At 60.0% G+C, this 225,792-nt stretch carries 215 protein-coding genes, 1 tRNA gene and 6 pseudogenes (1 of these 222 only partly in view); 127 read left to right on the top strand and 95 right to left on the bottom strand.

Annotated elements, in window-relative coordinates; all coding sequences use genetic code 11:
- A protein-coding gene (locus ACR0AO_RS12960; RefSeq protein WP_480604158.1) for an AraC family transcriptional regulator crosses the window boundary here: on the bottom strand, window positions 1-315 show its start. It extends 759 nt beyond the left edge of the window; only the first 315 of its 1,074 coding nucleotides appear in the window; its start codon is at window positions 313-315; its stop codon lies off the left edge, out of view.
- A 479-nt stretch (window positions 316-794) separates the two neighbouring features.
- Here ACR0AO_RS12960 and ACR0AO_RS12955 point away from each other — a divergent pair, with 479 nt between their 5' ends.
- The 26 genes from ACR0AO_RS12955 (at window position 795) to ACR0AO_RS12830 (ending at window position 33,490) form a co-directional block, all read left to right on the top strand.
- Entirely contained in the window at window positions 795-1,850 is a 1,056-nt protein-coding gene (locus ACR0AO_RS12955; protein WP_170431627.1) for a DUF1214 domain-containing protein, read from the top strand.
- A 17-nt stretch (window positions 1,851-1,867) separates the two neighbouring features.
- On the top strand, window positions 1,868-2,878 hold the full coding sequence (locus ACR0AO_RS12950; protein ID WP_170717655.1) for a DUF1254 domain-containing protein: 1,011 nt from the start codon (window positions 1,868-1,870) through the stop codon (window positions 2,876-2,878).
- Window positions 2,879-2,918: 40 nt separating this feature from the next.
- Window positions 2,919-3,707 (top strand): transporter, encoded by a 789-nt coding sequence (locus ACR0AO_RS12945; RefSeq protein ID WP_170400928.1) that lies wholly within the window; start codon window positions 2,919-2,921, stop codon window positions 3,705-3,707.
- 160 nt (window positions 3,708-3,867) lie between these two features.
- Entirely contained in the window at window positions 3,868-4,221 is a 354-nt protein-coding gene (locus ACR0AO_RS12940) for a phosphate-starvation-inducible PsiE family protein (RefSeq protein ID WP_170738391.1), read from the top strand.
- 641 nt (window positions 4,222-4,862) lie between these two features.
- The gene (locus ACR0AO_RS12935; RefSeq protein ID WP_480604156.1) at window positions 4,863-5,813 is read left to right on the top strand and encodes an AraC family transcriptional regulator; all 951 of its coding nucleotides are present in this window, start codon (window positions 4,863-4,865) and stop codon (window positions 5,811-5,813) included.
- 108 nt (window positions 5,814-5,921) lie between these two features.
- Entirely contained in the window at window positions 5,922-6,287 is a 366-nt protein-coding gene (locus tag ACR0AO_RS12930; RefSeq protein WP_480604154.1) for a hypothetical protein, read from the top strand.
- A 613-nt stretch (window positions 6,288-6,900) separates the two neighbouring features.
- The gene (locus ACR0AO_RS12925) at window positions 6,901-9,198 is read left to right on the top strand and encodes a phage tail sheath family protein (RefSeq protein WP_480604152.1); all 2,298 of its coding nucleotides are present in this window, start codon (window positions 6,901-6,903) and stop codon (window positions 9,196-9,198) included.
- An 18-nt stretch (window positions 9,199-9,216) separates the two neighbouring features.
- Window positions 9,217-9,729: a phage tail protein gene (locus tag ACR0AO_RS12920; protein WP_480604150.1), complete on the top strand. Its 513-nt coding sequence runs from the start codon at window positions 9,217-9,219 to the stop codon at window positions 9,727-9,729.
- 40 nt (window positions 9,730-9,769) lie between these two features.
- Entirely contained in the window at window positions 9,770-10,432 is a 663-nt protein-coding gene (locus tag ACR0AO_RS12915) for a hypothetical protein (protein ID WP_480604148.1), read from the top strand.
- 730 nt (window positions 10,433-11,162) lie between these two features.
- A complete protein-coding gene (locus ACR0AO_RS12910) occupies window positions 11,163-12,509 on the top strand; it encodes a Pvc16 family protein (RefSeq protein ID WP_480604146.1) in 1,347 nt (448 codons plus the stop codon).
- Window positions 12,506-14,404, top strand: a complete 1,899-nt coding sequence (locus tag ACR0AO_RS12905; protein WP_480604144.1) for an ATP-binding protein — start codon at window positions 12,506-12,508, stop codon at window positions 14,402-14,404. Before ACR0AO_RS12910 ends, ACR0AO_RS12905 begins: the two co-directional genes overlap by 4 nt.
- Window positions 14,401-14,631, top strand: coding sequence for a hypothetical protein (locus ACR0AO_RS12900; protein ID WP_480604142.1), 231 nt, complete (start codon window positions 14,401-14,403; stop codon window positions 14,629-14,631). Before ACR0AO_RS12905 ends, ACR0AO_RS12900 begins: the two co-directional genes overlap by 4 nt.
- Before the next feature lie 34 nt (window positions 14,632-14,665).
- Entirely contained in the window at window positions 14,666-16,126 is a 1,461-nt protein-coding gene (locus ACR0AO_RS12895; protein ID WP_480604140.1) for an eCIS core domain-containing protein, read from the top strand.
- On the top strand, window positions 16,123-17,349 hold the full coding sequence (locus ACR0AO_RS12890; protein WP_480604138.1) for an eCIS core domain-containing protein: 1,227 nt from the start codon (window positions 16,123-16,125) through the stop codon (window positions 17,347-17,349). The genes ACR0AO_RS12895 and ACR0AO_RS12890 overlap by 4 nt, the downstream gene beginning before the upstream one ends.
- Window positions 17,350-17,356: 7 nt before the next feature.
- Window positions 17,357-18,013: a CIS tube protein gene (locus ACR0AO_RS12885; RefSeq protein WP_480604136.1), complete on the top strand. Its 657-nt coding sequence runs from the start codon at window positions 17,357-17,359 to the stop codon at window positions 18,011-18,013.
- Entirely contained in the window at window positions 18,010-18,372 is a 363-nt protein-coding gene (locus tag ACR0AO_RS12880) for a hypothetical protein (RefSeq protein WP_480604134.1), read from the top strand. The genes ACR0AO_RS12885 and ACR0AO_RS12880 overlap by 4 nt, the downstream gene beginning before the upstream one ends.
- Window positions 18,369-19,499 (top strand): hypothetical protein, encoded by a 1,131-nt coding sequence (locus ACR0AO_RS12875; RefSeq protein ID WP_480604132.1) that lies wholly within the window; start codon window positions 18,369-18,371, stop codon window positions 19,497-19,499. Before ACR0AO_RS12880 ends, ACR0AO_RS12875 begins: the two co-directional genes overlap by 4 nt.
- Window positions 19,496-20,005, top strand: coding sequence for a phage baseplate assembly protein V (locus ACR0AO_RS12870; protein WP_480604130.1), 510 nt, complete (start codon window positions 19,496-19,498; stop codon window positions 20,003-20,005). Before ACR0AO_RS12875 ends, ACR0AO_RS12870 begins: the two co-directional genes overlap by 4 nt.
- Window positions 20,006-20,017: 12 nt before the next feature.
- Entirely contained in the window at window positions 20,018-20,338 is a 321-nt protein-coding gene (locus ACR0AO_RS12865; RefSeq protein ID WP_480604128.1) for a hypothetical protein, read from the top strand.
- Between the two features lie 3 nt (window positions 20,339-20,341).
- Window positions 20,342-20,704 carry a GPW/gp25 family protein gene (locus tag ACR0AO_RS12860; RefSeq protein ID WP_480604126.1) on the top strand — a complete coding sequence of 121 codons (363 nt, stop codon included), beginning with the start codon at window positions 20,342-20,344 and terminating at the stop codon, window positions 20,702-20,704.
- Entirely contained in the window at window positions 20,701-23,223 is a 2,523-nt protein-coding gene (locus ACR0AO_RS12855) for a putative baseplate assembly protein (RefSeq protein ID WP_480604124.1), read from the top strand. The genes ACR0AO_RS12860 and ACR0AO_RS12855 overlap by 4 nt, the downstream gene beginning before the upstream one ends.
- Window positions 23,220-26,015 (top strand): baseplate J/gp47 family protein, encoded by a 2,796-nt coding sequence (locus ACR0AO_RS12850; RefSeq protein WP_480604122.1) that lies wholly within the window; start codon window positions 23,220-23,222, stop codon window positions 26,013-26,015. The genes ACR0AO_RS12855 and ACR0AO_RS12850 overlap by 4 nt, the downstream gene beginning before the upstream one ends.
- Window positions 26,012-28,201, top strand: a complete 2,190-nt coding sequence (locus ACR0AO_RS12845) for a hypothetical protein (RefSeq protein ID WP_480604120.1) — start codon at window positions 26,012-26,014, stop codon at window positions 28,199-28,201. Before ACR0AO_RS12850 ends, ACR0AO_RS12845 begins: the two co-directional genes overlap by 4 nt.
- Before the next feature lie 18 nt (window positions 28,202-28,219).
- Window positions 28,220-31,573: a DUF6519 domain-containing protein gene (locus ACR0AO_RS12840; RefSeq protein WP_480604118.1), complete on the top strand. Its 3,354-nt coding sequence runs from the start codon at window positions 28,220-28,222 to the stop codon at window positions 31,571-31,573.
- A gap of 15 nt (window positions 31,574-31,588) precedes the next feature.
- Window positions 31,589-32,134, top strand: coding sequence for a hypothetical protein (locus ACR0AO_RS12835; RefSeq protein ID WP_480604116.1), 546 nt, complete (start codon window positions 31,589-31,591; stop codon window positions 32,132-32,134).
- Window positions 32,135-32,371: 237 nt separating this feature from the next.
- Window positions 32,372-33,490: a helix-turn-helix domain-containing protein gene (locus tag ACR0AO_RS12830; RefSeq protein WP_480604114.1), complete on the top strand. Its 1,119-nt coding sequence runs from the start codon at window positions 32,372-32,374 to the stop codon at window positions 33,488-33,490.
- A gap of 210 nt (window positions 33,491-33,700) precedes the next feature.
- Here ACR0AO_RS12830 and ACR0AO_RS12825 read toward each other — a convergent pair whose 3' ends face one another.
- The 10 genes from ACR0AO_RS12825 to ACR0AO_RS12780 form a co-directional block, all read right to left on the bottom strand.
- A complete protein-coding gene (locus ACR0AO_RS12825; RefSeq protein WP_480604112.1) occupies window positions 33,701-34,324 on the bottom strand; it encodes a class I SAM-dependent methyltransferase in 624 nt (207 codons plus the stop codon).
- A gap of 9 nt (window positions 34,325-34,333) precedes the next feature.
- Window positions 34,334-35,080: a CDP-diacylglycerol--serine O-phosphatidyltransferase gene (pssA, locus tag ACR0AO_RS12820; protein WP_480604111.1), complete on the bottom strand. Its 747-nt coding sequence runs from the start codon at window positions 35,078-35,080 to the stop codon at window positions 34,334-34,336.
- A gap of 12 nt (window positions 35,081-35,092) precedes the next feature.
- Window positions 35,093-35,767 (bottom strand): phosphatidylserine decarboxylase, encoded by a 675-nt coding sequence (locus ACR0AO_RS12815; RefSeq protein WP_480604109.1) that lies wholly within the window; start codon window positions 35,765-35,767, stop codon window positions 35,093-35,095.
- 321 nt (window positions 35,768-36,088) lie between these two features.
- The gene (locus ACR0AO_RS12810) at window positions 36,089-36,412 is read right to left on the bottom strand and encodes a 2Fe-2S iron-sulfur cluster-binding protein (protein ID WP_480604177.1); all 324 of its coding nucleotides are present in this window, start codon (window positions 36,410-36,412) and stop codon (window positions 36,089-36,091) included.
- Window positions 36,413-36,424: 12 nt separating this feature from the next.
- Complete coding sequence (locus ACR0AO_RS12805) at window positions 36,425-37,714, bottom strand: amidase (protein ID WP_480604107.1); 1,290 nt, start codon at window positions 37,712-37,714, stop codon at window positions 36,425-36,427.
- Complete coding sequence (locus ACR0AO_RS12800) at window positions 37,711-38,904, bottom strand: YlbE family protein (RefSeq protein ID WP_480604105.1); 1,194 nt, start codon at window positions 38,902-38,904, stop codon at window positions 37,711-37,713. The genes ACR0AO_RS12805 and ACR0AO_RS12800 overlap by 4 nt, the downstream gene beginning before the upstream one ends.
- Window positions 38,901-39,527 carry a hypothetical protein gene (locus tag ACR0AO_RS12795; RefSeq protein WP_480604103.1) on the bottom strand — a complete coding sequence of 209 codons (627 nt, stop codon included), beginning with the start codon at window positions 39,525-39,527 and terminating at the stop codon, window positions 38,901-38,903. The genes ACR0AO_RS12800 and ACR0AO_RS12795 overlap by 4 nt, the downstream gene beginning before the upstream one ends.
- Window positions 39,527-40,159: a hypothetical protein gene (locus tag ACR0AO_RS12790; RefSeq protein WP_480604101.1), complete on the bottom strand. Its 633-nt coding sequence runs from the start codon at window positions 40,157-40,159 to the stop codon at window positions 39,527-39,529. Before ACR0AO_RS12790 ends, ACR0AO_RS12795 begins: the two co-directional genes overlap by 1 nt.
- Window positions 40,156-41,538: a Rieske 2Fe-2S domain-containing protein gene (locus ACR0AO_RS12785; protein WP_480604099.1), complete on the bottom strand. Its 1,383-nt coding sequence runs from the start codon at window positions 41,536-41,538 to the stop codon at window positions 40,156-40,158. Before ACR0AO_RS12785 ends, ACR0AO_RS12790 begins: the two co-directional genes overlap by 4 nt.
- Window positions 41,539-41,610: 72 nt before the next feature.
- Window positions 41,611-43,071 carry an aldehyde dehydrogenase family protein gene (locus ACR0AO_RS12780; protein ID WP_480604097.1) on the bottom strand — a complete coding sequence of 487 codons (1,461 nt, stop codon included), beginning with the start codon at window positions 43,069-43,071 and terminating at the stop codon, window positions 41,611-41,613.
- Between the two features lie 495 nt (window positions 43,072-43,566).
- Between ACR0AO_RS12780 and ACR0AO_RS12775 the strand changes: the two genes are divergently transcribed.
- Window positions 43,567-43,788, top strand: a complete 222-nt coding sequence (locus tag ACR0AO_RS12775; RefSeq protein WP_480604095.1) for a hypothetical protein — start codon at window positions 43,567-43,569, stop codon at window positions 43,786-43,788.
- Entirely contained in the window at window positions 43,785-44,366 is a 582-nt protein-coding gene (locus ACR0AO_RS12770) for a thiamine pyrophosphate-dependent enzyme (RefSeq protein ID WP_480604094.1), read from the top strand. The genes ACR0AO_RS12775 and ACR0AO_RS12770 overlap by 4 nt, the downstream gene beginning before the upstream one ends.
- Before the next feature lie 53 nt (window positions 44,367-44,419).
- Here ACR0AO_RS12770 and leuB (ACR0AO_RS12765) read toward each other — a convergent pair whose 3' ends face one another.
- On the bottom strand, window positions 44,420-45,532 hold the full coding sequence (leuB, locus tag ACR0AO_RS12765) for a 3-isopropylmalate dehydrogenase (protein WP_480604091.1): 1,113 nt from the start codon (window positions 45,530-45,532) through the stop codon (window positions 44,420-44,422).
- Window positions 45,529-46,722 carry a TauD/TfdA family dioxygenase gene (locus tag ACR0AO_RS12760; RefSeq protein WP_480604089.1) on the bottom strand — a complete coding sequence of 398 codons (1,194 nt, stop codon included), beginning with the start codon at window positions 46,720-46,722 and terminating at the stop codon, window positions 45,529-45,531. Before ACR0AO_RS12760 ends, leuB (ACR0AO_RS12765) begins: the two co-directional genes overlap by 4 nt.
- 110 nt (window positions 46,723-46,832) lie before the next feature.
- Between ACR0AO_RS12760 and ACR0AO_RS12755 the strand changes: the two genes are divergently transcribed.
- Complete coding sequence (locus ACR0AO_RS12755) at window positions 46,833-47,717, top strand: LysR family transcriptional regulator (RefSeq protein ID WP_480604087.1); 885 nt, start codon at window positions 46,833-46,835, stop codon at window positions 47,715-47,717.
- Between the two features lie 121 nt (window positions 47,718-47,838).
- On the opposite strand, the gene ACR0AO_RS12750 is transcribed toward ACR0AO_RS12755, so the two are convergent.
- Window positions 47,839-48,297 (bottom strand): Lrp/AsnC family transcriptional regulator, encoded by a 459-nt coding sequence (locus ACR0AO_RS12750; protein WP_480604085.1) that lies wholly within the window; start codon window positions 48,295-48,297, stop codon window positions 47,839-47,841.
- Window positions 48,298-48,413: 116 nt separating this feature from the next.
- Between ACR0AO_RS12750 and ACR0AO_RS12745 the strand changes: the two genes are divergently transcribed.
- The 3 genes from ACR0AO_RS12745 (at window position 48,414) to ACR0AO_RS12735 (ending at window position 53,650) form a co-directional block, all read left to right on the top strand.
- The gene (locus ACR0AO_RS12745) at window positions 48,414-49,613 is read left to right on the top strand and encodes a methionine gamma-lyase (protein ID WP_480604083.1); all 1,200 of its coding nucleotides are present in this window, start codon (window positions 48,414-48,416) and stop codon (window positions 49,611-49,613) included.
- A 14-nt stretch (window positions 49,614-49,627) separates the two neighbouring features.
- Window positions 49,628-52,021, top strand: a complete 2,394-nt coding sequence (locus ACR0AO_RS12740; protein ID WP_480604081.1) for a 1-deoxy-D-xylulose-5-phosphate synthase N-terminal domain-containing protein — start codon at window positions 49,628-49,630, stop codon at window positions 52,019-52,021.
- 588 nt (window positions 52,022-52,609) lie between these two features.
- A complete protein-coding gene (locus tag ACR0AO_RS12735) occupies window positions 52,610-53,650 on the top strand; it encodes a linear amide C-N hydrolase (protein ID WP_480604079.1) in 1,041 nt (346 codons plus the stop codon).
- Between the two features lie 99 nt (window positions 53,651-53,749).
- Here ACR0AO_RS12735 and ACR0AO_RS12730 read toward each other — a convergent pair whose 3' ends face one another.
- Window positions 53,750-54,640 carry a LysR substrate-binding domain-containing protein gene (locus ACR0AO_RS12730; RefSeq protein ID WP_480604077.1) on the bottom strand — a complete coding sequence of 297 codons (891 nt, stop codon included), beginning with the start codon at window positions 54,638-54,640 and terminating at the stop codon, window positions 53,750-53,752.
- Between the two features lie 101 nt (window positions 54,641-54,741).
- On the opposite strand from ACR0AO_RS12730, the gene ACR0AO_RS12725 reads away from it, so the two are divergent.
- Both ACR0AO_RS12725 and ACR0AO_RS12720 read left to right on the top strand, forming a co-directional pair.
- Window positions 54,742-55,527 (top strand): HalD/BesD family halogenase, encoded by a 786-nt coding sequence (locus ACR0AO_RS12725; RefSeq protein WP_480604076.1) that lies wholly within the window; start codon window positions 54,742-54,744, stop codon window positions 55,525-55,527.
- A 167-nt stretch (window positions 55,528-55,694) separates the two neighbouring features.
- Window positions 55,695-56,774: a M24 family metallopeptidase gene (locus ACR0AO_RS12720; RefSeq protein WP_480604074.1), complete on the top strand. Its 1,080-nt coding sequence runs from the start codon at window positions 55,695-55,697 to the stop codon at window positions 56,772-56,774.
- Window positions 56,775-56,952: 178 nt separating this feature from the next.
- Here the strand turns inward: ACR0AO_RS12720 and ACR0AO_RS12715 are convergent, their stop codons facing one another.
- Window positions 56,953-57,159, bottom strand: a complete 207-nt coding sequence (locus ACR0AO_RS12715; protein WP_480604072.1) for a hypothetical protein — start codon at window positions 57,157-57,159, stop codon at window positions 56,953-56,955.
- A gap of 181 nt (window positions 57,160-57,340) precedes the next feature.
- On the opposite strand from ACR0AO_RS12715, the gene ACR0AO_RS12710 reads away from it, so the two are divergent.
- The 3 genes from ACR0AO_RS12710 to ACR0AO_RS12700 all read left to right on the top strand — a co-directional run bounded on the left by ACR0AO_RS12710 (window position 57,341) and on the right by ACR0AO_RS12700 (window position 60,533).
- Entirely contained in the window at window positions 57,341-57,682 is a 342-nt protein-coding gene (locus tag ACR0AO_RS12710) for a tetratricopeptide repeat protein (protein ID WP_480604070.1), read from the top strand.
- Window positions 57,683-58,191: 509 nt separating this feature from the next.
- Window positions 58,192-59,667 carry an N-acyl-D-amino-acid deacylase family protein gene (locus ACR0AO_RS12705; protein ID WP_480604068.1) on the top strand — a complete coding sequence of 492 codons (1,476 nt, stop codon included), beginning with the start codon at window positions 58,192-58,194 and terminating at the stop codon, window positions 59,665-59,667.
- 11 nt (window positions 59,668-59,678) lie between these two features.
- A complete protein-coding gene (locus tag ACR0AO_RS12700; RefSeq protein WP_480604066.1) occupies window positions 59,679-60,533 on the top strand; it encodes a D-amino acid aminotransferase in 855 nt (284 codons plus the stop codon).
- A gap of 117 nt (window positions 60,534-60,650) precedes the next feature.
- Here the strand turns inward: ACR0AO_RS12700 and ACR0AO_RS12695 are convergent.
- Window positions 60,651-61,154: pseudogene (locus ACR0AO_RS12695) on the bottom strand (DDE-type integrase/transposase/recombinase); the annotation flags it as partial.
- On the opposite strand from ACR0AO_RS12695, the pseudogene ACR0AO_RS12690 reads away from it, so the two are divergent.
- Window positions 61,122-61,379 (top strand): annotated as a pseudogene (locus ACR0AO_RS12690) (integrase core domain-containing protein); the annotation flags it as partial. The pseudogenes ACR0AO_RS12695 and ACR0AO_RS12690 sit on opposite strands and share 33 nt — an antisense overlap.
- A gap of 105 nt (window positions 61,380-61,484) precedes the next feature.
- Here the strand turns inward: ACR0AO_RS12690 and ACR0AO_RS12685 are convergent.
- The 9 genes from ACR0AO_RS12685 to ACR0AO_RS12645 all read right to left on the bottom strand — a co-directional run bounded on the left by ACR0AO_RS12685 (window position 61,485) and on the right by ACR0AO_RS12645 (window position 69,319).
- Window positions 61,485-62,549, bottom strand: coding sequence for a 2Fe-2S iron-sulfur cluster-binding protein (locus tag ACR0AO_RS12685; protein ID WP_480604064.1), 1,065 nt, complete (start codon window positions 62,547-62,549; stop codon window positions 61,485-61,487).
- 12 nt (window positions 62,550-62,561) lie between these two features.
- On the bottom strand, window positions 62,562-63,041 hold the full coding sequence (locus ACR0AO_RS12680) for a hypothetical protein (RefSeq protein ID WP_480604062.1): 480 nt from the start codon (window positions 63,039-63,041) through the stop codon (window positions 62,562-62,564).
- A complete protein-coding gene (locus ACR0AO_RS12675; protein WP_480604175.1) occupies window positions 63,038-64,195 on the bottom strand; it encodes an aromatic ring-hydroxylating oxygenase subunit alpha in 1,158 nt (385 codons plus the stop codon). The genes ACR0AO_RS12680 and ACR0AO_RS12675 overlap by 4 nt, the downstream gene beginning before the upstream one ends.
- An 18-nt stretch (window positions 64,196-64,213) precedes the next feature.
- Window positions 64,214-64,477 (bottom strand): hypothetical protein, encoded by a 264-nt coding sequence (locus ACR0AO_RS12670; RefSeq protein ID WP_480604060.1) that lies wholly within the window; start codon window positions 64,475-64,477, stop codon window positions 64,214-64,216.
- Window positions 64,474-65,064 (bottom strand): TetR/AcrR family transcriptional regulator, encoded by a 591-nt coding sequence (locus tag ACR0AO_RS12665; protein ID WP_480604058.1) that lies wholly within the window; start codon window positions 65,062-65,064, stop codon window positions 64,474-64,476. The genes ACR0AO_RS12670 and ACR0AO_RS12665 overlap by 4 nt, the downstream gene beginning before the upstream one ends.
- Before the next feature lie 135 nt (window positions 65,065-65,199).
- A complete protein-coding gene (locus ACR0AO_RS12660) occupies window positions 65,200-66,303 on the bottom strand; it encodes a lyase family protein (RefSeq protein WP_480604056.1) in 1,104 nt (367 codons plus the stop codon).
- Window positions 66,296-67,810: a tripartite tricarboxylate transporter permease gene (locus ACR0AO_RS12655; RefSeq protein ID WP_480604054.1), complete on the bottom strand. Its 1,515-nt coding sequence runs from the start codon at window positions 67,808-67,810 to the stop codon at window positions 66,296-66,298. The genes ACR0AO_RS12660 and ACR0AO_RS12655 overlap by 8 nt, the downstream gene beginning before the upstream one ends.
- A gap of 6 nt (window positions 67,811-67,816) precedes the next feature.
- On the bottom strand, window positions 67,817-68,284 hold the full coding sequence (locus ACR0AO_RS12650; RefSeq protein ID WP_480604052.1) for a tripartite tricarboxylate transporter TctB family protein: 468 nt from the start codon (window positions 68,282-68,284) through the stop codon (window positions 67,817-67,819).
- 69 nt (window positions 68,285-68,353) lie between these two features.
- The gene (locus ACR0AO_RS12645) at window positions 68,354-69,319 is read right to left on the bottom strand and encodes a tripartite tricarboxylate transporter substrate binding protein (RefSeq protein WP_480604050.1); all 966 of its coding nucleotides are present in this window, start codon (window positions 69,317-69,319) and stop codon (window positions 68,354-68,356) included.
- Between the two features lie 103 nt (window positions 69,320-69,422).
- Between ACR0AO_RS12645 and ACR0AO_RS12640 the strand changes: the two genes are divergently transcribed.
- Entirely contained in the window at window positions 69,423-70,340 is a 918-nt protein-coding gene (locus ACR0AO_RS12640; RefSeq protein ID WP_480604048.1) for a LysR family transcriptional regulator, read from the top strand.
- Window positions 70,341-71,180: 840 nt separating this feature from the next.
- Here the strand turns inward: ACR0AO_RS12640 and ACR0AO_RS12635 are convergent.
- Together ACR0AO_RS12635 and glyA are read right to left on the bottom strand one after the other, a co-directional pair.
- Complete coding sequence (locus ACR0AO_RS12635; protein WP_480604046.1) at window positions 71,181-71,450, bottom strand: hypothetical protein; 270 nt, start codon at window positions 71,448-71,450, stop codon at window positions 71,181-71,183.
- A 234-nt stretch (window positions 71,451-71,684) separates the two neighbouring features.
- The gene (glyA, locus tag ACR0AO_RS12630) at window positions 71,685-72,950 is read right to left on the bottom strand and encodes a serine hydroxymethyltransferase (protein WP_480604044.1); all 1,266 of its coding nucleotides are present in this window, start codon (window positions 72,948-72,950) and stop codon (window positions 71,685-71,687) included.
- Between the two features lie 24 nt (window positions 72,951-72,974).
- Between glyA and ACR0AO_RS12625 the strand changes: the two genes are divergently transcribed.
- Window positions 72,975-73,943: a LysR family transcriptional regulator gene (locus ACR0AO_RS12625; protein ID WP_480604042.1), complete on the top strand. Its 969-nt coding sequence runs from the start codon at window positions 72,975-72,977 to the stop codon at window positions 73,941-73,943.
- Between the two features lie 423 nt (window positions 73,944-74,366).
- On the opposite strand, the gene ACR0AO_RS12620 is transcribed toward ACR0AO_RS12625, so the two are convergent.
- Complete coding sequence (locus ACR0AO_RS12620; protein WP_480604040.1) at window positions 74,367-74,978, bottom strand: TetR/AcrR family transcriptional regulator; 612 nt, start codon at window positions 74,976-74,978, stop codon at window positions 74,367-74,369.
- 31 nt (window positions 74,979-75,009) lie between these two features.
- On the opposite strand from ACR0AO_RS12620, the gene ACR0AO_RS12615 reads away from it, so the two are divergent.
- Genes ACR0AO_RS12615 through ACR0AO_RS12595 form a run of 5 tightly spaced genes read left to right on the top strand, consistent with a single transcriptional unit; the run spans window position 75,010 to window position 78,359 of the window.
- Window positions 75,010-75,891 carry an oxidoreductase gene (locus tag ACR0AO_RS12615; RefSeq protein WP_480604038.1) on the top strand — a complete coding sequence of 294 codons (882 nt, stop codon included), beginning with the start codon at window positions 75,010-75,012 and terminating at the stop codon, window positions 75,889-75,891.
- A 12-nt stretch (window positions 75,892-75,903) separates the two neighbouring features.
- Window positions 75,904-76,737, top strand: a complete 834-nt coding sequence (locus tag ACR0AO_RS12610; protein ID WP_480604036.1) for an oxidoreductase — start codon at window positions 75,904-75,906, stop codon at window positions 76,735-76,737.
- A 5-nt stretch (window positions 76,738-76,742) separates the two neighbouring features.
- Window positions 76,743-77,207: a hypothetical protein gene (locus ACR0AO_RS12605; protein WP_480604034.1), complete on the top strand. Its 465-nt coding sequence runs from the start codon at window positions 76,743-76,745 to the stop codon at window positions 77,205-77,207.
- An 11-nt stretch (window positions 77,208-77,218) separates the two neighbouring features.
- A complete protein-coding gene (locus ACR0AO_RS12600; RefSeq protein WP_480604033.1) occupies window positions 77,219-77,698 on the top strand; it encodes an SRPBCC family protein in 480 nt (159 codons plus the stop codon).
- A gap of 31 nt (window positions 77,699-77,729) precedes the next feature.
- Window positions 77,730-78,359 (top strand): NAD-dependent epimerase/dehydratase family protein, encoded by a 630-nt coding sequence (locus ACR0AO_RS12595; protein ID WP_480604031.1) that lies wholly within the window; start codon window positions 77,730-77,732, stop codon window positions 78,357-78,359.
- A 352-nt stretch (window positions 78,360-78,711) separates the two neighbouring features.
- Here ACR0AO_RS12595 and ACR0AO_RS12590 read toward each other — a convergent pair whose 3' ends face one another.
- The 4 genes from ACR0AO_RS12590 to ACR0AO_RS12575 form a co-directional block, all read right to left on the bottom strand.
- Window positions 78,712-79,563, bottom strand: a complete 852-nt coding sequence (locus ACR0AO_RS12590) for a TniQ family protein (protein WP_480604029.1) — start codon at window positions 79,561-79,563, stop codon at window positions 78,712-78,714.
- Window positions 79,560-80,441: a TniB family NTP-binding protein gene (locus ACR0AO_RS12585; protein ID WP_480604027.1), complete on the bottom strand. Its 882-nt coding sequence runs from the start codon at window positions 80,439-80,441 to the stop codon at window positions 79,560-79,562. Before ACR0AO_RS12585 ends, ACR0AO_RS12590 begins: the two co-directional genes overlap by 4 nt.
- A gap of 16 nt (window positions 80,442-80,457) precedes the next feature.
- Window positions 80,458-82,068: a Mu transposase C-terminal domain-containing protein gene (locus ACR0AO_RS12580; RefSeq protein WP_480604025.1), complete on the bottom strand. Its 1,611-nt coding sequence runs from the start codon at window positions 82,066-82,068 to the stop codon at window positions 80,458-80,460.
- Window positions 82,069-82,218: 150 nt separating this feature from the next.
- A complete protein-coding gene (locus ACR0AO_RS12575) occupies window positions 82,219-82,560 on the bottom strand; it encodes a hypothetical protein (RefSeq protein WP_480604023.1) in 342 nt (113 codons plus the stop codon).
- A gap of 158 nt (window positions 82,561-82,718) precedes the next feature.
- On the opposite strand from ACR0AO_RS12575, the gene ACR0AO_RS12570 reads away from it, so the two are divergent.
- Window positions 82,719-83,600, top strand: a complete 882-nt coding sequence (locus ACR0AO_RS12570; RefSeq protein ID WP_480604021.1) for an SDR family oxidoreductase — start codon at window positions 82,719-82,721, stop codon at window positions 83,598-83,600.
- On the opposite strand, the gene ACR0AO_RS12565 is transcribed toward ACR0AO_RS12570, so the two are convergent.
- Window positions 83,597-84,499 carry a LysR family transcriptional regulator gene (locus ACR0AO_RS12565; RefSeq protein WP_480604019.1) on the bottom strand — a complete coding sequence of 301 codons (903 nt, stop codon included), beginning with the start codon at window positions 84,497-84,499 and terminating at the stop codon, window positions 83,597-83,599. The genes ACR0AO_RS12570 and ACR0AO_RS12565 overlap by 4 nt on opposite strands.
- On the opposite strand from ACR0AO_RS12565, the gene ACR0AO_RS12560 reads away from it, so the two are divergent.
- The gene (locus tag ACR0AO_RS12560) at window positions 84,487-85,029 is read left to right on the top strand and encodes a PACE efflux transporter (RefSeq protein ID WP_480604017.1); all 543 of its coding nucleotides are present in this window, start codon (window positions 84,487-84,489) and stop codon (window positions 85,027-85,029) included. The genes ACR0AO_RS12565 and ACR0AO_RS12560 overlap by 13 nt on opposite strands.
- 234 nt (window positions 85,030-85,263) lie before the next feature.
- On the opposite strand, the gene ACR0AO_RS12555 is transcribed toward ACR0AO_RS12560, so the two are convergent.
- From ACR0AO_RS12555 to mutM, 9 genes and pseudogenes are all read right to left on the bottom strand, one after another.
- Window positions 85,264-85,542: a hypothetical protein gene (locus tag ACR0AO_RS12555; RefSeq protein ID WP_480604015.1), complete on the bottom strand. Its 279-nt coding sequence runs from the start codon at window positions 85,540-85,542 to the stop codon at window positions 85,264-85,266.
- A gap of 378 nt (window positions 85,543-85,920) precedes the next feature.
- Entirely contained in the window at window positions 85,921-88,338 is a 2,418-nt protein-coding gene (gene gyrB / locus ACR0AO_RS12550; RefSeq protein ID WP_480604013.1) for a DNA topoisomerase (ATP-hydrolyzing) subunit B, read from the bottom strand.
- 131 nt (window positions 88,339-88,469) lie between these two features.
- A pseudogene (locus ACR0AO_RS12545) lies at window positions 88,470-89,090 on the bottom strand (LysE family translocator).
- Window positions 89,087-90,187 (bottom strand): DNA replication/repair protein RecF, encoded by a 1,101-nt coding sequence (gene recF, locus ACR0AO_RS12540; RefSeq protein WP_480604011.1) that lies wholly within the window; start codon window positions 90,185-90,187, stop codon window positions 89,087-89,089. The pseudogene ACR0AO_RS12545 and the gene recF overlap by 4 nt, the downstream one beginning before the upstream one ends.
- Before the next feature lie 59 nt (window positions 90,188-90,246).
- On the bottom strand, window positions 90,247-91,368 hold the full coding sequence (gene dnaN / locus ACR0AO_RS12535) for a DNA polymerase III subunit beta (protein ID WP_480604009.1): 1,122 nt from the start codon (window positions 91,366-91,368) through the stop codon (window positions 90,247-90,249).
- 219 nt (window positions 91,369-91,587) lie between these two features.
- Window positions 91,588-92,973: a chromosomal replication initiator protein DnaA gene (dnaA, locus tag ACR0AO_RS12530; protein WP_480604007.1), complete on the bottom strand. Its 1,386-nt coding sequence runs from the start codon at window positions 92,971-92,973 to the stop codon at window positions 91,588-91,590.
- A gap of 544 nt (window positions 92,974-93,517) precedes the next feature.
- A complete protein-coding gene (rpsT, locus tag ACR0AO_RS12525; RefSeq protein WP_480604005.1) occupies window positions 93,518-93,781 on the bottom strand; it encodes a 30S ribosomal protein S20 in 264 nt (87 codons plus the stop codon).
- 226 nt (window positions 93,782-94,007) lie between these two features.
- Window positions 94,008-94,784: an enoyl-CoA hydratase gene (locus ACR0AO_RS12520; RefSeq protein WP_480604003.1), complete on the bottom strand. Its 777-nt coding sequence runs from the start codon at window positions 94,782-94,784 to the stop codon at window positions 94,008-94,010.
- Window positions 94,785-94,850: 66 nt separating this feature from the next.
- Complete coding sequence (gene mutM, locus ACR0AO_RS12515; protein ID WP_480604001.1) at window positions 94,851-95,702, bottom strand: bifunctional DNA-formamidopyrimidine glycosylase/DNA-(apurinic or apyrimidinic site) lyase; 852 nt, start codon at window positions 95,700-95,702, stop codon at window positions 94,851-94,853.
- An 86-nt stretch (window positions 95,703-95,788) separates the two neighbouring features.
- Here mutM and ubiE point away from each other — a divergent pair, with 86 nt between their 5' ends.
- Together ubiE and ubiB are read left to right on the top strand one after the other, a co-directional pair.
- Complete coding sequence (ubiE, locus tag ACR0AO_RS12510; protein ID WP_480603999.1) at window positions 95,789-96,541, top strand: bifunctional demethylmenaquinone methyltransferase/2-methoxy-6-polyprenyl-1,4-benzoquinol methylase UbiE; 753 nt, start codon at window positions 95,789-95,791, stop codon at window positions 96,539-96,541.
- Window positions 96,541-98,073: a 2-polyprenylphenol 6-hydroxylase gene (gene ubiB, locus ACR0AO_RS12505; protein ID WP_480603997.1), complete on the top strand. Its 1,533-nt coding sequence runs from the start codon at window positions 96,541-96,543 to the stop codon at window positions 98,071-98,073. Before ubiE ends, ubiB begins: the two co-directional genes overlap by 1 nt.
- Window positions 98,074-98,163: 90 nt before the next feature.
- Here the strand turns inward: ubiB and ACR0AO_RS12500 are convergent, their stop codons facing one another.
- Window positions 98,164-99,339, bottom strand: coding sequence for an acetyl-CoA C-acyltransferase family protein (locus tag ACR0AO_RS12500; protein WP_480603995.1), 1,176 nt, complete (start codon window positions 99,337-99,339; stop codon window positions 98,164-98,166).
- Window positions 99,340-99,453: 114 nt separating this feature from the next.
- Here ACR0AO_RS12500 and ACR0AO_RS12495 point away from each other — a divergent pair, with 114 nt between their 5' ends.
- The 3 genes from ACR0AO_RS12495 to tdh all read left to right on the top strand — a co-directional run bounded on the left by ACR0AO_RS12495 (window position 99,454) and on the right by tdh (window position 102,407).
- Window positions 99,454-100,020: a helix-turn-helix domain-containing protein gene (locus ACR0AO_RS12495; RefSeq protein WP_480603993.1), complete on the top strand. Its 567-nt coding sequence runs from the start codon at window positions 99,454-99,456 to the stop codon at window positions 100,018-100,020.
- Window positions 100,021-100,179: 159 nt separating this feature from the next.
- A complete protein-coding gene (locus tag ACR0AO_RS12490; protein WP_480603990.1) occupies window positions 100,180-101,364 on the top strand; it encodes a glycine C-acetyltransferase in 1,185 nt (394 codons plus the stop codon).
- 14 nt (window positions 101,365-101,378) lie between these two features.
- Window positions 101,379-102,407 carry an L-threonine 3-dehydrogenase gene (tdh, locus tag ACR0AO_RS12485; protein ID WP_480604173.1) on the top strand — a complete coding sequence of 343 codons (1,029 nt, stop codon included), beginning with the start codon at window positions 101,379-101,381 and terminating at the stop codon, window positions 102,405-102,407.
- Window positions 102,408-102,466: 59 nt separating this feature from the next.
- Here tdh and ACR0AO_RS12480 read toward each other — a convergent pair whose 3' ends face one another.
- Window positions 102,467-104,620 carry a CARDB domain-containing protein gene (locus ACR0AO_RS12480; RefSeq protein ID WP_480603988.1) on the bottom strand — a complete coding sequence of 718 codons (2,154 nt, stop codon included), beginning with the start codon at window positions 104,618-104,620 and terminating at the stop codon, window positions 102,467-102,469.
- 192 nt (window positions 104,621-104,812) lie between these two features.
- Window positions 104,813-105,883 (bottom strand): peptidoglycan-binding domain-containing protein, encoded by a 1,071-nt coding sequence (locus ACR0AO_RS12475; RefSeq protein ID WP_480603986.1) that lies wholly within the window; start codon window positions 105,881-105,883, stop codon window positions 104,813-104,815.
- A gap of 169 nt (window positions 105,884-106,052) precedes the next feature.
- Here ACR0AO_RS12475 and rlmN point away from each other — a divergent pair, with 169 nt between their 5' ends.
- Both rlmN and ACR0AO_RS12465 read left to right on the top strand, forming a co-directional pair.
- Window positions 106,053-107,237 (top strand): dual-specificity RNA methyltransferase RlmN, encoded by a 1,185-nt coding sequence (gene rlmN, locus ACR0AO_RS12470; protein WP_480603984.1) that lies wholly within the window; start codon window positions 106,053-106,055, stop codon window positions 107,235-107,237.
- Window positions 107,238-107,349: 112 nt separating this feature from the next.
- Window positions 107,350-107,700: a hypothetical protein gene (locus tag ACR0AO_RS12465; protein WP_480603982.1), complete on the top strand. Its 351-nt coding sequence runs from the start codon at window positions 107,350-107,352 to the stop codon at window positions 107,698-107,700.
- Between the two features lie 7 nt (window positions 107,701-107,707).
- Here the strand turns inward: ACR0AO_RS12465 and ACR0AO_RS12460 are convergent, their stop codons facing one another.
- On the bottom strand, window positions 107,708-108,826 hold the full coding sequence (locus ACR0AO_RS12460) for a cystathionine gamma-lyase (RefSeq protein ID WP_480603980.1): 1,119 nt from the start codon (window positions 108,824-108,826) through the stop codon (window positions 107,708-107,710).
- 162 nt (window positions 108,827-108,988) lie between these two features.
- Here ACR0AO_RS12460 and ACR0AO_RS12455 point away from each other — a divergent pair, with 162 nt between their 5' ends.
- Complete coding sequence (locus ACR0AO_RS12455; protein ID WP_480603978.1) at window positions 108,989-109,198, top strand: hypothetical protein; 210 nt, start codon at window positions 108,989-108,991, stop codon at window positions 109,196-109,198.
- Between the two features lie 6 nt (window positions 109,199-109,204).
- Here the strand turns inward: ACR0AO_RS12455 and ACR0AO_RS12450 are convergent, their stop codons facing one another.
- Complete coding sequence (locus ACR0AO_RS12450) at window positions 109,205-109,492, bottom strand: hypothetical protein (RefSeq protein ID WP_480603976.1); 288 nt, start codon at window positions 109,490-109,492, stop codon at window positions 109,205-109,207.
- Between the two features lie 48 nt (window positions 109,493-109,540).
- Complete coding sequence (locus ACR0AO_RS12445; RefSeq protein WP_480603974.1) at window positions 109,541-110,383, bottom strand: LOG family protein; 843 nt, start codon at window positions 110,381-110,383, stop codon at window positions 109,541-109,543.
- An 89-nt stretch (window positions 110,384-110,472) separates the two neighbouring features.
- Here ACR0AO_RS12445 and ACR0AO_RS12440 point away from each other — a divergent pair, with 89 nt between their 5' ends.
- The 6 genes from ACR0AO_RS12440 (at window position 110,473) to ACR0AO_RS12415 (ending at window position 115,292) form a co-directional block, all read left to right on the top strand.
- Window positions 110,473-111,390 (top strand): threonine/serine dehydratase, encoded by a 918-nt coding sequence (locus tag ACR0AO_RS12440; protein ID WP_480603972.1) that lies wholly within the window; start codon window positions 110,473-110,475, stop codon window positions 111,388-111,390.
- A gap of 44 nt (window positions 111,391-111,434) precedes the next feature.
- Window positions 111,435-112,034: a GntR family transcriptional regulator gene (locus ACR0AO_RS12435; RefSeq protein ID WP_480603970.1), complete on the top strand. Its 600-nt coding sequence runs from the start codon at window positions 111,435-111,437 to the stop codon at window positions 112,032-112,034.
- 123 nt (window positions 112,035-112,157) lie between these two features.
- Window positions 112,158-112,745: a biotin transporter BioY gene (locus ACR0AO_RS12430; protein ID WP_480603968.1), complete on the top strand. Its 588-nt coding sequence runs from the start codon at window positions 112,158-112,160 to the stop codon at window positions 112,743-112,745.
- Window positions 112,738-113,700 (top strand): biotin synthase BioB, encoded by a 963-nt coding sequence (gene bioB / locus ACR0AO_RS12425; RefSeq protein WP_480603966.1) that lies wholly within the window; start codon window positions 112,738-112,740, stop codon window positions 113,698-113,700. The genes ACR0AO_RS12430 and bioB overlap by 8 nt, the downstream gene beginning before the upstream one ends.
- 92 nt (window positions 113,701-113,792) lie before the next feature.
- A complete protein-coding gene (gene dapD / locus ACR0AO_RS12420; RefSeq protein WP_480603964.1) occupies window positions 113,793-114,620 on the top strand; it encodes a 2,3,4,5-tetrahydropyridine-2,6-dicarboxylate N-succinyltransferase in 828 nt (275 codons plus the stop codon).
- A gap of 327 nt (window positions 114,621-114,947) precedes the next feature.
- Window positions 114,948-115,292 (top strand): hypothetical protein, encoded by a 345-nt coding sequence (locus ACR0AO_RS12415; RefSeq protein WP_480603962.1) that lies wholly within the window; start codon window positions 114,948-114,950, stop codon window positions 115,290-115,292.
- Window positions 115,293-115,295: 3 nt separating this feature from the next.
- Here ACR0AO_RS12415 and ACR0AO_RS12410 read toward each other — a convergent pair whose 3' ends face one another.
- Complete coding sequence (locus ACR0AO_RS12410) at window positions 115,296-116,351, bottom strand: transporter substrate-binding domain-containing protein (protein WP_480604171.1); 1,056 nt, start codon at window positions 116,349-116,351, stop codon at window positions 115,296-115,298.
- A gap of 208 nt (window positions 116,352-116,559) precedes the next feature.
- Between ACR0AO_RS12410 and dapE the strand changes: the two genes are divergently transcribed.
- The 4 genes from dapE (at window position 116,560) to ACR0AO_RS12390 (ending at window position 122,043) form a co-directional block, all read left to right on the top strand.
- A complete protein-coding gene (dapE, locus tag ACR0AO_RS12405; protein WP_480603960.1) occupies window positions 116,560-117,705 on the top strand; it encodes a succinyl-diaminopimelate desuccinylase in 1,146 nt (381 codons plus the stop codon).
- 3 nt (window positions 117,706-117,708) lie between these two features.
- A complete protein-coding gene (locus tag ACR0AO_RS12400) occupies window positions 117,709-118,320 on the top strand; it encodes a TIGR04282 family arsenosugar biosynthesis glycosyltransferase (protein ID WP_480603958.1) in 612 nt (203 codons plus the stop codon).
- A 31-nt stretch (window positions 118,321-118,351) separates the two neighbouring features.
- On the top strand, window positions 118,352-120,610 hold the full coding sequence (gene rnr / locus ACR0AO_RS12395; protein ID WP_480603956.1) for a ribonuclease R: 2,259 nt from the start codon (window positions 118,352-118,354) through the stop codon (window positions 120,608-120,610).
- A 113-nt stretch (window positions 120,611-120,723) separates the two neighbouring features.
- Window positions 120,724-122,043, top strand: coding sequence for a lytic murein transglycosylase (locus ACR0AO_RS12390; RefSeq protein ID WP_480603954.1), 1,320 nt, complete (start codon window positions 120,724-120,726; stop codon window positions 122,041-122,043).
- 27 nt (window positions 122,044-122,070) lie between these two features.
- On the opposite strand, the gene ACR0AO_RS12385 is transcribed toward ACR0AO_RS12390, so the two are convergent.
- The 6 genes from ACR0AO_RS12385 to ACR0AO_RS12360 form a co-directional block, all read right to left on the bottom strand.
- Window positions 122,071-123,246, bottom strand: coding sequence for an ABC transporter permease (locus ACR0AO_RS12385; RefSeq protein ID WP_480603952.1), 1,176 nt, complete (start codon window positions 123,244-123,246; stop codon window positions 122,071-122,073).
- 6 nt (window positions 123,247-123,252) lie between these two features.
- Complete coding sequence (locus ACR0AO_RS12380) at window positions 123,253-124,926, bottom strand: ABC transporter permease (RefSeq protein ID WP_480603950.1); 1,674 nt, start codon at window positions 124,924-124,926, stop codon at window positions 123,253-123,255.
- Window positions 124,927-125,011: 85 nt separating this feature from the next.
- Window positions 125,012-126,115 carry an extracellular solute-binding protein gene (locus tag ACR0AO_RS12375; protein ID WP_480603949.1) on the bottom strand — a complete coding sequence of 368 codons (1,104 nt, stop codon included), beginning with the start codon at window positions 126,113-126,115 and terminating at the stop codon, window positions 125,012-125,014.
- Between the two features lie 81 nt (window positions 126,116-126,196).
- A complete protein-coding gene (locus ACR0AO_RS12370; protein WP_480603947.1) occupies window positions 126,197-127,297 on the bottom strand; it encodes an ABC transporter ATP-binding protein in 1,101 nt (366 codons plus the stop codon).
- A 354-nt stretch (window positions 127,298-127,651) separates the two neighbouring features.
- Complete coding sequence (locus tag ACR0AO_RS12365) at window positions 127,652-129,049, bottom strand: aspartate aminotransferase family protein (RefSeq protein WP_480603945.1); 1,398 nt, start codon at window positions 129,047-129,049, stop codon at window positions 127,652-127,654.
- Window positions 129,050-129,128: 79 nt separating this feature from the next.
- Window positions 129,129-129,803, bottom strand: coding sequence for a GntR family transcriptional regulator (locus tag ACR0AO_RS12360; RefSeq protein ID WP_480604168.1), 675 nt, complete (start codon window positions 129,801-129,803; stop codon window positions 129,129-129,131).
- A gap of 145 nt (window positions 129,804-129,948) precedes the next feature.
- Here ACR0AO_RS12360 and ACR0AO_RS12355 point away from each other — a divergent pair, with 145 nt between their 5' ends.
- The 5 genes from ACR0AO_RS12355 (at window position 129,949) to ACR0AO_RS12335 (ending at window position 135,231) form a co-directional block, all read left to right on the top strand.
- On the top strand, window positions 129,949-131,034 hold the full coding sequence (locus tag ACR0AO_RS12355; RefSeq protein ID WP_480603943.1) for a polyamine ABC transporter substrate-binding protein: 1,086 nt from the start codon (window positions 129,949-129,951) through the stop codon (window positions 131,032-131,034).
- Between the two features lie 75 nt (window positions 131,035-131,109).
- Entirely contained in the window at window positions 131,110-132,237 is a 1,128-nt protein-coding gene (locus ACR0AO_RS12350; RefSeq protein ID WP_480603941.1) for an ABC transporter ATP-binding protein, read from the top strand.
- On the top strand, window positions 132,237-133,118 hold the full coding sequence (locus ACR0AO_RS12345) for an ABC transporter permease subunit (protein ID WP_480603939.1): 882 nt from the start codon (window positions 132,237-132,239) through the stop codon (window positions 133,116-133,118). Before ACR0AO_RS12350 ends, ACR0AO_RS12345 begins: the two co-directional genes overlap by 1 nt.
- Window positions 133,115-133,933 (top strand): ABC transporter permease, encoded by an 819-nt coding sequence (locus tag ACR0AO_RS12340; protein WP_480603937.1) that lies wholly within the window; start codon window positions 133,115-133,117, stop codon window positions 133,931-133,933. Before ACR0AO_RS12345 ends, ACR0AO_RS12340 begins: the two co-directional genes overlap by 4 nt.
- On the top strand, window positions 133,930-135,231 hold the full coding sequence (locus ACR0AO_RS12335; RefSeq protein WP_480603936.1) for an NAD(P)/FAD-dependent oxidoreductase: 1,302 nt from the start codon (window positions 133,930-133,932) through the stop codon (window positions 135,229-135,231). Before ACR0AO_RS12340 ends, ACR0AO_RS12335 begins: the two co-directional genes overlap by 4 nt.
- A 1-nt stretch (window position 135,232) precedes the next feature.
- On the opposite strand, the gene ACR0AO_RS12330 is transcribed toward ACR0AO_RS12335, so the two are convergent.
- From ACR0AO_RS12330 to ACR0AO_RS12320, 3 genes are read right to left on the bottom strand one after another with little or no spacing between them, the layout of a single operon-like run.
- Entirely contained in the window at window positions 135,233-136,111 is an 879-nt protein-coding gene (locus ACR0AO_RS12330) for a phosphotransferase (protein ID WP_480603934.1), read from the bottom strand.
- A 60-nt stretch (window positions 136,112-136,171) separates the two neighbouring features.
- Window positions 136,172-136,840 carry a flagellar hook capping FlgD N-terminal domain-containing protein gene (locus ACR0AO_RS12325; RefSeq protein WP_480603932.1) on the bottom strand — a complete coding sequence of 223 codons (669 nt, stop codon included), beginning with the start codon at window positions 136,838-136,840 and terminating at the stop codon, window positions 136,172-136,174.
- A gap of 3 nt (window positions 136,841-136,843) precedes the next feature.
- Window positions 136,844-138,220: a flagellar hook-length control protein FliK gene (locus tag ACR0AO_RS12320; protein WP_480603930.1), complete on the bottom strand. Its 1,377-nt coding sequence runs from the start codon at window positions 138,218-138,220 to the stop codon at window positions 136,844-136,846.
- Window positions 138,221-138,347: 127 nt separating this feature from the next.
- Between ACR0AO_RS12320 and ACR0AO_RS12315 the strand changes: the two genes are divergently transcribed.
- From ACR0AO_RS12315 to ACR0AO_RS12290, 6 genes are all read left to right on the top strand, one after another.
- Window positions 138,348-138,602, top strand: coding sequence for a rod-binding protein (locus ACR0AO_RS12315; RefSeq protein WP_480603926.1), 255 nt, complete (start codon window positions 138,348-138,350; stop codon window positions 138,600-138,602).
- Window positions 138,580-138,939 (top strand): flagellar biosynthesis protein FlgN, encoded by a 360-nt coding sequence (locus ACR0AO_RS12310; protein ID WP_480603923.1) that lies wholly within the window; start codon window positions 138,580-138,582, stop codon window positions 138,937-138,939. The genes ACR0AO_RS12315 and ACR0AO_RS12310 overlap by 23 nt, the downstream gene beginning before the upstream one ends.
- A gap of 204 nt (window positions 138,940-139,143) precedes the next feature.
- On the top strand, window positions 139,144-140,451 hold the full coding sequence (locus ACR0AO_RS12305; protein ID WP_480603920.1) for a flagellin N-terminal helical domain-containing protein: 1,308 nt from the start codon (window positions 139,144-139,146) through the stop codon (window positions 140,449-140,451).
- A gap of 76 nt (window positions 140,452-140,527) precedes the next feature.
- A complete protein-coding gene (flaF, locus tag ACR0AO_RS12300; protein WP_480603917.1) occupies window positions 140,528-140,905 on the top strand; it encodes a flagellar biosynthesis regulator FlaF in 378 nt (125 codons plus the stop codon).
- Window positions 140,902-141,303 carry a flagellar biosynthesis repressor FlbT gene (flbT, locus tag ACR0AO_RS12295; RefSeq protein ID WP_480603915.1) on the top strand — a complete coding sequence of 134 codons (402 nt, stop codon included), beginning with the start codon at window positions 140,902-140,904 and terminating at the stop codon, window positions 141,301-141,303. Before flaF ends, flbT begins: the two co-directional genes overlap by 4 nt.
- Entirely contained in the window at window positions 141,300-142,097 is a 798-nt protein-coding gene (locus ACR0AO_RS12290) for a DUF1217 domain-containing protein (protein ID WP_480603912.1), read from the top strand. The genes flbT and ACR0AO_RS12290 overlap by 4 nt, the downstream gene beginning before the upstream one ends.
- An 80-nt stretch (window positions 142,098-142,177) precedes the next feature.
- Here the strand turns inward: ACR0AO_RS12290 and ACR0AO_RS12285 are convergent, their stop codons facing one another.
- The 3 genes from ACR0AO_RS12285 to ACR0AO_RS12275 all read right to left on the bottom strand — a co-directional run bounded on the left by ACR0AO_RS12285 (window position 142,178) and on the right by ACR0AO_RS12275 (window position 144,825).
- Window positions 142,178-143,758 carry a DUF427 domain-containing protein gene (locus ACR0AO_RS12285; RefSeq protein ID WP_480603909.1) on the bottom strand — a complete coding sequence of 527 codons (1,581 nt, stop codon included), beginning with the start codon at window positions 143,756-143,758 and terminating at the stop codon, window positions 142,178-142,180.
- A 106-nt stretch (window positions 143,759-143,864) separates the two neighbouring features.
- Entirely contained in the window at window positions 143,865-144,566 is a 702-nt protein-coding gene (locus ACR0AO_RS12280) for a winged helix-turn-helix domain-containing protein (RefSeq protein ID WP_480603905.1), read from the bottom strand.
- Entirely contained in the window at window positions 144,538-144,825 is a 288-nt protein-coding gene (locus ACR0AO_RS12275) for a hypothetical protein (protein WP_480603902.1), read from the bottom strand. Before ACR0AO_RS12275 ends, ACR0AO_RS12280 begins: the two co-directional genes overlap by 29 nt.
- 175 nt (window positions 144,826-145,000) lie before the next feature.
- Here ACR0AO_RS12275 and ACR0AO_RS12270 point away from each other — a divergent pair, with 175 nt between their 5' ends.
- From ACR0AO_RS12270 to ACR0AO_RS12255, 4 genes are all read left to right on the top strand, one after another.
- A complete protein-coding gene (locus tag ACR0AO_RS12270) occupies window positions 145,001-145,477 on the top strand; it encodes a hypothetical protein (RefSeq protein WP_480603899.1) in 477 nt (158 codons plus the stop codon).
- A 106-nt stretch (window positions 145,478-145,583) separates the two neighbouring features.
- Window positions 145,584-146,201 carry a ribonuclease HII gene (locus ACR0AO_RS12265; protein WP_480603896.1) on the top strand — a complete coding sequence of 206 codons (618 nt, stop codon included), beginning with the start codon at window positions 145,584-145,586 and terminating at the stop codon, window positions 146,199-146,201.
- A gap of 106 nt (window positions 146,202-146,307) precedes the next feature.
- On the top strand, window positions 146,308-147,411 hold the full coding sequence (locus ACR0AO_RS12260; RefSeq protein ID WP_480603894.1) for a DNA methyltransferase: 1,104 nt from the start codon (window positions 146,308-146,310) through the stop codon (window positions 147,409-147,411).
- A gap of 159 nt (window positions 147,412-147,570) precedes the next feature.
- Window positions 147,571-148,953, top strand: a complete 1,383-nt coding sequence (locus ACR0AO_RS12255) for an adenylate/guanylate cyclase domain-containing protein (protein ID WP_480603892.1) — start codon at window positions 147,571-147,573, stop codon at window positions 148,951-148,953.
- A gap of 99 nt (window positions 148,954-149,052) precedes the next feature.
- Here the strand turns inward: ACR0AO_RS12255 and ACR0AO_RS12250 are convergent, their stop codons facing one another.
- Window positions 149,053-150,186, bottom strand: a complete 1,134-nt coding sequence (locus ACR0AO_RS12250) for an alkane 1-monooxygenase (protein WP_480603891.1) — start codon at window positions 150,184-150,186, stop codon at window positions 149,053-149,055.
- 62 nt (window positions 150,187-150,248) lie between these two features.
- On the bottom strand, window positions 150,249-151,292 hold the full coding sequence (gene mutY, locus ACR0AO_RS12245) for an A/G-specific adenine glycosylase (RefSeq protein ID WP_480604166.1): 1,044 nt from the start codon (window positions 151,290-151,292) through the stop codon (window positions 150,249-150,251).
- 93 nt (window positions 151,293-151,385) lie between these two features.
- On the opposite strand from mutY, the gene ACR0AO_RS12240 reads away from it, so the two are divergent.
- Genes ACR0AO_RS12240 through ACR0AO_RS12230 form a run of 3 tightly spaced genes read left to right on the top strand, consistent with a single transcriptional unit; the run spans window position 151,386 to window position 153,683 of the window.
- Window positions 151,386-151,892, top strand: a complete 507-nt coding sequence (locus tag ACR0AO_RS12240) for a DUF721 domain-containing protein (RefSeq protein WP_480603888.1) — start codon at window positions 151,386-151,388, stop codon at window positions 151,890-151,892.
- 13 nt (window positions 151,893-151,905) lie between these two features.
- Entirely contained in the window at window positions 151,906-152,571 is a 666-nt protein-coding gene (locus ACR0AO_RS12235) for a DsbA family protein (protein ID WP_480603886.1), read from the top strand.
- Window positions 152,571-153,683, top strand: coding sequence for a CaiB/BaiF CoA transferase family protein (locus tag ACR0AO_RS12230; protein ID WP_480603881.1), 1,113 nt, complete (start codon window positions 152,571-152,573; stop codon window positions 153,681-153,683). Before ACR0AO_RS12235 ends, ACR0AO_RS12230 begins: the two co-directional genes overlap by 1 nt.
- Here the strand turns inward: ACR0AO_RS12230 and lpxK are convergent, their stop codons facing one another.
- The 5 genes from lpxK to ACR0AO_RS12205 form a co-directional block, all read right to left on the bottom strand.
- A complete protein-coding gene (lpxK, locus tag ACR0AO_RS12225) occupies window positions 153,684-154,682 on the bottom strand; it encodes a tetraacyldisaccharide 4'-kinase (protein ID WP_480603878.1) in 999 nt (332 codons plus the stop codon).
- Entirely contained in the window at window positions 154,669-155,904 is a 1,236-nt protein-coding gene (locus tag ACR0AO_RS12220) for a 3-deoxy-D-manno-octulosonic acid transferase (protein WP_480603876.1), read from the bottom strand. Before ACR0AO_RS12220 ends, lpxK begins: the two co-directional genes overlap by 14 nt.
- Window positions 155,901-156,698 (bottom strand): inositol monophosphatase family protein, encoded by a 798-nt coding sequence (locus ACR0AO_RS12215; protein ID WP_480603873.1) that lies wholly within the window; start codon window positions 156,696-156,698, stop codon window positions 155,901-155,903. The genes ACR0AO_RS12220 and ACR0AO_RS12215 overlap by 4 nt, the downstream gene beginning before the upstream one ends.
- Complete coding sequence (locus ACR0AO_RS12210) at window positions 156,685-158,031, bottom strand: TldD/PmbA family protein (protein WP_480603871.1); 1,347 nt, start codon at window positions 158,029-158,031, stop codon at window positions 156,685-156,687. The genes ACR0AO_RS12215 and ACR0AO_RS12210 overlap by 14 nt, the downstream gene beginning before the upstream one ends.
- A 190-nt stretch (window positions 158,032-158,221) precedes the next feature.
- Window positions 158,222-159,745, bottom strand: coding sequence for a DUF2125 domain-containing protein (locus ACR0AO_RS12205; RefSeq protein ID WP_480603868.1), 1,524 nt, complete (start codon window positions 159,743-159,745; stop codon window positions 158,222-158,224).
- Window positions 159,746-159,880: 135 nt separating this feature from the next.
- Here ACR0AO_RS12205 and ACR0AO_RS12200 point away from each other — a divergent pair, with 135 nt between their 5' ends.
- From ACR0AO_RS12200 to ACR0AO_RS12190, 3 genes are read left to right on the top strand one after another with little or no spacing between them, the layout of a single operon-like run.
- Window positions 159,881-160,630, top strand: coding sequence for an SDR family oxidoreductase (locus tag ACR0AO_RS12200; RefSeq protein ID WP_480603866.1), 750 nt, complete (start codon window positions 159,881-159,883; stop codon window positions 160,628-160,630).
- Window positions 160,627-161,235, top strand: coding sequence for an enoyl-CoA hydratase/isomerase family protein (locus ACR0AO_RS12195; protein ID WP_480603863.1), 609 nt, complete (start codon window positions 160,627-160,629; stop codon window positions 161,233-161,235). Before ACR0AO_RS12200 ends, ACR0AO_RS12195 begins: the two co-directional genes overlap by 4 nt.
- On the top strand, window positions 161,232-161,969 hold the full coding sequence (locus ACR0AO_RS12190) for a VOC family protein (protein WP_480603861.1): 738 nt from the start codon (window positions 161,232-161,234) through the stop codon (window positions 161,967-161,969). Before ACR0AO_RS12195 ends, ACR0AO_RS12190 begins: the two co-directional genes overlap by 4 nt.
- 88 nt (window positions 161,970-162,057) lie before the next feature.
- Here ACR0AO_RS12190 and pncA read toward each other — a convergent pair whose 3' ends face one another.
- The 3 genes from pncA to ACR0AO_RS12175 form a co-directional block, all read right to left on the bottom strand.
- On the bottom strand, window positions 162,058-162,651 hold the full coding sequence (pncA, locus tag ACR0AO_RS12185; RefSeq protein ID WP_480603858.1) for a bifunctional nicotinamidase/pyrazinamidase: 594 nt from the start codon (window positions 162,649-162,651) through the stop codon (window positions 162,058-162,060).
- Window positions 162,652-162,784: 133 nt separating this feature from the next.
- A complete protein-coding gene (locus ACR0AO_RS12180; RefSeq protein WP_480603856.1) occupies window positions 162,785-163,810 on the bottom strand; it encodes a trans-3-hydroxy-L-proline dehydratase in 1,026 nt (341 codons plus the stop codon).
- Between the two features lie 153 nt (window positions 163,811-163,963).
- A complete protein-coding gene (locus ACR0AO_RS12175; RefSeq protein WP_480603853.1) occupies window positions 163,964-164,497 on the bottom strand; it encodes an invasion associated locus B family protein in 534 nt (177 codons plus the stop codon).
- 176 nt (window positions 164,498-164,673) lie between these two features.
- Between ACR0AO_RS12175 and ACR0AO_RS12170 the strand changes: the two genes are divergently transcribed.
- Window positions 164,674-165,669, top strand: a complete 996-nt coding sequence (locus tag ACR0AO_RS12170) for an asparaginase (RefSeq protein ID WP_480603849.1) — start codon at window positions 164,674-164,676, stop codon at window positions 165,667-165,669.
- Between the two features lie 19 nt (window positions 165,670-165,688).
- On the opposite strand, the gene ACR0AO_RS12165 is transcribed toward ACR0AO_RS12170, so the two are convergent.
- The 4 genes from ACR0AO_RS12165 to serB all read right to left on the bottom strand — a co-directional run bounded on the left by ACR0AO_RS12165 (window position 165,689) and on the right by serB (window position 167,738).
- Entirely contained in the window at window positions 165,689-166,003 is a 315-nt protein-coding gene (locus ACR0AO_RS12165) for a YciI family protein (RefSeq protein WP_480603846.1), read from the bottom strand.
- 24 nt (window positions 166,004-166,027) lie between these two features.
- Window positions 166,028-166,456 carry an SRPBCC family protein gene (locus ACR0AO_RS12160; protein WP_480603842.1) on the bottom strand — a complete coding sequence of 143 codons (429 nt, stop codon included), beginning with the start codon at window positions 166,454-166,456 and terminating at the stop codon, window positions 166,028-166,030.
- Window positions 166,444-166,773, bottom strand: a complete 330-nt coding sequence (locus tag ACR0AO_RS12155) for an ArsR/SmtB family transcription factor (RefSeq protein WP_480603838.1) — start codon at window positions 166,771-166,773, stop codon at window positions 166,444-166,446. Before ACR0AO_RS12155 ends, ACR0AO_RS12160 begins: the two co-directional genes overlap by 13 nt.
- An 86-nt stretch (window positions 166,774-166,859) precedes the next feature.
- Window positions 166,860-167,738: a phosphoserine phosphatase SerB gene (gene serB, locus ACR0AO_RS12150; RefSeq protein ID WP_480603835.1), complete on the bottom strand. Its 879-nt coding sequence runs from the start codon at window positions 167,736-167,738 to the stop codon at window positions 166,860-166,862.
- A 370-nt stretch (window positions 167,739-168,108) separates the two neighbouring features.
- Here serB and ACR0AO_RS12145 point away from each other — a divergent pair, with 370 nt between their 5' ends.
- From ACR0AO_RS12145 to ACR0AO_RS12135, 3 genes are all read left to right on the top strand, one after another.
- Window positions 168,109-169,263 carry a phosphoserine transaminase gene (locus ACR0AO_RS12145; RefSeq protein WP_480603833.1) on the top strand — a complete coding sequence of 385 codons (1,155 nt, stop codon included), beginning with the start codon at window positions 168,109-168,111 and terminating at the stop codon, window positions 169,261-169,263.
- Window positions 169,264-169,337: 74 nt separating this feature from the next.
- The gene (gene serA / locus ACR0AO_RS12140; protein WP_480603830.1) at window positions 169,338-170,933 is read left to right on the top strand and encodes a phosphoglycerate dehydrogenase; all 1,596 of its coding nucleotides are present in this window, start codon (window positions 169,338-169,340) and stop codon (window positions 170,931-170,933) included.
- Between the two features lie 297 nt (window positions 170,934-171,230).
- Window positions 171,231-171,974, top strand: coding sequence for a metallophosphoesterase family protein (locus tag ACR0AO_RS12135; RefSeq protein WP_480603827.1), 744 nt, complete (start codon window positions 171,231-171,233; stop codon window positions 171,972-171,974).
- A gap of 117 nt (window positions 171,975-172,091) precedes the next feature.
- On the opposite strand, the gene ACR0AO_RS12130 is transcribed toward ACR0AO_RS12135, so the two are convergent.
- Together ACR0AO_RS12130 and ACR0AO_RS12125 are read right to left on the bottom strand one after the other, a co-directional pair.
- Entirely contained in the window at window positions 172,092-172,796 is a 705-nt protein-coding gene (locus ACR0AO_RS12130; protein ID WP_480603823.1) for a GntR family transcriptional regulator, read from the bottom strand.
- Between the two features lie 31 nt (window positions 172,797-172,827).
- Window positions 172,828-174,186, bottom strand: coding sequence for a formimidoylglutamate deiminase (locus tag ACR0AO_RS12125; protein WP_480603822.1), 1,359 nt, complete (start codon window positions 174,184-174,186; stop codon window positions 172,828-172,830).
- Window positions 174,187-174,266: 80 nt separating this feature from the next.
- Between ACR0AO_RS12125 and hutI the strand changes: the two genes are divergently transcribed.
- From hutI to ACR0AO_RS12100, 5 genes are all read left to right on the top strand, one after another.
- Window positions 174,267-175,475, top strand: coding sequence for an imidazolonepropionase (hutI, locus tag ACR0AO_RS12120; RefSeq protein WP_480603820.1), 1,209 nt, complete (start codon window positions 174,267-174,269; stop codon window positions 175,473-175,475).
- Window positions 175,472-177,007 carry a histidine ammonia-lyase gene (hutH, locus tag ACR0AO_RS12115; RefSeq protein ID WP_480603818.1) on the top strand — a complete coding sequence of 512 codons (1,536 nt, stop codon included), beginning with the start codon at window positions 175,472-175,474 and terminating at the stop codon, window positions 177,005-177,007. Before hutI ends, hutH begins: the two co-directional genes overlap by 4 nt.
- Window positions 177,007-177,825 carry an N-formylglutamate deformylase gene (hutG, locus tag ACR0AO_RS12110; protein WP_480603815.1) on the top strand — a complete coding sequence of 273 codons (819 nt, stop codon included), beginning with the start codon at window positions 177,007-177,009 and terminating at the stop codon, window positions 177,823-177,825. Before hutH ends, hutG begins: the two co-directional genes overlap by 1 nt.
- Window positions 177,822-179,504, top strand: coding sequence for a urocanate hydratase (gene hutU, locus ACR0AO_RS12105; protein ID WP_480603813.1), 1,683 nt, complete (start codon window positions 177,822-177,824; stop codon window positions 179,502-179,504). Before hutG ends, hutU begins: the two co-directional genes overlap by 4 nt.
- Before the next feature lie 534 nt (window positions 179,505-180,038).
- Window positions 180,039-180,440, top strand: coding sequence for a helix-turn-helix domain-containing protein (locus tag ACR0AO_RS12100; RefSeq protein WP_480604164.1), 402 nt, complete (start codon window positions 180,039-180,041; stop codon window positions 180,438-180,440).
- Window positions 180,441-180,444: 4 nt separating this feature from the next.
- On the opposite strand, the gene ACR0AO_RS12095 is transcribed toward ACR0AO_RS12100, so the two are convergent.
- A complete protein-coding gene (locus ACR0AO_RS12095) occupies window positions 180,445-181,479 on the bottom strand; it encodes a GlxA family transcriptional regulator (RefSeq protein ID WP_480603810.1) in 1,035 nt (344 codons plus the stop codon).
- Window positions 181,480-181,547: 68 nt separating this feature from the next.
- Here ACR0AO_RS12095 and ACR0AO_RS12090 point away from each other — a divergent pair, with 68 nt between their 5' ends.
- Entirely contained in the window at window positions 181,548-182,054 is a 507-nt protein-coding gene (locus tag ACR0AO_RS12090) for a proline racemase family protein (RefSeq protein ID WP_480603808.1), read from the top strand.
- A 177-nt stretch (window positions 182,055-182,231) separates the two neighbouring features.
- Here the strand turns inward: ACR0AO_RS12090 and ACR0AO_RS12085 are convergent, their stop codons facing one another.
- Window positions 182,232-182,642, bottom strand: coding sequence for a hypothetical protein (locus tag ACR0AO_RS12085; protein WP_480603805.1), 411 nt, complete (start codon window positions 182,640-182,642; stop codon window positions 182,232-182,234).
- A 472-nt stretch (window positions 182,643-183,114) separates the two neighbouring features.
- Between ACR0AO_RS12085 and ACR0AO_RS12080 the strand changes: the two are divergent.
- The 3 genes and pseudogenes from ACR0AO_RS12080 to ACR0AO_RS12070 all read left to right on the top strand — a co-directional run.
- A pseudogene (locus ACR0AO_RS12080) lies at window positions 183,115-184,197 on the top strand (TRAP transporter large permease); the annotation flags it as partial.
- A gap of 68 nt (window positions 184,198-184,265) precedes the next feature.
- Window positions 184,266-185,591, top strand: a complete 1,326-nt coding sequence (locus tag ACR0AO_RS12075; protein ID WP_480603803.1) for an L-serine ammonia-lyase — start codon at window positions 184,266-184,268, stop codon at window positions 185,589-185,591.
- A gap of 101 nt (window positions 185,592-185,692) precedes the next feature.
- Window positions 185,693-185,827 (top strand): annotated as a pseudogene (locus tag ACR0AO_RS12070) (sarcosine oxidase subunit beta); the annotation flags it as partial.
- A 34-nt stretch (window positions 185,828-185,861) separates the two neighbouring features.
- Here the strand turns inward: ACR0AO_RS12070 and ACR0AO_RS12065 are convergent.
- Both ACR0AO_RS12065 and ACR0AO_RS12060 read right to left on the bottom strand, forming a co-directional pair.
- Window positions 185,862-186,356 (bottom strand): c-type cytochrome, encoded by a 495-nt coding sequence (locus ACR0AO_RS12065; protein ID WP_480603800.1) that lies wholly within the window; start codon window positions 186,354-186,356, stop codon window positions 185,862-185,864.
- A gap of 139 nt (window positions 186,357-186,495) precedes the next feature.
- Window positions 186,496-186,690 (bottom strand): annotated as a pseudogene (locus tag ACR0AO_RS12060) (IS5/IS1182 family transposase); the annotation flags it as partial.
- 10 nt (window positions 186,691-186,700) lie between these two features.
- Between ACR0AO_RS12060 and ACR0AO_RS12055 the strand changes: the two are divergent.
- A complete protein-coding gene (locus ACR0AO_RS12055) occupies window positions 186,701-186,964 on the top strand; it encodes a tyrosine-type recombinase/integrase (protein WP_480603795.1) in 264 nt (87 codons plus the stop codon).
- A 39-nt stretch (window positions 186,965-187,003) separates the two neighbouring features.
- Here the strand turns inward: ACR0AO_RS12055 and ACR0AO_RS12050 are convergent.
- Window positions 187,004-187,080 (bottom strand) — tRNA-Pro (locus ACR0AO_RS12050).
- Between the two features lie 127 nt (window positions 187,081-187,207).
- On the opposite strand from ACR0AO_RS12050, the gene ACR0AO_RS12045 reads away from it, so the two are divergent.
- The gene (locus ACR0AO_RS12045; protein ID WP_480603791.1) at window positions 187,208-188,800 is read left to right on the top strand and encodes a Na/Pi cotransporter family protein; all 1,593 of its coding nucleotides are present in this window, start codon (window positions 187,208-187,210) and stop codon (window positions 188,798-188,800) included.
- Between the two features lie 3 nt (window positions 188,801-188,803).
- On the opposite strand, the gene leuB (ACR0AO_RS12040) is transcribed toward ACR0AO_RS12045, so the two are convergent.
- Window positions 188,804-189,907: a 3-isopropylmalate dehydrogenase gene (leuB, locus tag ACR0AO_RS12040; protein ID WP_480603788.1), complete on the bottom strand. Its 1,104-nt coding sequence runs from the start codon at window positions 189,905-189,907 to the stop codon at window positions 188,804-188,806.
- 90 nt (window positions 189,908-189,997) lie between these two features.
- On the opposite strand from leuB (ACR0AO_RS12040), the gene ACR0AO_RS12035 reads away from it, so the two are divergent.
- Entirely contained in the window at window positions 189,998-190,531 is a 534-nt protein-coding gene (locus tag ACR0AO_RS12035; RefSeq protein WP_480603786.1) for a redoxin domain-containing protein, read from the top strand.
- A 170-nt stretch (window positions 190,532-190,701) separates the two neighbouring features.
- Here ACR0AO_RS12035 and ACR0AO_RS12030 read toward each other — a convergent pair whose 3' ends face one another.
- The 5 genes from ACR0AO_RS12030 to leuC all read right to left on the bottom strand — a co-directional run bounded on the left by ACR0AO_RS12030 (window position 190,702) and on the right by leuC (window position 195,545).
- A complete protein-coding gene (locus tag ACR0AO_RS12030) occupies window positions 190,702-191,769 on the bottom strand; it encodes an endonuclease/exonuclease/phosphatase family protein (protein ID WP_480603783.1) in 1,068 nt (355 codons plus the stop codon).
- The gene (locus tag ACR0AO_RS12025) at window positions 191,766-192,599 is read right to left on the bottom strand and encodes a hypothetical protein (protein ID WP_480603781.1); all 834 of its coding nucleotides are present in this window, start codon (window positions 192,597-192,599) and stop codon (window positions 191,766-191,768) included. Before ACR0AO_RS12025 ends, ACR0AO_RS12030 begins: the two co-directional genes overlap by 4 nt.
- Before the next feature lie 313 nt (window positions 192,600-192,912).
- The gene (gene leuD, locus ACR0AO_RS12020; protein ID WP_480603778.1) at window positions 192,913-193,518 is read right to left on the bottom strand and encodes a 3-isopropylmalate dehydratase small subunit; all 606 of its coding nucleotides are present in this window, start codon (window positions 193,516-193,518) and stop codon (window positions 192,913-192,915) included.
- 42 nt (window positions 193,519-193,560) lie between these two features.
- Window positions 193,561-194,103, bottom strand: coding sequence for an HdeD family acid-resistance protein (locus tag ACR0AO_RS12015; RefSeq protein WP_480603775.1), 543 nt, complete (start codon window positions 194,101-194,103; stop codon window positions 193,561-193,563).
- A gap of 38 nt (window positions 194,104-194,141) precedes the next feature.
- Window positions 194,142-195,545, bottom strand: a complete 1,404-nt coding sequence (leuC, locus tag ACR0AO_RS12010; RefSeq protein ID WP_480603770.1) for a 3-isopropylmalate dehydratase large subunit — start codon at window positions 195,543-195,545, stop codon at window positions 194,142-194,144.
- Window positions 195,546-195,805: 260 nt separating this feature from the next.
- Here leuC and ACR0AO_RS12005 point away from each other — a divergent pair, with 260 nt between their 5' ends.
- The 4 genes from ACR0AO_RS12005 to ACR0AO_RS11990 all read left to right on the top strand — a co-directional run bounded on the left by ACR0AO_RS12005 (window position 195,806) and on the right by ACR0AO_RS11990 (window position 198,683).
- On the top strand, window positions 195,806-197,158 hold the full coding sequence (locus ACR0AO_RS12005) for a mechanosensitive ion channel family protein (protein WP_480603767.1): 1,353 nt from the start codon (window positions 195,806-195,808) through the stop codon (window positions 197,156-197,158).
- A gap of 157 nt (window positions 197,159-197,315) precedes the next feature.
- Window positions 197,316-197,675 carry a ribosome silencing factor gene (gene rsfS / locus ACR0AO_RS12000; RefSeq protein WP_480603764.1) on the top strand — a complete coding sequence of 120 codons (360 nt, stop codon included), beginning with the start codon at window positions 197,316-197,318 and terminating at the stop codon, window positions 197,673-197,675.
- Window positions 197,676-197,719: 44 nt separating this feature from the next.
- Window positions 197,720-198,190: a 23S rRNA (pseudouridine(1915)-N(3))-methyltransferase RlmH gene (gene rlmH, locus ACR0AO_RS11995; protein WP_480603761.1), complete on the top strand. Its 471-nt coding sequence runs from the start codon at window positions 197,720-197,722 to the stop codon at window positions 198,188-198,190.
- Between the two features lie 7 nt (window positions 198,191-198,197).
- Window positions 198,198-198,683: a flavodoxin family protein gene (locus tag ACR0AO_RS11990; RefSeq protein WP_480603759.1), complete on the top strand. Its 486-nt coding sequence runs from the start codon at window positions 198,198-198,200 to the stop codon at window positions 198,681-198,683.
- Window positions 198,684-198,686: 3 nt separating this feature from the next.
- Here ACR0AO_RS11990 and ACR0AO_RS11985 read toward each other — a convergent pair whose 3' ends face one another.
- On the bottom strand, window positions 198,687-199,034 hold the full coding sequence (locus ACR0AO_RS11985; protein ID WP_480603756.1) for a hypothetical protein: 348 nt from the start codon (window positions 199,032-199,034) through the stop codon (window positions 198,687-198,689).
- Between the two features lie 35 nt (window positions 199,035-199,069).
- Complete coding sequence (locus tag ACR0AO_RS11980; RefSeq protein ID WP_480603752.1) at window positions 199,070-199,780, bottom strand: DUF599 domain-containing protein; 711 nt, start codon at window positions 199,778-199,780, stop codon at window positions 199,070-199,072.
- Window positions 199,781-199,861: 81 nt separating this feature from the next.
- On the opposite strand from ACR0AO_RS11980, the gene ACR0AO_RS11975 reads away from it, so the two are divergent.
- From ACR0AO_RS11975 to ACR0AO_RS11950, 6 genes are all read left to right on the top strand, one after another.
- Complete coding sequence (locus ACR0AO_RS11975; protein ID WP_480603749.1) at window positions 199,862-201,310, top strand: FAD-linked oxidase C-terminal domain-containing protein; 1,449 nt, start codon at window positions 199,862-199,864, stop codon at window positions 201,308-201,310.
- Between the two features lie 69 nt (window positions 201,311-201,379).
- Window positions 201,380-202,474: an FAD-binding protein gene (locus ACR0AO_RS11970; protein ID WP_480603746.1), complete on the top strand. Its 1,095-nt coding sequence runs from the start codon at window positions 201,380-201,382 to the stop codon at window positions 202,472-202,474.
- A 3-nt stretch (window positions 202,475-202,477) separates the two neighbouring features.
- Window positions 202,478-203,788, top strand: a complete 1,311-nt coding sequence (gene glcF, locus ACR0AO_RS11965) for a glycolate oxidase subunit GlcF (RefSeq protein ID WP_480603743.1) — start codon at window positions 202,478-202,480, stop codon at window positions 203,786-203,788.
- 112 nt (window positions 203,789-203,900) lie between these two features.
- Complete coding sequence (locus tag ACR0AO_RS11960; RefSeq protein WP_480603740.1) at window positions 203,901-204,713, top strand: trypsin-like serine peptidase; 813 nt, start codon at window positions 203,901-203,903, stop codon at window positions 204,711-204,713.
- On the top strand, window positions 204,710-205,525 hold the full coding sequence (locus ACR0AO_RS11955; protein ID WP_480603737.1) for a trypsin-like serine peptidase: 816 nt from the start codon (window positions 204,710-204,712) through the stop codon (window positions 205,523-205,525). Before ACR0AO_RS11960 ends, ACR0AO_RS11955 begins: the two co-directional genes overlap by 4 nt.
- Window positions 205,526-205,650: 125 nt before the next feature.
- Window positions 205,651-206,118 (top strand): Hsp20 family protein, encoded by a 468-nt coding sequence (locus ACR0AO_RS11950; RefSeq protein WP_480603734.1) that lies wholly within the window; start codon window positions 205,651-205,653, stop codon window positions 206,116-206,118.
- 109 nt (window positions 206,119-206,227) lie between these two features.
- Here the strand turns inward: ACR0AO_RS11950 and ACR0AO_RS11945 are convergent, their stop codons facing one another.
- Complete coding sequence (locus ACR0AO_RS11945; RefSeq protein ID WP_480603731.1) at window positions 206,228-207,343, bottom strand: THUMP domain-containing class I SAM-dependent RNA methyltransferase; 1,116 nt, start codon at window positions 207,341-207,343, stop codon at window positions 206,228-206,230.
- Between the two features lie 309 nt (window positions 207,344-207,652).
- On the opposite strand from ACR0AO_RS11945, the gene ACR0AO_RS11940 reads away from it, so the two are divergent.
- The 7 genes from ACR0AO_RS11940 (at window position 207,653) to ACR0AO_RS11910 (ending at window position 214,394) form a co-directional block, all read left to right on the top strand.
- Window positions 207,653-208,996: a Na(+)-translocating NADH-quinone reductase subunit A gene (locus ACR0AO_RS11940; protein WP_480603729.1), complete on the top strand. Its 1,344-nt coding sequence runs from the start codon at window positions 207,653-207,655 to the stop codon at window positions 208,994-208,996.
- A gap of 5 nt (window positions 208,997-209,001) precedes the next feature.
- On the top strand, window positions 209,002-210,210 hold the full coding sequence (locus ACR0AO_RS11935; protein ID WP_480603727.1) for an NADH:ubiquinone reductase (Na(+)-transporting) subunit B: 1,209 nt from the start codon (window positions 209,002-209,004) through the stop codon (window positions 210,208-210,210).
- Window positions 210,203-211,009 (top strand): Na(+)-translocating NADH-quinone reductase subunit C, encoded by an 807-nt coding sequence (locus ACR0AO_RS11930; protein WP_480603724.1) that lies wholly within the window; start codon window positions 210,203-210,205, stop codon window positions 211,007-211,009. The genes ACR0AO_RS11935 and ACR0AO_RS11930 overlap by 8 nt, the downstream gene beginning before the upstream one ends.
- On the top strand, window positions 211,009-211,662 hold the full coding sequence (locus tag ACR0AO_RS11925) for an NADH:ubiquinone reductase (Na(+)-transporting) subunit D (protein ID WP_480603722.1): 654 nt from the start codon (window positions 211,009-211,011) through the stop codon (window positions 211,660-211,662). The genes ACR0AO_RS11930 and ACR0AO_RS11925 overlap by 1 nt, the downstream gene beginning before the upstream one ends.
- Window positions 211,662-212,270, top strand: coding sequence for an NADH:ubiquinone reductase (Na(+)-transporting) subunit E (gene nqrE, locus ACR0AO_RS11920; protein ID WP_480603719.1), 609 nt, complete (start codon window positions 211,662-211,664; stop codon window positions 212,268-212,270). The genes ACR0AO_RS11925 and nqrE overlap by 1 nt, the downstream gene beginning before the upstream one ends.
- Before the next feature lie 10 nt (window positions 212,271-212,280).
- A complete protein-coding gene (gene nqrF / locus ACR0AO_RS11915) occupies window positions 212,281-213,504 on the top strand; it encodes an NADH:ubiquinone reductase (Na(+)-transporting) subunit F (protein WP_480603716.1) in 1,224 nt (407 codons plus the stop codon).
- A 200-nt stretch (window positions 213,505-213,704) separates the two neighbouring features.
- The gene (locus ACR0AO_RS11910; RefSeq protein WP_480603713.1) at window positions 213,705-214,394 is read left to right on the top strand and encodes a Crp/Fnr family transcriptional regulator; all 690 of its coding nucleotides are present in this window, start codon (window positions 213,705-213,707) and stop codon (window positions 214,392-214,394) included.
- Window positions 214,395-214,456: 62 nt separating this feature from the next.
- Here the strand turns inward: ACR0AO_RS11910 and ACR0AO_RS11905 are convergent, their stop codons facing one another.
- Window positions 214,457-215,470, bottom strand: a complete 1,014-nt coding sequence (locus ACR0AO_RS11905; RefSeq protein WP_480603709.1) for an NAD-dependent epimerase/dehydratase family protein — start codon at window positions 215,468-215,470, stop codon at window positions 214,457-214,459.
- Between the two features lie 207 nt (window positions 215,471-215,677).
- On the opposite strand from ACR0AO_RS11905, the gene ACR0AO_RS11900 reads away from it, so the two are divergent.
- Genes ACR0AO_RS11900 through ACR0AO_RS11865 form a run of 8 tightly spaced genes read left to right on the top strand, consistent with a single transcriptional unit; the run spans window position 215,678 to window position 222,125 of the window.
- The gene (locus ACR0AO_RS11900; RefSeq protein WP_480603706.1) at window positions 215,678-215,833 is read left to right on the top strand and encodes a DUF5993 family protein; all 156 of its coding nucleotides are present in this window, start codon (window positions 215,678-215,680) and stop codon (window positions 215,831-215,833) included.
- Window positions 215,834-215,842: 9 nt separating this feature from the next.
- The gene (locus ACR0AO_RS11895; protein ID WP_480603703.1) at window positions 215,843-216,427 is read left to right on the top strand and encodes a disulfide bond formation protein B; all 585 of its coding nucleotides are present in this window, start codon (window positions 215,843-215,845) and stop codon (window positions 216,425-216,427) included.
- A gap of 27 nt (window positions 216,428-216,454) precedes the next feature.
- Window positions 216,455-216,814: a DUF3302 domain-containing protein gene (locus tag ACR0AO_RS11890; RefSeq protein WP_480603700.1), complete on the top strand. Its 360-nt coding sequence runs from the start codon at window positions 216,455-216,457 to the stop codon at window positions 216,812-216,814.
- A 21-nt stretch (window positions 216,815-216,835) separates the two neighbouring features.
- Window positions 216,836-217,981, top strand: coding sequence for an HlyD family secretion protein (locus ACR0AO_RS11885; RefSeq protein WP_480603697.1), 1,146 nt, complete (start codon window positions 216,836-216,838; stop codon window positions 217,979-217,981).
- 26 nt (window positions 217,982-218,007) lie between these two features.
- Window positions 218,008-219,564: an efflux transporter outer membrane subunit gene (locus ACR0AO_RS11880; RefSeq protein WP_480603694.1), complete on the top strand. Its 1,557-nt coding sequence runs from the start codon at window positions 218,008-218,010 to the stop codon at window positions 219,562-219,564.
- Window positions 219,565-219,617: 53 nt separating this feature from the next.
- The gene (locus ACR0AO_RS11875) at window positions 219,618-221,006 is read left to right on the top strand and encodes a cytochrome ubiquinol oxidase subunit I (protein ID WP_480603691.1); all 1,389 of its coding nucleotides are present in this window, start codon (window positions 219,618-219,620) and stop codon (window positions 221,004-221,006) included.
- A gap of 1 nt (window position 221,007) precedes the next feature.
- Complete coding sequence (gene cydB, locus ACR0AO_RS11870; protein ID WP_480603688.1) at window positions 221,008-222,015, top strand: cytochrome d ubiquinol oxidase subunit II; 1,008 nt, start codon at window positions 221,008-221,010, stop codon at window positions 222,013-222,015.
- Window positions 222,015-222,125, top strand: coding sequence for a DUF2474 family protein (locus tag ACR0AO_RS11865; protein ID WP_480603685.1), 111 nt, complete (start codon window positions 222,015-222,017; stop codon window positions 222,123-222,125). Before cydB ends, ACR0AO_RS11865 begins: the two co-directional genes overlap by 1 nt.
- Window positions 222,126-222,130: 5 nt before the next feature.
- Here ACR0AO_RS11865 and ACR0AO_RS11860 read toward each other — a convergent pair whose 3' ends face one another.
- On the bottom strand, window positions 222,131-222,454 hold the full coding sequence (locus ACR0AO_RS11860; RefSeq protein WP_480603682.1) for a YidH family protein: 324 nt from the start codon (window positions 222,452-222,454) through the stop codon (window positions 222,131-222,133).
- Window positions 222,455-222,464: 10 nt separating this feature from the next.
- Window positions 222,465-225,074 (bottom strand): bifunctional lysylphosphatidylglycerol flippase/synthetase MprF, encoded by a 2,610-nt coding sequence (gene mprF / locus ACR0AO_RS11855; RefSeq protein ID WP_480603680.1) that lies wholly within the window; start codon window positions 225,072-225,074, stop codon window positions 222,465-222,467.
- Window positions 225,075-225,792: the final 718 nt, after the last annotated feature.

The raw sequence follows: 225,792 nt of genomic DNA, 5'->3' as shown, positions 1-225,792 counted from the left end.
GAAATCGGCCAGCGACTTTGCTACGCGAAAGGCCTGTCCGAATGGGGATGCAACGGTCGGATCTGAAGTTTGACCAACAAGTGCTGGAAAGTCTGGGGATGTCTTTTGTGCGACGGCTTCAAACACGGCATAGACAGTGTCGTGCGGAATGAAACAACTCGGAGCGGTCAATTCCGAGAAGGATAGATCGAATTCCGCTAGGAGACTTTCTACAGATTGACCGGATTCTTGAAACGCAAGCAAAAGCGGCACGATAACCCGCCCGCGTGTAAGCGGCGGTGTTCTGTGTTGAGCATGTGCGTCATGCCCTGTCATCATAGCTCCTTAAGACCCCGCAATTGAAAGGTCGGGCACGTCAAGCATAGACCAGCGCGGCTCTGTGTCCCTGACCTGCGTCAAAGCGGAAGTCACTTTTTGAGGTAAAAAAGTCAGGTGCCCGCTGGTAGGGGCTCAATCGAATTGAACCACGCTACCCGCAGAGAGTGCGCTCTAAGAGATTGACATCACCACACGAATAATAGGACCGCCGTCGGGTCAATATGCAAAGAGAGTTTCTAGTTGTTGGCCGAAACGCTATCGCTACCTGTCATTTTTAACCAGTTTTCGGAAGCGGTCGCTCCAATCTGTCAGGGCATACATTCGAACTTTGTGGTTTGTTGGAGAGAGATGGCCAAGGCTCCAATTGTAGCATTTTAAAAAACAACAAAATGAGAGGCGTGAGAATGCGCTTTTGATCAGGTGCCGGGACCATCAAGCAATGCATTTCTGTAATTGGCTAGTGGAGCGGGCAAACTATGAATCTCACGCACAAACGCTGGAAACTTGCTGCTTTAGCTGTCCTGATTGGAAGCACAGCGACCGCTCAGAGCTTTGATACCACGGTCGATGCACTTGCTGAGACATACGAAGTGCCCATTACCATAAACAACTTTGTTCGGGCTGCTACAGACAATGAACTGAAGACGTACAATGGCCTGGCCGGAGGCGTAAATCAGTTCTTTCACTTCAAAGAACCCACCCCCATCGACAATCAGCCCACCATTCGGATGAATCGCGACACACTCTACAGCGTTGCGGTTATTGATATCAGCCAAGGCGCAACCTTGACTCTGCCCGATGTGGGCGACCGATACATGACGACGATGGTGGTCAATCAGGATCATTTCATCAATGAAGTGTTCGACGGTGGCGGTGTGTTCCAGCTTGACATGGGTACATTCCATACCCCCTACGTACTTGTTTTCATGAGAATACTGGTGGATGCCGAGAGCCCCAAGGATGTTGCGGCGGTCAATGCAATTCAGGACGGGTTCACCATTGATGCTGCCTCCGCAACGCCCTTCGAAATGCCCAATTACGACGCGGAGAGCTTTGAGGCGCTGCGCCAAGCCGCAATTGAGCTGGGCAGGTTCGCCACAGACAGCGTCCGGACTTTTGGTAAGGCAGATCATGTAGACCCATTACGCCATTTCCTTGGCACAGCAGTCGGCTTTGGTGGGCTGCCAGAAGACGAGGCCTTTTATCTTAATATCGAGCCCGGCCTGCCGCTTGGGGAATACAAAATCCAGGTCCCGGCGGATGTGCCAGTGAACGCATTCTGGTCCGTGAGCCTTTATAATGCAGACGGGTTTTTTGAACTCAATTCCCTCGACACGTATGTGGTCAACTCGGTCTCAGGCACCAAGAATGACGATGGCAGTGTGACCGTGCACTTCGGCGGTTGCAACGACGGACGTGTGAACTGTCTCCCGATCATGGATGGCTGGAACTATGCCGTGCGCCTTTATCAGCCGGGCCCAGAGGTCATCGACGGAAGCTGGGTCTTCCCCTCCGTAGAACCCGCAAACTGAACAACAGGATGCTTACGATGAAAAAGCTTCTTCTGACAGTCGCGCTTACACTCCCGACAGGCGTTTGGGCCGAAGACATGGTCGATGTGACCGTCGACACCCTTGTGCGCGCCGAGACAGATCACATGTTTCGGACCAACATGGCCAATCTCGGCCTCGCTGTTGGCGAATTGGGGCATATGCGCGAAGCCACCACACCGGATAACCAGCCCGTCATCCGCATGAACCAGGACACGCTCTACTCCGGCGTTCTGCTGGATTTGAGCGAACCCGTCGAAGTGACACTGCCTAAAGCGGATGGCCGCTATATCTCGATGCATGTCATCAATCAGGACCACTTCATGTATGCCGAGGCAGAGCCCGGCACGTATCAAATCACACAGGAAGACCTTGGTACGCGCTTTGGTTTCATCGCGTTTCGCACATTCGTCGATGTGACTGACCCGGATGATATTGCCGCCGCGCAAGCGGCACAGGATGGAATTGTCGTCAGCGGCGGTGGAACGGGCCCGTTTGACGCGCCCAACTGGAACACCGAACAACTTGCCACTGCGCGTCAGGCGATAAACGATTTATCCTTGCTGGGCACCGATTCAGCCCGCGCCTTTGGCAGAACAAAGGACGAGATTGATCCGGTTCAGTTTCTGGTCGGTGCGTTCTCGGGTTGGGGCGGTCTTCCGCCTGAGGCCGCGATCTATCTGTTGGACGCGGTCGATCAGAATGACGGCGAAACACCGCATGCGGTAACCGTCAAGGATGTGCCGGTTCGGGCGTTCTGGTCGGTGACTGTCTATAACGGTGACGGCTTTCTGGAAGCCAATGATCTGGGCGTAAACAGCTACAACGGTTACACAGCCGAAGCAGCAGAAGACGGCTCGGTCACGTTGCATTTCGGTGGGTGCGACGATGGCCGCGTGAACTGTCTGCCGATCACTTCGGGCTGGAACTATGCGATCCGCCTTTATGAGCCGGAGGATGCAATCCTGAACGGCAACTGGACCTTCCCGAAGTTGGAGCCGATCAACTAGGCCGCTCGCCCAACCTGCATTTCAAAAGGAGTACACGGCTATGCGTCGATCCCATACTCTTATGGGGCTGCTTTTTGCAGCCAGTGCCGGAACCACAACCGTTGCAGACGAGGCATCCGATCTGGCCCAGGAACTGGCCAACCCGCTTGCGGCAATCGTCTCGGTTCCGTTTCAATTGAACCATGATGAAAATCTGGGCGTCTCTGATCAGGGCTCGCGCACCACGCTGAACTTTCAACCAGTCGTGCCCTTTCAACTGAACGATGACCTTAACCTGATCACCCGAACTATCATTCCTTACATCTGGCAGGAAGACGTTGTGCCGGGCACACGCCAGGAGGGGTTCGGAGATATCCTTTTCTCTGCGTGGTTCTCGCCAATCGGAACCGGGGACATAACGTGGGGCGTGGGTCCCGTTGTGCGCTTTCCAACCTTTAGCGACGTATCGAGTGATACATGGGCTGCTGGGATCACCGGCATTGCACTGCGACAGACCGGTCCGTGGACCTATGGTGCGCTGGCCAATCATCTGTGGGATCTAGAAAGCAACCCCGACACCCCCACGAATGTGAGTTTTGTCCAGCCCTTTCTTGCTTATTCCACCGAAGGCGCGTGGACCTATTCGCTGCAAAGCGAAAGCGCCTATGACTGGGAAACTGATGCCTGGGCTGTGCCTATAAACGCTTCGGTCTCCAAGCTGGTCCAATGGGGGGCGCTGCCGGTCAATCTGCAAGCGGGGGCGGGCTATTGGCTCGAAGCGCCCGAAGTGGGTGCCGAAGGCGTTCGCTTGCGTTTGCAGGCTCAGGTCGTCTTGCCCAGAGGGCGCTGACGTTTGGCTGAAGAACTTTTTATGAAACGTCGAAAATAGGGAGGTCTTGATGGCCGATCAGATGCAACGCAATGCGCAAGCGCATGTCGAGCTTGACCCTGACCATTAGGATCTGATTGTCAGAAGCTGCAATCGGCTCATTCGACACGCCGTTCGGGTGATGTCTTTGTTCATGGTCGTTGTGATCGGATTTGCCGTCATCGACGCCGGTTACTCGTTCTACATCAAGCTTGTAAGTCCACCGGCCCTGATTCTTGACGTCAGTGTTCTGTTGGAGGTTTTTGCGGCCGCGCTTGTTGTGCTGATCGCTATCGAGATTTACACGAATGTCACGCTCTACCTGACGGCCGATGTCATACATGTGAAGCTGGTAGTTGCAACTGCCCTGATGGCCGTTGCCAGAAAGGTCATTACACTCGATACGACGGACCTGGAGCCGCTTTATTTCGTTGGGTATTCTGGACTCGGTCTGGCGTTTGGTGTCACGTATTGGTTGCTGTGGCGTGGCAAGTAGATATTTCAAAGGACGCCTGTATCGACGCTGGCATAAGCGAGATCGCCGACATTAGTGTTTTTTTGAAGCCGCAATCGCCTCCTTATTCAGCCAAAGAAGAAACGCTCGAAAATCTTAAAGAAATCCGGAAGCAGACCTTGGCACCTGCCCGGTGAAAGTTCCCTTTGTCCGCAGAGCGCTAGTTCCCCAATCCCTTCATTTCGCCATCGCAGCGAACGACCGCTATGCGGGCTGCGACCGCAGCATCTTGTCCCGTTGGCCAACGGCAGGAATGGGCCGTCATCACGGGCGACTTCTCAAACAAAACCGTTAAAACGCCGCGGCATTGCATGGCGACTCTGAGCCCATAGATGCCTTGGCAATGGACACGTCCAAAACCCAGCCAGGTGCCAGGATCGCGCTCCAGTTCGATGTAGTCGCCGTCCCCACGCCGTAGCCTCCGGTAGACTTTGGCTTCAGGACCAAAATAGAAGCAGAAGCCGTTCGGCACCATTCGCGTTTGTCCGCTTGGTTTCGAAGATGGGCGCGAAATTGCGTAGGTTCAGCTTTTCACGCTCGGGCGAATAGAACTGATCGGACAAAATATCATGCAGATCGTTCAGTAATATGGATGAATTGCCGCGCGCGCCTATCTTGGCTTCATGTTAGATCTTCTCAGTGATATCCTGACCCGCCTTTCCCTGCGCGGAACCCTGTATTTCCGGACCTCATTCACGCCACCGTTCGGGATCAAGGTGCCTGCTTATGAAAACGTGGCACGGTTTCATTTCGTGCAGCGCGGAGAGTTGAAAGTATATATTTCTTCGACTGCCGAAACCCTGCGGCTGAGGCAGGGGGATTTGGTCCTTATCCCGCATGGGGCCGCGCACGCCCTGCTGTGCAACGAGGTGAAGCCGATCAACGCACTGCCGCTGGATCGGGTTCTGGATCTGGCCGGGTACAAGGGCGACGGGGTTCTGATCTATGGCGGCGCGGACGAGGAACGCGATACGCAGCTGATCTGCGGCCATTTCTCGTTTTCCGGCGCGCCAGGCAGCAAGGGAACGGGCCACATGCTGATCGATCGCCTGCCGCCCTATATCCTGATCGAGAACTACGGCGAGGAGGCCGGGGCCTGGATCGAGGCGACATTGCGTATGATCGGATCCGAGGTGAACGGTGCCCGGATCGGGGGTGACCTGATTGCGCTGAAGCTGTCCGAAGTTCTGTTTGCCCAGGCCATCCGGGCCTATCTTGAACATCAAAGCCCCACCGAGACCGCACTCGCGGGGTTTGCGGACCAACGGATTTCCCGCGCGCTGACAGCTTTTCACCGCGCGCCCGCCCACGACTGGAGTGTCGAGACATTGGGGCGCGAAGCGGGCATGTCGCGCACCGCGTTTGCGCAGCTCTTTGCGCAGAAGGTGGGCACCACGCCGATGCAATACTTGACGGAATGGCGCATGCAGATCGCCTGCCACGGGCTGGTCGAGAACCACTGGAATGTCGCCGATGCCGCTGCCGAGGCCGGATACAGCTCGGAGGCGGCCTTTTCGCGCGTTTTCAAGAAACAGATCGGCGTATCGCCGGCGGCCTACAAGGCGATGCACTGATGCGGCCTATCTTTGAACGAACAGCAATGTAATCTGAACGTTCAAGGCTCAATCGTTCGGAGGACGGCCTCTATCTTTGATGTACATCGATCAAAGAAAGGAAAGTTCATGTCCATCCGTTTCGTCACCCGCAATATCCATGCCTATCTTGATTACCCGGTCGCGTTCGCCCTGATCGGGCTGCCTTTCCTGCTGGGGCTGGGTCAGTCCAATCCAATGGCGCTTTGGCTGTCGGTTGTAACCGGCATGGCGGCCTTTGTTCTGACGGTTCTGACCGATCACCATCTGGGCGTCTGGCGGGTTCTGCCGTATAAGTTCCATCTGGCGGTGGATCTGCTGGTCGGGATCACATTCCTGTTCGCGCCCAGCCTGTTCGGGTTTTCCGGTCTCGATGCGGCATTTTACTGGCTCAACGGCATCGCGGTCGTGGCGGTGATTTCGCTGAGTGCGCCCGAGGAAAGCGTTGTCGCCTGACTAGAATGCTGAAGCTGTTTGAGAACACCGCGGCCCTGACCGGCCGCGGTTTTGACAATTCTTGCGGATTCAATCGTGCCGGATCGGCGCAATACGTGACTGGTTGCCGATCAGGCCGAAGGTCGGCTCAATCGGAGGCCGGCGGCCAGAAAAGATCCATCTACATGTCCGCCGGACGGACGGAATGAACCTCATTGGTACCAGTGCCGAGCCGTTCGGAAATCGACCAATTTTCATCAGGGGCCGGATGTCCCAAATGCAGACAGCCGGTGCTGATGCGCCCATGCCCGGACCGATGGCCGTACTGCATGTCGCCCGGCTTGCTCCGAGGCGGGACATCATACCACTCAACCTCTGATTACAGTTCATATTCGGCCAATGCGCTGGAATCCGCCTAATTTGTTGGTTCCCTTGACTCGAATCGGAGCGGGGGAAACAGTTAATTCAAGGGCATTAAATGTATTTCTAGTTGTTTCGGCGTGGTCCACGCCGAACACAGATGCTGAACGACTGACAAAACCTGATAGTTGGCCGATCGTCCGGTCGGAAGGTGCTGGTCCGTGTGGCCGGGGCGATGGCGTTGTGCATTCATTCCAAACGAGGAGCATTGGTCATGGCCGTTTCCGTTTCCTACCCCGGCGTCTACATACAGGAGGTTCCAAGCGGTGCCCGTGCCATCGCCGGCGTTCCCACGGCCATTGGCGCTTTTGTCGGCTACACCGCCCGTGGACCGGTCGACGAGGCCCGGCAAATCTTCAACTATGGGGATTTCGAACGCATCTTTGGCGGGTTGAATGTGGACAGCGACCTGTCCTATGCCGTGCAGCATTTCTTCCTCAACGGCGGCGGAACCTGCTGGATCGTGCGCGTGGCGGAGAACGCCGCTGCCGCCTCGGTCTCGCTGGAAACGACCGGCGGCGCAGTCACGCTGACGGCCGAGGCGTCAAGCGAAGGCATCTGGGGCAATTCGCTGCTTTTGATTGTGGATTATGATACCGCCGATCCGGTCAACAGCTTCAACCTTACGGTCTCAGAAATGGGCGAGCGCAATGGCCGCCTGGTTGCATTACGCACGGAAACCCATCGTAACCTGTCGATGAACGATCGCGCGGCGACCTATGCGGCAGATACCGTGAACGCCGCCTCGGATCTGATTGAACTTGCCGACAGCGATCTTCCGGGCACTCTGGCCGGAAGCTCGGAAAGTTCGGTCACATTGGCCGACGGCGATGTTGCTGCGCTGACCGAAGATACACGGCGGCTGAATGTCTCGATCGACGGCGGCCCCTCGACCGAAATCCGGCTCTTTGACGGAGCGAATGACCTGGCCACGGTCGAAGACCTGCGCCAGCGGATTCAGGACCGCGTGAACGCCATTGACGGCGTGACCGGTTTTGTCTGCAACAACACAGGCGGGGTCCTGACCGGGGTTTCCGGCGATCCGGGTCGGCGGTCGTCTGTTGTGTTCCGGAACGCGGCCTCGCAGAACGTTGCGGCGGTACTGGGCCTAGGCGTCGTCAATGGCGGTCGCGAAATAGCCGGCGCCCGCGAAACCCGCCCCGCCGCCTCGGGTACAACCGGCGACAGAATTCCCGACTTTTCGACACTGACCATCGCCCTGAACGATCCTGTTACCGTCAATCTGGTCGCCCTCGACGCGGCCGGAGCAGTCAGCGGTGCGACCATTCAATCGCTGACCCACCAACTCAACCCGGTTCCGGCTAGTATGGGTGAAGCCCGGGCGCAGATACAGGCCGCTCTGGTGGCCAGTTCCGAGCCCGCCTTTTCCGGAGCCTTGGTGGATGTCGTTGACGATACCCTCGTGGTCCGCCCCGGCACCGCGGTACCGGGGTTGGCCTTTACCTTTGCCGGAGCGGGCGCCGCCGAACTGGGCCTTACCGGCGGGGCTGCGGCCCCGGATGACACCTTCCTTGCCAACATCGGAGGTTATCAGCCCGGTGTCGGGCAAAGCTCGGCCGCACAGGTTGCCGGGCTGGGCGGCAGCGATGGTATTCCGCCGAGTGCAGGCACGTTCTTCACCGGCAGCCGCGCGGCAAAGACAGGGATGTACGCGCTGGAAGAGGCGGACCTTTTCAACATCTTCACCATCCCCGGTAATTTCGAAGTTCCGGTTCTGGCCGAGGCCATCGCCTATTGCGAAGAGCGACGCGCGATGATCATCGTCGATATCGATCCCAACGTGGACACGCTTGACGAAGCGCGTGACTGGGTCAACGACGGGGCGAATTCGTCGCTGAAAAGCACCAACTCCGCCGCCTATTTCCCGCGTATCCGCCTTGCCGATCCGCTGCAGAACGGGCGGCTGCGATCATTTCCGAATTCCGGCCTGATGGCAGGGCTATGGGCGCGAACGGACAATGCGCGCGGCGTCTGGAAAGCGCCTGCCGGAATCGACGCAGGGCTGAACGGGGTGCAGGCGCTGGACTATGTCCTGTCCGATCCCGAGAACGGGGTTCTGAACCCGCTGGGGCTGAATTGCCTCCGCACGTTCCCGGTCTTCGGAACTGTCAGCTGGGGTGCTCGCACGCTTGTCGGGGCGGATGCCCGCACCAGCGAGTGGAAGTATATCCCTGTTCGCCGGACCGCCTTGTTCATCGAGGAAAGCCTGTATCGCGGAACCCAGTTTGCCGTGTTCGAACCCAATGACGAGCCGCTCTGGGCGCAGATACGGCTGGCGGTGGGCTCGTTCATGAACACTCTTTTCCGGCAAGGGGCGTTCCAGGGGACAAAACCGTCGGACGCCTATTTCGTGCGCTGCGATTCCTCGACCACCACACAGGCGGACATCGATCTTGGCATCGTCAATATTCACGTGGGGTTCGCGCCGCTGAAGCCTGCGGAATTTGTCGTCATTTCGATCCAGCAGATCGCCGGGCAAAGCCCGACCTAACAAGAGGAGCGAACAGACATGGCTGAATTCAGCGTCAACACACAACGGTTCGATCCCTACAAGAACTTCAAGTTCCGGGTCCGCTGGGATGGTCGGTTCGTTGCCGGGATATCCAAAGTGGGCGCGCTCAAGCGCACCACCGAAGTGGTCGAGCATCGGGTTGGCGGCGACCCGTCGACGGGCCGCAAGTCGCCGGGCCGGTCCAAGTTCGAGGCGATCACTCTGGAGCGGGGTGTCACCCACGACCCGGAATTCGAAGCCTGGGCCAACAAGGTCTGGTCCTTTGGTGCCGGTTTGGGGGCCGAGACGTCGCTCAAGGACTTTCGCAAGGACATCATCATCGAAATGTATAACGAGGCGGGTCAGCTCGCGATCGCCTATCAGGTCTTCCGTTGCTGGGTGTCGGAGTTTCAGGCCCTGCCGGAGCTGGACGCGAACGCGAACGCCGTCGCAATTCAGACGATCAAACTCGAAAACGAGGGGTGGGTCCGCGACACGGATGTTCAGGAACCGACCGAACCGGCCTTCTGATCCGCAATTCCGGGCATGAAGCCGTTTGAATGAGGTGCAAATGCAGGACCGTTTGACCGCAACCGGCCTTTTGGCCGCATGGGAGGCAGGCGCCAACCGGCAACCGCTGGACCGCGCCCTGGCAATCCTTTGGGCGGCTGGATCCGGTGGCGAAGACCCTGCGGGACTGTCGCTGGCCGAACGCGATCGACGATTGCTGGATGTGCGCCGCTGCACGTTCGGGCCATCCCTGCCCGCACGGGCCGCCTGCGCCGAATGCGGCGCGGAATTGGAAACCGAGATCGACATCGGGTTGCTGATCGAGGCCCTGGCTGTGGATAAGGCGGAGGATGTTGAGCCGCGCGCCATCACAAGCCGGGATGTTGCGGCAATGACGGCGCTGGAACCGCATGAAATGCCGGCAGCCCTGAGCCAATGGCTGGCTCCGGGATTGAAACCTTCCCCGGAACTGGATCGACAAATTGAAGAGGAGGCAATGGCGGCGGAACTGGTCACGTCGCTGACGTGCCCCGATTGCGGCGCGGGCTGGACGGAAACGCTTGATGTGCCCTCGCATGTCTGGGCCGCCGTTGAACATGCGGCAACCGCGCTCTTGTCCGAAATTGCCGAACTTGCCGCCAGTTATGGCTGGACCGAAGCGGAAATCCTGTCACTCAGCCCTGCGCGCCGTCGGGCGTATCTGACTCTGGCGAGGCCGGAATGAGCCGTTTTCTCCAATCCCTCGTACGCCGCGCTACAGGTCAGGCAAGCGGTGGGCTGCGGCCACGCCTGCCATCGCGGTTCGAGAGCCGAGGCGATACCGGATTTGTCGAGACGCGCGTTGAAACACGAGCCCAGTCGCCCCAAACCAGTCCCTTGAATTTTTCTCCACCTGACCCGCAATCAAACCTGAAACCGATACCGCCCGCGCCTCAGCTCCCGCCAGCCACCAAGCTGGCCCATGTGGGCGACGTTTCGCAACCTCCTGCGCGGCATCCGCCAGAGCGACACGAAATACTTCACAAGAACCAGAACATACCAGCGTCTCGTGAGGAAATTCTGCCTGACAATGCCTCATTCTCTCCAGTGTTGAACGCGAACTCGGAAAGCATGCCGAATGCATCCGGCGTGAAGGCCGCCGTCCGGGACGCTCCGGAGCCCATGCCGACCGGATCGAAGCCGACTGAAACTGCGACTGCAATCCAGTCTGCACCTCCGGAACCGCTTCTGCCTCAAGTTGCGGAAGCAGAACTGCCCGTCAGTGCCCTGGAACCTGTGCGCCCTCCCTCCCAGCGGGACAAACGACCCGAGATCACTGAGCAGCCCGAGCAGGAAATCACGATCCGGATCGGCCGCCTGGATGTGAGGTCCGCCACCCCGAAACAACCACCGCGACCGGCGCGGCAGCCGCCCGCTTTGCCCTCGCTGTCCGACTATCTGCGCGGGAGGCGGAGATGAGCAATGTTCTGGCCATTGCCGCCGTGACCCAGCTGTTGCGAGACCTTCTGAACGACGCCCTGATCACGGGCGACATCAGTCAGGTATTAGGATCAGACTTCACCGTTACGGCGCTGCCACTCGACCGTGTGGTAACGGACGAGGGCGATCAGCCCACGCAAATCAACATTTTCCTCTATGGCGCCACACACAGTCCCGCCCTCAGAAACAACGATCTGCCGACCCGGAATGCCGCAGGCGAACTGACCCAACGCCCGACGCTGGCGCTGGAGTTGCACTATATCATCACCGTCGTGTCCGGCGAGCCGCTGCATGCCGAGATTCTGCTGGGCTATGCGATGCAACTGTTTCACGAGAACGGGATATTGGGCCGTGAAACCATTCGTGCCGCGCTTGAGGCGGCGACAATTGACGACATCCTGCCGCCGGTGGAATTCGATCCGATCCGCGCGTCTGAACTGGCCGATCAGATCGAGCTGCTCAAGATCACGCCTCGGGCGGTCTCGCTGGACGACATGTCCAAACTATGGACTGCGTTTCAGGCCAGTTACCGGACCACCGTCGCCTATGACGTGTCATTGGTTCTGATCCAGCGTGAACACCCGATTCGTCCGACCTTGCCCGTGTTGTCGCGCGGAGGCCTGCGCGACCCGGTGACCGACCGCGACCCGGGTGTTTCCGTGCGTCCCTCGCTGTTGCCACCGGTGCCGACCCTGACCGCTGCGCTGCCGCAGGACGGGCACCCGGTCATGCGGATGGGAGGTCAGGTGATCCTGACCGGGTTCGCGCTGGACGGCGGGCAACCCGGGACCGAGGTCAGTGTGCGCTTTTCCGAGCCTGGCACCGGGACGGTCCTGACCCTCGCCCCGGAACTACCCGTATCACCTGACCGGCTGATCGTGACATTGCCGTCCGGCACGCCGCTGGGCGCGGGCAACCCTGCTACCGGCACCTCGCTGGACCCGGCCCAATGGCGGATCGGCCCCTATGCCATCGATGTGCTTCAGCGACAGGCGGGTGGCCGCGAAATCGTCTCTAATGCGCTGGTTTTGGCACTTGCGCCGGACAGCACCGCGTCAGTCGTTCCCGCACCTCCCGACATGAACATAACCATGACATGCGCACCTCCGGTCCGGCCCGGACAAAGCCTTGCTATTCTGGCAGGAACACAGATGCAGGTGTTGCCAAGCCCGGTCGGCCCGGCAAGCGACGCAACCGCTGCTTTTGCGGGCTTGGCCTCGGGCACCGAAGTTCCGGTCCGGTTGCGGGTCGATGGCATCGACAGTCCGGTCATCGATCTGACGACAACCCCACCCAGCCTTGAAACGGTGACAATCCCATGACCGCCGAAATGAAACCAAACGCCGGCATTACGCTGACCCTGGTTCGCGAGGGGCTCGACACCGCCCTGATGCAAGTCAGCGCGCGACTAGGCGCTTTGGCTTCCGGCACCGCATTGCCACCTTTCGAGCCTCCGGCGACGTCGGCCCTGCCGATTCTGGCCCATGTGTTCGGGTTATCCGGTGTCGAACAGGAAGTGCTGGCCCTGACGGCCGGGTACGAGTTGGACGAAGGTATTGCCGCCTCGGTCGAGCAACTCAACGGTACCGGCGCACTGAACCCGGCAATGCTGGAACGGCTGATCGGTCCGGCAGTCTGGGATATCCTGTGCCCCGAGGCGCCATTGCGCCGCTGGAGGCTGGTCGACCTGGACGGCCAGGGCCCGATCCGCACCCGCGCCCTGCGTCTGGATGAGCGAATTCTTCAGGCGATGCTGGGCATTCACTATCTTGACCGGCGGCTGGACGGTCTGGTCCACCTGTGCAATCCGGAACGGGATCGGCCCGCAACGGACCCCGAACAGGCCGAAACAATTGCGAATCTCTGGCGCGACCCGAGCCAACTGCCGCTGATCCAGCTTGTCGGGCGGGGCCGGCTATCGCGCCGGCAGGTGGCTCTTTCCGCTGTCCGGCGGCTGAACGTCCCGCTCTTCCGTCTGCACGCGATCGACATCCCCGCCGACTGGACCCAACGGCAGGCGCTTTGCGTTCTTCTCAATCGGGAATTGGCGCTGTCGGCGGGGGCCGTCCTGATCGAAAGTGTCGCCGGCGCGGTCTCGGGTGCGTCGGCGCTGGCCGAATTGCTGAGCGGCCCCGTCATTCTGTCCTCGGACGAACCGGTTCATGTCGAACGAACGCCGCGCGTGCGTCTGGAATTGGAGGCCCCGGCATTCGGTGACCGGCTTGAGGTCTGGCGTTGCGCTCTTGGGCCGCGTGCCGACGCGCTCGGTCCCGTTCTGGATCGCCTGTCCGGCCAGTTCGCCCTTGACCCGCCCGCCATTGAAGCGGCGGTGGATATGGCGACGAACCCGGGTCAGGACCTTTCCGACGCCTTGTGGCAGGCGGCCCGCAATCAGGGCAGGCGCGCGCTGGAAGGGTTGGCCGAACGGATCGAAAGCCATGCGGTCTGGGACGACATCGTTCTGCCCAAGGCGCAGACGGCGATCCTGAAGGATCTGGCCGGGCATCTGCGCGACGCCTGGCGGGTCAACACTGCCTGGGGCTGGGAAGCCCGAAGCCCGCGCGGTTTGGGGGCGGCGGCGCTTTTTGCCGGCCCATCCGGAACCGGCAAGACCCTGGCCGCCGAAATTCTGGCCGCAGAGTTGCGGCTGGATCTTTATCGCATCGACCTGAGTCAGGTCGTCAGCAAATACATCGGCGAGACGGAAAAGAACCTGTCCCGCATCTTTGCTGCGGCCGAGGATGGCGGCGCGATCCTTTTGTTTGACGAAGCAGATGCCCTTTTCGGAAAACGCAGCGAGGTCAAGGACAGCCATGACCGGTACGCCAATGTCGAGGTCAGCTATCTGCTGCAGAAGATGGAGACCTATCGCGGCCTTGCCATTCTGACCACCAACCAGAAATCGGCACTGGATACGGCATTTCTGCGCCGATTGCGCTATGTGGTGAACTTTCCGTTTCCCGACGTGCAGGCGCGGGCCGAGATCTGGGCGCGCGTTTTTCCGCCCGAGACGCCTTGCGACCGGCTGGATCACGGCGCGCTGGCCCGTCTGGCCATTTCCGGCGGCTCGATCCGCTCTGTCGCGCTCAATGCGTCCTACCTTGCCGCCTCGGCGCCGGAACCCGTCGGGATGCACCACATCGCGCGGGCGGCGCAGCGGGAATACGCAAAACTGGAGAAACCTTTTTCGACCAATGAGCAAGGAGTGTTCGGATGACCCGGATCAGATTGCAGATTGACTCGGTGACAACGGACGGCGCCCACCTGAGCCGGGAAGAACTGAAGGCGGCGCTGCGCCGGGAATTGTCGGAACTGCCAAACTCCTTTGGAAGCACTGTTTCCGGTCAAGGCGGATCGCGCGATACAGCCCGCGCCGAACTGACCGGAAAAGGCCGGATCACAAGTCAGATCGCATCGGCAACCGTGGGGGCGATTAAACGATGAAACGCACCCTGCATCAGCATTGGAGGATCTGGTCATGACCGAAACAATGCGCGTCCCGAAACCCGCGCCGGGGTCTGCGCCGCAGGTCGTGACCAACCTCGTTCAGCGCGCGTGCAGTTGCGGAGGAACACCCGGCCCATCGGGACAATGCGCCGAATGCGAGGCCAGCGAGCAACTGGGCGTTCAGGCCAAGCTCACCATCGGCAGGCCGGATGACGCATTCGAACAGGAGGCAGACCGTATCGCCGACAGGATTGTCGCCGGTGGCAATGCCGGACCCATATCGGCCGTCGGTCCGGGCGATCTGCAACGACAGGCCGAGGAAGAGGAAGAAGAGCTTCAGTTGCAGCGTCAGGAGGAGGAAGAGGAAGAACTGCAAGCCAAGCCCTCGGGAAACCTGGCGCCCGCGCGGAAATCGAGCGGATTTGCCAGCCGCCTGGCAACCGAAGGATCGGGTGGTCGGGCCCTCGACGCCTCTACCCGCGCTTCATTCGAGCCGCGCTTTGGTATGGACCTGTCCCATGTGCGGCTGCATGACGGCGGCCGTGCGCATTCGCTCAGCCGCGAGATAGGCGCACGCGCCTTTACCCATCGCAACCATATCTATTTTGCCACCGGCCAGCACAATCCGGACACAATCGAAGGCCGGCGTCTGCTGGCGCACGAGATCACCCACACATTCCAGCAGGGTTCGGGAAAACAGCGGATTGTCCAGTGTGACCTTGCGATCCGGCCCGAACGGGCCGGAACAACGGCGCGCACATTGTCCGCACGCGATGTTCAGGTGGCCATCGATTTCAACCGCCGCCGTTTTGACGACCCTTTCACGCTTGCGGTGATCCGCGACGTGATCGGCATTTCCCGCTGGCCCGCGGTTTCGGACGAAGAGCTGGCCCGAGCCATCGGGCGATGGCAGGCTGAAAACGGCGTCGCCGAGGACGGCCGTATCGGACCGGTCACGGCTATGTTCCTGGTGGAAGAGTTGCAGGCCGAAGGCCAGCAGACCGACGCGCTTCAGATCATATCGGAGTTTCCGGGCGGAACGTTCCTGGATATCGACACATCCTTTTGCGGATGCCAAACGGAACTGGCGGGCGAAATTCAGGATTCCAACTTTTTCATTGCCGAATACACCGCCTGCGGCGCCGATCCGGCAAACACGTCCGGCGACGATATCGAACAGTGCATCGACGATCGCGCCACCGCCCGGGGGCAGACCCTGACCACCGCAGGAACCACCAGCGCCTCGGGACAAATCCAGGTGGCGCCGACCACCGGCCCATGTGGAGCCCTGCTTGAACGTTTGACTTTGGCGCATGAACAAATTCACGGCGAAGACGTTTCGACCCTGCGGCAGCAACACGGCTCGGGCGCGGCTTTCAACCGGGCGTTCAACGACCCGCAGGCCTGGGTTGCGGACGAGGTGCAGTCGCGCGAAACCGATATCGCCGTCGCCAACTGGATGACGCGCGTGCTGGACAGGATTTGCCCATGATCCGGTCACGCCGCATATCTAGGAAATCGCGCTGCAATGCAGCGCCGCTCCCGCAGGTGGCATCGCAGACTGCGCGCGCCGCCGAAACGGATTTCATGGCATCGCACGGCCGGGTCCTGGATGCCGGGGAGCGCGCCTTCTTCGAACCTCGCTTTGGCCGCGACCTGTCTCATGTCCGTCTGCACGACGACCCGGACACGGCTAGGACAGCGCGTGACATCGGTGCGCGGGCGTTCACCATTGGCGATCACATCGGGTTTGCCGGCGGTCAGCACGACATGCGCGCGTTGCAGGGGCGTCGCGTTTTTGCGCATGAGATCGCCCACACCATCCAGCCGCGCGGCGCGGTGCCGGTGATCCGCCGGATACCCGATGGTTTCGGTATGAATGACGATGAATTCCGCCGACCGCGTGATCCGTTTGCCCCGATGTCCAGAGACCGCGACGATCCGCGCGGTCCGGGGGGGCGCTCGACGCTCACCTACCGGCAAGCGCGCGAATTGAACCGATGCATCGAGGTCATGGGCGATGACGCCTGGGGACGGGCGTCTTGCGGGAACACCGTTCTGGGCACACCCATTCCCGACTGGCTGTCGGTCGAAGGCGTTTCGACACCCGTACCGTCGACCGCAAGCCCCCGGACCGGAGGCGGCGCGACGATGCAGATCGGACCGGTGACGCTGACCATTCTTCCCGATACCCGCACCTCGGACCCGGCAATGGCCGACAAGGCCAAAACGCAGATTATACCGGAGCAACTGCCAAGCGGCGCTAATCTGGTTGATGGGGCAACCATGAACAACCGGGTGACATCCTTTACCGTTCACCCTGCCGCCTTCCGTCTGTCGATCCGCACGACCTATGGCCCCGGGGTGACGGCCCGTTCCACGTCGGGCTATGGGCGGGGGCGCGCGCAAAGCGACCGGGATGTGGGCAACACGTCCCTGGGCTTTCACGAAGGCGAGCACGGGCGCGATTTCATCACCTTCCTGCGCAACAACCCCTATCCGGCATTTACAGGGCGCAACGGGCAGTCCGCCGCCGTCTTTTCAAACCGCATCGACCAGTTCGAGGCCGCTTTGCAAGCCTATGTCAGCCGTATGAACCGGGCCTCGGAACTTGCCACAGACTGTGCAGGCGAAGTGACCATCGACGATTTCAACGCAACCAACGGCACCGCCACGACCACCTGCGTCGTACAGCCGGGCGATCCGACACCGTGAGGGGACCATGACAGGATTTCCGGGATCACCGAAACTCATCCGCGCCGGACTGGTGCTGATCTCGTCCGAAACCGGCGCGGTTGAACGCATCGTCACCCTGCAATACGCACCCGAAACCCTGTCGCGTCAGATCGAAGCGCAGGGTATGGACGAGGCGGGCAACCGGGCGCAACCGCTCAGATTGCGGGCACCGGCAGTGGAAACGATCACGCTGGAAGCGGTGATCGACGCGACCGATCAGCTGGAGTATCCGGACCAGAACCAGACCGCCGTAGAGCATGGCATCTTCCCCGCCCTTTCCGCGCTGGAAACGATGTTGCATCCGACCACGGCCCAGCTCAACCGCCAAAACACTCAGGCCGGGGCAGGATCGTTCGAAATCGCGCCGGCGGAAACGCCACTGGCGCTGTTCGTCTGGAGCGCCAGCCGTATTGTCCCGGTACTGCTGAAATCGTTGCAGATCACCGAGGAATTCTTTGATCCCAACCTCAATCCGATCCGGGCCAAGGTGTCGCTGTCGCTGCGCAGCCTCTCGGTGGAGGATCTTGGTTTCAATCATCGTGGTTCGGGTCTGTTCATGGCTTACCTGCAAGCCAAGGAACAGCTTGCCACCCGTGCAACCGCCGGATCGCTTGACGCGCTGGGCGCAGGAGGTGCGCTATGAAAAACCCCGTTCAGGCCATGCTCGAGGCCGGGATTGTCGACGCCACCGATTTCCCACCGGAAAGCCGGTATCATGGTATTCCGACCCGCACCCACACCGCGGCCGATGGCCGTCTGATCCCCTTCCTCGCCCGCCGGTTTGCGCCCGCGCCTGAACGCTTCGCCACGATCGGGTACCGGACCGTGGCCGAAGGCGACCGGCTGGATCGGATCGCGGCGGAGACCATTGGCAATCCCGAAAGCTTCTGGCTTTTGTGCGACGCCAACCGCGCGATCTGGCCGGAAGAGCTGGAGCAGACCGGCTTTCCGCTCCGTCTCACGTTGCCCGAAGGTGTGCCCGGTCCCGAGGATGAGACATGATCCGGGGCATTGACATATCCCTTCTGTTCGGACCCGGCATTCCGATCCCGGCCCCGCGCGAGGTGATCGAGGCGCTGGAAACCGTTCGGGTCGAGGAAAACTCGGGCGAGACCCAGTCCGGGTTCGAACTGGTGTTCCTGGTTGAAAAAGACTCTCCGCTGAACACCATTTTCCTGCTGTCGGGGGGGTCGACGCTGCCAATCCTGCGTGTCGCTCTGGTCGCGACAATCGGCGGGCAGGCAACGGCTCTGATCAACGGGGTGGTGACCAGAACCGATATCCGGCCCGGTTCGGGCGGTGACCCGGCGCGACTGTCGGTCAAGGGCAAGGACCTGACCGCAGCGATGGAGGTGATCGATTTCTCGGGCCTGATCCCCTATCCCGCAATGCCGCCCGAGGCGCGCGTGGCCCTTATTCTTGCCAAATACGCCTGGCTGGGCATCATCCCTCAGGTGATCCCCAGCCTCGAAGGCCCGCCCCTGCCGACCGAGGTGATCCCGCGCCATCAGGACACTGACCTGGCCTATATTCGCGCGTTGGCGCGCGAGGCGGGATATACGTTCTTCATGAAGCCGGGTCCCGCGCCTGCGACCTCGTTTGCCTATTGGGGGCCGGATATCCGGATGGGCGAGGTACAGCCCGCCCTGACAATCGACAGCGGATCGGCCAGCAATTGCGAAAATCTCAGCTTCAGTTTCGACAAGGAACAATCCGAGATCCCCATCGTCTATATTCACAATGCGCTGACCAAGGCCCCCATTCCCATCCCCATTCCGGGTCAGATCCCGTTCATGCCGCCACTGGGAGCTGTGCCGCCGCTGCCCCCCAAGATCACCCGGTTGCGCGACACCGCGCGGCTCAATCCGGTGCAGGCGCTGGCGCGTGGCTTTGCCCGGGCGGCGGACAAGAACAACGCCGTCAGCGGTCAGGGTACGCTTGATGTGTTGCGTTACGGGCGGGTTCTGAAAGCACGCGGACTGGTTGGTGTCCGGGGGGCGGGCCACGCCTTTGACGGCGTGCACTACGTTGAACGGGTCACGCATGAAATGTCGCGCGGCCAGTACAAGCAGAGTTTCACATTGAAAAGGAGCGGGCTGCTGCCAGCGCGCGCGTCGATACCGGCATGACCGAACGCTATCTGGGAAAATATCGCGGAACCGTGGTCAACAATGTCGACCCGATGCTGACCGGGCGCATTCAGGCCATCGTGCCGGATGTCAGCCAGGTGGCGCTGACCAGTTGGTGCATGCCCTGTTTCCCGGTGGCCGGAACCCAGACCGGTGCCATCGGCGTGCCGCCCATCGGCGCGGGGGTCTGGATCGAATTCGAACGCGGTGACCCGGACTATCCGATCTGGACCGGGTGTTTCTTCGGCTCGGCGGCCGAGGTTCCGGCCCTGCATCAGCTAACCCCGCCGGGGGTCAGCGCGGTCACCATCCAGACGCTGTTGCAGAACGGCATTACCGTGACCGACCTGCCTGGCCCGACCGGCGGGATCGTGCTGAAGACCGCCGCCGGTGCATCGCTGATCGTCAACGACACCGGCATCTACATCCAGAACGGGCGCGGGGCATCCATCGTGATGACTGGCCCGACCGTGACCGTGAACAACGGCGCTTTGACAGTGATCTGAGGAGGAACGGATATGAGCGGACCCATCCTGCATCTCGGCGCAACCGTCACCTGCTCGCATGGCGGTCAGGCGCTGCCGGTATCCCCATCGGCCCGCGTATTGCTGAGCGGTCAGCCTGCGGTGGCGCAGACTTCGCCCTGGACCGTGGCGGGGTGCGGATTCGTGCCGCCGGGCGGCAACGGGCCGTGTGTGACCGCCAATTACGTGGTCGCGGCGACGCGTGTGCTGATCGACGGGGCGCCTGCGGTGCTGATGTCTTCGACGTCGATCTGCGCGCCCACCGGAACGCCGCTGATCCCGGTTCAGGCTCAGACGCGGGTGATCGGGATGTAGGCCATGCAACTTGATTTCCCATATCACTTCGACGGGCGCGACCGGACCGCGGAAACCTCTGAGGCGGATCATGTTCGTGACCTGATCGAACTGATCCTTTTCACCAATCCGGGCGAGCGGGTGAACCGCCCGGAATTCGGCTCGGGCATCTATCAGTTGCTTTTTGCGCCGGTCAGCGACGAGCAGGTGGCAACCACCGAATTCATGATACGCGGCGCGCTGCAACAGCATCTGGGCCGCCGGATCGAGGTTCTGACCATCACCGCCGAGGCGCATGACGCCATGATCACCATCACCATCGCCTATCGAATCCTGAGCACCGGCGCGCAGGATCAGGCGAGCTTTACCGTCGGAGGTGGAGCATGATCTATCATTGCTGCGATCCCCGCCGCCGCGAACGGGTTCTGAGCGCCATCGATGACGGCGTCGTCATCAACGGTATCGATTTTCTGGAGGTTCTGGACCGCGAAGCGCCCGCCGATACCCCTGCCCAGCGTACATTGCTGCTGCGTTTTCTCGATACGGCACCCGCTCTGACGCTCGACAATTTCGAGCTGACCGGTGGCGAACGGGTCACCAATGTCGGGATGGAATGGCTGACACGTGCCGACGCACCGGACGCGACACTTGCTGAACCGGGGCTGATCGCCTGGCTTGCGAACGTTCCTGACCCTGATCAGGTTCTGGTTCTACGGACATCTTCGGCCGGCGATCACTCCACCTATCATCTGCGGCTGGTGGCCAGCCCGGGTGACCTGTCGCCGCCGCCGGGGATCGACCGGGTGCTGTCCGAGGTCGCCTTTTCATTCAAGGTCGAATGTCCGTCGGATTTCGACTGCGCTCCGGTTCACGCATGCCCCGAAGAGCCGCCGGAACAACCCGCGCTGAGCTATCTGGCCAAGGACTACCGCAGTTTCCGCCGCTTGATGCTGGGCCGTATGGCGCAGATCATGCCCGACTGGCGTGAACGCAACCCGGCTGATCTGGGCCTCACACTGGTCGAGGCGCTGGCCTATACCGCGGACCGTCTTTCCTATGCACAGGATGCGGTCGCGACCGAGGCCTATCTTGCCACAGCGCGCCGCCGGTCATCGGTGCGCCGCCATGTGCGGCTTGTCGACTATCATATGCATGACGGGGCCAACGCCCGCGCCTGGGTTCACTTCGATGTGAGCGATGACGTGACCCTGCCAATGCGCACCCGCATCCTCACCCGGCTACTCGGATTTGATCCGGCGATTGCCGAGAGCAGCGATGACGAACGTGACGCGCTGAACCTGACGCCGCTGGTCTTTGAATCGCTGCACGAAAAGGACCTGTTCCAGGATCACAACCAGCTGTTCTTTCATGAATGGTCCGATGCCGAATGCTGCCTGCCCGGGGGTGCGACCCGCGCGACCCTGGCCGGGGATCATCCCGAGCTTGCCGTGGGCGACATTCTGATCTTTGAAGAACGGCTCGGCCCGCGTACGGGACGTGCCGCCGATGCCAACCCGGAAAACCGCCACGCCGTGCGTCTGACCGCCGTGCAATCCGGGCTGACCGATGATCTGGAAGGGGTCGCGATAACGGAAATCCGTTGGGCGGAGGAAGACGCGCTGCCCTTCCCGATCTGTATTTCGTCCGAACTGGACGAGGCGGCCGGAGGCGGCCTGCAGCGAGACATTTCGCATGTTCTGGGCAATGTCGTTCTGACCGATCATGGCATGACTATCGCGGACGAGGATCTGGGTCGCGTACCTCAGCCGCATCTGCAACTGGTGCCCGACCCTTCGGACAATCCCTGCGATCGCCCCGAGCCGCGCGCCGTGCCGCCGCGCTACCGGCCAAGGCTTGAGAACGGGCCCGTGTCGCAAATTGCCGCCTTTGATGCCGACGCGCCATCGGCCTTTGCCGCCATCGAGCTGCCGCCCGCAACCCGGAAGCCCTATGTGACCCTTCAATCAGGCACCCCTCCGGCCACCGAGGATTGGGAGGCCCGGCGTGATTTGCTGCAGTCTCTTCCCGAACAGACCCACTTCGTTACGGAAACAGAGGCCGATGGTGCCGCCTACCTGCGGTTTGGCGATAATCAGAATGGCCGCCGGCCAACCGCCGGAACGCCGTTTACCGCCACCTACCGGGTCGGCAACGGGCGCGTCGGTAATGTGGGCGCCGACGCGCTCAACCACGCGATCACCGGGGTCAGCCAGATCACCGCCGTCCGCAATCCGATCCCCGCAACCGGTGGTGTCGATCCGGAAACGATGGAGGAGGCCCGGCAAGCCGCCCCCTATGCCTATCGCCGTCAGGAACGTGCGGTGACGCCCGGGGATTATGAACAAATGGCCCTGCGTCACCATGACGTGCAACGCGCCGCTGCGACCTTCCGGTGGAACGGGCACGGGCACACGGTCTTTGTCACCGTCGATCGGTTCGGCAATCGCCCCATCACCGAAGAATTCGAAGCCGAACTGCGCGAGGAACTGAATGCCGTTCGCATGGCAGGCTATGACCTTGAGATTGATGGCCCACGTTTCATTCCACTGGAAATCGGTCTGTTCATCTGTGCGCAACCAGACCATTTTCGTGCACAGGTACGCCAAGAGGTGCTGCACGCCCTGTCCGCAATCCGCAATCCGGACGGCACGACCGGCTTTTTCCATCCAGACCATTTCACTTTCGGCGATCCGGTCTATCTGTCCGCGATCTATGCCCGCGTGATGCAGATCGAGGGTGTCGCATCGGTCCGGGCCACCCATTTCCGGCGTCGGGGCTCGACCCGCACTGAACCGCTGGATGACGGTGTTCTGACCTTCGGGCGGCTTGAAATCGCGCAATTGGAAAATGACCGGAATTTCCCCGAACATGGCGCTTTGGAAATCGAAATGGGAGGCGGGAAATGAACAACGGCCCCATTCGTATCGGCCATCCCGACGAAGGCTCGCAACATGATGTTTGCGGCTGTTGCCAGGGTACGGCCCTGTCGACCTTGCGGAACACCGCCAACCGGCCCAGCCTGTCGGCCATTGCTTTCCGCGTCGGCGATCATCCCCGTTTCAAGGCATCCATGTTGACCGGGCTGGCCTCGGCCGCCTATCCGGCGCTGGCGCGTTTGCGGACACGTTCCGACGACGATTTCTCGATTGCCCTTATCGACGCCTGGGCGGCGGCCTGCGATGTTCTGACCTTTTATCAGGATCGCCTGGCCAACGAAGCCTATATGGGTACCGCGACAGAGAGGTTGTCGATCTCGGAGCTTGCCCGCCTGACCGGTTATCGCCTGCATCCCGGATCGGCTGCGGAAACCGATCTGGTCATTCTGATGGAGAACCCGCCTGGAGCGGAACCGGATGTCGCCGAACTGGAAGTGCCAATCGGAACCCGGGTCCAGTCGCAGCCCGGCCCCGAAGAACAGGCGCAGGTGTTCGAAACCATCGAGCCGCTCGAAGCACGTGTTGCCTGGAACTCCCTGCACCCGCAGCTAAGCCGCAATATTCTGCCCAACAACGGCGCCACCGAGGCCTGGCTTGCGGGCACGCCGAACCTTGTCGTCGGTGATGCCATCGTTTTTATCGACCGCGAACGCTGGGATGAGGATTTCAGCGGTTTCGACGATGAGTCGGGCCGTTGGAACCTGCGGCATGTCCTGTCTGTCGAGCAGGCGCGGGACGGATCGCGCACCCGGATCACCTGGTCCGGCGGGCTTAGCAATCTTGCTCCCGCAAGCTCGGCCACCGATCCGGCGTTGCGGCTTTACCACCTGCGCGAACGGGCCTCGTTCTTTGGCTTCAACGCGCCGCATCCGCTGGTGCTGACCAACAGACAGCGCAACGGATTTGGTTTTGCCGACGCGCCATTGGCCAATTCTCCGTCGACCATTGGTGGGACCTCGGCTGCGCCCGAGGATTGGGTGTTCGAGTTCGATACCTCGAGCCGCATCCATCTGGACAATGTCTATAAAAGCTTTGTCGAGGACAGCTGGATCGTCATTCGCCGCGCGGCGGGGGCCCATCAGATCTACCGCATAACAACCGCGCTTGAGAATACGCTGGCGCGCTATGCGATCAGCGGCAAGACCTCGCGCCTGTCGCTGGACACCTCGCACCGGTCGGACCTGTTCGAGGGAGATAATTATCGCGGCAGCGCGATCTATGGCGCCAGCCAGGAGCTGGCCTTTGCCGATGTGCCGCTTGAGCAATGGGTGGCAGGCCATCAGATTGATCTGGATACCAGCGCCCGGGACTTGCCCGAGGGGCGCAGGCTGATCTTCCGCGGCAAGCGCGCGCATCTGGAGTTCCGGGGGCTGATCGGAACGTTGCAACATGATGATGGCGCGGTGCGCAGCGTGACCCGGGGGCAAGTTCTGGTGCTGTTGGACAAGCCCGAATCCCTGGGGTCGGACACCGTGTTCCGTGTACAGGACGCGACCGGGTTTACCGGCACCGTGACCGAACCGGCCAGCCAGTTCCGGACGGTTCCGGCACCCGAAGACGCCGAAGTCGTGGCGGTGCCTGCGGTGTTGGATCGTGTCATCGCGCTCAGCGCGCGGCGATCTCGGCTGGAACTGGCCGAGCCACTGGGGGCCGCTTTCGATCGGCACAACCTGAGCATCCACGCCAACGTGGCCCGTGCCGCCCATGGTGAAGGTGTCACGGAAATCCTGGGTCACGGCGATCCTTCGGTTCCGTTCCAGAAATTCCTGCTCAAACAGGCCCCGGTCACCCATCGGCTGGCTCCGACCGAAAACGGTGTCGAAAGCACGTTCAGCCTGCGCATTGACGGGGTGGAATGGCAGGAAGTTCCGGACCTCTATGATCGCGGCACAACCGCGCGGATCTTCAAAACCTCGCTCACGGAAGACGGTGAAACCGTGGTCGAATTCGGTGACGGCGTCTCCGGTGCAAGGCCGTCGGCGGGACGCGACAACATCGTGACCGAGTATTCGCGCGGGCTGGGAGCGGCGGGAAACCTGAGGGCCGGACAGCTGAAACTTCCGCTCGACCGTCCGCTGGGCCTGAAAGAGGTCGAAAATCCCCTTGCTGCGACTGGCGGCGCCGATGCCGAAGCCTCGCAGGACGCTCGTCGCAACGCCCCGATCTATACTCTGACACTGGGTCGCGTGGTTTCGCTGACCGACTATCGTGATTTCGCCCTTGGTTATCCCGGCATCGCAAAGGCCGAAGCGCGCTGGATCTGGCAAGGGCAGACACGCCGCATCGTCGTGACCGTTGCCGGTGACGACGGAGGGGAATTGCCACCGGGATCGACGACCCATGACAATCTTTTGCTGGCTTTCCGGGAACTGGGCGATCCGCTGGTCGGTGTCGATCTTTTGTCCTACCAGTCGGCCACCTTCCGTTTGGGTTTGCGGGTTGCGGTAGATGCCGCTTACGATGAAGAGTCGGTTCTTGCCGCGACCGAGGCGCATATGCGGCGGGTCTTTTCATTCGAGCGCAGAGATTTTTCCGCGCTGCTGAGCCTGTCGGAAGTCGCAGCGGCAGCCCATGAGGTGGACGGGGTTGAAGCGGTGGATATCGACCGGTTCTATCGAACGACCCCACCGCAAAATGCCGCCACCGCACATCCGCGACTGGTTTCCCGAACAGGGCGGGCCGCGCCTGACGGCACGCTGTTGCCTGCGGAAATCCTGACACTCGATTCTGGCCCGCTGGACAAGCTGGAGGTGATGGCATGAACCGGATCACACCAGAGGCGCTCTATCAACTGCTGCCGGCAATCCACCGCCTTCGCGATGCGGACGAGGGCGGGCCGCTGAGGGCGCTGATGGCCGTTCTGGCGCGCGAAGGCGCGGTGGTCGAGGAGAATATCGAACAGCTTCTCGACAACCTTTTCATCGAAACCTGCGAGGACTGGGCCGCGCCCTATATCGGCGGAACCATCGGATATCGCGCCCTTTACCCCATCGAGGGAACCGATGTCGGCAATCGGGCCGAGGTCGCCAACACCATCGGATACCGCCGCCGCAAGGGCACCGCAGCGGTGCTCGAGGCGCTGGCCCGCGATGTGACCGGCTGGCCCGCTCATGTGGTCGAATATTTTCAGGTCACCGCAACCTGCCAGCACATGAATCATATCCGTCCGGACCATCATCTGGCGCCCGACCTGCACGATCCGCTGGATCTCGAGCCGATGACCCATGCCTTTGACCGGGTCAGCCATGTGGCCGATCTGCGCGCGATCCAGCAGGGGCCAAACGTCAAATCCATCGGCGGCAAGCACAATTTCCCGCATATCGGCCTGTTCCTGTGGCGATTGCTGCCCAAGGACCACATTCGCGCGCAGACCACGCAGGTGGATGGCCGCCGCTATCTGTTCGATCCCCTGGGCGCGCCACGCCAACTCGTCAACATGCCCCAGCCCGAGGACACGATCAGTTCGATCTCGCGCCCCGAACATGTACCCGGCGACATGTCGCACCGCGCCTTGGCCCGCAGTCCGGCGCTTTGGTACGGACCGGGTCGCGCGTTCGAGATCTTTGTCGATGACGTTCCGGTGCCGGTCACCAGAATCGAATCTTGCGATCTGTCCGATGATGCGCCGGGTTGGAACCACTCGCCTCATGACCCGATTTCCGCAACCGATCTGGCCGAGATCGAAGGTACCGATCCGCTGAACCCGCCCGCAAATGCACTTGTTAGGGTCGATCCGGTGCTGGGCCGCATCGCTTTTCCCAACCCCGAAGACGGTGAGGTGCGCGCGACTTTCCGAACCGGCTTTCCGGCCCGGATCGGCGGAGGTCACTATAACCGCGCCGCCACGCTCACCCGCGATCCGGGACAGGCTCTGATCCAGGTTCCGACGGTCACTCATCCCACCATCCAAAGCGCGATCAATGACATCACAACGTTGGGCGGCATTGTCGAGATCACCACATCGGACATTTTTGCAGAAGCGGTCGCGATCGGCGCCGAATCCGATACCGAGGTGATCCTGCGCGCCGCAAACGGCCATCGCCCGATCTTGCGGCCACCCGGGCCTTTGGCGCTGACCGGCGGGGAAAACGCGCGCATCGCGCTCGACGGTTTCGTGCTGGAGGGCCAGCCGGTGACACTTGCGCCGAACGGCGACGGCGCATCGCCGAAATCCGTTACCCTGCGCCACCTGACCTTGATCCCCGGTCTGTCCTATACGGATTCCGGTGCGCCTGCGACACCCGGCGCGGAGAGCCTGACCGTGACGACGACGGGTGTCGAACTGTTGATTGATCGATCCATCACCGGGCCGATCCGCATGGATCAGACCACCAACGCCACCTTCCGCGACAGCATCGTGGACGCTGCCGCACTGCCCGCCCGGGACAGCGCCGAAGGCCTGGCCATCGCGGGGCCGGGCGGCGAGGACGATCCGGCGGGGGCTCTGACCATTCTCGCCTGCACCGTTCTGGGGCGCATCGTGGCGCGCAGTTTCCCTCTGGTGTCGGACAGCATCCTGCACGCGCGCGGCACTGCCCCGGTTCAGGCGCGGCGGCGGCAGCAGGGCTGCATGCGCTTTAGCTATGTCCCGGACGGCTCAATCACGCCGCGTCGCTATCGATGCCAACCGCAACTTGCCATCGATCAGGCGATTGCGGCAGCCGTCGAAGCGGCGGGCGGACCGATCCCGCAGGCGCAGCGCGATCTGATCCGCAACAGGATCGTGCGCTGGCTGGTGCCGGGATTCGTGGCGCAATCCTCTTCGCATCCGGCCTATGTCCAGCTTCGGCTCGCCAGCCCCGCCGAAATCCGCATGGGCGCCTCGGACGAGGGTGAGATGGGGGCCTATCACCTTCTTGCCGCCCCGCAACGCGAGGCCAACCTTCGGATCAGGCTGGAGGAATACCTTCGCTTTGGTCTGGAGGCAGGGATTTTCTATGAAACGTGAATTTGAAGGAGCGACCCAATGAGCGGTGACTATAGCAGAGACAGCTTCGACGCCCTGAGAAGCTTCGCAGGGGTGTTTCTTCAACAGGGACGGGCGGTTCTGGACAGCGACTGGAACGAGCTGGTCGAATTGTTCGAACGCCGCATCCGCGCGGGAACGGTTGACACGATTGGCCGCGCTGTCGTGCCACGAGAAACCGAATTGGCGTTCGAAATTCAACTGATACCGACCGGCTTCCAGTTTGGGCGCGGCAGGCTCTATCTGGACGGAATGACCTGTGAATCCTTTGGGTTTGCCGATTTCGACGGAACTGATTCCACCCGTCCGGCACCGGTCTTCGACAGGGCAAGGCCCGGTTCGGATGGACCTGAAGGGGTTCTGGACGAAATGATCTCACCTCCCGAGGGCGATTTCACAGACTATTTCATTCAGCCCCACTGGCCCACACCCGAAGATCTGCCTGAAGATGGCCGCCATATGGTTTATCTGGTGGCATGGCAGCGAGAGGTGACGCCGACCGAGATGCCCGCGCTGCTTGATCCCGCGCTTGGCGGGCTGGACACGGCGACCCGCTGGCAGACCGTGTGGCAGGTGCGCGTTTTCGAGGATGTGGGCGACGGCGTGACCTGCGCGACGCCGGATACGGATATCGAGGGTTGGGCCGATGAAATCGCCCCCTCCACCGCCCGGTTGACCAATGGAACCGTCGATGTGGAGGATCCCGAAGATCCCTGTCTGGTGCCTCCGACCGAAGGGTATTCGGGCGTCGAAAACCAATTCTACCGTGTCGAAATCCACGGGCTGCGACCCGATTTCGACCCTGACGATACCCCCACTCAAGGTGATTGGCGGTTCAAGTTCAGCCGCGAGAACGCGTCCGTTCGGGCAACGGTAACCTCAATCGCGTCGGACGCGGAATCCGTGACCGTCGCCCGCATCGGCCGCGATGATGTCTTGCGTTTCTCCCCCGGGGACTGGGTCGAGATCACTGACAATCACCGTGAACTGAACCACCGGTCGGGTCAGATTTTGCGGGTAGCGGATGTGGATGCCGAAACCCGAACGGTGGAGTTCGAGAGCGCAATCGAGGCGGATCTGATGCCCTCGGGTGTCGATGACGACACGATCGAGAACCGCCACACCCGCCTGATCCGTTGGGACCAGCGCGGGGTTATCCGCCTTTCGGATGGAACCGAATGGGAGGATCTGGATCTGCCCGGCTCCGACGGGTTGATCCCGGTGCCCCCGGATGGCAGCGAAATTCTGCTCGAAAGCGGGATCACCGTCAGCTTTGCGACGGCCGGTGGTCCGGGAACATGGCGCGAGATGGACCATTGGCGGTTTGCCGCACGGACCGCGAATACCCAGATCGAGCCGGTGAACAACGCGCCGCCCGATGGCGTGCAGCGGCACTATACGCGATTGGCCATCATGGAACCGGCCGGGCCGAACGCGGCTGGACTGGTGCTGGATTGCCGTGAGTTTTGGCCGCCGCAATTCGAGGCGGGTGAGGGATGCGCCTGTACGGTCTGTGTGACCGCCGAAGGGCACAACTCTGGCTCGCTGACGATTCAGGACGCCGTCGATCAGGTCGAAGCCCTGGGTGGCACGGTCTGTCTGGAGGCCGGAATATACGCCCTTCGGGAACCGGTGCGCATCGTCGGCCGGGCCGGTCTCCGCCTGGTGGGGCAGGGTATCGGCACGATCCTTGTCTATCAGGGTGCGGGGGGCGCGGTGCAGGTGGAAACCTCGGTGGATACCAGGCTGGAAAGGTTCTCGATCCTCGCAGCGCCCATCGAGGACGCCAATGGAGGTATGCCACCCGTTCACGGAGTGGCAGCCGTCAACACGTCGCTTCTGGCTTTGCGTCGTCTGGCATGCGTGGTCATCGCGCCCAATCCCGAAGACCGGGCCGATTTCGGCATCGCCGTTGATGGCACTCAGGTCGGCACCAAGATCGAGGAATGTATCGCGGTGGCCGCCAATGCCCTGGGATCGCGGTCATCCTATGGGCTGGATGAGGATGGCGACCTGCAATTCGTGGCATTCGCCGAGTTGCGGGTACTGGATTGCATCCTGTTCGGCGGTCGCAATGCGGTGCGGTTCGACCGGTCGGCCATCAACATCGCGGCGGCACTCATGTCGCGCAACCTGGTCCTTTCGCTGGAAACGGGATTGCAAATCAACTGGGCCGAAATTCCGGCCGCCTCGCTTTCCATCGACAGTTCGACAGCACTGGCGAACCGATCCGCGATGAGGCTTTCGGCGGGTACAGTTCGTGTGCAGGATTGCGAAATTTCCGGCGGAGAAGGCACCGTCGACGGCATCACGTTGCTGCCGAACCTCATGCCCGAGGCGCAAACCGATGCCCAGCTGATCGGAAACACGATTTTCGACCTCGGTGGCGCGGGAATTCGGGTTGCGGGGCAGCACGACACGGTTTTCATCAAACGCAACATCATCCGCGATTGCGGCGAGGCCGGAGTGACCGTTCAACCGGATGCCTCGATCCGGCACCTTGCCGTCGACAACAACTCCATAGAGCGCATCGGGCTGACCGCAGGCCAGGATTTCGCGGTCGGGGTACTTGTGACAAACACGGAAACCGGACAGGTCGTCGGAAATTCCCTGCGCATGATCGGCGAAGCCGGGCTGGAGGGCCAGATCTATGCCGGAATTGCGCTGCAGGGCAGCGGCAGCATCGACATATCCGCCAACGTGATCTCCGAGATCGGCGGTGGACAGCCGGAAAGCGCTGCGTCCGGTATTCTGGCGATGCCGCCCATTGTCGGTCTGACAATCAGCGCGAACCGGATCTTTGGCCAGTTTTCACAATCCGATGACAGCAGCGACTGGCGTGCCATTCGCATTGGCCCCGTTCAGGAACCCGGTGGCGGGCTCGGGCAGCTGACGACCGGTTTCCTTTCGGCCATGCCGGGGCGCGCGCCGGAAGAGCACGTATTCTTCCGTGTGGAAGATGCGGTCTGGGTCGCGTCGGCCCGCCGGTTCCGCGCCGCGCTGCCCTCGGTCGCTTCGCTGATCAACGTGCGGGGCAATCAGGCCCGGACGGCGCAGCGATTGACGGATGCGATGGTGTGGATCGTCAGCAACGGTGCGCGCAGCATTGGCGTTTCGGACAACCAGTTCGACCTGCAAAGTCAGGGCGGGTTGGCCCAGGTCGTTTTGATCGCCGGGCAGCGCCTGACCGTTTCGTCGAATACGGTGACGCACAGCACCGACGCCAACTCCCTGCGTCTGTTCACCGGCGCGAACGGGGCTGCCGCCGTGCTCGGCAACATTACCACAGCAGGCATCACGCTGAATAATTCCGGGCTGCCCGCGCCATTCAACGCGCTGAACCTGACGAACTGAGGAAAGGAGAAAACGATGTCAACCACACGCATCGCGACCCTGGGCCGGGAGCGCACCTTGACGACACTGGCCCGCCGGATTTTCGGGATCGGGTCGGGCCGCGTATCGCGCCAGCAACTGCGTCGCGCCGAGGCTGCATTGCTTGCCGCCAACCCGCGTTTGGCCAGCCCCGACGGATTTCGGTTCGGTGCCAGCATTGTCGTTCCGGCAGTCGAAGGATTGCAGCTTGCCGAGGATGTCGCGGCAACGGAGCTCGCCGGCGACGGCCTTGTGGTCGAAGCGGGTTTGCGGCTTAAAGCCATGTCCAGCCGGGCAGAGGATGCCTTCCGCACTGCGTCGGAACGGCGCAAGGAAATCCTGGAACGATTGGGTGATCGAGGATTCACGGTCGCCGCCCGGCGGGCATTGCCGCAAGCCGCGGCACATATCGAAAAAACCGCTGAACGCCTGGCCCGGGAAGAAGGGCAGACAGACGAGGCACGAGACCGGTTCATGAAAAACCTGGACGAAGCCACAGCAGCGTTGGAGGCACTGAATCGTTTGTCACCTAAACCGGAATGACAGGAGCGGTATCGTTAAGCTGTCGGCCGCAACCGCAATGACCTTTGGCGCATGACGATGATCAGTCAGATTCCCCGGCCACGCCTGAAAGGCCACCGCTTCCCTCTTTCCAACATTGCCTGCGCGATCCGGGCACTTCGCTCAGCCTGTTCAATGTCGAGGATCTGCGCGCCGGGACAGGTGCATCGAAGCGAAGGCGCTTCCCGACATTTCTAAGAAATTGCGGCACAGCCAAAAATGCTGATATTCTCGGCGTTAATGAACAAACGCCGCAACGATGAAAATGAGTTCGAATTTCATCCCAGGTCGATCTATGACACGGATCCGACGCCGGAGGAAGATTTGTGGTTTCTGCCGCAAGCGCCGGCTGAGGGAGAGGCGCCCACTGATCTGCCCTGGCCGGTAGCGGCGCGGGAAGGGTCGCTGCAGCCCGAAATCTGGCTCCGGGCCGAACAGGCCTGCTATCGCGATCTGCTGGCGGCGGTCACGGCGGTCACCCGGTTCGGGGAGCGGTTGCGGCACATGCCAGCCGGGGTGGACGAGCGAATTGCCTTGCTGTCAGTTTCCGCGACTCTGCGAGCTGAGGGGATTTGGCTGGGCCCCGAAAAGATCGCGCTCTACCGAAATCTGCGCCTGGCGGGAGAAGACGAGGCGCGGTCGCTGGCGCGGGCCAGTTGGGCGGTGCGGCGATTGGTGGGACAAGGACCGGCTGCAACTGATGAGCTGCGTGCCTTTCTGGGGCGGGCGGTGGTTGCGGACGCCCAGGATCCCGATCCGGAGGCAGACCGGCCGGTCGGGGGGGAACTGGACGCGCTTGATGAGGCTTTTCGAACGCATCACGACCGGCTAAGCGCGGGTCACGATATGACGCGTGCGGCCAGCGATCTGGCATTCTGGCGCCGTGAAGGGATCACGCCGTGGGACGAAGTACTGGAGCCGGTGGCGGCGGCGATGATGTCCGGGGCAGGGGGGCTGGCTCCGTTTTTGCCAGTGTCGAGCGGCCACCGGTTCGACCGGTATGCGTTGAAGGACGGGGAAGCCGATGCCGAAGCGCGGTTGCGGGCGTTCTATGCGGCGGCCGAAGCGGGAGCCCTGGCGGCGCTGATGGAACTGGACCGGCTGAAGGCCTGGTTGGCCCGGGCGCAAGAGCAGACCCGGGATTTGTCCGGACGTACGCCACCAATGCTGATCAACATCCTGACCCGGTATCCGATTGTGTCGGCGGAGCTTGTGACCCGCGAAGCGCGTTGCTCTTCCATATCCGCCCGCCGCAATCTCAACCTGTTCAGTGAACGTGGCCTGGCGCGCGAAATCACCGGACAGGGCCGTTATCGGTTCTGGGCTGCGGCAGTGTGAGGGACTTTAACGTTGCTCACCCGATTTTGACTGAATGACTGCCGAAATTTCTTGGCCGAAAGTCTGCACATGTTCTCTTGTGCGACACGATACGCGGTCAAAAGAACGGCACAATCCCGCGACGGGTCCAAACCCAGGCCCCAATGGCGGCTGCCTTTTCGATTGCCGGGCCAGGCCCAACGCGCTTCGTCTGATCTTTGGGTACTTTTGCTACACTGCTTCCGATTTCTTCAGAACCAGAAAAGTCATCATCCCCAGCGGCGGCAGAGAGCATTTTTCTTCGATGGTAAGGGCTTTCTCGTGCAGCACCGTCTCGATCTCGAAATCGGAGTGCCAGCCAATAGTGTTCGCGAGCGGGGCAAACACCTTTTCAAGAGAGGCGAGCAGCCCCCGCTCTCGCTGGAAGTGATTGGTGATGACCACTTTCCCGCCCGGTTTGCAGACCCTTGCAATCTCCGCCATCACTCTTTCCGGTTCCGGAACCACCGACAGCACATGCATTGCCGCGACCGTATCGAAATGGTTGTCGGGAAAATCCAGCTTGCGGGCATCCATCTGCCGCAGTTCCATGACGTGTCTCAGAGACATTGCATTTACTTTGTCCCGGGCCTTTTGCAGCATCTCCTCGCTGAAATCGATCCCGGTTACCTGGATCCCGGACCCGTAATGTTCCAGTGACAGCCCGGTACCGACGCCGACCTCCAATACTTTTCCCGAGCGACTGTTGATATATTCGACGGCACGCCGTCGGCCGGCATTGGTGACCGCCCCGAAGGTTTTGTCGTAGACGGGTGCCCAGCGAGCGTAAGAAGTTTGAACGGCCTTGATGTCCATTTCGGATTCCTAACCCTTGGAAGATTTTTTCCTGTCAAGCCACGCCCAGGCAACCATTCCCACATATCCGACACACAGCGCGATCAGTGTGGCCCAGGCGAAAGTCAGAAGTGCCGCGCCGGCAACGGCGACACCAATTAGGAAGAATTTCACGTTCTCCCGGGAAACTCTGGTGGTCTTGAAAGACCAGGTCGGTATGCGACTGATGAGCAGAAGACCGATGAAGGCCATGTAGATGCAGATCAAAATTCCGGGCAGAAACGGTGTGTCCGCAAATGCAAATGACACATACATTGGCAACATGACCAGCAGCGCCCCTGCAGGGGCCGGGACCCCCTCGAAATACGCACTGCCCTGATCGCAGGTCTCGGACTTGCTGCTTACGTTGAACCGGGCCAGGCGCATGACACAGCACACTGCAAAAAACAGAACGGCAATCCACGCGGCACTGCGAATATCCTGCAGCCCCCAAAAATACAGCACAAGCGGGGGTGCCACCCCGAAATTCAGAAAATCCGCAAGGGAATCAAGCTCGGCCCCCAGTTTGCTGTCGCTGCTGAGTAGGCGCGCGATGCGCCCGTCCAGCCCATCCAACACGCAGGCGGCAATGATGAGCTGGACCGCGAGCACGTAGTTGCCCTGAACGCCAAATCTGATGGCTGACAGGCCGGCGCAGATAGCCGTAATGGTCAGCACATTGGGCAGCAAATGGATCAGCGTAAATCCGGTCTCTTCCTGTTCGGAGGGTTGTGCCACTGATCCAGCTACCTACTTTTCCTCGGATGTATTCAGGCGGGCAAGAATGGTTTCGCCGGCAATCATCGTCTGCCCCACGCGCACCTGTGGGTCCACGCCGTCAGGGAGATAGACATCCAGTCGGGACCCGAACCGGATCAATCCGAACCGCTCTCCGGTCTGCATATTATCGCCGGGTTTCACGAAACAAACGATCCGTCTGGCCACCAGGCCTGCAATCTGGACGACGGCCAGATCCTGACCGTTCCCCATACGGATTCGCAGGCTATTGCGCTCATTATCAGCACTTGCCTTGTCCAGGGAAGCGTTGAAAAACTTGCCGGGGCGATAGGCAACGGACGTAATTTCACCTTCTATGGGTGTTCGGTTCACATGGCAGTTGAAGACACTCATGAACACGCTGACACGGGTCAGAGGTTCCTCGGGCATCCCCAGTTCCTTCGGCGGAACCGCCTTTTCGATCAGCGAGATCACCCCATCCGCAGGGCTGACAATCTGCCCGCCTTGTGAGGGTGGCACGCGCTCCGGGTCGCGAAAGAAGTAATAGCACCAGATCGTTAGGCCGACGCCGATCCACCCCAGCACGTCGGCCAGCAGAAACAAACCGACCGTAGCAACGGCGAAAATTGCTACAAACCGAATGCCTTCCGGATGCATCGGTTTGATGAAAGTATCGCGCATGCGCATCGCAATCTTGCCCCGAGGTCAATTGATGAAACGTTCATAAGTGCAATGGTGTAGAACGCAAGAGTAGTCGATGCCGTCGGGTCTATTTTATTGTCAGGTGTTACGATCTGATGATTGCGAACTTTGGTTCTCTGGCAGGTTGATCCCGGCAGCCACGACATGGTGTCGGCACTACATTTCGAAGTATTGCCGCATGTTGTCTACGATGAGGGGGGCGCCGGGAACCGGCCATCGCTCCGTTTCCCTGTGTTCCGGTTCGTCAAATGGCCAGAGCTGGATTTGTTGTGCCCTGGGTGATCAAGGCTGCCGGGGTCGTTCGTTTCAGCCCTGCGTTTCAGGAGTGTGGACTGACAGGCCTTCAAGCGCACGGGTCACTTTGACCTGGCAGGACAGGCGCGAGCGATGGTCGGTTGGTGCCGCGGCAAAATCCAGCATGTCGGCTTCGTTGCCGTCTCGTTCGCCGGTTTTGTCCAGCCAAGCATCGTCGATATAAACGTGGCAGGTGGCGCAGGCGCAGGCACCGCCGCAATCGGCGGCAATGGCGTCGATTCCGGCGTCACGGGCACCTTCCATGAGCGACAGGCCCTCGGCTACTTCGATTTCGCGGGAATTTCCGATGTGGTCGGTGAAGGTAATTTTGGGCATCATGGTCCTTTGTCAGACGGGAGGGTTGAGAATACCGTGCGCCCACCCGGCGATGTCGAGCAGCCGGGCGTCGCCGCCGCGCCGTCCGATCAGTTGCACGCCGAGCGGCAGGCCATTCGGGTCGAACCCGAAAGGGATGGCAATGGAGGGCACCTGCAGCAGGTTCCACATGCGTGAGAACAGCGGGTCGCCAGTAGCGTGTAGCCCCTCGGGAGCAGGACCGGGGGCCGACGGCACGAGCAGCGCGTCAACATCCCCGAAAAGCGCATCGAGCATCGTATTGGCGCAGTCGCGGGCCTCCAGCGCGGCCCTGTATTCGGCCTCGTCCACCTGTTGTCCTGCTTCGATCAGGGCGTGGAATTGCGGGCTGATGGCAGGCATTCCGGCGTCAAACTCGTGACGGCGCAGGCGGGCGGCTTCGAAGCCCATGACGGTGATCTGGGCATCGGTCAGCCGGGTGAAGAACGGCGGATGGGCGATTTCCAACGTATCCGCCCCGGTTGCGGCGATGGCCGCCAGGGCGCGGGTGCAGGTGTCGCGCATTTCGATTGTACCGTCCATCCAGTGCGGCCCGCGCATCAGGCCGATGCGGGGCAGCGCATCGTCAAAGTCGGGCGGGGGCGGTGGTTCGGCGCCCCGCAACACCGCATCCGCCAGCACCAGATCGCGGGGATCGCGCGCCAGAAGACCCAGCGTGTCGAGGCTTGGTGACAGGCCCATGACGCCGGCCAGGTCATAGCTGCCGGTGGTCGGCTTGAAGCCGATCACACCGCAATAGGCCGCCGGGCGGATCAGCGAGGCGGCGGTCTGCGAGCCAAAGGCCAGCGGAGCCATGTCATCGGCCACAGCCGCGGCAGAACCCGAGGAGGAGCCGCCCGGAGTATGCGCCGGGTTATGAGGGTTGGCGGTCTTGCCGGGGCGGAAATAGGCAAACTCCGTGGTCACGGTCTTGCCGATCGGAATGGCACCTGCCGCCAGAAAAGCCTGCACGCAGGCCGCGTTCCAGTCTGGCTGCCGGTCCGTATACAACTCGCTGCCCCAGCCGGTCGGCATGTCGCCTGTGTCGATGATGTCCTTGATCACGTAAGGCACGCCATGGAGCGGGCCGCCGACGGGGAGAGAATCGGCTGCAATTGCCCGCTCCATGGCGCGGTCCGCGTCGAGGTGCTGAAACGCCCCGATCACGGGTTCCCTCAGCGCGATGCGGTCCAGATGAGCGGCCATCACCTCTGAGGGCCTGACCTCGCCTGCCCGGATCAGGCGGGCGAGGTCATGCGCCGGAAGGGTGTTGAGCGGGCTCATGCCCCAAGCGCTTTCAGGGCGGCGGCGAAGGGGGTGGCGGGCATGTCGTAGATACCGCCGCCAAGCCGTCCGGCCTCGCCCTGATTGTCGAGAATGCCCAGCCCGATTACCGGGCCCGCGCCCTGCGCCACCGCGCCGCGTGCGGTTGAACCCAACCGGATGTCCAGCTCACGGAAATAGGGATGCGCGCCGACCGACAGGCCCGAGGCGCGGGCGGAGGCATCGCCGGGCAGGAACGCGCCCAACCCCTTTTTCTGCTCCGGGCTCAGTTCGATCGCCATGGCGCCCAGCCCGAACGCCTCGACCACCGCGCTGTCACCGATGGCGCCAAGGGCGCGGTCTTCGGGCAGATCGGTGTCGAACCTGCCCCTGGGCGGTGTCGCCGGCACCGTAAACCATTGCCCCGGCAGGCCCGAGATCTGAATGCCGGTCTCGCGCCCATTGCCACCCGCTGCGGTGACAAAGCTGGAGCCTTCGACCCCCTCGGCCAGTTTCATCATGATCTTGGTGGCCGCCATCCACAGATTGAGAAACAGCGAGGGCGATGTGGCCATGAACTCCAGCGCGTCCGTGTCGGTGATGCCGCCCGGGCTGCGGTCTTTCAGTTCTTCGATCAGCGCGCCGGTGGCAACCGGGGTGCGCCCGTGACAATCGTCGCCACCGATCAGACCGGTCGCCGCCAGCGGCACCAATGCAATGCCTTCGGCCAGACCGTTCTGCAGCACATCCAGAAAGCGGGTGTTCAGCCAGCGGATATGCTCCAGCACTGCTTGCGATCTCAGACCCAGCCGCAGGGACGGTCGCGAGCCGCCGTTGATCGGGGCGAAGATCCGGTTCTGGCCGCGCCAGGCGTCATAGACCGTGTGCAGCGGCATGTTGGCCGAGACCACGGCGGCCAGCGGCGTGACCACGTCGTGATCCTGCGCCGGGTGCAACACGACCTCTCCGGCCATGATCATCGCCTCGGCCTGGTCGAAGTCACGGGCCAACCCCTCCCAGACGGCGGCTACGCATGCCGAGTTCAGGATCGGCGCGGTGATCTGCCCCGGTTCGGCAAAAGCTGGACCGGCATGCAGCAGCACATTGTCGGGCAAATCCACCGCATCGGCGGCGGTGTTGAACCGGTTCCAGACCGGTTGCGTCACCATGGCCCGGTCGAACGCCAATTGGTCGGCTTGATGCAATGTCATGATACCTCCGGCGGGATGATCCAGGTTTCCGAGAAGTAGAGAAAGGCGGTGGTGGTCTCGTACCCGGCCTGCACCCGCGTGCCCAGCTTGCCCGGCAGCGCACGGCCATTGACGATGATCTGCGCCGCATGCGCCGGTACCAGCAGCGAGAACATATTCTGCTCGCCCGAAGCCACCTCATGCGGGGACAGTTCCAGCGCGCGGGGCGGCTCGAACCCTTCCCAGACCAGTTCCACCGTCAGGTTTTCCCCCGCGATGGTCTCGGTATAGCGGTGGCTCATCGGGTCGCCCGACGAGCGCACCGCCCGTGCACCGATCTCTGGCAGACTGGCGAAGGCCGGGGCGCCCGCAAAGGCGGCCAGCTTGCTGATGAAGTTTTCCTTCAGAAACGCCGTCAGTTCCGGATTGTCGCTGAGAATGACATTCGGCGCCTCCGGCGGGCCCTCGACCTGATCTGGAGTGCCATAAAGCAGCAGCATCTGCCCTTGGCCAACCGGCGACCAGGCCACCCGGAAGAACAGCGCCATGGCCGAGAAATTGCCACTATCATCCTTGAGCAGGATGCCCGGGTTTTCGCCGGTCCAGTCCACCGCGCCCGGTGTGATCGGTTCGTTCAGGGGCATCAGATATCCTCCCTTGGCGTGACCCAGGTTTCGGAAAATGCCAGAAAGGCGGTGCTCATGGTGCGACCAAAGAACTGCCGGTCCGCCACCTGACCGGGCAGGGCGGTGCCGTTGATCTTCACCTGCGCCTGTTTGGCTTCGAGAAACACCGAATACATCTCGTGTTCCTTGGTGGCTGAGTTTTCCTTGGTTACCTCGACCGGCAGCGGTGGCCCCATCTCCTGCCAGATCATCTCCAGCGTCACGCCCGATCCGCGCAGGGTTTCGGAATAGCGCGTCTTCAGATCGCCGGGGCGTTTTTCGACGCTGGCGCAATCCAGCCAGCTCATCGCGTCCAGACCCTGTTTGCCGACAAAGGTCGGCATCTTCGTCACCCAGCCATCGACGATCCAGCGCATCATGCGCTGATTGTCGGTCATGATCAGGTTGGGCACATGCGGCCAGCCGCGCGCCTCGTCCGGGGCACCCAGCACGATGGCGGCGTGGCCGCGGCCATAGGGCGACAGAACCACCCGGAAGAACAGCGCCAGCGTATCGTAGTGATCCTGCGCCGGGTTCTGTTTCAGATAGATACCGGGGTTTTCCCCCGACCAGTCGACCCGACCGGGGTTGTGGGGGATGCGTGTGCTCATGCCCAGCTCGCCTCATAGGCTTTCAGCGCATCCTCGATGAAGATCCGCCGCTCTTGCCCGCTCAGATGGTCGCCGGATTTCAGGATCTCGGCCACTTTGAAGCTGACCTCCTTCTGCAGGGCACCGTCGTCACGGCCCTCCTGCATTGGGATCTTCAGCACCGTGTCGCCGGCATAGGTCGGGATCACCCCGTCGAAATTGTCGGTCGGCTGGGGTGGGCGTTCGCCCTTCTGCAGCGCGCGGATCGAGTTCCTGACCATCCGCCGTGCCTTGGCCACGCCCCGGTCGGTGAAGCTGAGGTTTTCGCGCGCATGCACGTTGATCGGCCCCTGGCTGACCCAGGCGTCATAGTCGCCCGGGTCGCGCTGGCGCATCTCGTAGGGGCGGTCGGGGTCCTGACCGTAGAAATCGGTCTTGCCAAAACCCACCTCGTCGCGATTGGTCAGGCCGCGCGGATCGTCGTTGAAGCTGGGATCGCGGAAATGCCGCCATGCGATCACCATTGTGTGGGTGTCGTCGATTGGCGTGATCCAGCGGGTCAGCCCGCCACGCCCGAAATAGCGCGACCGGTCCGGCACCGGGAAATGACCGCCATTCTGGGTGAACGAGGGCAGCATGTGGTCATGCACCCGCACCCAGATAAAATCGCCGTCACGGCGCACATTGGTATAGAAATCGCCCGTCGCGCTGTCGTGGAACTCGATCATCGGCATATGCGCAAAGCTTTCGTGGAACTGCACCCGCGCGGCCAGCGTGTGCAGATAGACGACATGGAACGGGTCCCAGGCGTTTTCCATCACCTGCAGCCAGTTGCAGGGAGACTTGATCAGATAGGGCACCAGTTCGTCGCCCTGGTCGTCGAACGTGTCCATCACCGGAAACGGCGGCATTTCGTCCTTTGGCCCCATATAGGCAAAGGCCAGCCCCTTGTATTCGATGATCGGATAGGCGCCCAGACAGGCCTTCTTCTTGACCTGGGACGCGGGTGGCTCGCACGGCGTTTCCAGCACCGTGCCGTCCATGCCGTATTTCCATCCGTGGTAAGAACAACGGATCCCGCCTTCTTCGATGATGCCAAATTCAAGGCTCATGTTGCGGTGGCAGCAATGCAGATGGGTGCACCCCAGCTTGCCCTCCTTCTTTTCCCGGAACAGGATCAGATCCTCGCCCAGAATGCGGATACGGTAAGGCAGATCGCCAATCTGGTCGGTCATCGCCACCGGCATCCAGAACCGCCGCAGATATTCGCCGCAGGGTGTGCCGGGGCCGACCTCGGTCAGTTCGGGATCGTGTTTTTCCGACCAGACGCCCTGTTGGTCATGGCCGCGAAAATTCCCTTCGGGGACTGCAAATGGGTCGGTTTCCAACGGTTTGTTCATTTTGATCCTCCATTCAAAAATACCATATGCACGTGTCTGGCAGACCACCGCCGCGTTATTGCCCTGCCCCGATCAGGGGAACGGGTCCGGCACCGGTGCGGTTCCGGTCCAGACCGATTTGACCTGTAGGAAGTCCTTGATGGCATCCGGTCCCAACTCGCGCCCATAACCGGACAGTTTGATGCCGCCGATGGGGCTGCCGGGATCGACGCTGCGGTAGTGGTTGATATAGACCGTGCCCGCAGCGATGGCGTCCGCCACCCGCGCGCCCTTGTCCGGGTCGGAGGTCCAGACGCCCGCCGCCAGGCCGTAATCGCTGTCATTGGCCAGCGCGATCGCCTCGGCCTCGGTGTCAAATGCGGTGACCGCCAGCACCGGCCCGAACACTTCTTCGCGCCAGAGTTGCATATCGCGCGTCACGTCGCCGAAGACCGTCGGTCCGACATAGAATCCCTGCCGGCCTTTCGCCGTCTCAACCCCGTCCAGCAGGCATGTCGCGCCATCCTCCTTGGCGCGCGCGATCATCGCTGTGACCTTGCGCAGATGCGGCTCATTGGCCAATGGCGCCACTTGTGTGGCTGGGTCCATCGGGTCGCCCAGGCGCAATTCGCGAGCTCGCTCCACCAGCCGCGAAACCAGAGCATCCCTGACCGACGATTCAGCAATCAAACGCGAGCCCGCAACGCAGGTCTGGCCGTTTGACAGGAAGATGCCCGACAACACCCCGTTTACCGTGCTTTCCAGATCGCAATCCGCAAACACCACCTGCGGTGACTTGCCGCCCAGCTCCAGCGTCGTCGGCACCACCCCGGCCGAGGCCGCCTCGGCCACCTTTCGCCCGCCGAAATCCGAGCCGGTAAAGGTCACTTTGCGGGTCAGCGGATGCCGCACCAGCGCCTCGCCGGCCTCATGGCCATAGCCCGTCACGACATTCAGAACACCCGCCGGCAGGCCCGCCTCATGCGCCAGCCGTGCGAATTCCAACGTCGAGGCCGAGGTCATCTCGGATGGCTTCACGACCACCGTATTGCCCGCCGCCAGCGCTGGCGCGAGTTTCCACGCCAGAATCATCAGCGGCGAGTTCCACGGCGTGATTGCCACCACCACGCCGTAGGGCAACCAGTGACTGACGCTGGTCGCGCCCGGAGTGCCGTTGACCTGCGCTTCGGGGCCCAACCTGCGCGCCTCGGCGGCGAAGTACCTGTACCAGCTATGCAACCCCGCGAACTGCCCACGCACCTCGGTGATCCGCTTGCCATTGTCGCGGATCTCTGGCTCGACCAGCTCTTCCCACCGCGCTTCAAGAGCGTCGGCCAACGCATCCAGAATGGCCGCCCGACCCGCAGGTCCGGCATCTGCCCATTCACCCTCGCGAAACGCCAGATCCGCATCCCGAACCGCTAAATCCGCCTCGGACGAACCGCACCGCGCAACAAGACACCACGCCTCGCCCGTCGCCGGATCGACGCTCGGCAGAGTATCACTCCGCCAGTCAAGAAAAGAACCAGAGATGAAGGGTGCGTAGGTATGCATTCAATGTCCTCCGGATGCGCATTCAGCGGGGGGCGCTGTTTGAACGAAGTTGCGGAGGGCCCGATTCGCAAAATCGGGTGGCCCACTTCAGGCAGCGCTCCGGAAGAGTGAAGTTTCCGCGGCCTCTCATAGTTGCGATCGCCACCTGCCCAACCGGCAAATTCAGTTCGCTCATCTGGTTAACGTCATTGAATTGAAGTGGCTGCAAGTCGGTCATGATTGCCCCAATATCGGATATTCAGATCTCTTACCATAATTTTTCAGAAAGTGAATTGCAAAAAATGACCAAAAATGTGATGAGCGCATTTGGTGGTGGTTTGAACTAAAAGAACGCATGGCAGTTGCCCGCCACAGTGCCGAAACTGGTAGCCAACAGTCTCGGATAAGGAGTGCAGCGGCTTTGTTGGCTTCACCTGGCCAATCCCGTCTCGACGGCCAATGGCCGGAGTTTATGGCGACACGCGATGGAATTTCCGAGTTTGACGGGAGAAAGGCATGGTGGTGGGTTTGAAGGGCAAGGAACCGCATCTGCGCCCCGATCACTTGACATCTTATTGCGTACGGTTGGGTCAACCGGATCTCGACGCGATGGTGATGTCGCATTCGCTGATCGAAGCGTCCGAGGATGTCGAACATGTTCCACAGGCAATCGGCGCAGCACACGCCAAGTCTAAACCCCAAACATTTTTGATAGGACATTCGCCGGAGGTAAAATGACCCTATATCGCGACGAGGCGCTAAAAGCCTTTATTCCACATGTTGACGACGACGACATCGTCGTTGCCGTCTACCAAACCTGCTTTGACTGGTTGGCGTTGAACCCGCGCGATCTGAACTATGTTGCGGTTGGGGCGATGGGGCAGGCAAGCTCGCATGGTTTGGGGCTGGCGCTGGCAAACCCGGACCGGCGCGTTATCGTTCTGGACGGCGATGGCAGCCTGTTGATGAACCTTGCCGCACTGGTCACGATTGCCAATGCAGGTGCGACCAACATCTACCATTTCCTTTCGGTTAACCGAACTTATGAGGTCAACGGCGCGCACCCTTTGCCCGGGGCGGACCAGGTCGATTTCGTGGGGTTCGCACAGGCGGCAGGATATAGTAAATCGCTGAATATCAATGCGTTGGATCAACTTGAACGCACCTTGCCGGATATTCTGTCCGCCCCGGGGCCACAATTCATCGCCTTGGACATCGCGCCGGGTGCGCCTTATCCCCGGGATTATGCCTATATTCATAGCTCCGGCGCACGGCAAACCTTCCGGGACGCTCTCAATCATCCCAAGCCGGTCTGACAGGCGCGCCCCGCCACATGATGCGAATCGTGTCTCTCAACGCCGGTACCCGATCATGATGTATCCGGTCTCAAATTGCGCAGAACCGATTGCGTGACAGCGGCCGTAACAGCCGCCCCACCCAAGTCTGGCGTCAGCAGCCCCGCATTCAGAACGTCATCCACGGCCCGTTCTATGGCGCGCGCGGCCAAGGGCTGCCCAAAGCCATGCTCGAACATCATCGCAACCGACAGGATCGTGCCAATCGGATTGGCAATCCCCCGCCCGGAAATGTCAGGTGCACTGCCATGCGTCGGCTCATAGAGTCCGCCCTTCACGGGATGCCCTGCCTTTGCGGCAGCAGGCAGGGTCGCCGAAGGCAGCATCCCCAGCGACCCTGAGACCACCGCGATCAGATCCGAGACGAGATCCCCGAACAGGTTGTCCGCCAGCAGCACATCAAAGTCCCGTGGCGCGCGGGCCACGGCAAACAGTGCATAGTCCATCAGCAGATGGCGAAGTTCAACATCCGGGTATTCATCGCGCCCGATCCGGTCCACCGTTTCGCGCCAGAGCTTGCCGCTCTCCATCACGTTGGACTTGTCCAGAGAGGTAACGTGCCCTCGCCGTCCGCGTGCGGCCTCGAAGGCGCAGCGGGCAATGCGTTCTATTTCGCCTGTTCGGTATTCGCTGATTTCAAAGGCACGGATCTGGCCGTCGCCCAGCACTTCGCGCCCGCGGGGCTCGCCATAGTAGATCCCGCCCGAGTTTTCCCGCACGACCAGCAGATCAGCGCCCTCCACGACCTCCTGCCGGTAAGGTGTCCGCGGCAGCAGCGCCGACCAGGCACGCGCGGGGCGCAAGGCGTTGTAGACATCCAGCTCGATCCGCAGGCGGGTCAGGCCGTCCGTTTCCGTGATCGGCCCGTCGATCCGGATGCCGTCCCATTCCGGCCCGCCAACCGCACCGACAAGGATGGCGTCTGCAGCCCGGGCCTTGGCGACCACCGCATCGGTGCAGAAGGTGCCATGCACGTCCCAAGAGGCGCCGCCAAGAAGATCTTCCTCGATCTCGACCGCAACGTCGAATTGAGCGGCAGTCTGACGCAACACCGCCAGCCCGCTTGCCACGACCTCGGGACCGATATGGTCGCCGCCCAAGGCCAGCACCTTGAACGGGCCGCTCATCCCGCCATCCCCTGCTGCAGCACCAGATGCATGGCGTCGGGGTCCAGGTCCCGTTGAAGCAGGCGCATGGTGGAGTGGAAGTCGTCCAGATCGACCGAAGATGTCAGGACCGCACGGGGCGGTGTTTCGGGCGTGAACCCGGTCCGGCCGTGCAACAGCCGCTGGTTGTCGAAAAGCAGCCCTTCTCCGGCCTTAAGATCCAGGGTCAGGCGCAGATCATCGCTGTATAGCAGGCCAAAGAGCCTTTTCAGCGCGCGGTAGACCGGCACCACCTGATCCGCCGGCACATCAAGGGGCGAGATCTGCCGTTCATTCATCCGGACGCCGCAAACCTCGCCCCGGTCATCAAGCCGGATGACGGGCAGACGGGATTTGTACCAGCGCATGTTGCCATAGCTGTTGTCGCCGGGGTCGAAGCGCTGGCAGGTCACAGGCGTGTTGCACAGCAGCTCGAAATCCTCGGGCCATTGCTCTTTCAGGCGTCGGGCGGCCTTGAACCCGTCCACCAGGGTCGAGGCGCCGCCGTTCGAGCTGGGCCGCAGAACCTGAAACACCGTGATCCCGATCGCGGTATAACGATACGGCTCGTCCACATGCGGATCCAACGGGCCGGTCGTGTCGCCCACATTGGTTACGGTCTTCTTCTTTTTCAGCGTATAGGTGCCGTAATGTGTCTGCCGCTGCGCCCCGACCAACTGGATCATCCGCTGGCTTTCTGCCCTGTCGTTGGGCGCGTCCACGATCTTGCAGAACCCGTAATCCCGCACCGTTTCGAGGATTTTCAGCCGGGACGCCGGGTCCGCCTCAGCTTCAAGCAGCGATCCAACCGGAAGTTTCTCGCTGATCGATCCATCCCAAAGGACAGGCTGCACACGCCTTCGAGAGCGCTCTGTACCCGAGTAACAGTGATTGCGCAGCCACCGCGCCGCATATTCCGAACGGTGTCCGTCAGGCCAGATTACCTGAACGCTGTTATCTTTCACCTCGGCATTCTCGATAAAGATCCCATCGTCGATATGATGCAGGCGGATGCCGCGAACGCCGGTCTCTGGGGTGCCGCAGTCCGGGCACCAGCATTGATGCCTCAGCCAAATGGGATGAAACCGGCTTTCGTGGCCGTCCTCCCATTGTGTGATCAGGAGGCCATTTTCGGTGGCAACGGACCGGATGCTGTGACGTGCGGATGGCATTGGACTGTTCCTCGCGGTTTTCCTGTTCGCAATAAGGTCCTCAGCAAAAATATTTGACAAATTCCAATTCAACATATGATGGTTGAGCCAAGCTCATTCATGGAAAGTACATGCTGCCCGACCCCAAAGACCCTTCCTATCTGGGCGCTCTGGTCTATTTTCATCATGCCGCCGAAAGCCTGAGCTTTTCCCGCGCGGCCCGGGCACTGAACGTGACGCCTTCGGCAGTCAGTCACCGCATTACGGCGCTTGAAAACGCCATTGGAAAACGGTTGTTCGAACGTCGCGTGCGAGAAGTCAGGCTCACGCAGGACGGTGCCGAACTGGCACGCGCCACTGCAGTGATCTGGAATGAACTCAAAGAGATCACCGTGAAATTGACGGCCCGGAAGGTGCTGAGGGTCTCGGTCGGGCCTTACCTGTCATCGCAATGGCTGCTGCCCCGGATCGGCGCGTTCGAAGCGCAGCATCCCGGTCTGCGGGTGGATCTGATCCACACGATCGGACAGCCGGATACCCACCTGGCGGAGGTCGCTATCATCTGGGCGGAACTGGATAGCCCTGCGGCCGATTTGGTACTGCTGTTTGATACCAAAGCCGTGCCTGTTGCCGCTCCCGGGGTGCAGATCGGCAGCAAATTCTGGGAAGAATCGCTGCCGCCAATCCACTACCGCGATCGCTCAACGTGGCGTCATTGGCTTTCGACTATCGGTGCTCCAACAGATTTTGCGGAACGCGGCGAAGTCCTGGAAGAACCGCATATGGTTCTGGAAGCCGCAGCATACAGGCGGGGAATTGCGATCGGCTTCTTGCCCTTTATCGGCAAGTTCTTTGACCAGGGGCGGCTTGTGCAGGTGGGAACGCATTCGATCCGCTCTGATCGGGGTTACTTTCTGCGGGTGAATTCAGGCGCCAAGCAAGAGGCCGGACTGTTTGCCAACTGGGTCAAAGAGCAGGCAAAAGAGCTAATGAACTGTACCGCGGCAGAAACATGATCCTGTTGCGGCAAACATAGATGCTCTCGTACCTGCGAGACTTGCGAGGGAGTGAGAGACGCAGAGTTACCAAAACGCGATGTTCCGTTTGACGATGGTGTCAGGGTCGCCGGGGGTATTCTCACCGGCTGGGTGGGAAAACGGCTGTTTTCTTCACCGTTCCATAAACAAAGCTGGTGTCGATGGAGGCAATTCCACCAATCGGGTGAATGCGGTTCCGGATGAAGTCTTCATAAGCCTCGAGGTCCGACACGAGAACCCGCAATTGATAGTCCATTGCCCCGGTCAGCACATGGCATTCGAGAACCTCGTCGATCATTCGAACCCGCTTTTCGAAATTCTGAACGTCGTCTTCGTTATGCCGTTCCAGGCGGATGCGCACGAAGACGGTAATAGCCATCCCATAGGCAGCAGCGTCCACATCAGCGCTGTATCCCTTGATGACGCCTCTGGCTTCAAGGTTTTTGACACGGCGCAGGCAGGGTGACGGCGAGAGGCTGACCGCATCCGCAAGATCCTGATTGGTCATGCGCCCATCCTGTTGGAGAGCACGGATGATCTGTCTGTCCTTAGCATCCATTTTCTTCCCCAATATTGGCAGATTCTGCCAACATTAACCTGTTTGTTAGTATGATTAGCAACCCATCACTCAAAGTAAAGGCGCAAACTGGCTCCAACTGGAATCAGGAGTTTGTCATGACCCGCCCAACCGGCTTTGCTACCCGCGCCATCCACCATGCTTACAACCCGCTGGAGAATGACGGCGCGCTTACCCCGCCGTTGCATTTGACCTCGACCTTTTCTTTCGAGACAGCCGAGGCCGGCGGCGAGATGTTTGCCGGCGAACGCGAGGGCCATATCTACAGCCGTATTTCGAACCCTACTTGCGATCTTCTGGAGCGCCGCATTGCGGTGCTCGAAGGGGCTGAGGCCGGGCTGGCCCTCTCCAGCGGCATGGGCGCCATTACCGCAGTGCTTTGGACCCTGCTGTCGCCGGGTGACGAGGTCATCGTCGACAAAACGCTCTATGGCTGCACCTTTGCCTTCATGCGCCACGGATTGGCTAAATGGGGTGTCACGATCACCCATGTCGACATGACGGATCCCGAGAACTTGCGTACGGCAGTGTCTGAGAAAACTCGTGTGGTCTATTTCGAAACTCCGGCAAACCCGAATATGCGACTTGTGGATATTGCCGCGCATGCAGAGATCGCGCACACGGTCGGCGCGAAGGTGGTGGTCGACAACACTTATGCCAGCCCATATCTCACGCGACCGATCGAGTACGGAGCAGATATCGTTCTGCATTCCGCCACCAAATATCTCGGCGGGCATGGGGATGTGGTCGCCGGCCTGGTTGTGGGCACTGCGGAACAGATTGCCGAGATACGTCTGGTCGGGATGAAGGATATGACCGGAGCGGTTATGGCGCCCTTCAACGCGATGCTGATCCTGCGTGGGCTGAAGACCCTGAACTTGCGCATGGACCGCCACTGTGGCTCGGCCAAAGTGGTTGCTGACTTCCTCGAAGCCCATCCTGCTGTCGGAGCCGTTTATTTCCCCGGGCTCGAGAGCTTTGCCCAGCATGATGTCGCGCAGCGACAAATGTCCCAACCGGGTGCGATGATCGCCTTTGAAGTCAAGAGCGGTCTGTCCGGCGGCATTGCCCTCATGAACAGCCTGGACATGATTCAGCGCGCCGTATCGCTGGGCGATGCGGAAACGCTGATCCAGCACCCAGCATCGATGACGCATTCGACCTACACCCCGGAAGAGCGGGCCGAGCATGGGATCAGCGATGGCCTGATCCGTCTGTCGGTCGGGCTTGAGGATGTCGAGGATATCCTTGCAGACCTGGAACAAGCCTTGCCATATCCTGCCCGTAGCGCCGCCTGAACCCGGAGACCGCCATGCATCCCGATCCCGCCCAACTGAAGATCGTCGAGCAACGTCTGCTGTGGTTGTCGCATTGGATGATTCATCATGCCAACCATGTCCGGCCCAAGGTCGATGGGATCAAGATCGGCGGGCATCAGGCATCTTCGGCTTCGATGGTGTCGATCATGACGGCGCTCTTTTTCTCGGCCCTGCGGCCGGAGGACAGGGTCGCCGTCAAACCCCACGCGTCGCCTGTCTTTCATGCGATGCAGTATCTCATGGGGAACCAGACCCGCGAGAAAATGGAAAACTTCCGTGGGTTCGGCGGCGTGCAGAGTTATCCGAGCCGGACCAAGGATATCGACGATGTGGACTTCTCGACCGGGTCGGTGGGCTTGGGTGTTGCGATCACCTCGTTTGCGTCGGTGATTCAGGATTACATCAAGGCCAAAAGCTGGGGCGCGGATGCCCCGATGGGACGCATGGTAGCATTGGTCGGCGATGCTGAACTGGACGAGGGCAACATCTACGAGGCGTTACAGGAAGGCTGGAAGAACGATCTGCGCAACACTTGGTGGATCATTGACTACAACCGACAGTCGCTGGACGGAATCGTCCGTGAAGGGCTGTTCGAGCGGATCGAGAAAATCTTTGATGCCTTCGGTTGGGACGTCGTGCGGGTGAAATACGGTGTCCTGCAACGCGCAGCATTCGAGGAACCCGGAGGCGACCGCCTGCGCGACTGGATCGATGCTTGCCCGAACCAGGACTATTCGGCCCTGACATTCATGGGCGGCGCGGTCTGGCGACAGCGCCTCATGGACGACCTGGGTGACCAAGGCGAGGTCACGGCACTTTTTGAACGGCGGTCAGACGCCGAACTGGCGGCCTTGATGGAAAATCTCGGCGGTAACTGCGTCGAGACGATGGCCCAGACATTCGCAGCCATCGATCACGACCGTCCCACGTGCTTTTTGGCCTATACAGTCAAGGGTTGGGGCACACCGATAGCCGGTCACAAGGACAACCACGGCGGTCTGATGAACAACAGTCAGTTTGCCGCGTGGCAGGCTCATATAGGGGTGTCTGAGGGCGAGGAATGGGAGCCGCTTGCGACAGTGGAAGATCCTGAGGCGCTGAAAGATTTTCTGTCAAAAGTGCCTTTCTTCGCCAAAGGCCCGAGACGCTTTCTTGATGACAAGCTGGACGTGCCGTCAATAGGGATCGACACCAGCCGCGAGATTTCAACCCAGATGGCATTTGGCAAGATTCTGGATGATCTGTCCAAGGGCGACAGTCAAATTGCCGAACGCATCGTGACCACGTCACCCGATGTAACCGGCACCACCAGCCTCGGCCCCTGGGTGAACCGTCGCAAGCTGTTCGCCCGAACCCAACAAGCCGATGCCTTTATCGAGCACCGCATCCCGTCGACTGCCAAGTGGGAATTCACACCCGAGGGGCAACATATCGAGTTGGGCATCGCCGAAATGAACCTGATGCTGCTTCTGGGCGCTGCCGGACTGTCTCATTCCCTGTTCGGGAAGCGGCTGATCCCGATTGGAACGGTCTATGACCCCTTTGTTTGCCGCGGTCTCGATGCGCTGAACTATGCCTGTTATCAGGACGCGCGCTTCATTCTGGTTGGCACACCTTCGGGTGTTACGCTGGCTCCGGAAGGCGGGGCGCACCAATCTGTCGGCACCCCCCTGATCGGGATGAGCCAGGATGGGTTGGCTGCTTTTGAACCCGCCTTTGCCGACGAATTGGCGGTAATCATGGAGTGGGCTTTCGATTATCTCCAGCGCGACGGCGAAGGGCAGCCGGACGAGCGCACCTGGTTGCGGGATGAAACCGGCGGTTCGGTCTACCTGCGCCTAACCACCAATCCGATCGAACAACCGGGCAAGCGCGTCGACGACGAATTCCGCCAGGGCGCAATTGACGGGGCCTATTGGTTGCGTAAGCCAGGTCCAAACTGCGAGGTCGTGATCGCCTATCAAGGCGCTGTTGCGCCAGAGGCGATCAAAGCGGCCGGAATGATTGGCGAAGGCCGCCGGGATATCGGTGTCCTGGCCGTCACCTCGGCTGACCGGTTGAACGCCGGATGGACTGCTGCCCAACGAGCACGGTCGCGCGGAAACAGAGCGGCGCAGTCCCACATCGAAACTCTGATGTCGAGCCTTCCGTCTCACTGCAAGCTGGTCACCGTGATCGACGGGCACCCTGCGACGCTGTCCTGGCTGGGGTCCGTGATCGGGCATCAGACCATTCCGATGGGGGTCGAGCATTTTGGTCAGACCGGCACGATCGGCGACCTCTATCGCCATCATGGTGTTGATTCCGATGCCATCGTCGAAAAGGTGAATGGATTGACAGATGGGAAACACATGCTCGGGCGAAACCCGAGCCTCGTTGGGCACTGATAACAACTTAATGCCGTGTTTTGTGGGGTGAGGCATCTTGTTTGGAGACGCCACACCTCGACAACCGCGAAGGCAGGTGCAATTGCGATCAACGCATTGCCGGTTCGATATCAAGCAGTTCGGTTTCCTTCAGACAATCCAGACCGGACACCAGGGTCGCATTCGTCTTGACCTCAGCAACTGTTGCCACTCCGGCAGAAACCTATCTTTCCGACGCTTTCCCCGAAGACCTTATCACCAACCTGTCTCGTATCCCGGACGCGGTCGTCATCTCGCGCGCACGTCCATTACTTGTCGCGGCAGGAACGTAGGCGTGTTTCAGGTGGCCGCGGAACTAGGGGTTCCGGTTATTCGTCGCGTGGCGCATCAACTGCTGCAAACGCAACTTAGCGGGCCTTCGTTCAATTGCAGAATCAATGAGCCAATACCGTGCGCATCAGATTTGATTAATCGCATTGCAAGGCGTGGTCAGAAGCTTACGCTGTGCCTATGGAAACTAATTTTCCGCCACTGTTCAGTCGCCGTTCTGTCAAGAATATTCCAACACATGTCTGCATGGGCGGCAAACCCTCAAAAGGAAAGCCAGCAATGATCCCGAAGGTACTAATTGCGTCCACCATGTCTTTTGCCATAGCTGCCAGTTCGGCACTTGCATGCTCCCGAATTGTCTATGAGACAGACGGAGGATCCTATCTTACGGGGCGAACGCTAGATTGGTTCGAGGATACAGCAACTGACCTTTGGGCCTTTCCGCGCGGCATGGATCGCGATGGCGGGGCAGGAGGCAACTCTATTGAATGGACGTCTAAGTACGGATCTGTTGTCGCGACAATCTATGACGGCGCAACCGTTGACGGAATGAATGAGGCGGGACTTGTCGGTAACGCTCTCTATCTTGCTGAAGCCGATTATGGAACTGAGGCTGCCGGAGACAAGCCTCTTCTATCGGTCGGCGGTTGGCTGCAATACTTCCTCGACAACTTCGCTACCGTGGAAGAAGCCGTCAGAGCGATGGAACAAGACCCGTTCGTAATCGTGGCGCCGATGTTGCCGAGCGGGCACGAAGCCGGAGGGCACGTGGCACTGTCCGACAAATCCGGCGATAGCGCGATATTCGAGTATCTCGATGGGGAATTGGTGATTCACCACGGGCGCGAATTCACGGTGATGACAAATTCCCCGACATTTGATGAACAGCTTGCCATTACGACCTACTGGGGTGAAGTCAACGGGCTGTCCTTTTTGCCGGGAACTCACCGATCATCGGACAGGTTCGCGCGTTTGACCTGGAACCTGAACGCCACGCCCTCGTTTTCAGACCCGAATGATGCAACCGCCGCGGTATTTTCTCTGGTTCGGTCGATTTCAGTGCCATTTGGCGTGACCGATCCGGAGCGCCCCAACATCGCATCGACAACATGGCGCACTGTCGCTGACCATGAACTTGGCCGCTATTACTATGAGAGTGTATTCAGCCCTACGCTGTTCTGGGTCGATATCGAAAATCTCAATCTATCTGAGGGCGCTTCGACGCTTAAACTGGAGCTGGGCGAAAAACCGATCCTCGCAGGAGAAGTATCTGCAAGTTTTGAACCGTCAGAGCCGTTCCTCTTCCTTGGCGACAACTAGCGTTGGGCAACTGACCCTGAGTACGTCCAAGTCTGCTTTGAGAATGTCCAGCATTTTCGGTGAGCATTGAAGCGATATTCATCGTCAAGATTGACCGGCTCAGTGGTCTTGCACACTCCGCAACTTGTCAAGAATTCGTCGGACCTCGGGGTTTGATCTGAGCCTTTTAGGGTAGGCCACCATGTAGTTTTGCACGAGCTCCAATGGTTCAAATTCCATTTTTGTGATCCTGCCTGCGGCAATTTCATCGGCAGCCATCATGTTTGGCACCAAAGCAACGCCCAAACCGTGTTTGGCGAAATTAAGAGCCGTACTGCTGGACTGAACCAGCAGACCTGAAGATCGGTCGATGCTTCTCTGACCCAGCAATGCAGTTTCCCAGTCAGGAGACGATGCAAACCCGCGACCCCAATCGGTATGTATGAAGGAACTTTCTTTTACGGCCCCCAACTTGTCGCCGTGACGCCTTGCGAAATCCGGACTGGCGACGGCGATCAACCTATCCGCAAACAGCGCTTCAACCTGGTATTCACCATAAAGATCGTGACCATAGAATATCCGCAAATCCACTTTGTCCAACACAAGGTCGACAGGGTCTTCGTCCACACGGATACTGAGCGGTACATAAGCATCGGCATTTGCGAGCGCTGCAATTTTCGGTGCGAGCCAGGTTTCAGCCACCGATTGAGGCGCACTTAGTGTCAGCCGTTTCGTCCGTTGCCGCTTGCGCTGCATCTTAGCTGACAACGCGCCCAGTTCGCTCATGGCAAGAGCAAGCTGCGGATAGGCGGTCTGCCCGGCTTCGGTTAATGAAATTCGATTGCCTTGCCGTATGAACAACGTTTCCTGCCAGAAGTCCTCGAGCAGTTTCACCTGTTGACTGACCGCAGCCGAACTGACCCCCAGCTCACGTGCTGCGTTGGTGAACGATCCGGTGCGGGCTGCGGCCTCGAATGCGCGAAGGGCGTTAAGTGGAGCGCTTTTGTCCATTGGTCACCCGAAAGTTTAACTTATGGATCATAATTAGAATGGCTATTGATTGAAAGGGCAACACATACTTAACCTCTACGCATCGCGGTGGAGGAGCTGGTATGAAAGACCTAATCGACCTGGAGCGTTATCCCCTGGACAAGCCTGACAGCTCTGGCTGGAAGGATTTGGTCAGGGTCTGCAGGGCAAGCCTGGCCAAAGATGGGTTATTTAATTTGCCGGGCTTTATCCGGCCAGAGGCGTTGCCGGGTACCGTTGAAGAATTGAAGCCGGTTCTTGATCGCGAGGCGTTCACGCACGCACGGCGTCACAACATCTACTTCAAGAAAAATATTGACGGTCTGGAGACCGATCATCCGGCGTTGATGGAATTCGAAACCTCGAACCGCACAATCTGCGCTGATCAGATGGGCCGTGCCGCAGTGATCTGTCTGTATGAATGGCGACCCTTCGCCCAATTCCTTGCCGCTGTCATGGACAAGAGCGAATTGTTCACGATGCAAGACCCTCTCGCACGGGTGAATGTTATGGGCTACTCGGATGGTCAGGCACTCAACTGGCATTTCGACCGCTCCGAATTTACGACGACACTGCTGTTGCAAGCCCCCTGCGAGGGCGGTGAATTTGAATACGATCAGAATCTGCGCAGCGACATAGATCCAAATTTCGATGGTGTGGCAGATCTGTTGGAGGGGCGACGCACACCAAAGCTCATCACGCTGGAACCCGGTACTCTCAACATTTTCAAAGGCAAGAACACGGCTCATCGCGTTACGCCTGTCAGGGGAAATCTGGACCGGATCATCGCAGTATTTTCCTACTATGAACGCCCGGGCGTGCAATTTTCGGAGCAGGAGCGCATCGGGTTCTATGGGCGTGCATCATGAACATCGGAACGGCATTCAAAGATGATCGCAAACTGACATATCTGAATGCAGAGGGAGCAGACAAACCACTGAAAAGCCCCGTACCCGATCATGTTTTGAACCGCGCGCGGGCCTACCGGTTGCAACGTTTGCGCGACCATCTGGATCGGGCAGATTGCGCGGCGCTTTTGCTTTATGATCCATGCAATATTCGCTACGCGTTTGATTGTTCGAACATGCAGGTTTGGACGCTGCACAACCCCATGCGCTACGCTCTGATCCTTGCGGGCGGTCCGGCCATTATGTTCGAATTCAAAGGCTGCCTGCAACAAAGCGAGGGCTTGCCGGGCATCGACGAAATTCGTGTCGCCAAAACCTGGATGTTCATGGCCTCCGGCGACAAGGTGCGCGCGGCCACTGAAAGCTGGGCCGATGAAATTGCTGACCTGGTCCAAGAATACGGCGGCGGCAACACGCGTATTGCCTGCGACACTCTGGATGGAAGCGGAGTCCATGCACTGGAAGCGCGCGGGCTGACCTATATCGAAGGCACACAAATCACCGAGGTGGCGCGCTCGATCAAATCAGCCGATGAGATCGCACTGATGCGCTGGACAATCCGTGTGTGCGAGGCCGGTATGGCGCGCATCTACGACCACTCCCACCCCGGCGTGACCGAGCGTGAGCTTTGGGCCCATCTGCATTTTGAAAACGCCCGCTCGGGCGGGGATTGGCTGGAAACCAAGTTGTTAACCTGTGGCCCCCGGACCAACCCATGGTATCAGGAATGCTCAGACAGGGTCTGTAAGGCTGGTGAGATGATCTCATTCGATACCGATATGATCGGGCCTTACGGCTATTGCGCCGACCTGTCCCGATCCTGGACCTGCGGATATACCAAGATGACCGGTACACAGCGTCGCCTGTATGACACCGCGTTGGACCAGATTTATCATAATCTTGACCTCGTGCGGCCCGGTACGAGCTTCGCGGAATTTAATGAAATGAGTTGGCGTATCCCCGATGCGCACGTGCCCTATCGCTATTCACTCGCAGTGCACGGTGTTGGTATGGCTGATGAATGGCCGGTGGTGCCTTTGCACGTAGATTGGGGGCCGGGCGCGATGTCAGGGCTGTTCGAGCCTGGTATGGTTGTCTGTGTCGAAAGCTTGATGGCTGAAGAAGGCTCAGAGAGCGTGAAGCTTGAAACTCAGGTTCTGGTGACTGACGAGGGGTACGAACGATTAGATAGCTTCCCGTTTGAATGAAGCTCTGCGACCTCTCAGATAGGAGATGGCGGTCCTCAAACCGAGGCGAAAGCCACCTTCTCAAGGATCGCAGCATTTGGCAACTTGGGGATCAATCCGGTCATTTGCTGCTAGCTGAACATGTGGTCGCTTTGGATCGGGGATCATCTACTGTTGAGCTTCTAATCGCTACTTAGTGTTATTTCGGTAATGCGGTTTTCTGCGTACCCATCGGCGTCATGGCTGTCCAGAACCTCTTCCAGAATATTCCCCGATTGGCCGTGCGGGATGTCTCTTCGACGCGGGGAGTGGCGCGCGCGCGCCGTTTGTTTGCCACGGCGGCCGATCTGACTGCTTTCGAAAAGGCGCCGTTGAAGGTCAAAGTTGCATAGATGTCGTCAAACATGCCGTTCATCCTCTTTCTCCGTTGCTCTTGAGCATTCGATTGGATGAGAAAGAGGCTAGGGTCACAGCGCAAATGATTGACACGGTATCGGGACACTACGTTTGAGCTCAGCGATATGAGCGGGTCTTTGAGGACCTGTTTGATCTGCAAGACGAAATCACGCGCGAGATTGTGTCAGTCCATGCGCCTCAGCCCCATGTATCCGGCCTGGTGTCCTGAAACACTGGCCTGGTCCCATTTTCTGATGCGTCAATACGATGAGGCCGAAGCATTCGCGCAGGAAGCCACTGCGATCGACACGGATTACGTTTACACCTGGGTTGTTTTGGCGATGACTTATGCAGAGGCCGAGCAATGGGAACATGCGCGCCAAGCTGTTCAGCAAGTTCTTAGAATTGATCCAGAATTCTGCATTCGGCGCTTTGCGAATACTCAACCCTTCGCGGATCAAGCGGTGCTCGAGCGTCATCTCAGAAGTTTACGGTCGGCGGGTGTCCCCGACGGAAACTCGGAGAACAATTGAACCGAATAGCAATGGCTGAGTCTGCTGTGCCGTACATTACTTTTCGTTTGTGAATGTGTCGGCCGTGCAGGTGACCTCTGAAAAGGCTGCGTCGTGCAGAAATGCTGCCGCTCGCTACTTCCGCAACATTGGCCGCGAGAGAATTCATCGCGGATTCCGGGGCAACCGCAACAATGCCCGCTTGCCGTGTTTTCCGCGATCCAGTTGGCGGCCCAAAGACGCCTTTCAGGCTTGATTGGGGATATTGCGCCGCGATTCTTCAAAGATGTCACAAAAATTGGATTTCAAATCAGCAGTGCGTGCATGCGCATCAGCCCTAGTACATCGGTCGAATTGCTTCGAGTGACCCAAAGGATCGAAACCAAAGTCACCAGCAACCTCTCATAAACTGTCGCGGATGGATGGCGCTGTTCGAAGAAACTTGCTCAATTGCGACCAGAAATTGTTGATTTGAAACCTCCATTTCGGCGCGATTGGCAATAGTCTGGGGCAAACCAGGATGGGTTGCCATGTCAAAAAATGGTCAAATAACTACCTTTGAAGAATGTGACTTACTGATCCGCAACGCCTCGGTAATTGACGGCACCGGGGGCTCGATCCGCAAAGCAGATGTGGCGGTATCAGGAGACGAAATTGTCGGCGTAGGGCTGCTGAACAGCATTCATGCGCAGGCGGAAATTGATGCGACAGGCTTGTGCCTGGCCCCCGGATTCATCGATGCGCACACCCACGATGACTGGGCACTTTTGCGCACCCCGGAGATGCCGTTCAAGGTGACACAGGGTGTCACCACAGTTGTTGCCGGGAATTGCGGGATCAGCGCCGCTCCGTTCCGGGCGCAGGAAGGTCTGCCAGACCCCTTCAATGTCACCCCGGAGGTGCAGTCAATCAGCTTTGAAACAGTCACCGAGTATCGACGCGCAATTAACGATGAGGCCCCTGCCGTCAATGTGCGACTGCTGGCCGGACATTCCGCACTACGCGCCACTGTGATGGGATCGGATTTGGCGCGTGCCGCAACCGGTGCGGAAATCAACCGAATGGCGGAACTGCTTGACAAGGCCCTGGCCGAAGGTGCGGCCGGGCTGTCAAGCGGGCTGGACTACCCCGCCGCATTGGCGGCCCCTATGGAAGAAGTTGTGATGTTGGCACGGGTGCTGCGTCACCACCCGAACACCGTTTACACAACCCATGTTCGGGATGAAGGTGACGGCGTGATCGAAGCCATCAAAGAAGCCCTGACCACTGGACAGCGGGCTGATGTTCCCCTGATCCTGTCGCACCACAAATGCGCAGGTGCTCGCAACTTCGGTAAAAGCAAAACGACGCTTGCCATGATCGACGCGGCCCGCATGCAAGGTGAGGTCGCTCTGGACGTTTATCCCTATACAGCCTCGTCATCGGCACTGATGGAGCGTTTTATCGGCGCCGCCAGAGATGTGATTGTCATTTGGTCCACCCCGCATCCTGAGTGTGGTGGACGGATGCTCGACGACATTGCCGCGGATTGGGGTGTGTCGCGGGAACAAGCCTGCGCCGAGCTGAAACCCGCTGGCGCGATCTATTTCGACATGGACGAAGAGGATGTGCAAAGAATCCTGCGACACCCGGCGGCGATGATCGGATCAGACGGGCTGCCCGGGACCGAAAAGCCGCACCCACGGCTCTGGGGCACGTTTCCGCGGGTTCTGGGGCACTACACCCGGGATCTTAAATTGTTCTCGCTGGCAAAGGCGGTGCACAAGATGACCGGCCTGACCGCTGCGAGGTTCAGCCTGACCGATCGCGGAGAAATTGCAGTCGGAAAAAAGGCTGATTTGGTGCTGTTTGATGCAGAGACAATCTCGGACCTGGCAGACTTCAACGCCCCGGAACAGGCAGCCAAAGGCATTCACTACGTGCTTGTAAACGGGCAGATCACACTGTCCCAGGGGCGCCAAACCCAGGCGCGCGCCGGTCGTTTCCTAAGCAGCCATTCACAATGACGGAGAAACAAATGAGCCGAACGGTCTGGTTGAATGGCGTCTATTTGCCAGAAGAAGAGGCGCATCTACCGATCTTTGATCGAGGCCTATTATTTGCCGACGCGGTATACGAAGGCTTTGGCGTGCTGGACGGTCAGATCATCGATTTCCCTTATCACATGCAACGCCTGAACCGGTCGCTGGCCGAGCTGGAAATGCAGCCACCGATGAACGAGGCTGCGTTATATGACGGGCTGATGGGGCTGATTGCCCGCAACGCGGTGGAAGAAGCGTTTCTCTATCTGCACGTCACCCGTGGCGTGCATGATCGCGACTATCTTTACCCCAAAGGCCTGTCGCCAAACGTCTTTGCCTTTACCCAGCCACTTCACGGAGGGCTGGCTGCCGATCCACCGCAACCTTTGCGACTGGCCAGCGCACCGGATATCCGCTGGGCACGACGGGATATCAAGACCAGCAATCTTTTAGGTCAAGTTCTTGCGAAAGAGATCGCGCGAAAAGCCGGTGCGGACGAGGCGCTGATGATTGCCCCCGATGGCACGGTAACGGAGTGCGGGGCCATGTCGTTTTTTATCGTCAGGAATGGCTGCATTCACGCTCGCCCGCTCAGTCGCGATATTTTGCCTGGGATCACCCGCCAGACCATGCTGCGCGTTGCCGATCAACAGGGGCTGAAGGTAATCGAGGGCACCTATACGTTGGACGACGTCTACAGTGCGGATGAAGCTTTTGCCACTGGCGCTTCCAGCTATGTCCAGCCGGTGCCCGAAGTCGATGGCCGACAAATAGGCGACGGCGGGGTGGGCCCCGTGACCGAAACATTGCGCAAAGAATATCTCAAGGCAGTGCGGGCATCCTTCAATTAGCACTCACAAATATTTCCAATCATCTACCAAAAAAAGCTCAGTGCTTGTCGAACTCTCAATTGTTGATCGCTACCCTCCTGAACTGCGGCGGGTTTGCCGGAGGCTGATTTCGTTTGGTTACGCGGCTCTCACCTCAGTTTCCAGAGCCGCGTAGAAATTGGCCTCTGCTTCCGCCGGCGGGATGTTTCCGATGGGCTCAAGCAGACGGCAGTTGTTGAACCAGTCCACCCATTCGAGCGTTGCGTATTCCACGGCTTCGAAGTTGCGCCACAGGCCACGCCGGTGAATGACCTCAGCATTGAACAAGCCGTTGATTGTTTCAGCAAGAGCATTGTCGTATCTGTCCCCGACGCTGCCGACTGAGGGTTCGATGCCAGCTTTGCCCAACCGCTCTGTGTATTTGATCGACAGGTATTGGCTGCTGCGGTCTGAGTGGTGAACAAGCCCCATCGCCTTTGTCGGCCGCCGCTCGTGAACAGCCTGTTCCAAGGCGTCGAGAACGAACCCGGCATGCGCCGATGTGCTGACCCGCCAGCTGACGATCCTTCTGGCAAAGGCATCAATAACAAGGGCGACATAGACGATCCCCCATGGGAGAATGGATACTGCGAAATCTTCAACGCCCGGTTCCGCGATGAACTGCTCAACGGTGAATTCTTCTACAGCCTGCGCGAGGCTCAGATACTGATCGAACAATGGAGGAAGCACTACAACACAAAGAGACCACACAGCGCCCTGCGCTATCGCCCACCGGATCCGAAAACAGTCGCCCCGATGGACCAGAGGCCCGTCGTGCACCAACAATCAAACCGGACCTCTCAGGCGGGGCTGATCAAATATGATTGATTGTTGTCTTGCTCATTGTGGCTTCATCCCACTCAAGAGTTAAAGCCTCCGGCAAACCCGGCGCGGTTCATACATCCCAAGGGTTCACTTGGCTGCATCGGCTGATTAAACTTTGTTCTCAAACCTCACAGAAACGCGTTCTTGTGTTGCAACACTCTGGCAGGTCAGAATAAGCCCTTTCGATATATCACCATCTTCAAGCGCCATTCGGTTCCGCATATGGACGGCCCCATCCGTCAAATGCGCCACGCAGGCACCGCAGACACCTGACTGGCAACTGAATGGTGGGTGCAGTCCGGCTGATCGCACTGCTTCGAGAATGGTTTGACCGGCACCAACCGGAACTTCAACCGATGCTTCGTTCAGCTCAATGCTGGCAGTCGCGGCGACCCCCGATACGCTCAGGTCGCATGCGGTATTTCCGCCAAAGCTTTCCGAGTGGATTCGGTTTTCGGGAACATCCAGATCCCGCAAGGCAGCGCGGATATCGGTATTCATGCCGCCTGGGCCGCAGATCCAGTATTGGGCGTCTTGCGCAACCGGGGGTGTCTCGGAAATTGCCGCCTCAATGGCCTCTGCATCCAATCGCCCCTTGCGCCAGGGATTGAACCAGCTGAGCATGGATGGTCGGGACAGAACATGGCGTAGGGTGAACCGCTGCGTGTGTCGCGCCAGAATTTGCTCAAGCTCATCCTGAAAGATGATACTGTTCTCGTTTGAATTGCCAAGGACCAGATGAGCAGAAGAATACGGTTCGTTTTCCATCACGGCATTGATCATCGCGTAAAGCGGAGTAATTCCACTGCCTGCACCAAAGAAATAGTGGGTGCGGCGTTTCAGATGCCCGGGGTTAAGGACAAAGCGTCCAAAGGGGGGCATGACCTCGATAGTATCCCGTGCGGACAGGGTATCGCCAATGTGGTTCGAGACGATCCCGCTCTTCACGCGTTTTACCGTGATACGCAGTGCTGATCCCGGCGGGTTCGAGATGGTATAGCTGCGTCTGTGCTCCGCACCGGAAATCTGGAACCTGACAGTCAAATGCTGTCCCGCCGTCCATTGAAACTGATCCGCCAGCGCCGGAGGGACGTCGAAGATCACGCTGGTGGCTGCGCCGCCGATATCCTTGTGGATTTCAGACACGGTCAGAGTATGAAAATCACGTAGCATTAACCCGTCCCATCACCGGTAATCGTAGGTTGTGGTCAGAGAGCGGACCACCTTCCCGCCAAGAAGGGGTGTGAACACAAACTCGTCTGTTTGCAGCATTTTTCCGGCATATCCTTGCCAATCATAGTCGATTTTTGTCACGGCAGAGACGTACTCAACACCTCCCTCTGTTCGCGCGAAAATCTGGGGCGAAGATCGCCCGGTTTCCTTATACCCATCCAAAGCCTTTGCGATCTTTGGATCTTCTGTGCCGATGTCATCCGCGACCCGGAACCAAAAGACGTCGTCTTGTTGACCCTGGCCGTATTTTAGGATGATCCGGTGCGTGGTATCGGTGTGCCAATCGTTCCAAGTGGCCAGTAGGCTTTGTTCGTCCTGCGCCTGAAGGATGCGTGTTGCAGTGTCTTCTGGTGCCTCTGCACAAACTGTCAGCACCGGGGTCGATGCCAACGCAATGCCGATCAGGGTGGCTTGAACCGGTTTCAACATCATTTTCCGTGGTTTTGACTATCTTGCATGAAACCCAGCACCGTTTGTTGGTGCCGGGTGATCGGACTTTCGCCGATCCCGGCGGGGCCGATTTCAAGGTACGGGCTTTTCAGAGACTTCTGCTGTTGTTCGCAGGCATAAATGTCCTCGCTCGTGAAATCGCCGGATGCCATCGGATCGTCTTCGCCGGTGGCATTGTCCCCCTGGTATTTCGCACCGCCAAAGTTCCTCCAGAACCCCCAACTCTTCCACTGTTGTTTCTGAAACGCCCAGCCTGATGCGTTGGCCAGCTTTGTGCGGTTCTCGATCCGTGTCAGGTCAGGTGCCAGTGGCGTGATGATGAACAGGGTCCAGCTTTCCTCGCTTGCCCCGATACCGATGCCGGGAAACAGCATCGGAACCCAGGCGCCGACATGGGGATCCGGGATCGTACGCGGCATCGGGAGGTTGGCTTCATGGTCATTCGCATAGGCGGCCGACGGAGGCTCCCAAAAGTGAAAGTGCGGTCCCTTCCACCCGTATTCGGCTTTTGCGTGGTCATACATCTGCAGTGTATTCGAGTGCAGATGGCTCAGGTGGTAGACGTCGACGTAATTCTCGACGACGATCTTCCAGTTGGCTTTGATCTCGTAACTATTTCGGGCTTCGGCGTATTCGACCAACTCTTCGGGCTTGTGGGGGCCGAGGAAGGGATCGACTTCTCCGAACCATTCGGCAAGGGTTGGTGCGTCCGGATCGGGATGCACAAACAACATCCCGCGCCAGACATCCACACTGGCCGGCTTGAGGCCGAGGCAGGATTTGTCAACGCCATCGGGAAACTCGGTCGCCTCATCAGGAACCGAGATCAGGTTGCCTTCCAGATCATAGGTCCAGTCGTGATACGGACAGGTGAGTGCCCTTTGCGTCTTGCCGACCGCACGGATCAGTTGGGTACCGCGGTGGCGGCAGATATTGTGAAAGGCGCGCAGACGGTGGTCCCGTCCCATCACAATGAACAGGTTGTTCAGGCCCGCCTGAACGGAAAGGTAGTGCCCCGGCCCCTCGATATCCTCAACCAAACCAGCGTACCGCCAGGTCCGCGAGAAGATCAGGTTCTGTTCCCGATCGAACCAGTCCTGCGAGGTATACGCCTCGACCGGCAGGTGGTGATACATATTGGTCAAAAGAAAGCCTCAGGTAAGCAGGTGAGCATATTTGGGGAGAAAGCTGGCAGCGATCATGATCAATCCCGACGCAGCCCAGAGGCAGACAATAGCCCAGAAAAGAACCGGATCGTCGTCACGGTTGATTTCAAAGACCAGAAAGGCTTGTCCGTTCAGAACCGTCGGGACGATCCACCAGACAAAAAGCAAACCCCAGATCCAGTAGACACCAAGCGCGGCGGCTACGAGAAGAACAGGCAGGGCAATGTAGTTCACAGTTCTTGCGGGGCTCATTGCTTGGCCTCCAGAACCGAGGCCAACAGCACCGCAGCCTGCTTCAATTCAGCGCGCCATACCCTGGGCGGGTCGAGCGGAGATAGGGCATCCATGCTCACAAAGATTGCAGAAATACCTTGGGTTACCGCGCGAATGCTTGAATCCGGCATCGAAGGCGCTGCGCGCCGCAGGACCGCTTCGACCAAGTCGAAGAATTCTGTGAGGCTGTCCATCAAACCCTTCCGAAGATCCGGCCGGACCGGAACCGCGGTCACCAGCGCCTGATAGGCAAGCATCAAACGCGGATCTGTGCCGACATCTTCCGCAAAAAGCGCATCCACAAGTTCAGAAGGTGTTGCCGCATCCGGAAGCGCCTGACGTAGCGCCTCCAACGAAGCGGCAAAGCCGGCAATGGTGTGATCCGCCAAGGCAGTTATCATTACGTCCTTATTTCCAAGGTAATGGCGCAGAAGCGGACGGTTGACGCCAGCTTCCTCAGCGATCCGTTCCTGCGTCGCGCCTTCAAGCCCGAACCGCGCCACGCAGGTGAGGTAGGCATCGAGAATTTCTTGGGATCTTTTGTCTTTCAGCGAAGGTCTCGGCATCTGCGCCCCTTAAATTGTCATTTCTGACAAATAACATCCGGCGCTTATTTGTCAATTGTGACAATTTATTTTTTGGCGCTGCCCTCAAAACAGCCCCACAAGATCATCGGCATCTTTTTCGAAGCGAATGTAAACCTATGAATGCGGCGCATCCGGTTGAGGACTGCCTGCCACCAGTTTCCCCATCGCAACAGGGTCGGCGACCAGCGATTTCAACATGTGTTCCGACCATTGCAACGCTCCTGAGGTTAACAGAAACGTCTCTGGCACGACGATCCACTCTCCAATCCAGACACCGCCCGATCGCTCGTGTTCGTGAAGGGTAAGTTCCCCAATCTGTTCGGCACGCTGGCGACCCAGGCGGGCGACTGCCTCGCCGAATTCCGACGCCCTCTGGTTTCTTTTGTGCGCCATTGCCGAGGACGCACCTTTGCCGGGTTCATGTACCTCGATGAACTCACCAATGTCCGAAGATGAAAGTTGATTGACGTTATGCGCGATCTTGCACAGCGACCCGCACAGCCCGCCCAAGGCCGTGACAATATCGGCCACCCCGTCACGCGCGTTCTGCCAATGAGGCTCGACCACGTTCAACCCCAGCGAGGCCGCGACGCCCTGTTTGACCTGCTGGCCTGTGCCATTTTCATACCCGCGCAGATCGCCCACAGGGCCACCGATCTGAACATTCAGACCCCGGTCCGCCGCGGCCTCCAAAGCCCCGGACCGGCGCTCCAGTTCGGATCGCCAGACCCCGAATTTTGTCGCCAAGTGGATCGGAACGGCATGCTGACCGTTGGTACGGCCCATAATCATCGTGTCATGACAGGAGGCGATGTGTTGGTCGATTGCCGCCATCACACTGGCAAGCCCGATTTGAGCGTGCGCAAGCCCCAGCTTCATCTGCAGTGCCATCGCTGTGTCCATGATGTCCTGCGTGGTCGCACGGAAATGAACATGGGCCGCGTGGTCCGGCAGCAAATTGCGCAGTTGCCGGGTCAACCCGACGATGGGACGGCCGACAAGCATCATCTCGGCCTGCAATTCCCCCAGATCCAGGTCGCAGACCGAAACCGCTCCGAGTGCCTTGGATGCTTTGGCCGGGATCAGCCCGGCGGCTGCCTGATGCGCAGCGAGAACCTGTTCGACTTTGAGCCAGGCGGAAATCGTCGCGTGCTCCGACCAAATCGCCCGCATTTCGGCGCTGGAAAAGCAATCCCGGTAGATACTGTATTCAAGCATCTTCCAGCCCCCCGCGTGCGATGCGGCGTTCTTTGACGATACTACGGATACGGAACGCCATGGCGGCGAGCCCGACGATGATGAACGTCAGCGCTATGGGGCGTTCGACAAAAATCATCGCGCCGCCTTCGGACATCAGCAGGGATTGGCGAAAGGTTTCCTCGGCCCCTTTGGCCAGCACAAAGGAAATCACAAAGGCCGCAACGTTGAAGTCGTATTTCCGCATCAGCCAGCCCGCAAACCCCGCAACCGTCATGACAGTCACGTCGAACATCGATCCGCGGGCGGAATAGGCCGCCACGAATGAGGTCAGAAAGATCAACGGATACAGCACATTGGTCGGGATCTTCAGGATCAGGCGGGCAACCTGTGTGGCACCGAAATAGCCAATCAGACCATAGGCCAGAATACCCAACATGCCGCAGGCAAACAGTTCGTAGACCAGTTCCTTATCGGTCAGGAACAGGGTCGGGCCGACCTGAATGCCATGGATCAGGAAAACCCCCAGCAGGATCGCCCCGATGGTCGATCCCGGAATGCCCAGCGTCAGCAACGGTGCCATCGACGGCCCCGACACCGCATTGTTGGCGGCCTCGGGCGCGGCCACACCTTCCAGCGCACCTTTGCCCCACATCTCGGGGTTCCTGGCGCGGCGCTTGCCTTCTCCATAAGAAATGAACGCGGCGATGGCCGAGCCGAGCCCGGGCAGAACACCGATACCCGCGCCGATGAATCCGCCGCGCAATGCGTGCGGCAGGCAGGGTTTGTATTCCACCCAGCTCAGGCTGTTGCCGTCTTCGGTGCTTTCGTTTTCCTTGGTCTCTCCGGTCGCATTACGGCGCGACTCCAGCTGGGCAAAGACTTCGCCCAGAACGAATACGCCAATCATCAGCGGCACAAGGCCAATGCCGTTGGACAAGTCGAACGATCCGAATGTATAGCGCTCCTCGCTCGAGATCGGATCCAGCCCGACCATGGAGATCAGGATACCCAATAAGGCCGACGCCAACCCCTTGACGATGGAACTGCCGATGACCGAGCCGATCACAACGAAGGCCGCAAAATAGATGGCGAAGGTTTCAGGCGGACCCAGTTTCAGGGCAATGGCAGCGATGAAACCGACCCCGATGACCAGCAGGATATCCCCCATCAGGTCGCCGATAATGGACGAGATGGTCGCCACCTTCATCGCCTTTCCGGCTTTACCTGCTTGGGCCAGCGGATAACCGTCGATCTGCGTGGCCGCACTGGCCGCCGTACCCGGCGTGTTGAAAAGGATGGCCGCGATCGAGCCGCCATACCGGCCGGATTTGCCGATCACGTAAAGAAACGCCAGTGCAAAGAGGGGCGACATGTAGAAGGTGATCGGCAAGAGCATCGCAATGGCCGCTGATGCGGTCAGGCCGGGGGTTGCTCCAACCACCATGCCCACCGCCGCCGCCAGAACAATCGCCAACAGAAGCGTGGGGTCGGTGATCACCGAAACAAGTGCGGGAAAGATTTCCATGATGTTTTACCCCTGAATCCAGCTGAGCAGGTCGAAGACCTCGCCATAGGGCGGGTACACGCCAAGCAGGACAAAAAAGATGAGATGGAAAACCAGCGGGCAAAGAATGACGGACAGGGCCAGACCGATCCGGCTGCGCACGCCGAAAACAAAAAGCACCACCGGAGCCACAACGGCAGTTGGCAGCAGGTAGCCGAACCAACGAAAAGACTGCTGGTAAAGCAGCGCGAGGATGAACAGACCGATGATTTGCAGCGTCGCCCCGCTGTTCTGGCCCTGCTCCGTGTCGCCCGCCGTCTGGCGCACGGCACCCAACAGCATCAACCCGGACAAGACCAGCAGGGCGAGCGCGGCCGAAAACGGCACGATCCCGGCCCAGGTATCCCCCGCAGACGCCGCCGGTACCTGCCACGCGCCCCAGATGGCAAAGAGTGAGATGAGCGCAATTACCAGACCTTCTGCATAGGTACGCATGTCTTTCCTCCCGGATTGCTACAGCAAAAACGGGGCCGGGCAACCATGGTTGAACCGGCCCCGAAGGGCTTAGTTGGTCAGGCCTTGGACCAGCGGGGTGGCGTTATCTTTCATCGCCGACAGAGTCGCTTTGGCATCCTCACCGTTCTGATAGACCGGACCGGTCCCGCGTGAGGCGAGGAGTTCCGCAAATTCAGGCTTGGCAGCGATCTGCTCCAGCGCGGTTTCCATCGCAGCGATCACCTCAGCCGGCGTGCTTTTCGGCGCAAACACGATCACGGGTGACGACACAGCGGCAAAAGGAATGCCCAGCTCGCCAAACGCGGGGACATCCTTCATGATGCCGTCCCTCACCTGGCTGTTGACGGCCAGCGCGCGCAGCTGCTTTTCGAAACCGGCCAGTTGCTGAACACCAAGGAAGCCGAAATCCGCTTGCTCACCAATCAACGCTGCCCGGGTCGGCCCGCCCCCTTTGAACGGCACATCCTGTGCCTCGATCCCGTTGCTCGCCAGAAAACCCAGCCCCCCGACATGGTGGAACCCACCGCGCCCTGAATGCGCCCACCGCAATTCGCCGGGGTTCGCCTTGGCCGCGTCGATTACATCCTGAACGGTCTGGAACGGGCTGTTGACGGGCACCATCAACGAAGTCTGCAACTGCCCGACCTGGGCGACGAAATCGAAACTCTCCAAGGCATCAATGTCGGAGTCTCGTGTCATGGTAGACAACAGGAATGAGCCCCCGGATGTCATCATCAGAGTATACCCGTCAGGTCGTGCGCCAATCACGGCATTGGCCCCGTTCAACCCCCCCGACCCCGGTTTGTTGACGACAACAACCGGAACGTCCAGCACGCCTTCTGCTGCGGCTGAGATGGCGCGGGCATAGGCGTCGGTGCCGCCCCCTGCCTTGTAGGGAACAACCAGGTTAATCGGCCGTTTCGGCCAGTCTGCGGCAAAGCTTGCAGTGGCAGTGGCGGTTGCGGTGACGGCCATGGCGGCGATTGCGGCGCCAAGAAGCGTTCTGCGTTTCATGAGTAGCCTCCCAAATTAGTTTGGGATCAAATTACGCCAAAACATCAATTGTAAAAAATGCAAAGATGTTATGTAATCTTGCAAAAAATGAAAGCTTAAAGACATGAACATCAAGGCCCTGCGCGCGTTTCGCGCGACTTTGTCCGAAGGGTCGCTTGTCGCCGCGTCGGACATTCTTCACCTCAGCCAGCCAGCCATTAGTCGTCTGATCTCAGGGTTGGAAGCCGAATTGAAACTGACATTGTTCGATCGCAGCGGGCGCAACCTGACCCCGACGGCGGAAGGGCTGGCTTTTTATAAAGAGGCCGGACGGATTCTCGACAACCTGGATGAGATACCGCGCATCGCCGCCGAGATCCGGGTGGGGCGTACCGAAACTCTGCGGATCGTAACCATGCCCAGAATCGCGCAATCACTGTCGGCCCCAGCTGTGGCGCGGTTTATGAAGCGCAACCCCGACATCAATATCAACCTCGATGTTCGGGCGCGGCGCGAAGCCGGAAAATGGCTGGCGGGGCGAGAATACGACATTGGCATTGGTGCGCTGCCTGTCGATCACCCTGGAATTGTTACCAAACCTCTGCTGCGTGTCAAAGCACAAGCCGTTTTACCCATGGATCATCCACTTTCATCCCGAGAGGAACTGACAGCGGATGACCTTGCAGACGAAACCGTCATACGCCTGATGCATGGCCTGTTGCTACGCGACCAACTGGACGATTTTTTTCATTCGGCAGGTGTAACACCCAGACAAACTTGCGAAGTCGCCGCATCTCAACTCGCTTGCTCGCTTGTTGCAGAGGGCGCTGGCGTGACAATCGCAGACGAGTTGGTGGCCGCTCAAACCCGGTCAAATGAACTTGCGCTTGTGCCTTTGGTGCCAGAACGCTGGATGACGTTCGGCATTCTCTACCCGTTGAACGGTACAAAGCCAGATGCCCTTCTTCTGTTTGAAGAGGCGCTGTTTGAAATCGTAGAGGAATTGGCACAACAAAGCCCGACACTTGAACTCGCCCTTTGATTGCGCCTTTGTCATCTTGCAACAATCTTGAAAATTCTCAGGAAATGCAGCGAACGACTGCTGTGCGCCCAATCTGGTTTAGTACTCGCGTCAAATACATCATGTCAAAAAGTTGTTGGTAGAGCTTATGCTGTAAGCTTGTCACAACGAAGAGTAAGCAAATGCCAGATCAGGGTGATGAGAAGTTCAAGCACGGCAGTCTTGGCGAGCAACTCGAAGACCCTCCTAACGTTAGCGTTGATCAAGTATCAGCTGATTATCGCGTGACGAAATGTCCGCGGAAGTAGCAGCGGTGCCTGGTCTTATGATCCAAGCTGCTCGCCTCGTGCAACATATGACAATCTACGAGTTTGCCGAACGCGCGGGCACTTCTGGATTGTTAGTCACCCAACTCGGCTTCGCATGCGGTATCCAGAAGTCTCTGCCTTCGATGCGTTAAAAGCACCCACGAACTGTCACATCTCTGATGGCAAGTTCAAGACGAGAAACAGGTTTTCAAAGCATCCAAAGCCTACCCAGCGTATGCCCGCTGGATAGGCTTTGGAGATTGACTTGCTGGATCATAGTGCGGCCCATGGATATTTCGTCCCCAAAGACTACTTACCCTCACGGATACTCAGAAGAGCCAAAACTTTCGAAAGTGAGCAGACCAATTTTCACAGTAAATCGATGAAGCAGTCTAAGCAGTTGTGTTGTCAAAGTCTGTGCGTTCTTCCCGCATTATCGAAACTACGCTACCAGCCTTTTCAATTCGGATGTGGTTCAAAATACTGAACTGAGGCTATCGCCAAGTTGTCTTAGCAACTGCTGTTCTCAGGCGGTCTGAGGGAACCATTTTGTCTAGATTTGACGAGAGCGTTCACGATTGTGACGATCTTTCTGGCTACGCGCGAGAGAAAGGGCGTGCATGAACACTTCGTAAATACCGCCTCGGGCCTTTACCGAACCAGCGACCGGCAAGGTGTGACCGGCCTTGAGAAATTGGCGCCCCTGAGAAAAGCCGAACTCTAGATCACTGGGGGCCAGCTCAACCAATTCAGAGATCAAAGCCCGTTGGTGGTCTCCAATTGCGGAAAGCAATGTTGCAGCAAAGGGGTCAGCTTTGCCCAATTGCTGTTTGCCTCTGCAACTTTTTCAGATCGGGAAGGGCCAGTCGCCTGCGCAGGGCCAACTTTTTGCGGGTGACCAAATGAACCGGATCGCCTGCTTGCAACCGTGCCTTCAATTCAATGCCCATCGGAGGTTTTCACTCATTCACTACCAGTGCCGTGACTACATATTGCCCCGTCAAAAGATTGCGACGGGGCAGAAGGCGTGGCCGAAAATTTGGCCACTCGGGAGTGGTTACGCTGCATATGTTGGGAACGATGCGCACAACCTAGCCACAGTCGCCTTTGAGCGTGCCACGGTGGCCTCAGTGTCACCCGCTGCTTCGGCTTCGATCAGGTCTGCGATCAGGGTTCCGAGTTCTTCAAACTCAGCTTCCTTCATGCCACGGGTGGTCGCCGCACTGACGCCCAGGCGCAGGCCAACCCATTCCGGGGGTCGCGGGCTGTCGTTCGGAATCGCGTTCTTGTTTGCGGTGATGTTGGTTTTCTCCAGGACAACTTCCGCGCGCTTTCCGGTGATCCCCTTGGGGCTCAGGTCTACCAGCACAAGGTGGGTATCCGTGCCGCCGGACACGATACGCAGGCCGCGGGATTGTAGTGTTTCCGCCAGTTTGGTGGCATTTGCCTTAACCTGTGCCCCATATTCCTTGAATTCGTCTGTAAGAGCTTCTGCAAGACAAACGGCTTTTGCCGCCAGAACCTGGCTGTGGATCGAACCCTGAACACCGGGGAAAACCGCAGACTGAAGGTTTTTGAACCATTCCTCGTTGTTGGTGAGGATAAGCCCACCGCGCGGACCACGCAGCGTTTTGGTCGTGGTGCAGGTCACGATATCAGCGTGAGGGAAGGGTGAAGGGTGTGCTCCAGCTGCGACCAGACCCGCGATGTGTGCCATGTCCACATGAAAATGGGCACCGACTTTCCTGGCGATTTGCCCCATATGCTCAAAGTCGATTTCGCGCGGGTAGGCCGAGCCGCCGGTGATCAGCAGTTTGGGCTGAATTTCTTCCGCAAGTTTCTCCAAATCGTCGTAGTCGATGACCTCGGACTCGGCATCTACCCCATAATGGTGCGGTTCGAACCAGCGCCCGGACAGGTTGGCCTTGAGGCCATGGCTCAGGTGGCCGCCCGCTGCAAGATCCAGCGACAGAACCTTGTCGCCCGGCTTGAGCAGCAGGAAGAACACCGCCAGGTTTGCCTGGCTGCCCGAGTGGGGCTGAACGTTGGCATAGTCGCAGCCGAACAGTTCTTTCGCGCGATCTATGGCAGCCTGTTCAATGACGTCAACGAATTGGCCGCCGCCGTGAAACCGGTTCCCCGGATAGCCTTCGAGCGTCTTGTTGGTCATCTCGTGGCCGAGAACGTCCAGCACAGCACGGCTGACTATGTTTTCGGATGCGATCAGTTCGATCTGATCTTGCTGACGCTGTTTTTCATTAACCAACGCTTCTGCGACGACGGGATCGGTCGCCATGACAGGGGTCATAAAATGCCGCGACATTGGAGCTCCTCCGGACGGGTTTCGTTGGATCAAGAATCCGGAGTATCGCTGGTCAAAGCAAATCAGTATTGCTATAAATTTGCCGCAGAAAAACTAAGGCTCGATTTCATGTCTCTCTCACCCCGCCGTCCGAAAGGCCCACATCTTAATGCTTTGCGCGCCTTTGAAGCGGCGGCCCGTTTGCGGAGTTTCGCTGCGGCCGCGGAGGAGCTATCGGTGACACCGGGGGCGATCACGCAACATATCAAAACCCTGGAGGCCTGGGCAGGAACCCAACTTTTCACGCGAAACGCCAGAGGCATCGTGTTGACGCCGCTGGCCGAAGAACTATTGCCGGGCTTCAGTCAGGCCTTTGATCAATTGGGAACGGCGGTTCAGGAGCTTCGGAGCAGAGCGTTGCCGAAAAAGATCAAAGTGGCGGCACTACCGTCAATTGCGCAACTCTGGCTGGCGCCTCGACTGGGAAAGCTGCGAATGGTTGCGCCGGATATTTCTGTTTCCGTCGTGGCGCTTGAATCCCCGCCAAATCTTGCTCGTGAACCGTTTGACATGACACTGTTCTTTACCGGTCCAACACTTGAAAAGAATGAGATTGCCATTTCAGACGACGTTATTTTTCCGGTCTGCGCCCCATCCGTGGCTGCCAGGCTGCGGTCTGTATCTGATCTGTCGAAGGAAACACTTTTACACGACGGATCATGGGCGGAGGATTGGGAAAAGTGGCTGAACACACACCCGGACGGTGGCGCAATGCATCAGTCGGGCACGATGCACTCCCTGTATTCAGTCGCCCTGGAAGAAGCTCGTCATGGTGGTGGTGTATTGATGGCCCACGAAGTACTGGTGCGGGACCTGTTGGACAATGGCGATCTGGTTCGGCCGTTTGACGGATCGCTGGTGCTGCCGCGCAAAATGGTGGCCAGATTTACGTCTGCCTTTAGTCGATCACCCGCGTTTGAAGAGATAAAATCCCTTCTGCTTGACGAATTGTGAAGGTCTTGTGCCCGCCCAAAAACCGTGGTGCATCACGTGGCGGCAGGATCTGGTCACAATGATCGGCGTCGTCAAGTTGTTGACCTTCCGCAATCTACTGCGCAGCGCGCCTAAATGATCAGCCGCGGGAACGCGGGAAAGCAAGCCGGCTTCGGCAAAAATCAGTGCACCGGTGCCAACGCAGCCCATGATGGCACCCGAACCCGAACAACACTTTCAAGGTCAGGCAAGTCTGGATGGCGGCATCGCTGAATTGCTGCTGCCGACCGCGCTTTTCACCACACGTAACAAGTGTTCAAAGTCACCCTGAACGGCGTCCTCCAGGAAGGTCTGAATTCTGGCTTGCTCAGTTCCGGCTCTTTCGGCAGCGGTCTGGCAGTGTGCCAGCACCTCAAAGGCGTTGGCGTTTGGGAAACCGTTTTTCTAATTGGCGCCGGTCACCTTCAGCACTGAAGCGCGGAGCGCCGCCAGTAGCTCCAGCAAGTGCTTCCGGCTTTTGGCAGCGTATTTCGCAGCTGTCGCGGTGCGTTGGATGAAATCTGCATACTGATCGACCGTGAGACCAGATTGGGCAAGCTGATCGGTGAACGGCTCTAGGACCCTTACGACAATTTCAGTGTTCCGCTGGGCGCCGGCTTCCAGCTCGTTCTGGGAGGAGGCGGATACGCCTGCGATAATATCCTCCGCATTGGGGGAGGATTGCAGGAAATCGTAGTGCTCGATCACGGTGTGTTGGAAAATCACGTCGAGTTGCGCGCTCAAGCCGTTTGCCTTCTCTAACCCTGCCTCAACGTCCACTACAACTTTGTCCGCCAATGACCGGATCGTGGCCCGTAACACCTCTTCTTTATTGGCAAATGCTTTGTAAAGCGTTTGCCGCGACAGACCCGCTTCTTCGGCAATGTCGTTCATGCTTGTCCGCTTAACGCCAAAGCGGACAAACAGACGGGTTGCGGCGTCGAGGATGTGCGCATCACGATTTTTCATGAGGAACATATTGACATTTTTTGGATGAGCGTCAACATTTACAATCATACATCATTTGTAATCCTTGTGGAGATGCAGCGTGACCAAGCCGACCCAAAAGACCGCTATCGTGACCGGAGCCAACAACGGCATCGGTTTTGAAACCACCATCGGCATGGCTCAGGCCGGGTTCCATGTTGTCATGGCCTGCCGCAGCCAGCTGAAGGCCGAGGCCGCCAAAGCCGAGGTTCTGAGCCGGGTGCCGAGCGCGTCGCTCGACATAATGATCTTGGATCTAAGTGACCTCGCCTCGGTCCGGGCCTACGCCAAGGAATTCCGGACCCGCTACGGGCAGCTGGACGTGCTGATCAACAACGCTGGCATCCTGCTCTACACTGCCCAGACCAATGCTGAGGGTGTCGAGTTGCAATTCGCCACCAATCAGTTGGGCCACTTCCTGCTGACGGCTTTGTTGATCGACATGATCCCGAATAACCCAGCCTCCCGGATCGTCTCCCTGTCGAGCGTTGCGCACAAGGGGGCCAGCATTCACTTCGATGACCTGAACTGCGGCGGCGACCCCCTGGCGGCTTACGGACAGTCGAAACTGGCCTGCCTGCTGTTTGGGGATGAATTGGACCGTCGCCTCGAAGCCGCAGGCAAGGCATTGAAGTCTCTTACGGTTCACCCGGGTGGGTCGGATTCCGGGCTCTTCCAAGGCCTTGGAGAAAAGGAACGGGAGGCGATGAAGGCCCAGGTGGCGCATCTTCTTCACTCGAACTTGGATGCCGCTAAGCCGTCTCTCTTTGCGGCGTTGTCAGACACCGTGGAAGGAGGTGATTTCTACGGCCCAACCGGTCCGGAAGAGATGAGCGGAGAGCTTGGCGTCGCGACACGCAACCCGGTTTGTAGCGACAACGCGGTTGCGCGGCGCCTTTGGCAACTCTCGGAAGAGATGACCGGTCAGACGCTCTTGGTCTGAGGAGAGCGAACGATGAACAGCAATGGAAAGCGGGTCGCGCTCGTGACCGGGGCTTCCAGCGGCATCGGCAAAGCCACCGCAGAAGTGCTGGTCAAGGACGGATACCTCGTCTACGTGGTGGCCCGACGTGTGGGTGCCATGGACGATCTGAAGGCCCTTGGCTGCATCCCGATCAAGATGGACGTGACAAAAGAAGAAGACGTGGTTGCCGTGGTTCAGCAGATCGAACGGGACCATGGCGGAGTTGATATCCTGGTCAACAATGCCGGGCTCTCTGTCTACGGCTCAGTTGAAGAGACGGACATCGACAAGGCCCGCTACCAGTTCGACGTGAACTTCTTTGGCCTCGGTCGTCTCACCCAGCTTGTGCTGCCGCATATGCGCCAGCAGGGATGGGGCAAGATCGTCAATGTCTCCTCTGGCGAGGGCAAAGTGCACGCCCCATTGGCCGCTTGGTATGTGTCGAGCAAGTTTGCCTTGGAGGGGTTCAGCGACTGCCTACGGGCCGAGACGGCACAGTTCGGCCTCGACGTGGTTGTAATCCGGCCAGGGGCCATTGACACGGAAATCACCGGTGGATTTATCGACCCGTTGCTTGAGACCTCCGGCAGTGGCCCTTACAGCGCCATCGCGCGGAAGATGGCGGAATGGTTCCGCAATATGAGTGCCGAGCGGGGAACCGCTTCCCCGCCCAAGGTCATTGCCGACACGATCCTGACGGCGATTAAGGCTCCGCGCCCGAAGACTCGCTATGCGGCAGGTGTTGGGGTGCGACAGGCGATCTTCTTTCGCCGCATCCTTAGTGATCGAATGTTCGACCGCTTCATGATGCGGATGCTGGGGTGAGGGCGATGAATTTAGTTCTGACTAGGTTGTCGCAGGGTTTCGACACCCTGATCGTTCTGGCGTCAGCCGTCATGCTGGGCTGGGGTTTGTTGGGCTGGCTCGAGTACTTCACTGGTCTCGCCCCGTTGATGCCGTTGCAGAACGAGACCTTCCCGCGAGGCATGCAGGTGCTGAACTGGATCGTCATCACCGCTTCGGGCGCAACCTACCTCACCGGCTATGCCACTTGCTGGCGCTGCACGCCAATTGCGATGCTGGTGATGTTTACCGCCCTGGCAACGATGTGTGCGGTTCAAACCTTCGACATGTTGGAGAGCCCCGACCGCTATCGCAACTTCGTTCAGGAATGCATCAACTATGTCGTCATCTCCATCTACCTCCTCCGGTCGCGGCGCATGCAGGACCGGTTCGGGAGGATCACCTTTCAAAAGGTAGATCGTGCCGCGCCTTTGCAGCCTCAACCAAGTTAGGAGTGACGATCATGGAAACCGGACGCACCGAAAAGGTCAGTTTCTCACATCACAAAATCTACACCGACATCCTCATCGACGCCGCCCCGGGAATTGTTTGGTCGGTGCTGACCGATACGGTGAATTACGCCAGATGGGCCACTTTCCTGGTGGGGATCGAAGGTCAAATTTCTGACGGCGCAACCGTCAAGGTGGCTTTCCAGATTGATCCAATGAAAGCCAAGCTCACAAAGCTAGACCACAAGATCACGGTGGTGGACGGCGAGGAATTCTACTGGGCGGAAAAAGGTCCCGGAGGTATTCGAGACAATCATCATTTCAAAGTCGAGGCGACCGAAGACGGAAAGACCCGGTTCGTGCAATCTGATGAGATCATGGGCGGCATGACCGTCCTGATGGGCGGACGTCTGGCCAAGATGTATGCCGACGGCTACGGGGCCTTTAATCGCGGCCTGAAGGCAGAATCGGAGCGACGCAGCAGTGCCGGATAATCCCGCCGTCAGACCCCTCGGGCGCGTCTTGTTGACAGGTGCAACTGGCATGGTCGGCTCGTCTGTCCTCGCTGCGTTGCTGAAGGCGGAATGCACGACAGAGGTTGTGTCCCTTGGGCGGAGGTCCTCGGGTCAAACCCACGCCAAACTGACCGAGATCACCTTCTCCGACTTCGACGACTCCAACGCGTACGCTCCACATCTGGCCGGTATCGACACTGTGTTCCATTGCCTGGCGACCTACTCGGCCCGCGTGAACAAGGAGACCTATTCGGAGATCACCGTCGATTGGTTGGCCGCTCTCTTGCGGGCCTGCGAGGCTACGGTGCCGGACGCCACGTTCTGCCTGTTCTCGGCCCAGGGCGCACGGCCTGACGGTGGCGGCATGTCCTATGCGCTGCGGATCAAAGGAGCGGCCGAGACGGCTCTCTTCGCGTCAATGCTCAACCGGAAGTTCGCCTTCCGCCCTGGCTACATCGCCCCATCTGGGGTGAGCAGATGGAAACCGGCAGACTATCTGTTCACACCGCTGCACCGTCTGATGCCGTCCATCGGTGTGACCGCCGACGAGCTCGCGCACGCGATGCTCAGAACTGTCACTCACGATCCTCGGTCGTTGGCTGTCTTGGAAAACGGTGAGATGCGCGCACTACTAGGTTGATTGGTTTTTCTGATCCTGAGACCGATCGTTTGAGCTTTCGAGGGAGGCTGCCTCCAATCAAACCGCTATTGGAGCAATTCGCACCAACATCAGCTTCGTCGCGCTTTGCAGACACTCGGCTAAGACGGCGCAGGATCCGCCTCCAGCCCCTGGACATCATCCAATCAACCTAGTCGGGCGATCCCGGTTGCGCCTTCAGAGAGCCTATCGCTCCGCTTCCACGATCAGTTGACTACGATGACGTGATTTTCAGGCCTTGCACAGAACATATGTGACGTAGCAGTTAACTGTAAGACTGCGGCGGTTTTGCAAAAATGTAGCACTTAACGATGAGACTCGATTTGCTGCCTTCTCACATCAACTGCATCTGTCGCGGTGGCCCCCATTCGACTGCTGGAGAGACCAAATGATTGGTTGCCTGGATGAACTTATCCCTGTTTACCCCGAAGGTGTGCCCTTCGAGCATCTTCAGCATTTCCGGCCCAGAGCGTTCCACGATGGCGACGCCTGCGAGGAGCGCTGGACGGATGTGGAGGGGTAGGATCGGATGTTTCGGTGTGTGGTGGAATGACTCCATCTCGCCTAGAAGGGTGTCGAACTCGGGAACAAGGACGCCGAGAACACGATAGCGCCAGAGATCTTTTTCACGCGGAAGCGGCCAGGGTATCCGCCGCATCAGCAGTACCCGCGCAAATGCCATAGGCGAGCCCCAAGTCCGTCTGCCGCCATAGGCTTCGTCGTGAAGCAGTTTCTCGCCCTGAAGGGCGGCATCGTGATATGGTGCCAAGGCATTGCTGAAGTCCGGTCTGGTCCCATTGCGGAGCCGGCCTGCGCAGATCGGGCAAGTGATCCGCCACCCTTGCAACTGGCTTCGCCGGATCGCGACGGGTCCGGGCATGGCTGGGGTGCATTTTGCACAGCTCTGGATCGGGCCTTTAGCGATGAACCGATGCATGGGTTTTGTCGCCTTTTCGAAGGTCATGCCTCGCACGGCCTTGGCATCAATAGAGAACATGGTTGCGACCCGGTGTGACTGGTCGGTTGTCAAGCAAAGGTCGACAGCGCGAAGAGACGCGGCCTCGCGCAGGCAATGGTGCAGCATGGTCTGGGGTGTGACCCCGTAGAAGGCTGCGTGCCGACTGACCCAGGAGGACAGGAGCTCGTCTGGGGCAGGGGGCAAAATGACGGGCAACGGGGCGCTCATGCGAAGGCGGCTTCAGTATCGAAGGCCGGTACCCAGGCAGCGATGGCATCGTCTGTGATCCGTTCAGATCCGCTCTCAATGGCCTCAATTGCGAGGCTGCCCAGCATGTGGAAGATATTTGCGGTGATGCCATCGGTGATCTGCAGAATGCGGCGCAGAGCCTTTGGTGTCAGAACCGACGGTTGGTGCAGCGGCGTGTTGCGCAGGATCGATGCGACCAACGTTTCGAACTGGTCATTGGCTGCCCACCGGCTCAAGGTCAGCTGCTCGAACCGGCGTGCCAGCTGCACGTCGCCACCTATGGCTTCCCTAGCTTCGTTGACACCAAAGCAGACAAGCGAGATCTGAAGTCGATTGCTCAGGAAGCGAAGCGTGTTCAGGACGATGCGTTGCTCGCGATAGGTTCCTGCAAGAATGTTGTGGACCTCGTCGATCACCAGGACCTGCAGGCCTATGGCCCCCATGATCCGCAAGGCCGCCTGTTCCATCTGTGCAATGTCGGCCCGTGGGGCCAGCGGCGCGCCAAGCTGGGTAAGCAACTCGCCATAGAACCGACGCTCCCCTGGGCGGCTGACCATCTCCATGGCCAGGACCGGAGTCTTCAGGACTCCGGTCCTGCGATCAAAGACCGGCGGGTGCTGGTCGCGGAACCGTTTCATGATCATCGTCTTGCCCATGCCGCTGTCGCCATAGATCGCGACCGAGGGCATGCGCGTTCCTTTGGGGTGTTCAAGGAGCGCCTCGAGACGGTCGAGGGCTTGCTTGGCGCGTGGGTAGAGAACCCAGCGGCGCGACCGGATGGCGCGTATGCGCCCTGTATTTGTTTCAGAAAGCAGCGCCGCCGCATCGGCGGTCAGGTGGGGAATCGTATTGCTCATAATCGCTCCAGCTCATTTACTCGTCCTCAACAAAAGGCACCGGTTTGCTGGAGTCGATACCGCGAAGCGTGCCCAGTTCCCTGTCATCAGCAGCTGGTCTTGTAGCCTTCTTTCCCCGTCGGGCAGCATTCGTCCTGGCGACCGCCTCCGCGATCAGCTTGCGTTGCTCAAGAGCAGTTCGAACAATCGCGCGGGTGTTCAGTTCGCGCCGCCCTTGTTCTTTTAGCGTGCGCCGCGCGGTCAAAGCTTCATGCATGGTGATAGGCGCCAGGGTCAGGTCGGCATAGCGTGCCTCGACGAAGTTGTTAGAGGGCCGTCGCACAAACACACGCGACATGTCGCGTGGATCGTATTTGACCAACAGCCGTCGGTTGGTTCGCCCGACATCGGCACTGAGCGCGGCAGACCAATACCGCAGGCCGAAGAGATGAATGCCCGTCGGTCTCAGGGTTCGCTCTTGTTCCGGCAGGAAAGTGAGCCAGAATCTTAGCCGATCCTCCGGCAGCCGGAGCGGGATCTCTCCTTCGTGCTCCTGCCAAACCGCAAGGGGTGGGCGGCTCAGCGAAGCGTGGATCGATTGATGGTAGGAACCGACAATGTCGAGCGCGATGTACCTTTCAAGCTCGCGCAAACTCAGGGCCGCATGTCGCTCAGGATCATACTCGCCGCGATCCTGTTCGTTGCTGAATGTCGTGCCGGGCAGAAGGTGCAGCCGCCCCATCTGTGTGCCGATCAACCGCTCGATATGCCCGCCGAAGCGCGGTGTCCCCGGCGGGCGCCAGTCAATGGCAACGCCCGCATTCTCGCAGCCGCGCTTGAAGGCCCGGCTTCGGAAGTCGGCGCCGTTATCGACATGTATTTTTTCCGGCAGGCCAGCGACGGGCCAGGGCTCGTCGATCTCGCGTTCCTTCAGCCAGCCTGTCTTGTCATAGACTGAATGCAACAGACACAGGCTGGTCGACAGGCGCGATGGCGGATCCATCGAGAGGTGGAACCCCGTCACCATCCGGGTGAAGACATCCATGGCAAGGGTCAGGCAGGGGCGGCCGATCGTTTCGCGCGTCTCCTCATCGACGACGAATATGTCGGCTTTCGTGTGATCGATCTGCACGATCTCAAGCGGACGCGATGCCGTCAGAGCACCGGGCACTGCTGTGGCGGCTTTCTCGATCTTGTGCTCGCCACGCCGCCTGGCACGTTTGCGTATGTCCACGTCTTTGAGGCGCGCCTCGATTGTCCGCCGATGTGGCGGCTTCAACCCGGCAACTTGGCAGTCGGTTTCGATATCCCTCACCAGCTGCGCAACCGAGGGCCGGGTTGGCTGCAGATAATACGCCTTGATCGCAGAATTAATGATCTTCTCACGCTCTGCATCCAGGGCGCGATGGCCGGTTCGCCGACCGGGCTTGCGGTCCACCAGGGACATGACCGTCCCGCTTTCCCGAAACAACCTGATCAGCCGGAAAACTGAGGCCCGGCTGAGGCCCAACTCCTTCGAAAGGTCGGCAATCTCAGCCGCCGATGTCTGCTCGTCACTACCCTTCACCACCTTGCGGATTGCATCCGCCCGGCGGCAAGCCTCTTGCCAGAGCGCATCATCGATTTCTTCTGGAAGAGGATCGGACATGGCAATCCAGACTCGGTTGGAGACAGGAGCCACAGTCTCAAATAAACTGCTAGATTCCAAGCCTAGTCTTATGATTAGGTGCTAAGTCTTACGATTAAGTGCATGTCCATCAACTTGAAATCATTGAGTGCGCTGTCTTGGCGTTAAGTGCTACGTCACAACATAGGTCATGAAGTTGTACGACCCGAAAAACGTGCCCCTTTCGGAGGCATCAAGATGTGCTGCAGACCATCGCTGTGCGCTGTCCTGATCCAGATGTCCCGCGGCGACCATCGCCCCGGAGTAGCTATCCGGCACGCTCTCAAAGAACTCGGCCTCACCCGCCTCGGCCAGAATTTCTGGCAGAACTTCAACAACTTCTCGCGCAAATCGGTTACTCGCGGCATTTCGTTGAATGACGGCGTTGAGCCATACTGCCAAATGCTGCGCCTGGTTTCTGTGGCAGCGTTTCGCAGCAAGCTGACTTTGCAAGGCCGGCGTCGCTTCGCGCAAGCGGAAATAGCTCCGGACACAGCCAACGGGCACACTTTTTTGCATCTGTCAGGTTCGCTCAGATTTTACCCAAAATAGTATCTATTAACCAGATGGATTGTAACTAAATGTATTGCAATCTTGCCTGTAGAAGCGTCGCTGAAACAGGAGAAATCACTATGACAAAGAAGATCACCATCATCGGCGCCACTGGGCATTTGGGGCATCGCGTAGCCGCCAAACTAGTCGAAAAAGGTGTGGAGGTGACCGCTATCGTGCGAGACCCGGCGGCGGCAAAATCTGTTCTGCCCGCAGATGTTCGGCTTGCTCAGGGCGACGTGTCGAATCCGGCCAGCCTGACTTCGGCGTTGCAGGGAACCGAGACGCTGTACATCACCCTGAACACCGAGTCGCTGGACACCAGTCTGCCGTTCCACACGGAACGGGAGGGCGTGATCAATATCGTCAGCGCAGCAAAAAAAGCTGGCGTGCAACACATCATGCAAATTGCCGGGGTAGACTACGCATATCCCGAGTTTTCGACCGAGGGCATGGCCTATGGCACCAATGCGATCCGCCAGGGCGGGATCGATGCCATCAAGGCGTCCGGCATTCCCTATACGTTCTTCTTTTGCTCGTTCTTTCTGGACTCCCTGCCCAAGCTCTTGATGGATAACCAGCTGGCCGTAATCGGAAGGCACGTTCATCCGATCTGGTTCACCAATTCCAGCGATCTGGCGGAACTGGTCTTTAATGCCATTGGCAATGACGAGGCCAAAAACAAAGAGTTCGCCGTTCAGGGTCGGCAAGCCAAGACCTACACCGAGGCGGCGACCGAGTTCTTGGCGTCATACGCTCCGGAGGCAGAGGTGATTGAGTTGCCAATGGAAGCGCTCGGCGAGATGGGGCTGCCGGAAGAGCAGGCGGCTTTCATCGAACACGTTCTGACATTCGTGCAACAGCTACGGGAAGAGCAGGTGGAAAATGAAACCCGTGAGGTTCTTGGAGCGCCATCACAGACCATCGCTTCATTCGCCGCGGAGCTTCGCAGCGAGGCTTAAGCCGCGGTGGAGTTCTGAATGACGGCGCTTTCTGCCAGCAGTTCCATCAGCTTGGCAGTTGCCTGACCCATTGGCTTTTCGAATGACCAGACCATATCCACCGAGCGTTCGGCATAGGGTTTGGTTTCGAATTGCAGGGGCAGTATTTTCAGCGCGCCGGTCTGAACATAAGCATCCACCGCGTGTAATGGCAGCGCCGACCACCCCAGGTCGGCCTGCACAAGATCGATGGCCTCAGCCGCACTGCTAACCTGCCAAACCGACGGTGAAGCCTTGAGAATGGCGCGGCTGGGGTTGTCGGCCTCCTTCAGCAATATCTGACGGTGCAGGCGCAATTCTTCCCACGAAACCGAGGGCATTTCTGCAAGCTGGCATTCCGGATGGCTGACACAGATCAGCCTGAGTGTGCCCAATGAGCGAAAATCGAGCGATTGAGGGATACCCTCTGGCTCCAGAATAATGCCCAGATCCAATGAACCCTCGGTGATCAATCGCTGAATTTCTCCCGCGGTGATGGATTGGATTTCCACATCAACAGACGGGAACTCAGCACTGAAGGTTCGGATGATCTCTCCCAGGTTAGCCAGTTTGATGTGCGGCGCCATGGCAAGCGTAACGCGGTTCTCCAGGGTCGTGGACAGGGCATCGGCGATGGCCAGGAACCGGCTGCGGCGTTCCAACAGAATTTCGGCCTGGGAAATCAACGCCTCTCCTGCCTTGGTGAGGGTCGGATACCGTCGGCTGCGGTCGAACAGCTCGACGTCCAGGTCAATCTCAAGATTGGCCACCAGGGTGCTGATCACAGACTGCGCCTTGTTGCACTTTCGGGCTGCCGCGGAAAAGGACCCTTCGCTGTGAGTTGTGACGAAGGCTTCCAATTGCTCAAATGACGCGCGCATCAGAGGTGATCCATATTCTATCGGTTTTCACGATAGTATCCGCCTTTATTGATCCCTTCAATGTACTAACAGTTCCACGAAGACTTGAACCCGGGAGAATACCCATGAGCTTTGCAGGACGGATAGTACACGCCCTATTGTATGAGACATTCGCGCTTTTGAGCATCGCCCTCTTGCTGCCGCTGATCTCGCATGCCGATGTGCAGAAATCGCTGATCATGGGGGTTTTCTTTTCCTTGGCGGCGCTGCTGTGGAACGTGATCTTTAACGCCATATTTGATTGGTATTTGGCGAACATCCGGCAGGACACGCAAAAAACGGCGGCGGTGAGGGTAGCGCATGCCCTGCTGTTCGAAGGCACCTTTGTCGTCCTGACCCTGCCTGTTCTCGCCTGGGCAATGGGTCTGACTATTTGGGGTACGGTGAAATTGGAGGTGGTGCTGATTATCATCGTCACAATCTATTCGTTTGTGTTCAATATCGTGTTTGATTGGTCTCGTGTGAAACTGGCCAATCAGCCTCTGTCGTGACCAGAATGTGTGAAGGTCTCTTTCGGTTCACAGTCCACCAGCGCAACGTCCACTTTGGGTTGCCTGCTCTTTTTGCCTTTCGAGTCTGGAACGGCAGATTTGTTGCGCATCTCGGAATCAGCAAAGCTTGGTTGCGAACGCCCGGTCCGGGTTGATAAAATCCGTTTGTATTCATATGCATCCGACGGGAACTCTGGATTTGTGGAGGCTTATTGCACAATTCCCTGTGGGGATTCATCTCGCGAATCCGGCGTGATAGCTGGAGGGTACCTGCCCGCCGTTTGGAGGGGCAGGCGCCAGCTCATTGCGGATCCCGCCCACCAACGCAGCGAGCGCGGGTAGATCAACAGTTCCATCCACGAGCGGATGCTTGGCATCCTCGGATGCCGTTTGAATGAAACCGCCTTCGATCAGAAGCGAAAACTGCTTCTTGGCAACACCGAGGAACTCGCCTGCATCCCTTGAAGAAACAAAACGAGCTCGAAGGTCACGCAACCTATCCACTTCATCCATGGGGATCGTCGTGTGCCGGTGCCCATGCCCTGTGTTCGTCAGTCACGCTGCTGGTTCCTCATAGATCTTACAAAGCTTCTATCAGCAGTCGATTAGATTGAATCCCAATTTTCGGGCATACCCTGGAAGCCGGGCTGCTATGGCGAACGTTTTGCGACGCATGCCCCTGCCTCATGCCTGGCTCCAATTGTGGAAGGCTTGCTCATTTCGGGCGCGGCCGAGCTTGCTGAATAAACTGCCGAGAAGAAAATGCCCCGCAACTGCCGGCGGGGCATCATGAGAAAAACCAACAAGGGTCAAAACACGAACCGCAGAACTTTGGGCGGATTCCGCAAAGCTATGGGGTATCCGCAGTGCTATGGGGATCCCTACAAATCCTTAAAAATCCAGGTTCTCAACACTTAGCGCGTTTTGCTGGATGAATTCACGGCGCGGTTCTACCACGTCACCCATCAGCTTGGTGAACAGATCGTCCGCTTCGACCATGTCATCCACCCGCACCTGCAGCAGCGTGCGCGCGTCCGGGTCAAGCGTGGTTTCCCACAACTGATCGGGGTTCATTTCGCCCAGTCCCTTGTAGCGTTGCAGCGACAGGCCCTTTTCGCCCTCCTCCAGAATGGCCCGCAACAGCGACAGGGGGCCATGGATCGCCTGCGACCGGTCGCGGCGTATTAGGGTGGCCGGCGTATTGTACACCTCCTGCAGGCTCTGGGTGAAACTGCCGGTCTTGCGCGCTTCGCCCGAACGCAACATCGGGCCGTCCAGTGTGCGGACTTCCTCGACACCGCGCAGGATACGGGCCAGACGGATGCCGTGGTCCTGAGTGATCCGGCCCTGCCAGCCGCGTTCGTACTCCAGCGCGATCAGGTCGAGACGTGCCGCGACCTTGTCGGCCACACCCTGCAGGTCGGCATCCACCGCGCCCGGCACGAAGGCGCCGGCGACGGCGGCCTGTTCCAGGATATGCCGCGGATAATGGGTCGGGAAGGCGTCCAGAACGCGCTTGAGCTGCCGCGCCTCATCGACCACGCGGGTGAGGTCCTGGCCGATGATCTCTTCACCTGAACCCAGTTTCAGCGCGGCACCCTCGACGCCCTGATGGATCAGATAGTCATCCAGCGCGGCCTGATCCTTCAGATAGACCTCGGACTTGCCGCGCGACACCTTGTAGAGCGGGGGTTGCGCAATGTAGAGATAGCCGCCCTCGATCAGTTCCGGCATCTGCCTGTAGAAGAAGGTAAGCAGCAGGGTGCGGATATGCGCACCGTCCACATCGGCATCGGTCATGATGACGATCTTGTGATAGCGCAGCTTGTCGATGTTGAACTCGTCCCGGCCGATGCCGGTGCCCAGCGCCATCACCAGATTGCCGATCTCCTGGCTCGACAGCATCCGGTCGAACCGTGCGCGTTCCACGTTCAGGATCTTGCCGCGCAGGGGCAGCACCGCCTGCGTACGCCGGTCACGGCCCGTCTGCGCCGACCCTCCGGCCGAGTCCCCCTCGACCAGGAATACTTCGGTCTTGGATGGGTCTTTTTCCGAGCAATCCTTGAGCTTTCCGGCCAGATAATTCACATCCATCGCGGTTTTGCGGCGTGTCAGTTCGCGCGCCTTGCGCGCCGCCTCGCGCGCCAGAGCGGCCTCGATGATCTTACCGACGATAACCTTGGCCTCGTTCGGGTTTTCCTCAAACCACTCGGCCAGTTTCTCGTTCATCAGCCCCTCGACGGCCGGCCGTACTTCGGAACTGACCAGCTTGTCCTTTGTCTGAGACGAGAATTTCGGATCTGGGACTTTGACCGACAGAACGCAGGTCAGCCCTTCGCGCGCGTCATCGCCGGTAAAGCTGACCTTTTCTTTTTTCGCGATGCCGCTCGATTGGGCATAGTTGTTGATGGTTCTGGTCAGCGCGCCCCGGAACCCGGCGACATGCGTGCCGCCGTCACGCTGCGGGATGTTGTTGGTGAAGGGCAGCACAGTTTCGTGATAACTGTCGTTCCACCACATCGCGATTTCGACGCCAATCTCGTCCCGCTCGCCCTTGATATAAACCGGCACGGGCATCATCGGCGTCTTGTGTCGGTCAAGGTACTTGACGAATTCGTTGACGCCGCCTTCGTAGAACAGCTCGGTCTCCAGCCGCTCGGCGGGGCGTTCGTCGATTAGGATGATCCGAACGCCAGAATTCAGAAAGGCCAGTTCACGCAGGCGCTTTTCAAGGGTCTCGAACGAATATTCCAGATTCGAAAAGGTATCGGTTGAGGCCAGAAAACGCACTTCGGTTCCGGTGCGGTCGCCGCAATCGCCGATGACGCTCAGATGTTCCGAGGTTTCGCCGCCTTCGAATTTGGCGAAATGCTCTTTGCCATTGCGCCAGATCCGCAGTTCCAGCCAGTTGCTGAGCGCGTTCACCACCGACACGCCGACGCCATGCAGGCCACCTGACACCTTGTACGAGTTGCTGTCGAATTTGCCGCCCGCGTGCAACTGGGTCATGATGACCTCGGCTGCGGAAACGCCCTCTTCGGGGTGGATATCCACCGGAATGCCGCGCCCGTTATCGGCCACGGAAACGCTGGAATCGGCGTGGATTTTCACCGTGACATGGTCGGCGTGACCCGCCAGCGCTTCGTCGATGCCATTATCGACGACCTCGTAGACCATATGGTGCAGGCCCGAGCCGTCGTCGGTATCCCCGATATACATGCCCGGCCGCTTGCGGACAGCCTCCAACCCCTTGAGAACCTTGATGGAATCCGCGCCGTATTCATGGCGCACCTGTGCGTCTTCGGACATGCCGTCTGTACCTATATTATTTTGGTAACTTATACGTTTTCTGGTGGGGATTGTCACGCGGTCCCACCAGATTTTGTGTAGTCAAACCGAATTATGCCCATTGTCAGCCGGTGCTTGCGCCAATCCGTGAATTATGTGAACGGGATGATCAATCCGACAGCAACAAGCATGGCTCCGGCGGTCAGGTTCATCCGCCTCAGCGCCGCAGGAGATTCCAGAAGGCGCCTCACCCGGTCGATGAACGCAGCCAGCATGAGATTGCCGATCAACGGTACGAACTGGGACACCAGAACGATGGCCGCGATATCGCGAAGCGTGACGGCGGACAGGTCAAAGAAACCGGGCAGAATGCCCATGTAGAACAGAACCGCCTTCGGGTTGCCCAGGATCACGACCAATCAGGCAATGAATCCGGCCCACTTGCCGGGGCGCGTCAGCCGTCCGTCGACCTGCAGAGACTGATCCGCCTTGCGGATCGTTGCGATACCCAGCCAGACGAAAACCAGAACCGCCACGCCCTTCAACACCGTCGCCAGCTGTATCGAAGCCGCGGTAACCCAGCTGACCCCCAGAATGGCCAGCACCGGCCAGAGCATGTCGCCCACCACAACGCCCAACGTCAGCGGCCACGCGGCCTGAAACCCACCTGCCAATGTGCGCGCGGTCAATGCCAGCCAGACCGGTCCCGGTGTCAGAAAAAGAACGAACACCGCGCCGGCATAGAGCAACAGATCACCCGCCGAGAGTGTCATGGCCCCGCAACATCCGACACGCCATTCTGATCGGTCACCTCGATCACCTGCGCCCGTTCTCCCAGCTCCGCAAACAGTTCCGGCCCCGTTCCCGTCATCCACGCCTGTGCTCCCAGCGCGCAGATCTCGTCATACAGCGCCGCGCGCCGCGCGGCGTCCAGATGAGCCGAGACCTCGTCCAACAGCACGACGGGCGGCGCACCCGCCCGCTCCGACAAGGCCCGCGCATTGGACAGGATCAAAGACACCAATAGCGCCTTTTGCTCTCCTGTCGAACAGTCTTTGGCCGGAACACCCTTGGCCGCATAAACGCCATGAAGGTCGGTTCGGTGCGGCCCGACCAGCGTTCGCCCCGCCGCCAGATCACGAAATCGGCTTTCCGCCAGGGCGTCCCGAATGTCGGCGACGGTTTCGGGCATCGCCCCCTCGCTCTGAACCAGATCCAGATCGGCTGCGGGAAACGCTGTTTCAGCTCGATCCTGCGCGGCCCTGATGTAATCCAGTGCGGCAACCCGCGCCTGATGGATGCGGTGTCCGGCTTCGGCCATCTGCCCTTCCAGTGCACCATACCAATGCGCATCCCGCATCTGCTCTTTCAACAGCCGGTTACGCTCGCGCATGGCCTTTTCATAGGTCAGCACCGCTTCGGCGTGATCCGGATCGAAACTTAACGTCAGACGGTCCAGAAACCGCCGCCGCCCCTCGGCCCCTTCGATCCACAGCCGGTCCATTGCCGGAACCAGCCAGACGATGCGCGCCAGCCTTCCCAGTTCGATCTGGCTGGCGGATTTGCCGTCGATCCGGACCTGCCGCGCCGCGCCGCCCTCGGACCATGTCTCGACCTCGTATTGCCGCCCCTGCCGACGCAATATCCCGGACAACTTCCAGCCCAGCGCCTCGGGTCGCCGCGTCATCTCGGCGGCGCTCGCCCTTCGCAATCCGCGACCCGGTGAAAACAGCGATACGGCTTCCAGTATATTGGTCTTGCCCGCCCCGTTCGCCCCGTAAATCGCCACCGGGCGACTGTCCAGCGCCAATCGCGCCAGCTTGTGAGACCGGAAATGCGAGACCGTCAGTTCGGTCAGGGCCAGCCCCATGACCCCTCCCTTCCTCTTTTCAAAAACACGCCCGCCGGAGGCATCGCGCGCCAGCGCGATCAGACGCGCATCGGCATGACAACGTAGACCGCGCTCTGGTCATTGCCCTCGCGCATCAGCGTCGGATCACCGGCCGAGTTGAACAGGAACACCGCGTTCTCACGATCGACCTGGCTTGCAATCTCCAGCAGGTATTTGGCGTTGAACCCGATTTCCAGTCTCTCATCGCCATAGGCCACGGCCAGTTCTTCCTCTGCCGCGCCGCTGTCGGGCGCATTGACCGACAGAACCAGCTTGTCACCATCCAACTGCAGCTTGACGGCGCGCGAGCGTTCCGACGACACGGTCGCCACCCGGTCCACCGCCTGAGCGAATTCGGCGGCGTCCACTTCCAGCTTGCGGGTATTGCCCTGCGGAATGACGCGGGTGTAGTCGGGGAAGGTGCCGTCGATCACTTTCGAGGTCAGGGTGATGTCCGGCGTGGCAAAGCGGACCTTGGTCTCGCTGACCGACACCGCGATATCCATCTCGTCGTCATCCAACAGCTTGCGCAATTCGCCCACGGTCTTGCGCGGTACGATCACGCCGGGCATTTCGGCCGCATCGCCGGGAAGATCGGCATCGATCCGCGCCAGGCGGTGTCCGTCCGTCGCCACGCAGCGCAATACCTTGCCGCCTTCGGAACTGTCGGCCACATGCATGTAGACGCCGTTCAGATAGTACCGCGTTTCCTCGGTCGAGATCGCGAATTTCGATTTGTCGAACAGCCGCCGCAGCAACGCGGCAGAGGCCGAAAAGTTCGACTGGTATTCCGACGACGCCATCACCGGAAAATCTTCCTTGGGCAGGGTGGCCAGCGAAAAGTTCGACCGTCCGGCCTCGACCGTCAGGCGGCCCGCGGCGCTGTCGGCGGTCAGTGTCACCAGCGCCCCGTCGGGCAGTTTGCGCACGATCTCATGCAGGGTGGTAGCCGCAACGGTGGTCGCGCCGGCACGCTCCACCTGCGCGGGTGCCTTGTCGACGACTTCGATATCCAGATCGGTGGCGCGGAACTGTACCTGATCGCCATCGGCTTCAATCAGAACATTCGCCAGAATCGGAATAGTGTTACGGCGTTCCACAACGGATTGGGCCTGCGACACGGCCTTGAGCAATGTGCCGCGTTCGATGCTGATCTTCATACCCTCAATTCCTCTGACATAAGCCGGGATTGGCAAACTAGCGGTTTACCCCTGCGGCACAAGGTTTTTTTATGGTTTTCTCGGTCGGAATGCACAGCCCGTCAAGGGGCGGGGGCCTTGCGGGGCGCTCATATGTTGCAACCAAGAGTCTATCTGCACAGGAAAACGCCCCGGAGCACAGATCCGGGGCGCACAAACCGCGTCAAGTTCGGGGGATGTTTAGGCTTCCAGCGCCCGGCGCAGCATTTCCACGTCTTCGGCGATCTGGCCGTCGGTCAGCTTCAGCTCCTCGATGCGCTTGACGCCATGCATGACGGTGGTGTGGTCGCGCCCGCCAAAGCGACGGCCAATCTCGGGCAGCGAGCGGCTGGTCAGCTGCTTGCACAGATACATGGCCACCTGACGCGGACGCGCATAGGAACGCAGGCGTTTCGGGCCGATAATATCGCTGAGGCGGATGTTGTAATAGTCCGAAACCTTGCGCTGGATCTCTTCGACGGTGATCTTGCGCTCCGAGGCGCGCAGCACGTCGGCCAGACAATCCTGCGTCAGCTCCATGTCGATCTCGCGCCCGACCAGCGAGGCAAATGCGAACAAACGGGTCAGCGCGCCTTCGAGCACGCGGACATTGGTCGAGATTCGGTGAGCAAGGAATTCCAGAACGCCATCGGCGATGGTCAGATCGGGATAGGTGGTGGCGTATTGCTGCACCTTGTTCTGCAGGATGCCAAGACGCAGCTCGTAATCGGTGGGATGCAGATCGACGACCAGACCGCATTGCAGGCGCGATTTCACCCGGTCCTCCAGATCCTTGATCTCGCCCGGGGCGCGGTCGGCAGAAATGATGATCTGCTTGTTCTGATCCACCAGTGCGTTGAAAGTGTGAAAGAATTCCTCCTGCGTGGAATCCTTGCCGGCGATGAACTGCACGTCATCCACCATCAGCACATCGACCGAACGGAACAGATGTTTGAAATCCATCATCCGGCGTTCCCGCAGGGCCTGCACGAAGCGGTACATGAACTGCTCGGCGGACAGGTACAGGACATTCAGGTCGGGCCTCTTGGCCGTCAGTTCCCAGGCGATGGCGTGCATCAGGTGCGTTTTACCCAGTCCCACGCCGCCATAAAGGACCAGCGGATTGAAGGTGACCGGCCCGCCCTCGGACACCCGGCGCGCCGCGGCATGAGCCAGTTCGTTTGGTTTGCCGACCACGAAACTGTCAAAGGTAAAGCGGGCATCAAGAGGTGCGGCCTGCAGCGAATCCATGGCAGGGTTCGCAGAGCCGTTGGCGGGTTTCTGTTCCGCTTCCTGGCGGGCTTCGTTCTGTTCATCCGCCGCCTTTGCAGGACGGGCCGGAGAATTGGCCGCGACGCGGAACGCCAGACGCTGCACGGTTTCGCCGGATGTGTTCAGTTCATAAAGAATGAGGTCGGCAAAATTCTGGCTGACATAGTTGCCCATAAAGTTGGTCGGCACCGAAAACACTGCAACCCCATCCTGCAGTTCCCGGAATTCCAGCGGCTCTATCCAGGTGGTGAAATTGTTTTTTCCAACCGCCTTCAGCAACTTGTTGCGAAGCTGTCCCCATTTCTCTTGTGTCATCCAGCGCCTCACGCATCCCATTGTGGCTTTTTGCCTTATTCATAGTCTTGCCCCCAGCGTCATGGGGTGGATTCACAAGCACAAGAGTACCGTTTCGCCGAACAGAGTCGGCGAGGATACCCATCGGGTATACATAGCACCGACCAGATTTTCCGATTACAACATCAACAACACGAGTTGCGCCCGGAATTCAGGCCATCAGCTACTATCTCAATCTTAGACAGGGCTCGAATTCCGGTTCCCCGAAACTCAAAGCAGACCGGCCCCGGCTTTTTTTGCCGAGATCCGACATTCGCCTTCGTCCCAACCTGATGCCCGTCAGGTTCGCCCGAAAACAGCCTGTCCCCCCAAGCGAGTGAATCGCTGGAACAGTGGTAACAAGACGAGACGCGCAGCGGCAACGAAACTCTGGTGTTGACTCGGATTTTTGGAGGAAAGAATCTCTCGATCTTGTGAGGGCGCGGCTTTCCGGCAACAGCACGAAAAAGGGCGCCGCAAAAACGCGGCGCCCCAAGCTGCAATCCGTTGCAGCATTGACGTTAGGTCAGCCCAGTGCCTTGACCCGGGCCGACAGGCGCGACATTTTGCGCGCCGCGGTGTTCTTGTGGAATACGCCTTTGGAAACGCCGCGCATCAGTTCGGGCTGAGCCGCGCGCAGTGCGGTCGATGCCGCGTCCTTGTCGCCCGAAGCGATCGCTTCTTCGACCTTGCGCAGGTAGGTGCGGATGCGCGAGCGGCGCGCCTTGTTGATTGCGAAACGCTTTTCGTTCTGACGGGCGCGCTTCTTTGCCTGGGGCGAATTTGCCATGTGTCTCTGACCTTTTTCGGTTCGGTTTGTATCGGATCGCGCAACGGCAAATGCCGCACCGGGTCAGGGATCACTGGTGTGATTCTGGCCAAAGCGGGCCGCACGCGCATGTATAACGGCGCTGCTTATCCAAATTTGTCCGGTTTGCCAAGGCGATTCTTGCGGCCATCCGCCCGAAACAAAAAAGGCGGGCCAGAGCCCGCCTGTATCACAGCCTGCGGGTCCGTTACTTGTCCCGGAATTGCGCGGCGCGTTTTTCCAGAAAGGCCGCCATGCCTTCCTTTTGATCTTCGGTCGCGAACATCGAGTGGAACACGCGTCGTTCGAACAGCATTCCCTCGCTCAGCGGCAACTCATAGCTGCGGTTCACCGCTTCTTTCGCGGCCATCGCCGTCAGCATGGATTTCTCGGCAATCTTCTGAGCGGCGCCAACCGCCTCTTCCACCAGCTTCTTGGCGGGCACCACCCGGCTGACAAGGCCCGAGCGCTCGGCCTCTTCGGCATCCATGAAGCGACCCGTCAAATTCATGTCCATCGACTTGGACTTGCCGACGAACCGGGTCAGGCGCTGGCTGCCGCCCATTCCGGCGATGACGCCCAGGTTGATCTCGGGCTGGCCGAACTTGGCGGTGTCGGCGGCAATGATGAAATCGCACATCATCGCCAACTCGCAGCCACCGCCCAGCGCATAGCCCCCGACCGCCGCGATGATCGGTTTGCGGATTGCCGCGATCCGGTCATTGGCATCGGCAAAGAGGTTGGTGGTATAGACATCCACGAAACTCATTTCCGACATTTCCTTGATGTCGGCCCCTGCCGCGAATGCCTTGTCCGACCCGGTAATGACGATGCAGCGCACCTTGTCATTGGCGTCAGCCTCTTCCAACGCGGTACACAACTCGCTCAGAAGCTGAGTGTTCAGTGCGTTCAGAGCGTCCGGGCGGTCCAGTCTGATCAGAGCAACGTGCTCGTCGATTTCGACGATGATCGTCTCAAAGGCCATTTGGCATATGCTTTCGGTTGTTCCGTTCAGGGATGATTCCTTACCACGCGAGAATGCGGGATCAAGCTATCTTTGGCATTGCGCGCAATAGAAGGATGAGCGACCCGACTGGGTGATTCTCTTGATTCCCGCCCCGCATCCTTCGGTCCGGCAGGGCTTGCCCTCGCGGCCATAGACGTCAAAGCTGTGTTGAAAATATCCAAGCTCTCCATCGGCTTGGCGGAAATCGCGCAGGGATGATCCGCCCGCCTCGATGGCGTCCTGCAACACCTGGCGAATGATCGGAACCAAGGTGGCCACACGGTGCGCAGAAATTTGTCCGGCCTTGCGACGTGGCGACACGCGGCCGCGATAAAGCGCCTCGCAGACATAGATATTGCCCAATCCGGCAACGATTCCCTGATCCAGCAGCGCCGATTTGACCGGGCTGTTCTTGCCCTTGAAGGCGTCAATCAGGTGCTGCTCGTGGAAATCATTGCCCAGAGGTTCCGGCCCCAGAACCGACAGCAGCTTGTGCTGCCCGGCCGTCGCCGTGGGCAACAGGTCCATTGCCCCGAACCGGCGCGGATCGTTGAAGGTGACGCGCGCGCCGTTGGCCATATGGAACACCACATGGTCGTGTTTCTCCGGCATCGGATGCTCATGCACGAACTGGCCCAGCGGATCGCCCGATACCGTCATCCGCCCGGACATGCCCAGATGAATCAGCAATGTCTCACCATTGCTGAGATCGGCAAGGATGTATTTCGACCGCCGCCGCAGACGGTCCACCCGCGTACCCGTAAGACGTTCCGCCATGCGATCCGGGAAGGGCCAGCGCAGGTCGGGGCGGTTCACATCCGCTCTTTCGATCACCACCCCCTCCATTGCAGGGGTCAGGCCGCGTCTTACTGTCTCGACCTCGGGCAATTCCGGCATTACAGGGCTCCTAAATCAAAGGGCCGCATTGTGCCCCGGTATCAGAGCCCTATAACAGAGGCGAAATTCGACAAACGGCAAGGCAAATGTCCGACAACAGCGACAAGACCACCCATTTCGGGTTCGAAACCGTGCGCGAGGCCGACAAGGCCGGGCGCGTGCAGGGCGTGTTCAACTCGGTCGCCTCGAAATATGACGTGATGAACGATGTCATGTCGATGGGCATTCACCGGGTCTGGAAAAACGCGATGATGGACTGGCTGGCGCCGCGCCCCGGACAGCGTTTGCTGGATGTCGCGGGCGGCACCGGCGATATCTCGTTCCGTTTCCTGAAACGCGCGGGCCACGGCCACGCCACCGTCCTGGACCTGACCGAACCGATGCTGGTGGAGGGCCGCAAGCGTGCCGAGGCCGAGCAGATGGTGGTCAGCCTTGACTGGGTGGTGGGTGACGCGATGGCATTGCCCTTTGACGACAATACATTCGATGTCTACACAATCTCGTTCGGCATCCGGAACGTGACCCGCCCGCAAGAGGCGCTGAACGAGGCATTCCGGGTTCTGAAACCCGGCGGCCGCCTGATGGTGCTGGAATTCAGCCAACTGCCGAATGACGGGCTGCAAAAGCTCTATGACCTCTACAGTTTCAACGTCATCCCGCGCATGGGCAAGCTGATCGCGAATGACCATGACAGCTACCAGTACCTGGTGGAATCGATCCGCAAATTCCCTGATCAGGAGACTTTTCTGGGCATGATCCGCGCCGCCGGGTTCGAAAACGCCAAATACCGCAATCTCAGCATGGGCATCGCCGCGCTGCATTCCGGCTGGAAGATCTGATGCGCGGTCCTCACAACATCATCCGCCTGATCCGTACCGGCGCCACGCTGGAGCGTACGGGGGCGATGAACGTGGTGCTCGATGCCTTTGAAGCCCCGCGCGCCATTCGCATTCTGGCCCATACCCTGGGCAAGCCGTTCCAGTGGCTCGGCTACAAGGGCGATCCCACGATGCCGCCCGCCACCCGCGCCCTGACCGCGCTGGGCCCGGCCTATATCAAATTCGGTCAGGTGCTTTCGACCCGCCCCGACGTGGTCGGCGTCGAACTGGCCGATCAGCTGCGTGTTCTGCAGGACAAGCTGCCGCCCTTTTCCCGCGAAGAGGCGATGAAGGAGGTCGAGAAGGAACTTGGCCGCCCGGTGAGCGAACTGTTCTCGGAATTCAGCGAGCCCATCGCGGCGGCATCGATCGCACAGGTGCATAAGGCCAAACTGGCCGAAACCGGCGAAGAGGTCGCGGTGAAAGTTCTGCGACCGGGGATCGAGCGCGCCTTCCGCAAGGATGTGGACGCCTTCTATTTCGCGGCGCGGATTGTCGATCTGTTCGCCCCCGGCGCCCGGCGCCTGCGCCCGCTGGATGTGATCGAACATTTCGACGGCGTGGTCCGGGGCGAGCTGGATCTGCGGCTCGAAAGCGCCGCAGCTTCGGAATACGCCGCCAATACAAAGGACGACAAGGGGTTTTGGCTGCCGCCGGTTCTATGGTCGCACTGCGCCCGCCGTGTGATGACGCTCAGCTGGGCAGATGGAATCGCGCTTGGCGACAACGCCGCGCTGGACGCGGCCAGCCATGACCGTCGCAATCTGGGCGAACGGGTGTTGCGCATGTTTTTGCTGCACGCCCTGCGCGACGGCTATTTCCACGCCGACATGCATCAGGGCAACCTCAAGGTGGCGGCCAATGGCGACATCATCGCCTATGATTTCGGCATCATGGGCCATATCGACGAATACACCCGCCGGGTCTATGCCGAGATCCTGTTCGGTTTCATCCGCCGCGACTACAAACGCGTGGCCGAGGTGCATTTCGAGGCCGGCTACGTTCCCGCCAATCAGGACGTTGACGAATTTGCCCGCGCCCTGCGCGCGGTGGGTGAGCCGATTTTCGGCATGGACGCATCGCACATCTCGATGGGCCGCCTGCTGAACTACCTGTTCGAAGTGACGGAGCGATTCGGTATGGAAACCCGGACCGAACTGATCCTGCTGCAACGCACCATGGTCGTGGTCGAAGGCGTGGCCCGCTCGCTCGACCCCCATATCAATATCTGGGAAGTGGCCCATCCCGTGGTCGAGGATTATATCAAAGGCTCGCTTGGCCCCCGCGCCATGGTGCGCGATTTCGGCAAGACCGCAATGGTTCTGGCCCGCTTCGGCCCGCGCCTCCCCGGGCTGGTCGAAAACGCGCTTATCGCCCAGACACAAGCCGAAGAGCCGCAAAAATCCGATACGCTCAAAACTGGCCTCGTGGCAGGTATGACGGGTGCCGTACTGGGCGCCGGTCTGGTTCTTCTGCTGTCGGCCCTGATCTGAACCGGACCCTTCATCTGGCCAAAAATATCCTCGGGGGGATCGCGCCTTTGCGCGATGGGGGGCAGACAGCCCCCCTGCTGCCCTTTCCGCTCAAAGCCGCTCGATGGCCAGTGCGATGCCCTGACCGCCGCCAATGCACATCGTCACCAGCGCTTTCGAGCCATTTGTCCGTTCCAGCTCGTAAAGCGCCTTCAGTGTGATGATCGCGCCCGTCGCCCCGACCGGATGGCCCAGTGCAATCGCACCGCCATTCGGATTGACCCGCGCGGCATCCAGCCCCAGTTCCTTGTTGACGGCCAGCGCCTGGGCGGCAAATGCCTCGTTGCTTTCGATCACGTCGAATTCGTCAGCCGACAAACCGGTTTTTGCCAACAGGTTGCGGACCGCCGGAACCGGACCGATGCCCATGACCTCGGGCCGCACGCCGGCATGGGCATAGCCAAGGATGCGTGCCCTGGGTTTTAGCCCCGCCTTTTCAGCTGCACTTGCCGTTGCCAGCACCATTGCCGCAGCCCCGTCATTGATACCCGAGGCGTTGCCCGCCGTGACCCGGCCTTCCTTCTGGAACACGGGCCGCAACCCGGCAAGCGCCTCGGCCGTGGTGGCCTTGGGATGCTCATCGGTGATGAAATCCACCATGTCCCGCCTGACCTTGACCTGAACCGGCGTGATCTGGCTGTTGAAATGCCCCGCCTCGATGGCGGCGGCGGCCCGGGTCTGGCTGGTCAGTGCAAACTCATCCATCTGCGCGCGCGTAATCTGATGTTCGTCGGCCACGTTTTCCGCCGTCACCCCCATGTGGCCGGTGCCAAAGGGGCAATTCAAAGCTCCCAGCATCATGTCCAGCGACCTTATATCGCCCATCTTGGCGCCCCACCGGGTCTGCGGTGTAATGAACGGGCTGCGCGACATGCTTTCGGCTCCGCCCGCCACGGCAAAGTCGGCGTCGCCCAGCATCAGCGCCTGCGTGGCCGACACGACGGCCTGCGCCCCCGAACCGCACAGACGGTTCACATTCATTGCCGGAGTGCCTTCGGGGATACCGGCCTGCATCGCCGCGACCCGGGACAGGTACATGTCGCGCGGTTCGGTGTTGATCACGTGGCCGAACACGACATGGCCGATCTGCCCGCCATCGACGCCGGACCGCTCCAGCGCGGCTTCGGTCGCAACGGTCGCAAGATCAATCGGCGCGGTCGCGGCCAGCGCGCCTCCGAAAGTGCCAATGGCGGTGCGCGCGCCATCCAGAATAACGATATCGGTCATGTCTCACTCCTCTAGATTCCACGCTATTATGCACTTGCAGCATGAACCTGTCTCATAGGACGTACCGTCACAGCCGGAATTGACAAATTGGCCCTCCGCCGCACAGAATCCGATATGACGGATGAATCAGACGATATACTGACGCGCCTTCCGGCCCGCCTGAAAGAAGCGCGGCGGGCGCAGGGCCTGTCGCTGGAAGCGGTCGCCAATCTCAGCGGCGTGTCCCGCTCGATGGTCAGCCAGATCGAGCGGGGCGAAAGCAGCCCGACCATTGCCACCCTGTGGAACCTTACCCGCGCCTTGCAGGTCGATTTCGCGGGACTTCTGGAAGACAAGGACAGCGCGGACCGTATCGAGGTTCTGCGCAAATCGGATGTTCCGAGCATCGACAACATGGGTCACGGCTGCCGCATCCGCATCCTGTCGCCCCCGGAAGAGGCGGGCGGGCACGAGGTCTATGATATCCGCTTTGACAGGAACGGCGCGTTGAAAAGCCAGCCCCACACCCGTGGCGCCCAGGAACAGCTGACCGTTCTCGAAGGGTCGGTTCAGGTCACTTCGGGGTTGGCCGTCAGTGATCTGTCGTCCGGGGACACGGCCCGCTACGCCGCGGATGTCGTGCATTCGATCACCGCCCCGACCGAAGCGGCCCGGGTATTCCTGATCGTGAAGAACGCCTGAAACGCCCGCCTGTCCGGGCCAAAGTGAAAATGGCTGGCGCAGGTTTCGGATCGGATTAACAGATAATCCGTTATCCGGGATTTTTTTCCGAGATATTGAATTCTCTTATTTCGGATTCATTTCCGCTATGATAGATATGACCGGCGCAAGGAGGATTCGATGTCTCAAGATTTCCTGAACCATGTCACCGAAACACTCAGCCAGATCCGCGCCGAGGGTCTTTACAAGACCGAACGAATGATCACCTCGCCCCAAAGCGGCGAGATCACGGTGGGCGACAAACAGGTCATCAACCTGTGCGCCAACAACTATCTGGGTCTGGCCGATCATCCCGCCCTAATCGCGGCCGCCACGAATGCCATGGGCCCCAAAGGGTTCGGAATGGCCTCGGTCCGGTTCATCTGTGGAACGCAGGACATTCACCGCGAACTGGAACAGAGCCTGGCAAAATTCCTGAACAAGGACGATTCGATCCTGTTCGCCGCCTGTTTCGATGCCAATGGCGGGCTGTTCGAACCCCTGCTGGGCCCCGAGGACGCCATCATCTCGGACAGCCTGAACCACGCCTCGATCATTGACGGTGTGCGGTTGTGCAAGGCCAAGCGCTATCGCTATCTGAACAATGACATGAACGACCTCGAAGCCTGGCTGAAACAGGCGCGCGCAGATGGGGTCCGGCATATCATGATCGCCACCGACGGCGTATTCTCGATGGACGGCTATCTGGCGAACCTGCCGAAGATCCGTGAGTTGGCCGATAAATACGACGCCATCGTCATGGTCGATGACTGCCACGCCACCGGCTTTATGGGGCCGAACGGCGCGGGTACGTCGGATCATTTTGGCGTCGAGGTGGATATTCTGACGGGAACCCTGGGCAAGGCACTTGGGGGGGCAATCGGCGGCTACATCGCCGGGCCGCAGCCAGTGATCGACCTGCTGCGGCAGCGGGCGCGGCCCTATCTGTTCTCAAATTCGCTGCCGCCGTCCATCGTTGCCGCCGGGTTGGAGGCCATCCGTCTGGTCGAAGAGGGCGACATGCTGCGCGCCCAGCTGTTCGGCAATGCGAAATACTGGCGGGCGGGGCTGGAAAAGGCGGGCTTTGACCTGCTGCCCGGTGAACATCCGATCATCCCGGTGATGTTGGGCGAAGCAACGCTGGCGCAGGACATGGCAGCGCGGCTGTTTGACGAGGGCGTTTACGTTTCGGGCTTCTTCTTTCCGGTGGTGCCGCGCGGGCGGGCGCGGATCAGAACCCAGATGAGCGCAGCTCTGACAAAGGACGAACTGGACCGCGCCCTGACCGCCTTCGGCAAGGTTGGCAGGGATCTGGGGGTGATCTGATGCGTGCGAACACGATGAAAGCGCTGGAGAAATCCAAACCCGAAGAAGGACTGTGGATGGTGCAGGCCCCGGTGCCGGAAATCGGTCCCGATGAGGTGCTGATCAAGATCAACAAGACCGGCATCTGCGGCACTGACATCCATATCTGGAACTGGGATGACTGGGCCGCGCACACCGTGCCGGTGCCGTTGATCACCGGTCACGAGTTTGCCGGGGAAATCGTCGAGATCGGGCGCAATGTGACCGGGCTGGAAATCGGCCAGCGCTGCTCGGGCGAGGGGCATCTGATCGGCACCGACAGCCGTCAGAGCCGTGCCGGAAAGTTTCACCTCGACCCCGGCACACGGGGCATCGGGGTGAATGAACAGGGGGCCTTTGCCGAATACCTGAAACTCCCCGCCTTCAACGTGGTGCCTTTGCCGGATGACATTCCGGACGAAGTCGGCGCGATTCTCGACCCGCTGGGCAATGCCGTTCACACCGCGCTCAGCTTTGACCTGTTGGGCGAGGATGTGCTGATCACCGGCGCGGGTCCCATCGGCATCATGGCCGCCGCCGTCGCCCGCCATGCAGGCGCGCGGCACGTGGTGATCACCGACATCAACGCCGACCGGCTGCAATTGGCAAGCCATGTCGTGCCCACGGCCCGCACTGTCGATGTGACCAGCGAAGAGTTGCAGGACGTCATCACCGAACTTGGCATGAAAGAGGGGTTCGACGTCGGTCTTGAAATGTCCGGCTCACAGGCCGCGCTGGATCAGATGGTCGAGGCGCTGGTGATGGGCGGCAAGATCGCCCTGCTGGGCATCCCGCCGGGCAAGTCCCCGGTGGATTGGAGCCGGATCGTGTTCAAGGCGATCACCATCAAGGGCGTCTATGGCCGGGAGATGTTCGAGACCTGGTACAAGATGATCGCAATGCTGCAGAACGGTCTGGATGTGGCCCGCGTGATCACCCACCGTTTCAAGGTCAGTGATTTCCGCGATGGCTTTGCCGCGATGAAATCCGGGCAGTCGGGAAAGGTCGTGCTGGACTGGACCTGAGACATCATCCCGGCACACCCGGTTGCGGACCCGCCCCGCAATGCGGGGCAGGCCATGGATCACATGGTGGGTACGGGTCCCGCCGGATCCATGAACTGAAAGTGTTCCATTGTCAGATCGGCTGAATCAACGCCATTTAGCAGCAGGCTGGAGTCATCGGCATAGATCAGCAACGCGCCATCCGGCGACTGGATAAGGTCGGCAAGCGGATCATAGGTCTCGCCATCTGCGGTCTGAATCAGGATAAGGTCGAAATCGGTATCGAAATCCTCGACAACGTCATGTCCGAATCCGGTAACCGTGCCCGTCGAAGTGTCGCGCGCGATGCCGACGAAATCGAAACCCTCTCCGGTCCGCAGAACGTCATTCCCGAACAGTCCGGTGATCAGGTCGTCGCCCGCCCCTGCGTCGATCACATCGTCGCCAAAGCTGCCCTCGACCGTATCGTTCCCGTCCCCGGCATCCACCGACATCGGAGATCCGTCATAAAGCGCAACCTGATCGTCGTGCCCTGTCAGAACCAGATGTTCGAAATTGTTCCATGATGACACCGGTGCGCCGCCGGCAGTCGGATAGGCGTACAGCTCCGACCCAATGTAGCTGTCGAAAAAGACGCCGACACCTTCGGACCAGCCGGAAAAGTCGAGCGTGTCAAAACCCGCGCCGCCGTCAACGCTGTCGCTTCCGGCACCGGCATGGGCAATGTCGTCGCCCCCCATCAGGTCCACCACATCGCTGCCCGGCCCGCTGACCCAGACATCATCGCCCGCCGTACCCGTGCCGATGCCGCCAATCAATGTAACCCCGGCACTGGCGCTGTCATTGGCCGCGTCGATATCGTCAGCGGCATCTGCGACCACAATCACCTGATAATCCCCGGCAGGGATGTTCAGATCCACCTGCGCCGTGGCCGTCATCGTCGCCGTGTCGCCCGCAGCAAGGCTCGTGATCCCGCTCCAGATCGCGATGTCATCCTCGGAAACCGTGCCATCGGTGGATAGATAGGCGGTCAGCCCGACACCGGACGCCGCCCCGGTTCCACCATTGGCCAGGTCGATCGACAGATCCAGGCGACCGCCATCCGGCCCCAGATCCAGATCCGATGAGGCGCTGATCTCAACGCCGGTCACGGCGACATCCACTGTCGGCGGCGGCGGTGGTGTCAGCGTGATGGTCTGGGTGATCACATTGTCCCCGGGCGTTGCGTCCGGGGTGCCATCGCCCCAGTTCACGACACTGATCAGGTAGTAATCTCCCGCTGCGTAGCTTTCGGGCAGCCAGTGCGAAACGGTGAAATTGTTGGTATGCCCGGGAAAGGTGCCGCCGGTCGCTCCGGCAATCCGGTGATCGTCGGCGGAAATCGTCGTGTCGGTCGAGATGTAGGTGGCCACCGAAAAATACGACACATCGATGTTCGAGGCATTCTCGATCGCATAGGTCATGTCGATCCTGCCACCGCCTTCAAGGTTCAGATCGGAACCCGCCCCGACCGTGGCCGAGGCAAGTTTCAGATCGGCAACCGGTGCTTCGACTGTGATCTGAACCCATTCGGTCAGGTTGTCGGTCTCGTTTTCCTCGGTGACCGCATCGCCGCTATCGACCCGCACCGCGACCCAATAGGTGCCGGGTTCCAACGCTCCGGGGTCGAGCGTGAAGCTTGCAGTCTCACCGGTTCCGGTGGCCAGAGCGGCAAGATCGACCGTGCCCAGCGATCCGGTGACCGCCGCTTCGTCCGGCGCGGTTGCGATCAGCAACTCGGCGGTGGACGCTCCGGCATCCACCACGCCGTTCGACGATACCTGCACCGTAATGCCCGATGTCTCGCCCGGTGACAGGATGGCATCGTCAACGGAAATGCCGTCGGCGGTCAGGTTCGCAAGCCGGGGCAGAACGACCTCGTTCAGGGTCTGCGTCATGTCGGCAAACTGAAACAGCTCCACCCCGGAAATAAGATCGTCACCGTCCGGGCCCGAGACAAGGATCTGGCCATTGCCCAGATCCGTGACTTCATACGAATCGCGGCCATAGGAAAAAATGGCCAGGTCGGTCCCGCTGCCACCATAAATCGTGTCGTTGCCCCCGCCACCAAAGAGCGTGTCATCGCCGCCCTTGCCGTCAATAGTCTCGGCCGCATCCGAACCGTTCAGGACGTTGTCGCGCTTGTTGCCGGAAATCGTGTTGCTGTTGCTGCCGCCTTTGCTTGGCTTGCCCATGTCGAAACCCTTTGTGAAATGACTTTCGGCCTCGATGGCATTCAAATCAGGCAACAATTTGACGTTGAACCTGCGATATGCATTCAACCTTATGGTAGTATAATCGTATTTGGGCCGTCATCGGCTGTGACTGCACTTTGCGCGCGTTCCGAAACAGGTGCGGGGCAGCCAAAGCGCGACGCAAACGGGTCTTCAGGTTTTCCATTTGGCCTTGGTCGACTCCTTGATCGGCCATTCGCATTTCTTCAGGTCGAAATGATGGCAGGCGACCTTGCCGCTGTTGGTTTCGCGCAGATGGTTAAGACAGGTGGCCAGAGCCGCAATCACCCTTTTATCAGTGGTCAGAGCCACATCGACGGCGCTGCCGGTCAGATGGTACGAGACCTGTTTCCAATCCGCCTTTTTCAGCATGGTGCCAACAAAGGCCTTTTTGTCCCCGCGCTGCCTTATGCCGTCCAGCTCCTCTCGAAGCTTCTGGTTTCTGGCAAGATAATAGTAGTAATTTCCGCGCTTTAAGTGCCCGTTCCAGCCATTGTACATACATCTGGCCTGATATTCCTTTGAGCGCAGGCCGGAAACGACAAGAATGGGCTTGCCGTAAAAGGCCGAAACCTCATCGAGGATATTCAGGATTTTCTTTTTCACACCCTTTGTCTTGCCCGTGACTTTGCCTTTGGCTTCCGGTTTTTTGGCATCGGGTTTCTTCTCGGCCTCTTTGGCGGCAGTTTTGGCCTCGTCGGCCGCTTTCTTCTGCGCTTCCTTGATTACCTTGTCCGCAATTTTCTTGGCGTCCTCCGGCGTCGCCTCGGCTTTTTTCTCGAACAGGTCCAGGAAATCGTCATACAGCTCGTCGGCATAGGATTCGATTTTGTCCAGGACGCCTGCCCAGGTGCTCTTTTCCAGTTTTTCGGTTTTGGCCGCTTTCTCGGCGGCCTTGACCGCTTGTTTCACAGCGTCTTTCTTTGCGTCGGCCTTGGCCTGCTCGGCCTTTTTGGCGTTGGCCTTGGCTTTTGCCGGACCCGCGACAAGCGCCTTGATCGTCGTCTTGTTCGGCGAAATCACATAGTCGGGTTTGAACTTGCAAACCTTGAGTTGAAATGCCCCGATCGCACCTGCGGTCTTTTTGCCGAACTTTCCGTCGACTTTCAGTTTCGGAAACCCGACGGTCTGAGCGAATGGGTTCAACAGGGTCTGAACCCGTTTAACGTCTTCGGAATCATTCGCCTTGCTTTTGCCCACCGGCGCCGAAATACCCTTGGCCATTTCGCCCTCCGCCACAAACCGTCCTGTTTAGAATAGCTCAAATTCGGGATTCGCGGAAATCAACCATGTCTTAACCCGTTCCTTCCCGTCCCAAACGAAACCTTTTGATCTTTGCGCGTATTCCTATATAGAGGCGCATTCCGTACCAGAATTCGCCGAGTCTCTGCCCATGTCCGCCAAAGCGCCGATCACTCATGATGTCATGACCATCCCCCGCAAGTTGCCTGCCGGGGGCAAGATCAATCTTGTTGGCCTGACCCGCGACCGGTTGCGCGAGGTTCTGATCGAACACGGCACGCCCGAAAAACAGGCCAAGATGCGGGTGAACCAGATCTGGCAATGGATCTATCAGTGGGGGGTGCGCGATTTTGCGGGGATGACCAACCTCGCCAAAGCCTATCGCGCGCAACTGGCCGAAGCGTTCGTGATCGAAATCCCCGAGGTGGTGACCCGCAAGGTGTCCGGGGACGGGACCCGCAAATATCTGGTTCGCATCGCCGGCGGTCATGAGGTCGAGGTGGTCTATATCCCCGAAGAGGATCGCGGCACGCTGTGTATATCCTCTCAGGTCGGGTGCACTTTGACTTGTACGTTTTGCCACACAGGCACCCAGAAACTTGTACGAAATCTTACAACTGCGGAAATCGTGGGCCAGATCATGATGGCGCGCGACGATCTGGAGGAGTGGCCGACCCCGGGCGAGCCCAAAAACGAAACTCGGCTGTTGTCCAACATCGTTCTGATGGGAATGGGCGAGCCGCTTTACAATTTCGACAACGTCCGCGACGCGATGAAGATCGCGATGGACCCCGAAGGCATTTCACTGTCCCGCCGCCGCATCACCCTGTCGACCTCCGGCGTGGTGCCGGAAATCGCGCGCACGGCAGACGAAATCGGCTGCCTTCTGGCCATCTCGTTCCACGCAACCACGGACGAAACCCGCGACATGCTGGTCCCGATCAACAAACGCTGGAATATCGAGGAACTGCTGGGCGCGCTGGCCAGCTATCCCAAGGCATCGAATTCGGAACGGATCACCTTTGAATACGTGATGCTGGATGGTGTAAACGACACGGACGAGGATGCCCACCGCCTGATCGACCACATCAGACGCCACAACATTCCGGCAAAGATCAACCTGATCCCGTTCAACGAATGGCCCGGAGCACCCTACAAGCGCAGTTCGAACAACCGCATCCACGCATTCGCCAACATCATCTATCAGGCCGGATACGCATCACCCATCCGCACCCCACGCGGCGAGGATATCATGGCCGCGTGCGGACAGCTGAAATCGGCGACCGAACGTGAACGCAAGTCCCGCAAACAGATCGAATCCGAAGCGGGCCTTTGAAAAACAACGTGAAATCGATCCGATCCCGGTCTAGGCTCGCGCTCAGTATCAACAAGGATTGAATGCGAGGTCTTTTGCCATGTCGCGACGTATCATGTCGGTTGTTGCCTTATTGATCGGCAATGCCGCCGGGCTTTTGCTTGCTGCGCTCCTTCTCACCGGTTTTTCCATTGCACCGCTTTCCTTCATCGTCGTCGTGGTGGTGTTCACATTGGTGCAGGTGATAGCCGAGCCATTGATCGCGAAGGTCAGTGAAAGGAACCTGCCGGCGCTCAAGGGGGGCATCGCCCTTGTCGTGACCTTCGTAGGGCTGCTGATCACCGATTTCGTCACCTCCGGGCTGACCGTTGGCGGTATTTCAAACCTGCTGGCGGCCACGTTGCTGGTCTGGCTGGGGGCGCTGGTCGCCGGAATTCTGCTGCCGATCTTCGTGTTCAAGGAATTGCGCGAACAGAAAAAATAGGCGGCTGTCACTCCAACCGGTCCAGAGCGGCACTGATCGCCTGCCACAACTCTTCTGCAGGTTCGCAACCGACCGACATCCGCACAAAGGCCGGATCGACCGCATCGCCCCAGCGCGCGCGTCGTTCGGCGGATGTGTGCACCCCTCCAAACGACGTGGCTGGCCGGATCAGGGGGCAGCCGTTGATGAACCGCTCGGCCTGGTCTTCGCTTTCCAGCGTGATCGACAACAGGAACCCGAACCGTCTGGTCTGAGCGCTGGCCAGATCGTGCGAAGGGTCCTGCGGCAGGCCTGGATACCGGATTTGCCGGACCGCAGGGTGCTCGGCCAGCCTTGCGGCAAGAATGCCCGCCGTTGCGCACATCCGTTCGAACCGCACGTCCAGCGTTTCCAGCCCACGGTGCAACAGCCAGGATTCCTGCGGGCCGGGGATTGCGCCCGACACTTTGCGCCATTCCTCGACCATTTCCATGATTTCCGCGTTCCGGCTGGCGACATGGCCCATCAGCACATCTGAATGCCCGCCCATCGCCTTGGTGTCCGAGGATACGACCACATCAATCCCCAGATCCAGCGGGCGCTGCCCCAGCGGCGTCAGCGTGGTATTGTCGGCAATGGTAATGCCACCCGCCGCCCGGACATCCCGGGCAATGGCCGCCAGATCGACCATGTCCAGACCGGGGTTTGACGGGCTTTCAACAAAAACCACATCGAAACCATCAAACCCGCCATCGGCAAAACCGACGGTCGGGCGTTCGATCACCGTAACGCCCAGATTGGACAGAAAGCGGTCCGCCAGCAGCCGGGTCACATAATATCCGTCCGAAGGGATCAGCACCCGGTGTCCGGCCCTGACCACGGCAAACAGGGCTGCGGATATGGCGCCCATGCCCGAAGGAAAAGACAGGCTTGGCGCTGCTTCGAGATGTGACAGCGCGTGTTCAAGATATTCCCATGTCGGGTTGTTCACCCGGCCATAGCTTGCAAATCCCTCGGGTGCGCCCGGCAGATGGTACATGCTGCTTTGAACCAGCGGCGGGGCGACGGGTTCGCCCTTGCTCAGGGCGTTGCCGCGCAAATGAAGCATTTCGCCCAGTTTCAGGTCGCCCGATTCTGGTTTTTGCATGGCCATTTGCCCCTGTGCCCGTCACGTTGCGAACCGCAATAGCATCCAAATTGTGTCCTTGAAAGCGCAGGAATTGCCTAAGACTTACCTAAAATCCGGTAAATTTCCGCCCCGTTGAACATCTAGCTTCCAACCCGGGGTCAATGCCATGGAGGGGAAGAAATGGCGCAGGCTGAATTTGGAAGCACGGGGATCGAGGCGGCCGTTCTGGACCTGCTTCAGCGCGAGCGGGCAAAGTCGCTCAGCGCGCGGGAATGGAAGTTCCGGCTGGCCGGTTTCGGCTATGCCATCAAGAATGTGAAAGGCGAACAGGTCGTGACCAAGCTGCCTGGCGGCGATGAGCTTGGGGTACTTCCGTCAGATCTGCATTGAGCGGTGTCAGACGGAAACCACTGCCGGGCCGCTGAAAGCGCGCGTCATGGCGCCGCCTTCGGCCGCAACGGTATCCTTGCGCATGTGTTCCACCGACTCGCGCACGCGGTTCCATGTGCCTTCATCCGGATAGACCATCACGATCAGCCCTTCTGTCGGGCTGACCCGGACAAGATGACCGCTGCTGGCGCCCATCGCCTTGAGCTGGCTGAGCTTTTCCCTGGCCGTCGAAAGCAGGGCGGTTTCGTCGAGGCTGTCGTCATAGCTCCAGCTGGATACCGTTACATAAGACATGGGCTCCTCCCTTGGTTGCGGTCGGAGTGTAGTCTACCACGATTCCGCCTATCTCCCGGGAATTGAATCGCGGGCCGGTGCGGGTTCCCAGTTTTCGATGATATGCACCGCCTCTTGCGCGGTATCGACAAAGCGAAACAGGTCCAGATCCTCGTCCGAGATCGTACCGGCATCCGCCAGCGCCTCCCAGTTGATGACCTTTTCCCAGAAGGCCCGTCCAAACAGTAAAAAGGGCACACGTTCCATGCGGCCGGTCTGGATCAACGTCAGCGACTCGAACAACTCGTCCATGGTGCCAAAACCGCCGGGGAAGATGGTGATGGCGCGGGCGCGCATCAGGAAATGCATCTTGCGGATCGCGAAATAGTGGAAGTTGAAGCTGAGTTCCGGCGTCACGAACAGGTTCGGCGCCTGTTCATGTGGCAGCACGATATTCAGCCCGATGGAACAGCCACCCGCCTCATGCGCGCCACGATTGCCGGCCTCCATCACGCCCGGCCCGCCGCCGGTTACGATCACATTCTCGCGGCAGCCGCTTTCCTTGGATTTCTCGGTCATCAGCCGCGCGAATTCCTGCGCCTCGTCATAGTATTGCGACAGGTCCGCCAGGGTTTGCGTGCGCGCGGTGTGTTTCTGCGACGGTTCGGGAATGCGCGCGCCGCCGAACATGACGATGGTCGAGGTGATCTGGCGCTCGGCCATCAGCATCTCGGGCTTCAGCAATTCCAGTTGCAGGCGCACCGGGCGCAATTCATCCCGGCAGAGGAAATCGTCATCCGCAAAGGCCAGCTTGTAAGCCGGCGAACGGGTCTGCGGCGTGTCCGGAACCTCGCTTGCCGTCGATCTGTCGGTATGGGCGTCACGGAACGGGCTCAGGCGGTCTTCTCTCATTGCTGGGGCATCCCTGCTTGCGTGTTTACAAAACAGCTATAGGTTTCCCGGGCAGAGCGCCAGTGCCGCCCCGTGACAAGGATGTGAAAATGGATTGGAAGGCAGAGATTTCGGCAGCGGCCCAACGGGTTGAGGGCCATGTGCAGGAAACGCCGGTCATTCGGGCAGAGGGATTCGGTCTGGGATATCCCATCGAAATGAAGGCCGAACACATGCAGCATACCGGCAGCTTCAAGGCGCGCGGTGCGTTCAACACGCTGTTGGGTTGCAATGTTCCCGGTGCCGGAGTCGTAGCGGCTTCGGGTGGCAATCACGGTGCCGCGGCCGCCTATGCCGCGCGGGCGCTGGGTTATCCGGCCCGGATCTTTGTGCCGGAAATGGCGGGGCCGTCCAAGATCGCGCTGATCGAAGGGATTGGCGCGGATCTGACGGTGGTGCCCGGTGAATATGCCAGCGCCCTGGCATTGGCGCGCGAACACGAAGAGGCCAGCGGCGCCATGCAGATTCATGCCTATGACGCGCCAGCGACCGTGGCAGGGCAGGGCACCTGTTTTGCGGAATGGGACAAGCAGGGGTTACAGGCGGATACGGTTCTGATCGCCGTGGGCGGCGGTGGGCTGATCTCTGGCGCGCTGGGCTGGTTTCAGGGTGCGCGCAAAGTCGTGGCGGTCGAGCCTGAAACCTCCTGCGCGCTGCATGCGGCGCAAGCGGCGGGAGCGCCCGTGGATGTTCAGGTTTCCGGCATTGCCGCCAACGCTCTTGGGGCGCGGCGGATCGGAGATATCTGCTTTGGCTTGGCGCGGGAGATCGAAGCCATCCTTGTTTCGGACCTGGCCATCGCGCAGGCGCAGCGCGCGCTGTGGCAGGAGCGGCGGATACTGGTCGAACCCGCCGGCGCGACGGCGCTGGCGGCGCTGATGTCGGGGGCATACACGCCCGATCCGGGCGAGCGGGTTGCCGTTCTGATCTGTGGCGGAAACATCGCGCCCGACCCGCTGTCGGGCTGAAAATGCGCCTTGTGCAAGAAGGTTGTGGATTTTATCTATAATTCATGTCCGCGACGATTGCCGATACGATTTACGACCGCCTCAGCCAGCAGATCATCACCGGCAGCCTGTCTGCGGGCGAAAAGTTGCGGCAGGATCATATCGCCCGTGCCTTCGAGACAAGCCACGTTCCGGTGCGCGAGGCGCTGTTGCGGCTGGAGGCGCACGGGCTGGCCAAAAGCGAGCCGCGCCGGGGCATGCGGGTGACCGCCCTGGACCCTGCCGAGGTGCGCGAAGTGATCGAGATGCGGGTGGCGCTGGAATCGCTGGCGCTCCAGCATTCGGTACAGAACATGACCCCGGCGGCGGTCAAGGCGGCCGACGAGGCTCGCGCCGCCTGCGATGCAGCGCAGGACATGCCCGCGTGGGAGGCGCGGAACCGGGCCTTTCATCGGGTGATCCTGACTCCGTGCGCCATGCCCAGGTTGCTGCACACGATCGACGATTTGCACATCGCCAGCGCTCGGCATCTGTTTGCCCAATGGAGGCAGAAATGGGTGCAGCGTGAAGATGCGGATCACGCCGCCCTTGTTCAGGCGCTCAAGCGCAAGGATGCGGCCTTGGCCATCTCGATTCTTGTTCGCCACATTCGCCGTGCGCGCTAACACCGTGTAAGATGTTGAAACAGCGTGATTTAGTGTGCGTCACTTTGCGCTGAAATCTTTTATAGATAAAAATTTCGACTTGTGTAATTGTAAGTGAAATTTATCTATAAAATGGAGTAAGCCATGAAGCCCACTCACCAAACCGCCCTTCCCGCTGTCGGGGGATTGGGGCTGTCCGGTCAGGCCCTGCGCGTCGCCGCCGGTGTTCTTTTGCTGACGCTCAGCGCCAAAGTGCAGGTACCATTCTGGCCGGTGCCGATGACACTGCAGGTGGCTGCTGTCATGGCAATTGCCGCCACCTATGGGGTCCGTTTGGGAACCGCGACGCTGATCGGCTATCTGGTGGCCGGGGCGGTTGGCTTTCCGGTCTTCGCGGGCACGCCCGAGAAGGGGATCGGTCTGGCCTACATGATTGGCGGCACCGGCGGGTACCTGCTGGGATTTGTGCTGGCCGCAGCGATTGTCGGCTGGGCCGCCGACAACCTGCGCAGGCTGTTTCTGTGGCCCGCGATGCTGCTGGGGCTTGTTGTAGTTTACGCTCTGGGCCTGGCCTGGCTGGCGCAGTTCGTGCCGTCGGATAAGGTGCTGGCCTATGGATTTACTCCCTTCATCGCCGGCGATCTGGTCAAAATCACTCTGGCGACCGTGGCCGTGCTGGGGCTTCCTGTTGGTTTGATGGCCAGGATCCGGGGGTCCAGAACGGATGCTTGATCAGGGCGACATCCGCAGCGACTGGTCGGTGGACGAGGTGGAGGCGCTCATGCGCCTTCCCCTGCTGGAACTGGTGGGCCGGGCGAATGCCGTCCACCGCTTGCACCACGATCCCGAGGACATCCAGAAAGCCAGCCTGCTGTCGATCAAGACCGGCGGTTGCCCCGAGGATTGCGCCTATTGCCCGCAATCGGCGCATCACCGCGAGGTCGAACTGACCAAAGAAAAACTGATGAACCCGGCGCATGTCCTGTCGCTGGCCAAACGCGCCAGGGACGCCGGAGCCGAGCGGTTCTGCATGGGGGCGGCCTGGCGTCAAGTGCGCGACGGCGAAGAATTTGACAACGTTTTGGAGATGGTCTCGGGCGTGCGCGCGCTGGGCATGGAAGCCTGCGTGACGCTGGGCATGCTGAAACCGCATCAGGCCAGACGATTGGCCGAGGCCGGGTTGACCGCCTATAACCACAATCTGGACACCTCGCCGGAATTCTATGGCCAGATTATCGGAACGCGGACCTATCAGGACCGGCTGGAAACCCTGTCCTATTGCCGCGACGAGGGCATCGACCTGTGCTGCGGCGGCATCATCGGCATGGGCGAGAGCCTGCGCGACCGTGCGTCGATGCTGCAGGTTCTGGCGAATTTCGACCCCCATCCCGAAAGCGTGCCGGTCAACGCGCTGATCCCGATCGAGGGCACGCCGCTGGCGCATCGGGACAAAGTCGGCATCTTCGATCTGGTGCGTATGGTGGCAACGGCCCGAATCGTCATGCCGGAATCCCGGGTGCGCCTGTCCGCCGGACGCTCGGATTTTTCCGCCGCCGAACAAACGTTGTGTTTTCTGGCGGGTGCGAACTCGGTCTTTTATGGCGATGTCCTGCTGACCGCGCCCAATGCGGGCACCGGAGATGACCGCGATATGTTTGCCGCGATGGGCGCATTGCGTGGTGATTGACGCAAGAGGGCCAATGCACGTCGCATTGCGCATTGGCCCCGTCTTGCTTATAGGCCACACGATCATGACGAGATTCTGCAGGGAGCAGCCCCATGTCCAACGCCCAACTGGAAGCCGCCATCGAAGCCGCCTGGGAGGCGCGCGACACCATCACCCCCGCCACCACCGGCGAGCAGCGCGAAGCCATCGAAGATACGCTGAACGCCCTGGACAGCGGTTCGTTGCGAGTGGCGGAAAAGCTGGAAAATGGCGACTGGCATGTGAACCAGTGGGCCAAAAAGGCGGTTCTGCTCGGTTTCCGCATCAAGGATATGGAAATCCAGTCCGGCGGCCCGCAAGCCGGTGGCTGGTGGGACAAGGTGGACAGCAAGTTCGCCGGCTGGGGTGAGAATCAATGGCGTTCGGCCGGGTTCCGAGCGGTTCCGAACTGCGTTGTCCGCAAATCTGCCTATATCGCGCCGGGTGTTGTGCTGATGCCATCATTCGTGAATCTGGGCGCTTACGTGGACGAGGGCACCATGGTTGACACATGGGCCACCGTCGGTTCCTGCGCGCAGATCGGCAAGAACGTGCACCTGTCGGGTGGTGTCGGCATCGGCGGTGTGCTGGAGCCGATGCAGGCCGGTCCCACCATCATCGAGGATAACTGTTTTATCGGCGCACGCTCGGAAGTCGTTGAAGGCTGTATCGTCCGCGAAGGCACGGTTTTGGGGATGGGCGTTTACATTGGCAAATCCACCAAAATCGTCGACCGCGAAACCGGCGAGGTCACCTATGGCGAGGTGCCGCCCTATTCGGTGGTCGTGTCGGGGTCTATGCCGTCCAAGAACAACATCAGCCTGTATTGCGCGGTGATCGTGAAGCGGGTCGACGAAAAGACTCGTTCAAAAACCGGCATCAACGAGTTGCTGCGCGACTAAGCTGCGGTTCCGGGGGTCGTGTAAATCCAAGGCTGCGGTGATTGTCACCGTGGCCTTTTTCGTTTCTTCGCCGGTCTTCGGCGCGATCACCGAACCGGGAAAAACAGCTGATGTCAGCGACAACCGAACCCGGACAGCCCGGCGTTTCGAAATCATCAGGGTCGCACTCGAAATGTCAGGACAACGCCTTGGCGATATCGTGCGCACGCGGATGATCCTGACCCACATGGGCAACCGGAAAGGCGGTTTGTCAGACGGCAACCGCTTGAGAGCCCGGCAAAGGGAACGATCTTGACCATGGCAAGGCACGCGGCTAAGGCCCTCGGGATGGAAAAGCAAAAGAAACCCTCGCGTCAGCAAGTCTATACCCTTTTGGTCCAGATCGGCCGCAAGGACGGCGACGGGCTGCCTGATGGGGCGACCGGGGCGGCCCTGATGTGTTTTGCCAGTGGCGTCGATGAGGCCGAGGCGGTGCGCGAGACGGTCGCGATCCTGAAACAGGCCGACACCGCGCCGCTGGACGTTACAGGCTATGGCACGCTGGCCGAGCGCGAGGCGGAAGGGCACGAGATCGGCGACGAAGAACGCGCGCTCATGCAACGGGCGCTTGATGAAAACGCGGTCGTCGTGGCGCAGATGACGCCGTTTTTCGATGAGATCGAAGGGAACTGAAGATCAGTTTCTGACCCCGAACCATTTGCGATAGATGGTGTCATAAGTGCCGTCTTCGCGCAGGGACAGCAGCGCCTGATTGACGCCCTCGACCAGTGGCGAGCCCGATGGGAAAGCAATGCCGTAGTTTTCCCTCATGAAAACACCCCCTGCCATTGCGGCGTATTTTCTGCCGTCATGAGACGCATAGTAGGACAGGATGGGGGCGTCGAATACGACCGCGTCCAGCTCTCCTTCCTCGAAATCCGTCAGAAGCGGGCTCAGCCCGTCATAACCGGCATAGTCAAGCTCTCTCCGTTCCAGAAAGCTGGCGGCGGTGGAGTTGCTGATCGTGCCGATCCTCTTGCCATACAGATCGTTGACCGAGTTGACCGTACCGCTGATGGCATCAACCGTCATCACCGAGGTGATTTTGGCCGTGAAGACCGAAACGATGAACAGGGATGAGATAACCAGTATAACGCCGAACACCCGACCAAACGCGGTACGCGGCACACGTTCCTCGAACCCACCGTTCACCACAAGGTTCAGGGCCCACCAAAAAGAGGGAAACCAGGCCTCGTTAAGCTTGCGGTCGAAATAGGGCTGCGCGCGCCGCTCGAAATACCACATCACCATTCCGCCGCCGAGGAGAATTCCAATGGCCAGCCCGATGGCGATGAACAGTTCGCGGGACAGCAATGCGTTCAGCAGCGACGGGCGGCGGGCCGCGTCGGATGGCACCATGATCTGCAGACCGGCCTCGAAAATCGGCTGGCTGAAATCCATGCGGGTTTCGCGCGATGCTGTGATCGAAATGTTGGCGATGGCCAGATCGGCCGCACCGTTTTCAACCGCACCCAGCATTTCGGCGAACCCGTCCATGCGACTGATGTCATAGTCGGCCTTGAGGGACTGGGCGAGCGCGGCCAGAAGATCCATTGAAAAGCCGGCCTCTTTCCCGTCTTCCGGGAAAGAGAACGGTGGCCGGGTGACTGTCGCGACGGTCAGTGACTGCGCCAGGCTTTGCTGGGACAGAACCGTGAAGATCAGACACAGGGTGATGAAGAATGCGCGCATCGCTCCGGCTACTTGTTTGCGGCCCTCTATCGTACTTTCCCGCTGCGGCGCAAGATCATCGCGTGGCAAGCGGGCGTTGTCGCGGTGCATTCGCGCAAAAATGGTGCTATTCATCACGGTTTGAGGAATTCTGCGCACAAGGGTTGGCATTCAAGGCGATTCATAGAATGTCTGTCGCCGTTGCCAAATCAGGAGTGAGTGTGACTCGATGACACCTACCGACGCTGTCCGGCTTACGGCCGAACTGATCCGCTGCCCTTCGGTCACGCCACAGGAGGCTGGGGCGCTGGATCTGTTGGAAACCCTGTTGTCCGGGGCAGGGTTCGAGTGCGTACGCGTGGATCGCGGCGAGGTCAGCAACCTGTTTGCACGGTGGGGCGACAAGGCGCATCCCCGAAGCTTCGGGTTCAACGGCCATACCGATGTAGTTCCGGTCGGGGATGAAGCCGCCTGGAGTGTGGCGCCTTTCGGGGCCGAGATCAGGGACGGGATGTTGTATGGGCGAGGGGCGACGGACATGAAATCCGGCGTGGCGGCCTTTGCCGCGGCTGCGGTGGATTTCGTGCGCGAGACGCCACCGGACGGTGCCGTCATCCTGACCATCACCGGCGACGAAGAGGGCGATGCCGTCGATGGCACCACGGCTTTGCTGGATTACATGGAGCAGGCCGGGGAACGCATGTCGGCCTGTCTGGTCGGAGAGCCGACCTGCCCGCAGCATATGGGTGAGATGATCAAGATCGGCCGGCGCGGTTCGATGACGGCCTGGTTCACATTGACCGGGGTGCAGGGGCATTCGGCCTATCCGCATCGCGCCCGGAATCCGCTGCCGGCCATGGCGCGGCTGATGGATCGTCTGGCCAGCCACGAGTTGGACAGCGGAACCGACCAATTCGATCCTTCGACTTTGGCAGTTGTCACCATCGACACGGGCAATCCGGCAACGAACGTCATTCCGGCCCAGTGCAGGAGTGCTGTGAACATCCGGTTCAACGATCTCCATTCCGGCGCCGGTCTGACAAGCTGGCTGCAAAGCGAGGCGGATCGGGTAGCGGCAGAGTTCGGTGTTCAGGTCGAAATGAAAGTCAATATCTCGGGCGAGAGTTTCCTGACGCCGCCCGGCCCGCTGTCCGATCTGGTTGCAAAGGCTGTGGAGGCCGAGACGGGAGTGGTTCCCGAACTTTCAACCACGGGCGGGACGTCGGATGCGCGTTTCATCAAGGCCCACTGCCCGGTGGTCGAGTTTGGATTGGTCGGCCGGACCATGCATCAGGTGAACGAGTGCGTCGAGATTGAGCAAATCCATCAGCTCAAGGCAGTCTACACCCGGATTTTGCAGGACTATTTTGCCTGAGCCATGCGGCGGACGCTGATCATCATGGTCAAGGAACCCCGTCCGGGCCGGGTCAAGACGCGGCTGGGGCGCGATATCGGCATGGTCGGGGCGGCCTGGTGGTTTCGTCAGCAAACCCGCGCGTTGATCCGGCGCCTGCGCGATCCGCGCTGGCAGATCGTTTTGGCCGTGTCGCCGGATCGAGAAGGGCTTTCAAGCCGGGTCTGGCCCGCCGATCTGCCGCGATCGGCCCAGGGTCGGGGTGATTTGGGCATGCGGATGGCGCGGCAGCTGCGGTCGGTGCAATGTGGTGCGGTCTGTCTGATCGGTGCGGATATTCCGGGCATCGGGCGACGCCATGTGCACCGCGCCTTTGCCGCCCTTGGCGCGGCCGACATGGTTTTTGGCCCGTCTCTGGATGGCGGATACTGGCTGGTCGGTGCACGGCGCGCCAGCGTGTTGCCGCAGGGCCTGTTTCGTGATGTGAGGTGGTCGACGGAATACGCTTTGGCCGATACTTTAAGGTCCGCGTCCGGCTGCCGGGTGGTGCTGGTGGACCAGTTGCGGGATGTGGATGTGGCGGACGATCTGGCGGCCGCTCCTTCGCCCGGGCGAGCGTCGTCGCTTTTGCGGTGACGGAGGGATGCCGGCGTGCTACGGCGGAGACATGACTCGCATTCCTTCCAAGCAGGAGATTCTTGAGTGGATCTCGGTACATCCAACCCAGACTTCAAAACGCGATATCGCCAAAGCCTTTGGGATCAAGGGCGCGGATCGGATCGACCTCAAACGTGTCCTCAAGGAACTTGAGGCCGAAGGGCATCTGGAAAAGCGCCGCCGCAGCTATCGCGACCCGGATCGGTTGCCGCCGGTCAGCGTGTTGCAGATCAAGGCGCCGAATGCGGACGGGGATTTGTTTGCGCGCCCGATGGAATGGCATGGTGAGGGGATCGAGCCTGTTGTGCTGGTGATTCCGCGCGCCAGTGATCCTGCCCTGGGCGAAGGGGACCGGATTCTGGCCCGTCTTACCCTGGTTCACGAGGAAGACCACAACTATGAAGCGCGCCTGATCCGCCGCATTGGCGCCAATCCCCGCCGGATTGTGGGTATCTTCCGGAAAGGGGCCGAAGGCGGACGGATTGTTCCCATCGACAAGGCTGGCCAGACGGAATGGCTGGTGCCCGATGGCGCCGTGCATGGTGCGAAGGATGGCGAACTGGTCGAAGCGGAGCAATCGGGCCCTAAAAACCGCATGGGCCTGCCGCGTGCGCGCGTCGTGGAACGGCTGGGCGACCCCTCGGCGCCCAGGGCGGTCTCGCTGATTGCCATTCACCAGCATGGCATACCCGACGATTTCCCGAACGCAGTGATCGCCGAGGCGGACGGCTGCAAACCCGCCGGCTTGCAGGGGCGGGTGGATTTGCGCGACATGCCGTTGCTGACGATCGACCCGTCGGATGCGCGCGATCACGACGATGCCTGTCATGCCCATGCCGATGACGACCCCAAAAACCCCGGCGGCCATGTGGTCTGGGTCGCGATTGCCGATGTTGCCGCCTATGTCCGGCCCGGAACCGCGTTGGATCGCGAGGCGCGAAAGCGTGGAAACTCAAGCTATTTTCCGGATCGGGTGGTGCCCATGTTGCCGGATCGCCTGTCCGGAGATCTGTGCTCGCTGCACGAAGGTGTGCCGCGCGCCTGTATCGCCGTCCGGATGCAGATCGACGCAATGGGTAACAAGATCGGTCACCGGTTCGTACGTGGGCTGATGCGGTCGGTGGCCTCGCTGAATTATGCCGAGGTTCAGGCGGCCGTCGATGGAAATCCGAACGACCGGACAGGTCTGTTGCTGGAGGACGTACTGAAACCGCTCTATGCTGCGTACCGCGCGTTACAATCAGCGCGCCAGGCGCGGCAGCCGCTGGATCTGGATCTGCCCGAGCGCAAAATCGTACTGGGTGAAAACGGCCATGTCGAAAGCGTGGCTTTTCGCGATAGGCTGGATGCGCACCGGCTGATCGAAGAATTCATGATCCTCGCCAACGTATCCGCCGCCGAAACCCTGATCGCCAAACGGCGTCCGTTGCTGTTTCGGGTGCACGAGGAACCGGCGCCCGAAAAGCTTGAGGCCCTGCGCGAAACCGCGCAGGCCGCCGGGCTCAATCTGGCCAAGGGGCAGGTGTTGCAGACCCGGCACCTGAATGCGTTGCTGAATGCGGCGGCGGGCACGGAAGAGGCGGAGCTGATCAACCTGAGCACCCTCCGATCGATGGCACAGGCCTATTACAGCCCTGAAAATTTTGGCCATTTTGGTCTGGCGCTGCGCAACTATGCGCATTTTACCTCGCCGATCCGGCGCTATGCCGATCTGATCGTGCACCGGGCGCTGATCCTGGCACATGGCTGGGGCGAGGATGGCCTGACCGGGGACGAGATCGACCGGCTGGAAGAGACCGCAAACCACATCTCGGATACTGAACGCCGTTCGATGATGGCCGAACGCGATACGACCGATCGCTACCTCGCCGCCTATCTGAGCGAACGGGTCGGAAATGAATTTACCGGGCGGATCAGCGGCATCGCCCGGTTCGGGGCATTCGTGAAACTCGATGAAACTGGGGCTGACGGGCTGGTGCCGGTGCGATCATTGGGGCGCGAGTTCTTTCATTTCGACCGCGAAGCGGGAACACTGATGGGTTCCGATACCGGGTTGTTGATTGCGATAGGACAGCGGGTGACGGTGCGATTGACCGAGGCGGTCCCGGTGACCGGCGGTCTGGAACTGGAGCTGCTGTCAATTGACGATCAAACCCTTCCGAGCAGCCGCGCGCCCGCTCGCCGTGGCGTAAAACGAAAGATGGCCAGCACCAAGCGCAAGAAGGACAAGATCAGGCGCAAGATCGAACGCAAGCGCCGGCAGAGGTGACGCGCTGCCAGACGGAGCGGGTGGCGGAAGATTGCGAAGCGGAAACCGAGGCGCTTTGTCGAACGGTGGATTCGCGGTATCCTGAAGTTGAGCAGGCTATCGGGACAACCGGAATGAAAAAATGCGTCAGTGGCGTGGCCCTCGCAGCAATCTGGGCAACAGGCGTGTCAGCGGACACATCGCAACAATCGACCCGGCCAAAGGTGCGGGCGGGTCAGGAGGTCATTCATCTGGCATCAGCCGATCTTTCGACCTCGCTGCGTCCGATTTTGCGACCGGTCAAAGAGGTGGAGCAGGTGAGCGCAAGCGGGTCGAACGCGCAGTTTCAGGACTGGATTGCCGATTTCAGGGTACGTGCGCGGGATCAGGGTATTTCTCGATCGACACTGGAACGGGCTTTCCGCGGCGTGACCTATGATGCGGATGTCGTGAAGCGTGACCGCAACCAATCCGAGTTCACCAAGACCATTTGGGAATATCTGGACAGCGCCGTTTCCGATGTGCGTATACGCAATGGCAGGGCAGCGCTTGCGGAACACAAGGCGACGCTGGAACGTATTGAAGACCAATATGGCGTCGAAAAGGAAATCGTGGCTGCGATCTGGGGTCTGGAAAGCGCCTACGGGTCGTTCAAAGGGAGCAACAGTACGATCCGCTCTCTGTCGACCCTGGCTTTCGATGCGCGACGTGCGCAGTTCTTCGAAGCCCAGTTGTTCGCGGCGCTCAGAATTCTGGAGGACGGCGATGTCACCCCGCCGAACATGACCGGCAGTTGGGCCGGTGCGATGGGTCACACTCAGTTCATGCCGACGTCTTATCTGGAGCACGCGGTCGATTTCACCGGCGATGGCAAGCGCGACATCTGGTCGGATGACCCGTCGGACGCGTTGGCGTCGACGGCCTCCTATCTGGCTGGGTTTGGCTGGACCAGGGGCCAGCCCTGGGGGGTCGAGGTTCGCCTTCCCAAGGGATTCGACTATTCCAGCGCCAGGCGGGAAATCACGCGGATGCCGTCGGATTGGGCCGCGCTGGGCGTTGTGGGCACCGACGGCAGGTCCATAGACGATTTCGGCCGCGCGTCGATCCTGCTGCCGGCCGGCGGGCAGGGTGCGGCGTTCATGATCTTTGACAATTTCGAGGTGCTCGAACGCTACAACACGGCGGATGCCTATGTGATCGGCGTGGGGCATCTGGCGGACCGGATTGCCGGCGGCGCTCCGGTGCAGGCAACCTGGCCGCGGGGAGATCGCGCCCTGACCTTTTCCGAACGCAAGGAACTGCAGCGGCGTCTGACGCAGGCCGGGTTCGATACCCAAAAGATCGATGGGCGCGTCGGGCCGCTGACGGTCATTGCAGTCAGGTCCTATCAGTTGGCGCAAGGCTTGCTGCCGGACGGCTATCCGTCGCTGCTGCTTTTGGAACGGCTGAGATGAAAAGGGGGCCTATCGGCCCCCGGTTTTCTAGCTTGGCGACATGCCCCTGAGCCGTTCGGAGCGTCGACGCAACATTTCGACCGTGGCCAACAGCAGGATCGAAATTGCCACAAGGATTGTCGCGACCGCCAGAATGGTCGGCGATATCTGTTCGCGCAGGCCGGTGAACATCTGCCAGGGCAAGGTCTTTTGTCCGGCAGAGCCCACAAACAGCACCACCACCACTTCGTCGAAGGATGTGATAAAGGCGAACAAACCGCCGGAAATCACACCGGGAAGGATCAGCGGCATCTGAATGCGGAAAAAAGTTGTCACCGGTCCAGCTCCCATATTCGCCGCCGCACGGGTCAGCGACCGGTCAAAGCCGACCAGAGTGGCGGTGACGGTGATGATGACAAAGGGAATGCCCAGCACCGCATGCGCCAGAACCACGCCGAAATATGTCCCTTGCAGGCCGATCCGGCTGTAGAAAAAATACATGCCCGCCGCAGAGATGATCAGCGGCACGATCATCGGCGAAATCAGAATTGCCATGATCGCCCGGCGGAAGGGCACATGCGGCTGGCTGAGGCCGATGGCCGCCAGCGTGCCGAACCCGACCGAAAGCACCGTCGCCATCGGTGCGATCTTGATCGAGTTCCACAGGGCATTCTGCCAGTCGGAATTGCTGAAGAAATCCTCGTAATGCTTCATCGAGTATCCGGCGGGATCGAACCGCAGCATCTCGGGCGTGAAGGTAAAGAAATCCTGCGCGTTGAAGCTAAGCGGCATAACCACAAGGATCGGGGTGATCAGGAACACAAAGATCGCACCGCAGATCACCCGGAACGTGTAGTGCCACAGCACCTGGCCCGGTGTCAGGTAGGGCGCCAGATGCGCCCGGTAGCGCGTACTGGCCAGCCAGAAGATGAACCATCCGGCGAACCAGCCAAAAAACGCCCCGACAATGGCTGCGGGGATGCCGCCAAGAATGTATCCGACCAGAACAAAGCCCGCGAACAGGACCCAGCGAAGCACCTTCTCCTTTTCCCGCAAGTTGGACAGAGCAAAGCCCAATGCGGCCAGCAGTACGGCGCCAAGTAGAACACCCATCAGGCCGGACCCCTGCGCGGTGCCCACGAAGAGGCCAAAGAAAGCACCGGCGGCGGCTGCCACGGCGGCAACGAAACCAGGTGTTTGAGGTTGAACGGTATTAAGAGCCATATTCACTTACCCCAGCTTCACGTTGTCGATGCCCACGATCTTGTCGTAGGTCCAGTAGAGCAGCAGAACCACGGCCAGCAGGATTGTCCCCAACGCCGCCGCCAGCCCCCAGTTGAGCGAGGACGAAATGTGGTAGGCAATCCGGTTCGAGATGAAGACGCCTTTGGTGCCGCCCACGATCTCGGGCGTGATGTAGTATCCGATAGCCAGGATGAAGACGAGGATGCTGCCCGCACCGATCCCCGGCACCGACTGCGGAAAATAGACCCGCCAGAACGCCGTCCAGTTGGTCGCGCCCAACGACTTGGCCGCGCGCAGATAGGTCGGATTGATGGTCTGCATCACTGAATACATCGGCAGGATCATGAACGGCAGCAGGATGTGGGTCATCGCCACGATGGTGCCGAACTGGTTGTTGATCATGACCAGCCGTGCCTCGTCCGGGACCATGCCGAGCCAGACCAGTACCTCGTTGATCACGCCCTGCTGCTGCAGCATCACTTTCCAGGCCGACGTCCGCACCAGCAGCGATGTCCAGAACGGCAGAAGCACCAGGATCATCAGTATATTCGCAGTGCGCATCGGCAGATTGGCCAGAATCCACGCCACCGGATAACCCAGCAGAATGCAGGACCCGGTGATAACCAGTGACATGATCATGGTGCGGGTGAAGAGCGTGATGTAAATCTGCTGGTTTTCGGGCCGCGCCTCGATACCGTCGGTGCCCTTTTGCAGGTCCACGGCGTTCAGGAAATAGCCATTCGTGGTGCGCGGGCTGTAGACCTGGATCGTTTTCCAGTTCTCGATGTCTCCCCAATCCTCGTCGATATCCAGAAAGGATGCCTTGAAGTCGATTGGACCCATGTCGGCAACCGTGACCGCCGCCTCTTTCAGCACATCGGCGCCGGGTCCGGCATAGCCGTCCAGCCGGTTGGGATCGGATTTCAGTTCGGTCGCCAGGGCGACAAAGACGGCTTCCCACGGGTCTTCTTCGGCCACGACGTCATTGTCCACCACGGCGGTGAACAGGGCGAAATCGGTATAGGCGCGGGCCGTCTGCGGCAGCATTTCCGAAACTGCGGTACCGGGCACAAAGCCGATATCGCCGCTGAAACTGGTATCGGTCAGCTCGCTCAGGCGCTTGCGTTCGGTGTTCAGCAGCGTCTCGTCGGGTTCCGCATCAGCTCCTCCGGTCATGATATCGTACCAAAGGGCCGAGTCCTTCAGAGCTTTGTCGGAAACTTTTTCCAGCGCCTTCACCTGATCCTTGCCGATATCGTCAACCTTGCGCCCGGAACTGCGGAATAGGGACGAGATACCGGTGCGCTCATAATTCAGGCGGGTGCCCAATTTGGTATGTTCCTTGGCCTCGGTGGCCAGGAACATGTCAAAATACAACGCGTGGAAAACCGCCTCGCCGGGGGCTTCGCCGGAATTGCTGTCCCAATCCTGCAGGGCCGATACGGTGCGTGGCAGTGTTGTCACCACGATCTTGTTTTCGACCGAGCGGAACAGCATGTCGGCAATCGGCGCGATGAAGGTGAGCAGGACAAAGAGGAGCAGTGGCGCGACCAGCATCAATGCGCGCATCTTTTGCATGCGCAGCGCGCGGGCCAGGCTGCGTTTTAGTGGTGTGCCGTCGGCGGCCAACACCGGTCCAGAGGCGGTTGAATCGCTCATCTTGTCCCCGTTGGTGTTTATCATTTGAGGGTGGACAGGGCCCGACAGGCCCCGTCCGTCACTATCCGATCAGGTGATCAGGCGATCACTTGGCCAGCCAGGCCTGGAATTTCGCGTCGATGTCGTCGCGATAGTCGGCCCAGAACTCATAGTTGTAGAGAAGCGTGTTCTTGGCGTTTTCCGGATCGGTCGGCATGTGCGGCGCCATGTCGATTCCAAGTTCGGCATGCTGACCCACCAACGGCGCCGATGAGGCGCGGGCCGGACCATACGAGATGTACCCGGCCTGATCCGCCAGACGCTGGGTGTCGGTCGCGAAGTAGATATAGTCCAGCGCGCGGGCCAGACGATCTTCGGGCAGGCCGGCCGGGATGATCCAGCCGTCAATATCGAAGACCTGCCCATCCCACAGCATGGCAACGGGCTGGTTCTGCTCTTCGATGACGCTGAACAGGCGGCCGTTATAGGTCGAGCCCATCACGACTTCGCCATCTGCCAGAAGCTGCGGCGTGTCGGCCCCGGCCGACCACCAGATCACATCGTCCTTGATGGTGGCGAGCTTGGCCAGCGCCTGTTCCTGCCCTTCGTCGGTGGCCAGAACGTCATAGACATCTTCCTTGGCGACGCCATCGCACATCAGCGCCCATTCCATGTTGTTGAGGGGGCGTTTTTCGAGCGACCGCTTGCCCGGATAGGCTTCGGTGTCGAAAATCGCGCAAACGCTGGTTGGCGGAGTGTCGCCGACCAGATCGGTGCGATAGCCGAACGTTGTCGAATAAACGATTTGCGGGATAAAACAGTCGCTGACCAGCAACTCGCCAAAGTCATCTTCGGCGGACGTGCCATCGGGCGCTGCAGCCAGATGTTCGTCGAAATCGATTTCCATCGCCAGACCTTCGTCGCAAAGACGGATGGCGCTTTCCGCAGTAACGTCGACCACATCCCAGGTCACGTTACCGGCTTCGTTCATCGCCCGCATTTTGGCAACCGCTTCGGCCGAGCTTTCATCGTTGATGATCTTGACGCCGGTCTTTTCCGAATAAGGCTTGTGATAGGCCTCAAGCTGCGACTTGGAATAGGCGCCACCCCAGGACACGATAGTCATTTCGTCAGCCATATCCTGCGCAAAAGCTGCTGGCGCGCACATCGCTGTGGTCGCAACCAGAGCGGACAGTTTCGATAGCTTCATCTTCAGTTCTCTCCTTGTTGAATTCTCGTTCCCATAGGTAACCGCCCCCGATTCTCCGTCGGGTGGCAAAGCTTTGCCACATCACGCATCCAGCGCGCGGCAGTCGTCCGGCAACCAGCCGATTTCGATCTGCTGGCCGGGCTGGAGGCGAACCTGGTCGGGTGCATTCCGGGTCTTGATGATGAACTCGTCATTGCCGGCAACCCGCAGGCGGGTTCGGAAGATGTCGCCCATATAAATGAACTCAAGCACCTCGGCCTTCAGTGTATGGACTCCTTCCTGCAGGCGGTCCTTGTTGTATTCGACCCGTTCGGGCCGGATCGACACGCGGGTACGCTCGCCCGGCTTGCTGACATTGATCGGCTTACAGTCGATCAACTCGCCATCGTCCAGTTGCACCACGGCGATGCCGTTGTTGATTTCCTTAACCTGCCCCTCAAGCGTGTTGTTCTCGCCGATGAACTGGGCAACGAAACTGTTGGAAGGCTCTTCGTACAGCTTGTCCGGCGGCGCCAGTTGCTGAATTCGGCCATCGTCGAACACGGCGACGCGGTCGGACATGGTCAGCGCTTCGGTCTGGTCGTGGGTCACATAGACCACGGTGATGCCCAGACGGTGCGCCAGATGGGTGATCTCGAACTGCATCTTTTCGCGCAGTTGCTTGTCCAACGCGCCCAGCGGTTCGTCCATCAAAACCAACTCGGGTTCGAAGACCAACGCACGAGCCAGTGCGATCCGCTGCTGCTGGCCGCCCGAAAGCTGCGCCGGGCGGCGTCCCCCGAATGCGCCCATCTCCACCATGTCGAGCGCGCGTTTGACTTTTTCCTCGCGTTCGGACTTGCCCATTTTCCGCACTTCCAACGGGAAGGACAGGTTTTCGGCAATCGTCATATGCGGGAACAGGGCATAGTTCTGGAACACCATGCCGATGCCACGCTTGTGCGGCGGGATGTTGTTGATGGAAACACCACCAAGCCGGATATCGCCATGGGTCGCGGTTTCGAAACCGGCCAGCATCATCAGACAGGTGGTTTTACCAGACCCGGACGGCCCGAGCATAGTCAGAAACTCGCCTTTGGGCATGGTAAGGTTGAGATCTTTGACGACTAGTGTTTCGCCGTCATAGCTCTTTTGCACGCGCTCAAATTCGACGAACGCGCTGGTGTTCGAAGCGTCGGCCAAGTTGTCTCCCCATTGCTGTCAGGCAGATTTCTTCTGCGCTTTTAAGTGATCTAATCACACCCAGCATAACCGGCGCTAGGCATGAAATTAATAATTTTCGGTGATTGCGAGTAAGAATTTCGTCATTCTCGCGATTCAGGTCACCGAAATCCATTGATTTGATTTGAATTCAGCTTTGCGTGGTGTCAGCACCTCAGAGCGACACCATTGCGCTGGGATGCGACATTTTCGGGCCCGGATTCTTGTTTTCCTCCCACGAGGCGCAGACTTTTCCGGCGCATCCTGCAACAAAAAAGCCGGTCAATCGAGTTGACCGGCTTTTCCTCGGGTATGAGTTCCGCCTCGCTGGAACCCCTATGCGGCTTCCTTCAGCAGATCTCTGTCGATGATTTCGGCATAGGTTTCGTCCAGCGATTTGCGGATGCGGACAAACAATTCGTCGATTTCGCCGAGAGTCATCACCAGCGGCGGCGAAATGATCATGCGGTCGCCGACATGGCGCATGATGAGGTTGTTTGCGAAACACCTGTCACGGCAAATGTATCCAATTGTGCCGGGTTCGGATGCGAACTTGGCCCGGGATGCCTTGTTGGGGGTCAGGGCAATAGACGCCATCATGCCGACGATCCTGGCCTCACCGACCAGCGGGTGATCGACCAGAGCTTCCCATTTCTCCTTGAGATATGGAGCGGCCACGTTTTTCACGTGCCCGATGATATCCTCTTCTTCCAGGATGCGGAGGTTTTCCAGCGCAACTGCTGCGGCAACCGGATGGCCCGAGTATGTATAGCCGTGGTTGAACTCCGCGCCCGCTATCACTTCGGCGACCTCGTCGCACACAATCGACCCGCCAATCGGCGCGTAACCCGAGCTGAGGCCCTTGGCGATGGTCATGATATGGGGCCTGATGCCGACCGTTTCCGACCCGAACCAGTTGCCGGTGCGACCAAAACCGCAAATCACCTCATCCGCGATCAGAAGGATCTCGTATTTGTCGCAGATCCGCTGGACTTCGGGCCAATAGCTGTCCGGCGCAACGATCACGCCGCCTGCGCCCTGAACCGGCTCTGCGATAAAGGCGGCAACACGGTCTTCACCAAGCTCTAGAATGGCGTCTTCCAGTTCGCGCGCGCGCATCAGGCCGAATTCATCAGGGTCTATGTCCGCGCCTTCGGCCCACCAGTTCGGTTGATTGATATGGTGGATATTCGGGATCGGAATTCCGCCCTGAGCATGCATCGCGGGCATTCCGCCAAGCGAGGCGGAGCCGACGGTGGATCCGTGATAGGCGTTCTTGCGGCTGATGATGATGTTCTTGTCGGGCTGACCCTTGTTGGCCCAATACGTACGCACCATCCGTATGTTGGTGTCGTTGGCCTCGGACCCGCCTGCTGCAAAGAACACGTGGTTCAGATCGCCAGGCGCCAGGCTTGCGATCTTGTCGGCCAGTGCGATCGCGGGGACATGGGTGGTTTGAAAAAACGTGTTGTAATAGGGCAATTCCCGCATCTGCCGCGCCGCGACATCCGCCAGTTCATCACGGCCATAGCCGATGTTGACGCACCACAAACCCGCCATGGCATCAAGGATTTCTTCGCCTTCGCTGTCGGTCAGATATACGCCCCTGGCCCGGGTGATGACACGTGCGCCCTTGTGAGCGAGGTCTCCGTTTGCCGTAAACGGATGCATGTGGTGGGCGGCGTCAAGTGCCTGAAGCTCGGCTGTTGGCATGTGATTGGTGATCATGGACATCGCGAAATCTCCTGCGGAATCTAGTCACGCTCACAATATGATCAAATTTTTCTAAGTCAATCGAATCACGCTGCATAAGTCATTTTGCGAGAACATCCGCCATAAGCTCCATGCCCTGTTCGACGTCACGCGACATTGCTTTTCCAACGCCATCAATGTCATTGCTGCGCAAGCATTCGATAATGTCCTTGTGCCGATCCGGTAGGCTCTGTGTGCCGAACCGTCCGCAAACCACCCGAAGCGAAGGTCCGAATCGAAGCCATAGACGCTCGGCCAGATCACTTAGGACCGGTGAGTCGGCATGGGTGTAGATGGCGGTGTGAAACGCATAGTTATGAAGCAGGTATCCGCCGACGTCACCAGCAGAAATCGCCTCGTCGACGCGGCGGTCGATTCCTTCCAAAACACTGATTTGATCTGGGGTCATGCATTTTCCGGCACGCCTTGAAAGCTCTGATTCAATTACCTTTCTAGCATAAATCAATTGCTCGATATCACCCTCGGTCAAGACCGGGACACTGACCCTTCGATTCCCCTGGAATACCAGCGCCCCGTCCGAGATCAGCCGCCTGATCGCTTCGCGAACCGGAGTCATCCCCGCGCCCAGCGAATCAGTCAGCCCCTGAATGGTCACAGGCTGGCCGGGAACCATCTCGCCGAACAGAATCTGAGATTTGAGCATGTGATAGACCTGCTCGTGCGCGGGTCGTTTCTCACTTTTCGAAATTGGCTCCGAAGTCTTATTTTTGATCATATTCAAAAGGTTTATCCTGATCTCAATGGTCTGTGCTGCCCAGTTTGACGCTCGGTGAAAGCATAAACTGTATTGCCGCAGAACGCAAAACTTGATCAAATCCAAAAATAGAGGATGATAGCGATACTTTCGCAGGGAGAAAAAAATGACACTCAAAACGCTTACACTCACGGCCGTTATCGCGTTGGGGACTTCGGCAGCATTTGCCGAAGAGGTGCGCGTCTATAACTGGTCAGACTATATCGACGAAGAACTGCTGGGGAAATTCGAGGAAGAAACCGGTCTTACACTGATCTATGACGTGTTCGACAGCAACGAGGTTCTGGAAACCAAGATGCTGGCCGGAGGATCAGGCTATGACGTGGTGGTCCCGTCGGGCACATTCCTTCAGCGTCAGATTCAGGCTGGTGCTTTTCAGGAACTGGACGCGTCCAAACTGTCGAATTCGGGCAATCTTTGGGACGTGATTCAGGAACGCACCGCCGGGTATGACCCGAATAACGCCTATTCGATCAACTACATGTGGGGAACCACGGGCCTTGGCGTCAATGTCGACAAGGTCAAAGAAGTATTGGGCGACGACGTTGTCCTGAACAGTATGGATCTGGTGCTGAAGCCCGAGAACATGGAAAAGCTTGCCTCTTGCGGGGTGCATTTCCTGGATGCCCCGGCCGAGATCATCCCGATGGTACTGCAATATATCGGTGAGAACCCGGACAGCCACGATAAGGATGTCATTGGCAAGACGGAAGAAGTTCTGCTGAGTGTTCGCCCACATATCCAGAAATTCCACAGCTCGGAATACATCAACGCGCTGGCAAATGGCGACATCTGTGTGGCCGTTGGCTGGTCGGGTGACATTCTGCAGGCGCGGGACCGTGCGGATGAGGCGGATAACGGCGTGACCATCGAGTACCATCCCTTTGCCGAAGGTTCGCTGATGTGGTTCGACCAGATGGCGATTCCGGTGGATGCTCCGAACCCGGACGGCGCGCATAAGTTCCTGAACTTCATTCTGGACGCCAACAACATGGCGGCTGCGTCGAACTATGTGTACTACGCCAACGGCAACAAGGCCTCGCAAGAGTTCCTTGAGGAAGATGTGATCGGTGATCCGGCGATCTATCCGGATGATGCGACCATGCAGAACCTTTACATCACCACGCCTTATCCGGCGAAAACGCAGCGGACCGTGACGCGCTTGTGGACCAAGATCAAGTCGGGAACCTGATCTTGTTGGGCGGGGCGGACAGGATCCGCTCCGCCTTTTTTTCTACCGGTGAATTCAGGCAAACGGAGACCCGTTGTGAACTCTTCCGTCTTCGCGCCGTGGGACGACCCACAGGCCAAACCTTTGATCCAGTTCCAGAATGTGACCAAGCGCTTTGGCGGGTTCACGGCCATCGACAACCTGTCTCTGGATATCTTCGAAAAAGAATTCTTTGCCCTGCTCGGGCCATCCGGATGCGGCAAGACCACGATGATGCGGATGCTGGCCGGGTTCGAAACGCCGACCGAGGGGCATATCCTTCTGGGTGGCACGGACATAGATCCGATCCCGCCGAATAAGCGGGCGGTGAACATGATGTTTCAGTCCTATGCGCTGTTTCCGCATCTGAGCGTCTGGGACAATATCGCCTTTGGCCTGCGTCGCGACAACATGCCCAAGCGGGATCTGGAGGATCGCGTCGAGGAAATGCTTCGCCTGACCCGGCTGGAACAGTTCGCCCGCCGCAAGCCTCACCAGATATCCGGTGGGCAACGGCAGCGCGTGGCGTTGGCGCGGTCGCTGGCGAAGGCGCCAAAGTTGCTGTTGCTGGACGAACCTCTCGGAGCGCTGGACAAGAAGCTGCGGCAGGATACCCAGTTCGAATTGATGGACATTCAGGAAAAGACCGGCACCACCTTTGTGATCGTGACCCACGATCAGGAAGAGGCCATGACCGTGGCCAGCCGTGTTGCCGTGATGGATCAGGGCAAGCTGATGCAGGTGGCGACGCCGGACAGGATCTATGAAAGTCCCGCATCCGTCTATGTCGCCGACTTTATCGGGGACGTGAATATCATCGAAGGCCGTGCCAATCCGAACGGCGAAGATGCCTATGACATCGATTGGGCCGAAGGGCAGAAACCGTTGAAAGCCTCTTCCTCGCGCGGTTTCCGGAATGGGCAGGCCTGTCATCTGGCGATCCGCCCGGAAAAGGTGACAATTTCAGCCGAGCGCCCGACCGAGGCGGCGAATGCGGTTCAGGGCAAGGTGCATGACATTGCCTATCTGGGCAACCTGTCGACCTATCACGTGGAACTGGCCAACGGCACGATCATCAAGGCGCAGACGGCCAACACCCGCCGTATTTCACGCCGCTCCTTCACCTGGGAAGACCCGGTCTGGCTGTCCTGGACGGCCACGGCAGCGGTTCTGCTGGCAGACTGATGCGACGTTTCATCCTGATCGCCATCCCATACGTCTGGCTTCTGGCGCTGTTTTTGGTGCCGTTTGCGATTGTCCTGAAGATTTCGCTGTCGGACACGGCGCTGTCGATACCGCCCTACACGCCGCAATTCGAATGGGCCGAAGGCATACGAGCGTTCCTGAGCGAGCTGGATTTCGAAAACTTCGTCTTCCTGACCGAGGATGACCTGTATTGGAAGGCCTATCTGTCGAGCCTCAGGATCGCGGTTATTTCAACCTTCCTGACCCTGCTTGTCGGTTACCCCATCGCCTATGCAATGGCCCGTGCGCCCCAGGAATGGCGTCCCACGCTGATGATGCTGGTGATCCTGCCGTTCTGGACGTCGTTCCTGATCCGCGTTTATGCGTGGATGGGCATCCTGAGCAACGAAGGCTTTCTGAACCAGCTTCTGTTGTGGACGGGCATCATTTCGGAACCGCTGACGATCCTGAACACGCAAAAGGCGGTCTATATCGGGATTGTCTATACATATCTGCCCTTCATGATTCTGCCGATCTATTCCGCGCTCGACCGGCTGGACGGATCGCTGATCGAAGCCGCCGAGGATCTGGGATGCTCGCGCGCGCAGGCTTTCTGGCTGGTGACGGTCCCGTTGTCCCGCCCCGGCATCATCGCCGGGTGTTTCCTGGTCATGATCCCGGTGATCGGTGAATTCGTGATCCCGTCGCTTCTGGGTGGTTCCGGCACGCTGATGATCGGCAAGGTCTTGTGGGAGGAATTCTTCTCGAACCGCGACTGGCCGGTGGCCAGCGCCGTGGCGGTGGTGCTGTTGCTGATCCTCGTGGTCCCGATCGTGCTGTTCCAGCGCAACCAGCAGAAACAGGCGGAGGCAGAGCAATGAACAGGCTGAGCTGGTTCAACACCGTTTCTCTGACGCTGGGATTCGCGTTTCTCTATATCCCGATGATCATCCTGATCATTTTCAGCTTCAACGAAAGCAAACTGGTGACCGTTTGGGCGGGATTTTCGACCAAATGGTATGGCGAGCTGATCCAGAACGAGGCGTTTCTGGACGCCGCATGGGTGACGCTGCGGGTGGCGGTGTTTTCGTCCACGCTGGCGACAATCCTCGGGACCATGGCGGCCTATGTGCTGGTGCGCGGCGGTCGTTTCATGGGCCGCACGCTGTTTTCGGGCATGATCTATGCGCCGCTGGTGATGCCCGAGGTGATTACCGGTCTGTCGCTGTTGCTGCTGTTCATCGGCATCGGTCTGGACCGGGGCGTGTTCACCGTCGTGCTGGCGCATACGACGTTCTCGATGTGCTATGTCTCGGTCGTCGTATCCTCGCGTCTGATCACCTTCGACCGCTCGCTGGAGGAGGCGGCGCTGGATCTGGGTTGCTCGGCCGCTCAGGCGTTCCGCCTGGTGACCCTGCCCATCATTGCGCCCGCCGTGATCTCGGGCTGGCTTTTGGCCTTTACCCTGTCGTTGGACGATCTGGTCATTGCGTCCTTTACCACAGGCCCGTCTGCCACCACCCTGCCGATCAAGATCTTCTCTGCGGTGCGGCTGGGCGTCAGCCCTGAAATCAACGCGCTTTCCACGATCATGATCGTTATCGTAACCGTGGGTGTGATCACTGCCTCGTTGGTGTCAAAGCGCGCGATGGTCCGGCAACGGCAGGATGAACAGGCCGCGGTCCGAACCCAATGAAGCGGATCTTTCCGGACTATGCCTATGGGGCCGGCCCCAGGGACGGGTGCTGGTGGGATCAAACCTGCCCGGCGCCGGGGTGGCCGGTTCTTGATGGCGCGCTTGATGTGGATGTGGCGATTGTTGGTGGCGGTTTCACCGGCATCTCGGCTGCGTTGCATCTGGCGCGGGCCGGTGTTTCTGTTGTCGTTCTCGAGGCCGGGAGCCCCGGCTGGGGTGCCTCCGGGCGCAATGGCGGGTTTTGCTGCCTTGGCGGGTCCAAGCTGAGTCACAAGGCCATGCGGCGACGCTATGGGCATGCGGCGACCGAGGCCTATGAGGCGGCAGAGGTCGAGGCCGTCGAACTGGTTTCGCAGCTTCTTCGGGAGAACGGGATCGACGCGGACAAACACTCGCACGGAGAAACCCAGTTGGCCCATACACCACGGGCCATGAATGCCTTGCGGCGGCGGGCAGAGGGGCCGGGGCTTGTCCATGAACGGCAAGACCTGGCCGGTCTGGGTTTCGGCGGTCGGTTCTTTGGTGGATACACCTATCCGGTCGGGTTCGCGCTGAACCCCCGCAAGTACCTGTTCGGTTTGGCGGCAGCGGCCCAACGGACCGGTGCGGCCCTGTTTCAGCAAACTGCGGCGCTGTCGGTACAAAGCAGGGCGGCGGGCCATACAGTGGTGACCGAACGCGGGCAGGTGACATGCAGAACCGTTCTGATCTGCACGAACGGGTATTCGAGCGAGGACATGCCGGACTGGCTGGCCGGGCGATACATGCCTGCCCAGTCCACTGTGATGGTGACGCGCCCGCTGACGGACGCCGAGCTTGAGGCGCAAGGCTGGACATCGGATCAGATGGCCTATGACACGCGAAATCTGCTGCACTATTTCCGGCTCATGCCGGATCGGCGGTTCCTGTTCGGAATGCGCGGTGGCCTGCTTTCGTCGCCTGCCGCGGAACAGGCGATCCGATCAAAGGTCAGACGGGATTTCGAACGTATGTTTCCTGCTTGGACAGCGGTCGAAACAACGAATATGTGGTCGGGGTTGGTGTGCCTGTCACGTAGCCTGGTGCCTTATGTCGGCCCTGTTCCAGGGCGAAACGGGATGTTCGCCGGTTTCGCCTATCACGGCAATGGTGTGGCCATGGGCACCTATGGCGGGCGCTCCCTGGCGCGGTTGGCATTGGGTCAGGCTTCGGGTCTGCCAATGCCAATGTCGCGGCGGCCGGGCAAGTTTCCGTTCGGACGCTGCCGACGCGCCTTGATGCCACCGGCGTATGCCGCGATGGGTCTGGCGGACCTGTGACCTATTGAGCGCTCAGCGCGTCCAGTTCCAGTTTCAACCCGGCCTCGTAATCCGGGGCACCATTCCGGCTGCGCCACAGGCAATAGGCGGCCATGCGCCAGCCGAACCAGGGTCGCAACTGGCGGTATCGCGCGACGGTTTCCGGATTGGGATAGGCGGACAGAAATCGCCTGATTTCCTCATGGCTCAGCGGGTGTCCCCGGTACAGCCGCTGCATGGCAGGAGAAAGAAAGAGCGCCAGATCCTCGCTGGGGTCGCCAAGGGCAGGGCATTGCCAGTCGATGAGTGTGGCGCGCCCGCCCGAGATCAGAACATTTCCCGCGACCGGGTCCCCATGAATCAGGCATCTTTCGGACAGAGGCGAAACATACCGGTCGGGGCGCAAGGATCTCAGAAATTCGCGATCGCCCGGGGCGCAGAGGCTCAGAATCTCCTCGCCGTGACGCGCCAGATCTTCGCTTCCATTGCGTCCCAAGGGGGCGCCGACCGTAACATTGCCGGAGTGCAGCAGGCTCAGAACCTTTGCCACCGGTTCGGGGCCGTCGCGCCAGGGTGATCCGGGCGCGTGGTCGTACAGCACCCAACTTTCGGCGCCGCAGATGCCGGTCGCCCTCAGCTGCGGGACAAACCCGCTATCCTTGAAAACCCGCAGACACTCTGCTTCAAGCCGGGCGTCGTTTCGAAACAGCGGGTTTGCGAATCCGGTTTGATAAAGTTTGAGAACCCGGTCCGATTGCCGACCCACGAGCTTCCACACCCTGTTGGTCCGCCCTCCATACAGCGTTTCGAACCGGTCGCTGTTGGAATACAGGCCCAGCCGCAGCAATTCCTCGATCATGGCGTTAGGAGGGGGCAGGTCCTCGGGCAGGGGAAACTCCACGTATTGCGATTTGGCCGATGGCGATCTTTCGTCCGGGTTTGACCTGTCCTGCGCTTCAGATCAACTCTCTGCACGTACCGCAGCGACATCCAAGGGCGAAATTTTCTGCCCACCGGAAAGAACCAGGACAATTTCGCCGTTGGATATCTGCGCCTCGGAAACTTTTTCAAGAATCGCCGCCTGAGAGTCGGCGACCGGCGTTCCGTCGATATTGCTTTCGATCGCAAAGGTATAGAAGCCGAAGGGAACAGTGGCCCCTTTGCTGTCTTGGCCGGTCCAGACGACAGGCTGATCCGAGCCGGCAAGTTCGATCCGGTTGACGACGGTTCCGGACGAATCGATAACTTTCAGGGTGGCCGTGCCGGCCTCGGCAACCGGAAGTCCGGAAATCGTCACAGGCTCACCCTGAAAATTCGCGGGTGCGATCGCAGATACACCCAGCCCGACCCAGCCTGCCAGTTCTGAAAAGCCGGGCTGGTTCAACTTTGCGACGAGTTCGGTCAGCGCTTCGTTGGTTTTCACCTGTTGCTCGACCATTGAAAACTGCGCCAGTTGCGCGGCATAGTCGGACGAGCTGATCGGCTCCAGCGGATCCTGGTTCCGGGCCTGAGTCGTCAGCATATTCAGGAACGTCTCGAAGTCGGACGTCAGTGCCGGTGAACTTGTCTTGGATACCGGGCTGGAAATGCTTTTAGCGTCCGGTGCGACCGCGCCAACGATATCTGTCATGGTTCAAATCCTCAGGTCCAGTCCGGATGCTGCAGTGCGAATTTCCCGCGGCTGGTTGTTTGAAGGTTCCGGGTCGTCTTCGGGAGTATTTCGGTTCGGTGTCTCTGCCTCGCCTTCTGTGTCGTTCGAACCATGACCCGGGTTGCGAAAATCAAAGGAGATCGAGTTATAGCCCATTTCCCTGAACTCGGCGGACAAATCCGATATGTTGCGGCGCATCAGTTCGAGCGTTTCGGCGCGATCGCCGGTGATCGTCAGGATCAGCATGTCGTCCTTTGTGCTCAAGCCCATGGAAACCCGTCCCAATTCTTCGGGGTTGAGGGAGATATCGATCCGGTCAGTACCGGGCCTGGTGGCAATGGCCGCGGAAATCTGTGCGCCGATGGACCGCGGGATGTTGGCGCGGGATATCGCGATGAGCGTGCCGTCCTTGGAAGGGGAAATGCGCGAAATATCGACCTCACCCGCCCTTTCCCCTCCCTGAACGCTCGGTTCCGCATCGGGCAGGAACTGCTCTGCCGCCTGCGATTGTTCGAAGTTCGGAATGGCAGCGGGCATCAGTGCCGGTGGTGGGGGCTGTGGCGCCGATTGGAGCCCCCCCGTCAACATACCGCTGCCGCCCGGAGGTTGAACAAAAGGAGCCTCCGTGACGCCCTCGGCGCCGGCATCCGCGACCTGCCCGTGCATCGACGCCAACACCGCCACCTTTACGTTGATGCTGCCGGGCTGGTCATTTTCCCGGCAAGGCAGATCGAAACTGGCCGCGGCGACAATTTTACCTGAGCTGACAGTGTTCCCCGCGGTCGAGTTTCTTGCACTATTTGCCGTTTCTTCGACCTTCGCGGCCTGCATTTGATTGCCGAAATGCTGCGTTTCAGATGCCTCTGACTTTTGACCAAGACCGACCGCCAACCGCGCCCCATCGGGCTTTGGAACGGTGTTTTCGGCCCGCTCCGACAACTTACGCAGACCTCCCGGCCTAGATGCAAGGCTGTCATCTGGGAATACCTGAGCAGCCGTCGCGCCCGCAGTTCTTCCTCCGTCGCGCTCGCCCTCTCGAGCTTGGACGTTTTCGGTCAGCGCCAAATCAACGTCAGGTGATTCCGGCGCCTCTGGCGGTTCCGGCGTATCGGCGGGTCCGGGTTTTTTGCTTTCCGTCGCCAATTCCTGTGTGCCGGGCGCGGCGTTGCTTTGATCCTTGCCTGCGCCGCTTTCCGTGCCTTCGACAAAGCTTCCGAAGGGTTTTGCCCCCTTTCGATGTTGCAAAACATCCGCTGACCCGGCTCTTTCCGGCCGACGCGCGGTATCCATGCCGGAACCGCTTGGAATGATGGGGCTGGCTGTATGCATCGCTTCCTGCGCAACTGTTTCCTGCCTCACATTGATCTCAATCCGGTTACGTTTTTTTTAACCGCCATACTTTTTCATCTTTCAAGTTGGATACAATTATCGAGGTTTCATGATGCAAGTCTCTCCGCATGGGCCATTTGAAGCCCTTGATCGAGGTATGCCGAAAAAGGCCCGGGCCGCCTGGCAAGCGGCGCAGAACGTCGAATCAGCGTTTCTGGCAGAGATGCTGAAATCCGCCGGCCTGGCAAAACCGAGCGAGGCGCTCGGTGGTGGCGCCGGAGAGGATCAGTTTTCCTCGATGCTCGTCCGCCATCAGGCCGAACAATTGACCAGAGCCGGCGGCATCGGCCTGACAGAGGTGATCTTCAACGCGTTGACGAGAGCAGAAAATGACAAGCAACGCCCGGAATGAGCTGATCGATGCGCTTCACGCGGTGCTGGAGAGAGAGCGGAACGTGCTGATCGCGGGACGGCTCGATCAGCTGAACGCCCTGACGGACAAAAAGGAAGGCCTGATCAACGCGCTGGGCGGTGCGCGGATGGCGGAACAAGATGAGCTTCGCGGTCTGCAGCGCAGAATCGAGCGGAATCAGGTGTTGTTGCAAAGCGCAATGGACGGGATTCGTTTCGTGTCCGCGCGTATCGCCGAGCTGAACGACATCAGACAGGGGCTGGAAATCTACCAAAGGGATGGGCGCAGGGACCGGTTTCCAATTCGTGGCAACGGCAAGCTGGAAAAACGCGCGTAAACGACGGGTTGATTCAAATTGACCGAACAAGGGCCGAAGCCTTTAGCACTCCATTAGGATATCTCGGCCCAAGTTGGCCTCGCACCTCGGGAACAGGTGGCGCGATGCCTCGAAGGTCAATCGCAGAAGTCAGAAAGACATAGCACCCGCAGCGAGCGCGGGATGGAACCGGGCGTCGAAACGCCCATGAAAAGAGGAAAGAAAATGTCCAGCATTCTGACAAACAACGGCGCAATGGTCGCGCTGCAAACCCTCAAGGCAGTCAACAGCAATCTTGCAATGACGCAAAGCGAGATTTCCACCGGCAAATCGGTTGCATCCGCCAAGGACAACGCGGCCGTCTGGGCCATTTCCAAGGTGATGGAATCCGACGTGCAGGGGTTCAAGGGAATTTCCGACAGCCTGTCACTGGGAGAATCAACCGTCGCGGTGGCGCAGAACGGGGCCGAATCGGTGACCGATCTGCTGACCCAGATCAAGGAAAAGGTTGTTGCGGCACAGGAAGAAAATGTCGACCGTGGAAAAATTCAGACCGATATTTCTGCATTGAGAGATCAGATCAACTCGGTCGTCGGCGCGGCTCAGTTCAACGGCCTCAATCTGTTGAGCAACAAGGATACCACTGCGGGATCGGGCACCGTTCAGGTTCTCAGTTCGCTTGACCGGAACCCGGATGGATCTGTGGATGTCAGCCATATCGACGTCGGTAAATTCGATCTGGGAATCGAAGCGGCGGACTGGTCCGTTGGTACCGCCGCCGCTGCCGGATCGGGCGCAACGATCAGCGGCGGTCTCGATGCCGCTGCAGCTGTCGCGTTGACCGGTGCGGCAACGCCGCCCACTACGACTTTGGTGGTGGACAGCGTGACGGCAGGAACCGGTATCCAGATCAATATCTCGGGCGCAGCAGGGTCGGTCGGCGCGGGGTTCGATGATTCCAGCCGCGATGTGTCTTACGTGGCACGGGACGGTGATACTCAGGCCGATGTCGCGAACGGGTTGGCCCAGGCCTTTAACGATCGCGTCGCGTCGGCGATCGAATCTGGCACTCTGGCTGCGGATTCCAGCCTGGCCGCTTCGGTTGCGGTTGCCTCGGATGGGACCGCGACCATCACCTTCACCGGAGAAACCGGCGCTGGCAACAACGTGTCGCTGCAGGCGATTGAAACCGCGGATGTAGAAATCGGCGGCGGACTTGAGGGCCTGGCCGGTATCGATGTCTCGACCGGGGCCGGTGCAAAGAGCGCCCTGACGGAAATCGAGGGCTTGATCCAGACGTCGATTGACGCGGCGGCCTCCTTTGGTTCTGCCCGTGGACGGATTGAAACCCAGTCGGATTTCGTTTCCAAGCTCAGCGATTCGCTGAAATCCGGCATCGGCGCGATGGTTGATGCGGATATGGAGGAAGCCTCGGCGCGTCTGCAGGCGCTGCAAACGCAGCAGCAGCTTGCCGTGCAGTCGCTGTCGATTGCCAATCAGGCTCCGCAAACCATCCTGTCGCTGTTCCGCTAACCGTGGATCGTGGCCGGAGCACCGAAAGGCGCTCCGGCACTAAGCCAAAACCTGAGACAAACCGGAAGGATCCAAAGTGACACCGCAGACTTTTGCTCAGAAAGCGTATGCGCAGGCCCATATTCCGATCAGCACGCCGCGCGACACTGAATATGACGCGATTTCGCGCATCACCCACAGATTGAAGGTGGCGGCATCCCGAAAAGCTGTTGAATTCGGGAAATTTGCCGAAGCCCTGCACGACAACAGGCGGCTTTGGACCCTGCTTGCGACAGAGGTCGCGGATAACAAAAACGCATTGCCCGGCGACTTGCGGGCCAGAATTTTCTATCTTGCCGAGTTTACCCACCACCACAGCGGTTTGGTCTTGTCGGGCGAGGCCTCTGTCGATGCATTGGTAGAAATCAATGTCGCCGTGATGAAGGGGTTGCGCCAGATGGGGCAAGCGGCATGACGGGGCTGGTACTCAAACTCGCCCCTAAAGAACGGGTTCTGATAAATGGGGTTGTGATCGAAAACGGCGAACGGCGAAGCCGATTTTCGATCATGACGCCGCAGGCGAATGTGCTGCGGCTCCGTGACGCTATTCACCCGGATCAGGCCGGCACTCCGGTTCGGCGTGTATGCTATGCCGTACAGCTTGTTCTGTCAGGGGATATGAGCGGCGAAGAGGCGCGGCTGTCCCTGCTGCGCAGGATCGAGGAACTGAGCCAGGTGTTTACCGATCCCGACAGCCGCTCGATCCTGACGGAGGCAACGGACGCGCTGATTGCGGGACATTTCTACAAATGCCTCAAATCGCTGCGCTCACTTTTGCCGCGAGAAGACCGCCTGATGGCCTACAGGCAATGAATTTTCAGCCCGTCATACCCGCGGGCGGCCTGGTTGGCTGGCGTTTCCTGCAACGTACCTACACCAACCAGTTGGATGCTTTTTCCGGGTCACCTCAGATGGCGCGGGACTCGCGATATTTTCTCGAGAAGATACCGACCATCAAGTCGGCAGAAGATCTGGTGTCGGATCGCCAGTTGCTGCAAGTTGCCCTGGGAGCGTTCGGGCTGGAGGAGGATATAAACAACACCTATTTCATCCGCAAAGTTCTCGAGGACGGGACACAGGCGGATGATGCGCTTGCCAACCGTTTGTCAGACCAAAGATATCGTAAATTCTCGGCCGCTTTCGGATTTGGGCCAGGTGAAGCAGCAAGAACCGGTATCCCGGTGGAAATGTCAGAAATTGCCAGGAAAAACCTGTCGTCCCGTTTTGAAATCTCGGTGGGTGAGGCTGACAATTCCATGCGCGTGGCGCTTTACGCGCAGCGCGAATTGCCAAATCTCGCCGCTGTGTCGGGCAGCGAAGATGCCAGGTGGTTCCGTTTGATGAGTGTGCCACCCTTGCGTGAGATGATGGAAACGGCGCTTGGTCTGCCATCCTCTTTTGCGCAGCTGGATATCGACAAGCAGCTTGAGGTCTTCAAAGACAGGCTCAGCGCGCGGACGGGGTCTTCTGATCTGTCGCAATTCACCGAACCCGCGCAGCTTGAGGAATTGACCAACACTTATCTGGCTCAGTCGCAAATATCGTCTTATGCGACCGGAGCTTCTTCTGCCAGCATCGCGTTGACCTTGCTGCGGCAGGGCGGGTGATCAGTGCCGCCCGGCGATAGCCCAAGACGGTACGCAAAGCGCACAATGCAGGTCTGAACATCGAACAGGCTGAACCGTATTCACCTGTTTGCCAATGCGGTAGCGGTGTCGGCTTTTGTGCGAACCGCGTAGGAGACGACCGGCTGCGACACGTTGTGAAGCTGCACTTCGCCCAAAGGCGTCGCATCGGAACAGGCCGGTTCGATATCCTGCGACACGATGATCCGGTGCCCCACGGATTTTCCATAGTCTCCGAGCCTTGCCGCGATATTAGCCGCCGACCCGATAACGGTGAAATCCAGCCGCTCGCGCGAGCCGACATTGCCAAAGGTCACTCGGCCATAGGAAAGTCCGATGGCACAGTCGCACCGGACATCCGACGCGGAAATACGCAACGCGGTCACGCGCTCGACAATCTCGACCGCCGAACGCTGCGCGTGAAACCGGGCCTTGGCCGGATCATCGCCCGCAGGGAAAACTGCCAGCACCGCGTCGCCGATGAATTTCAGAACTTCGCCACCCTGCTCGTGCACCACGCCTGAAACGGTTTCGAAAAAATCGTTCAGCAGCCCGATGTAATCGGCCCGCCCCAGTTTTTCTTCCAGCATTGTCGAGTCGCGCAAATCGCAGAACATGATCGCGGCATCGATTTCATCGCCGTCGCCACGCCGGATTTCTCCGCCAAGAACCCGCGCGCCGGTGCGTTTTCCGACATAGGTTTCAAGCAGCGTCTGCGCATTTTCCCGCTGTGTGAACACCTCGTAGAAACGCCCGATGATGGCTGAGCATTCAAAAACCAGCCCGAGGTTCTCGGTTGTGAAACCCTGCGGATGATCGCAGGTCAGCGTCAACACATTCGTACGCCCATCGGAAAATGGCAGCGGCATCGCCACATAGTCGGTCGCCCCCTTGGCGCGCAAATCCTCCATGATCGGAAAGCTGTTTTCTGGGTGATCGTCATCCAGCCGCTGCCGTACCCCGCCCAACCCGTTCGACACGTGCCGCAGCGGGCTGTTGGTATAGGCGGGGTGGTCATAAATCTCATAGGTGGGTGCAAAGGTGGAAATCTCGTCCGCCCCTTTCTCCCAGATGTAGTGTTTCCCGGCAATCAACGGGTGCAGCGACCACACAAGGATGCCCAACCGCTGAATCGCAATCCCCTGCTCCAGCATCTTTTCGGCCAGCGTCTGGGTGAACTCTTCGGGTGTTGCGACGGTCGAGGCCCCGCGCATCAGCCAGGTGATGAGAGGCCCGCCGACATTGCTGTCGTCGGGTTCTCTGAACTCATTCTCTCCCAGATCGATTCGCGTATAGGCGCCGGGCATGAAGCCGATATAGCCCTGAATATCCAGGCTCTCGGGCAATGCGTCGTCGTAGGCCCATACCGAATTGCGCATATGCGCTTCGCCCAACAAGATATCGCGATATGTGGCTGTTCCCTTGAACGGGCAAAAGGTCTGCAATTCGGTCGGATCGCCAAGCGGCGCTTTCACGTCTTCTTTCGGGAAGTAGATCGTCGGCGACAGGCGCGTTTCATACATGACCTTGGCGCGGCTGCTTTCGGCCAGCAACACATCGTCGCGATAGACCGCGACACGGCCCTTCAGCGGTTCGATGGAGATGCTGTAGCCTTTGGTGCGTGGGGCGCTGTGCACGTTCATGCGCGGCCTCCTTTCCCCTGACCTGGATAATAAGGATGGGCGCGGCGACCTCGCTTGCCAAGGGCAAACGCGGTGTTTTTTTGTCGGCCGGGAGCGAGCAAAATGGTCAGATCATCTGAATGACGTCTTTTTCGATCGCCAGCATATAGCCTTTCCGCGAGATATTCTTGACCAGCAGCTCGCTGACCATCTGATTGCCCAGCGCATCACGCAGTCGCTTAATCCGTGTTGCTCCGGCGGCCTCTTCGCAATCCGAGGCATCCTTGCCCGAGATCATCCCTTCGATCTCGGCGCCCGACAGGATTTCGTCGTCCAGGCGGGATTCGGCGAGAACAGACAGGGTTTCGATCGCCGCAGGGGTCAGCTTGAAATCCATATTGTTGAGATAGACGGTATTCTCTTCCCGGCTGATCAAAAGGGACGTTACCTGTATGCCGGTGCGCTCGATTTGCGCCATGCGGCGGTTCAGCAGGACCAGCATCGTCAGAAAGACCAAAGCCGCGATCATCATCGCGCTGGCGAAAACCAGAAGGACAAAGATGACCATTCGGTAACTCGACAGCGTATCCGCGAATGCAGTTCCGGACTGCGCCAGTATTTCAAGCAGTTTGATTTCGGCCTGCGATGTCAGATCGCTTTCGACAAACAGCCGCTCGACCCGGGCGTTGAATGCGTTCGCATCCGGCAAGGTCCAGAACAAAAGGGCCGCGGCCGCGATCAGGATTCCAACGATTGCGGCGATGCCGGCCCCGACCAGCCGTGTTCCCGAACGCCGGGCCTCAGAAACGGAGATAATACTGTCCGGCATTCGCCTTCCTCTCGTTCAGGCCTTCCGGGCCAAAAACCGAAATCACATTCAGCAGTTTCCATCCGGCCGCGTTCAGGCGCGCGGACACTTCCTGTTTCGCGCCGCCTTTCGAACAGTTTGATACCTGCATTACCCCATAATGGAGCCGCAGGGGCGAATCCTGTTTGGCCTTGTAGTCGGCATAGCACTCCGCCGCATGAGCAGCAGGTGTCAGGGATATCAGGGCCGCAATGGCCATCAAAGCGAGGATCTGTTTCATGAGCAGCATCCTGCGCGGGGTTCGTCGGATATTCAATAACCCCAAGGATTTGCCCGCCGTGATATCCGATAACAACAGGCCGATATTGCCTGTCCGAAATTGGCGGGGTCAGGGTCGATGCATCACGGGGCGATCCCGATTACGGATCGTGAGATTTATTGAAAGGACATCGACCATGCATCGTAAATTCATTGCTCTGATCGTTTCCGCCGCTATCGCGATCACCGGCATTTCCGCCTCTCAGGCGAAAGCCGCCGATACGCATGACATTTTGGGCGGGCTTGCCGCCATCGCGATCATCGGGGCGGCCGTCAACCAGTACAACAAGAAGAAAAAGGAGGAGCGCGCGCGTTCGGTCACCCGCCAGTATGACAACTATTATGACCGGCCGCAGCGCAAAAGGCATCATGTTCAGCCGCTTCCCAAAAATGTGGCGCGCTATGATCTGCCGCAACGGTGTCTGACAAGGGTCAATGGATATAGCAACAACCACCCCTTGCTGAGCGAGCAATGTCTTCAAAGGCACTACAAGCACGCCCGCTATTTGCCGAGTTCCTGCAAGGTCGGCTTTTGGAATGGCAATCGGGTGCAGCAGGCCTATGAACCGCGTTGCCTGCGCCAGCAGGGATATCGGGTCGTTCATTTCCGCTGAGTTTCGAGCAGAGCGGCGCCACAGAAGCGCCGCGCGGGGGAGGGTGGCACATCGCCGCTCTCCCTTTTTTCTTGCGTCTTGCCGGGAAACAAGGTTTGCCAGGATCATGACGGCACCCAATTATGACCTTGAATTGGCGCTCAGGGCGCGTGGCTTTCTCAGGATTGCAGGATTGGATGAGGTCGGTCGCGGACCGCTGGCCGGACCGGTGGTCGCCGCTGCGGTGATTCTCGACCCCGACAATATCCCCGACGGGCTGAATGACTCCAAAAAGCTCACGGCCAGGCGCCGTGCGGGGTTGGACAAAATACTGCGCGGTACCGCCGAAGTGTCCGTTGCCGAGGCGAGCGTGGAAGAGATTGACCAACTGAATATCTTGCGGGCATCACATCTGGCGATGGAGCGGGCAGTTGCCGCCCTCGACCCCGCGCCAGACTTTTTGTTGATCGACGGCAACATGATCCCGCGCGGACTGGGTCTTCCCAGCCAGGCAGTGGTAAAGGGAGACACGCAGTCGGTGTCGATCGCGGCGGCCTCAATTGCGGCGAAAATATGGCGCGATCAGGTGATGGTGGATTTGGCGCAACAGCATCCCGGCTATGGCTGGGAACGGAATGCCGGATATCCCTCCAAAGAACACAAAGAGGCACTCCGAAATCTTGGGGTGACCCCACACCATAGACGTTCGTTCAAGCCCGTCCACAATATCTTGTATCAAGAGTAATTTGTAAGCCACTGATTCAAAAAAGAAATTGACGACGAATCAGGATTGACTCATCCTTGTCTCAACCAAATGAGCGCAAAAGCGCCGTGGAATCTGAGGCAGAGACATGACCACAACCAAGACCAAGGGCGCGACCGCGCTCCCATTAAACACGATTCTTTCCGGGGACTGCATCGAAGTGATGAACAGTCTGCCAGCGGCGTCGGTTGACCTAATTTTCGCGGACCCGCCCTATAATCTGCAGCTCAAGGGGCAACTGCACCGCCCGGACAACAGCCAGGTGGACGCGGTCGACGATCATTGGGATCAGTTTTCCAGTTTTGGTGTCTATGATCATTTCACCCGCGAATGGCTCAAGGCGGCGCGTCGTCTACTGAAACCCGACGGTGCAATCTGGGTAATCGGCTCTTACCACAACATTTTCCGCGTGGGGTCTGCCCTGCAGGACGCGGGTTACTGGATTCTGAACGACGTTGTCTGGCGCAAGTCGAACCCGATGCCGAATTTCCGCGGCAAGCGGTTCACCAATGCGCATGAGACGATGATCTGGGCCTCGAAACGGGAAGGGGCCAAATACACCTTTAATTATGAAGCGCTAAAGGCCCTGAACGAAGGCGTGCAGATGCGCAGCGACTGGGTGCTGCCGATCTGTACCGGGCACGAGCGCCTCAAGGACGAAAACGGCGACAAGGCGCATCCGACGCAAAAGCCTGAATCGCTGCTGCACCGTGTACTGGTCGGGTCGACCAATCCCGGCGACGTTGTTCTTGACCCGTTCTTCGGGACCGGCACCACCGGAGCGGTCGCCAAGATGCTGGGCCGGGAGTTCATTGGCATTGAGCGGGAAGAGGCGTATCGCAAGGTGGCCGAAAAACGTATTGCCAAGGTTCGCAAATTCGACCGCGAGGCGCTGGAGGTCAGCGTCAGCAAACGCGCCGAACCGCGCGTGCCTTTCGGCCAGCTGGTCGAGCGCGGCCTGTTGCGCCCGGGCGAAGAGCTGTATTCCATGAATCAGCGTCACAAGGCCAAGGTGCGCGCCGATGGCACCCTGATCGGTGACAACGTCAAGGGCTCGATCCATCAGGTTGGCGCACATCTGGAAAACGCGCCGTCCTGCAATGGCTGGACGTACTGGTGTTTCAAGCGAGAGGGCAAGACCGTGCCCATCGACGTGTTGCGGCAGCAGATCCGGGCTGAAATGCACAACTGATCCACTCGAGGTTTCCACTCATACCGCCGGTGCCTGTGGCCTGACACATGGCACTATGACTTGCCCCGCCGAAATACGGCGGGGCCTTTTCCTTTTCGTCGCAGGGTGATTGGATAAAGGGAATTTCCTGTTTGCTGTTTGAAAGCGAAGGAGTCCGGCATGACCGATACAACAGCTGCCCGCTCACCCTTGGATCGGTTCTCCATCTCGCGGCCGGACGAGTTCGATATGGACAACAAATACACCGAAGCTGCACTGGAACGGCACAAGCGCGAGGGGCTGGAACTGGCGGTACGTGCACGCTGGATCGCAATGGGGCTGACCGCGCCGCTGCTGGTTTTTCTCAACCCGAACTGGGACGTTCTCTATTATCATTTCATTCTTGCGCTGATCTGCGCCAATGGCTGGCTGATCCGGCGCGCCGGGCGTGTCGGGCAGTCGCGGGCCGAGTTGCTGCTGATCTTTGTCGATCTGCTGATCATGACGCTGGGCATGGTGATCCCCAACCCGTTCAGCGACGATGTGCGGCCATTGGCGATGCAGTACCGGTTCGACAACTTTCAGTACTTCTTCATCATTCTGGCGGCCGGGACGCTGGCTTATTCCTGGCGCACGGTGATCGCCATCGGTTCGTGGACCACAGCCATGTGGACCGTGGGCTGGATCGTCGCGTGGTGGGTCTCAGCACCGATTCCGGGCCTGAGCCAGCAGGTGGCCGAGGCCTTTGCAGGATTCCCAGACGTCGCCGAACTGCTTGATCCCAACAGCTTTATGATCCCTCAACGCATCCAGCAGGTCATCGTCTTCATGATGGTTGCGGTAACGCTGAGCGTTTCGATGCGGCGGCTCAACCGGCTGTTGATGACCAATGCCGGGCTGGAACGCGAGCGGGCCAATCTGTCGCGCTATTTCTCGCCCAATGTGGTGGAGGAGCTGAGCCAGAACGACGAACCGCTCAAGCAGGTGCGTCAGGCCGATATCGCGGTGCTGTTCATCGACATCGTGGGATTTACCAAATTCGCGGCCTCCCGTGATCCATACGCGGTGATCGAGGTGTTGCGCGGATTTCATGCGCGGATGGAAAGCGAGGTTTTTCGCCATGGCGGCACGCTTGACAAGTATTTGGGCGACGGGCTGATGGCGACCTTCGGAACGCCCCTTGCGGGCGACCGGGATGCCTCCAATGCACTGGCCTGCGCGCGATCGATGATTGACGCGATCGACCGCTGGAATGTCGACCGGCGCCGGGCGGGCGAGCCGGAGATCCAGATTGGTATCGGAATTCATTTCGGTTCCGTGGTGCTGGGCGATATCGGCGCAAACCGACTGGAATTCGCGGTCATTGGCAACGCGGTGAACGTGGCGGCCAAGCTCGAAGCGCTGACCCGTGATTTTGGCACCCGGATCGTGATGAGTGATGATCTGCGGCGGCGGGCGCTGGAGGATGCCGGTTCGAATCCGGAAATGATGACAGGGTTCGAGTTGCGCGCGGATCAGGACATTCGCGGCGTCGCACAAACCATGAGTGTCTGGACAATGTGAAAAAGCGCTCCCGCCCGTCGGAGGCGCATCAAAGATGCACCGCCTTCGGTTGGGCCAGGCAGCACGCGGGGCAAACCCCGCGTGCTGCGGCTGCGTCCCCTATCCAGGACTTGGGTTTTGGGCTTTGTTGTAGGGTTTCCAGTTGGTGATCTCGGGATAATATTGCCGCCGCCATGCGCGAACGCGCGGGTTCATCACGCGCCGCCAGAGCGGCGGGACCATCGCCGCCACGGTCATCACCGGGTAACCATAGGGCAGTTGCGGGGCGGCATCGATCGTGTGGTTCTGCAGCAGGGGAAACCGGCGGTCGGACTTGTAGTGGTGGTCGGAGTGGCGCTGAAGGTTGATCAGCAGCCAGTTCGACGCCTTATGCGCCGCATTCCACGAATGGCAGGGGCGGACATGTTCGTACTTGCCCTCTCCGAGATGTTTCCGGGTCAGACCGTAATGTTCGACATAGTTCACAAGCTCCAATTGCCAGATTGCTGTTCCCGCCTGCACCAGAAACAGACCCAGCCCGCTCCACCCGCCGAGTACCAGCGCCAGCAGCAGCATCGCCGCCTGCAGCGTCCAATAGCGCCAGAACGGGTTGGACGGGTCGGTCCATGGCAAACCCTTGCGCGCAAGCATGTCCCGTTCCGCGCGAAAAGCGGAACAGAGGCTCTGCCGGAGAACGCGGGGATAGAAGCGGTGGAAACCTTCGTTGTAGCGCGCCGTCACCGGGTCGCGCGGGGTGCCCACATAGCGGTGATGGACCAGCAGATGCTCGGACCGGAAATGTGAATAGAGCACCATTGCCAGCAGCACGTCGCCCATCCATCGTTCCGTCCGGCTTTTCTGATGCATCAACTCGTGACTGTAGTTGATGCCGATGGTACCAGAAAGCACGCCCATACCAAAGAACAAGGCAATTTTTTCACCTGCGTCCAGATGTGTGGAGTGGTTCGCGTACCAGATCAGGCCAAACAGGGTTATGAATTGGACCGGCACCCAGGCCTTGGTCAGCAGGATATGCCAGCCAAGCTCTTCATCGGGCGTATCGGGATCAGCATTTACCAGATTCAATCCTGTCAGCTGATCCAGAACGGCAAAGACCCACCACGTCGATAGGGGAACCAGGATCAACCACCATCCGCCAAGAATGGCTGTGAGCCAGATCAGGGGGATCAACAGGAACGAAATCCAGTACGGCAGTGCGGATTGCCAGCGGGGCGATGCTTTGGTTGCGTTCATTTCCGGGATCCGTATTTCAACTGTGCGGAGAGTAGTTGTATGGGCCGCAGTTGCCTATCTGCCTATTCGCCGCGCCACAGATCATAGGCCTTGCGCATGACGGTTGGCAGGGCCGAGGGTTGGAATTCGTGCTTGCCGATGATCGCCGCGCCCTCGGTTTGAAAGTCGGAGGCCACCATGGCCGTTCGGATTCGCAGGATCAGGTGAAAGTGGGTGAAGGTGTGGCGCACTTCCTCGGGCAGCGTGCGCCAGTCGGCGGCAAAGGGCGGCGTCTCGTCCGGGGTTTCGGACCAGTCCGGTCCGGGCCAGCCCAGCATGCCGCCCAAAAGCCCCGTGTCGGGCCGGCGCTCCAGAATCCATGCGCCGTCCGGTCGGCGGGCGATATAGACAAAGCCATATCTGGTTGGTTTGGGTTTCTTTGGGTTTCTCTTCGGGAGATCGGCCGTTGTGCCCGCAACCCGTGCCTGGCAGACCTCGCGCAAAGGGCAGATTCCGCAAGCCGGAGATTTCGGGGTACAGATCGTTGCGCCCAGATCCATGATCGCCTGCGCATAGTCGCCGGGGCGCTGCGAGGGCGTCAGGGCCGCCGCCCGATCCTTGAGAATGGGTTTCGAACCGGGCAGGGGATCATGAATGTCATACAACCGTGCCATCACCCGTTCGACATTGCCATCCAGCACGGTTTCCGGCCGATCAAATGCGATGGCCGAAATTGCCGCTGCCGTATAAGGCCCGACCCCCGGCAACTTGATCAGAGCATCATAGGTTGTGGGGAATCTTCCCTGATGCTCTTCGGCCACCAAGCGGGCGCATTTCAACAGGTTGCGGGCGCGGGCATAGTATCCGAGCCCCGCCCATTCGGCCATCACCCGATCATCCGCTGCGGCGGCCAATGCGTGAACCGTAGGCCAAAGGGCAACGAAACGCTGAAAGTAACCGCGCACGGCCGCAACGGTGGTCTGCTGCAGCATCACTTCGGACAACCAAACGCGATAGGGATCGGGTTGCCTGCCCGTCCTGCGCGCGGCTGGGCCGACACGCCATGGCAGGTCGCGGGCATGCCGGTCGTACCAGTTCAGCAAGTCGGTACTTAAGTCGGTTTCCATTCCGTCACGCAAGATTTATTCCTCGAATTGTCGGGTTTCGCTGGCACCCGACCCGCCGACCATTACAATAGCGGCACAGGAGTCGGAAACCAGATGTCGCCACGCCCGTCCACCACACGCGGATTCAAGCGAACCGCGACGCTGCTGAATGACCAGATCCGGCGCGCCGGAGAAAGTCGCGGCTTTGCAGTGTCGCGGCTGCTGACTCATTGGCCAGAGATTGCAGGGCAGGATATTGCGGCAATCGCGCGACCGGTCAATATCGGCTATGGCAAGGGTGGGTTCGGTGCGACCCTGACTGTTCTGACGACGGGGCCGCAGGCACCGATGCTGGAAATGCAAAAGGAACAGCTGCGCGCCAGGGTGAACGCCGTCTACGGCTATAATGCGATCAGCCGTATCCGCGTCACCCAGACTGCGCCCACCGGATTTGCCGAAGGCCAGGCCAGTTTCCAACCCAAGCCGAAGGCGGATAAACCGACCATCGCCCCCGCCATCGCCGCCGAGGCCGACCAGGCTGCCAGCGCTGTTCATGACAGTGATCTGCGCGCCGCCCTTGAACGTCTTGGCCGCAACGTATTATCCAAACAAAAACGCTGAGAAAGGGCAGGATATGACCCGAATTGCAACCGTAATCTGTGCGGCTATCGCCGTGGCCGCCGGGGCCTATTGGCTGACAAGCACACCGGCTGATCTTCCCTCGATCCCGCTGGTGGCCGAAGCCAATGCGCAGGAAGCGGACATCGACACCTCGACCATCGTCGAGATGGTTCAGGGCGACGAAAACGCGCCGGTCGAAATCATCGAATACGCCTCGTACACCTGCCCGCATTGCGCGACATTCCATGCCGGGCCGTACAAGCAGCTGAAAAAGGATTTCATCGACACCGGCAAGGTCAGGTTCGTCTATCGCGAGGTGTATTTCGACCGGTTCGGATTGTGGGCTTCGATGATTGCGCGGTGTTCGGGGCCGGACAAGTTCTTTGGCATCACAGATCTGATCTTTGACGGCCAATCCGAATGGGCGCGCGCGGGTGGACCCAGCGAGGTGGTGGACGAACTGCGCAAGATCGGACGCCTGGCGGGGATCGAAAACGAACAGCTCGACGCCTGCCTGCAGGATTCGGCCAAAGCGCAGACGCTTGTCGCATGGTATCAGGAAAACGCCGAGCGTGACGGCATCAACGCCACTCCCAGCTTCATGGTGAACGGCGAGAAGGTCGAAAACCAGTCGTATGCCGATTTCAAGCAGTTGATCGAAGAAGAGCTGGGCAACTGATGTCGTCCCCTCTTGCCGGTTTGAAGGTCATTGAGCTGGCGCGTATTTTGGCCGGCCCCTGGGCTGGCCAGACCTTTGCGGATCTGGGCGCCGAGGTCATCAAGGTCGAGTCCCCGGCCGGCGACGATACGCGCGCTTGGGGGCCGCCATTCGTAACGCGGGACGAGGATGTTTCGGCCGCCTATTACCATTCGGCAAATCGGGGCAAGGCGTCTGTCACGGTTGATTTTTCGACCCCAGAAGGTCAGCAGCGCGTTCGTGATCTGGTGGCGGACGCGGATGTTTTGATCGAGAACTTCAAGGTTGGCGGGCTGAAGAAATACGGGCTGGATTATGACAGCCTGAAACGCGTCAACCCCCGCCTGATCTATTGCTCGATCACCGGATTCGGGCAGACCGGACCCTACGCGCATCGCGCGGGCTACGACTTTATCATTCAGGGCATGTCCGGCCTGATGTCGATCACGGGCGAGCCCGAAGGCCAGCCGCAAAAGGCAGGTGTCGCGATCACGGATGTGTTCACGGGCATCTATGCCGTTGCAGGTGTTCTGGCGGCGCTGCATCAGCGCCAACGCACCGGCAAAGGGCAACAGGTGGACATGGCGCTGCTGGATGTGGCGGTGGCGGTGACCGCCAATCAGGCGCTGAACTATCTGACCACCGGCCAGGCGCCCGAACGGATGGGCAACGCGCACGTGAACCTGGCACCCTATCAGGTCTTCGATTGCGCCGATGGCCATATCATCATCGCTACCGGCAACGATCGGCAATATCAGCGGCTTTGCCGGGTGCTGGGGCTTGAGGACATGGCCGAAGCGCCCGAGTTCCTGCGTAACAGGGACCGGCTGGCCAATCGCCGGGTGATGATCGCGCGGCTGAACGGGGCCACCGCGCAACGTGGCAAGGCCGACCTGTTGGCCGCCTGCGAGGCCGAAAGCATCCCGGCCGGACCGATCAACACGCTGGACGAGGTGATGGCAGATCCTCAGGTGACCGCACGTGGAATGCAGATCGAACTGGATGGCGTTCCGGGTGTGCGCTCGCCCTTTGTCTTTTCGGATGCGGAGCTGACCCTGACGCGGCCCGCCCCCAAACTGGGCGAGGACAACTGATCAGGGCGACGGTGCCTTGGCCAGCAGCATGTCCCGCACCATGTCCGCCTGTTCCACCTGCAGACGAACGGGCAGAGTGATGACCTTGCTGCGAAACTTGGGCGGCAGGCGCACAGCGTCTTTTTCGGTGGTAACCATCTGCGCGCCCAAAAGTTTTGCTTCGTGCTCCAGCCTGCTCATCAGCGCGGGCGTCAGCGGCTGGTGATCATCCAGCGCTTCAGCCCGTTTCAGCTCTGCGCCCAATCCACGCATCGTTCGGAAGAACTTGTCAGGATGTCCAATGCCGGCAAAGGCAAGGACGGGTGTGCTGCTCCAGTCCATGCCGGTTTGCAGCGGCAAAAGCTCACCCGTCGCGTGCGGAATGGGGATTTTCGCCTGCCATAATTCGATGAACTGTTCCTGCGCCGTGGGCGGACCGAGCGACAGGACAAGATCGGCACGGCGCAAGCCGGCCTCGACCGGTTCCCGCAAGGGGCCTGCGGGCAGGCACAGGCCATTGCCAAATCCCCGCATCGCGTCCACCACGATCAGCGACAGATCCTTGTGCACGGAAGGGTTTTGGAAGCCGTCATCCAGAACGATGACAGTGGCCCCGTCTGCGGCGGCCGCCTGTGCACCGGCGGCGCGATCCTTGGCGACCCAGACCTCGGCGAAGGCCGCCAGCAGCAGCGGCTCGTCCCCGACCTGCGCCGCGGTATGGCGAGAGGGATCGACCCGGACCGGGCCGACCAGAGATCCGCCATGGCCGCGCGTGACGATATGCGGCGTGTGCCAGGCATCGCGCAGCTGTTCGACCACCCAGATCACGGTCGGGGTCTTGCCGGTTCCTCCTGCATTGAGGTTGCCGATGCAGATGACCGGCACGCCAGGCCGGACGCCGTCGGCTGTTGCCAGCCGGCGCGCGGTGGCGCGGGCATAAATATCGCCCAGTGGTTTCAGCAGCCGCGCCCGCCAGTCCAGACGGTCGGCGGGGGTGTGCCAGAACTCAGGCGCCCGCATGATTTGCCCCCCGTCTATCGAGCGTTTCCTGCACCATGTCCGTCAACTGGTCGATCAGTTCCGCGCCTTCGCTGACGACCTGCCAGCCCGCGAGGGCCATATCAGCCACCTGATCGGGGGCCAGAAGATCGGCAACAGCCTCCCCTAGTTCTTCGGCGGACCGTACGATGCGCGACGCCTTGGCATTCGCCAGCCGCGCGTAGACACCCGTATAGTAGCGGACATAAGGTCCATGAATGATGCCCGAGCCCAGTGCCACCGCATCCAGCGGGTTTTGTCCAAGAGCTCCAAACTCCAGCGAACTTCCGAGGAATGTCAGCGGCGACACGCGATACCACAGACCCAGACCCTGAGGATCGGAACACAGAATGACTTGCGTATTGTCTTCGATCGCGTCGCCCGCGTCCCAGTCGGCACAACGCAAATCCACATTGTGCAGCCGCTTCCGCAGCGGCCCCGCCTCGGTTGCGTCGGCGACATGCAGGATAAGCACCAGACGGGGAAGCATGCGAAGCGCGTGGCGGTGCGCGGTCAGAACCGTGATGAATTCCTTGTCCTGAACCCAGGCGGCCAGCCACACCGGGCGGCTGGTCAATGCGTGATTGGCCTCGATCAATTCATCTTCAGGCCAGGGGAGCGGGTTCGGGCTGACCCTCAACAAGGCCGAGACGGATACTTTGGAAAAGGGAACACCCAGCCGGCGAATTTGACGCGCCTTGTCTTCGCTGGTCGTAAGGATCGCGCGAAAGCAGTTCAAAGTGTGGCGCGGGATATCCGGCAACCACCGGTGGCGGCGCGGAACCACGACATCGATTTCGCCTTCCAGCAGGATCAGGGGAATACCGCGATCTGCCGCATCAGAAATAAGATTGGGTAACAGCCCACCGCCGACCCACACGCCCATGTCCGGGCACCAGTGATCCAGAAACCGGCGAACTGCATTTGTATTGTCTTCGGGCAGTCGGAAAACCGGCGCGATCATGCCACCCCAGTCGGTATCTCCAGAACCGTTGGGAATGGTGAACATTACTGACAGGTCCGGTCTGAGTTGCTGCAGGCGGCGGCAAAAATCGTTAACCGGGGCAACATGTTTTCGCGCCGCAACGTGTATCCACAATACTTCGCCTTTCGGACGCGGCGGCGCGTCGCTGTCGCCGGGCTTCGAACCGCGCCAGGACAACACCCGGTATGCCGCCAGGCTGAGAGAGCGCGAACGGGTCACGATGCCCAACCGACACCGGGTTCAAGTTCGGCCATCAGCAGCGAATGCAATAGCGCCCCCGCCGCGACAACACCGTCAAGCCGGGGTTGCGGATTGTTGAAGCGCAAAGCCTGCCCGTTTTTGTCGGTGCACGCCCCTTGTGCCTCACGCAGGATCAGATCGCCGGCGGCGATATCCCACTCCCAGCTCGGTCTCAGTGTCAGCATCCCGTCGAACCGGCCCTGTCCGACCAGCGCCATGCGATAAGCCAGAGAGGGCCGGTACGCCCGGACAAACACCGGTGCCACGCCACCCCGCCAATGACGCCCGTCAAGGTTGGGTTTGGCCGCGAGGATCTCGGATTTCTCCATATCGCTCGCCTCGGTCGCGCTGATCGGCGTGCCGTTCAGCGTTGCGCCTTCGCCCTCAGCGGCGGCATATAGCAGATCGCGCTTCGGTAGATAGATCACCGCTGCGGTTATGACACCGTCGCGCGCCACCGCCAGGGAATGCGCCCAGGTTTTCGAGCCTTCCGCAAAGCTGCGGGTGCCGTCGATCGGATCAATGATAAACACATGCTCCCGATGTAGGCGGTCGTCGTTGTCCTCGGTTTCCTCGCTCAGCCATCCATAGCCGGGCCGGGCCGAAGGCAGTCGTTGTTCCAGCATCGCGTTGACTGCCAGATCGGCCTCGGTCACCGGCCCACCGCCCTGTGGCTTGTCCCAGCGCTGCGCCGTGTCCCCTGAATACCGGGTGGCGATCCGCCCGGCCTCCAGCGCGGCATCGACGAGCAGGGACAGATCAGTTACCGGCAAGGGTCATCCCTTCGACAAGAAGTGAGGGGACCACGCGAGACAGGTATCCGCGCGCATCGTTGGCCGGAATGATCCGTCGCAGCATGTCGCGTAGATTGCCCGCGATGGTGCATTCGTTGACCGGGTGCGAGATTTCGCCGTTCTCGACCCAGAACCCCGACGCGCCACGCGAATAGTCGCCGGTATTGGGGTTGATGGTCGAACCGATCATGGAAGTGACCAAAAACCCGGTTCCCATGTCGCGCAACAGGCCGTCGCGGCCTTGGTCGCCCTGCGTCAGGCTCAGGTTCCAGTTGCTCGGCGATGGCGGGCCGGAAACGCCGCGCACCGCGTTGCCGGTTGCAGGCATATCCAGTTTGCGCGCGCTGGACAGATCCAATGTCCATCCGGTCAGAATGCCGTTTTCCACGATCGCCCGCCTTGCGGTGGGCAACCCTTCGGCATCGAAGGGGCGCGATCCCGAGATGCGGGGGCGGTGCGGATCTTCGATCAGGGACAATGTATCGGGCAAGACGCGCTCGCCCATACTGTCCTTGAGCCATGAGGAACCCCGGGCGATGGCCGCCCCGTTGCTGGCGGCCATAAGATGCCCGATCAGCGACGAGGAAATACGTTCGTCAAACAGGACCGGAAAGGTACCCGTTCTGGGTTTCCGCGCCCCGTGCAGACTCACCGCGCGCTCCCCCGCGCTTTGCCCGATGTCCCGGGCCTCGCGCAGGTCGGCCTGGAAGGTGCGGCTGTCGCCGTCATAGTCGCGTTCCATCCCGGTGCCCTGACCGGAAATCGCCACGCAGGATATGGAGCGGCTGGATCTTGCATACCCCCCCGAAAACCCGTTCGTCGCGCACAGATGCACGCGGTGCACACCAAAGCCCGCCGCCGCATCGGATACCTGAGTGACGCCTGCGACCGACATGGCCGCCGCCTCGGCTTCGAGGGCGTCCCGCATCAGCGCCTCGGCCGTGGGTTCGGGTGCGGGGTCGACCAGCTCCAGTATGTCGGTCTTCCATGATCTGGCGATCTGATCCGAAGCCGCCAGCCCCGAATAGGGGTCTTCGGGCGCCTCCCGTGCCATTGCAACGGCGCGTTCGGCCATCGCGGCCAAAGTCTCTGGCCGGCTGTCGGAACTGGATACAATGGCCTGGCGTTTGCCCAGAAAGACCCTCAGACCAAGATCGACCCCTTCGGATCGTTCCGCTTTTTCCAGCGTCGCATTGCGGGTTTCGACGGAAATCGAGGACCCATCGATCACGATCGCGTCTGCGGCATCCGCACCCGCCTTGCGGGCCGCATCCAAAAGCGCATGGCTGATTTCTTCGGGTGTCCGTGTCATTTGGCCTCCGTCGTATATTCTGGACCTAGCCTTGCACCGTTCATGCTGCAAGGCCCGAACGCTTGAGAAAGCGGGTATGCCACCGGTGAATTGGACAGAATTCCGATCTGCAAACGCCCGTCTTCGCGCGAATCAAAACAAAAAGGGCCGCCAAGCCGGCGGCCCAAGGTTTCTTTGCCAACCGCCGGATTTACTTGATCCGCTGGCCATTGGCCGAAACATGGCCCTGTTCGTTGATCTCGATTTTCGATTTCAGCGTGTCCGGCGCATCGCCCGGAACCGCAAACAGACCCATCATCATCCGCGCGCCCATCGCATCTTCGTCGGAAACAATCCCCATGCCGATCAGCTTGTCGATCAGCGCATTGGCCCCGACCAGCTGCAGGTTGGCCTCGCCAGACGGGGCAGGCACTCCATTAAATGCGGCAAGGTTCGAATTGTCGAACTTGAAATCGCCGTTGCCGGTCAGTTTTGCGCCGATCAGCGAAACGATCAGCTCGTTTATCTTCAGTGAATGCAACTCGCCCGGGGCCGCATCGGTCGCGTCCAGCATTTCCGCCACGGCCGGGTCAAGGAAATTGACCTTAATCTTGGCGGTTCCGCTTGCGTCAAGCGCGATGGTCGCCGGATCGCGCGGCAGGGCGCCAGCAGGGTCGAACATGCCCCACAGGATGTCCGACATGGTGAAATCCGTCAGGTTCATTGCAAAGGCAAAGGGCTGTACCTCGTCCGATGCCTGTACCGGAATGTCGAACTTGATCCCGGCGCTTGCCATCGCCAGTTCGATGGGGAAGGGCAAGTCCGCGGTCGAGACGGCAATTTTGACGCCTTTTTGCGCGATATCGTAACCGATATGTGCGGCATCCATGGCAATTGCGAAATCACCCCCTTCGGATTGGCTGGACATCTCGAATTGCTCGCCATCGCCGGTACCCGCGACTTCGCCCGAACCCGATGCAAAGGTGAACTTGCCGTCAAAGTCGAAGCCGGACTCGACAAGGCTGTTGTAATTGGCAGGATCGAATTCCTTGGGAATCGTCCCGGTGCCCTCAAAACTCAGGCCGTTCATGGTGCCCTTGAACTTGCCTTGGTCTTCGGATTCAGGATCATCAAAGGCGACATTATAGGTCAGGCTGTCGGCCGTCATGCTCTGGTCGAGCTCGCGCATCTCGCCGATCCTCATATGCGATTTGCCTGCGACGTTGACCATGTCCATGGCTGCCACAATCGCCTCTGGCGGGAGCTTTGCACCATCGGCCTCGACCGAAGTCAGGGCCACCCCGACACTGGCGGCGGAGTAATCATAGGTCACATCCTCGGGCGATCCGGAAATCACCATGTTCAAGCCGTCATGGGTATAGGTCAACTCGGCCCGGAATTCTTCGCCTTCGGTGTTGCCGTCGATGACCATCGGAAACGAGGGCGGAAATCCGACGGTAACCGAGCCATCTTCGTTTTCGGTCAGCGTCATGGACGGGATCGACATCGAGAACCGGCCGTCTTCCTCGGGCAAATCCATCGACATCGTCATATTGTCAATGGTCATGACTGCGCCCGAACTGCTGGTTTCACCGGCCACCTGATAGCCCATGCCCCCCAGATAGGCCTGCCAATCGGCCCAGACGTCGTCGGCGGACAGTTCAGCCCAAGCACCATGAGTTGCGACGGCATAGGCAATCATGGCACCGCAGCTGCGGCGAAAAAAAGCAGTCATAAGGGAACCCTTCTTGATCAATTTCGCGCGCATCGTCGGGTTTGTCGGCGCGGGCGTCAAGGGGGCAAGGGCTGGACCCTTTCCCCCTTTGCACGCTACGACTTGCAGCAGACTCAGTTTAGAAAGGGAATCTGAATGGATATGCAGGGCAAAACCGTTCTGATCACCGGCGCAAGCCGCGGAATTGGAGCCGAGGCAGGGCGCGTTTTTGCCGCGGCGGGCGCCAACGTGGCGCTGGCCGCGCGGGGCGGAGCGCAAATCTCGGCGCTGGCGGCGGAGATCGGAGAACAGGCTATCGCCCTGCCCTGCGATGTCAGCGATTATGCTCAGGTTGAGGCGGCGGTGGCGGCCTGCGTGTCGCGCTTTGGCGGACTGGATGTGCTGATCGGGAACGCGGGGGTGATCGAGCCGATCTCTCATCTTTCGCGGGTGGACCCGGCTGCCTGGGGGCAAGTCATCGACATCAACCTCAAAGGGATATTCTATGGCATGCGCGCGGCCTTGCCGGTCATGCGTGCGAGCGGCGGCGGATCGATTCTTACGATCTCCTCCGGTGCGGCGCATAATGCGGTCGAGGCCTGGAGCCATTATTGCGCCTCAAAGGCGGGTGCTGCGATGCTGACCGAATGTCTGCATCTTGAAGAACGGCACAATGGCATCCGTGCGATGGGCCTGTCGCCCGGAACGGTCGCAACGCAGATGCAGCGCGAGATCAAGGCCAGTGGCATCAACCCGGTCAGCCAGCTGGATTGGGAGGCGCACATTCCCGCCGACTGGCCGGCGCGGGCGCTGTTGTGGATGTGTTCCGGGGATGCGGATGAATTTGCCGGCACCGAGATCTCACTGCGCAACGAGGACATTCGCAGACGGGCCGGGCTGGCATGATCGATCTGGTCAAGGAAGACGGTCTTTGGATTGTCACCATAAACCGTCCCGACAAGGCCAATTCGCTGACCGAAGCGATGCTTGGGGAACTGGCGGATATTGCCGAAGCGGCCGTGGCCGCCAAGGCCCTGATCCTGACCGGCAGGGGAAAAGTGTTCAGCGCCGGGGCCGATCTGGACGAGGCCCGCGCGGGTTTGGCCACTTCGGATGTATGGGAAAGGCTGTCGGGCGCCATCGCCGCGCTGCCGTGCCTGACAGTGGCCGCACTGAACGGCACATTGGCAGGAGGAGCCAACGGCATGGTGCTGGCCTGCGACCTGCGCATCGCCGTGCCTTCGGCCAGGTTCTTTTATCCGGTGATGAAGCTTGGGTTCCTGCCGCAACCCTCCGACCCCAGGCGGATGGCGGCCCTGATCGGCCCGGCACGCACCAAACTCGTTTTCATGGCCGGGCAGAAGATTTCGGCGGAAGAGGCCTTTGCCTTCGGCCTGGTTGACCGGGTGGTCGAGGCCGATACGCTGATGGATGTTGCCCGGGATCTGGTTGCGGATAGTCTGACCGCCAAACCGGACGTCGCCGCAGGCATTGCAGGAATGTGCGCATGAGGCTTGCCGCACTACGCCTGCGGGTGGCCGACCCGGCTGGGCTTGCCCGATTCTATTCGGATGTTCTGGGCATGACCGCCACGCCAGACGGTGAAAACTGGCGGGTTGGATATGAGGGGCGCGACGCCGATCTTCTGCTGATGCCCGGTGGCGGCGGCTATGCCCCTGATCGCGGTCAGAGGTATTGGAAGATCGGGATCACCCTGCCGGATATCGATCTGGCGGTCAGCCATTTGCGTAAATCGGGTGTGGATGTCAGCGATCCGCGTCAGTTTCTGGATATCGGGTACATGTGCCATCTGGCTGACCCCGAAGGCTTTGTCATCGAACTGCTTCAACATGATTTCCATGGCAACCGTCCCGATAACGCCGCCGACCCTGAAAATCCCTTTGCCATGGGACGGGTCGGGCAGATTACGTTGCGTACCGGCGATATTCAGGCCGAGGAATCCGTCTGCAGGACGCTTGGCATGCGACTTTTGTCGATGCAGGAAGTTGCGCCCCATGGCTTTGACCTGCATTTTCATGCCTTTACGGATGAAACACCGCCAAACCCCGATCTCTGGTCGGTCGAAAACCGCGAATGGCTTTGGAAACGCCCCTATACGACACTCGAATTCCAGCACCTTCCCCGGGCACGGTTCGCCCCGGTGCCCGACTATCTGGGCCTGGAAATCGAAGGGCTGGCCGCGGCAGTCAGAGATGCCTTTGGCGATCCGCTTCTGCCAGGCTGATGGGTTTCGCCAAAATTGGCACGTAGACATAGACAGGTCGTTCAGTTGAAACAGCGATTCAGCGTCGTCACCGTACAGATGGCAACATTCACTCCAGCCGAACACCTGCCTCTTGCATGCCGTCGTGGGCAGCGGCCAGTGAGCCGTCCAAATCGATCGCGCGGCAGGCTTCCAGTCTCACAGTGACGTCAAACCCCAGTTTTGCCGCGTCCACCGCCGAGTAATTGACACAAAAATCCGTGGCCAGCCCGACCAGCGTCAGGGCCGTGATCCCGCGCGTGCGCAGATACCCCTCCAGCCCGGTAGGGGTTGTATGGTCATTCTCAAAAAAGGCGGAATAGCTGTCGATGGACGAACGAAACCCCTTGCGCAGGATCAGGTCGGCATCGGTTCTAAGCCCGGGATGAAATTCAGCGCCCTGAGTGCCCTGGACGCAATGATCGGGCCAAAGAACCTGTGGCCCGTACGCCATTTCGGTCACGGTGAACGGGGCCAGGCCGGGATGCGAGCTGGCAAATGACGAATGCCCCGCCGGGTGCCAGTCCTGGGTCAGGACCACCGCGTCAAACCCGTTCATCATGGCGTTGATGGTGGCAACAACGTCGTCCCCCTGAGGCACCGCAAGTGCACCTCCGGGACAAAAATCGTTCTGAACGTCGATTACGAGCAGGGCATGGGTCATAGGCTGGCCTCCGGTTTGACATGTTCAGGGGTAAGCGGCGCTTGGCCGGGCGTCAACGAGCCGTGGCCGGGAATGCAGGAACCGGAATTGTGAATGTAACGGGTATGAAACGAAATGGGCGCAGCCACAGCGTTCATGCCCCCCATGTATCGCTGAGCCGGTAACCCCCGGGCCAGGGGTCGTCCGGGTCCAGCATGTGCTGGTGGGTGCCGGTGATCCAGGCCCGGCCCGAGATTTCCGGAATGATCGCAGACCGGTCCGCAAACTGCGTGACGCCAACGATCCGGCCGGTAAACCGAGAGCCGATGATCGAGATCGCCTCAAAACTCTGGCTCTGGCCGATTTGCCCCTTGGCGGCCATCAGCGCCAGGCGCGCAGAAACCGCTGTGCCGGTCGGGGACCGGTCGACTTTGCCGGGTTGGATCGCAACGGCGGATTTGCCGGTCAATCCATGGTCGGATTCCTTCAGGGGGCCGCAGAATGCACAAAACGAAATGTGATCCCAATCGGGGTTTTCAGGATGCGAGAACCCCAGTTGTTCATTCGCGGCGTTGGTGATTGTCACACCCAGCCGCGCGATATCTTTGGCCTCGGCCTCGGTAATCTCAAACCCCAGAGCGGCCGCGTCGACCACTACGAAACTGTCGCCGCCATAGGCCGTATCCACGATCACCGTTCCAAGCCCCGGCACCTCCAGCGGCACGCCGATTTTGTCGGCAAAGCTGGGAACGTTTTGCACATGAATGCGTTCGGCTTTGCCGTTTCGGCAATCGGCGCGCACGCGAACCAGCCCGCCCGGCGCTTCGAGTACCAGTTCAGTCACAGGTTCCTGCATAGGTAGGATGCCGCTGTCCAAAAGCACGGTCGACACGCAGATCGAGTTCGATCCTGACATCGGAGGCGTGTCTTCTGGTTCCATGATGATGAACGCGGCATCCGCATCGGGGTGCTTCGGCGGCACCAGCAGGTTTACGTGCCGGAAAACGCCGCCACGCGGTTCGTTCAGAACGAAATTCCGAAGCGTCTGGTCCTGCGCGATAAAGGATCGCTGCTGCCAAAGCGTATCACCCGGCGGTGGAGCAACCCCGCCAACGATAACATCGCCAACCTCGCCTTCGGCATGGGCGGAAATGACGTGAATTGTCTTGCGGCTGCGCATGCGAAATTCCTTCGGAAAGCTTGTCGTGACGCGGGTCTGCAGGATTGAAATTGCCCTGCACCCGGTAAGGGATGCAATTCAATTTTGCGGACGGCGTCACAAAAAAAGCCCCGACCGGGGTGGCGGGGCTTTGCAGAGCGATATGGGTCGCGATCAGTTCGCGCAGCGCTTTTCAGCGTCCTCGACCGCAGCGGTAAAGCCCAGCAGCGAGAAGGTATCTTTGGTCTGCGTTCCGCGTGAGGAACGGGCCGTCAGCACCGCCTCGGTGCCTCGTTTCATGGCGGTCACGACCTTCAGGTCTTCGGCGGCCGTGGCGGGCCAGGCCCATTCGCCATCTGTGATCAGTTCGAATTCGGTCCCGTCGATGGCAAGGTTCACGGTCGATCCCGGCGCGAACGGGTAACCACCGGTAAAGGTCACCTGCCCCTTAACGTCTTTTTCTGGCCGGAAGAATACGAACAGCAGGATATCGCTGCGCCGCACTGAAACGACGCGCCCGCCGCGGGTGTTGACAGTCTCTTTCGGGGCCGAAACGCTCCAGCATTCGGTCGGGTCGGATTCAACGAAAACGCTCCAGTCGGTCTTGGCTGCAACCCGGTTGGTGCTTTGCGCTTGCTGAGCGATTGCGGTGGTGGCCATTCCGGCCATGCACAGGCCCGCAACAATGCGGACGAGATTTGATCCCATTTGTCCAGCCTCCTAGCCCGACTTCTACCTCAAGTTGTTCGGGTGCGCATGCAGGTCTTTATGTCCTGTCTCGTATTGCGCCCCCCATCGTTTGCCGACATACACACACTAACGCAGGTTTCGCCACGGGCGAAAGGGCGATTGGCAGAATTTTGCGCAGGGAATGGGGGGACGTCGTGACGCATCCGGTACCGATGACAGAAGTATGGCGTGGTTCTTTGCTGGAAAGCCTGCATCTGGGGCATGCGGTGATTTGCGACGATACCGGCCAGATCGTGCAAAGCTGGGGCGATCCCGAAGCCGTGATCTATCCGCGGTCATCCGCCAAGATGATTCAGGCTTTGCCTCTGGTGACATCGGGCGCGGCGGCGAAGTATGGGCTGGGGGCCGAGCATCTGGCGCTGGCCTGCGCGTCGCATACAGGGGCCGCAATCCACACCGACAGGGTGACGGCCTGGCTGGACCATCTGGGCCTTGGCGAAACCGATCTGCGCTGCGGCCCGCAGGAGCCGTCGGACATGGCGGCACGTGACGGGCTGATCCTGGCCGATGACACGCCCTGCCAGCTTCACAACAACTGTTCGGGCAAGCATTCGGGCTTTCTGACCCTGGCGCAGCACATGGGCGCGGGGCCGGAATATGTCGAGATCGATCATCCGGTGCAGCAAGCCTGTCTGGCCGCGTTCGAGGAGGTCACGGGTGAGACCAGCCCCGGCTATGGGATCGACGGCTGTTCCGCGCCCAACTTTCAGACCACGCTGTCGGGATTTGCGCGTTCGATGGCGTGGTTCGCGTCGGCGGAGGACCGGTCAGACCGGCAAAGCGAGGCCGCCCGGCAATTGGTCGATGCAATGATCGAATATCCCGAACTGGTCGCCGGTGAGGGTAGGGCCTGTACCGAACTCATGCGCGCGATGGACGGGCGCGTGGCGATCAAGACCGGGGCCGAAGCGGTCTATATCGCGATCATTCCCGAAAAACGGATGGGGGTGGCGGTGAAAATCGCGGATGGGGCAACGCGGGCCAGTGAATGCGCGATAGCGGCCATTCTGGTTAGCCTGGGCGTTCTGGACGCCGGTCATCCGATCACCCGGAAATACATGAACGCCCCACAATTCAGCCGACGCGGTATCGAATGCGGAATGATTAAACCGGCCGACGGATTCATCTGACGGCCGGTCTGTCACAGCGTTACATCTCGATGATCTCGGCCACCTCGACCGAGCCATTTCCCGTCACCACCATTGGGCACCCCTTGGCCATATCCGTTGCCGCGCCGATGTCGGCTGCCTTGACGACAGAATAGCCCGAAATCGGATTGGCCCCGCCATCATCCGCGACGCCGCCGGAGCTGACCGTCTTGGACATGCCGACCGGCGCGCCGGGGATGACGACCGCCTCTCCCATGCCCTCGAACCAGGCTTTCCAGGCGGCCATGACCTTTTCGCCTTCCTCGGGTGTGTCCGGGGTTTTGCCTCCATGATATGCAAAAATGAATTCCGGCATTGTCTTACCTCCCTTTTTTGAGAATCAGTTCAGTTTAGCGGCGAGTTTGCGCAGGCTGGACGTCCAGCCTTCCTCGTGACGTGCACTGAGTTCGTCATCGCCGAGTTCGCGATGATCCACCACCAGCCGCGACCCCGTTTCGGTTGGTTCGACCGTCAGCGTCACGTGGCTTTCATCGCCCCTTTCGTCGTTTTCGTCGTGCCATCCCCAGGTAAAGCCGACCGATGCCGGCGGGTTCACATGGGTCACATGACCCGAAACCTTGAACTCCTGACCATCGCCGTTGACCATCACCGAATACCAGGGGCCGGTGCGGCTGAAGTCAAGGTTGTGCCTAGGAACGTGCAATCCCTCTGGCCCCCACCATTGCACAAGCTTGTCGCCATCGCTGATCCACGCGAACAGGATCTCAGGGCTGACGGGAAACTCCCGCTCCAGTCTCAGGTCGGCCATGTGTTTTCCTTTTCAAGAAGGTCGCCCAGCCGGTCGAGGCTCGACTCCCAGAACTGTCTTTTTGAAATGGTCCATTCGGCAATCGCGCGCAGTCCTTCAGGGCGGACGGAGTAAAGCCGCCGGGTTCCGCTGACGCGCTGGTTGATCAATCCGGCCTCGCGCAGAACCTTCAGGTGGCGCGAAACCGCGGCGCCCGACATGCCTTTGCCTTCGATCAGGTCGCCGGCGGGTTGTTCGCCCAGCTCCATCAATTGTTCAATGATCGAGAACCGTGTCGGGTCGGACAGGGCCGAAAATGTGGAAAGCAGATTCGTCATCCCTGTATTTTACAAAAAAGTTAAATAATGGGAAGAAGGAATCCGTTCCTTCGCCAGATCGTTTCCGGCGGCCTTTCAGGTGCCTGTCAATCTGTCAAAAACTCGTCGGCTGAATAGCCCTGGAGATACAACAACGCGGTCAGGTCGCCATGATTGATCCGAACCTCGCATTGTGCCGCGACCGAAGGCTTTGCATGCAATGCGACCCCCGTCCCGGCCAAGCCAAGCATCCCCAGGTCATTGGCGCCGTCGCCAACAGCAATCACCTCGGATTCGGCAATTTCAAGGCGTGCGGAGATCTCCGTGAGAGCCCGAACCTTGGCGTCACGCCCAAGGATCGGATGTTGCACATCCCCGGTGAGCCGACCGGCCTCGACCAGCAAAGTGTTGGCCCGGTTCTCGTCAAAGCCCAATATTTCGGCCACATGCGCGGTGAATGCGGTGAACCCGCCCGAGACCAGTGCCGCATAAGATCCATGCGCACGCATCGTCGCAACCAGTTCCCGACCGCCGGGCATGAACGTGATCCGTTCGTTCAGAACCTTGGAAATCACCGCCGCGTCCAGACCTTTCAAAAGGCCGACCCGCTCGGTCAGGGCTTCCTCGAAATCAAGCTCGCCATTCATGGCGCGCGCGGTGATGTCCTTGACGTGATCGCCGACGCCTGCCTCATCCGCCAGTTCGTCGATACACTCCTGCTGGATCATGGTGCTGTCCATATCGGCAAGCAGCATCTTCTTGCGGCGCCCTTCGGCTTGCTGGATCACCAGATCAACGCCGAGGCCTTGCAATTCACTCCAGACTTCCCACTGATTTCCGGGCACCTGCGCCAGAGAGAATTCTACCGCGAGGTCCGGGTTCAGCCAGACTGTCTCGCCGCCGCCCCATGCGTTGCGCAATGTTTCGACCAGCGCCGCCTCCAGCATCGGGCTGGCGGGATTGGTCAGCAGAGTGGCGATGTGCATTCGGAATCTCCTGTCTTGGTACCGGCGCATAGCGCAGGCGCAGAAATTCCGCCAGAGATCAGTTGCTGCACCCGGATTCCAAGAAAACCTGCAGGGTTTCTCTCAATGGGACAAATTCTGAGCTGCATAAGGACTTGAAATATATGAATTTTCCAAATACTCCTACCACACCTGGGCCCCGTGGAACACTTTCACCAGGTTTTTCCGACATGGAGCCCAGGTTTCCGATCATAGTCAGTTGCGTCGGAAATGAACTCCAATGCGACGAATTTGGTTGAAATTCCGCTTGCCTGCCGCGACGCAGCGCAATAGCTCTGGCGGCGGGACACCCCTCCCCAACGAGGGGCGTGTATCTGGAAGGGTAATACACATGACTATCGAACAACCGGCAACGCGGCCGGCTAATCCGCGTTTTTCCTCTGGCCCCTGCGCCAAACCCCCTACATTTGAACTGAGCAAGCTGGCCGATGCCGCCTTGGGCCGGTCGCACCGTGCCGCCGTCGGCAAAGACAAGCTGAAGGCAGCGATCGAAGGCACTCGCGAAATTTTGGGAATTCCGGAAGGCTATCGCATCGGCATCGTTCCCGCATCCGACACCGGCGCGGTTGAGATGGCACTGTGGTCGTTGCTGGGTGAGCGCAAGGTCGAGATGCTGGCCTGGGAAAGCTTTGGGTCCGGCTGGGTCACGGATGTGGTCAAGCAACTCAAGATCGACGCCGAGGTCAAGACGGCTGACTACGGTCAGATTGTTGATCTGGCTTCGATCGACTTCGCCAATGATGTTGTGTTCACATGGAACGGAACGACCTCGGGTGTGCGGGTTCCGAATGGCGACTGGATTGCCGATGATCGTCAGGGTCTAACGATCTGCGACGCAACCTCAGCGGCCTTTGCGATGGACCTGCCATGGGACAAGCTGGATGTCACTACTTTCAGCTGGCAGAAAGTTCTGGGCGGTGAAGCGGCGCATGGGATGCTGATCCTGAGCCCCCGCGCGGTCGAGCGGCTGGAAAGCTATACCCCCGCATGGCCCCTGCCCAAGATTTTCCGCCTGACCAAAGGCGGCAAGCTGATCGAAGGTATTTTCACGGGCGCCACGATCAACACGCCATCGATGCTGGCGGTCGAGGACTATCTGTTCGCGCTGGACTGGGCGCGATCGGTTGGCGGCTTGCAGGGGCTGATCGCCCGTGCGGATGCCAATGCCGGTGCGGTACACGCGTTCTGCGACCGCAACGACTGGATCGCAAATCTGGCGGAGGATGCAGCGACGCAGTCGAATACATCAGTTTGTCTGAAGTTCACCGATGCACGAATTCAGGACGGTGCCGCCTTTGCCAAGGCAGTTGCCAAACGGTTGGAAGCCGAGAATATCGCGCTGGATATCGGCGCCTATCGTGACGCGCCCGCAGGTCTGCGCATCTGGTGCGGTGGCACGGTCGAGACCTCGGATATCGAAGCGATGCTGCCGTGGCTGGCCTGGGCCTTCGAGGCCGAAATTGCCGCGCAAACGGAAGCCGCCTGAGCGAAGAATTTTCGACGAAAATTCCGGGCCCCGCATGTGGCCCGGACATCTCTCATTTATCAAGGACCAGAGAAATGGCTCCCAAAGTACTCGTATCTGACAAGCTCAGCGAAACTGCCGTGCAGATTTTCCGCGATCGTGGGATCGACGTGGATTTCATGCCGGATCTGGGCAAGGACAAGGACAAGCTGGCCGAAGTGATTGGCCAGTATGACGGCCTCGCCATCCGCTCGGCCACCAAGGTCACGCCCACCATTCTGGAAAAAGCCGACAAGCTGAAGGTGATCGGCCGGGCCGGGATCGGCACCGACAATGTCGACAAGGAAGCCGCCAGCAAGAAAGGTGTGATCGTGATGAACACGCCGTTCGGTAACATGATCACCACCGCCGAACATGCCATCGCCATGATGTTCGCCGTTGCGCGGCAGATCCCCGAGGCCAGCGCCTCGACCCATGCGGGCAAGTGGGAAAAGTCCAAGTTCATGGGGATCGAACTGACCAACAAGACACTTGGCGTGATCGGCGCGGGCAACATCGGTGGCATCGTTTGCGAACGCGCGCTGGGCCTGAAAATGAAGGTCATCGCCTATGATCCCTATCTGGGCGAAGAGAAAGCTGCCAAGATGGGCGTTGAAAAGGTCGAACTGGATGAACTGCTGGCGCGGGCCGATTTCATTACGCTACACGTGCCGCTGACAGATCAGACCCGCAACATCCTGAGCCGCGAGAACCTGGCCAAGACCAAGAAGGGTGTGCGTATCGTCAACTGCGCCCGAGGTGGACTGGTGGATGAAGATGCGCTGGCCGAGGCGCTGCAAACCGGTCAGGTTGCAGGTGCTGCGTTTGACGTGTTCAGTGAGGAACCGGCCAGGGAAAACGCCCTGTTCAACCTGCCCAACGTGGTCTGCACCCCGCATCTGGGTGCCGCTACCACCGAGGCGCAAGAAAATGTGGCGCTGCAGGTGGCCGAGCAGATCTCGAACTATCTGCTGACCGGGGCTGTCGAAAATGCGCTGAACATGCCGTCGGTGACTGCCGAAGAGGCACGGGTGATGGGGCCGTGGATCAAGCTGGCAGGGCATCTGGGCAGCTTTGTCGGTCAGATGACGGATGAGCCGATCAAGGCCATCAACATCCTCTATGACGGGGTTGCCTCGGAAATGAACCTTGCCGCGCTCAATTGCGCTCTGGTTGCGGGGATCATGAAAAAGCTGAACCCCGAGGTGAACATGGTCTCGGCACCGGTCATCGCAAAGGAGCGTGGAATTCAGATATCGACGACCAACCAGGACAAGTCCGGAGCGTTCGACGGCTATATCAAGGTGACTGTGGTTTCCGACAAGCGCGAGCGTTCGATCGCGGGCACGGTCTTTTCCGACGGCAAGCCCCGATTCATCCAGATCAAGGGCATCAATATCGATGCCGAGGTGGGTGCGCATATGCTTTATACCACCAACGAGGACGTTCCCGGCATCATCGGCACGCTGGGAGGGACCATGGGCGAACACGGTGTCAATATTGCCAACTTTACCCTCGGACGCGCCGCAGCCGGTGGGGAGGCCATCGCGTTGCTTTATGTGGACGAACCCGTTCCGGCCCAAGCGCGCGCTAAGCTGGCCGAAACAGGGTTGTTCACCCAGATCAAACCTTTGGAATTCGATGTAACCTGAATGCCCAATCACATCGTTTTGCATCCCTGAACCGGGGTGCAAAACGGCTGATATGTTTTGTACCTTTGCGTTTCGGGCGGGACAGCACGGTTTCGAGGTCTTGAAAACTTGCACGGTTCAATCGCATCACCTGTCGTGATGATCGCTTTCAATGCGGGAACATCCTCGGGAAACGCTTGGTGTCGTTTTTTTCAATTGGCTTCACTTAACCGCGGCGGTCGTTCCTTGATGGATTGTCCTAGACGTCGCAGTTGAGCTGGTGCAGAACCGGAAACGACACCTGTTAGGGAGATCCGGATGCCTCCACCGGTTTATGCGATTGGCGACATTCATGGTCAGCGCGCACTGCTGGAAACCGCGCTTTCGCGGATCGAAGCGGATGGCGGACCAGATGCACGTGTCGTGTTCCTTGGTGATTACACAGATCGGGGTCCGGACAGCCGGGGTGTGCTGGACCTGCTGATCGAAGGCAAACGGGCAGGCCGGGACTGGATCACTTTGCGGGGCAATCATGACAGAATGTTTGCGCTCTTCATGCAGGAAAATCCTGCCAATGATGAACGCCTGCGTGCTGGATTTCACTGGTTGGACGAACGGTTGGGAGGGGCAGAGACACTGGCATCGTATGGCATGCGCATCGGTGATCGCGATCGGATTGATCAGATACACGAGCAAGCGCGCGCCGCGGTGCCGCATGAGCATGTGCAGTTTCTTGAAGAGTTGGCGAACTACCACCAGGAAGGCGAGTTGTTGTTCGCGCATGCCGGTATTCGGCCCGGTGTTCCTCTGGAACAGCAATCCGAGGATGATCTGATCTGGATACGCCACGAGTTTCTGGACGACCTTCGCGCTCATCCCTGGCTGGTCGTGCATGGGCATACTCCGGCCAGCTGCGCAGAAAACAAGGGCAACCGGATCAATCTGGACGCTGGCGCCGGGTATGGGCGGCCGCTGGCCTCTGCCGTATTCGAGGGGCGGAATTGCTGGCTGTTGACGAAAAACGGGCGGGAAATTCTGAAAGAAATTCCTTTCCGCAGGTGATGCGGCCAGTCAGGTTTCAGCGACCGCGTCTTTGTGGATTTCCAGCAGGGCGTCCTTCAGGAGCCCACCCATCGTGTCGATGTTTCGAGAATTGGCAACAACATTCGGCGGCGCGGGTCAAATCTGAGTGGTCATCCGGTATCCGGCGGCAAAATAGAACTTGGCAAATGTAACCGGACAACCTTGCAGCCAGGTGATCCGCTCGGCAGTGAAAACCGGTTCGCCTTCAGGCACATCCATAAAACCCGCGAGCGTTGCATCGGCACGGCTGGCCAGAAAGGTCAGTTCGACATTGGTAAACGGCACGGTCTGCACCAGCCAGTCATTCGGTCCAATATCGGCGAAATCTACATTTGCTACGTCGGGAACGCTGTCCACCACGATCCAGCGATCTTCGTACTGAAATGGCATGTTGTTTGAATAGTGCATGCACCTTACATGTTTCACCTCTTGCCCGGGCCGAAGTTGCAGCCTGGCGCCCAACCATTCCGGCGCGGTCTGCACCTCGGCCGAAACCAGGGCATAGCGGTATGTTGCGCCCGTTGCCTCGATTTCGTCCCGGACCAACGGGATGGTGAAGCGGGCCTGCCGCTGCGGTGCGCTGAGCACCCGGGTTCCAGCCTTGCGGCGCCGTTCCAGAAAACCCTCATCGGCCAGTTCCCGCAGGGCCCGGTTGACCGTCGTCCGGGTGCAGGAAAACTCGACGGCCAGATCCTGTTCATTGGGCAACAGGGAATCCGGCCGCCACTCGCCCGACCGGATGCGCTCAAGAACGGTGCGTTTGATATCGCGATAACTTGTGGTTTCCGGGCTCTGCTTCATTTGACGAGGTCCATCCGTGTTTTAGGATCGTTTAGACATCACGCAACAGGCCGGCAATGGCCGTGCGATAGCGCAATATGATCGCGTCCCTTTCTGTATGCCGTCCGTTGCGGACCATATGGCGGCCTGCCGACCAAAGATCGGTCACCACCGCATCAGGTGCCACAAAGCACAGCCCGTCCAGCAATTGTCGATCCTTCAACGCACACAGAGAAAGGTGAGTGCGATCGATGGCCACCAGATCGGCGATCTTTCCGACGGAAATCTCGCCCGCGTCGCGGCCCAGGGCTTGTGCGCCGCCCAGTGCGGCCCGTGTATACAGGGTGTGGCCGACAGACCCTTCTTCGGGCACAAGGACAGTTCGGGCCATATCGCGCAGGCGTTGGGAATACTCCAGCGTACGCAGTTCCTCGGACAGCGATATTCGAACGTTAGAGTCCGATCCAATTCCAAACGCGCCTTGGTTCCTGACATAGACCGCACCGTTGAAGATGCCGTCGCCGAGATTGGCTTCGGTAATCGGGCACAATCCGGCGACCGCGCCGGACCGGGCCAGGCCGATTGTTTCCGCGTCGGTCATGTGGGTCGCATGGATCAGACACCAGCGGCGATTCACGTCGGCATTGCCCAACAGCCATTCGACCGGGCGCGTGCCAAGTTTCGCCTCTACCTCGGCGACTTCCCGGAGTTGTTCCGAAATATGAATGTGGACCGGACCACCGGTCACCTGCGCCAGAACCTCGGACAAATCGGCCGGCGAAGTTGCCCGCAGGGAATGCGGTGCGATGCCGACACGGGTGTCAGCGGGCATCCCGCCAATGGCCCTGCATTCGCCGACCAGCCTCAGGAAGCGGTCCACGTCATTGCCGAACCGCATCTGGCCGCCGGCGAGGTCTTCCTGATTGACGCCGCCATAGGTATACAGAACAGGCAGATGCGTCAGGCCGATGCCGGTTTGGGCGGCGGCGGCAAAAATGCGCTGGCTCAACTCTGACAGCCGGTCATAGGTCTGTCCGCCCGGCTGGTGATGGACATAGTGGAACTCACCGACCGAGGCATAGCCCGCCTCCTGCATTTCCATGAAAACAAGCGCGGCGATGGCTTCGACCTGCTCGGGCGTCAGCCGGTCCAGAAAGAGGTACATCAGGGTGCGCCAGGTCCAGAAGCTTTCCTTACCGACCGCACGAACCTCGGTCATCCCCGCCATGGCGCGCTGAAAGGCGTGGCTGTGCAGGTTGGCAAGTGATGGCAGCAGGGTATCAACACGCAGATCATCCGATGCCGGAGCGACATCCTTTTCGATGGCGGAAATTTCGCCATCTGCAACCGTAACCCTCAGATCACTCACCCAATCAGAGCCCAACAGGCCGGTTTTCGCATGAATTTTCATCTGGCGCTCTTTTGTGTAGACTTTATTTTTTTATACATATACGAAAAAATAACATGGAAGGGGAGTCCCAAAGAATCGTCATGGCCGAAAAAATCGTTCTTCGCGGTGCGCAAGTTGCCACATTCGACAACATGCAAACCCCGTACGGGATGATACCGGACGGGGCCGTCGCGATCGAGGCGCGTAAAATCGCATGGGTCGGCCCCGGAGCGTCGCTGCCCGATACCTTCGCGGACTGGCAGCATGAGGATCTTGGTGGCCGCCTTGTCACCCCGGCACTGATCGACGCGCACACGCATGTCGTGTTCGGCGGCAATCGCGCTGTCGAGTTCGAAATGCGCCTGAAGGGTGCCTCCTATGAGGAAATCGCGCGCGCCGGTGGCGGTATCCTGTCTACCGTGAACGGCACCCGCGCGGCGACCGAAGATCAGTTGCTGGCAAACGCGTTGCCTCGGGTTGACGCCCTGCTGGCAGAAGGCGTCAGTTGCATCGAGGTCAAATCCGGCTATGGGCTGGATCAGGAAACCGAACTCCGGATGCTCCGTGCCGCCCGCCGGATCGGACGGGAACGACCTGTTCGCGTCCGAACCACGTTTCTGGGCGCGCACGCCGTTCCGCCGGAATACAAGGGGCGCGATGATGCCTATATCGACGAGGTCTGCATCCCGGCCCTGCGCGCGGCCCATGCCGACGGGCTGATCGACGCGGTTGACGGGTTCTGCGAAGGGATCGCCTTTGGCCCCGCCCAAATCGCCCGCGTTTTCGAAGAGGCCAAAGCCCTGGGCGTGCCGGTCAAACTGCATGCCGAACAGCTGTCGAACCTTGGCGGTGCGAAATTGGCGGCCTCATATGGAGCGCTGTCGGCGGATCATATCGAATATCTCGACGAAGAGGGCGTTGCCGCCATGGCCGATGCCGGAACGGTCGCGGTGGTCCTGCCTGGGGCGTTCTATACCTTGCGCGAAACCCAAGTGCCGCCCATCGACCTGCTGCGCCATTACAAGGTCCCAATGGCGCTGGCAACCGACTGCAATCCCGGCTCGTCACCGCTCACCTCGCTTTTGCTTACGATGAACATGGCCTGTACCCTGTTCCGGATGACACCCGAAGAGGCCCTTGCCGGTGTCACTCGGGAAGCCGCCCGCGCCTTGGGTCTGACCGACACTGGCACCATCGCGCGCGGCCAGCGCGCCGATCTGGCCGTCTGGGATGTCGAACATCCCGCCGAGCTGTCCTATCGCATCGGCTTCAACCCTTTGCACAAACGCATCTTTGGAGGCATTGAATGAGCGTTCTCAAGCTCACTCCGGGAACCGCCACGCTACCGGAGCTTGCCCAGATCTATTGGCACGAAACGCCGATCCTACTGGACGAAAGCTGTGAACCCGGTGTTCGGGCGGCTGCGGCGCGGATCGCCGAAGCCGCCGCCGGGGACAAGGCCGTTTATGGCGTAAATACAGGTTTCGGAAAACTCGCCAGCCTCAAGATCGCGCCCGGCGATACCTCGACGCTGCAACGCAACCTGATCCTCAGCCATTGCTGCGGCGTCGGGCAGGCAGTACCACGGCGGCTGGCCCGGCTAATGATGTCGCTGAAGCTGCTGTCCTTCGGCCGGGGAGCCTCCGGCGTCCGGTGGGAGCTTATCGAGCTGCTGCAGGAGATGCTGGCGCGCGGTGTGACCCCGGTGATCCCGGCGCAGGGTTCGGTTGGCGCCTCCGGTGACCTGGCCCCGCTGGCCCATATGACCGCCGTGGTGATCGGTGAGGGCGAGGCGGAATACCAGGGCAAGGTCCTGCCGGGGGCCGAGGCGTTGGCGCGCGCCGGTCTGACCCCCATCGCGCTGGGCCCGAAAGAGGGGCTGGCCTTTATCAACGGCACGCAGTTTTCCACCGCCTATGCACTGGCCGGGTTGTTCGAGGCCTGGCGTGCGGCGCAGAATGCGTTGGTCATTTCGGCAGTGTCGACCGATGCGATCATGGGATCGACCGCGCCACTGCAGCCTGAGATTCACGCCCTGCGCGGCCATCGCGGCCAGATCGAGGCAGCAGGCGCCATGCGTGCCGCGCTTGAGGGTTCGGTCATCCGCGAAAGTCACCGCGAGGGCGACACGCGGGTGCAGGATCCCTATTGCATCCGCTGCCAGCCGCAGGTGACGGGTGCCGCGATGGACATCCTGCGCCAGGCCGCCGCCACGCTGACGATCGAGGCCAACGCCGCCACCGACAACCCGCTGGTGCTGGGCGATCCGCAAGCCATCGTTTCGGGCGGCAATTTCCATGCCGAGCCGGTGGGCTTTGCCGCCGACATGATCGCGCTGGCGGTGTCCGAGATCGGCGCCATCGCCCAGCGGCGCATTGCGCTGATGGTGGACCCGACGCTCAGCTTTGACCTGCCGCCGTTCCTGACGCCGGAACCGGGGCTGAACTCGGGCCTGATGATTGCCGAGGTGACCACCGCCGCGCTGATGAGCGAGAACAAGCATCTGGCCAATCCCTGCGTCACCGACAGCACACCAACTTCAGCCAATCAGGAGGATCATGTATCCATGGCCGCTCATGGCGCGCGGCGGCTGATGCGGATGGTCGGGAACCTGAACTATATTCTGGGGATCGAACTGCTGTGCGCCGCGCAGGGTGTGGAATTCCGCGCGCCACTGCGAACCAGCGCACCACTTCGGCGGGTGATCGCACGGCTTCGCGCGGATGTACCCGCTCTGGCCGAGGACCGCTATCTGGCCCCCGATCTGGAAACCGCGCGGCACCTGGTTGCTGATGGCGAAATCCTGAGTGCGGTCGATGTCCCGATGCCGGAGTTGACCTGATGCAGGTGTTCAGCGTTCAGCGCGGCGATGGGCCGGTCGTTCTTGGGCAACCGCATGGCGGCACGCATGTGCCGGACGCGGTGGGCGCCCGTCTGAACCAAAACGGGCGCGGACTGGCGGACACGGATTGGCACATAAACAGGCTCTACCAGGGGCTATTGAGCGATACGACCGTGGTGCAGTCGCATATCCACCGCTACGTGATCGATGCCAATCGCGATCCGGCAGGCGTGTCGCTTTATCCCGGACAGAACACAACCACGCTGGTGCCGCTGACCGATTTTGACGGGGTGCCGATCTGGACCGAAGGGCAGGAACCGTCCGGGGACGAAATCGAGGACCGGCGCGTGAAATATCACGCGCCCTATCATGCGGCGCTTGAGCGGGAACTGGACCGGGTGCGCGCAAAGAATGGGGTGGCGATCCTGTTCGACTGTCACTCGATCCGGTCGCTGATTCCGTTCCTGTACGAAGGCGAATTGCCTGTTTTCAACACGGGCACCAACGCCGGCGCCACCTGCCACCCGGCCATCGAACGGGCCGTGCATGGCGTGGCGAATGACGCAACAGGGTTCACGTCGGTTCTCAACGGCCGGTTCAAGGGCGGCTGGACCACCCGCCACTATGGCCGTCCCGCCGAGGGGTGCCATGCGATCCAGATGGAGATCGCCCAGCGCGCCTATATGGACGAAACTGCCCCGTGGACCTGGCGGCAGGACCGCGCCGAATCCCTCCGCCCGCATCTGAAGGCGATGTTAGAACGCCTCCGCGACCTCGCCCTGTCGGGCGTATTGACCGAAAAAGGAGCCTCGCAATGAGCGATCCGCGCAAGAATACCCGCGACATCTATCCGCCTACCGGCCCGGACCTGAACGCCAAAAGCTGGGTGACCGAGGCGCCGCTCAGGATGATGATGAACAACCTGCACCCGGACGTGGCCGAAAACCCGCATGAGCTGGTGGTTTATGGCGGTATCGGGCGCGCGGCGCGGACGTGGAACGATTTCGACACCATCGTCGCCAGTCTGAAGGATCTGGAAGAGGACGAAACGCTGATCGTCCAGTCCGGCAAGCCGGTTGCGATCATCCGCACCCACAAGGATGCGCCGCGCGTGCTGATCGCGAACTCGAACATCGTGCCGCATTGGGCCAATTGGGATCATTTCAACGAGCTCGATAGGAAGGGCCTGATGATGTACGGCCAGATGACCGCCGGCTCGTGGATCTATATCGGAACTCAGGGTATCGTGCAGGGCACCTACGAGACCTTTGCCGAAGCCGGGCGCCAGCACTACGGCGGTGATCTGACCGGCAAGTGGATTTTGACCGGTGGACTGGGTGGTATGGGCGGTGCGCAGCCTTTGGCCGCCGTCTTTGCCGGGGCCTGCTGTCTTGCGGTCGAGTGCAACCCGGACTCGATCGACTTCCGCCTGCGCACCAAATACCTCGACGAAAAGGCCGAGACGCTGGACGAGGCGCTGGAAATGATCGACCGCTGGACCAGGGCGGGCAAGGCGAAATCGGTGGGCCTTCTGGGCAATGCCGCCGAGGTTTTCCCCGAGATCTACCGCCGCATGAGCGAGGGTGGAATGCGCCCCGATATCGTCACCGACCAGACATCGGCGCATGACCCAGTCAACGGGTATCTGCCCCTCGGCTGGACCATGGGCGAGTGGCGGGAAAAGCGCGAAAGCGATCCCAAGGCGGTCGAAAAAGCGGCGCGGGCTTCGATGAAACAGCACGTTGCCGCCATGGTCGATTTTTGGAACGCGGGCGTGCCGACGCTGGATTACGGCAACAATATCCGGCAGGTGGCGCTGGATGAGGGGCTGGAGAATGCCTTTGCCTTCCCCGGTTTTGTTCCTGCCTATATCCGTCCGCTGTTCTGTCGTGGCATTGGCCCGTTCCGCTGGTGTGCGCTGTCGGGCGACCCCGAGGATATCTACAAGACCGACGCCAAGATGAAAGAGCTGTTCCCCGAGAACGAACACCTGCATCGCTGGCTCGACATGGCACGCGACAGGATCGCGTTTCAGGGCCTGCCGGCGCGGATCTGCTGGATCGGGCTGGGCGACCGGCACCGTGCTGGGCTTGCCTTCAACGAAATGGTGGCCAATGGCGAGCTGAAGGCGCCCGTGGTGATCGGGCGCGATCATCTGGACAGCGGCTCGGTCGCCTCGCCCAACCGCGAGACCGAGGCGATGCTGGACGGTTCGGACGCCGTATCCGACTGGCCGCTGCTCAACGCGCTGATCAACACCGCAAGCGGCGCGACCTGGGTCTCGCTGCACCATGGCGGCGGCGTCGGCATGGGGTTCTCGCAACATGCGGGCGTGGTGATCTGCGCCGACGGCACCGAGGACGCCGCGCGGCGGCTGGAGCGTGTGCTGTGGAACGATCCGGCTTCGGGCGTTTGGCGTCATGCGGATGCGGGATATGAGATTGCAAAGGACTGCGCCCGCGAACATGGTCTGCGCCTGCCCGGGATTTTAGGCTGAAGTAGAAACGCCTCCAACAAACCGCCCGGTTTTGTCGGGCGGTTTCTGTTCGGGCCGTGCTCCATTGGACAGTGGAGGCTCAATCGAGTGCCATGGACGGGACCCGCGGCTGGTCATCGCTCAATGTGCTGAATTCTCTGATTTCAGGCAGCGATGAGTGATTCAGGGATTTCGCGAAATGCCTTAGTGATGCCGGTTCACGCGACGCTGCATCCGTGCGCATTGTCTGACGGACCGGAACATGACCGAGATCATCTCAAAAAGGCGGGAACGTTTGGACGCGGGCATAACCGGCCCTCCATAGGTAAATAACTTGCCTATAGCGTGGGCTTAATACGGCGATATGTATGTAAACTCAGTCACACAGTGCTGGTGCGAGTGAAAACTTAATGTGGAACGCGGCTCCCGCGTCGCACGTTCTGTCTTTCAACGATCCCACATCGCCTTCTTCGATGATCAGGGTCTTCAACTGACTTAATCTTAGCGCTGATAGCTCGTGAGCATGGCCAGGATTTAGCCGCTGAAGTGCTCGATATGTGCTTGCATGGGATTATGCGCTCCTCGAGTGAAAAACCTCGATCTTCGATCTCGTCGGTTGCTGGGCGGAGAAGTGAGCCACTCATAAAAACTATCCAAAAAATGGAAGAGTGCTTCGATCAAGAGTTGACGATGGATCAGGTGGCGCAATCAGCGAGAGTGTCCCGCCGACAGTTCGAACGGCTGTTCAAAACTCACATGCAGACCACACCTTACCAATACTTGACCGATGTTCGCCTGGAAAAAGCTCGCAAATTTCTGTTGGAGACCGAGATGTCCATCATAGAGGTATCCGTCGCTTGCGGCTTCGGCTCTTCCAGCAACTTCTCTAAGCTTTTTCGGGAAAAATATGGGGCATCACCGTCAAGATATTCGGCTGTCAGAGGTTTGGAGTCATAGTAAACTATGCGGTATCAGCGCTTGTCGATCTGCGTGCGCGTGCTTCTTGCGGGGTTTCTCCATATGTCTTGCGGAACCAGCGGATAAAATGAGAGCAATCTGAAAATCCGCATTCGAAAGCAATTTCGGTAATAGAACGTTTTGAATTGAGAACCCGCCATCTTCCATGCTTCAAACGGATCGCGCGCCAGATCGAAGCGGGAGAAACTTGGGACTGGGCTTGGAACGCACGGTTCAACTGACTGACGCTGACACCAATCTGCGACGCAATATCTGCAACGGTGCCAGCTTCGGATAGGTTCTGGCGCATGATCTTTATCGCGCGTTCGACGCGATAATCTCCGCATGTTTCTAATTCGTCGAAAGGCAAACGCGGTGTGTGGAACGCCGCTCGGTGTTCGTCCACGATCATATCCGCCAAACCCTTTGTTGCACGCGCCCGGCCGCAGCGCCGCGAAATCACTTCGACCGCAACATCGATTGCCGCAGTCCCTCCTGGACAGGTTATGATATTGTCATCGATTACGAAAATTTCGTGGGTTGTAGTGCGGACCGTTGGGAATTGACGTTGAAACTCTTCGTCGTGGCGGAAGTGCACGGCGCACCGCCCATCGTCTAAAAGTCCTGCAGTGGCCAAAGTAAAGCTTCCCGTGCACAGGCCAACGATCAGTTTTTTCTGTTCGTTCGCGCTGCGAAGAAAAGCTCTGGTCGCTTTGGGGTGTTCAGTAGAGGCAGGTAGCAAACCTCCGACCAGTACAATGCAATTGTATTCGTCAGGCGTCGAAAGCACCTTCCAGGGACGGATCTCGGCACCACAGCTTGATTGAACAGGCTCAAGATCAGGCCCCACGATGTCCCATTGGCAATAGACCTGGCGGCTGCGATCACCTTCGTCCGCCGCATGGCGCAAGGTATCCATAAAGCCCGAAAACGGCAAAAGCGTGAATTGAGGCGATAGAATAAATGCCACACGCAAATCGGGCGCGTGCTGAATGCGGTCGGGGTTTGGCGTTTCGGTCATTTGTTCTGCGATTTGCATCTAAAGTTCTATACCTGAGCGGTTCTATAGCTCAGGGTCCGTTGGGTCAATTTAATCGGAGATCGGAAATGAAATGGTCCAAAGCGCTCAACATTGTAGGGGCGCATGCAGAAGGAGAAGTTGGGCGAGTAATCACGGGTGGTGTCCTGGACATCCCTGGCGACAGCATGCTCGACAAAATGAAGTACATTAGAGATGTCGATGACAGCTTGGTGCGCTTCACTTTGTTCGAACCACGAGGTTCCGCCCAAATGTCGGTCAATCTGCTTTTGCCGCCGACACGCAAAGATGCCGATGCAGCCTTTATTCCGTTGCAGCCAGACGGCCCTCACGCGATGTCCGGTTCAAATGCAATTTGCGTGGTCACAGTTTTGCTGGAAACTGGCATACTGCCCATGTCGGAACCGGAAACCATCGTTCGGCTGGATACGGCTGCAGGATTGGTGACTGCCCGGGCGCAATGCCGAAACGGAAAATGCGAGCGGGTGTTTCTGGATTTTTTCCCGAGCTTTGCAGAACATCTTGACCACACATTGTTTGTAGAGGGCTTGGGAGAACTGTGTCTGCAGAAATAGGCAAAGCCTAACCTGCTGGGTGAAGCAGCCGGTACATCCCATTAGTGGCCGATGCTGCATCTTGCATGAACGACAGCTTTTGCCTCAGCGCAACTACTTATAGGATGGATTTTGCTATTGGGACGGGAAGGTCTTTTGGCCGAACATCGGATGCATGATCGATCATGGTCGTCAATGTCATGCTTTACGAAGATCGTTCTCTAGATAGCGCTTGCCGATTTTCTTGCCGCCTACCTCAATGTAGAAGTTCCAGCTGCGATCTTTGTAGTGCCAGATCGCATCACGCACCGTACCGACGTGATGTGTTAGGTTTTTTGCATTCACTATGACTTCCACGAGGTCGCCGGATCGGAATTCCGGCGGGTGCTGACTTGCTGACGGATCATTAAGATCTAGCTTGGATAGGACTTCCTCGAATTCTGCACGCTCACGAAGAATGCCTAACAAATCTTCGCGGTGGAGGCCAAGGAGTTCCCCGTCAAGAAACCACTTGGTCAAATTGATCCGCTCGTCTGCGTTAATGCATTTCGGCCAATAACCAAGTAGTGCCGCAAGATGGGCTTCAATCCTTACATTGTACCCGCTCACGGGTCTATTTTTTCCGGGTCCCATATTGGGACTAAGTAGTGTGAAACAGCGTCAACTGGAAGAGAAATCAGGGCCATGTATATTTCTCAGAACCCTATGAGTTCCAAAATAAATGAACAGGAAACGGACTTTCAGCAACCAGTCACAAAGGTCCGCTTCGTCCCGCAGACTGTGAGTTCGAGCAACACTAGATTTTGCACTTGCAGAGAACGGCAGGTTCGACGGCCGCACCGCGGCAGAGAAGACCGGTGGCCAACGGCAGTTCGAGGCCGTCCACGACGGGTATGTTGAATGAAGCAGTCACTCTTGCCTTAATGATTGATCAACATCACACTTTCCACCGCAAAGGCGGGACGCGCTGCGATATTTGAGGTCTCCGCGCCTCCCGCCTTTGCTACGCTGTGACGTGCTGCACATTTCTGTATGTGGTGCTGAATCATACCCGCGATGGCTGCTGCAAGTTATCGCAATACGCAGTAAGATTGCAGCTCCCCTTGTTTCACTTGCAGAGCTCTTTGTGGGACGTATTCGGGGCGGGCTGAGCGCCGCCGCCGTTGTCGCCAGCGCTATCTTCGGCTCGATCTCCGGTTCCGCTTCGGCAACATTGACCTGCATTGGCTCAATCATGACACCGCAGCTGCGCGAGGCCGGTTATCCGCGCGGCATCTCCGCGGCGATCATCGCCAATTCGGCTCCCTTAGGGTTGCTCATCCCGCCAAGCGCGATTCAGATCATCTATGCGTGGATCACTCGGCAATCGGTGCTGAAGTGCTTTATGGCGACGATTGTTCCCGGTCTAATCCTGGTTTGCCTTCTGATCATTGTGAATTTTGTGATGTTGCGCAAACACAGAGGCATCCAAACTCTTCCCCCTTCGGAGAATTTTGTAGCGGATCTTGGACGAAAAAGTTGGACGGCCTTCCCTGCATTCCTGATGCCCGTGATCATTTTAGGTGGCATCTACGGGGGCATCATGACCCCGACCGAAGCCGCAGGCATTGCGGTGATCTACGCCATTCCAGTCGGTTTCTTCATCTACAAAGGCCTGACCCGAAAGAACTTCGTCGAAGCGTTGATTGATACCGCCACCACCACTGGCGTGGTCATGGTGATGTTCTTCATGGTGATGATCGTCAGCCGCATGCTGATCTTTGAAGATATTACGGGTTACGCACAAGATCTGGTCTTTTCGATTTCGGAAAACCCCATCGTGATCATGATCATGATCAACTTTGTGCTTATCCTGATTGGTATGCTGATGGACGATGTTTCCGGCATCCTCTTGGGCGCTCCGCTGCTGTTTCCTATCGTGACCGAACTGGGAATCGACCCCATCCAGTTTGCTGCGATCATTGGTGTCAATCTCGGTATGGGTAACATCACGCCGCCGACTGCCCCGCTTTTGTACCTGGGTGCGCGGGTCGGCAACGCACCAGTGAGTGAGATGATTGGTCCATCACTGATCATGATCGCATTCGCCTGGATTCCGACTCTGTTGATCACCACTTACGTGCCTGAGGTCTCTCTCTGGCTGCCCAATTTGCTCTTGGGTTGAGGACGACTGCAATGATCTCAATGTTTGAAATCTTCAAAATCGGTATTGGCCCTTCCAGTTCGCATACGATGGCTCCGATGAAGAGTGCGCACCTCTTTCTCGAAGAACTGTTCGAACTGGAAAGGTTCCACTTGGTCGAGACAGTTCAATGCGACCTCTATGGCTCACTCGCTCTGACTGGAAAAGGACATGCTACCGATACTGCCGTGTTGTTGGGGCTTTCCGGTGAGAAAGCCGAAACCGTGGATATCGACGCCGTAGAAGGGATCATTGCTACAATCCGAAAAACTAAGCGCTTGTCCCTGATGGGGCAGCGCAACATTAACTTCGATGAAGACGAACATCTGGTTTTCAACTTGGGGCCGAACCCCTACAATTTTTCGGCGCCCATACGGTTCGAAGCGCGCGACAGGAATAGGGTGCCCATCCACTCGCAGGTGTTCTTTTCGCTTGGCGGCGGGTTTGTAACCCGAGCTCGGGATTACCAACCGGATCAAAATGCGGCGGGAACAGTCGAACGTGAGGTGCCGCACCCATTCTTCAGCGCCAAGGAACTATTTGACTTAAGCAATGAAACAGGGTTCGAAATCGCTGAAATCGTGCGTCGAAACGAACTTTCACACATGGACCAATCAGAACTGGATGCCCGGTTCGAAGCGGTCTGGCATGTGATGGACAAGGGCGTTGAGCGTGCGCAGAAACGGACAGGTCCACTACCTGGCCCGCTCAAAGCACCTCGCCGTGCTCCAGGTTTACGCGCCAAGTTAAACGAAGCCAGCACCGACAGACGCCCCGACCCCTTGGTTGTACTTGATTGGGTGAACCTTTTCGCCATTGCCATGAACGAGGAAAACGCCTCGGGCGGGCGCGTTGTGACAGCGCCTACCAATGGTGCCGCTGGGCTGATCCCTGCAGTAGCCCTCTACTACATGCGGTTTGTTCAAGGAGCCACGCAGGAAGGGCTCTTCAAATTGATTGCCACCGCCGCAGCGATTGGCATGATCTACAAACGCAACGCGTCATTTGCAGCGTCTGAGGTAGGGTGCCAAGGCGAGGTCGGCGTGGCTTGCTCGATGGCTGCCGGTGGGTTGGTGGCTGCACTTGGTGGCACCAACGGTCAGATCGAAGTCGCCGCTGAGGCTGGCATGGAGCATAACTTGGGTCTCACTTGCGACCCGATTGGTGGCTACGTCCAGATCCCTTGTATCGAGAGAAACGCCATCGGAGCTGTAAAAGCAATCGATGCGGCGCGTTTGGCGATGGCTGGTCCGGGACAGGCATATGTGCCACTCGACAAAATCATCGAGACCATGATGCAGACCGGGCGCGACATGAGCGACAAATACAAAGACACTGGCAAAGGTGGCCTCGCCGTATCACTGCCTGTGTGCTGATCCCTTTAACTGATGAAGACAACCGCCCATGCCAAGCACTGGGCGTAGGGAAGGAAATGTGACATGGCGCATTATCGGCCTGGTCTGTCGTCCGGAATGCCTTGCAAGGGCACAAGGACTGGACCGAGCAATGGCCCGACAGTCAACCCAAACCAAGCTATGACGTGATAGTCGTCGGTGCTGGCGGACACGGTTTGGCGACGGCTTACTATCTGGCCAAGGAGCATCGGTTGTCAGCCGACCTACACCGAAAGCGAATTTTATGCTCGACTACCTTACCTGAAGTTGGTGCGTAAGAATCTCTACCATCTTTTGAGCCTCAGTTGCGTCGAGTCTTCCGTGATGCAACAGAAACTCTGCGACATTTCGATCCGTGTAACGACCTGTAAGTATGTCGTCGCGCAAAATTAGCTTGAGACGCGCAAATCTGGCAGCATTGTCGTGGCAGATAATGCACTTTTCTTGGAACAAGCGTCCAGATTCGTGGATAAATTCGAACTGGTCAATCAGGTCGTCGATTTCCTTATCGGACAGCCTGCCGTGGCCTGCCTCCAGAAAATCGAGGACAAGGCGACCAGAGGCTTTTCCAACAAGGCCATTCTCAGTCGCAACCAAGTTTTCGGAAACAAAATCTCCGGCATGCGGGGCGTGACAGGCTGCGCAGTTCTGTTCGTAAATCAGATGCGGATCAGACTGCTGGGCGTTCAGGGAAACCGTCCAGAACACAATGCTGATTGCCAGGCCAATTTTCACAAGCTGTTTCATGTTCAATGCCCCATGCCTAACAATGGAAAATCAGCGATCAGTATAGACGACTTCTAAGTAATCACCCTTGAGAAGGATCAACCTCAAAGCAGGCTGGGCATGCTTTCGCTGCGCTCGATTGGCGGCTTTGGGCAAGACATTCCGCTACCTGCCGCTCAAGGTCTCTTGGCATAAGGGATTGGCCGAGCATCTTGATGCAGTTCATCTTGCTCTCAACTCTGCTCCGGCGGTGATATCCGCTCCATCGCCGCCACAGAGCCCGGCCCAGGTATCGCGACGCATTGACGGCTTCGTTTCGAGCGACAGCTCCGGCGCTCGTGGGCTTCCAAGGCTTGGGGACCGCCATGCGCAAATGGTGTGACGACGCGGGTCTACCAAAATGCTCGGCTCATGGGGTGCGCAAAGCCTGCGCCACCCGGTTGGCCGAGGCGGGGGCAACTGAGCGCGAAATCATGGCTTGGACGGGCCACAACTCGCCAACAATGGTGCAGGTGTACGCAGGCAAAGCACGTCGCGGCCTCTTGGCCGATCACGGCTTTGAAAAGCTAATCAAGAACGAACAGGGTTCAAAACTTGACGAACCCAATAAGAAAGGTTCGACAAAGTGAGCAGTAATGTGAATGAAAACAGTCGCATGGATGCGACATTGGTCGGAGTGAGAGGATTCGAACCTCCGACCCCTGCCTCCCGAAGACAGTGCTCTACCAGGCTGAGCTACACTCCGACCGTGGCGGGTGATCTATACCCGCAGGAACATAGTTGCAAGAGTGTTTCTGTTCGCAATCCAGGAAATTGCGACCCTTGCCTGAACGCCAGGTTTGCCCAACGGTGGGCACAACCGAGGGTCAGGCATGAACGCGGACATTTTCTTTCTGATTGGCGGTGTTGGCATGTTCCTTGTAGGCATGGATTTCATGACCAACGCATTGCGCGAGGCCGCTGGGAGCAATCTGCGCAGCATTCTTACAAGGTTCACCACCACTCCGCTCCGCGGTGTTCTTACAGGGGCCGCCACAACGGCCGCAGTGCAGTCATCCAGTGCGACGACGGTAATAACCGTCGGATTCGTCGGGGCGGGGCTGCTGACGATGCCCGAAGCTTTGGGTGTGATCTACGGTGCCAATATCGGGACAACTGCGACGGGTTGGCTGGTGTCCATTCTGGGGTTCAAGCTCAAGCTGGGCAATCTCGCGATGGCCTTGCTATTTCCGGCCGCGCTGACCGACCTGCTGATGCGAGGGGCAATGGCGCGTCTGGGGCGCGTGGTTGCCGGTCTTTGTCTGCTGCTCATCGGGTTGGAACTGATGCAGATGGGCATGGGTGACGTGACCGAATTTCTGACACCTGACATGCTGCCGGGCGGAAACCTCGTCGGGTTGCTGATTCTGGTGGCGGCAGGAGCGGCCATCACCATTCTGATGCAGTCCTCAAGCGCGGCGATTGCGCTGTCTCTGGTGATGCTGTCGGCAGGGGCCATTTCAATGACGCAGGCGGCATCCCTGGTCATCGGTATGAATATCGGCACCACGCTCACCGCCCTGCTTGCCTCGCTCGGCGGATCTGTTCCCATGCGCCAGACGGCGGTCGCCAATCTGATCTTCAACATCGTCACATCCGTGGTTGCCTTTCCGCTGTTGTTTCTGATTCGCGAAACTTTGGAACGCATCGCCGGTTCGACCGACGAAATGACCGCACTTTTGGTTTTCCACACCGGATTCAATCTGGTTGGAACGGTGCTGTTTTTGCCGATCACGCGTCAATTCGCCGGTCTGGTGGCGCGCATCCTGCCGGACAGGAAGGAGCGACTGGTCGAACTGGATGAGCGGCTTCTCAGCGATCCTGCCACTGCCATTCTGGCTGCGCAAACGGCCGTCACGACGATTGCCGGGCGGCTTTTCACGGCGATTGGCTCCGGTCTGCAAGTCGAGCCGGATTTACGCCCCCTGGCCGCACTGGGGACTTGCGCCGAGGCGCTGGACGAGTTGAGAACATATCTGTCCGCTATTCGCCTGTCCGAGGGCCGGGTGGCAGAAGAGGCGGCATTTGCCGCGTTGCTTCATCAGACGGACCATCTGGATCGACTGTTGCGCCGGGCCGGGAAAAAGGACCGGATCGAGACGCTGCTGGCGGACCGCCTGTTGCGCAGACCCTGTCTGGCCGCGGGCGCGGCGCTGTCGCAAAGCGCGGTCAGTTTGGCGGATCCGCGTACCGAAATGCGCTTGCAACAACTGCACAAGCTTGTTCAAGGCCGGGCAAAGCGCCATCGCCGCGCGATGATGCTGGGCGAGCATGCGGGGATTTATTCATTGGAAGAGGTGTTCGCGCATACCGACGCGATGCGCTGGCTCGACCGTGTGCTGCACCACGCCGAGCGCGTGGCGCATTATCAGCCAAGTCTCGCAGTGGAAGAGCCCGCAGCAGAGACACCCGCTGCAGGCCCGTGAGGATTACAGGCTCGCGTCCAGCGCCGCGATGATTGTGTCGCCCATTTCGGAGGTCGATACCGGTTCGATCCCTTCATCGGCCAGCAGGTCGCCGGTGCGCACACCGTCGGCGAGAACCTTTTCGACCGCCGCTTCCAGACGGTCGGCTTCGTCCCCCTGATCAAAGCTGTAGCGCAGCGCCATGGCAAAGCTGAGAATGCAGGCGATCGGGTTGGCCTTGCCCTGGCCGGCAATGTCCGGGGCCGAGCCGTGGACGGGCTCATAGAGTGCCTTGGGCCGACCATTGGCCATCGGTGCGCCCAGCGAGGCCGAAGGCAGCATACCCAGTGATCCGGTCAGCATCGCGGCGCAGTCGGACAGGATGTCGCCGAACAGGTTGTCGGTCAGGATCACGTCGAATTGCTTGGGCGCGCGCACCAGCTGCATGGCGCCGTTGTCGGCATACATGTGCGACAGTTCCACCTCGGGGTAATTGGCGGCGACCCGGGTCACCACCTCGCGCCACAGGATGCCCGATTCCATCACGTTGGCCTTTTCCATCGAGCAGACCTTCTTGTTCCGGCGCATCGCCAGTTCAAAGGCCGAGCGCGCGGCGCGTTCGATTTCGGATTCGGTATAGCGCTGGGTGTTGATACCTACACGCTCGTTGCCTTCCTCGAAGATACCGCGCGGCTCTCCGAAATAGACGCCCGAGGTCAGTTCGCGGACGATCATGATATCGAGACCTGCGACGATATCCTTTTTCAGCGACGAGAAATCGGCCAGCGCGTCAAAGCACTGTGCCGGGCGCAGGTTGGAATAAAGATCCATTTCCTTGCGCAGGCGCAACAATCCGCGTTCGGGTTTGACGCTGAAATCCAGATCGTCGTATTTCGGGCCGCCCACTGCACCCAGCAGAACCGCGTCAGCTTCCTGCGCCTTGGCCATGGTTTCGTCTGACAGCGGCTTGCCATGCACGTCATAGGCCGCGCCGCCGACCAGATCCTCGCTCACGTCAAAGTGAAGACCGCGATTGGTGCCGAACCAATCGATGATTTTGCGCACTTCGGCCATAACTTCCGGGCCAATTCCGTCTCCGGGGAGGATGAGGAGCGAAGGGTTGGGCATGACGGTCTCCTTGCGTTTCGTTGCCATCGCCCTAGCGTGTGCGCGGCAACGGGTCAATGAGACGATCCTGCCAAAACACGAGGAAAATTGATGCTGATACCGGGAAATACAGTTCCAGAACTGAAAATCGAAACCGTGGCGCATGGAAGTTTCGATCTGGACGCGGATAAAGGTGAAAACGGAACGCTGGTCATTCAATACCGGGGCCTGCATTGCCCGATCTGCATTCGGCAAATGGGCGAGCTTGAAGCGGCGCTGGATGGCTTTGCCGAACTGGGTGTGGAAGTGATCATGCTCAGCACCGATACGGCGGATCGCGCAGCCGAGACCGTGGAAAAAGCCGGAACCACCCGTCTGCGCGTCGGCCATGGCCTGCCGCTGGAGGTGGCGCGGGACGATTGGGGGCTTTACCTGTCGAAGGGCCGTGAAGGAACCGCCGAAGCGCCTTATTTCGCTGAGCCCGGCCATTTCTATATCGCCCCGGACCGCACCTTGTATTTTGCCTGGCAACAGTCGACGCCGTTTGGCCGCCCGTCCGTTGCCGACATTCAGGGTGGCATCAAATATGCGCTGGACAACAACTATCCACCGCGCGGAACCCATACCGGGCCGATTCCGGTCTGACGAAGATTGGCGGCAAGACCTTTGCCGCCGATCCCGCACCGGGCGGTTTCGCCGGGTTTGCCACGGCGCGCGCGCCGAACTGTCCGAATTGTACGTGCTGCAAACCCCTCATTGAGCGAATTGTACAGATCGGATGTGGCGCTGCGCCGATCTTCGCCAGCGCCGCAGGGTCACTCGGATAGGACATCCACCCACACCAGACGATGACGGCTGGCGCGTATCGCGGTGTCGTGACCCTGTTCGCCGGGGGCGGGCCAATAGACCCCGGCACCGGTGACGGTCCAGTCCGGGGAGGGCAGGACATAGTCGACGCGAAACCGTCCGATCCCGGACCAGTCCACCGTGTCCAGTTCGTCGGGCGAGCGGTGTTGCTGGCTTGCGGCCTGCGTTGCACCGGCGCTCCGGGGGGCGGGGTCCTGGAAGCGCGGGTCGGACAGCAGCGCGCGGATCGCTTTGGTGCGACCGTCGCTATCGTGCGGGTCCAGATTGGCATCTCCTGCGAGAACGAACCTCGTGTCCGGTGCGGGCCCGAGGGCGCCGTCCAGATAGGTTTGCCAAAGCCGGATTTCGTCGCTGTTGCGCAAACCGTTGCGATCCTCGGGGCCGTCGAACACTGGCGGCGAGGCGTGAAAGGTCATCAGGTGAAACCGGCCCTCGGGCGCATCGATCGGCACCACCCAATGCGCCGTCGAGGACAGGCGCTGATGCGCCTGAGCCAGCGCTGAAGGGAACGGACCCGCACCGGTCTGCGGCAACTGCGCACCGGGCAGGTCGCGCCACAGCAGGCCGGTAAACGCGACGACCGCATCGCTGACGATTGGATAACGCGACAGAACCGCAAGGCCGCTCTGGCCGGAGAACTCGCCCCAGCCCTGCGCGTCTCCGGGGCCGGAGGTTCGCCCGTCGCCATCAAGGTCAAGGTCGGTTTCGACACCACTGTTGGGCCGGCGGGAAAAGCGGTGCGGATAGTCGAGACCTGCCGCGCTCAGCCGGTCGGCCAACGCGGTCAGGGCCAGACCGTCGTGATCCCAGTCGATTCCCTGCAGCGCGATGACATCGGGTGCGACGGCCGAGATCACGGCCACAACATCCATCACCTGCGCCTGGCCGCGCCCGATGTCGCGCAGCAGAAGGCCGGGTCCGTCGCGGCTGAGCTCGGTGTTGTAGGTTGCGATGCGCAAGCTATCCGCCTGCGCCGCCAATGGCACCAGCAGAAATAGCAGCAGGGCCCGGATCATGCGGTCTGGGCGGCCTCGGCGGAGGAATAGGCGCGGCGACGTTTTTCTTCGATCAAGCCGGCGATGCGTATCATGGCCATGCCCCGCATGATGATGCTTGCAGGCAGAAAGGCCCATGCGCTCATGGTCCAGATCATTGTTTGCGGATTGCCCAGCGAGATCGGACCGATGACATCCGATGCCAGTTTGATGACCGCCGGAATCAGGAATGGCAGCAGCACGCCCACAGTCACGTTGAGCCGCCCGTCACGTTGCAGCCGGGCGACGACGTCGCCGCCCGTGGTCGGATCGAAAAGCGGCAGGTTCACCCACACATTGAAGGCCCCATTGCCCAGCGGCCAGCCACGAAAGCGCAGCGCATAGGCAAAGCTGGCCACGGTCACCAGCGCGGCGATATAGGCGATCCCGGCCGACATCCGCACCAGATTGACCAGACCGGAGCTGGCATCCGGCGGCAGCATCAGAACCACAAGGCGCACCGGCGAATAGGGGAAATCGATGACATTCGCGATCAGGATGCCCACACCGGCGAACAGCGTGGTCAGGCCCGAGGGGGCATAGACGTGTTTGCAGACCAGAGTCAGGAAGGTGACCATCGACATCAGACCGACGAAGCGCAGGCGGTTCAGCGGCGGCGCGTCGCGGAATTCGATGAAACTGGGAAAGGCGGAGTTGTATTCGGCGAAGGTCAGAACAAACGCGAGAATCGCGAGGAACACCACGATCTCGGTCGCATTCGATACTGAACCGGGCAGATACAAGGCGGGCGTCAGCACCAAAAGTGCCACTAACAACCCGCGTATAGCCGCCCCTGTTGTGCGTGCAAACACTATCCGAATCCCTTCAAACTGGACAGGCCGGTTCTTTGCCGAGCCCTTGTTCCAACTTGTGTCCGCTTTGCTAAACGGATGCCTCGTCTAGGCATATTTGTGCCGATAACAGACATCCCTCTCAAGACACTAGGGCAACAAACACAGGATTTGGGGCAAAAAGATGGCAAGAGTGGTGCCGCATTGCATCAATAGTGACTCAAATTCGGCGTGTGTTCACAATTTTGCACTACATTTTGTGGTTGTATGAATTTTGGCCCCAAATGAATCGGAGCCGCGCAAGGCGGCCCCTGAAATTCACCCTACGTCAACCTCAAACCCAGGGGCGAGATTGGGCGGCTTCTGATTCGAATTTATCGATGTGATGGTCCTTTTCCATCGTCAGTCCGATGTCGTCCAGGCCGTTCAGCAGGCAGTGCTTGCGGTGCGGATCGATGTCGAACTCGATCACGACGCCGTCCGAGGTGGTGATCTGCTGATCCTCGAGATGCACGGTCATGCGGGCGTTTTCGCCCTTGTGGGCGTCGTCCATCAGGATCGCGTGATGTTCCTCTTCGACCACGATCGGCAGGATACCGTTCTTGAAGCAGTTGTTGAAGAAGATGTCGGCAAAGCTGGTCGAGATCACCACCTTGATGCCGAAATCCTTGATCGCCCACGGCGCGTGTTCGCGCGACGAGCCGCAGCCGAAATTGTCACCCGCGACCAGAATTTCGGTTTGGCGATAGGCGGGTTTGTTCAGGACGAACTCTTCGTTCTCCTGCCCGTCGTCGTGATAGCGCATCTCGTCGAACAGCACGACGCCAAGGCCGGACCGTTTGATGGTTTTCAGATGCACTTTGGGAATGATCATATCGGTGTCGATATTGATCAGCGGCATCGGGGCGGCCACCCCGTGGACTTTTTCGAACTTTTCCATGTCTACACTCCTGCGGGAGAGGGCCAGCCCCTGTGTCCCGCGCTATGCTTCTTTCGTTTCGGTATCGGCGCCCTTGAAAAAGAGCCCCATGAAGATCAGGCCGAACCCGTTGAACAGCATCTCGATGCCCAGCAGGATACCGAGCAGTTTCAGCAACCATGTGGGGTCTGCCGCCGCGTAGTTCCAGATGATGGCGGCAAGGACCATCGAAAGGATGCCAGAGATCAGGGTCGGCCAGAAAAACTGTGTTCCGCGCATCTGGAACGACAGGATGATGCGGGCGATGCCGCCGGCCATGAACAGGATCAGGACCAGCATGGCAAGCGAGATGACGCCCTGCAGCGGATGAGACAGAAACGACCAGCCGAGAAACAGCATCACCGCGCCCATGATGATGGACAGGAGCTTGTTGCCGGTGCCTTCGACGGTGAAGCCGCCGACGACCTGAAAGCCGCCGCCGATCAGCAGCAGGATACCGGTCAACGTGGTAATTGCCACCGAAGCCACCACCGGCGCGCCCAGGACGATGACCCCGAACACGATGAAAAGTAGCCCCAGAAGGAACAGTTTCAGCCAGTCACTCATTTCAGTCTCTCCCTCAAAAATTCAACTATGAGGGCAGCTTACATCAACTCGCGCACGTCTGTCAGCTTTCCTGTGATTGCCGCTGCGGCAGCCATTGCCGGGCTCAGCAGGTGGGTGCGTCCGCCCCGGCCCTGGCGGCCTTCGAAGTTGCGGTTCGAGGTCGCGGCGCAGCGCTCGCCGGGGCTCAGCTGGTCAGGGTTCATCGCCAGACACATCGAACATCCGGCCAGACGCCATTCGAAACCGGCCTCTTTGAAGATCTCGGCCAGACCCTCCTCTTCCGCCTGCGCGCGGACGAGGCCCGAGCCGGGCACGACCATGGCTCGGATGCCATCCTTGATCTTCTTGCCCTTCAGGATCGCGGCGGCGGCGCGCAGGTCTTCGATCCGGCCATTGGTGCACGAGCCTATGAAGACGGTGTCGATTTCCACATCGCTCAGCTTCTGACCGGCCTGCAGACCCATGTATTCGATCGAACGGCGGGCTGCGTCGACCTTGCCGCCTTCGAAATCCTCGGGGTGAGGAACGGTCGCGGTGATCGGCAGCACGTCCTCGGGGCTGGTGCCCCAGGTGACGACCGGCGCGATGTCTTCGCCGCGCAGGGTGACCACCTTGTCGAAATGCGCGCCTTCATCGGTGTAAAGCGTCTTCCACCAATCCATCGCCGCTTCCCACTGCGCACCCTTGGGGGCGTGCGGGCGGCCTTTGACATAGTCAAAAGTGGTTTCGTCCGGCGCGATCAGGCCGGCGCGGGCACCGCCTTCGATGGCCATGTTGCAGACGGTCATGCGGCCTTCCATCGACAGATCGCGGATCGCTTCACCGCAATATTCGATGACATAGCCGGTGCCGCCGGCGGTGCCGGTCTCGCCGATCACGGCCAGAGTGATATCCTTGGCGGTTACGCCCGGTTGCAATTTGCCGGTGATTTCCACCTTCATGTTCTTGGATTTCTTCTGGATCAGGGTCTGGGTGGCCAGAACATGCTCGACCTCAGAGGTGCCAATGCCATGGGCCAGTGCACCAAACGCGCCGTGGGTGGCGGTATGGCTGTCACCGCAAACGACCGTCATGCCGGGCAGGGTCCAACCCTGTTCGGGGCCGACGATGTGCACGATGCCCTGACGGACGTCATTGACCGGATAATAGTGAATACCGAAATCCCTGGCGTTCTTATCCAGTGCTTCGACCTGAATGCGCGATTCCGGGTTTTCGATCCCGTTCACCCGGTCCGGCGTGGTGGGGACGTTGTGGTCCGGCACCGCGATGGTCTTTTCCGGTGCGCGAACCTTGCGGCCCGCCATGCGCAGGCCTTCGAACGCCTGCGGGCTGGTGACTTCGTGCACCAGATGGCGGTCGATATACAGCAGGCAGGTGCCATCATCGGCTTCGTGTGCGATATGGGCATCCCAGATCTTGTCATAGAGCGTTTTGGGGGACATCGGTCCTCTCCCGTTTTTTGAGAATAGCTGGCGAAAGGTGGCTGGACGCCGCTTATAGGCGGGCCAGAACCGTGCGGGCAGCCCCGAAAAACCGTTCACGCAACCGCGCGCGGTCCTGCAGATTCGGATTTGGGGCCGGGTAGTGTCTCATGCGCATCAGATATATCGGGGCACAGTGGCAATCAAGGTTGATCTTGATCCGGCAGGGGCCTTGCGCTTGGCAGCCCGACGCGGCCATGCTGAGGGCAGGAGGTAATCGGATGGACTCCGACCTGTTGACGACCACTTTCAGGGATGTTTTCGACGCGTTCTCGGCGCAGGGCGCCAGACTTGCCGAACTGTTCATCACACCGGGCTGGCGGCAGTATCAATTGTTGATCCTGCTGGGTTTGCTGGCGATTTCCTTTGCTCTGGACCTGTTGACCAAAAACCGCTGGGAGGCCTGGGCGCGGGCGCGGGAAGGTTGGCCCAAATGGCGGTTGCGTACGCTTGTTCAGATCATGCGCCGCCTGACATTGTTCTATTTTACCGTGTTTTCCTGGATGGTTTATCTGGTGATGCACAACACGACCTGGCCATCGCGGAGCTATATCGTCGGGATTTTCGCGACGCTGGCGGCGGCGTGGCTGGCCATTGCCCTGCTGTCGCGGCTGGTGCGCAACCGCACGCTGCGGCAGATCTTCAAGTGGTCGATGTGGATATACGCGACGCTGGTGGCGCTGAACCTGACGGATGATGTTGCAGGCTTTCTCGACGGCGTCGCAATTTCCGTTGGGGATCTGCATATTTCCCTATTGGGTATTCTGAAAGCCGTGCTTCTGATCGGTATCCTGCTGACATTGGCGCGGCTGGGAACGCAGGCGGCATCGCGCGGGCTGGAGGGCAATGACGACATCACGCCGTCGATGCAGGTGCTGTTGGTAAAAGCCATACAGGTATCACTGTACGGAATTGTCCTGCTGATCGCGATACGCACGCTTGGGTTCGACCTGACCGGTATCGCGCTGCTGTCGGGGGCGGTGGGTGTCGGGATCGGATTTGGGTTGCAAAAGGTGGTGTCCAACCTGATCTCGGGCGTCATCATCCTGATGGACCGGTCGATCAAGCCGGGTGACGTGATTTCACTGGGCGACACCTTCGGCTGGATCAACGCGCTGGGCGCCCGATATGTTTCGGTGGTGACGCGGGACGGGCGCGAGTATCTGATCCCGAACGAGGATCTGATCACCAGCCAGGTGGTGAACTGGTCGCACTCGGACCGCTATGTGCGGCTGGATCTGGAGTTCGGCACCGCCTATGACGACGATCCGCATCATGTGCGCGCCGTGGCGATCGAGGCGGTGAAATCGGTGCGCCGGGTGCTGTCGGGGCCGGGGCACGAGCCGGTCTGCCATATCACCGGATTCGGAGACAGCAGCGTCGATTACATTCTTCGGTTCTGGATCAGCGACCCGACGGCGGGTCTGACCAATATCCGGGGCAACGTATTTCTGGCGCTATGGGACGCGTTTAAGGCCGACGGTATCTCGATTCCGTTCCCGCAGCGCGAGGTTCGCCTGTTGAATGAACACACCGGCCCGGAGACGGTTGCGCAACAGCTTGCCGAAGAGTGAGCGTCCGTGACGTCGCGCTTCATTGAAATGACAAAATTTGGTTGTTAAATTGAACTTACCCCGGCGCCGGGGGTTTGGCCGGCGCTTTGCAAAGGAGGACTATGTCCTGTCTCTCAGTACACAGGCGGGTTTGCCCGCCGATAACGGGGCCGCTGTGATGGCCCACTCTCAGCTTATCAGCGAAAAGCTGCTTGAGCGCATCCTTTCCTCACTTTCCGACGACAAGGCCGAAGATGTCGTGCAGATCGATCTGCGTGGCAGATCGTCGGTTGCCGATTTCATGGTGATCGCGTCCGGACGTTCCACACGTCAGGTCTCGGCCATGGCGGAAAAGCTGATGGACCGCATCAAGCAGGATTTCGGATTCACCGCCAAGGTCGAAGGCAAGGATGCCGGCGACTGGGTGCTGATCGATACGGGCGACGTGGTCGTTCATATCTTCCGCCCCGAAGTGCGGGAATTCTATCAGCTGGAAAAGATGTGGCTGCCGCAGGGTAGCAGCGCCTCGGCGAACTGAGGCGCCATCCCGGCCTGCGATTTCGGGCCGGAAGCGAGAGTTGAATGCGCGTTAGCATCTGCGCGGTCGGCCGTTTGCGGGCCGGACCGGAGAAAACCCTGATTGATGATTATCTGACCCGGTTCGACCGGACGGGGCGTGCGCTGGGCCTTGGGCCTGCGCGGGTGATCGAGGTCGAGGACAAGAAGAATGCGGGCATGGGGGCCGAGGCGGCATTGCTGCGCAAGGCGCTGCCCGGGGGGGCGGTGATCTGTACACTGGATGAGCGGGGCAAGGTGATTACCTCGCCCGGGTTTGCGGACAAGATGGCCGGCTGGCGCGATGCCGGGCGGCAGGAACTGGCGCTGGTCATCGGCGGGGCGGACGGAATCGACCCCTCGCTGAGGGCCGAGGCGGATTTCTCGATCTCGTTCGGGGCGATGGTGTGGCCGCATATGCTGGTGCGGGTGATGCTGGCCGAGCAGTTGTACCGGGCCGCGACCATTCTGGCCGGCAGCCCCTATCACCGGGTATGACGGGGTTATGGCACAGCTTTTGATCGTCTACCATTCACGCACGGGCGGCAGCCGGCAGATGGCCGAGGCCGCCGAGTCGGGCGCGCGCGACGAGGCGCGGGTGGTGCTGAAACCAGCCGATCAGACCGGGCCGGAGGATTTGCTGGCGGCGGATGGGTATATCTTCTGCTGCCCCGAAAACCTGGCGGCGGTCTCGGGGGTGATGAAGGATTTCTTTGACCGCTGCTATTATCCCGTTCTGGGTCGGATCGAGGGGCGACCCTATGCGCAGATGGTCTGTGCCGGATCGGATGGCGAGAACGCGGTGCGCCAGATCGCACGAATCGCGCAGGGCTGGCGGCTGAAACCGGTGCAGCCCGCAATGATCGTCTGTACCCACGCGCAGACGCCCGAACAGATTCTGGCGGAGAAGGTCATCCCGGAGAAGGAACTGGCGCAATGCCGCGAACTGGGCATGGCGCTGGGCGCCGGGCTGAGCATGGGGGCGTTCTGACGCTCAGTCGAGTGTCAGGGTATGGGTCTTGTCGCTCCAGCCGTCGACGATGCAGCGGGACTGGATCTGAACCTCGGTCACACCTTCGGGAATGACAACGCCGCCGAGGGAGCGGGTGAAGGGCTGTTCGTGTTCGTGCGGATGCAGCAGGACACGCATTCCCAGTTCGGTGCCGTTCATGTCCAGAACGCGCCAGCCGTCGGCATAGTGATCCCAACCGGTGTCGGGATGGGAAAGTGTAACGTCGAATCGCCAGGTATCGCCCGATTGCCGGGCGGTGGCGTTTTCGATAACGGGGCTGTCGGCCAGAGCCGGGGCAGCCAGAAATGCACTCAGGATCAGGTGTCTCATGCGGGGACCATAGGCGGGTTCGCCTGACATCGGGTTCACGACTGCGTGTCCGGGGGCCGGGTCAGCAGGATGGCGCGGGAATGTGACGCGAATTCGCGCCGGTAAAGCACGGCCAGGGTCAGGAGTGTGGCCAGAATCAGCGCAGCCGGCCCCAGCAGCCAGGCGGCGGTGGCCAGCGCGAAATAGGTCGAACGCAGGGCGCGGTTGAAACTTCGGGCGGCGGTGACGCAGATCTCGGCGGCCTGCGCGGCGCGGGGATAAGCCTGCGGGTTGCCGGGATCGTTGGGGACGGCGGCCATCAGGACCGCGCAATAGCCGAACAGCCGATGCGCCCAGACATATTTCAGAAATGCGCCGGACAGAAACAGAAGCGTTATCAGGATCTTGATTTCCCACACCATATGCGGCGGCGCGCCAAGCGCGAGATCGTGCGCGACCCCCGCCAGCCGGTCGGTGTTGCCGATCAACGCCAAACCGCCGCCGATGGCGATCATCGAGGTGGAGGCGAAAAACGTGCTGCCCTGGCGCATGCTGGCCACCAGTTGCGCGTCGAACATACGCGGTTGGCGGGTCACCATCTCTTTCATCCAGCTGCGGCGGAAGTCGTCCATCATGCGCGCGACGGAGGGCCTTGACGGGTTCGGGTTTTCGATCCGCCAGCCGATCCACAACCACGCGGCCATGAGCAGCGAAATGGCGGCATAGTCCAGCGGCGAAAACAGAAGGGCGCGGTCGATCCATGTCATGGCTGCGACATTAAAAGGTGTCAGGTGAACTTGCCAGATCCGTAAATTGGTAATATATTTTTACCAGATGGAGGAGTTGTTATGGAAATGCCGAAACCCGATCCGGCGGTTCTGGCGCGCAAGGACCGGCTGCGCGAGCGTTTGTCGCGGGTGTTGCCGCAGGATGCTGTAATCCATGACGAGGCCGAGACCCGCGTTTACGAATGCGATGCGCTGACCGCGTACAAGTGTCCGCCGATGCTGGCGGTGCTGCCGGCGAGTACGCAGGAGGTCTCGGAGGTTCTGCGCATCTGCCATGAGGAGGGCGTGCCGGTAGTGCCGCGCGGGGCGGGTACGTCGCTGGCGGGCGGGGCCTTGCCGACGGCGGATTGCGTCATTCTGGGCGTCGCGCGGATGAACGAGGTGCTGGAGGTCGATTTCGACAACCGCTTTGTCCGGGTGCAGTCGGGCCGCACCAACCTGAGCGTCAGCGGCGCGGTGGAGGGCGAGGATTTCTTTTACGCCCCGGACCCGTCATCGCAACTGGCCTGTGCGATTGCGGGCAATATCGCGATGAATTCGGGCGGGGCGCATTGCCTGAAATACGGCGTGACGACCAACAATTTGCTGGGAGTGACCATGGTGCTGATGGATGGCCGCGTGGTCGAGATCGGTGGCGCGCATCTGGATGCGGGCGGGCTGGACCTGCTGGGCGTGATCTGCGGCAGCGAAGGGCAGCTGGGTGTGGTGACCGAGGCGGTGTTGCGCATCCTGCACAAGCCCGAGGGCGCGCGGCCGGTGCTGATGGGGTTCGACGACAATGCGGTGGCGGGTGAATGTGTCTCGGACATAATCAGATCGGGCATTCTGCCGGTGGCGATCGAGTTCATGGACCGGCTGTGCATTCAGGCCTGCGAGAATTTTGCCCATGCCGGATACCCCGAATGCGAGGCGCTGCTGATCGTCGAGGTCGAAGGATCAGAGGCCGAGATCGACAGCCAGTTGGGCAAGATCATGGAGATCGCGAAACGCCACAATCCGGTGGAACTGCGCGAGAGCCAGTCGGCGGAGGAAAGCGCCAGGATCTGGCTGGGGCGAAAATCGGCCTTTGGCGCGATGGGGCAGATCAACGACTATATGTGCCTGGACGGCACCATTCCGGTCTCGGCGCTGCCGATGGTGCTGCGGCGGATCGGGGAGATGAGCAAGGAATACGGCCTGTCCGTCGGCAACGTGTTCCATGCCGGTGACGGAAACATGCACCCCCTGATCCTGTTTGACGCCAACAAGCCGGGCGATCTGGAGAAATGCGAGGCGTTCGGGGCGGATATCCTGAAACTGTGCGTCGACGCGGGCGGTTGTCTGACCGGCGAGCACGGTGTCGGCATCGAAAAACGCGATCTCATGCTGCATCAGTACGGGCGGCCCGATCTGGAGGCGCAGATGGCGGTGAAGGATGTGTTCGATCCGGCCTGGTTGCTGAACCCCGCCAAGGTGTTTCCGTTGGAGGTTTCTGAGACCCGGCGGACGGCGCGGATGGCGGCGGAGTGAGGGGCCAGCGCCTCCTGGGCCGTTGGCCCAATTCACACCGGATATTTTTTGAACAGAAGAAGATGTGGGATGAGACCTGAAACAGAGGCCGAACTGGCCGAAGCCGTGGCCGGGCTGAATGGACCGGTGCGGATTGTCGGAGGCTGCACCCGTGGCGTGCCCGGGGAGGGGCCGGAGCTGTGCACCGCCGGGTTGCGCGGGATCGAGCTTTATGAACCGGGGGCGCTGACCCTGGTGGCGAAGGCGGGGACGCCGGTGGCCGAGATCGAGGCGACGCTGGCGGCGGAAGGGCAGCGGCTGGCATTCGAGCCGATGGATCATCGCGGGCTGCTCGGAACCAGCGGTGAGCCGACGATTGGCGGGGTTGTGGCGGCCAATGTTTCCGGGCCGCGCCGGGTGCAGGCCGGGGCGTGCCGGGATTTCCTGTTGGGGGTTCGGTATGTCGATGGCACCGGACAGGTTGTCAAGAACGGCGGCCGGGTGATGAAGAACGTCACCGGCTATGATCTGGTCAGGCTGATGGCCGGGTCCTGGGGGACATTGGGGGTGCTGAGCGAGGTGTCGCTGAAGGTTCTGCCCAGGGCGGAGATTGCCGACACGCTTGCGGTGCCGGTGCCGGATGCCTCCGGCGCGATCGGGGTGCTGTCGGCGGGTCTGGGGTCGCCTTTTGAAGTGAGCGGGGCGGCCTATGACCCGGCCAGCGGTCAGGCATTGCTGCGGATCGAGGGGTTTGCGGATTCGGTGTCCTATCGCCTTGGGCGGTTGACGGATTGGCTGGGAGGCGAGGCCAGGCCCTTGCCGGACAGCGGGTCGGTGTGGCGGGATATTCGCGATGTGTCGCGGTTTCAGGGGCTGCCGGGAGATGTCTGGCGGATATCGGTCAAGCCGACGGATGCGCCCGGGATTGCTGCGCGGACCGGGGCGGAGGATTTGCTGTTCGACTGGGGCGGCGGGCTGATCTGGGCGCTGGTGCCGGAGGGCACCGACCTGCGGGCGCGGCTGGGCCGGTTCGAGGGCCATGCGACGCTGACGCGGGCCTCGGCCGCGGATTTCGCGGCGCTGGGGCGGTTTCAGCCCGAGCCGGAGGGCGTGGCGGCATTGAGCCGGGGGCTGCGGCAGAGGTTCGATCCGAAGGGGCTCTTCAATCCGGGGCTGATGGGGTAGGCGATGCAGACGACATTCTCATCCGAACAGTTGCAGGACCCGGCGATCCGGCGCTCGAACGAGATCTTGCGGAGCTGCGTGCATTGCGGGTTCTGCACCGCCACCTGCCCGACCTATCAGGTGCTGGGCGATGAACTGGACAGCCCGCGCGGGCGCATCTATCTGATCAAGGACATGCTGGAGAACGAGCGTGTCCCCGACGAGAGGACGGTCAGGCATATCGACCGCTGTCTGTCCTGTCTGGCCTGCATGACCACCTGCCCTTCGGGGGTGCATTACATGCATCTGGTGGATCACGCGCGCGAATATATCGAGGCGAACTACAAGCGCCCGTTCACGGACCGGGCCCTGCGTTGGGTCCTGGCGCGAATCCTTCCCTATCCGGCGCGGTTCCGGCTGGCTTTGCTGGCGGCGAAGGTCGGGAAGCCGTTCCGGTTCCTGATGCCGGACGCGCGGCTGCGCGCGATGCTGGACATGGCGCCCAAGGTGATCCCGCCGGTCAGCCGCAATGACGACCCGCAGAGTTTCGCGCCCGAAGGCGCGCGCCGGATGCGGGTGGCGCTGATGACCGGCTGTGCGCAGAAGGCGCTGAACACCGATATCAACGACGCCACCATCCGGCTGCTCACGCGGCTGGGTTGCGAGGTGGTGGTGGCCGAGGGCGCGGGGTGTTGCGGCGCGCTGACCCATCACATGGGCAAGACGGATGAAAGCCACCGGACAGCCGCCCGGAACATCCGCGCCTGGGCGCGCGAGATGGACGGGGCCGGGCTGGACGCGATCGTCATCAACACCAGCGGGTGCGGCACGACGGTCAAGGATTACGGGCATATGTTCCGCAACGAACCTTTGGCCGAAGATGCCCGGCGGGTGTCCGGGATCGCTCTGGATGTCAGCGAGTTGCTGGTGCGGCTCGACCTGCCGGAGGGGGCCGGCAAGGAGATGACGGTTGCCTATCACGCGGCCTGTTCGTTGCAGCATGGGCAGAAGGTCACGAGCTTTCCCAAGGATCTGCTGAAGCGGGCGGGGTTCCGGGTGGTGGAGCCGGCGGACAGTCATCTGTGCTGCGGTTCGGCGGGCACCTATAACCTGATGCAGCCGGAGATTTCGGGCAAGCTGAAGGCGCGAAAGGTGCGGACGCTGGAGGCGAAAAAGCCCGATGTCATCGCGGCGGGCAATATCGGGTGCATGATCCAGATCGGCTCGGGCACCGGTGTGCCGGTGGTGCACACGGTCGAGTTGCTGGACTGGGCCACCGGAGGGCCGAAGCCGCGAGGGCTGACGGGCGAGGCCGGGGTGCCGGTGCTGCGCTAGGCGGACCGACTGATGCAGGCAGGCATCAGTCGGCGGGTCTGATCGCCGTGCCCTATTTTTGCCGCAGCCTTTCGGTATCACCCTGACCTTGTGGCAAGGGCCGGAGGGGCAGGTGCGGAACTGGATCAAAGCTTTCATCGTGACGCTGTTGCCGGTGACGGCGATGGCGCAGGATTCGGTGCTGCAAAGCCTGGAAACCTCGGAGGCGGGGCGTGAATGGCTGGGCGTCGGGCGACTGGATATCGGGGGCACCGGGTTTTGCACCGGCTCGCTGATCGGCCCAAATCTGGTTCTGACGGCGGCGCATTGCCTGTTCGACAAGGAATCCCGGGAACGTATCGATCCGGCGCGGATCGAGTTTCTGGCGGGCTGGCGGCGGGGCCAGGCCTCGGCCTATCGGTCGGTGCGGCAGGCGGTGATACATCCGGCCTATCGTTTCGACGGCGAAGCCTCGACCGAGCGGGTGCGCCATGACGTTGCGCTGATCGAACTGGCGCAGCCGATCCGGAACACGACCGTTCTACCGTTCGACACCGGGCGCAGGCCGGCGCGGGGCGAGGATGTGGGCATCGTCTCGTATGCCAGGGACCGGGCCGAGGCACCGTCGCTTCAGGAGGTCTGTTCGGTCATGGCGCGACAGCGCGGGGTGCTGGTGATGTCCTGCGATGTCGATTTCGGCTCGTCAGGTGCGCCGGTATTCTCGTTCGACGGAGAGCGGCCCCGGATCGTGTCGGTGGTTTCGGCCAAGGCGGAACTGGACGGGCAGCGGGTGGCGCTGGGCACCGCGCTGGAGGAATCGCTGGAGCTGTTGCAGGCCGAATTGTCGGCGGGGCGCGGATTTGCCAGAACCCCGGTTCGCGGCGCGAGCCGGATCAGTGTGGGGAGCGTGCGGAACCAGAACGGGGCCAAGTTCGTCAAGCCATGATCCGTCTGATCGCCGCCTTTGTTTCCGTCTGCATTCTGTCCGCGCAAAGCCAGGCCCAGACCAGCGGTCAGCGCCGCCTGTCGGATCGCGAGGATCTGCTGGGCTGGGAAGCGGTCGGGCGGCTGGACCTTGGCGAAAACGGGTTTTGCACCGGGACGCTGATCGCGCGGGATCTGGTGCTGACGGCGGCGCATTGCGCGTTCGACCCGAAAACCGGCAAACCGTTCGTTTCGGGCACGGTGACTTTTCGCGCGGGGCTGCATGATGGCAAGTCGGTGGCCGACCGCAAGGTGGTGCAGATCGCGGTGCCGCCGGATTTCCGGGCAAGGGCCCCGGTGTCGGCAGGGCGCGTCAAGCGGGATGTGGCGCTGATGCGGCTGGACGCGCCGATCGGGTTCGGAGAGGCAAATGCCTTTGCTCTGCATCAGGGGGATATCTCGGGGTCCGAGGTCAGCGTCGCGTCCTATGGCCGGGGCCGGGCCGACGCGATCACGCGGCAGCGGTCCTGCAATATCCTTAATCGCGGGCAGGGCCTGATCGCCTTTGACTGCAACATCACCTTCGGGTCTTCCGGATCGGCCATTCTGGCCAGAGAGGGGCCGAGGTGGCAAATCCTGTCGGTGGTATCCGCGGGCGGAACGCTTGGCGGGCGCACTGTCGGGTTCGGCATGGAACTGCCGGGGATCGTGTCCGAACTCAAAACCATCCTGCGCCGGGATGCGCCGCGGCCCGAGGCCACGATCAAGCGGCTTGGGGTCGGGTCGGGGAAATCCGGCGGCGGGGCCAAGTTCATCAGCTCGGGCGGGTCTTGAACTCGCCGCACCGGATTCCCATTTCCTGAGTATCGGATCGCCGCTTTTGGGGTCCGGTTAATCGTAAACGCCCGTCCGGATGGAGGGCACAATCGACAATCGCTCTAGAAATGAGGATGACGAACATGCGTAGCTTTGATTTTGCACCCCTGCACCGCGCCACCATCGGTTTTGACCAGATCGCCGACATGATGGATCGCGTGATGACCAACGATGTGGCTCAGCCGAGCTATCCGCCCTACAATATCGAAAAGACCGCAGCCGACGCTTATCGGATTTCGGTGGCCGTCGCCGGTTTCGCCGAGGATGACCTGACGGTCGAGGTAAAGGAAAACGCTCTGGTCGTCGCGGGCCGCAAGGCCGACGAGGCCAAGGAGCGCACCTATCTGCATCGCGGCATCGCCACGCGCGCGTTCGAGCGCCGGTTTGCGCTGGCCGATCACGTGCGCGTCACCGGGGCCAGCCTGGAAAACGGCATGCTGCATGTGGAGCTGAAGCGTGAAGTGCCCGAGGCGCTGAAACCGCGCCGGATCGAGATCGCCTCGGCCAGGGCCATTGAAAAGGACGTCGTCGACGCCAAGGCCGTGAACTGACGGCCCTTCGAACCCAAGGCGTGCCAATCGATCCCTCCCTCGATTGACGCCTCCTGAACGCGCCCCGTGCCCGAAAAGGTGCGGGGCGCGGCGCGTTTGCGGAGGTCTGTCAGGCCAGCGGATCGGTGCGGTAAAGCCGGATCTTGGTGCCGCCATGATCGACGACCGGCCCGGGTGCCAGCAAGGGCAGGCGGGTGGCCCGCGCCAGTCCCTGATTGCTGGTCACGATGCCCGCTCGCCAGCCGGAGAACCGTTCCACCAACACCTTCCCGAGCGCGCCATAAAGCGAGCGCAGGCGTTTTTCGTCGCCGATCCGCGCGCCATAGGGCGGGTTGACGATCACCAGACCGGGCGGGCCTGCGGGCGGTTTCAGGTCGCTGACGGCACGGGTGTGGAATTGGGTGATGTCCGCGACCCCGGCGCGGGCGGCATTGGCGCGGCTGGCCTCGATCGCGCCTGCGTTGCGGTCGGATCCATAAAACAGCAGGTCGGTGGATTTCACCTGCCCCGACGCGCGCATCTGCGCCCAGGCGTCAGGCCGGAACGAAGCCAGATGTTCGAAGGCGAAGCTGCGGGAGCGTCCGGGATCGAGGCCCAGCGCGATTTCCGCCGCTTCGGTGACGAAGGTGCCCGAGCCGCACATCGGATCGAGCACCGGTTCGGTGCCGTCGAAGCCGCAGTCGCGCAGGAACATCGCGGCCATGGTTTCGCGCATGGGGGCTTTGGCCACGGCCTCTTTGTGGCCCCGCTTGTGCAGCGGCTCGCCGGAAGTATCCAGAGAGAAGGTGCAGAGATCCTTTTCGATGCGCAGCAGGATGCGCAGGGGAGCGTCCGGCGCGACCGGGGCTCCCAGGGATTCGGTGATTGCGGTTTCCACCCGCTGACGCGCGGCACCGGCATGGTAGATGCGGGATTTGCGGCTGGTCGCCTCGACCCGGACGGGTACATCGGGGCGCAGAAAATCGGCCCAGGGAAATTTGCGGGCCCGTTTGTCGAGCTGCGCCAGATGAACGGCGGGAAAGGTGCCGATGCGCGTCAGAACCTTGTTTGCACCCCGCAATTGCAGATTGGCACGCCAGACCTCGGGCCAGTCACCCCGGCAGGTCACGCCGCCGGGCACCGCGCAGGGGCTGGCAAAGCCTTTCTCGGTGGCCTCGGCGCAGAGCGGCTGTTCGAGGCCGGGGGTGGCCACCAGAAAGATTTCCATGTCGTCGGGTGTCGTCATGCCCGCTCCTTATACCGGGGGAGGCCGTCATGCGAGGAGGATTTGCGCAGGGGCGCGACGAATGCGCCCGGTTGCGGACAATTTCGGGAAAAAAACGGCAATTGCTCGTTTTTATGAGCGGTAACAGGTTTGCGTTTGCAGCCATGCCCGCGTAAACGGACCCTCAAACCAACGCGAGATCTGCGGATTTCCGCCCATTTATGGCGGATTTGCCAGGCTTTGGACCTGCATATCCGGGTATCCGCGTTGCTGAATTCGACCAGTAAGGACACACTGGCGTGGGACAAAGGCTTGGAAGAACGTAGCGACATGCAAACTTTCAAACTGAAAAAGGGGCTGAACCTGCCGGTCGAAGGCGCGCCCGAACAGAAAATTCATCCGGGACCCGAGGTTGCGACGGTTGCCGTAGTGGGGGCCGATTTCATCGGGCTGAAGCCGCGCATGCTGGTCGAGGTGGGAGATGAGGTGCGGCGGGGAACGCCGCTGTTCTGTCACAAAGACGCAGCCGATGCGATGATGGTCGCTCCGATGAGCGGCAAGGTCGTCGCCATCAACCGGGGCGCGCGGCGGGTGTTGCAAAGCGTCGTGATCGAGATCGGCGACGCCAATGACGCGGGTGCCGATTTCTCGGGCGTGGGCGATGGAGACAGTGCCCAGGGCATCACCGCCAGATTGTGCGCTGCCGGTCTGTGGACGGCGTTCCGCACCCGGCCCTATTCCAAGATGCCGCAGCCGGGCAGCGCGCCAGAGGCGATATTCGTCACCGCCATGGACAGCGAGCCGCTGGCCGGCGACGCCACCCTGATCACCGGCGAGGCTCAGGAAGCGTTTGTCGCCGGTCTGGGCGCGGTGTCGAAGCTGACCGAGGGCAAGACCTATGTCTGTCACAAGGCGGGAGATCAGATCGCCGGGGCGGATGTGCCAGGTGTCGAAATGGCCGGGTTCAGCGGTCCGCACCCGTCGGGGCTGGCCGGGACGCATATCCATTTTCTGCAACCGCTCAGGACCGATTCGCAGGTCTGGACCATCGGCTATCAGGACGTGATCGCCATCGGGCGCCTGATGCTGACCGGGCATCTGGACCCGAACATCGTGGTGGCCCTGTCCGGCCCCGCCGCACGGCAGCCACGTCTGATCCGCACGGTGATGGGGGCCTCGACCGAGGATCTGACCCGGCACGAGATCGGCATGGACGGGCCGGTACGGGTGATCTCGGGCTCGATCCTGTCGGGGCGGCATGCCGAGGGGGCCTTTGCCTATCTGGGCCGGTTCGCACGCCAGGTTGCCATGATCCGCGAGGACCGCGACCAGATCCCGATGGGTTGGATCCGTCCGATGCCGTCGAAATACGCGGTGCAGCCGGTGCTGGGCTCGGCCTTTGCCAAAAAGCTTTACGCATTCACCAGCAACCTCAATGGCGGCCGCCGGGCGATGGTGCCCACCGGCACGTTCGAAGAGCTGATGCCGCAGGACTACCTTCCGACGCAACTGTTGCGGGCGCTGCTGGTGATGGATACCGACACCGCGCAGGCGCTGGGGGCGCTGGAACTGGACGAAGAGGATCTGGGCCTTGTCGGCTTTGCCTGTCCGGCGAAATATGAATACGGGCTGGCGCTGCGCGACTGCCTGACCAAGATTGAAAAGGAGGGCTGAGCCGGATGGGTTTGCGCAGCTTCTTTGACCGGATCGAGCCACATTTCACCAAGGGTGGCCGGTATGAAAAACTCTTTCCCGTCTACGAGATGGTCGAGAGTTTCATCTATACGCCAAAAACCGTCACCTCGGTTGCCCCGCACGCGCGGTCCTATGTGGATATGAAGCGGATCATGACCTATGTCGTGATCGCCACCATCCCCTGTATCCTGTGGGGGATGTGGAACACCGGCTATCAGGCCAATTCGGCGATTGCCGCTTTGGGGCCGGAGTCGGCTACAGGCTGGCGGATCGCGCTGTTGCAGATGTTCGGCATCTCGCTGGACCCGGCCAGCATATTTGCCAATGTGATGCACGGGCTGCTGTATTTCCTGCCGATCTACATCGTCACACTGGTGGCGGGTGGTATTTTCGAGGTCATCTTCGCCACCGTTCGCGGGCACGAGGTGAACGAAGGCTTCCTTGTTACATCCATGCTTTATGCCCTGATCATGCCCGCGACCACGCCGCTGTGGCAGGTGGCACTGGGGATCATTTTCGGGGTGGTGATCGGCAAGGAGGTGTTCGGCGGCACCGGCAAGAACTTCCTCAACCCCGCTCTGGTGGGGCGGGCGTTCCTGTATTTCGCCTATCCGGCGCAGATGTCGGGCGATGCGGTCTGGACCCCTGTTGACGGCTTTTCGGGCGCGACCGCGCTGGCGGTGTCGGCAGCCGATGGCTATCAGGCGCTGGCGGCGGACGGCATTACCTGGCTCAGCGCGTTCTACGGCACCATTCAGGGCAGCATCGGCGAAACCTCGACCTTGGCCTGCATCATCGGTCTGGCCTTCCTGCTGGTCACCAAGATCGCCAACTACCGCCTGATCGTGGGTTGTCTGGCGGGCACAATCGCCTTTACCTGGCTGCTGAACCTGATCGGGTCGGACACCAACCCGATGTTCGCGATGCCGTGGTACTGGCATGTGGTGCTGGGCGGCTACGCCTTTGGCCTCGCCTTCATGGTGACCGAACCGGTTTCGGCCAGCCACACCAATCTGGGCCGCTACATCTATGGCGCGCTGATCGGTGTCATGGTCGTGTTGATCCGTGTGCTCAACCCCGCCTTCCCCGAAGGCATGATGCTGGCCATTCTGTTCGGCAACGTCTTTGCGCCGCTGATCGACTATTTCGTCGTGCAGGCCAATATCAAACGGAGGGCGCGCCGCCATGTCTGATACGCAGAACAAGGGCCCGATCGCGCGCTTTCTGGCGGCCTCGCCGGATTCGGTCGGCAAGACGATCTTTGTCGCGGTGGCGGTCTGCCTTGTGGCCTCGATGATCGTGTCGGCGGCGGCGGTCAGCCTGCGCCCGGTGCAGGAGGCCAACAAGCTGAAGGACAAGCAGGTCAACATCCTGCAGGTCGCGGGCGTTTATGAACCCGGCATCAATATCGGCGAGGCTTTCGCCGCGTTCGAGCCGCATGTGCTGGACCTGGCCACCGGTGATTTCGCGGATGATCAGTTCGATCCGAACAGCTTTGACGATCTTGCGGCTGCCGGCGATCCGGACCTGAGCGTCGCGCTTGACGACGATCCCGCAGGCATTGGCCGCAAGGCGAAGTACCGGGTGATCTATCTGCTGCGCGACGATGCGGGGGCGTTGGACAAGGTGATCCTGCCGCTGCACGGCTATGGGCTGTGGTCGACGCTTTACGGCTTTATCGCGCTGGAAGATAACGGTAACGATATCTTTGGCCTGCAATTCTACCAGCATGGCGAAACCCCTGGTCTTGGGGCCGAGGTGGACAACCCGCGCTGGAAGGCGCTGTGGAACGGCAAGAAACTGCGCGATGACGCGGGCGATCTGCAGATCACTGTCGCCAAGTCCCAGCCAGCCGCCGGACCCGAATTTTATGTCGATGCGCTGGCGGGGGCGACGCTGACCACGGTCGGTGTCGACAATCTGGTGAAATTCTGGATGGGCGATGCGGGTTACGGCCCCTTCCTGGCCAAACTGCAAGCAGGAGAGATCTGATGTCACAGACCAAGAAAGAGCTGTTGGTCGATCCGCTGGTCGACAACAACCCGATCACCCTGCAGGTGCTGGGCATCTGTTCGGCACTGGCAGTGACCTCATCCCTGCAGGTGGCCTTCGTGATGGCGCTGGCGGTGACCTTTGTGACCGCGTTCGCGTCGATGTTCATTTCGATCCTGCGCAACCAGATCCCGGGTTCGATCCGGATCATCGTTCAGATGGTGATCATCGCCTCGCTGGTGATCCTGGTTGATCAGATCCTCAAGGCCTATGCGTTCCAGATTTCGAAGACCCTGTCGGTGTTCGTGGGCCTGATCATCACCAACTGTATCGTGATGGGCCGGGCCGAGGCGTTTGCAATGAAGAACCCGCCGGTGGCGTCCTTCATCGACGGTCTGGGCAACGGTATGGGCTATGGCCTGATCCTGATGCTGGTGGGCATCGTCCGCGAGTTGTTCGGATCGGGCAGCCTGTTTGGCGTGACCATCCTGCAAACAGTGAACAATGGCGGCTGGTATGTGCCGAATGGCTTGCTGCTGTTGCCTCCGTCGGCGTTTTTCGTCATCGGTCTTCTGATCTGGGCCTTCCGCACATGGAAGCCGAACCAGGTCGAAGAACGTGAATACAAGATCCAGTCGGTGGAGGCGCACTGATGGAAGGGCTTATCTCGCTGGCCGTCAAGGCCATCTTCGTCGAAAACCTGGCGCTCAGCTTTTTCCTTGGCATGTGTACCTTCATCGCGGTGTCGAAAAAGATCTCGACTGCGCTGGGTCTGGGCATCTCGGTGATGGTCGTGCAGGCGATCACCGTGCCGACCAACAACCTGTTGCTGTCCTATCTGCTGAAACCGGGCGCGCTGGCCTGGGCCGGGTTCCCGGATGTGGACCTGACCTTCCTTGGCCTGATTTCTTATATCGGCGTGATCGCGGCGATGGTGCAAATCCTGGAGATGGTTCTCGATAAGTACTTCCCGCCGCTTTACAACGCGCTGGGGATTTTCCTGCCGCTGATCACGGTGAACTGCGCCATTCTGGGCGGGTCGCTGTTCATGGTTGAGCGCGACTATAACTTTGCCGAAGCCACAACGTATGGCCTGTCCTCGGGTTTCGGCTGGGCGCTGGCGATCACAGCCATGGCGGGCGTGCGCGAAAAGCTGAAATATTCGGACATTCCCGACGGTTTGCAGGGCCTTGGCATCACCTTCATCACCGCGGGGCTGATGGCGATGGCCTTCATGTCCTTCTCGGGCGTCAAGCTGTAAGGGGGCGGGCATGGAAACTTTCAGCCTGGGCGTCGTTCTTTTCACCCTGATCGTTCTGGCGCTGGTGGCCATCATCATGGCCGCGCGTTCGAAACTGGTGTCGACCGGCAACGTCAACATCACCATCAATGGCGAGAAAACCATCTCGGTTCCTGCGGGCGGCAAGCTTTTGCAAACGCTGGCGGCAGAGAAGCTGTTCGTGCCCTCAGCTTGTGGCGGCGGCGGCACCTGCGCGCAATGCCGGGTTAAGGTGCATTCCGGCGGCGGGTCGATCCTGCCGACCGAGGAAAGCCACATCACCAAGCGCGAGGCCGCCTGCGGTGATCGCCTGTCCTGTCAGGTCGCGGTCAAACAGGATATGGATATCGAAGTTCCCGAAGAGGTCTTTGGCGTCAAGAAATGGGAATGCACCGTTCGTTCGAACGACAACGTGGCGACTTTCATCAAGGCGCTGACGCTGGACCTGCCGGAAGGCGAGGATGTGAATTTCCGCGCCGGCGGCTATATCCAGATCGAAGCGCCCGCGCACCAGCTGTCTTACACCGATTTCGACGTGCAGGAGGAGTATCGCGAGGACTGGGACCGCTTCAATCTGTGGCAATACAAGTCCGTGGTGAAGGAACCGATCGAACGCGCCTATTCGATGGCCAACTATCCCGACGAGAAGGGCATGATCATGCTGAACGTCCGGGTCGCCTCGCCGCCTCCGGGATCCGAAGGCATCCCGCCGGGTCAGATGTCATCCTACATCTTCAACCTGAAGCCGGGTGACAAGGTCACGATCTCAGGCCCGTTCGGCGAATTCTTCGCCCGCGAGACGGAAAAAGAGATGGTCTTCATCGGTGGGGGTGCCGGTATGGCACCGATGCGCAGCCACATCTTCGACCAGCTCAAGCGGCTTGAGAACCGCAATCGCAAGATCAGCTTCTGGTACGGCGCACGGTCAAAAAAAGAGATGTTCTTTGTCGAGGACTTCGACACGTTGGCCAAAGAGTTCGGCAATTTCGAATGGCATGTCGCCCTGTCGGACGCCCAGCCCGAGGATGACTGGAAAGGCTATACAGGCTTTATCCATAACGTGCTGTTCGAGGAATACCTCAAGAATCACCCCGCGCCCGAGGATTGCGAATATTACATGTGCGGTCCGCCAATCATGAACCAGTCGGTCATCAACATGCTGCTGGATCTGGGTGTGGACCGCGAAGACATCATGCTCGACGATTTCGGCGGGTAACGAAGAAACCGGCGCTGTTGAGCGCCGGTTTTCTTTTGGGAACTGGAAACCTGGGGTGGGTACAGGGGCTTGGGCCCCGGCGTGCCCGCGCAGGGGCATGATTCACCGAGCATTAAGATTGGTATCACTTTGATCTGCCTCAATACCGACGCAGATATTTCCAACTAGGTCTCTGTGCGCGAACAGAGGGATATCAACTTATGATCTGTCACATACTGAAGGGCTCTCTTTTCCAGCAGCTGCCTGACGAGGTTCAGAAGTGTCTACTTTCCAAGGCGCGGATTCAAAAATTCGATCGTGGTTCAACAATATGCCTTCAAGGTGAAACCGCGCGCACGCTGAAAATCGTCCAGAGCGGATGGATCAAACTTTACCGGGTTTCACAAAACGGGGGCGAGGCGATCCTTGCGACACTGAAGGATGGGCAGAGCTTTGACGAGTTGGCATCACTTCAGGGCAAGAGAAGCCCGGCCTCGGCGCAGGCCGTCAGCGACTGCACGATTTTGCACGTTGATCCCTCGCGCTTCGGTTCGTGCGAGGGTGCGCAACAGGAACTCATGAAAGTCGTTCTGGCGGCCGCTTCGGAGCAAATCGAGGCGCTAATGGACGATATTGAGAAATTGAAAGTCAAAACCGGCGCCGAGCGGCTGTCCGAGTATCTTGTGGGATTAGCAAGAAAGGCGGACGGGCGTGACGAGCTGGTTCTGCCCTTCGAGAAGACCCTTCTTGCCGGAAAGCTCGGGATGAAACCTGAAAGCCTTTCCCGGGCTTTCGGGCGATTGAAGCCGTTGGGGGTTGGGGTGGAAAAGCGTCAGGTTACGATCAAGAACATTGAAATGCTCAGATCATTCGCCGAAGGGTTGGAATGCCGCATGATATCTGCAGGTTGAGTGCAAGCCATACCTGCGCCATATGAAATCTCGGACGGCAGTTCCGAGCCAGTGCCAGCCCGTCACTTGCCGTAATATTCCCGATACCAGCCGACGAACTCAGCCAGCCCTGTGCGGATGTCTGTTTCCGGGCGATACCCTGTCAGACGCTGCAGCAGGCCGGTATCGGCCCAGGTCGCGGGCACATCGCCCTTTTGCATCGGCATGTAGTTTCGCACGGCCTTTTTGCCGAGCGCATCCTCGATGGCTTCGATGAAATCCAGCAGGCGTACCTTGTCGGAATTGCCGATATTGACGATCCGGAACGGGGCCACGGGCGACAGGCTGTCGCCTTCTTCAATATCCGCGGCACTCTCCGGGCGGATCGGAACCGCGTCGATCAACAGACGGATTCCCCGCGCCAGATCATCCACGTAGGTGAAATCCCGGTACATGTCGCCGTGATTGTAGACGTCGATGGGGCGGTTGTTCAGAATCGCGTCGGTGAACTTGAAATAGGCCAGATCGGGGCGTCCCCAGGTGCCGTAGACGGTGAAGAAGCGGAACATGGTGGTGGGCAGGTTCCACAGATGGGCATAGGAATGGCCCATCGCCTCGTTTGCCTTCTTGGTCGCGGCATAGATGGTGAGTTGATTATCGGCCTTGTCCAGTTCGGTAAACGGCATGTCTTCGTTGGCGCCGTAGATGGACGAGGTTGAGGCCATCAGCAAGTGTTCGACCTGATGAGTGCGCGCCACCTCCATCACGTTGAAGGTGCCCACCACATTCGATTCGACATAGCTGCGCGGATTTTCGAGGCTGTAGCGCACACCGGCCTGCGCGGCGAGGTGGATGATGACATCGGGCTGGAACGCGTCGGCCACCTGCATCAGCCGGTCGTGGTTTTCCAGCAAATCCTCGGTCACGGTAAAGCCCGGCGTCTGCATCAGCATCTGATGGCGGCGGCGTTTCAGGGTGACGTCGTAATAATCGGTCATCCCGTCATAGCCATGCACGCGGAAACCTTCGGCCAGAAGAAGCCTGCTGAGATGAAAGCCGATAAATCCCGCAGTGCCGGTGACCAGTATTTTTTTCATCTTTTCCCTCGTGCCGTTGGGAGCACCTAGTGGGCCAAATCCGGCGGTGGGGTCAATGTGCCGGCGAATTTATTTTTGATCCCGGACCCTTCGGCGCATACCAGCCCGCGCACGCTCAAGGTCAGAAGGCTTGCCACATCAGGGCCATGCTGCCACTATGGCGGGACTGGTTACTGTTTTTTTCGCCCGAAACAGGAGGTCGGCGCGATGATTGCGCTTCTTTTCGCGCTTTTGGTTATTTGCATGATCCTTGCATTCTTCGCGCAGCGCCGCGTTGCTTATTCCTTGTTCGCGGTCACGGTTCTGCTCAGTATTTACTGGCTGAAGTACCATGCGACCTCGGTTCTCACGATCCAGTTGTAAGGTGCCGGTATGACCCTGAGTTTTGAAACGTCGCGCCATCTGAACGCCCTTGGAATGCTGGCCGTCTGCCTGGTGCTGGCGCTGGCACATGTCTTTCAGCTGTGGCTTTACGAGCTGCCTTGCCCGTTATGCCTGTTGCAGAGGGTCGGGTTTGTCGCCGTTGGATTCGGGCTGGGTTTGAACCTGCTTTACGGCCCGCGCCCGCACCACTATGCGTTGGTGCTGATCGCGGCGGTCTATGGTGTCAGTGTGTCGATCCGGCAGATCCTGTTGCATATCGTGCCCGGCACCGGGCATTACGGATCGCCGGTTTTGGGGCTGCATTTTTACACCTGGGCGGGGATCGCCTTTTTCCTTGTCATCCTGGGCACATCGGTGATGCTGTTGTCGGAAGGACAGTATCAGCGGCCTGCCGATCCCGAATCCGAGAAACGCTTTGGCGGCAGCAAGCTGGCGAAATACGCGTTCTTTCTGATGCTGGCTCTGGCGGTTCTGAATGCGGGTTCGACCCTTTTGGAATGCGGGCCGACGGTTTGTGCCGATCCGCCCACCGACTACAAACTGCTGGAGGGTGCGTCGGAAAGCGGGTCGTGAGGCCAATGGCGCAACGAGGAGGACACGATGGGACTGTTGGGGCAACCGCTGGAATACTATGACTATCTGACCTTTGCGGCGCTGATCCTGCTGTTGCTGGCTGTTATGGGGGTGTTCCTGTTTCTTATGGGGCTGCCCGGGCGCATTGCCATCAGCCGCAATCATCCGCATGCCGAAGCGGTCAAGATCATGGGCTGGATGGGGTTTCTGGCGGTCATCCCGTGGGTGCATGCGTTCATCTGGGCCTTCCACGAAGGCGTCACCGTCGATATTCGCCGCACCCCCGATCAGGAGCGCGAGGCGATCCGGAAAGAGATCGAGAGGCTGGGCGGTGAGGTGAGGCCGGAATACCGGAACCTGCCGGACGACGAAGGCTCGAGGACCTGACCGAAAGAGAGTTAACACCATATGTTCGTCGCCGTCGGCATCACTCTTTTCTACATCATTTTCGTCTGGTTCATCTTCTTCAAGGCGAAGTTGCTGAAATTCAACATCTATTGGGGCGTCGTATCCTTCTGGGTGGGGGCGCATCTGCTGTTGATCTTTCTGGTGGCGCTGCGGTTTTTCCAGCCCTTCTCGGTGGATGCGCATGTGGTGCGCTCGACGATCCAGATCGTGCCCAAACTGACGCAGCCGACGATCCTGAGCGAGGTGCTGGTGACGCCCAACCAGCCGGTCAAAAAGGGCGACCCGCTGTATCGGTTCGACAAGACGATCTTTGAACTGGCGGTGAATTCGTCCCAGGCGCAGCTGGCCGCCGCCGAACAGAACGTCAAGATCCTGGAGCAGGATGTGAAAGCCGCGACCGAGGCGGTCGAGCGCGCCACGGCGCAGCTTGGCTATGCGGTCAACCAACGCAAGCGGTATGAGACTCTGGTCCCGGCGGGCGGTGCGCGCCAGGATGAGCTGGAGCGCTGGGTCGAGCAGGTGACCGAGGACGAGGCACAAGTGCGTCAGGCCGAGGCCAATCAGAAAAAGGCCGAGCTGGCGCTGGAATCCAATATTGACGGGGTGAACACGGGGGTGGCGCAGGCCCGCGCGCAACTGGCCGAGGCCGAGTATTTCCTGCAGAACACCACGATCTATGCGCCCGAGGATGGCATGATCGTGTCGCAACAGGCCCGCCCTGGTCTGGTGGTCGGCGATATTCGTCTGGGCGCGATCGCCAGCTTCGTGACCACCGACAATCCCTACATTCTTGCCACGTACCGGCAGCAGAACCTGAAATTCGTGGAACCGGGGCAGGAGGTCGAGGTCGCGCTTGACCTTTATCCCGGCGAGATTTTGTCCGGCAAGGTCGAGGCAGTATGGTGGGCCACCGCGCAGGGGCAGTACCTGCCGTCAGGACGGTTGCCCGAGTTCGTGTTGCCCAAGCTTCCGGGCCGGATCGCGGTGCAGGTCACGGTGGACCTGCCAGAGGGGCACGAGTTTCCGGCGGGCGGTCATGCGGCGGTGGCGATCTATACGGGGCAGGGGAAAAGCTTTGAATTTCTGCGGCGGATCAACATACGTTTGTACAGCTTCGCCAACTTTATCCGGCCACTGGATATCTGATGGGAACTGATGCGGATGGATCTGGGATGGTGAGACGGGCTCGGGGCAAATTGGCAGTCTTGGGCCTGATGGCGGCGGCGGCCTGCACTCCGGTCGGGCCGGATTTCGTGCGCCCCAACTCGCCCGTCATGAAACAGTGGATCGAGGCCAACAGCCCCGGTGCCAGCCAGCAAAGCGGCCTGACCGCGCGCAGCGCGCCGGTGGTGAAATGGTGGGAAACGTTCAACGATCCGACGCTGAACCGGCTGGTGGCCGAAGCCTATGCCCAGAACCTGACATTGCAGATTGCCGGCGCGCGGGTGTTGCAGGCGCGGGCGCAGCTGGGCATCGCGTTCGGCGAGCTTTATCCGCAATCGCAGGTAATCGGCGCCTCGGCCACGCGGCGCGAGATCAGCGACAATATCGGCCCGGTGCGCGATATTCGCCGCGTCATTCCGCTGGACACCGAATTCGCCACCTCGGAAGTGGGTTTCGACGCCCAGTGGGAACTGGACGTCTGGGGCGCGCAGCGCCGCGGTACGCAGGCGGCTAAGGCCAATCTGGCGGCGCAGGTGGCCAATTACGATGACGCGCTGGTGACACTGACCGGCGATGTGGCGGCGATCTATGTCAATATCCGCGCGCTGCAGGAGGCGCTGGCGGTGGCCCGCAGGAATGTCGGGTTGCAGCAGCAGTCCACCGATCTGGCGCAGTTGCGGTTCAACAACGGGGTCACCACGGAACTGGATGTGCAGGAGGCCACGGCGCTGCTCAACAACACCAAGGCGTTGGTGCCGGGGCTTGAAAGCGATCTGCAGCAGGCCAAGAATGCATTGGCGGTGCTGCTGGGCGCACCACCGTCTCGGATGACCGGCCTGTTGGGCAATTCCGGCCGCATCCCGTCGGCGCGGGCCAATGTTTCGGTCGGGGTGCCCGCCGAGTTGCTGCGCCGCCGTCCCGATATTCGAGCCGCCGAGCTGGAGGCGGCCGCGCAATCGGCGCAGGTCGGTATCGCGATGGCAGATCTTTATCCGCAGTTCATCCTGACCGGGACGATCGGTTTGCAGGCCTCGTCCGGCAATGATCTGTTCAGTTCCTCCAGCGGCACCAGTCTGGCAAGCGCCGGGGTGGTGTGGAACGTGCTCAATTATGGCCGGATCAAGAACAACGTGCGGGCGCAGGATGCGGCGTTTCAGGCGCTGGTGGCGAACTACCAGAACACGGTTCTGGTCGCCTATTCCGAGGTCGAAAACGCCATGGTCGCCTATTCCGAGGCGCGCAAGCAGGTCGGGTTCTATCAGAACAGCGTGGCGGCGGCGAAGCGCGCCGCCGAGATCGCCGTTTCGCAATATGGCGACGGGATCGCGGATTATTCGCGGGTGCTGAACGCGCAGACGGCGCTGTTGCGGTCCGAGGCCGATCTGATCGATGCGCGGGCCTCGGTGTCTGAAAATCTGGTCGCCATCTACAAGGGGCTGGGCGGCGGCTGGCAGATCCGTCAGGGCCGCGAATTCCTGCCTGACACGGTTCTTGCCGAGATGGCCTATCGCACCGACTGGGGCGACCTGTTGGAAAAGTCGCCGACGGGGGTGAGTTTTGAATGAGGCAGGCGGAACCGATTTCCCACTAGCGTTCCGACCGGGAAAGTGAGGCATTGATGTTCGCTGATCTGACTGCCGAAACGCTGGCGCGGATGCAGTTTGCGTTTACCGTGTCGTTCCACATCATCTTTCCGGCGCTCTCGATCGGATTGGCGAGTTTTCTGGCGGTCATGAACGCGCTTTGGCTGATCACGGGCGAGCAGGTCTATCGCACCCTGTTCGATCACTGGCGCAGGATTTTCGCCGTCGCCTTCGGCATGGGTGTGGTGTCGGGCGTGGTGATGTCGTTTCAGTTCGGCACCAACTGGGCCGTTTTCGCGGACAAGGCCGGGCCAGTGATCGGGCCGCTCATGGCTTATGAGGTGCTGACGGCCTTTTTTCTGGAGGCGGGGTTTCTGGGTGTGATGCTGTTCGGGCGGGACCGCGTCGGCAACGGGCTGCACATGTTCGCGACCGCCATGGTGGCCTTTGGCACCCTGCTGTCGGCGACGTGGATTCTGTCGGTGAATTCCTGGATGCAGACGCCCGCCGGTTTCACCACCAATGAGGCCGGACAGTTCGTGCCGACCGATTGGGGCGAGGTCATTTTCAACCCGTCCTTCCATTTCCGGCTGAGCCATATGGTGATCGCTGCCTTTCTGACCACTTCGCTGGTCGTGGGCGGGGCGTCGGCCTGGGTGCTGCTGCGCGACCGGGCCGATCCGGCGGCCCGGCGCAGTTTCGCGATGGCGATGCGGGCGGTGATCATACTGGCGCCGCTGCAGTTGTTTGTCGGGGACGCGCAGGGGCGCAACACGCTGGAACACCAGCCGGTCAAGATCATGGCGATCGAGGGGCATTTCGAAAGCTATCCGGACGGCGCGCCGCTGGTTCTGTTCGGCATTCCCGATCAGGAAAACCAGCGCATCGATTATGCTGTTTCGATCCCGAAGCTGTCGAGCCTGATCCTGAAACACGATCTGAACGCACCTCTGGACGGGCTGGATACGGTTCAGGTCGCGGATCAGCCGCCGGTCGGCATCATCTTTTTCAGCTTTCGCCTCATGGTTGGGTTGGGTGTCGCGATCCTGCTGCTTGGCCTTTGGGGCGCGTGGGCACGGTGGCGCGGCGTTCTTTATGGCTCTCCGTGGCTGCTGCGCGCCGCGGTCGCCGCCGGACCGGCCGGATTTGTTGCGATCCTGGCGGGCTGGGTCACCACCGAGGTCGGGCGGCAGCCCTATACGGTCTATGGCGTTTTGCGCACGAGCGACTCGGTCTCTCCGGTCGCGGCGTCGGCGGTGGCGTCCAGCCTGACAGGGTTCATTATCGTCTATGGCTTGGTTTTCGTGGCCGGTGTCACCTATATCCTGCGCCTCATGGCGGCGGCCCCCGATGTGGGCATACCGGAACACCGGGGCAAGCCTGTGAACGCCGCCAGCCGCCACCCGCTGGATGGGGGATTCTGAGATGGCGTGGATCGAGCTTTCGACCATCTGGGCCGCGCTGATCGCGTTCGGGGTTCTGGCCTATGTTGTTCTGGACGGGTTCGACCTTGGGGTCGGCATATTGTTCCCGGCGGCCGGATCGTCGCGCGAGCGGGCGCTGATGATGGACTCGGTTGTGCCGGTCTGGGACGGCAACGAAACCTGGATCGTGCTGGGCGGTGGCGGGCTGTTTGCGGTGTTTCCGCTGGCCTATTCCGTCGTCATGCCCGCCTTGTATATCCCCATTGTCGGAATGCTTCTGGGACTGGTGCTGCGCGGTGTGGCGTTCGAGTTCCGCTGGCGTACACGGAACTGGCGCTGGTTCTGGGACCTGGCGTTCTGGTGGGGGTCGTTGCAGGCGGGGTTCCTGCAGGGGGTGGTTCTGGGCGGGCTGGTGCAGGGCATCGCGGTGGCCGACCGCAAGTTCGCCGGGGGAACGTTCGACTGGCTGACGCCGTTTTCGGTCCTGAGCGGGCTGGGGCTGGTGACCGGATATGCGCTGCTGGGATCGACCTGGCTGAACCTAAAGCTGGAAGGCGACCTTCAGGATCGGATGCGCCGTCTGGCGCGGCGGCTGACCTTTGCGGTTCTGGCGTTCATCGTGGTGGTCGTGTGGCGCACCGCTTCGCTGGAGCCTCAATATCTGGCCCGCTGGCTGAACTGGCCCGCCGTCATCTATTCCTGCGCGATGCCGTTTCTGGTTCTGGCCGTTGTCTGGCGGCTGTTGCACGGTCTGGCCAGAGGCCGGGATCTGAGGCCGTTCCTGTCGGCGCAGCTTTTGTTCGTGATCTGCTATGTCGGGATTGGCGTCAGTTTCTATCCCGACCTGGTGCCGCCCTCGCTGAGTATCGCCGAGGCGGCAGCGCCGGACAAAAGTCTGAGATTTGCGCTGATCGGGGCGCTGATCCTGGTTCCGGTCATTCTGGCCTATACCGGATTTTCCTATTGGATCTTCCGCGGCAAGGTCGACCCGTCCAAGAGTTATGACTGATGGCGCGACGGCGTGCATTCATCCGGCTGGGCTGGTTCGCGCTGTATTGGGCAGGGGGCGTCGCGGCGTTGGGTGTGGTTGCGTGGCTGATCCGCTGGGCGATCGGATGATGGTTTCAGGTCACATGCAGAACAAACGCCCCCAGCAAAGCAAAGAGTGAGGCGATGAGCAGCAACAGCAGCGCATCGGCCACCAATGTATCGTCTTCGATCTGCTTTTTTGAGGTGATGTTCTTTTTGATATTCCGCATGCGCCAATAGGCCAGCGCCAAAACCAGCCCGCCGGCGCAGAGCATGGCGACTTCGGACCAGAAGGGCGCGCCGCCTCCGATGCCCAGCCGGGCCGCGACCAGACCAAAACCGACGATGCTGATCACGGTTCGCACCCAGGCCAGAAACGTGCGTTCATTCGCGGCAATTTCACGGTAGTTGTCGATCATTACCCGTCCCCTATTTGGCCAATCCGCGCAGCCCGCCGGAAATCAGGATATTGACCTCGTAGAGCACCTGCGCCGCGGCCAGCCCGCCGGGGCTGGCAAGATAGTTCGGCGTCCATTCCGGGTCGAATTTCTGTTTGAAGGTTCTGAGTCCTTCGAAATGATAAAAACTCTCGCCATGCTCATAGACCAGCCCGCCGATGCGGTTCCACAGCGAGGCGAGCTGCCGGTTCTCGATGCCCGAGAAAGGCGCCGCCCCGAGCGAGAACCAGTGGAAGCCCTGCTGCGACCCCCACAGCATCATTTCGGCAAAAAGGGCATCCATGACAAAGCTTGGCGCGTCGGGCTCATAGCGCATCAGGTCAAGCGACAACTCGGATTTGTGTCCGCCCTGAAACAGATTGGCGAAAGCCACGATCCTGCCGTCCTCGCCATTGCGCAGGATCGCATGGTCGAAATTGGACATGTAGGCATTGGTGAATGCGCCCAGAGCAAAGCCTTTTTCCTGCCCCTGCTTGTTGGTCAGCCACCGGTCAGAAATGCCATGCAGTTCGGACAGGATCGCGGGAACCTCTGCCCTCGGCACAACCTCGAAGACATAGCCTTCGCGCTCGGCCCGGTTGCGCGCCTGCCGGAAACGTTTCTTGGAAGAGCCGTCCAGCGTGAACCCGGTCAGATCGACCCGCGCCACCTCGCCGATTTTCAGGATTGACAGGCCGAGATCGAGGAAGGTCGGCAGATAGCGGGGTGAAACGCTGTAAAAGGCACATTTCTTGCCCTCACGGTCTGCCATTTCGCGCAGCTGCCAGATGAGTTGCCGCCCGGCCTCTTCTTCGCCCACGGGTTCGCTCTTGGAGATCAGCGAGGCACCGGTATCAGCATAGGCCAGAAAGGCCGTCTTGTCGGGCGAGATCAGGAACAGCTTGTCACCGGACAGCGAGATCTGCGCCTCTGTATCGGGGCTTTCCAGCGCCAGTTTCCGCACCACCTCGGGGATTTCGGCGGGCGGGCTGGCCTGAACCGGCTTGCTGAGAAAGGAGTTGAAGGCGAAGGCGGCGAGGATGATCGCGACCAAAAGGCTGGAACGCAGAAAGCGGGAGGCATCGCCATGCCACGCGAAGTCCCACCACAGCGCGTTCTGATAGGCGACATGCGAATAGGCGAATAGGCCGATCCAGAAGATCGCCGCCAGCAAAGCGAAGATGCCGATGAACCAAGGGATGTTCAGGCGAAAGATCGATGCCCCGGATACCCGGTAGAACGCGCCGCGGAACAGGCCCAGCAGGACGATGCTGAGCACCATGCTGACGGCTTCTTCGACGTCCAGCCCCTTGTTCAGCGACAACACGAAGCCAAGCGCCATCAGCAGCATCGCCACCAGCCATGCCCGGTAGAGCTTGCGGTAAAGCCCGCGCGATATGAGGATGAGCAGCAGGCCGACAACGCTGCCCAGAAGATGTGAGGCCTCGACAAAGGACAGCGGCAGGAATTCCCGCAATACGCCTAGGCGGCTGGTGTCGGCGGGTAGGGCGCCCGAAATCAGCAGGATGACCCCGGCCAGCATTGCCACTGCCGCCGCCGCCATGGGCACGACCGGGCGGGTCATGCGATAGGCCCAGGTGGCCGCGCCCCTGACCGCCTCGCGCCGGGCAATGGCGCTGGTTATGGCGATCGTTGTGCAGGCCACGAAGAACGGCACGAAAGTATAGACCAGCCGATAGAGCAGCAAAGCGGCGATCATGTCCGACCGGCCCGACGCGCCCAGCCCGGCGATCAGGGTGGCCTCGAACACGCCGATGCCGCCCGGTGCGTGGCTGAGGATGCCCAGGGCGATGGCGGCAATGAAGATGGTGAAGAAATAGGGAAAGCTGGAGACCAGATCGGCGGGCATCAGCACCCAGAGCGTCAGCGCCGCGCCCATGATATCGCCGATGGCCGCCAGCGTCAGCAGCGTGGCCAACCGAAAGCCGGGCAGATCGAAACCGAAACCCAGAAAGTCGAACCGGCGCGCGCCGCCGGTCAGCCAGCCAAAAAGCAGCGCCAGCGCCACCAGAAAGCCGATGCCGATTCCGGTTTCAATCGCATCCGTCAGGGGCAGGACGGTGGACAGGCCGCTGGGATGCAGGGTCAGCAATACCCCAAGAACCAGGCACAGACCCATCCAGAACGCCACCCACGAGGTGGCGATCACACCGGCCACGCGGCTCAGATCCAGCCCGAGCGAGGCATAGATACGGTATCTGACGGCGGTGCCGGTGATATAGGAAAAGCCCAGAAAGTTCGAAATCGCGTAGCCACTGGCCCCGGCGATCCCGGCCACGCGGGCCGGAACCTGCCCATCCGCGACACTGCGCACGGCCAGGATATCATAGCAGGAGATCGACAGGAAACTGATCGCCGTCCAGACCAGCGCCAGCGCCAAAGTGCTCGGCTTGCTGTCGGAAATATCGGCCCTGACATCGGCCCATTTGACATGCGCCGACAGATCCCGCAGCACGAAAAAGGCGATGGCCACGATCACCAGCGGCATCACCAGCTTGATCAGCGGATGCGCCAGCACGCGGGAAACCCGACCGGACAGATCAATCGGCGGCGCGTCCTGCGTTTGCTCGGTTTTGCTCAAGAATCGCTCCCGGTGTCTGCGCTGCAGGGATGGCCCGCACGCGGCGGATGGCCTGCAAGCCTTTGGCATCCAAGGCTATCCTTGCACAGTTGAGGCAACCTGCCTAGGGTGCGCCGGTTGCGGGTACCGGGGGGCGTTCAGCCGGATGTCCCAACGCGCGGGTCATGAATTCTCGATTCCGACTCCGGCACTGTGACACCCTGCCTGGAGGGTGGCTGCCTGGAAAATCGCCGGAGGCTCCGGACCGTTGGCAAACACATCGAAGATGTTCGGTTCCGGCACCGAAGGGAGGGCGGAAAACGGTACGATCACGGGCGAAGCTCCATGGCATTCGGGATTGCGATGATGGAATCGGACCTGAATCTACAGGGATGGGCGACTCAAGATCAGGATCAGAGGCGAGTCTTCTTGTGTCCTCGCGCGCGGTATCCTCAAGATGTGGTGTGTCAGCTATCCGGCTGGGTCTTGCGAGTCGCGATGCGCGCTCGTCCTGTGTGGCGCAAGTGAATGCGGCCACTTTGGGTATCTCATTAAGATATTGAAAATAGTCAGTTAAATATGAAAATGACTTTTTTCTAACTTTTTTCGATTTTCCCCTTGCGCGTTCCGTTCGTAGTCCGTAAATAGCCCTTCACCGGCGCTGCTGAGGCGGTGCTGACGGGTCGGAGAGACGGCCGGACACGCTGGAGAGACGGCGGGGACGCTCAGGATAGACTGG

It is taken from the genome of Ruegeria sp. AF8 (assembly GCF_056541825.1).
This window is presented reverse-complemented; position numbering and strand designations above follow the sequence as displayed.

Coding starts and splice junctions, on each gene's coding strand:
- ACR0AO_RS12955 (WP_170431627.1), top strand. CDS start 795: ATGAATCTCACGCACAAACGCTGGAAACTTGCTGCTTTAGCTGTCCTG.
- ACR0AO_RS12950 (WP_170717655.1), top strand. CDS start 1,868: ATGAAAAAGCTTCTTCTGACAGTCGCGCTTACACTCCCGACAGGCGTT.
- ACR0AO_RS12945 (WP_170400928.1), top strand. CDS start 2,919: ATGCGTCGATCCCATACTCTTATGGGGCTGCTTTTTGCAGCCAGTGCC.
- ACR0AO_RS12940 (WP_170738391.1), top strand. CDS start 3,868: ATGTCTTTGTTCATGGTCGTTGTGATCGGATTTGCCGTCATCGACGCC.
- ACR0AO_RS12935 (WP_480604156.1), top strand. CDS start 4,863: ATGTTAGATCTTCTCAGTGATATCCTGACCCGCCTTTCCCTGCGCGGA.
- ACR0AO_RS12930 (WP_480604154.1), top strand. CDS start 5,922: ATGTCCATCCGTTTCGTCACCCGCAATATCCATGCCTATCTTGATTAC.
- ACR0AO_RS12925 (WP_480604152.1), top strand. CDS start 6,901: ATGGCCGTTTCCGTTTCCTACCCCGGCGTCTACATACAGGAGGTTCCA.
- ACR0AO_RS12920 (WP_480604150.1), top strand. CDS start 9,217: ATGGCTGAATTCAGCGTCAACACACAACGGTTCGATCCCTACAAGAAC.
- ACR0AO_RS12915 (WP_480604148.1), top strand. CDS start 9,770: ATGCAGGACCGTTTGACCGCAACCGGCCTTTTGGCCGCATGGGAGGCA.
- ACR0AO_RS12910 (WP_480604146.1), top strand. CDS start 11,163: ATGAGCAATGTTCTGGCCATTGCCGCCGTGACCCAGCTGTTGCGAGAC.
- ACR0AO_RS12905 (WP_480604144.1), top strand. CDS start 12,506: ATGACCGCCGAAATGAAACCAAACGCCGGCATTACGCTGACCCTGGTT.
- ACR0AO_RS12900 (WP_480604142.1), top strand. CDS start 14,401: ATGACCCGGATCAGATTGCAGATTGACTCGGTGACAACGGACGGCGCC.
- ACR0AO_RS12895 (WP_480604140.1), top strand. CDS start 14,666: ATGACCGAAACAATGCGCGTCCCGAAACCCGCGCCGGGGTCTGCGCCG.
- ACR0AO_RS12890 (WP_480604138.1), top strand. CDS start 16,123: ATGATCCGGTCACGCCGCATATCTAGGAAATCGCGCTGCAATGCAGCG.
- ACR0AO_RS12885 (WP_480604136.1), top strand. CDS start 17,357: ATGACAGGATTTCCGGGATCACCGAAACTCATCCGCGCCGGACTGGTG.
- ACR0AO_RS12880 (WP_480604134.1), top strand. CDS start 18,010: ATGAAAAACCCCGTTCAGGCCATGCTCGAGGCCGGGATTGTCGACGCC.
- ACR0AO_RS12875 (WP_480604132.1), top strand. CDS start 18,369: ATGATCCGGGGCATTGACATATCCCTTCTGTTCGGACCCGGCATTCCG.
- ACR0AO_RS12870 (WP_480604130.1), top strand. CDS start 19,496: ATGACCGAACGCTATCTGGGAAAATATCGCGGAACCGTGGTCAACAAT.
- ACR0AO_RS12865 (WP_480604128.1), top strand. CDS start 20,018: ATGAGCGGACCCATCCTGCATCTCGGCGCAACCGTCACCTGCTCGCAT.
- ACR0AO_RS12860 (WP_480604126.1), top strand. CDS start 20,342: ATGCAACTTGATTTCCCATATCACTTCGACGGGCGCGACCGGACCGCG.
- ACR0AO_RS12855 (WP_480604124.1), top strand. CDS start 20,701: ATGATCTATCATTGCTGCGATCCCCGCCGCCGCGAACGGGTTCTGAGC.
- ACR0AO_RS12850 (WP_480604122.1), top strand. CDS start 23,220: ATGAACAACGGCCCCATTCGTATCGGCCATCCCGACGAAGGCTCGCAA.
- ACR0AO_RS12845 (WP_480604120.1), top strand. CDS start 26,012: ATGAACCGGATCACACCAGAGGCGCTCTATCAACTGCTGCCGGCAATC.
- ACR0AO_RS12840 (WP_480604118.1), top strand. CDS start 28,220: ATGAGCGGTGACTATAGCAGAGACAGCTTCGACGCCCTGAGAAGCTTC.
- ACR0AO_RS12835 (WP_480604116.1), top strand. CDS start 31,589: ATGTCAACCACACGCATCGCGACCCTGGGCCGGGAGCGCACCTTGACG.
- ACR0AO_RS12830 (WP_480604114.1), top strand. CDS start 32,372: ATGCTGATATTCTCGGCGTTAATGAACAAACGCCGCAACGATGAAAAT.
- ACR0AO_RS12825 (WP_480604112.1), bottom strand. CDS start 34,324: ATGGACATCAAGGCCGTTCAAACTTCTTACGCTCGCTGGGCACCCGTC.
- ACR0AO_RS12815 (WP_480604109.1), bottom strand. CDS start 35,767: ATGCGCATGCGCGATACTTTCATCAAACCGATGCATCCGGAAGGCATT.
- ACR0AO_RS12810 (WP_480604177.1), bottom strand. CDS start 36,412: ATGCCCAAAATTACCTTCACCGACCACATCGGAAATTCCCGCGAAATC.
- ACR0AO_RS12805 (WP_480604107.1), bottom strand. CDS start 37,714: ATGAGCCCGCTCAACACCCTTCCGGCGCATGACCTCGCCCGCCTGATC.
- ACR0AO_RS12800 (WP_480604105.1), bottom strand. CDS start 38,904: ATGACATTGCATCAAGCCGACCAATTGGCGTTCGACCGGGCCATGGTG.
- ACR0AO_RS12795 (WP_480604103.1), bottom strand. CDS start 39,527: ATGCCCCTGAACGAACCGATCACACCGGGCGCGGTGGACTGGACCGGC.
- ACR0AO_RS12790 (WP_480604101.1), bottom strand. CDS start 40,159: ATGAGCACACGCATCCCCCACAACCCCGGTCGGGTCGACTGGTCGGGG.
- ACR0AO_RS12785 (WP_480604099.1), bottom strand. CDS start 41,538: ATGAACAAACCGTTGGAAACCGACCCATTTGCAGTCCCCGAAGGGAAT.
- ACR0AO_RS12780 (WP_480604097.1), bottom strand. CDS start 43,071: ATGCATACCTACGCACCCTTCATCTCTGGTTCTTTTCTTGACTGGCGG.
- ACR0AO_RS12775 (WP_480604095.1), top strand. CDS start 43,567: ATGGTGGTGGGTTTGAAGGGCAAGGAACCGCATCTGCGCCCCGATCAC.
- ACR0AO_RS12770 (WP_480604094.1), top strand. CDS start 43,785: ATGACCCTATATCGCGACGAGGCGCTAAAAGCCTTTATTCCACATGTT.
- leuB (WP_480604091.1), bottom strand. CDS start 45,532: ATGAGCGGCCCGTTCAAGGTGCTGGCCTTGGGCGGCGACCATATCGGT.
- ACR0AO_RS12760 (WP_480604089.1), bottom strand. CDS start 46,722: ATGCCATCCGCACGTCACAGCATCCGGTCCGTTGCCACCGAAAATGGC.
- ACR0AO_RS12755 (WP_480604087.1), top strand. CDS start 46,833: ATGCTGCCCGACCCCAAAGACCCTTCCTATCTGGGCGCTCTGGTCTAT.
- ACR0AO_RS12750 (WP_480604085.1), bottom strand. CDS start 48,297: ATGGATGCTAAGGACAGACAGATCATCCGTGCTCTCCAACAGGATGGG.
- ACR0AO_RS12745 (WP_480604083.1), top strand. CDS start 48,414: ATGACCCGCCCAACCGGCTTTGCTACCCGCGCCATCCACCATGCTTAC.
- ACR0AO_RS12740 (WP_480604081.1), top strand. CDS start 49,628: ATGCATCCCGATCCCGCCCAACTGAAGATCGTCGAGCAACGTCTGCTG.
- ACR0AO_RS12735 (WP_480604079.1), top strand. CDS start 52,610: ATGATCCCGAAGGTACTAATTGCGTCCACCATGTCTTTTGCCATAGCT.
- ACR0AO_RS12730 (WP_480604077.1), bottom strand. CDS start 54,640: ATGGACAAAAGCGCTCCACTTAACGCCCTTCGCGCATTCGAGGCCGCA.
- ACR0AO_RS12725 (WP_480604076.1), top strand. CDS start 54,742: ATGAAAGACCTAATCGACCTGGAGCGTTATCCCCTGGACAAGCCTGAC.
- ACR0AO_RS12715 (WP_480604072.1), bottom strand. CDS start 57,159: ATGTTTGACGACATCTATGCAACTTTGACCTTCAACGGCGCCTTTTCG.
- ACR0AO_RS12710 (WP_480604070.1), top strand. CDS start 57,341: ATGCGCCTCAGCCCCATGTATCCGGCCTGGTGTCCTGAAACACTGGCC.
- ACR0AO_RS12705 (WP_480604068.1), top strand. CDS start 58,192: ATGTCAAAAAATGGTCAAATAACTACCTTTGAAGAATGTGACTTACTG.
- ACR0AO_RS12700 (WP_480604066.1), top strand. CDS start 59,679: ATGAGCCGAACGGTCTGGTTGAATGGCGTCTATTTGCCAGAAGAAGAG.
- ACR0AO_RS12685 (WP_480604064.1), bottom strand. CDS start 62,549: ATGCTACGTGATTTTCATACTCTGACCGTGTCTGAAATCCACAAGGAT.
- ACR0AO_RS12680 (WP_480604062.1), bottom strand. CDS start 63,041: ATGATGTTGAAACCGGTTCAAGCCACCCTGATCGGCATTGCGTTGGCA.
- ACR0AO_RS12675 (WP_480604175.1), bottom strand. CDS start 64,195: ATGTATCACCACCTGCCGGTCGAGGCGTATACCTCGCAGGACTGGTTC.
- ACR0AO_RS12670 (WP_480604060.1), bottom strand. CDS start 64,477: ATGAGCCCCGCAAGAACTGTGAACTACATTGCCCTGCCTGTTCTTCTC.
- ACR0AO_RS12665 (WP_480604058.1), bottom strand. CDS start 65,064: ATGCCGAGACCTTCGCTGAAAGACAAAAGATCCCAAGAAATTCTCGAT.
- ACR0AO_RS12660 (WP_480604056.1), bottom strand. CDS start 66,303: ATGCTTGAATACAGTATCTACCGGGATTGCTTTTCCAGCGCCGAAATG.
- ACR0AO_RS12655 (WP_480604054.1), bottom strand. CDS start 67,810: ATGGAAATCTTTCCCGCACTTGTTTCGGTGATCACCGACCCCACGCTT.
- ACR0AO_RS12650 (WP_480604052.1), bottom strand. CDS start 68,284: ATGCGTACCTATGCAGAAGGTCTGGTAATTGCGCTCATCTCACTCTTT.
- ACR0AO_RS12645 (WP_480604050.1), bottom strand. CDS start 69,319: ATGAAACGCAGAACGCTTCTTGGCGCCGCAATCGCCGCCATGGCCGTC.
- ACR0AO_RS12640 (WP_480604048.1), top strand. CDS start 69,423: ATGAACATCAAGGCCCTGCGCGCGTTTCGCGCGACTTTGTCCGAAGGG.
- glyA (WP_480604044.1), bottom strand. CDS start 72,950: ATGTCGCGGCATTTTATGACCCCTGTCATGGCGACCGATCCCGTCGTC.
- ACR0AO_RS12620 (WP_480604040.1), bottom strand. CDS start 74,978: ATGATTGTAAATGTTGACGCTCATCCAAAAAATGTCAATATGTTCCTC.
- ACR0AO_RS12610 (WP_480604036.1), top strand. CDS start 75,904: ATGAACAGCAATGGAAAGCGGGTCGCGCTCGTGACCGGGGCTTCCAGC.
- ACR0AO_RS12605 (WP_480604034.1), top strand. CDS start 76,743: ATGAATTTAGTTCTGACTAGGTTGTCGCAGGGTTTCGACACCCTGATC.
- ACR0AO_RS12600 (WP_480604033.1), top strand. CDS start 77,219: ATGGAAACCGGACGCACCGAAAAGGTCAGTTTCTCACATCACAAAATC.
- ACR0AO_RS12590 (WP_480604029.1), bottom strand. CDS start 79,563: ATGAGCGCCCCGTTGCCCGTCATTTTGCCCCCTGCCCCAGACGAGCTC.
- ACR0AO_RS12585 (WP_480604027.1), bottom strand. CDS start 80,441: ATGAGCAATACGATTCCCCACCTGACCGCCGATGCGGCGGCGCTGCTT.
- ACR0AO_RS12580 (WP_480604025.1), bottom strand. CDS start 82,068: ATGTCCGATCCTCTTCCAGAAGAAATCGATGATGCGCTCTGGCAAGAG.
- ACR0AO_RS12570 (WP_480604021.1), top strand. CDS start 82,719: ATGACAAAGAAGATCACCATCATCGGCGCCACTGGGCATTTGGGGCAT.
- ACR0AO_RS12560 (WP_480604017.1), top strand. CDS start 84,487: ATGACGCGCGCATCAGAGGTGATCCATATTCTATCGGTTTTCACGATA.
- ACR0AO_RS12565 (WP_480604019.1), bottom strand. CDS start 84,499: ATGCGCGCGTCATTTGAGCAATTGGAAGCCTTCGTCACAACTCACAGC.
- ACR0AO_RS12555 (WP_480604015.1), bottom strand. CDS start 85,542: ATGGATGAAGTGGATAGGTTGCGTGACCTTCGAGCTCGTTTTGTTTCT.
- gyrB (WP_480604013.1), bottom strand. CDS start 88,338: ATGTCCGAAGACGCACAGGTGCGCCATGAATACGGCGCGGATTCCATC.
- recF (WP_480604011.1), bottom strand. CDS start 90,187: ATGGGGCTGGCCCTGACCGAACTGACGGTCTCGCATTTCCGGTCTCAC.
- dnaN (WP_480604009.1), bottom strand. CDS start 91,368: ATGAAGATCAGCATCGAACGCGGCACATTGCTCAAGGCCGTGTCGCAG.
- dnaA (WP_480604007.1), bottom strand. CDS start 92,973: ATGACACAAGAGAAATGGGGACAGCTTCGCAACAAGTTGCTGAAGGCG.
- rpsT (WP_480604005.1), bottom strand. CDS start 93,781: ATGGCAAATTCGCCCCAGGCAAAGAAGCGCGCCCGTCAGAACGAAAAG.
- ACR0AO_RS12520 (WP_480604003.1), bottom strand. CDS start 94,784: ATGGCCTTTGAGACGATCATCGTCGAAATCGACGAGCACGTTGCTCTG.
- mutM (WP_480604001.1), bottom strand. CDS start 95,702: ATGCCGGAATTGCCCGAGGTCGAGACAGTAAGACGCGGCCTGACCCCT.
- ubiE (WP_480603999.1), top strand. CDS start 95,789: ATGTCCGACAACAGCGACAAGACCACCCATTTCGGGTTCGAAACCGTG.
- ubiB (WP_480603997.1), top strand. CDS start 96,541: ATGCGCGGTCCTCACAACATCATCCGCCTGATCCGTACCGGCGCCACG.
- ACR0AO_RS12500 (WP_480603995.1), bottom strand. CDS start 99,339: ATGACCGATATCGTTATTCTGGATGGCGCGCGCACCGCCATTGGCACT.
- ACR0AO_RS12495 (WP_480603993.1), top strand. CDS start 99,454: ATGACGGATGAATCAGACGATATACTGACGCGCCTTCCGGCCCGCCTG.
- ACR0AO_RS12490 (WP_480603990.1), top strand. CDS start 100,180: ATGTCTCAAGATTTCCTGAACCATGTCACCGAAACACTCAGCCAGATC.
- tdh (WP_480604173.1), top strand. CDS start 101,379: ATGAAAGCGCTGGAGAAATCCAAACCCGAAGAAGGACTGTGGATGGTG.
- ACR0AO_RS12480 (WP_480603988.1), bottom strand. CDS start 104,620: ATGGGCAAGCCAAGCAAAGGCGGCAGCAACAGCAACACGATTTCCGGC.
- ACR0AO_RS12475 (WP_480603986.1), bottom strand. CDS start 105,883: ATGGCCAAGGGTATTTCGGCGCCGGTGGGCAAAAGCAAGGCGAATGAT.
- rlmN (WP_480603984.1), top strand. CDS start 106,053: ATGTCCGCCAAAGCGCCGATCACTCATGATGTCATGACCATCCCCCGC.
- ACR0AO_RS12460 (WP_480603980.1), bottom strand. CDS start 108,826: ATGCAAAAACCAGAATCGGGCGACCTGAAACTGGGCGAAATGCTTCAT.
- ACR0AO_RS12455 (WP_480603978.1), top strand. CDS start 108,989: ATGGCGCAGGCTGAATTTGGAAGCACGGGGATCGAGGCGGCCGTTCTG.
- ACR0AO_RS12450 (WP_480603976.1), bottom strand. CDS start 109,492: ATGTCTTATGTAACGGTATCCAGCTGGAGCTATGACGACAGCCTCGAC.
- ACR0AO_RS12445 (WP_480603974.1), bottom strand. CDS start 110,383: ATGAGAGAAGACCGCCTGAGCCCGTTCCGTGACGCCCATACCGACAGA.
- ACR0AO_RS12440 (WP_480603972.1), top strand. CDS start 110,473: ATGGATTGGAAGGCAGAGATTTCGGCAGCGGCCCAACGGGTTGAGGGC.
- ACR0AO_RS12435 (WP_480603970.1), top strand. CDS start 111,435: ATGTCCGCGACGATTGCCGATACGATTTACGACCGCCTCAGCCAGCAG.
- ACR0AO_RS12430 (WP_480603968.1), top strand. CDS start 112,158: ATGAAGCCCACTCACCAAACCGCCCTTCCCGCTGTCGGGGGATTGGGG.
- bioB (WP_480603966.1), top strand. CDS start 112,738: ATGCTTGATCAGGGCGACATCCGCAGCGACTGGTCGGTGGACGAGGTG.
- dapD (WP_480603964.1), top strand. CDS start 113,793: ATGTCCAACGCCCAACTGGAAGCCGCCATCGAAGCCGCCTGGGAGGCG.
- ACR0AO_RS12415 (WP_480603962.1), top strand. CDS start 114,948: ATGGAAAAGCAAAAGAAACCCTCGCGTCAGCAAGTCTATACCCTTTTG.
- ACR0AO_RS12410 (WP_480604171.1), bottom strand. CDS start 116,351: ATGCGCGCATTCTTCATCACCCTGTGTCTGATCTTCACGGTTCTGTCC.
- dapE (WP_480603960.1), top strand. CDS start 116,560: ATGACACCTACCGACGCTGTCCGGCTTACGGCCGAACTGATCCGCTGC.
- ACR0AO_RS12400 (WP_480603958.1), top strand. CDS start 117,709: ATGCGGCGGACGCTGATCATCATGGTCAAGGAACCCCGTCCGGGCCGG.
- rnr (WP_480603956.1), top strand. CDS start 118,352: ATGACTCGCATTCCTTCCAAGCAGGAGATTCTTGAGTGGATCTCGGTA.
- ACR0AO_RS12390 (WP_480603954.1), top strand. CDS start 120,724: ATGAAAAAATGCGTCAGTGGCGTGGCCCTCGCAGCAATCTGGGCAACA.
- ACR0AO_RS12385 (WP_480603952.1), bottom strand. CDS start 123,246: ATGGCTCTTAATACCGTTCAACCTCAAACACCTGGTTTCGTTGCCGCC.
- ACR0AO_RS12380 (WP_480603950.1), bottom strand. CDS start 124,926: ATGAGCGATTCAACCGCCTCTGGACCGGTGTTGGCCGCCGACGGCACA.
- ACR0AO_RS12375 (WP_480603949.1), bottom strand. CDS start 126,115: ATGAAGCTATCGAAACTGTCCGCTCTGGTTGCGACCACAGCGATGTGC.
- ACR0AO_RS12365 (WP_480603945.1), bottom strand. CDS start 129,049: ATGTCCATGATCACCAATCACATGCCAACAGCCGAGCTTCAGGCACTT.
- ACR0AO_RS12360 (WP_480604168.1), bottom strand. CDS start 129,803: ATGATCAAAAATAAGACTTCGGAGCCAATTTCGAAAAGTGAGAAACGA.
- ACR0AO_RS12355 (WP_480603943.1), top strand. CDS start 129,949: ATGACACTCAAAACGCTTACACTCACGGCCGTTATCGCGTTGGGGACT.
- ACR0AO_RS12345 (WP_480603939.1), top strand. CDS start 132,237: ATGCGACGTTTCATCCTGATCGCCATCCCATACGTCTGGCTTCTGGCG.
- ACR0AO_RS12340 (WP_480603937.1), top strand. CDS start 133,115: ATGAACAGGCTGAGCTGGTTCAACACCGTTTCTCTGACGCTGGGATTC.
- ACR0AO_RS12335 (WP_480603936.1), top strand. CDS start 133,930: ATGAAGCGGATCTTTCCGGACTATGCCTATGGGGCCGGCCCCAGGGAC.
- ACR0AO_RS12325 (WP_480603932.1), bottom strand. CDS start 136,840: ATGACAGATATCGTTGGCGCGGTCGCACCGGACGCTAAAAGCATTTCC.
- ACR0AO_RS12315 (WP_480603926.1), top strand. CDS start 138,348: ATGCCGAAAAAGGCCCGGGCCGCCTGGCAAGCGGCGCAGAACGTCGAA.
- ACR0AO_RS12310 (WP_480603923.1), top strand. CDS start 138,580: ATGACAAGCAACGCCCGGAATGAGCTGATCGATGCGCTTCACGCGGTG.
- ACR0AO_RS12305 (WP_480603920.1), top strand. CDS start 139,144: ATGTCCAGCATTCTGACAAACAACGGCGCAATGGTCGCGCTGCAAACC.
- flbT (WP_480603915.1), top strand. CDS start 140,902: ATGACGGGGCTGGTACTCAAACTCGCCCCTAAAGAACGGGTTCTGATA.
- ACR0AO_RS12290 (WP_480603912.1), top strand. CDS start 141,300: ATGAATTTTCAGCCCGTCATACCCGCGGGCGGCCTGGTTGGCTGGCGT.
- ACR0AO_RS12285 (WP_480603909.1), bottom strand. CDS start 143,758: ATGAACGTGCACAGCGCCCCACGCACCAAAGGCTACAGCATCTCCATC.
- ACR0AO_RS12280 (WP_480603905.1), bottom strand. CDS start 144,566: ATGCCGGACAGTATTATCTCCGTTTCTGAGGCCCGGCGTTCGGGAACA.
- ACR0AO_RS12275 (WP_480603902.1), bottom strand. CDS start 144,825: ATGAAACAGATCCTCGCTTTGATGGCCATTGCGGCCCTGATATCCCTG.
- ACR0AO_RS12270 (WP_480603899.1), top strand. CDS start 145,001: ATGCATCGTAAATTCATTGCTCTGATCGTTTCCGCCGCTATCGCGATC.
- ACR0AO_RS12265 (WP_480603896.1), top strand. CDS start 145,584: ATGACGGCACCCAATTATGACCTTGAATTGGCGCTCAGGGCGCGTGGC.
- ACR0AO_RS12260 (WP_480603894.1), top strand. CDS start 146,308: ATGACCACAACCAAGACCAAGGGCGCGACCGCGCTCCCATTAAACACG.
- ACR0AO_RS12255 (WP_480603892.1), top strand. CDS start 147,571: ATGACCGATACAACAGCTGCCCGCTCACCCTTGGATCGGTTCTCCATC.
- ACR0AO_RS12250 (WP_480603891.1), bottom strand. CDS start 150,186: ATGAACGCAACCAAAGCATCGCCCCGCTGGCAATCCGCACTGCCGTAC.
- mutY (WP_480604166.1), bottom strand. CDS start 151,292: ATGGAAACCGACTTAAGTACCGACTTGCTGAACTGGTACGACCGGCAT.
- ACR0AO_RS12240 (WP_480603888.1), top strand. CDS start 151,386: ATGTCGCCACGCCCGTCCACCACACGCGGATTCAAGCGAACCGCGACG.
- ACR0AO_RS12235 (WP_480603886.1), top strand. CDS start 151,906: ATGACCCGAATTGCAACCGTAATCTGTGCGGCTATCGCCGTGGCCGCC.
- ACR0AO_RS12230 (WP_480603881.1), top strand. CDS start 152,571: ATGTCGTCCCCTCTTGCCGGTTTGAAGGTCATTGAGCTGGCGCGTATT.
- lpxK (WP_480603878.1), bottom strand. CDS start 154,682: ATGCGGGCGCCTGAGTTCTGGCACACCCCCGCCGACCGTCTGGACTGG.
- ACR0AO_RS12210 (WP_480603871.1), bottom strand. CDS start 158,031: ATGACACGGACACCCGAAGAAATCAGCCATGCGCTTTTGGATGCGGCC.
- ACR0AO_RS12205 (WP_480603868.1), bottom strand. CDS start 159,745: ATGACTGCTTTTTTTCGCCGCAGCTGCGGTGCCATGATTGCCTATGCC.
- ACR0AO_RS12200 (WP_480603866.1), top strand. CDS start 159,881: ATGGATATGCAGGGCAAAACCGTTCTGATCACCGGCGCAAGCCGCGGA.
- ACR0AO_RS12195 (WP_480603863.1), top strand. CDS start 160,627: ATGATCGATCTGGTCAAGGAAGACGGTCTTTGGATTGTCACCATAAAC.
- ACR0AO_RS12190 (WP_480603861.1), top strand. CDS start 161,232: ATGAGGCTTGCCGCACTACGCCTGCGGGTGGCCGACCCGGCTGGGCTT.
- pncA (WP_480603858.1), bottom strand. CDS start 162,651: ATGACCCATGCCCTGCTCGTAATCGACGTTCAGAACGATTTTTGTCCC.
- ACR0AO_RS12180 (WP_480603856.1), bottom strand. CDS start 163,810: ATGCGCAGCCGCAAGACAATTCACGTCATTTCCGCCCATGCCGAAGGC.
- ACR0AO_RS12175 (WP_480603853.1), bottom strand. CDS start 164,497: ATGGGATCAAATCTCGTCCGCATTGTTGCGGGCCTGTGCATGGCCGGA.
- ACR0AO_RS12165 (WP_480603846.1), bottom strand. CDS start 166,003: ATGCCGGAATTCATTTTTGCATATCATGGAGGCAAAACCCCGGACACA.
- ACR0AO_RS12160 (WP_480603842.1), bottom strand. CDS start 166,456: ATGGCCGACCTGAGACTGGAGCGGGAGTTTCCCGTCAGCCCTGAGATC.
- ACR0AO_RS12155 (WP_480603838.1), bottom strand. CDS start 166,773: ATGACGAATCTGCTTTCCACATTTTCGGCCCTGTCCGACCCGACACGG.
- serB (WP_480603835.1), bottom strand. CDS start 167,738: ATGCACATCGCCACTCTGCTGACCAATCCCGCCAGCCCGATGCTGGAG.
- ACR0AO_RS12145 (WP_480603833.1), top strand. CDS start 168,109: ATGACTATCGAACAACCGGCAACGCGGCCGGCTAATCCGCGTTTTTCC.
- serA (WP_480603830.1), top strand. CDS start 169,338: ATGGCTCCCAAAGTACTCGTATCTGACAAGCTCAGCGAAACTGCCGTG.
- ACR0AO_RS12135 (WP_480603827.1), top strand. CDS start 171,231: ATGCCTCCACCGGTTTATGCGATTGGCGACATTCATGGTCAGCGCGCA.
- ACR0AO_RS12130 (WP_480603823.1), bottom strand. CDS start 172,796: ATGAAGCAGAGCCCGGAAACCACAAGTTATCGCGATATCAAACGCACC.
- ACR0AO_RS12125 (WP_480603822.1), bottom strand. CDS start 174,186: ATGAAAATTCATGCGAAAACCGGCCTGTTGGGCTCTGATTGGGTGAGT.
- hutI (WP_480603820.1), top strand. CDS start 174,267: ATGGCCGAAAAAATCGTTCTTCGCGGTGCGCAAGTTGCCACATTCGAC.
- hutH (WP_480603818.1), top strand. CDS start 175,472: ATGAGCGTTCTCAAGCTCACTCCGGGAACCGCCACGCTACCGGAGCTT.
- hutG (WP_480603815.1), top strand. CDS start 177,007: ATGCAGGTGTTCAGCGTTCAGCGCGGCGATGGGCCGGTCGTTCTTGGG.
- hutU (WP_480603813.1), top strand. CDS start 177,822: ATGAGCGATCCGCGCAAGAATACCCGCGACATCTATCCGCCTACCGGC.
- ACR0AO_RS12100 (WP_480604164.1), top strand. CDS start 180,039: ATGTGCTTGCATGGGATTATGCGCTCCTCGAGTGAAAAACCTCGATCT.
- ACR0AO_RS12095 (WP_480603810.1), bottom strand. CDS start 181,479: ATGCAAATCGCAGAACAAATGACCGAAACGCCAAACCCCGACCGCATT.
- ACR0AO_RS12090 (WP_480603808.1), top strand. CDS start 181,548: ATGAAATGGTCCAAAGCGCTCAACATTGTAGGGGCGCATGCAGAAGGA.
- ACR0AO_RS12075 (WP_480603803.1), top strand. CDS start 184,266: ATGGCTCCGATGAAGAGTGCGCACCTCTTTCTCGAAGAACTGTTCGAA.
- ACR0AO_RS12065 (WP_480603800.1), bottom strand. CDS start 186,356: ATGAAACAGCTTGTGAAAATTGGCCTGGCAATCAGCATTGTGTTCTGG.
- ACR0AO_RS12055 (WP_480603795.1), top strand. CDS start 186,701: ATGCGCAAATGGTGTGACGACGCGGGTCTACCAAAATGCTCGGCTCAT.
- ACR0AO_RS12045 (WP_480603791.1), top strand. CDS start 187,208: ATGAACGCGGACATTTTCTTTCTGATTGGCGGTGTTGGCATGTTCCTT.
- leuB (WP_480603788.1), bottom strand. CDS start 189,907: ATGCCCAACCCTTCGCTCCTCATCCTCCCCGGAGACGGAATTGGCCCG.
- ACR0AO_RS12035 (WP_480603786.1), top strand. CDS start 189,998: ATGCTGATACCGGGAAATACAGTTCCAGAACTGAAAATCGAAACCGTG.
- ACR0AO_RS12030 (WP_480603783.1), bottom strand. CDS start 191,769: ATGATCCGGGCCCTGCTGCTATTTCTGCTGGTGCCATTGGCGGCGCAG.
- leuD (WP_480603778.1), bottom strand. CDS start 193,518: ATGGAAAAGTTCGAAAAAGTCCACGGGGTGGCCGCCCCGATGCCGCTG.
- ACR0AO_RS12015 (WP_480603775.1), bottom strand. CDS start 194,103: ATGAGTGACTGGCTGAAACTGTTCCTTCTGGGGCTACTTTTCATCGTG.
- leuC (WP_480603770.1), bottom strand. CDS start 195,545: ATGTCCCCCAAAACGCTCTATGACAAGATCTGGGATGCCCATATCGCA.
- ACR0AO_RS12005 (WP_480603767.1), top strand. CDS start 195,806: ATGGACTCCGACCTGTTGACGACCACTTTCAGGGATGTTTTCGACGCG.
- rsfS (WP_480603764.1), top strand. CDS start 197,316: ATGGCCCACTCTCAGCTTATCAGCGAAAAGCTGCTTGAGCGCATCCTT.
- rlmH (WP_480603761.1), top strand. CDS start 197,720: ATGCGCGTTAGCATCTGCGCGGTCGGCCGTTTGCGGGCCGGACCGGAG.
- ACR0AO_RS11990 (WP_480603759.1), top strand. CDS start 198,198: ATGGCACAGCTTTTGATCGTCTACCATTCACGCACGGGCGGCAGCCGG.
- ACR0AO_RS11985 (WP_480603756.1), bottom strand. CDS start 199,034: ATGAGACACCTGATCCTGAGTGCATTTCTGGCTGCCCCGGCTCTGGCC.
- ACR0AO_RS11980 (WP_480603752.1), bottom strand. CDS start 199,780: ATGACATGGATCGACCGCGCCCTTCTGTTTTCGCCGCTGGACTATGCC.
- ACR0AO_RS11975 (WP_480603749.1), top strand. CDS start 199,862: ATGGAAATGCCGAAACCCGATCCGGCGGTTCTGGCGCGCAAGGACCGG.
- ACR0AO_RS11970 (WP_480603746.1), top strand. CDS start 201,380: ATGAGACCTGAAACAGAGGCCGAACTGGCCGAAGCCGTGGCCGGGCTG.
- glcF (WP_480603743.1), top strand. CDS start 202,478: ATGCAGACGACATTCTCATCCGAACAGTTGCAGGACCCGGCGATCCGG.
- ACR0AO_RS11955 (WP_480603737.1), top strand. CDS start 204,710: ATGATCCGTCTGATCGCCGCCTTTGTTTCCGTCTGCATTCTGTCCGCG.
- ACR0AO_RS11950 (WP_480603734.1), top strand. CDS start 205,651: ATGCGTAGCTTTGATTTTGCACCCCTGCACCGCGCCACCATCGGTTTT.
- ACR0AO_RS11945 (WP_480603731.1), bottom strand. CDS start 207,343: ATGACGACACCCGACGACATGGAAATCTTTCTGGTGGCCACCCCCGGC.
- ACR0AO_RS11940 (WP_480603729.1), top strand. CDS start 207,653: ATGCAAACTTTCAAACTGAAAAAGGGGCTGAACCTGCCGGTCGAAGGC.
- ACR0AO_RS11935 (WP_480603727.1), top strand. CDS start 209,002: ATGGGTTTGCGCAGCTTCTTTGACCGGATCGAGCCACATTTCACCAAG.
- ACR0AO_RS11930 (WP_480603724.1), top strand. CDS start 210,203: ATGTCTGATACGCAGAACAAGGGCCCGATCGCGCGCTTTCTGGCGGCC.
- ACR0AO_RS11925 (WP_480603722.1), top strand. CDS start 211,009: ATGTCACAGACCAAGAAAGAGCTGTTGGTCGATCCGCTGGTCGACAAC.
- nqrE (WP_480603719.1), top strand. CDS start 211,662: ATGGAAGGGCTTATCTCGCTGGCCGTCAAGGCCATCTTCGTCGAAAAC.
- nqrF (WP_480603716.1), top strand. CDS start 212,281: ATGGAAACTTTCAGCCTGGGCGTCGTTCTTTTCACCCTGATCGTTCTG.
- ACR0AO_RS11910 (WP_480603713.1), top strand. CDS start 213,705: ATGATCTGTCACATACTGAAGGGCTCTCTTTTCCAGCAGCTGCCTGAC.
- ACR0AO_RS11905 (WP_480603709.1), bottom strand. CDS start 215,470: ATGAAAAAAATACTGGTCACCGGCACTGCGGGATTTATCGGCTTTCAT.
- ACR0AO_RS11900 (WP_480603706.1), top strand. CDS start 215,678: ATGATTGCGCTTCTTTTCGCGCTTTTGGTTATTTGCATGATCCTTGCA.
- ACR0AO_RS11895 (WP_480603703.1), top strand. CDS start 215,843: ATGACCCTGAGTTTTGAAACGTCGCGCCATCTGAACGCCCTTGGAATG.
- ACR0AO_RS11890 (WP_480603700.1), top strand. CDS start 216,455: ATGGGACTGTTGGGGCAACCGCTGGAATACTATGACTATCTGACCTTT.
- ACR0AO_RS11885 (WP_480603697.1), top strand. CDS start 216,836: ATGTTCGTCGCCGTCGGCATCACTCTTTTCTACATCATTTTCGTCTGG.
- ACR0AO_RS11880 (WP_480603694.1), top strand. CDS start 218,008: ATGGTGAGACGGGCTCGGGGCAAATTGGCAGTCTTGGGCCTGATGGCG.
- ACR0AO_RS11875 (WP_480603691.1), top strand. CDS start 219,618: ATGTTCGCTGATCTGACTGCCGAAACGCTGGCGCGGATGCAGTTTGCG.
- cydB (WP_480603688.1), top strand. CDS start 221,008: ATGGCGTGGATCGAGCTTTCGACCATCTGGGCCGCGCTGATCGCGTTC.
- ACR0AO_RS11865 (WP_480603685.1), top strand. CDS start 222,015: ATGGCGCGACGGCGTGCATTCATCCGGCTGGGCTGGTTCGCGCTGTAT.
- ACR0AO_RS11860 (WP_480603682.1), bottom strand. CDS start 222,454: ATGATCGACAACTACCGTGAAATTGCCGCGAATGAACGCACGTTTCTG.